Source organism: Cupriavidus laharis (genome assembly GCF_914271435.1).
Classification (GTDB): Bacteria; Pseudomonadota; Gammaproteobacteria; order Burkholderiales; family Burkholderiaceae; genus Cupriavidus; species Cupriavidus laharis.
Genome location: NZ_CAJZAI010000001.1, coordinates 56,458 through 282,736, shown reverse-complemented (window position 1 = coordinate 282,736; position 226,279 = coordinate 56,458). Strand labels below are relative to the sequence as shown.

General features: G+C 66.0%; 201 protein-coding genes, 1 tRNA gene, 1 other RNA gene and 2 pseudogenes (2 of these 205 running past the window's edge). 121 read left to right on the top strand and 84 right to left on the bottom strand.

The genetic code is table 11. The annotated features are described in order from the left end of the window. Positions 1-82: the 5' end (the start) of a 30S ribosomal protein S1 gene (gene rpsA / locus LDO29_RS01285; RefSeq protein WP_224077984.1), read on the bottom strand. 1,613 nt of this gene lie to the left of the window's left edge; only the first 82 of its 1,695 coding nucleotides appear in the window; it begins with the start codon at positions 80-82; its stop codon lies beyond the left edge, outside the window. 157 nt (positions 83-239) lie between these two features. Beyond that, on the bottom strand, positions 240-905 hold the full coding sequence (gene cmk, locus LDO29_RS01280; protein WP_224077983.1) for a (d)CMP kinase: 666 nt from the start codon (positions 903-905) through the stop codon (positions 240-242). A gap of 133 nt (positions 906-1,038) precedes the next feature. Here cmk and LDO29_RS01275 point away from each other — a divergent pair, with 133 nt between their 5' ends. Continuing rightward, positions 1,039-1,251, top strand: a complete 213-nt coding sequence (locus tag LDO29_RS01275) for a DUF2061 domain-containing protein (protein WP_224077982.1) — start codon at positions 1,039-1,041, stop codon at positions 1,249-1,251. Here LDO29_RS01275 and aroA read toward each other — a convergent pair. From aroA to gyrA, 7 genes are all read right to left on the bottom strand, one after another. Continuing rightward, a complete protein-coding gene (gene aroA, locus LDO29_RS01270; protein ID WP_224077981.1) occupies positions 1,241-2,545 on the bottom strand; it encodes a 3-phosphoshikimate 1-carboxyvinyltransferase in 1,305 nt (434 codons plus the stop codon). The two genes, LDO29_RS01275 and aroA, sit on opposite strands and share 11 nt — an antisense overlap. A 38-nt stretch (positions 2,546-2,583) precedes the next feature. Then, on the bottom strand, positions 2,584-3,480 hold the full coding sequence (locus LDO29_RS01265) for a prephenate dehydrogenase (RefSeq protein WP_224077980.1): 897 nt from the start codon (positions 3,478-3,480) through the stop codon (positions 2,584-2,586). A gap of 67 nt (positions 3,481-3,547) precedes the next feature. Beyond that, on the bottom strand, positions 3,548-4,678 hold the full coding sequence (gene hisC / locus LDO29_RS01260) for a histidinol-phosphate transaminase (protein ID WP_224077979.1): 1,131 nt from the start codon (positions 4,676-4,678) through the stop codon (positions 3,548-3,550). Positions 4,679-4,710: 32 nt separating this feature from the next. Continuing rightward, positions 4,711-5,859: a prephenate dehydratase gene (gene pheA, locus LDO29_RS01255; RefSeq protein WP_224077978.1), complete on the bottom strand. Its 1,149-nt coding sequence runs from the start codon at positions 5,857-5,859 to the stop codon at positions 4,711-4,713. Positions 5,860-5,952: 93 nt separating this feature from the next. Then, a complete protein-coding gene (gene serC / locus LDO29_RS01250) occupies positions 5,953-7,104 on the bottom strand; it encodes a 3-phosphoserine/phosphohydroxythreonine transaminase (protein WP_224077977.1) in 1,152 nt (383 codons plus the stop codon). 113 nt (positions 7,105-7,217) lie between these two features. Then, positions 7,218-7,781, bottom strand: a complete 564-nt coding sequence (locus tag LDO29_RS01245; RefSeq protein ID WP_224077976.1) for a DUF2059 domain-containing protein — start codon at positions 7,779-7,781, stop codon at positions 7,218-7,220. Positions 7,782-7,863: 82 nt separating this feature from the next. Beyond that, complete coding sequence (gene gyrA, locus LDO29_RS01240; protein ID WP_224077975.1) at positions 7,864-10,515, bottom strand: DNA gyrase subunit A; 2,652 nt, start codon at positions 10,513-10,515, stop codon at positions 7,864-7,866. A 434-nt stretch (positions 10,516-10,949) separates the two neighbouring features. Between gyrA and ompA the strand changes: the two genes are divergently transcribed. The 10 genes from ompA (at position 10,950) to LDO29_RS01190 (ending at position 20,213) form a co-directional block, all read left to right on the top strand. Beyond that, positions 10,950-11,606, top strand: coding sequence for an outer membrane protein OmpA (gene ompA / locus LDO29_RS01235; protein WP_224077974.1), 657 nt, complete (start codon positions 10,950-10,952; stop codon positions 11,604-11,606). Between the two features lie 120 nt (positions 11,607-11,726). Continuing rightward, on the top strand, positions 11,727-12,476 hold the full coding sequence (gene ubiG / locus LDO29_RS01230) for a bifunctional 2-polyprenyl-6-hydroxyphenol methylase/3-demethylubiquinol 3-O-methyltransferase UbiG (protein ID WP_224077973.1): 750 nt from the start codon (positions 11,727-11,729) through the stop codon (positions 12,474-12,476). Continuing rightward, positions 12,476-13,138: a phosphoglycolate phosphatase gene (gene gph / locus LDO29_RS01225; protein ID WP_224078437.1), complete on the top strand. Its 663-nt coding sequence runs from the start codon at positions 12,476-12,478 to the stop codon at positions 13,136-13,138. The genes ubiG and gph overlap by 1 nt, the downstream gene beginning before the upstream one ends. A 79-nt stretch (positions 13,139-13,217) precedes the next feature. Continuing rightward, positions 13,218-13,577, top strand: a transfer-messenger RNA (tmRNA) gene (ssrA, locus tag LDO29_RS01220). 192 nt (positions 13,578-13,769) lie between these two features. Continuing rightward, positions 13,770-15,014 (top strand): tyrosine-type recombinase/integrase, encoded by a 1,245-nt coding sequence (locus LDO29_RS01215; protein WP_224077972.1) that lies wholly within the window; start codon positions 13,770-13,772, stop codon positions 15,012-15,014. Next, positions 15,011-15,685, top strand: coding sequence for a hypothetical protein (locus LDO29_RS01210; RefSeq protein WP_224077971.1), 675 nt, complete (start codon positions 15,011-15,013; stop codon positions 15,683-15,685). The genes LDO29_RS01215 and LDO29_RS01210 overlap by 4 nt, the downstream gene beginning before the upstream one ends. Positions 15,686-15,771: 86 nt before the next feature. Continuing rightward, on the top strand, positions 15,772-16,062 hold the full coding sequence (locus LDO29_RS01205; RefSeq protein WP_224077970.1) for a helix-turn-helix transcriptional regulator: 291 nt from the start codon (positions 15,772-15,774) through the stop codon (positions 16,060-16,062). Further along, positions 16,059-16,523, top strand: coding sequence for a hypothetical protein (locus LDO29_RS01200; protein WP_224077969.1), 465 nt, complete (start codon positions 16,059-16,061; stop codon positions 16,521-16,523). Before LDO29_RS01205 ends, LDO29_RS01200 begins: the two co-directional genes overlap by 4 nt. 81 nt (positions 16,524-16,604) lie before the next feature. Further along, positions 16,605-19,478, top strand: coding sequence for a DUF3631 domain-containing protein (locus LDO29_RS01195; protein ID WP_224077968.1), 2,874 nt, complete (start codon positions 16,605-16,607; stop codon positions 19,476-19,478). A 183-nt stretch (positions 19,479-19,661) separates the two neighbouring features. Further along, a complete protein-coding gene (locus tag LDO29_RS01190) occupies positions 19,662-20,213 on the top strand; it encodes a hypothetical protein (protein WP_224077967.1) in 552 nt (183 codons plus the stop codon). Positions 20,214-20,220: 7 nt separating this feature from the next. Here LDO29_RS01190 and LDO29_RS01185 read toward each other — a convergent pair whose 3' ends face one another. Both LDO29_RS01185 and LDO29_RS01180 read right to left on the bottom strand, forming a co-directional pair. Continuing rightward, the gene (locus LDO29_RS01185) at positions 20,221-20,523 is read right to left on the bottom strand and encodes a hypothetical protein (protein WP_224077966.1); all 303 of its coding nucleotides are present in this window, start codon (positions 20,521-20,523) and stop codon (positions 20,221-20,223) included. Positions 20,524-20,640: 117 nt separating this feature from the next. Further along, positions 20,641-21,153 carry a hypothetical protein gene (locus LDO29_RS01180; RefSeq protein WP_224077965.1) on the bottom strand — a complete coding sequence of 171 codons (513 nt, stop codon included), beginning with the start codon at positions 21,151-21,153 and terminating at the stop codon, positions 20,641-20,643. A gap of 571 nt (positions 21,154-21,724) precedes the next feature. Between LDO29_RS01180 and LDO29_RS01175 the strand changes: the two genes are divergently transcribed. Beyond that, the gene (locus LDO29_RS01175; protein ID WP_224077964.1) at positions 21,725-22,126 is read left to right on the top strand and encodes a hypothetical protein; all 402 of its coding nucleotides are present in this window, start codon (positions 21,725-21,727) and stop codon (positions 22,124-22,126) included. 29 nt (positions 22,127-22,155) lie between these two features. Here the strand turns inward: LDO29_RS01175 and LDO29_RS01170 are convergent, their stop codons facing one another. After that, a complete protein-coding gene (locus LDO29_RS01170; RefSeq protein WP_224077963.1) occupies positions 22,156-22,626 on the bottom strand; it encodes a cyanophycin metabolism-associated DUF1854 family protein in 471 nt (156 codons plus the stop codon). 31 nt (positions 22,627-22,657) lie between these two features. Then, on the bottom strand, positions 22,658-24,961 hold the full coding sequence (locus LDO29_RS01165) for a cyanophycin metabolism-associated ABC transporter (RefSeq protein WP_224077962.1): 2,304 nt from the start codon (positions 24,959-24,961) through the stop codon (positions 22,658-22,660). Positions 24,962-25,203: 242 nt separating this feature from the next. Between LDO29_RS01165 and cphA (LDO29_RS01160) the strand changes: the two genes are divergently transcribed. Together cphA (LDO29_RS01160) and cphA (LDO29_RS01155) are read left to right on the top strand one after the other, a co-directional pair. Further along, a complete protein-coding gene (gene cphA / locus LDO29_RS01160; protein WP_224077961.1) occupies positions 25,204-27,840 on the top strand; it encodes a cyanophycin synthetase in 2,637 nt (878 codons plus the stop codon). Between the two features lie 30 nt (positions 27,841-27,870). Beyond that, positions 27,871-30,441 carry a cyanophycin synthetase gene (gene cphA, locus LDO29_RS01155; protein WP_224077960.1) on the top strand — a complete coding sequence of 857 codons (2,571 nt, stop codon included), beginning with the start codon at positions 27,871-27,873 and terminating at the stop codon, positions 30,439-30,441. Positions 30,442-30,512: 71 nt separating this feature from the next. On the opposite strand, the gene LDO29_RS01150 is transcribed toward cphA (LDO29_RS01155), so the two are convergent. From LDO29_RS01150 to LDO29_RS01135, 4 genes are all read right to left on the bottom strand, one after another. Beyond that, positions 30,513-31,172 (bottom strand): amino acid ABC transporter permease, encoded by a 660-nt coding sequence (locus LDO29_RS01150; protein WP_224077959.1) that lies wholly within the window; start codon positions 31,170-31,172, stop codon positions 30,513-30,515. Positions 31,173-31,278: 106 nt separating this feature from the next. Continuing rightward, on the bottom strand, positions 31,279-32,091 hold the full coding sequence (locus tag LDO29_RS01145) for a transporter substrate-binding domain-containing protein (protein ID WP_224077958.1): 813 nt from the start codon (positions 32,089-32,091) through the stop codon (positions 31,279-31,281). A gap of 172 nt (positions 32,092-32,263) precedes the next feature. Then, positions 32,264-33,190, bottom strand: coding sequence for a glutamate/aspartate ABC transporter substrate-binding protein (locus LDO29_RS01140; RefSeq protein WP_224077957.1), 927 nt, complete (start codon positions 33,188-33,190; stop codon positions 32,264-32,266). 79 nt (positions 33,191-33,269) lie between these two features. After that, entirely contained in the window at positions 33,270-34,547 is a 1,278-nt protein-coding gene (locus tag LDO29_RS01135) for a D-amino acid dehydrogenase (protein WP_224077956.1), read from the bottom strand. A gap of 124 nt (positions 34,548-34,671) precedes the next feature. On the opposite strand from LDO29_RS01135, the gene LDO29_RS01130 reads away from it, so the two are divergent. Both LDO29_RS01130 and LDO29_RS01125 read left to right on the top strand, forming a co-directional pair. Beyond that, positions 34,672-35,646 (top strand): LysR family transcriptional regulator, encoded by a 975-nt coding sequence (locus LDO29_RS01130; protein WP_224077955.1) that lies wholly within the window; start codon positions 34,672-34,674, stop codon positions 35,644-35,646. A gap of 61 nt (positions 35,647-35,707) precedes the next feature. Next, the gene (locus LDO29_RS01125; RefSeq protein ID WP_224077954.1) at positions 35,708-37,039 is read left to right on the top strand and encodes a hemolysin family protein; all 1,332 of its coding nucleotides are present in this window, start codon (positions 35,708-35,710) and stop codon (positions 37,037-37,039) included. A 208-nt stretch (positions 37,040-37,247) separates the two neighbouring features. Here LDO29_RS01125 and LDO29_RS01120 read toward each other — a convergent pair whose 3' ends face one another. From LDO29_RS01120 to LDO29_RS01100, 5 genes are all read right to left on the bottom strand, one after another. Beyond that, on the bottom strand, positions 37,248-38,120 hold the full coding sequence (locus LDO29_RS01120; RefSeq protein WP_224077953.1) for a DUF1653 domain-containing protein: 873 nt from the start codon (positions 38,118-38,120) through the stop codon (positions 37,248-37,250). A gap of 169 nt (positions 38,121-38,289) precedes the next feature. Then, positions 38,290-38,379 (bottom strand) — tRNA-Ser (locus LDO29_RS01115). A gap of 79 nt (positions 38,380-38,458) precedes the next feature. After that, positions 38,459-39,763, bottom strand: coding sequence for a serine--tRNA ligase (serS, locus tag LDO29_RS01110; RefSeq protein WP_224077952.1), 1,305 nt, complete (start codon positions 39,761-39,763; stop codon positions 38,459-38,461). A gap of 101 nt (positions 39,764-39,864) precedes the next feature. Continuing rightward, complete coding sequence (locus LDO29_RS01105) at positions 39,865-41,205, bottom strand: replication-associated recombination protein A (protein ID WP_224077951.1); 1,341 nt, start codon at positions 41,203-41,205, stop codon at positions 39,865-39,867. Between the two features lie 105 nt (positions 41,206-41,310). After that, positions 41,311-42,411: an ABC transporter ATP-binding protein gene (locus tag LDO29_RS01100; protein WP_224077950.1), complete on the bottom strand. Its 1,101-nt coding sequence runs from the start codon at positions 42,409-42,411 to the stop codon at positions 41,311-41,313. Between the two features lie 92 nt (positions 42,412-42,503). Between LDO29_RS01100 and LDO29_RS01095 the strand changes: the two genes are divergently transcribed. Together LDO29_RS01095 and LDO29_RS01090 are read left to right on the top strand one after the other, a co-directional pair. Further along, the gene (locus LDO29_RS01095; RefSeq protein WP_224077949.1) at positions 42,504-44,147 is read left to right on the top strand and encodes an ABC transporter permease; all 1,644 of its coding nucleotides are present in this window, start codon (positions 42,504-42,506) and stop codon (positions 44,145-44,147) included. A 182-nt stretch (positions 44,148-44,329) separates the two neighbouring features. Next, positions 44,330-44,974 carry a hypothetical protein gene (locus LDO29_RS01090; RefSeq protein WP_224077948.1) on the top strand — a complete coding sequence of 215 codons (645 nt, stop codon included), beginning with the start codon at positions 44,330-44,332 and terminating at the stop codon, positions 44,972-44,974. Between the two features lie 9 nt (positions 44,975-44,983). Here LDO29_RS01090 and LDO29_RS01085 read toward each other — a convergent pair whose 3' ends face one another. Together LDO29_RS01085 and LDO29_RS01080 are read right to left on the bottom strand one after the other, a co-directional pair. Continuing rightward, positions 44,984-46,027 (bottom strand): Fe(3+) ABC transporter substrate-binding protein, encoded by a 1,044-nt coding sequence (locus LDO29_RS01085; RefSeq protein ID WP_224077947.1) that lies wholly within the window; start codon positions 46,025-46,027, stop codon positions 44,984-44,986. 147 nt (positions 46,028-46,174) lie between these two features. Then, positions 46,175-46,558 (bottom strand): hypothetical protein, encoded by a 384-nt coding sequence (locus LDO29_RS01080; RefSeq protein WP_224077946.1) that lies wholly within the window; start codon positions 46,556-46,558, stop codon positions 46,175-46,177. On the opposite strand from LDO29_RS01080, the gene LDO29_RS28170 reads away from it, so the two are divergent. Further along, entirely contained in the window at positions 46,551-46,679 is a 129-nt protein-coding gene (locus LDO29_RS28170; RefSeq protein WP_290369510.1) for a hypothetical protein, read from the top strand. The genes LDO29_RS01080 and LDO29_RS28170 overlap by 8 nt on opposite strands. A 29-nt stretch (positions 46,680-46,708) precedes the next feature. On the opposite strand, the gene LDO29_RS01075 is transcribed toward LDO29_RS28170, so the two are convergent. The 3 genes from LDO29_RS01075 to LDO29_RS01065 all read right to left on the bottom strand — a co-directional run bounded on the left by LDO29_RS01075 (position 46,709) and on the right by LDO29_RS01065 (position 50,248). Then, positions 46,709-47,131 carry a hypothetical protein gene (locus LDO29_RS01075; protein ID WP_224077945.1) on the bottom strand — a complete coding sequence of 141 codons (423 nt, stop codon included), beginning with the start codon at positions 47,129-47,131 and terminating at the stop codon, positions 46,709-46,711. Between the two features lie 8 nt (positions 47,132-47,139). Continuing rightward, entirely contained in the window at positions 47,140-47,778 is a 639-nt protein-coding gene (gene lolA, locus LDO29_RS01070) for an outer membrane lipoprotein chaperone LolA (RefSeq protein ID WP_224077944.1), read from the bottom strand. Between the two features lie 145 nt (positions 47,779-47,923). Next, positions 47,924-50,248 (bottom strand): DNA translocase FtsK, encoded by a 2,325-nt coding sequence (locus LDO29_RS01065; RefSeq protein ID WP_224077943.1) that lies wholly within the window; start codon positions 50,246-50,248, stop codon positions 47,924-47,926. A 166-nt stretch (positions 50,249-50,414) separates the two neighbouring features. On the opposite strand from LDO29_RS01065, the gene trxB reads away from it, so the two are divergent. The 3 genes from trxB (at position 50,415) to LDO29_RS01050 (ending at position 52,770) form a co-directional block, all read left to right on the top strand. Further along, the gene (gene trxB / locus LDO29_RS01060) at positions 50,415-51,380 is read left to right on the top strand and encodes a thioredoxin-disulfide reductase (protein WP_224077942.1); all 966 of its coding nucleotides are present in this window, start codon (positions 50,415-50,417) and stop codon (positions 51,378-51,380) included. 74 nt (positions 51,381-51,454) lie between these two features. Next, positions 51,455-52,129 (top strand): Smr/MutS family protein, encoded by a 675-nt coding sequence (locus LDO29_RS01055; protein WP_224077941.1) that lies wholly within the window; start codon positions 51,455-51,457, stop codon positions 52,127-52,129. Then, entirely contained in the window at positions 52,129-52,770 is a 642-nt protein-coding gene (locus LDO29_RS01050) for a trimeric intracellular cation channel family protein (protein WP_224077940.1), read from the top strand. Before LDO29_RS01055 ends, LDO29_RS01050 begins: the two co-directional genes overlap by 1 nt. Positions 52,771-52,798: 28 nt before the next feature. Here LDO29_RS01050 and glnK read toward each other — a convergent pair whose 3' ends face one another. From glnK to LDO29_RS01035, 3 genes are all read right to left on the bottom strand, one after another. Then, the gene (gene glnK / locus LDO29_RS01045) at positions 52,799-53,137 is read right to left on the bottom strand and encodes a P-II family nitrogen regulator (protein ID WP_224077939.1); all 339 of its coding nucleotides are present in this window, start codon (positions 53,135-53,137) and stop codon (positions 52,799-52,801) included. 253 nt (positions 53,138-53,390) lie between these two features. After that, positions 53,391-54,350: a GlxA family transcriptional regulator gene (locus LDO29_RS01040; RefSeq protein WP_224077938.1), complete on the bottom strand. Its 960-nt coding sequence runs from the start codon at positions 54,348-54,350 to the stop codon at positions 53,391-53,393. A gap of 5 nt (positions 54,351-54,355) precedes the next feature. Next, a complete protein-coding gene (locus LDO29_RS01035) occupies positions 54,356-54,835 on the bottom strand; it encodes a hypothetical protein (protein WP_224077937.1) in 480 nt (159 codons plus the stop codon). A 246-nt stretch (positions 54,836-55,081) separates the two neighbouring features. Here LDO29_RS01035 and LDO29_RS01030 point away from each other — a divergent pair, with 246 nt between their 5' ends. Genes LDO29_RS01030 through LDO29_RS01020 form a run of 3 tightly spaced genes read left to right on the top strand, consistent with a single transcriptional unit; the run spans position 55,082 to position 56,727 of the window. Continuing rightward, positions 55,082-56,071 carry an SLAC1 anion channel family protein gene (locus LDO29_RS01030; protein WP_224077936.1) on the top strand — a complete coding sequence of 330 codons (990 nt, stop codon included), beginning with the start codon at positions 55,082-55,084 and terminating at the stop codon, positions 56,069-56,071. Positions 56,072-56,109: 38 nt separating this feature from the next. After that, positions 56,110-56,436, top strand: coding sequence for a DMT family transporter (locus LDO29_RS01025; RefSeq protein WP_224077935.1), 327 nt, complete (start codon positions 56,110-56,112; stop codon positions 56,434-56,436). 33 nt (positions 56,437-56,469) lie between these two features. Continuing rightward, complete coding sequence (locus LDO29_RS01020) at positions 56,470-56,727, top strand: hypothetical protein (protein WP_224077934.1); 258 nt, start codon at positions 56,470-56,472, stop codon at positions 56,725-56,727. 12 nt (positions 56,728-56,739) lie between these two features. Here LDO29_RS01020 and LDO29_RS01015 read toward each other — a convergent pair whose 3' ends face one another. Beyond that, entirely contained in the window at positions 56,740-58,788 is a 2,049-nt protein-coding gene (locus tag LDO29_RS01015; RefSeq protein ID WP_224077933.1) for an NAD(+) synthase, read from the bottom strand. Positions 58,789-58,979: 191 nt separating this feature from the next. Here LDO29_RS01015 and LDO29_RS01010 point away from each other — a divergent pair, with 191 nt between their 5' ends. Next, positions 58,980-60,230: a GNAT family N-acetyltransferase gene (locus LDO29_RS01010; RefSeq protein WP_224077932.1), complete on the top strand. Its 1,251-nt coding sequence runs from the start codon at positions 58,980-58,982 to the stop codon at positions 60,228-60,230. Between the two features lie 9 nt (positions 60,231-60,239). Here the strand turns inward: LDO29_RS01010 and LDO29_RS01005 are convergent, their stop codons facing one another. Together LDO29_RS01005 and ppa are read right to left on the bottom strand one after the other, a co-directional pair. After that, positions 60,240-60,815: a cytochrome b gene (locus LDO29_RS01005; RefSeq protein WP_224077931.1), complete on the bottom strand. Its 576-nt coding sequence runs from the start codon at positions 60,813-60,815 to the stop codon at positions 60,240-60,242. Between the two features lie 174 nt (positions 60,816-60,989). Continuing rightward, positions 60,990-61,517 (bottom strand): inorganic diphosphatase, encoded by a 528-nt coding sequence (ppa, locus tag LDO29_RS01000; protein ID WP_224077930.1) that lies wholly within the window; start codon positions 61,515-61,517, stop codon positions 60,990-60,992. A gap of 186 nt (positions 61,518-61,703) precedes the next feature. On the opposite strand from ppa, the gene LDO29_RS00995 reads away from it, so the two are divergent. The 5 genes from LDO29_RS00995 (at position 61,704) to LDO29_RS00975 (ending at position 66,474) form a co-directional block, all read left to right on the top strand. Next, entirely contained in the window at positions 61,704-63,140 is a 1,437-nt protein-coding gene (locus LDO29_RS00995; protein ID WP_224077929.1) for an aldehyde dehydrogenase family protein, read from the top strand. Then, positions 63,133-63,375, top strand: a complete 243-nt coding sequence (locus LDO29_RS00990; protein WP_011298764.1) for a hypothetical protein — start codon at positions 63,133-63,135, stop codon at positions 63,373-63,375. The genes LDO29_RS00995 and LDO29_RS00990 overlap by 8 nt, the downstream gene beginning before the upstream one ends. A gap of 46 nt (positions 63,376-63,421) precedes the next feature. Continuing rightward, positions 63,422-64,180: an SDR family oxidoreductase gene (locus tag LDO29_RS00985; protein WP_224077928.1), complete on the top strand. Its 759-nt coding sequence runs from the start codon at positions 63,422-63,424 to the stop codon at positions 64,178-64,180. An 82-nt stretch (positions 64,181-64,262) separates the two neighbouring features. Then, positions 64,263-65,573, top strand: coding sequence for an MFS transporter (locus LDO29_RS00980; protein WP_224077927.1), 1,311 nt, complete (start codon positions 64,263-64,265; stop codon positions 65,571-65,573). 583 nt (positions 65,574-66,156) lie between these two features. Beyond that, complete coding sequence (locus LDO29_RS00975) at positions 66,157-66,474, top strand: hypothetical protein (protein WP_224077926.1); 318 nt, start codon at positions 66,157-66,159, stop codon at positions 66,472-66,474. A 112-nt stretch (positions 66,475-66,586) separates the two neighbouring features. On the opposite strand, the gene LDO29_RS00970 is transcribed toward LDO29_RS00975, so the two are convergent. From LDO29_RS00970 to LDO29_RS00940, 7 genes are all read right to left on the bottom strand, one after another. Next, the gene (locus LDO29_RS00970) at positions 66,587-72,481 is read right to left on the bottom strand and encodes an Hpt domain-containing protein (protein ID WP_224077925.1); all 5,895 of its coding nucleotides are present in this window, start codon (positions 72,479-72,481) and stop codon (positions 66,587-66,589) included. After that, positions 72,453-72,626 carry a hypothetical protein gene (locus tag LDO29_RS00965; protein ID WP_224077924.1) on the bottom strand — a complete coding sequence of 58 codons (174 nt, stop codon included), beginning with the start codon at positions 72,624-72,626 and terminating at the stop codon, positions 72,453-72,455. Before LDO29_RS00965 ends, LDO29_RS00970 begins: the two co-directional genes overlap by 29 nt. A gap of 2 nt (positions 72,627-72,628) precedes the next feature. After that, positions 72,629-74,830: a methyl-accepting chemotaxis protein gene (locus LDO29_RS00960; protein WP_224077923.1), complete on the bottom strand. Its 2,202-nt coding sequence runs from the start codon at positions 74,828-74,830 to the stop codon at positions 72,629-72,631. A gap of 113 nt (positions 74,831-74,943) precedes the next feature. Further along, positions 74,944-75,492, bottom strand: a complete 549-nt coding sequence (locus tag LDO29_RS00955) for a chemotaxis protein CheW (RefSeq protein ID WP_224077922.1) — start codon at positions 75,490-75,492, stop codon at positions 74,944-74,946. Between the two features lie 37 nt (positions 75,493-75,529). After that, complete coding sequence (locus LDO29_RS00950; protein WP_011298771.1) at positions 75,530-75,901, bottom strand: response regulator; 372 nt, start codon at positions 75,899-75,901, stop codon at positions 75,530-75,532. A 22-nt stretch (positions 75,902-75,923) separates the two neighbouring features. Then, positions 75,924-76,406 carry a response regulator gene (locus LDO29_RS00945; protein WP_224077921.1) on the bottom strand — a complete coding sequence of 161 codons (483 nt, stop codon included), beginning with the start codon at positions 76,404-76,406 and terminating at the stop codon, positions 75,924-75,926. Between the two features lie 339 nt (positions 76,407-76,745). Continuing rightward, the gene (locus LDO29_RS00940) at positions 76,746-76,916 is read right to left on the bottom strand and encodes a rubredoxin (RefSeq protein WP_011298773.1); all 171 of its coding nucleotides are present in this window, start codon (positions 76,914-76,916) and stop codon (positions 76,746-76,748) included. 234 nt (positions 76,917-77,150) lie between these two features. Here LDO29_RS00940 and hemL point away from each other — a divergent pair, with 234 nt between their 5' ends. The 8 genes and pseudogenes from hemL (at position 77,151) to LDO29_RS00900 (ending at position 85,264) form a co-directional block, all read left to right on the top strand. Beyond that, on the top strand, positions 77,151-78,440 hold the full coding sequence (gene hemL / locus LDO29_RS00935) for a glutamate-1-semialdehyde 2,1-aminomutase (RefSeq protein ID WP_224077920.1): 1,290 nt from the start codon (positions 77,151-77,153) through the stop codon (positions 78,438-78,440). 78 nt (positions 78,441-78,518) lie between these two features. Continuing rightward, positions 78,519-79,145 (top strand): LemA family protein, encoded by a 627-nt coding sequence (locus LDO29_RS00930; protein WP_224077919.1) that lies wholly within the window; start codon positions 78,519-78,521, stop codon positions 79,143-79,145. A 28-nt stretch (positions 79,146-79,173) separates the two neighbouring features. Then, positions 79,174-80,025 (top strand): TPM domain-containing protein, encoded by an 852-nt coding sequence (locus LDO29_RS00925; protein WP_224077918.1) that lies wholly within the window; start codon positions 79,174-79,176, stop codon positions 80,023-80,025. 12 nt (positions 80,026-80,037) lie between these two features. Then, positions 80,038-80,541, top strand: a complete 504-nt coding sequence (locus tag LDO29_RS00920; protein WP_224077917.1) for a TPM domain-containing protein — start codon at positions 80,038-80,040, stop codon at positions 80,539-80,541. Positions 80,542-80,549: 8 nt separating this feature from the next. Then, positions 80,550-80,909, top strand: a pseudogene (locus LDO29_RS00915) (LysR substrate-binding domain-containing protein); the annotation flags it as partial. Positions 80,910-82,118: 1,209 nt separating this feature from the next. Beyond that, positions 82,119-83,495 carry a sigma-54 dependent transcriptional regulator gene (locus LDO29_RS00910; protein WP_224077916.1) on the top strand — a complete coding sequence of 459 codons (1,377 nt, stop codon included), beginning with the start codon at positions 82,119-82,121 and terminating at the stop codon, positions 83,493-83,495. A gap of 34 nt (positions 83,496-83,529) precedes the next feature. Then, positions 83,530-83,976, top strand: coding sequence for a GtrA family protein (locus LDO29_RS00905; protein WP_224077915.1), 447 nt, complete (start codon positions 83,530-83,532; stop codon positions 83,974-83,976). A gap of 43 nt (positions 83,977-84,019) precedes the next feature. Continuing rightward, complete coding sequence (locus tag LDO29_RS00900) at positions 84,020-85,264, top strand: glycosyltransferase family 87 protein (RefSeq protein WP_224077914.1); 1,245 nt, start codon at positions 84,020-84,022, stop codon at positions 85,262-85,264. 5 nt (positions 85,265-85,269) lie between these two features. Here the strand turns inward: LDO29_RS00900 and LDO29_RS00895 are convergent, their stop codons facing one another. The 3 genes from LDO29_RS00895 to LDO29_RS00885 are packed head-to-tail and all read right to left on the bottom strand — an operon-like array spanning position 85,270 to position 88,835. Further along, positions 85,270-86,283, bottom strand: coding sequence for a glycosyltransferase family 2 protein (locus LDO29_RS00895; RefSeq protein ID WP_224077913.1), 1,014 nt, complete (start codon positions 86,281-86,283; stop codon positions 85,270-85,272). Positions 86,284-86,326: 43 nt separating this feature from the next. Then, positions 86,327-87,565, bottom strand: coding sequence for a glycosyltransferase family 87 protein (locus LDO29_RS00890; RefSeq protein WP_224077912.1), 1,239 nt, complete (start codon positions 87,563-87,565; stop codon positions 86,327-86,329). Between the two features lies 1 nt (position 87,566). Continuing rightward, positions 87,567-88,835, bottom strand: a complete 1,269-nt coding sequence (locus LDO29_RS00885; protein WP_224077911.1) for a glycosyltransferase family 87 protein — start codon at positions 88,833-88,835, stop codon at positions 87,567-87,569. Positions 88,836-89,908: 1,073 nt separating this feature from the next. Here LDO29_RS00885 and LDO29_RS00880 point away from each other — a divergent pair. The 13 genes from LDO29_RS00880 to LDO29_RS00820 all read left to right on the top strand — a co-directional run bounded on the left by LDO29_RS00880 (position 89,909) and on the right by LDO29_RS00820 (position 101,648). Next, positions 89,909-90,082 (top strand): Flp family type IVb pilin, encoded by a 174-nt coding sequence (locus LDO29_RS00880; protein ID WP_224077910.1) that lies wholly within the window; start codon positions 89,909-89,911, stop codon positions 90,080-90,082. A 94-nt stretch (positions 90,083-90,176) separates the two neighbouring features. Continuing rightward, complete coding sequence (locus LDO29_RS00875; protein ID WP_224077909.1) at positions 90,177-90,350, top strand: Flp family type IVb pilin; 174 nt, start codon at positions 90,177-90,179, stop codon at positions 90,348-90,350. A 71-nt stretch (positions 90,351-90,421) separates the two neighbouring features. Next, entirely contained in the window at positions 90,422-90,595 is a 174-nt protein-coding gene (locus LDO29_RS00870; protein WP_224077908.1) for a Flp family type IVb pilin, read from the top strand. Between the two features lie 37 nt (positions 90,596-90,632). Beyond that, on the top strand, positions 90,633-91,136 hold the full coding sequence (locus LDO29_RS00865; protein ID WP_224077907.1) for an A24 family peptidase: 504 nt from the start codon (positions 90,633-90,635) through the stop codon (positions 91,134-91,136). Positions 91,137-91,207: 71 nt separating this feature from the next. Further along, positions 91,208-92,626, top strand: coding sequence for a P-loop NTPase family protein (locus LDO29_RS00860; RefSeq protein WP_224077906.1), 1,419 nt, complete (start codon positions 91,208-91,210; stop codon positions 92,624-92,626). 40 nt (positions 92,627-92,666) lie between these two features. Further along, positions 92,667-93,509 carry a Flp pilus assembly protein CpaB gene (gene cpaB / locus LDO29_RS00855; protein ID WP_224077905.1) on the top strand — a complete coding sequence of 281 codons (843 nt, stop codon included), beginning with the start codon at positions 92,667-92,669 and terminating at the stop codon, positions 93,507-93,509. Positions 93,510-93,574: 65 nt separating this feature from the next. Next, positions 93,575-95,476: a type II and III secretion system protein family protein gene (locus tag LDO29_RS00850; RefSeq protein WP_224077904.1), complete on the top strand. Its 1,902-nt coding sequence runs from the start codon at positions 93,575-93,577 to the stop codon at positions 95,474-95,476. 33 nt (positions 95,477-95,509) lie between these two features. Next, positions 95,510-95,854, top strand: coding sequence for a hypothetical protein (locus LDO29_RS00845; protein WP_224077903.1), 345 nt, complete (start codon positions 95,510-95,512; stop codon positions 95,852-95,854). 65 nt (positions 95,855-95,919) lie between these two features. Beyond that, complete coding sequence (locus LDO29_RS00840; protein WP_224077902.1) at positions 95,920-97,113, top strand: AAA family ATPase; 1,194 nt, start codon at positions 95,920-95,922, stop codon at positions 97,111-97,113. Between the two features lie 52 nt (positions 97,114-97,165). Beyond that, on the top strand, positions 97,166-98,545 hold the full coding sequence (locus tag LDO29_RS00835; RefSeq protein WP_224077901.1) for a CpaF family protein: 1,380 nt from the start codon (positions 97,166-97,168) through the stop codon (positions 98,543-98,545). Positions 98,546-98,590: 45 nt separating this feature from the next. Next, positions 98,591-99,568 carry a type II secretion system F family protein gene (locus LDO29_RS00830; protein WP_224077900.1) on the top strand — a complete coding sequence of 326 codons (978 nt, stop codon included), beginning with the start codon at positions 98,591-98,593 and terminating at the stop codon, positions 99,566-99,568. 84 nt (positions 99,569-99,652) lie between these two features. After that, complete coding sequence (locus LDO29_RS00825; RefSeq protein WP_224077899.1) at positions 99,653-100,627, top strand: type II secretion system F family protein; 975 nt, start codon at positions 99,653-99,655, stop codon at positions 100,625-100,627. 235 nt (positions 100,628-100,862) lie between these two features. Beyond that, entirely contained in the window at positions 100,863-101,648 is a 786-nt protein-coding gene (locus tag LDO29_RS00820) for a metallophosphoesterase (protein WP_224077898.1), read from the top strand. Between the two features lie 460 nt (positions 101,649-102,108). Here the strand turns inward: LDO29_RS00820 and LDO29_RS00815 are convergent, their stop codons facing one another. The 4 genes from LDO29_RS00815 to groES form a co-directional block, all read right to left on the bottom strand. Further along, positions 102,109-103,218, bottom strand: coding sequence for a pilus assembly protein TadG-related protein (locus LDO29_RS00815; protein WP_224077897.1), 1,110 nt, complete (start codon positions 103,216-103,218; stop codon positions 102,109-102,111). 30 nt (positions 103,219-103,248) lie between these two features. After that, positions 103,249-103,665 (bottom strand): TadE/TadG family type IV pilus assembly protein, encoded by a 417-nt coding sequence (locus tag LDO29_RS00810; protein ID WP_224077896.1) that lies wholly within the window; start codon positions 103,663-103,665, stop codon positions 103,249-103,251. Positions 103,666-104,124: 459 nt separating this feature from the next. Continuing rightward, positions 104,125-105,768, bottom strand: coding sequence for a chaperonin GroEL (gene groL, locus LDO29_RS00805; protein WP_224077895.1), 1,644 nt, complete (start codon positions 105,766-105,768; stop codon positions 104,125-104,127). A gap of 46 nt (positions 105,769-105,814) precedes the next feature. Then, positions 105,815-106,105, bottom strand: coding sequence for a co-chaperone GroES (groES, locus tag LDO29_RS00800; RefSeq protein ID WP_063237002.1), 291 nt, complete (start codon positions 106,103-106,105; stop codon positions 105,815-105,817). Between the two features lie 546 nt (positions 106,106-106,651). Between groES and LDO29_RS00795 the strand changes: the two genes are divergently transcribed. Beyond that, positions 106,652-110,167 (top strand): pyruvate carboxylase, encoded by a 3,516-nt coding sequence (locus tag LDO29_RS00795; protein WP_224077894.1) that lies wholly within the window; start codon positions 106,652-106,654, stop codon positions 110,165-110,167. Positions 110,168-110,449: 282 nt separating this feature from the next. After that, a complete protein-coding gene (locus LDO29_RS00790; protein WP_224077893.1) occupies positions 110,450-111,976 on the top strand; it encodes an MltF family protein in 1,527 nt (508 codons plus the stop codon). Positions 111,977-112,010: 34 nt separating this feature from the next. On the opposite strand, the gene LDO29_RS00785 is transcribed toward LDO29_RS00790, so the two are convergent. From LDO29_RS00785 to LDO29_RS00775, 3 genes are all read right to left on the bottom strand, one after another. After that, entirely contained in the window at positions 112,011-112,298 is a 288-nt protein-coding gene (locus LDO29_RS00785; protein ID WP_224077892.1) for a helix-turn-helix domain-containing protein, read from the bottom strand. 233 nt (positions 112,299-112,531) lie between these two features. Next, entirely contained in the window at positions 112,532-114,805 is a 2,274-nt protein-coding gene (locus tag LDO29_RS00780) for a xanthine dehydrogenase family protein molybdopterin-binding subunit (protein WP_224077891.1), read from the bottom strand. A gap of 15 nt (positions 114,806-114,820) precedes the next feature. Next, positions 114,821-115,279, bottom strand: coding sequence for a (2Fe-2S)-binding protein (locus LDO29_RS00775; protein ID WP_224077890.1), 459 nt, complete (start codon positions 115,277-115,279; stop codon positions 114,821-114,823). A 209-nt stretch (positions 115,280-115,488) separates the two neighbouring features. On the opposite strand from LDO29_RS00775, the gene LDO29_RS00770 reads away from it, so the two are divergent. Next, positions 115,489-116,595 (top strand): acyltransferase family protein, encoded by a 1,107-nt coding sequence (locus LDO29_RS00770; protein WP_224077889.1) that lies wholly within the window; start codon positions 115,489-115,491, stop codon positions 116,593-116,595. A gap of 4 nt (positions 116,596-116,599) precedes the next feature. Here the strand turns inward: LDO29_RS00770 and LDO29_RS00765 are convergent, their stop codons facing one another. Continuing rightward, positions 116,600-117,484, bottom strand: a complete 885-nt coding sequence (locus LDO29_RS00765; RefSeq protein ID WP_224077888.1) for a c-type cytochrome — start codon at positions 117,482-117,484, stop codon at positions 116,600-116,602. Positions 117,485-117,806: 322 nt separating this feature from the next. Here LDO29_RS00765 and LDO29_RS00760 point away from each other — a divergent pair, with 322 nt between their 5' ends. Together LDO29_RS00760 and LDO29_RS00755 are read left to right on the top strand one after the other, a co-directional pair. Further along, positions 117,807-121,205, top strand: a complete 3,399-nt coding sequence (locus LDO29_RS00760; RefSeq protein WP_224077887.1) for a diguanylate cyclase — start codon at positions 117,807-117,809, stop codon at positions 121,203-121,205. A gap of 468 nt (positions 121,206-121,673) precedes the next feature. After that, positions 121,674-122,984 (top strand): dicarboxylate/amino acid:cation symporter, encoded by a 1,311-nt coding sequence (locus LDO29_RS00755; protein ID WP_224077886.1) that lies wholly within the window; start codon positions 121,674-121,676, stop codon positions 122,982-122,984. A gap of 149 nt (positions 122,985-123,133) precedes the next feature. Here the strand turns inward: LDO29_RS00755 and LDO29_RS00750 are convergent, their stop codons facing one another. Both LDO29_RS00750 and LDO29_RS00745 read right to left on the bottom strand, forming a co-directional pair. After that, complete coding sequence (locus LDO29_RS00750) at positions 123,134-124,033, bottom strand: GNAT family N-acetyltransferase (protein WP_224077885.1); 900 nt, start codon at positions 124,031-124,033, stop codon at positions 123,134-123,136. A gap of 93 nt (positions 124,034-124,126) precedes the next feature. Then, positions 124,127-125,179 (bottom strand): ribonuclease Z, encoded by a 1,053-nt coding sequence (locus LDO29_RS00745; protein WP_224077884.1) that lies wholly within the window; start codon positions 125,177-125,179, stop codon positions 124,127-124,129. 15 nt (positions 125,180-125,194) lie between these two features. On the opposite strand from LDO29_RS00745, the gene LDO29_RS00740 reads away from it, so the two are divergent. From LDO29_RS00740 to LDO29_RS00730, 3 genes are all read left to right on the top strand, one after another. Further along, entirely contained in the window at positions 125,195-125,428 is a 234-nt protein-coding gene (locus LDO29_RS00740) for a hypothetical protein (protein WP_224077883.1), read from the top strand. Between the two features lie 265 nt (positions 125,429-125,693). Continuing rightward, on the top strand, positions 125,694-126,692 hold the full coding sequence (locus tag LDO29_RS00735; RefSeq protein WP_224077882.1) for a phospholipase D family protein: 999 nt from the start codon (positions 125,694-125,696) through the stop codon (positions 126,690-126,692). A 424-nt stretch (positions 126,693-127,116) separates the two neighbouring features. Continuing rightward, complete coding sequence (locus LDO29_RS00730) at positions 127,117-127,545, top strand: hypothetical protein (protein WP_224077881.1); 429 nt, start codon at positions 127,117-127,119, stop codon at positions 127,543-127,545. Between the two features lie 391 nt (positions 127,546-127,936). On the opposite strand, the gene LDO29_RS00725 is transcribed toward LDO29_RS00730, so the two are convergent. Beyond that, the gene (locus tag LDO29_RS00725) at positions 127,937-128,671 is read right to left on the bottom strand and encodes a tyrosine-protein phosphatase (RefSeq protein WP_224077880.1); all 735 of its coding nucleotides are present in this window, start codon (positions 128,669-128,671) and stop codon (positions 127,937-127,939) included. Between the two features lie 703 nt (positions 128,672-129,374). On the opposite strand from LDO29_RS00725, the gene LDO29_RS00720 reads away from it, so the two are divergent. From LDO29_RS00720 to LDO29_RS00710, 3 genes are all read left to right on the top strand, one after another. Then, complete coding sequence (locus tag LDO29_RS00720) at positions 129,375-131,273, top strand: sensor histidine kinase (RefSeq protein WP_224077879.1); 1,899 nt, start codon at positions 129,375-129,377, stop codon at positions 131,271-131,273. Beyond that, on the top strand, positions 131,263-132,582 hold the full coding sequence (locus LDO29_RS00715) for a sigma-54-dependent transcriptional regulator (protein WP_224077878.1): 1,320 nt from the start codon (positions 131,263-131,265) through the stop codon (positions 132,580-132,582). The genes LDO29_RS00720 and LDO29_RS00715 overlap by 11 nt, the downstream gene beginning before the upstream one ends. A 447-nt stretch (positions 132,583-133,029) precedes the next feature. Beyond that, entirely contained in the window at positions 133,030-133,629 is a 600-nt protein-coding gene (locus LDO29_RS00710; protein ID WP_224077877.1) for a helix-turn-helix domain-containing protein, read from the top strand. Positions 133,630-133,669: 40 nt separating this feature from the next. Here LDO29_RS00710 and LDO29_RS00705 read toward each other — a convergent pair whose 3' ends face one another. Both LDO29_RS00705 and LDO29_RS00700 read right to left on the bottom strand, forming a co-directional pair. Further along, positions 133,670-134,746 carry an ornithine cyclodeaminase gene (locus LDO29_RS00705; protein ID WP_224077876.1) on the bottom strand — a complete coding sequence of 359 codons (1,077 nt, stop codon included), beginning with the start codon at positions 134,744-134,746 and terminating at the stop codon, positions 133,670-133,672. 29 nt (positions 134,747-134,775) lie between these two features. Then, positions 134,776-135,657, bottom strand: coding sequence for a dimethylarginine dimethylaminohydrolase family protein (locus LDO29_RS00700; RefSeq protein WP_224077875.1), 882 nt, complete (start codon positions 135,655-135,657; stop codon positions 134,776-134,778). A 156-nt stretch (positions 135,658-135,813) separates the two neighbouring features. On the opposite strand from LDO29_RS00700, the gene LDO29_RS00695 reads away from it, so the two are divergent. Then, positions 135,814-136,236 (top strand): Lrp/AsnC family transcriptional regulator, encoded by a 423-nt coding sequence (locus LDO29_RS00695; protein ID WP_224077874.1) that lies wholly within the window; start codon positions 135,814-135,816, stop codon positions 136,234-136,236. 215 nt (positions 136,237-136,451) lie between these two features. Here LDO29_RS00695 and LDO29_RS00690 read toward each other — a convergent pair whose 3' ends face one another. Next, the gene (locus LDO29_RS00690; protein WP_224077873.1) at positions 136,452-138,215 is read right to left on the bottom strand and encodes a chloride channel protein; all 1,764 of its coding nucleotides are present in this window, start codon (positions 138,213-138,215) and stop codon (positions 136,452-136,454) included. 135 nt (positions 138,216-138,350) lie between these two features. Here LDO29_RS00690 and LDO29_RS00685 point away from each other — a divergent pair, with 135 nt between their 5' ends. The 6 genes from LDO29_RS00685 (at position 138,351) to LDO29_RS00660 (ending at position 144,561) form a co-directional block, all read left to right on the top strand. Next, positions 138,351-139,490, top strand: a complete 1,140-nt coding sequence (locus LDO29_RS00685; RefSeq protein ID WP_224077872.1) for an HPP family protein — start codon at positions 138,351-138,353, stop codon at positions 139,488-139,490. A gap of 227 nt (positions 139,491-139,717) precedes the next feature. Further along, on the top strand, positions 139,718-140,884 hold the full coding sequence (locus LDO29_RS00680) for an AI-2E family transporter (protein WP_224077871.1): 1,167 nt from the start codon (positions 139,718-139,720) through the stop codon (positions 140,882-140,884). Between the two features lie 9 nt (positions 140,885-140,893). Continuing rightward, a complete protein-coding gene (locus LDO29_RS00675) occupies positions 140,894-141,565 on the top strand; it encodes a paraquat-inducible protein A (RefSeq protein WP_224077870.1) in 672 nt (223 codons plus the stop codon). Then, a complete protein-coding gene (locus LDO29_RS00670) occupies positions 141,562-142,320 on the top strand; it encodes a paraquat-inducible protein A (RefSeq protein WP_224077869.1) in 759 nt (252 codons plus the stop codon). Before LDO29_RS00675 ends, LDO29_RS00670 begins: the two co-directional genes overlap by 4 nt. Next, complete coding sequence (locus LDO29_RS00665) at positions 142,307-143,938, top strand: PqiB family protein (protein ID WP_224077868.1); 1,632 nt, start codon at positions 142,307-142,309, stop codon at positions 143,936-143,938. Before LDO29_RS00670 ends, LDO29_RS00665 begins: the two co-directional genes overlap by 14 nt. After that, positions 143,935-144,561, top strand: a complete 627-nt coding sequence (locus tag LDO29_RS00660; RefSeq protein ID WP_224077867.1) for a PqiC family protein — start codon at positions 143,935-143,937, stop codon at positions 144,559-144,561. Before LDO29_RS00665 ends, LDO29_RS00660 begins: the two co-directional genes overlap by 4 nt. A gap of 107 nt (positions 144,562-144,668) precedes the next feature. On the opposite strand, the gene LDO29_RS00655 is transcribed toward LDO29_RS00660, so the two are convergent. After that, positions 144,669-145,220 (bottom strand): nucleoside 2-deoxyribosyltransferase, encoded by a 552-nt coding sequence (locus tag LDO29_RS00655; protein ID WP_224077866.1) that lies wholly within the window; start codon positions 145,218-145,220, stop codon positions 144,669-144,671. Between the two features lie 136 nt (positions 145,221-145,356). On the opposite strand from LDO29_RS00655, the gene LDO29_RS00650 reads away from it, so the two are divergent. From LDO29_RS00650 to LDO29_RS00630, 5 genes are all read left to right on the top strand, one after another. Beyond that, positions 145,357-146,298, top strand: a complete 942-nt coding sequence (locus LDO29_RS00650) for a 2-hydroxyacid dehydrogenase (protein WP_224077865.1) — start codon at positions 145,357-145,359, stop codon at positions 146,296-146,298. A 63-nt stretch (positions 146,299-146,361) separates the two neighbouring features. Continuing rightward, the gene (locus LDO29_RS00645; protein ID WP_224077864.1) at positions 146,362-146,556 is read left to right on the top strand and encodes a DUF1059 domain-containing protein; all 195 of its coding nucleotides are present in this window, start codon (positions 146,362-146,364) and stop codon (positions 146,554-146,556) included. 221 nt (positions 146,557-146,777) lie between these two features. Further along, on the top strand, positions 146,778-147,578 hold the full coding sequence (modA, locus tag LDO29_RS00640; RefSeq protein WP_224077863.1) for a molybdate ABC transporter substrate-binding protein: 801 nt from the start codon (positions 146,778-146,780) through the stop codon (positions 147,576-147,578). Between the two features lie 18 nt (positions 147,579-147,596). Continuing rightward, the gene (modB, locus tag LDO29_RS00635; protein ID WP_224077862.1) at positions 147,597-148,313 is read left to right on the top strand and encodes a molybdate ABC transporter permease subunit; all 717 of its coding nucleotides are present in this window, start codon (positions 147,597-147,599) and stop codon (positions 148,311-148,313) included. 7 nt (positions 148,314-148,320) lie between these two features. Further along, entirely contained in the window at positions 148,321-149,043 is a 723-nt protein-coding gene (locus LDO29_RS00630; RefSeq protein ID WP_224077861.1) for an ATP-binding cassette domain-containing protein, read from the top strand. A 389-nt stretch (positions 149,044-149,432) separates the two neighbouring features. Here LDO29_RS00630 and LDO29_RS00625 read toward each other — a convergent pair whose 3' ends face one another. Further along, entirely contained in the window at positions 149,433-150,032 is a 600-nt protein-coding gene (locus LDO29_RS00625) for a LysE/ArgO family amino acid transporter (RefSeq protein ID WP_224077860.1), read from the bottom strand. Positions 150,033-150,108: 76 nt separating this feature from the next. Further along, positions 150,109-150,903 carry a TOBE domain-containing protein gene (locus tag LDO29_RS00620; protein ID WP_224077859.1) on the bottom strand — a complete coding sequence of 265 codons (795 nt, stop codon included), beginning with the start codon at positions 150,901-150,903 and terminating at the stop codon, positions 150,109-150,111. A 358-nt stretch (positions 150,904-151,261) separates the two neighbouring features. On the opposite strand from LDO29_RS00620, the gene LDO29_RS00615 reads away from it, so the two are divergent. After that, a complete protein-coding gene (locus tag LDO29_RS00615) occupies positions 151,262-152,263 on the top strand; it encodes a bifunctional enoyl-CoA hydratase/phosphate acetyltransferase (RefSeq protein WP_396022610.1) in 1,002 nt (333 codons plus the stop codon). Between the two features lie 34 nt (positions 152,264-152,297). Further along, on the top strand, positions 152,298-153,521 hold the full coding sequence (locus LDO29_RS00610; RefSeq protein WP_224077858.1) for an acetate/propionate family kinase: 1,224 nt from the start codon (positions 152,298-152,300) through the stop codon (positions 153,519-153,521). Between the two features lie 51 nt (positions 153,522-153,572). Here the strand turns inward: LDO29_RS00610 and LDO29_RS00605 are convergent, their stop codons facing one another. Together LDO29_RS00605 and LDO29_RS00600 are read right to left on the bottom strand one after the other, a co-directional pair. Next, positions 153,573-154,400 (bottom strand): tyrosine-protein phosphatase, encoded by an 828-nt coding sequence (locus LDO29_RS00605; RefSeq protein ID WP_396022620.1) that lies wholly within the window; start codon positions 154,398-154,400, stop codon positions 153,573-153,575. A 53-nt stretch (positions 154,401-154,453) separates the two neighbouring features. Beyond that, positions 154,454-154,726: an RNA-binding protein gene (locus LDO29_RS00600; RefSeq protein ID WP_224077856.1), complete on the bottom strand. Its 273-nt coding sequence runs from the start codon at positions 154,724-154,726 to the stop codon at positions 154,454-154,456. A 35-nt stretch (positions 154,727-154,761) separates the two neighbouring features. Here LDO29_RS00600 and LDO29_RS00595 point away from each other — a divergent pair. Both LDO29_RS00595 and LDO29_RS00590 read left to right on the top strand, forming a co-directional pair. Beyond that, a pseudogene (locus tag LDO29_RS00595) lies at positions 154,762-155,235 on the top strand (anion permease); the annotation flags it as partial. 135 nt (positions 155,236-155,370) lie between these two features. Next, positions 155,371-156,066 (top strand): transglycosylase domain-containing protein, encoded by a 696-nt coding sequence (locus LDO29_RS00590; protein WP_224078434.1) that lies wholly within the window; start codon positions 155,371-155,373, stop codon positions 156,064-156,066. A 691-nt stretch (positions 156,067-156,757) separates the two neighbouring features. Here the strand turns inward: LDO29_RS00590 and LDO29_RS00585 are convergent. The 6 genes from LDO29_RS00585 to LDO29_RS00560 all read right to left on the bottom strand — a co-directional run bounded on the left by LDO29_RS00585 (position 156,758) and on the right by LDO29_RS00560 (position 164,574). Beyond that, positions 156,758-158,307 (bottom strand): IS3 family transposase gene (locus LDO29_RS00585; RefSeq protein WP_224077855.1). Its coding sequence is split into 2 segments (ribosomal slippage): positions 156,758-157,839 and positions 157,839-158,307, totalling 1,551 coding nucleotides; the frame shifts between segments, so codons are not numbered across the junction. Positions 158,308-158,468: 161 nt separating this feature from the next. Next, a complete protein-coding gene (locus LDO29_RS00580) occupies positions 158,469-158,693 on the bottom strand; it encodes a formate dehydrogenase subunit delta (RefSeq protein WP_224077854.1) in 225 nt (74 codons plus the stop codon). After that, positions 158,690-159,556: a formate dehydrogenase accessory sulfurtransferase FdhD gene (gene fdhD, locus LDO29_RS00575; RefSeq protein WP_224077853.1), complete on the bottom strand. Its 867-nt coding sequence runs from the start codon at positions 159,554-159,556 to the stop codon at positions 158,690-158,692. The genes LDO29_RS00580 and fdhD overlap by 4 nt, the downstream gene beginning before the upstream one ends. A 15-nt stretch (positions 159,557-159,571) precedes the next feature. Then, complete coding sequence (gene fdhF, locus LDO29_RS00570; protein ID WP_224077852.1) at positions 159,572-162,442, bottom strand: formate dehydrogenase subunit alpha; 2,871 nt, start codon at positions 162,440-162,442, stop codon at positions 159,572-159,574. A 42-nt stretch (positions 162,443-162,484) separates the two neighbouring features. Next, a complete protein-coding gene (locus LDO29_RS00565) occupies positions 162,485-164,050 on the bottom strand; it encodes a formate dehydrogenase beta subunit (protein ID WP_224077851.1) in 1,566 nt (521 codons plus the stop codon). Continuing rightward, the gene (locus LDO29_RS00560) at positions 164,047-164,574 is read right to left on the bottom strand and encodes a formate dehydrogenase subunit gamma (RefSeq protein WP_224077850.1); all 528 of its coding nucleotides are present in this window, start codon (positions 164,572-164,574) and stop codon (positions 164,047-164,049) included. The genes LDO29_RS00565 and LDO29_RS00560 overlap by 4 nt, the downstream gene beginning before the upstream one ends. Before the next feature lie 146 nt (positions 164,575-164,720). Here LDO29_RS00560 and LDO29_RS00555 point away from each other — a divergent pair, with 146 nt between their 5' ends. Beyond that, positions 164,721-165,818 carry a substrate-binding domain-containing protein gene (locus tag LDO29_RS00555; protein ID WP_224077849.1) on the top strand — a complete coding sequence of 366 codons (1,098 nt, stop codon included), beginning with the start codon at positions 164,721-164,723 and terminating at the stop codon, positions 165,816-165,818. A gap of 28 nt (positions 165,819-165,846) precedes the next feature. Here the strand turns inward: LDO29_RS00555 and fdxA are convergent, their stop codons facing one another. The 3 genes from fdxA to LDO29_RS00540 all read right to left on the bottom strand — a co-directional run bounded on the left by fdxA (position 165,847) and on the right by LDO29_RS00540 (position 168,363). Further along, the gene (fdxA, locus tag LDO29_RS00550; protein WP_224077848.1) at positions 165,847-166,176 is read right to left on the bottom strand and encodes a ferredoxin FdxA; all 330 of its coding nucleotides are present in this window, start codon (positions 166,174-166,176) and stop codon (positions 165,847-165,849) included. A gap of 122 nt (positions 166,177-166,298) precedes the next feature. Next, entirely contained in the window at positions 166,299-167,222 is a 924-nt protein-coding gene (gene ppk2, locus LDO29_RS00545; RefSeq protein ID WP_224077847.1) for a polyphosphate kinase 2, read from the bottom strand. A 103-nt stretch (positions 167,223-167,325) separates the two neighbouring features. Next, positions 167,326-168,363: a transporter gene (locus tag LDO29_RS00540; protein ID WP_224077846.1), complete on the bottom strand. Its 1,038-nt coding sequence runs from the start codon at positions 168,361-168,363 to the stop codon at positions 167,326-167,328. A 26-nt stretch (positions 168,364-168,389) separates the two neighbouring features. Here LDO29_RS00540 and LDO29_RS00535 point away from each other — a divergent pair, with 26 nt between their 5' ends. The 4 genes from LDO29_RS00535 (at position 168,390) to LDO29_RS00520 (ending at position 170,974) form a co-directional block, all read left to right on the top strand. Further along, positions 168,390-168,566 (top strand): hypothetical protein, encoded by a 177-nt coding sequence (locus LDO29_RS00535; protein WP_224077845.1) that lies wholly within the window; start codon positions 168,390-168,392, stop codon positions 168,564-168,566. A gap of 125 nt (positions 168,567-168,691) precedes the next feature. Then, on the top strand, positions 168,692-169,372 hold the full coding sequence (locus LDO29_RS00530; protein WP_224077844.1) for a DUF2076 domain-containing protein: 681 nt from the start codon (positions 168,692-168,694) through the stop codon (positions 169,370-169,372). 213 nt (positions 169,373-169,585) lie between these two features. Next, positions 169,586-169,867, top strand: coding sequence for a hypothetical protein (locus tag LDO29_RS00525; protein ID WP_224077843.1), 282 nt, complete (start codon positions 169,586-169,588; stop codon positions 169,865-169,867). A gap of 93 nt (positions 169,868-169,960) precedes the next feature. After that, the gene (locus LDO29_RS00520) at positions 169,961-170,974 is read left to right on the top strand and encodes an FUSC family protein (RefSeq protein WP_224077842.1); all 1,014 of its coding nucleotides are present in this window, start codon (positions 169,961-169,963) and stop codon (positions 170,972-170,974) included. 91 nt (positions 170,975-171,065) lie between these two features. Here LDO29_RS00520 and sodB read toward each other — a convergent pair whose 3' ends face one another. Further along, on the bottom strand, positions 171,066-171,647 hold the full coding sequence (gene sodB, locus LDO29_RS00515; protein WP_078195403.1) for a superoxide dismutase [Fe]: 582 nt from the start codon (positions 171,645-171,647) through the stop codon (positions 171,066-171,068). Between the two features lie 132 nt (positions 171,648-171,779). Then, entirely contained in the window at positions 171,780-173,165 is a 1,386-nt protein-coding gene (xseA, locus tag LDO29_RS00510; RefSeq protein ID WP_224077841.1) for an exodeoxyribonuclease VII large subunit, read from the bottom strand. Positions 173,166-174,210: 1,045 nt separating this feature from the next. Between xseA and LDO29_RS00505 the strand changes: the two genes are divergently transcribed. The 7 genes from LDO29_RS00505 to LDO29_RS00475 all read left to right on the top strand — a co-directional run bounded on the left by LDO29_RS00505 (position 174,211) and on the right by LDO29_RS00475 (position 179,462). Continuing rightward, entirely contained in the window at positions 174,211-174,831 is a 621-nt protein-coding gene (locus tag LDO29_RS00505) for a MotA/TolQ/ExbB proton channel family protein (RefSeq protein WP_224077840.1), read from the top strand. A 25-nt stretch (positions 174,832-174,856) separates the two neighbouring features. Continuing rightward, positions 174,857-175,288 carry an ExbD/TolR family protein gene (locus tag LDO29_RS00500; protein ID WP_224077839.1) on the top strand — a complete coding sequence of 144 codons (432 nt, stop codon included), beginning with the start codon at positions 174,857-174,859 and terminating at the stop codon, positions 175,286-175,288. Positions 175,289-175,417: 129 nt separating this feature from the next. After that, positions 175,418-176,518 carry a tetraacyldisaccharide 4'-kinase gene (gene lpxK / locus LDO29_RS00495; protein ID WP_224077838.1) on the top strand — a complete coding sequence of 367 codons (1,101 nt, stop codon included), beginning with the start codon at positions 175,418-175,420 and terminating at the stop codon, positions 176,516-176,518. After that, the gene (locus tag LDO29_RS00490; protein ID WP_224077837.1) at positions 176,499-176,705 is read left to right on the top strand and encodes a Trm112 family protein; all 207 of its coding nucleotides are present in this window, start codon (positions 176,499-176,501) and stop codon (positions 176,703-176,705) included. The genes lpxK and LDO29_RS00490 overlap by 20 nt, the downstream gene beginning before the upstream one ends. Positions 176,706-176,715: 10 nt before the next feature. Further along, positions 176,716-177,525: a 3-deoxy-manno-octulosonate cytidylyltransferase gene (gene kdsB / locus LDO29_RS00485; protein WP_224077836.1), complete on the top strand. Its 810-nt coding sequence runs from the start codon at positions 176,716-176,718 to the stop codon at positions 177,523-177,525. Between the two features lie 338 nt (positions 177,526-177,863). Further along, positions 177,864-178,529 (top strand): adenylate kinase, encoded by a 666-nt coding sequence (adk, locus tag LDO29_RS00480; RefSeq protein ID WP_224077835.1) that lies wholly within the window; start codon positions 177,864-177,866, stop codon positions 178,527-178,529. A gap of 174 nt (positions 178,530-178,703) precedes the next feature. After that, positions 178,704-179,462 carry a 3-hydroxyacyl-CoA dehydrogenase gene (locus tag LDO29_RS00475; protein WP_224077834.1) on the top strand — a complete coding sequence of 253 codons (759 nt, stop codon included), beginning with the start codon at positions 178,704-178,706 and terminating at the stop codon, positions 179,460-179,462. A 184-nt stretch (positions 179,463-179,646) separates the two neighbouring features. Here LDO29_RS00475 and LDO29_RS00470 read toward each other — a convergent pair whose 3' ends face one another. Further along, positions 179,647-180,561: a LysR family transcriptional regulator gene (locus LDO29_RS00470; RefSeq protein ID WP_224077833.1), complete on the bottom strand. Its 915-nt coding sequence runs from the start codon at positions 180,559-180,561 to the stop codon at positions 179,647-179,649. A gap of 90 nt (positions 180,562-180,651) precedes the next feature. On the opposite strand from LDO29_RS00470, the gene LDO29_RS00465 reads away from it, so the two are divergent. Continuing rightward, positions 180,652-181,668, top strand: a complete 1,017-nt coding sequence (locus LDO29_RS00465; RefSeq protein ID WP_224077832.1) for a bile acid:sodium symporter family protein — start codon at positions 180,652-180,654, stop codon at positions 181,666-181,668. A 66-nt stretch (positions 181,669-181,734) separates the two neighbouring features. On the opposite strand, the gene LDO29_RS00460 is transcribed toward LDO29_RS00465, so the two are convergent. Together LDO29_RS00460 and tsaE are read right to left on the bottom strand one after the other, a co-directional pair. Next, positions 181,735-183,234 carry an N-acetylmuramoyl-L-alanine amidase gene (locus LDO29_RS00460; protein ID WP_224077831.1) on the bottom strand — a complete coding sequence of 500 codons (1,500 nt, stop codon included), beginning with the start codon at positions 183,232-183,234 and terminating at the stop codon, positions 181,735-181,737. Beyond that, on the bottom strand, positions 183,228-183,749 hold the full coding sequence (gene tsaE / locus LDO29_RS00455; protein WP_224077830.1) for a tRNA (adenosine(37)-N6)-threonylcarbamoyltransferase complex ATPase subunit type 1 TsaE: 522 nt from the start codon (positions 183,747-183,749) through the stop codon (positions 183,228-183,230). Before tsaE ends, LDO29_RS00460 begins: the two co-directional genes overlap by 7 nt. A 16-nt stretch (positions 183,750-183,765) precedes the next feature. On the opposite strand from tsaE, the gene queG reads away from it, so the two are divergent. Then, entirely contained in the window at positions 183,766-184,947 is a 1,182-nt protein-coding gene (gene queG / locus LDO29_RS00450; protein ID WP_224077829.1) for a tRNA epoxyqueuosine(34) reductase QueG, read from the top strand. Here queG and LDO29_RS00445 read toward each other — a convergent pair. After that, positions 184,940-185,833 carry an AEC family transporter gene (locus LDO29_RS00445; RefSeq protein WP_224077828.1) on the bottom strand — a complete coding sequence of 298 codons (894 nt, stop codon included), beginning with the start codon at positions 185,831-185,833 and terminating at the stop codon, positions 184,940-184,942. The genes queG and LDO29_RS00445 overlap by 8 nt on opposite strands. Before the next feature lie 122 nt (positions 185,834-185,955). Here LDO29_RS00445 and LDO29_RS00440 point away from each other — a divergent pair, with 122 nt between their 5' ends. From LDO29_RS00440 to plsY, 8 genes are all read left to right on the top strand, one after another. After that, positions 185,956-186,639 (top strand): chalcone isomerase family protein, encoded by a 684-nt coding sequence (locus LDO29_RS00440; protein WP_396022609.1) that lies wholly within the window; start codon positions 185,956-185,958, stop codon positions 186,637-186,639. Between the two features lie 111 nt (positions 186,640-186,750). Further along, on the top strand, positions 186,751-187,719 hold the full coding sequence (locus LDO29_RS00435; RefSeq protein ID WP_224077827.1) for a tripartite tricarboxylate transporter substrate binding protein BugE: 969 nt from the start codon (positions 186,751-186,753) through the stop codon (positions 187,717-187,719). A gap of 167 nt (positions 187,720-187,886) precedes the next feature. Continuing rightward, positions 187,887-188,123: a FitA-like ribbon-helix-helix domain-containing protein gene (locus tag LDO29_RS00430; protein ID WP_224077826.1), complete on the top strand. Its 237-nt coding sequence runs from the start codon at positions 187,887-187,889 to the stop codon at positions 188,121-188,123. Continuing rightward, a complete protein-coding gene (locus LDO29_RS00425) occupies positions 188,110-188,526 on the top strand; it encodes a type II toxin-antitoxin system VapC family toxin (RefSeq protein ID WP_224077825.1) in 417 nt (138 codons plus the stop codon). The genes LDO29_RS00430 and LDO29_RS00425 overlap by 14 nt, the downstream gene beginning before the upstream one ends. Positions 188,527-188,595: 69 nt before the next feature. Beyond that, positions 188,596-189,075 (top strand): methylated-DNA--[protein]-cysteine S-methyltransferase, encoded by a 480-nt coding sequence (locus tag LDO29_RS00420; protein ID WP_224077824.1) that lies wholly within the window; start codon positions 188,596-188,598, stop codon positions 189,073-189,075. Beyond that, on the top strand, positions 189,072-190,055 hold the full coding sequence (xerD, locus tag LDO29_RS00415; RefSeq protein ID WP_396022608.1) for a site-specific tyrosine recombinase XerD: 984 nt from the start codon (positions 189,072-189,074) through the stop codon (positions 190,053-190,055). The genes LDO29_RS00420 and xerD overlap by 4 nt, the downstream gene beginning before the upstream one ends. A gap of 18 nt (positions 190,056-190,073) precedes the next feature. Continuing rightward, the gene (locus tag LDO29_RS00410; RefSeq protein ID WP_224077823.1) at positions 190,074-190,565 is read left to right on the top strand and encodes an aminoacyl-tRNA deacylase; all 492 of its coding nucleotides are present in this window, start codon (positions 190,074-190,076) and stop codon (positions 190,563-190,565) included. Positions 190,566-190,675: 110 nt separating this feature from the next. Then, positions 190,676-191,284: a glycerol-3-phosphate 1-O-acyltransferase PlsY gene (plsY, locus tag LDO29_RS00405; RefSeq protein ID WP_224077822.1), complete on the top strand. Its 609-nt coding sequence runs from the start codon at positions 190,676-190,678 to the stop codon at positions 191,282-191,284. Between the two features lie 22 nt (positions 191,285-191,306). Here plsY and LDO29_RS00400 read toward each other — a convergent pair whose 3' ends face one another. Together LDO29_RS00400 and LDO29_RS00395 are read right to left on the bottom strand one after the other, a co-directional pair. Then, positions 191,307-192,581, bottom strand: coding sequence for an ATP-binding protein (locus tag LDO29_RS00400; protein ID WP_224077821.1), 1,275 nt, complete (start codon positions 192,579-192,581; stop codon positions 191,307-191,309). Between the two features lie 65 nt (positions 192,582-192,646). Next, a complete protein-coding gene (locus tag LDO29_RS00395; protein WP_224077820.1) occupies positions 192,647-193,378 on the bottom strand; it encodes a response regulator in 732 nt (243 codons plus the stop codon). A 323-nt stretch (positions 193,379-193,701) separates the two neighbouring features. On the opposite strand from LDO29_RS00395, the gene LDO29_RS00390 reads away from it, so the two are divergent. The 4 genes from LDO29_RS00390 to LDO29_RS00375 are packed head-to-tail and all read left to right on the top strand — an operon-like array spanning position 193,702 to position 203,101. After that, a complete protein-coding gene (locus LDO29_RS00390) occupies positions 193,702-195,165 on the top strand; it encodes an MdtA/MuxA family multidrug efflux RND transporter periplasmic adaptor subunit (protein WP_224077819.1) in 1,464 nt (487 codons plus the stop codon). A gap of 9 nt (positions 195,166-195,174) precedes the next feature. Continuing rightward, entirely contained in the window at positions 195,175-198,315 is a 3,141-nt protein-coding gene (locus LDO29_RS00385; RefSeq protein WP_224077818.1) for an MdtB/MuxB family multidrug efflux RND transporter permease subunit, read from the top strand. After that, positions 198,312-201,623: an efflux RND transporter permease subunit gene (locus LDO29_RS00380; protein ID WP_224077817.1), complete on the top strand. Its 3,312-nt coding sequence runs from the start codon at positions 198,312-198,314 to the stop codon at positions 201,621-201,623. The genes LDO29_RS00385 and LDO29_RS00380 overlap by 4 nt, the downstream gene beginning before the upstream one ends. 8 nt (positions 201,624-201,631) lie before the next feature. After that, on the top strand, positions 201,632-203,101 hold the full coding sequence (locus tag LDO29_RS00375) for an efflux transporter outer membrane subunit (RefSeq protein ID WP_224077816.1): 1,470 nt from the start codon (positions 201,632-201,634) through the stop codon (positions 203,099-203,101). Between the two features lie 249 nt (positions 203,102-203,350). Here the strand turns inward: LDO29_RS00375 and LDO29_RS00370 are convergent, their stop codons facing one another. Next, positions 203,351-204,277, bottom strand: a complete 927-nt coding sequence (locus LDO29_RS00370; protein ID WP_224077815.1) for a LysR family transcriptional regulator — start codon at positions 204,275-204,277, stop codon at positions 203,351-203,353. 106 nt (positions 204,278-204,383) lie between these two features. Between LDO29_RS00370 and LDO29_RS00365 the strand changes: the two genes are divergently transcribed. From LDO29_RS00365 to LDO29_RS00345, 5 genes are all read left to right on the top strand, one after another. Then, positions 204,384-204,836: a PACE efflux transporter gene (locus LDO29_RS00365; protein ID WP_224077814.1), complete on the top strand. Its 453-nt coding sequence runs from the start codon at positions 204,384-204,386 to the stop codon at positions 204,834-204,836. 95 nt (positions 204,837-204,931) lie between these two features. Further along, entirely contained in the window at positions 204,932-205,513 is a 582-nt protein-coding gene (locus tag LDO29_RS00360) for a MarR family winged helix-turn-helix transcriptional regulator (protein WP_224077813.1), read from the top strand. 48 nt (positions 205,514-205,561) lie between these two features. Then, the gene (dacB, locus tag LDO29_RS00355; protein WP_224077812.1) at positions 205,562-207,079 is read left to right on the top strand and encodes a D-alanyl-D-alanine carboxypeptidase/D-alanyl-D-alanine endopeptidase; all 1,518 of its coding nucleotides are present in this window, start codon (positions 205,562-205,564) and stop codon (positions 207,077-207,079) included. Positions 207,080-207,255: 176 nt separating this feature from the next. Beyond that, positions 207,256-208,074 (top strand): AzlC family ABC transporter permease, encoded by an 819-nt coding sequence (locus LDO29_RS00350; protein WP_224077811.1) that lies wholly within the window; start codon positions 207,256-207,258, stop codon positions 208,072-208,074. Continuing rightward, positions 208,071-208,394 carry an AzlD domain-containing protein gene (locus LDO29_RS00345; protein WP_224077810.1) on the top strand — a complete coding sequence of 108 codons (324 nt, stop codon included), beginning with the start codon at positions 208,071-208,073 and terminating at the stop codon, positions 208,392-208,394. The genes LDO29_RS00350 and LDO29_RS00345 overlap by 4 nt, the downstream gene beginning before the upstream one ends. Before the next feature lie 129 nt (positions 208,395-208,523). Here LDO29_RS00345 and LDO29_RS00340 read toward each other — a convergent pair whose 3' ends face one another. Next, complete coding sequence (locus LDO29_RS00340; protein WP_224077809.1) at positions 208,524-209,684, bottom strand: helix-turn-helix transcriptional regulator; 1,161 nt, start codon at positions 209,682-209,684, stop codon at positions 208,524-208,526. Positions 209,685-209,735: 51 nt separating this feature from the next. Continuing rightward, the gene (locus LDO29_RS00335; protein WP_224077808.1) at positions 209,736-210,842 is read right to left on the bottom strand and encodes a helix-turn-helix transcriptional regulator; all 1,107 of its coding nucleotides are present in this window, start codon (positions 210,840-210,842) and stop codon (positions 209,736-209,738) included. Between the two features lie 350 nt (positions 210,843-211,192). Here LDO29_RS00335 and LDO29_RS00330 point away from each other — a divergent pair, with 350 nt between their 5' ends. The 7 genes from LDO29_RS00330 to LDO29_RS00300 all read left to right on the top strand — a co-directional run bounded on the left by LDO29_RS00330 (position 211,193) and on the right by LDO29_RS00300 (position 219,106). Further along, complete coding sequence (locus LDO29_RS00330) at positions 211,193-212,389, top strand: phosphoglycerate kinase (protein ID WP_224077807.1); 1,197 nt, start codon at positions 211,193-211,195, stop codon at positions 212,387-212,389. Positions 212,390-212,427: 38 nt separating this feature from the next. Beyond that, a complete protein-coding gene (pyk, locus tag LDO29_RS00325; RefSeq protein WP_224077806.1) occupies positions 212,428-213,864 on the top strand; it encodes a pyruvate kinase in 1,437 nt (478 codons plus the stop codon). A gap of 138 nt (positions 213,865-214,002) precedes the next feature. Further along, positions 214,003-215,067, top strand: a complete 1,065-nt coding sequence (gene fba / locus LDO29_RS00320; RefSeq protein ID WP_224077805.1) for a class II fructose-bisphosphate aldolase — start codon at positions 214,003-214,005, stop codon at positions 215,065-215,067. A gap of 164 nt (positions 215,068-215,231) precedes the next feature. After that, positions 215,232-216,140, top strand: coding sequence for a phosphoribosylaminoimidazolesuccinocarboxamide synthase (locus LDO29_RS00315; RefSeq protein WP_224077804.1), 909 nt, complete (start codon positions 215,232-215,234; stop codon positions 216,138-216,140). Between the two features lie 137 nt (positions 216,141-216,277). Then, the gene (gene purE, locus LDO29_RS00310; protein ID WP_224077803.1) at positions 216,278-216,775 is read left to right on the top strand and encodes a 5-(carboxyamino)imidazole ribonucleotide mutase; all 498 of its coding nucleotides are present in this window, start codon (positions 216,278-216,280) and stop codon (positions 216,773-216,775) included. Positions 216,776-216,825: 50 nt separating this feature from the next. Next, entirely contained in the window at positions 216,826-218,070 is a 1,245-nt protein-coding gene (locus LDO29_RS00305) for a 5-(carboxyamino)imidazole ribonucleotide synthase (RefSeq protein WP_224077802.1), read from the top strand. Positions 218,071-218,119: 49 nt separating this feature from the next. Next, positions 218,120-219,106 carry an L-threonylcarbamoyladenylate synthase gene (locus LDO29_RS00300; protein ID WP_224077801.1) on the top strand — a complete coding sequence of 329 codons (987 nt, stop codon included), beginning with the start codon at positions 218,120-218,122 and terminating at the stop codon, positions 219,104-219,106. A gap of 745 nt (positions 219,107-219,851) precedes the next feature. Here the strand turns inward: LDO29_RS00300 and LDO29_RS00295 are convergent. Together LDO29_RS00295 and LDO29_RS00290 are read right to left on the bottom strand one after the other, a co-directional pair. Further along, positions 219,852-220,856 (bottom strand): Bug family tripartite tricarboxylate transporter substrate binding protein, encoded by a 1,005-nt coding sequence (locus LDO29_RS00295; RefSeq protein WP_224077800.1) that lies wholly within the window; start codon positions 220,854-220,856, stop codon positions 219,852-219,854. 189 nt (positions 220,857-221,045) lie between these two features. Further along, positions 221,046-224,012, bottom strand: coding sequence for a DEAD/DEAH box helicase (locus LDO29_RS00290; RefSeq protein ID WP_224077799.1), 2,967 nt, complete (start codon positions 224,010-224,012; stop codon positions 221,046-221,048). Between the two features lie 235 nt (positions 224,013-224,247). On the opposite strand from LDO29_RS00290, the gene LDO29_RS00285 reads away from it, so the two are divergent. The 4 genes from LDO29_RS00285 to LDO29_RS00270 form a co-directional block, all read left to right on the top strand. Next, positions 224,248-224,442: a zinc-finger domain-containing protein gene (locus LDO29_RS00285; RefSeq protein WP_224077798.1), complete on the top strand. Its 195-nt coding sequence runs from the start codon at positions 224,248-224,250 to the stop codon at positions 224,440-224,442. Between the two features lie 112 nt (positions 224,443-224,554). Next, positions 224,555-225,577, top strand: coding sequence for a lipopolysaccharide heptosyltransferase II (gene waaF, locus LDO29_RS00280; RefSeq protein ID WP_224077797.1), 1,023 nt, complete (start codon positions 224,555-224,557; stop codon positions 225,575-225,577). A gap of 17 nt (positions 225,578-225,594) precedes the next feature. After that, entirely contained in the window at positions 225,595-226,035 is a 441-nt protein-coding gene (locus LDO29_RS00275) for a YybH family protein (RefSeq protein ID WP_224077796.1), read from the top strand. A gap of 54 nt (positions 226,036-226,089) precedes the next feature. Further along, positions 226,090-226,279 carry the beginning of a YheT family hydrolase gene (locus LDO29_RS00270; RefSeq protein WP_224077795.1) on the top strand. The gene runs 878 nt beyond the window's last position, so the window shows 190 of its 1,068 coding nt (coding positions 1-190); it begins with the start codon at positions 226,090-226,092; its stop codon lies off the right edge, out of view.

Below are 226,279 nucleotides of genomic sequence, written 5' to 3'. Positions count from 1 at the left end.
CTTCGCCAGCCTTCATATTGGAGCGGGCGATCGATTCCTCGAACAGTGCGGCAAAGGATTCGTTAGTTTGCAGGTCGGACATAAACGTAAGTAGCAATCCGCGGTACACCGGCCGGCGCGACGATCGCGCTCAGTCTGCCATGTGCAGCGGGGTCAAGTTGAACACTGCCGGCCACGCCTTTCGGCTGGCCGACACCTTGGTGCAGGCAGCGCCCGCCGCTTGGATACGCCTGACGAAGTCAGTATTTGCGCACAGCGGCGAACCACTCCAGCACCTGCGCCACTGCCTGATCCACCGTCATGTCGGAGGTATCGAGCAGTTTCGCATCCTCGGCGGGACGCAGCGGCGCGGCGGCACGGTTTCGATCCCGCGCGTCGCGCGCCTCAAGATCACGCAAAAGGTCTTCGATATTAGCAGAAATTCCCTTATCAATCAATTGTTTATAGCGCCTGCGAGCGCGCGCTTCAACACTTGCCGTCAGGAATACCTTGAGCTGGGCGTCGGGGAAGATCACCGTCCCCATGTCGCGCCCGTCCGCGACCAGGCCGGGGAGCTTGCGGAAATCGCGCTGCAGCTTGGTCAGCGCGTCGCGCACCGGCTGGTGCACGGCAATGGCCGAGGCGCGGTTGCCGATGGCCTCGGCCCGGATCGCCAGGCTCACTTCCTCGCCGGACAGCCAGACGCGGTCCGGGCCGAACTTCACATCGAGGCGGGAAGCGGTTTTTGCAAGGGCATCGACATCCTCGATGTCCACGCCCGAGCGGTCGCTGGCAAGCGCCACCAGGCGATACAGCGCACCGCTGTCGAGCAGGTGGTAGCCGACCGCGTCGGCCACCTTGTGCGCCACAGTGCCTTTGCCCGAGGCGGTTGGACCGTCAATGGTGATGACGTGAACGATAGTCATTGCTGATGATGCCGACAGAAAACTTCGATTGTGAGTTCAATTGAGAATCATTATCATTTGATTCATAGTACTACGACGACGCTGCATTCCTGCGCGATCCCGTTATCCCTCTTCATTCGCGAGGCAATCTACCATGGCCAAGACCCTGACGTTCGGCATCATGCACCTCGGCATCGCCTTCAGCGTGACCTACGCGCTGACCGGCAGCCTGGCCGTCAGCGGCGCGGTCACCTTCATCGAGCCAGCCGTCAATACTGTGGCCCACTACTTCTTCGACCGCTACTGGGAACGACGGGAGCGCCGGCATGAACTGGCACAGGCGAGTGCCCCGGCGCTCAGCGCGTAATGCCGCCAAACACCGCGAAATAGTCTGGGAACGTCTTGGCCACGCAGGCCGGGTCGTTGATCCGGACCGGCAGCGGGCCGAACGCGGCCAGCGAGAAACACATCGCCATGCGATGGTCATCATAGGTGCCAATGCCATCGGCCGGCGTCTGCCACTGTGCCGGTGGCGTCACCTTGAGGTAATCCACACCCTCTTCCACCTGCGCACCGAGCTTGCGCAACTCGGTCGCCATGGCGGTAATGCGATCGGTTTCCTTGACCCGCCAGCTCGCGATATTCGTCAACGTCGTCGTGCCTTCGGCGAACAGCGCGGCCACTGCCAGCGTCATGGCGGCATCGGGAATATGGTTGCAATCCAGTTCGATGCCGTGCAGCCGCCCGTCGTCGCGTTCGGTGCCGCGTACTTCGATCCAATTGTCTCCGGCCATGACGTTGGCGCCCATCCGGTTGAGCGCTTCGGCAAAGCGCACATCGCCCTGGATGCTGCTCATGCCGACACCTTCCACGCGCACGGGACCGCCGCCGATCGCACCCGCGGCGAGGAAGTAGGACGCCGACGACGCGTCACCCTCCACGAAAATCTCGCCCGGCGACCGGTAGACCGCAGCGGCCGGCACAATAAACCGTTCCCAGCCTTGCCGCTCCACGTTGATCCCGAAGCGGGCCAGCAGGTTGAGCGTGATCTCGATGTAGGGCTTGGAGATCAGTTCACCGACCACTTCGATCTCGATCCTGCCGCTAGCCGCCTGCGCCATGGGCAACGTCATCAGCAACGCGGTCAGGAACTGGCTCGACACATCGCCGCGCACGCGGATCGGCGCGTCGATGCGAATCTGCGCAGGCCGGATATGCAGCGGCGGATAGCCTTCATTGCCGAGGTAGCCGATGTCCGCGCCGACCTGGCGCAGGCCATCCACGAGGTCGCCAATGGGACGTTCGTGCATGCGCGGCACGCCCGACAGCTTGTAGTCGCCACCCTGAAGAGCCAGTGCGGCGGTCAACGGGCGAATTGCCGTGCCGGCATTGCCCATGAACAGTTCGGCCGCCTTGAGCGGAAAATTGCCGCCGGAACCGATCACGACATAGTCGCTGCCCTCCTGGCGCCACGCCACGCCGAGGGCCTTCAGCGCCTGCAGCATGACGCGGGTGTCGTCGGAATCGAGCAGGTCGCGCACACGCGTCTCGCCGCCGGCCAGCGCCGCCAGCAGCAGCACGCGGTTGGAAATGCTTTTCGAGCCCGGCAGACGGACAGTGCCCGCGGCGCGGGTAAGGGGGCCAAGCGTCAGGTGTTCCATGGTATTCACGCTAGGGCGCGGATGACGGCCGCGCCGGTTCAGGGTTCAATATTGGCGGCGGCCGCACGGTCCGCGCCCCATTGCAGGCGGATCTTGCTCGCACGCGTAAATATGCGCTCCAGCGCCGCGCCGTCGCCCTTCTCGATCTGCGTCCTGAGATGCGCCAGCACCGACTGGTAGGTATTCAGTTCGCGCAGCAGGGCCTCGCGGTTGGCGACACAGATGTCGCGCCACATTTCCGGAGACGACGCGGCAATACGCGTGAAGTCGCGGAAACCACCACCAGCGAAGGCGAGCTTGAGCGCCGCGTCCTCGGCATTGCCGACCTGCGCCACCAGCGCGTAGGAAAGCACGTGCGGCAGATGACTGACCGCGGCGAACACCGCATCGTGCTGCACGGCGGACATGACGTGGCACTCGGCACCAGCGCTTTCCCACATCGCACGCACCGCGGCAACATCGGCGCGAGAGTTTTCCTGCAGCGGGCACAGCACGGTCTTCTTGCCGGCATAGAGGTCAGCAAGCGCGGCCTCGACGCCATTGAGTTCGCGGCCCGCGATCGGGTGCGCCGGAACGAACTGGGCCACCTTGTCGCCAAGCGCCGTCTTGGCCGCCATGATCACATCGGACTTGGTGCTGCCAGCATCCGTCACGATGGTGCCCGGCCGCAGGTGCGGCTCCAGCGCATGCAGCAAGGCGAAATTCTGCGCCACGGGCGCGCACAGCACGATCAGGCTGGCGTCGCGCGCGGCATCTTCCAGCGAAGCCGCTTCGTCGATGACACCCAGGTCAATCGCCTTCTGCAGCGACGCCGGCGACCGGCCCACGCCCACTACCTTGCCGACAACGCCCGCACGCTTGAGCGCAAGCGCGAGCGAGCCGCCAATCAGGCCGACACCGACAATCACAACACGGGAAAAATGCAAAGCGCTCACAATCTCAGCCCTCGGGGGCGGGCAATACGGGGAATTCGAAAACAGGAATGCATCGTCGTCGCGCGGCTCACTTCAGCGCGCGCTCCAGTGCCGCAATCAATGCGGCATTCTCGTCGGGCAAGCCAATCGTGACACGCAGCCAGCGCGGCAAATCATAGTTGCCCACGGGGCGGACGATCACGCCCTGCCTGAGCAGCGCCAGGTTGACACGTGCACCGGCTTCATCGTCATCGCCAACGCGTACCAGCACGAAATTGCCGGACGATGGTACGGACTCGAGCCCGAGGCGCGAAAACGCGTCGACCAACTGGGCTTTGCCCGCGCGGTTCAGCTCGGCGCTGCGCTGCAGGAATGCCGTGTCTCCCAGCGCAGCCACGGCCGCGGCCTGGGCCACGCTATTGACGTTGAACGGCTGGCGAATGCGATTCAGCAGATCGGTCAGCTCGGGCTGCGCCACGGCATAGCCGATGCGCAGCCCGGCCAGCCCGTATGCCTTGGAGAACGTGCGCGATACCAGCAGGTTAGGGTAGCGGCGCACCCACGCCACCGAATCATATTGCTGCTCATCGTCGAGGTATTCGTTGTACGCCTCGTCCAGCACCACGGCCACGTGGGCGGGCACCTTGGCCAGGAACGCTTCCAGTGCCGCCGCCGGCGCGAAAGTCCCGGTCGGATTGTTCGGGTTGGCGATGAACACCAGCCGGGTATCGGGGGCGATCGCCGCTGCCATGGCTTCGAGGTCATGGCCATAGTCGCGCGCCTTCACCTCGATCGCACGCGCGCCGATTTCCTGGGTCGCGAGCGCGTAGACAGCGAACGAGTATTCGGCGTACACCACCGACTGCCCCGGCGTGACGAGCGCGTGCGCGGCCAGTTCAAGGATGTCGTTGCTGCCGTTTCCCAGCGTGAGCCAGTCCTGCGGCACACCTAGCTTTGTGGAAAGCGCGGCCTTCAGTTCGAAACCGTTCGAATCGGGATAGCGACCCAGTTCGGCAATTGCCGCGGCCACCGCGTGCCTCGCAGATTCCGGCATGCCCAGCGGGTTCTCGTTCGACGCAAGCTTGACGATGCTCGCCTCATCCAGCCCGAACTCCCGCGCGACCTCCGAAATCGGCTTGCCCGCCACGTAGGGCGAAATGGCCCTGACATAGTCCGGACCGAACGGTACCTTGCCGCCCTGCTTGCCTTGCTCTGCCATCTTGTCTCCTTGCCTCGTGCCCACGCTCGTGCTTACTTGCTGGACGGGTACGACCCGAGCACCTTCAGGTACGCGGCATTGCGCCGCAGTGTCTCGATCGCACGCGCCACCGCCGGCTCATGCTGGTGGCCTTCCACGTCCACGTAGAAGTAGTACTCCCACGCGCCGCTGCGCGCCGGGCGCGACTCGAAGCGGCACATCGACACGCCGTTCTCCGCCAGCGGTGCAAGCAGCTGGTAGACGGCGCCCGCCTTGTTGGGCACCGACAGGATCATCGACGTTTGGTCGCTGCCCGACGGCTCGGTCTCGTACCGGCCGATCACGGCAAAGCGCGTGCGGTTGTGCGGATCGTCCTGGATATGGGACCGGATGATGTGCAGGTGATAGCGGTTGGCCGCCGATTCACCGGCAATCGCCGCGACAGCGGGATCTTCGCTCGCCATGCGCGCGGCTTCGGCGTTACTCGATACGGCCTGCCGCTCCAGGTGCGGATAGTTGGCCGTCAGCCAGTGCTGGCACTGCGCCAACGCCTGGGCGTGCGCGCGCACCACCTTGACGCCCTTCATGTCAGGCGAAGCAGCCATCAGATTGTGGTGGACCTTCAGCGCGATCTCGCCGCTGATCTTCAGCGAAGTCTGCAGGAACAGGTCCAGCGTGCGCGACACCGCGCCCTCGGTGGAATTCTCCACGGGAACCACGCCGTACTCGACGGTCCCCGCCTCTACCGCACGGAACACCTCGTCGATGCTCGGGCACGGCACGCCTGTTACCTCGTGTCCGAAGTGGGCATACAGGGCCTGTTCGGAGAAGGTGCCAGCAGGGCCGAGGAAAGCGATCTCAAGCGGCTTCTCCAGTCCGCGGCAAGCCGACATCACTTCGCGCCAGATCGACGCGACGCTCTCGCCCAGCAGCGGCCCCGGGTTGGCAGCCTGCACCTTGCGGATGACCTGCAGCTCGCGCTCGGGGCGGAACACCGGCGCGCCGTACTTCTTCTTCACTTCACCGACATCGAGTGCGAGCTGCGCGCGGCGGTTCAGCATGGCCAGCAGTTCGCGGTCGACGGTATCGATCTGCTCGCGCAGCGGGGCCAGTTCGGCGCCGAGCGCACGCTCCGCCTCGCTCGGAGAAGCACCGCTCTGCTCCGTCTCCTCGCGCGCGGTGTTGTTGTCTTCGCTTGTCATTGCAGGAACCCGTTGGGCCGCTCCCGGCAGGAGGGCCTGAGAATAAAACGATGCCGCGCGCCCCATGGCACGCGGTTGGCCGACGCGGCGCCGTCAGGCGGAGGCGCGTTCGAACTCTCGCATGAAGTCGATCAGGGCATACACGCCTTCGATCGGCATTGCGTTGTAGATGCTGGCGCGCATGCCGCCCACGGACTTGTGGCCCTTGAGTTGCACAAGGCCGTTGGCGCGGGCCTGCTGCAGGAATGCCTCGTTGCGGGTTTCGTCAGCGAGGAAGAACGGCACGTTCATGCGCGAACGGCAGCTCGGATCGATCTCGTTGCGATAGAAATCGCTCTGGTCGAGAAACGTGTACAGCGCGCTGGCCTTGGCGATGTTGCGCTGCTCGATGGCCGCCACGCCGCCCTGGCGCTTGAGCCACTTGAACACCAGCCCCGCAATGTAGATGGCGTAGGTTGGCGGCGTGTTGTACATGGAGTCATGCTCCGCGACCAGGCGCCAGTTGAAAGCGGACGGGCACAGCGGATGGGCGTGGCCCAGCAGGTCCTCTCGCACGATCACGATGGTCACGCCGGCCGGGCCGATGTTCTTTTGCGCGCCGCCATACATCACCTGCACGCGCGACCAGTCGACCGGACGCGACAGGATATGGCTGGAAGCGTCCGCTACAACGATCCGGCCCTTGCCTTGCCCGATGTCCGGGACTTCCTGGAACTCCACGCCACCGATCGTTTCGTTGGTGCAAAGATGCACATATGCCGCGTCATCCGACAGCTTCCAGTCCGACAAGGCCGGAATATCGACGAACTTCCGGTCCGCGCTCGATGCGGCGATGTTGACTTCGCCATAACGCCGGGTTTCCTGCTCGGTCTTGACGGACCAGGCTCCCGTCACCACGAAATCCGCCTTGGGACGCTCGGCATTGCGCAAGCGCATCAGGTTCAGCGGCACGATCGCGTTCTCGCCGATGGCGCCGCCCTGCAGGAACAGGATGCGGAAGTTCCTGGGGATCTGGAGCAATTCCCGCAGGTCTGCGGTTGCCTCGGCCAGAATGCCTTCGAACTCCTTGCTTCGGTGACTCATTTCCATGACCGACACGCCCGTTCCATGCCATGACAGCATCTCCTCGGCAGCCTGTTGCAGCACTTCGGCGGGCAATGCCGCCGGACCCGGCGAGAAGTTGAAGACACGTTCGGCCAATGCGCGCTGCATGCCAGCGAGGGCGGGAGTCTGTGGATCGTTCATGGACTGGAAAAGAAAAATGGCTGCCGGTGTAACCCAAGCAGCCATTATCCCTCAAACCCGTATCCCGTTGGGCGATGCGGGCGGGCGCCGGACCTGCGCCCCTTCGCCCGAAGTTACTTCGCGGCGGCCGAGATTTCCTTCTCGGCGGCGTCGCGCATCGACTTGCCGACTTGCGGGCCATACTTCTGCATCATCGAACCCCAGATCTCCTGGGTCGCCTTGCCCTGGTTGGCCATGAACTTCTGGCCGGTCGGCGACTTCAGGAACGTGGTCAGGTCCTTGATTTCCTGCGTGCTGTAGTACTTGCCGAAGGCATCGTAGTGAGCCTGGATGGCGTCCTTCCTGAAGCCGTCGGTATTGAATGCCGTACCGGCGCCATCGACCATGCGCTGCACAGCGCCATTCTTCTTCAGCTTCTCGACCGCGGCCTGCTTCTGCTTGTCGCTCAGCGTCTTGTTCTCGACCAGCACCTGCTCAAGCACCAGCGGAGCTTCCTGCTTGGCGCCTTGCTGCCAGTTGTCGGCCTGGCCCTTCACAGCCTGGTCGGCCTGCATGACGGAAAGCAGTTCCTTGATGGCAGCCGTCTTTTCGGCGTCCTGCGCGTGCGCATGCTGCGCCACCATGAACGTCGGAACGAAAGCAGCCAGAACAGCGATACGTCGATAGGTTTTGAGCATTATGACTCCCTGGAAAATATGTCCGTTTTAGTCCGGACCGCCGTCTGGCGAGTTCCGGCCGGTGTCCTATTGTTGCAACAACTTACGAATTGGCGTCGGCATCGGCAGCGCCATCGGCCTCTTCCGCCTCTTCCGAGCCGGAGCCGTTGTCGGCATCGCTTTCCACAATGCGCTGCAGGCCCGAGAGCTTGGTGCCTTCGTCGACATTGATCAGCGTGACACCTTGCGTCGCGCGGCCCATCTCGCGGATTTCGGCTACGCGTGTACGGATCAGCACGCCGCCGGTGGTGATCAGCATGATTTCATCCTCGGGCGAAACCAGTGCAGCAGCCACCACACGGCCATTGCGCTCGCTTGTCTGGATCGCAATCATGCCCTTGGTGCCGCGGCCGTGTCGAGTGTACTCGGCGATGGGCGTGCGCTTGCCGTAGCCGTTCTCCGTCGCGGTGAGCACGCTGCCCGGCGCACCGGCTTCGGCCTGCTCCGCGGTCTCGGCCGGCGCCACCAGCATGGCAATGACCGACTGGCCGTCGTCGAGGTTCATGCCGCGCACGCCGCGCGCCTGGCGGCCCATCGGGCGTACGTCGTTTTCATCGAAGCGCACGGCCTTGCCGGCGTCCGAGAACAGCATCACGTCGTGCTGGCCATCGGTGACCGCGGCGCCGATCAGGTAGTCACCGTCGTCGAGATCGACCGCGATGATGCCGGCCTTGCGCGGATTGGAGAATTCCGTCAGCGCAGTCTTCTTGACCGTGCCGCGCGCGGTGGTCATGAAGATGAAATGCTCGGCATCAAACTGCCGCACTGGCAGGATGACGTTGATCTTCTCGCCGTCGGACAGCGGGAACATGTTGACGATCGGCCGGCCGCGCGAATTGCGCGAGCCCTGCGGCACTTCGTAAACCTTCAGCCAATACAGGCGGCCACGGTTGGAGAAACACAGGATGTAGTCGTGGGTATTGGCCACGAACAGCGTGTCGATCCAGTCGTCTTCCTTGGTCGCCGTGGCCAGCTTGCCGCGACCGCCGCGCTTCTGTGCCCGGTACTCGGAAATCGGCTGGCTCTTCATGTAGCCGCTGTGGGACAGCGTGACCACCATGTCCTGCGGGGTGATCAGGTCCTCGGTATCCAGTTCGGTCGCGTTCAACTCGATCTGCGAGCGGCGCCCGTCGCCGAATTCCGCGCGGATTGCCGTCAGTTCGTCGGAAATGATGGTCGTGATACGCTCCGGACGGGCCAGGATATCAAGCAGATCGGCGATGATCGCCATCACATCGCGGTACTCCTGGACGATCTTGTCCTGCTCCAGGCCCGTGAGGCGTTGCAGTCGCATCTGCAGGATTTCCTGCGCCTGGGAATCCGAGAGGCGGTACAGGCCGTCGGCCTGCATGCCGAACACGGCCGGCAGGCCATCCGGACGATACGAAGCACGGCCACCCGGCGTGTCGGATTCGGCGCGCGCGAGCATCTCGCGAACCAGGCCCGAATCCCAAGACTTCGCCATCAGTTCCTGCTTCGCAATGGGTGGCGTCGGCGCCGCCTTGATGATCGCGATGAACTCGTCGATATTGGCCAGCGCCACGGCGAGGCCTTCCAGCACATGGCCGCGCTCGCGCGCCTTGCGCAGTTCGAACACCGTGCGGCGGGTCACCACTTCCCGGCGATGCTGCAGGAAGTACTCCAGCATCTGCTTCAGGTTGAGCAGGCGTGGCTGGCGGTCGACCAGGGCCACCATGTTCATACCGAAGGTGTCCTGGAGCTGGGTGTTCTTATATAGATTGTTGAGGACGACCTCAGGCACTTCATTGCGCTTGAGTTCGATCACCACGCGCATGCCGGACTTGTCCGACTCGTCGCGGATGTCCGAAATGCCTTCGATCTTCTTGTCGGTGACCAGTTCGGCGATGCGCTCGAGCAGCGTGCGCTTGTTCACCTGGTACGGCAGCTCGTCGACGATGATGGCCTGGCGCTGGCCGCGGTCGATGTCCTCGAAGTGCGTGCGGGCACGCATGACGACGCGGCCACGTCCGGTGCGGTAGCCTTCACGTACGCCCTGGATGCCGTAGATAATGCCGGCAGTCGGGAAATCGGGCGCGGGAATCAATTCAATCAGCTCATCCACCGTCGCCTGCGGATTGCGCAGCAGGTGAAGACAGCCGTCGACGATTTCATTCAGGTTATGCGGCGGAATATTCGTGGCCATGCCGACCGCAATACCCGACGAACCATTGATAAGGAGATTCGGAATTCGCGCCGGGAGAATAGCGGGTTCTTTTTCCGAACCGTCATAGTTCGGATCGAAATCGACAGTTTCCTTGTCGATGTCGTGCAGCATCTCGTGGGCGATTTTCGAAAGGCGGATTTCGGTATAACGCATTGCTGCCGCGTTATCCCCGTCCACCGAACCGAAATTCCCCTGGCCGTCGACCAGCATGTAGCGCAGCGAGAAATCCTGCGCCATGCGGACGATCGTATCGTATACAGCAGTATCGCCGTGCGGGTGGTACTTACCGATCACATCACCGACGATACGGGCCGATTTCTTGTACGGCCGGTTCCAGTCGTTGTTGAGCTCATGCATCGCATAGAGCACGCGCCTGTGCACCGGCTTCAGGCCATCTCGGACATCGGGAAGCGCCCGGCCCACGATCACGCTCATTGCGTAATCCAGATACGAGCGGCGCATTTCCTCTTCGAGGGAGACCGGAAGGGTTTCTTTTGCGAATGGATCCATTGCGGCGTGGTTTATGCGGCGGGTTTAAGCGAAAGGAGGCCCGGATTTCCACCCAATGCGCGAGGCATCCGGCGGCTGGCCAACATGCCATTCTAACATGCGCGCGCACCCGCCTCCGCCCACCTGCACCGGGCCGACCCGCCCCTCCAGACGCGCCTGAGTGAAACCCGCAAAGCCTGATGCCACAAGGCTTTGCGGGTAGTTCAAGACCCATGTTGCACAAACACCACAGGCCCAAAACCCATTGATTGAATCGAATATATTTACTTCTTAGGAAACGAGCCTTGTGGCACAATTCCCCAGCGAAGAGCCAGACATTGTTCGAAGTGGAGCATACACCACATCGAGAATGTTATACTCCGAAGAATGTATGACTTGTTTTCGTCCATTTGCTCGCAGTAACCCTGCGGTGATCTCATCCTGAGAGGAGAAATATGAAAAAATTTGCCAAGCTCGCGCTCGTTGCAGCTACCGCAGTAATGGCTGCATCCGCTCAAGCCCAGTCCGTCCCCTATGAAAAGAAGGCCGTGAATGACAACTGGGGCAACGGTACGAGCGAGTACGTGTGGAAGAATGGCACGAACGAGCTCTGCTGGCGCGACAGCTCCTGGACCCCGGCTACCGCCAACGCCCTGTGCGACGGCGCCCTGGCCCCGGCCGCTGCTCCGGCTCCGGCACCGGCACCGGTTGCTCCTCCGGTCGTCTCCAGCGAGAAGGTCACTTTCGCGGCTGACACCCTGTTCGACTTCGACAAGGCTGTCCTGAAGCCGGAAGGCAAGGCGAAGCTGGACGATCTGGTTTCGAAGCTGCAAGGCATCACCCTGGAAGTCATCATCGCCGTTGGCCACACCGACTCGTTCGGTTCGGACAAGTACAATGATCGCCTGTCGATCCGTCGTGCTGAGTCGGTCAAGGCCTACCTGGTGAGCAAGGGCGTTGAAGCCAACCGCGTGTACACCGAAGGCAAGGGCAAGCGCCAGCTGAAGGTCGATCCGAAGTCGTGCAAGGGCAACCGCAAGGCCCAGATCGCCTGCCAGCAACCGAACCGTCGCGTGGAAGTCGAAGTGGTCGGCACCCGCAGCGCACGTTAATCGGAATCTTTCCGATGCAGAAAGGCCCAGCGCAAGCTGGGCTTTTTTTTTGGTACAGTTGGCCAGACCTCTTCCTACCTGCCGGCTCAGGCACATTGTCCTTTGCCGGCCCCGCAAACCATGACGTCGCCTACGCAAGCCTTGCCGCCCTCCGCGGCCAATCCAGCCGGCCGGAATGCCGACCCCAAGGAAATCGACAAGTTCAGCGAGCTGGCCCATCGCTGGTGGGACCCGAACAGCGAATTCAAGCCGCTGCATGACCTGAATCCGCTGCGCCTCGGCTGGATCGACGGCATTGCCGGCCTGGCCGGCAAGAAGGTAGTCGATATCGGCTGCGGCGGCGGCATCCTGTCCGAGAGCATGGCGCGGCTGGGCGCCCATGTGCGTGGTATTGACCTGTCGAGCAAGGCCCTGCGCGTGGCGGACCTGCATAGCCTGGAGTCCGGTGTTGCGATCACCTACGAGGAGATCGCCGCCGAAGCGCTGGCAGCGCGCGAGCCGGGCAGCGTAGATGTCGTGACTTGCATGGAAATGCTCGAACATGTGCCCGACCCCTCGTCGATCGTCCAGGCTTGTGCAACCCTGGTCCGTCCCGGCGGCTATGTCTTCGCTTCCACGATCAATCGCAACCTGAAGGCCTATCTGATGGCCATCGTGGGCGCCGAATACATTCTTCAGATGCTGCCGCGCGGTACGCATGACTACGAAAAGTTCATCACGCCATCCGAACTCGCGCGTTTTGCCCGCAACGTCGGCCTGGACCTGATCGAGATGCGCGGCATGACCTACAACCCGCTCTCCCAGGTCTATTCACTCGGTGGCGATACGGATGTGAACTACATGATGGCCTTCCGCCGGGTGGCGAAATGATGACGGCGATCGACGCCGTATTCTTCGACCTGGACGGCACGCTGGCCGATACCGCCCCGGACCTGGCTGCCGCGGCGAACCGCCTGGTGGTCGAACACGGGCGCCCGCCAGTGGCATATGAGAAGCTGCGGCCGGTTGCATCGCATGGTGCGCGCGGGCTGCTCGGCGCGGCTTTCGGGAAGCAGCCCGACGATCCGGACTTCCCCGCCCTGCGCGACCTGTTCCTCGATTATTACGAGGCCGACATCGCCGTGCATACGCGCCTGTTCGACGGCATGCCGCAGGTGCTGGATTCGCTGGAAGCCGCCGGCATCCGCTGGGGCATCGTCACCAACAAGATCGCGCGGTTCACGGTACCACTCGTAGCTGCCATCGGACTCACGCCGAGGGCCTCTGCCGTCGTCAGCGGCGACACAACGCCCCATGCCAAGCCTCATCCCGCCCCCCTGCTCCACGCCGCCGAACTGAGCGGTGTGGCACCACAGCGATGTGTGTATGTGGGTGACGACTTACGTGACATCCAGGCCGGCAAGGCAGCGGGCATGCTCACCATCACCGCCGCCTACGGCTACTGCGGCGACGGCGAGCCGCCGGAAACCTGGGGCGCCGACTACCTTGTGCGGCACCCCGCAGAGTTGATTCCGCTTCTCATGCCGGCCTGAGCCGGCGTTCACAAGCAAGAACGGAACCTGGCGCGGCAACTTCCGTCCAAACCGAGTACAATCCGTACTTCTTATCACTGGGGCCGACCTGGTTTCGACGTGGGTTGCGAAGCAGTGGAGGGCATACCGAGGACCCGTCACCTCGTTAATCAATGGGAATGCAATAACTGCTAACGACGAACGTTACGCACTGGCAGCCTAAGGGCCGCCGTCCTCGCACTGGCTCGCTGACGGGCTAGGGTTCGCAAGAACCAGCGAGGTCATTTACGTCAGATAAGCCCCGTCGGTGTCACGACTGCAGGGACGAAAACCAAGTGACTCGCCGTCGTAGAGCGTGTTCGTCCGCGATGCGGCGGTTAAATCAAATGACAGAACTAAGTATGTAGAACTCTCTGTGGAGGGCTTGCGGACGCGGGTTCGATTCCCGCCGGCTCCACCAGTATTCAGTCCGACGACATCTAGCAGCATCCAGAAACCCGCGATAGCTCAAGGCTTCGCGGGTTTTTGCTTTATGGGACTAGCTGGGATACGCTGACACTAGCTGGGGGTCTGAGGGGGTCTAAACAGGGGTCAAACGCTGACCACCAAACCCTTGACCCCCAACAGCGTGACCCCCACCGGCTATTTCCCCATGTCCCTGACCATCAAGCAGATCGAGAACGCCCAGCCACGCGACAGGTTGTACCGCCTGAGCGACGGCGACGGGGCTTACCTCGAAGTCAGCCCTGCCGGCGCGCGGCGCTGGTTCCTGAAGTACCGTCGCAACGGCAAGGAGACGCGCCTGTCGCTCGGCAACTGGCCGGAGGTAGGGCTGAAAGAAATGCGCGAGCGGCGAGCAGCAGCCCGTAAGCAGCTGGCTGACGGGATCGACCCCGCCCATGCGCGCGCAGCAGCCAAGCACGCGGCGGCGATCAACGGCGCCAACACCTTCGAAGTCGTGGCGCGGGAGTGGCACGCCAAGTTCGCCCCCTCGTTGTCTGAGTCGCACGCGCAGCGCAACCTGCGTCGACTCGAAAAGCATGTGTTTCCCTACCTTGGCACCCGTCCGATTGTCGGCCTGGCCCCGGCTGACGTGCTGAGCGTACTGCAACGCATCGAAAAGACCGGCCATCTCGAAACTGCGCACCGCGTGCGGGTATTGATCGGGCAGGTAATGCGATATGCCATCAGCACCGGACGGGCCGAGCGTGACATTGCCGCCGACCTGCGCGACGCACTGCCAGCGGCACAGGTGAAGCATCACGCCGCCGTGACCGATCCTGTTCAGTTGGGCGCCCTGCTGCGCGCCATTGACGGCTACACCGGCACTGCGGTGGTCACAGCAGCATTACGCCTCGCCCCAATGGTGTTTCAGCGCCCCGGTGAACTGCGACAGGCCGAGTGGAGCGAATTCGATCTAGACGGTGCCATGTGGACAGTGCCTGCTGGCCGGATGAAGCGGACGAAGGCAGGTAAGGAAAATGGCCCTGACCATCTGGTGCCGTTGTCGCGTCAGGCAGTTGCAATCCTGCGAGGGCTGCAGGTACTGACCGGGCGGGGGCGCTTCGTTTTCCCCAGTCTGCGCGGCGGCGACCGGTGCATGTCGGACATGGCGCTGTCGGCGGCATTCAAGCGGATGGGATATGCCGGCGATGAAGCGTTGCCACACGGCTGGCGCGCGACGGCCCGTACGCTCGCCGCTGAGGTGCTCGGCGTGCGCGACGAGGTGATTGAGGCGCAGTTGGCCCACGGCGTGCGCGACGCGCTCGGGCGCGCATACAACCGCACGCAGTGGCTCGATCAGCGGCGCGAGCTGATGCAGCGATGGGCTGACTATCTGGACGAACTGAAGGCAGGTGCGAAGGTGCTGCCGTTCGCCAGCGAGGCCAGCGCATGAAAGGCGGCGAGCGCGGAACGATCGCGGATGAGGTCGGACGGCGACTATTCGAACTGCTGTGCCAGCAAGGACTGCCGCCGCTCAAGCTCGAATTGCTGCAGGCTCGCAATCGAAAACTGCGCGACTTGGCAGTTGCGCAAGTGGCGGAGGGGCGCGGGCTGGCCCCTGACACGGTATCAGCCATGTTCGATACGTTCGGCGGTGACGGCAAGCACCTGCCTAAACCGCAAGGAGGACGCCCGGTAGCCTACACCGACAGTGCGGCTGCGAAAGCAGACAGGCTGGCGCAGTTGCTGCTGTGGTCGTTCAAACGGCTGCCAGCCAACATGTGCCCGGACGCGCCAGCTAACCGCATTAGCGCAGCGGTCGATGCGCTGGCGCTGATAACAGTCCCTGCTGACAAGGCAGACTTGAGCAGACTACGCAGGGGCAAGCGCCTCCCCAACTCGGCAAGAACAGCGACAGCCAAGACGGCACTCCTGCTGTCGCGCGCGTTACTTCTCCGCGTAATGCGCGAAGCCGATGATCTGAACGGTCAACTGACCAATCGACACCGCGCCATCGTCACGCCTGTGTGCCTGCGCGGTGCTGCATTTAAGTTGCTGCGACTGGCCGAGGAACTATCTGCACGCAAGCGCAGGGCAGAAGCAGCGGCCCGTCGCGCGGGGTAGATTTCTCCAACTGAATTTCCGGCCCTGAAACCATAGGCTCCATACCAATGCAGCGCACCCCAGCCGCTGCGAGATATGGAGTCAGAATGACCATCGGCGAAGTCTCTACCGGCAAGAAGCGCCAGCCGGCCATCCCCCTCGAAGCTATCCCAATCGACCTGCAAGGCGACGCGCTGCTGACTGCGCGCGAGACGATGCGCCGTGCCGGACTCGCCTACAGCAGCCTGTACGAAGCGATGCGCCTGCGCGGCTTCCCGAAGCCCGTAAAGATTGGCGGCTCGCGCACCAATCGCTGGGTACTGCGTGAAGTCGATGCGTGGATTGCCGCGCGCATCGCCGCGCGTGACGCCTCCAAGGCGCAGGGGGCAGCAGCATGACCGACAACACCGACCTCATCGCAGACCGGCCGGACGTGCCACCCTCCGACGAATTCGCCCCGCCCCGGTGCTGGTCAGAGGAGTGGCATCACATAGCGTGCGCCCCCGGTGATGCCTGCCGCTTCGCGCAGCGGGAGGTCGGAGGTCTGCGCGGGCACGCAGACCAAATTCGCGCCATCGCTGCCGGCCCCGTCACCGGCTACATCACCGCCAGACACCCCGGACACCAGATCGTCAAAGCAGCGCACGAAAGTCTCGCTGGCCCACACGGTCAGGACTACGGCGCGGTCGATCACATGCAGCGCGCCCTGATCGAACTGGAACAGGGCATCACGTCGCCCGCGTCGCAACGCGAGGCACTCGACACGCTCGCCTACTACGCCGACCGGATGGCCGATCAACTGTGCCGCGCGCAGCGCGACTGCGTGGCCTGCGCAAAGAAAAAAGGGCCGACCGCATAGGCCGACCCTTTTATCCACTTCCCGCCGCTGGCCCCTCGTCCGGTACAGCGGCGTTTCACTACATCGCAGGAGCATCCTAGCATGTACGGCAACGAATCGTATGGTGACCTGTTTTCCGGCGCTGCCGGCGCCCCCCTCCCCACTGCACACCCGACATCCATAGCACTCACGGCGCAGGTATTGGGCGAAGCCATCGCCCGCTACGCCGCGCGTGGCTGGGCCACCTTCCCCCTATCGCCCAGCAAGAAGATGCCCGCCTGCCCGCACGGCCACCTCGACGCGCGTGCCGACCTCGTACCCGTGCTCAACTTGTTCCTCGCCAGCATCGAAGCCAGGTATGTTGCTGGCTACTTTGATGCGCTCAAGCGGCGCAAGGACGCCGGCAAGGGCACGCCGGAATACGAGGCGGCGGAGGCCGATGTGCGGCGCCTGTGGGGCGACGCGCAAGCGCGTGCCGACGGGCACGGCATCGCACAGGCCACCGATCCCATCGGCGCATTCGTATGTGCAGTGGGCCGCCGTGCCGTGCCGAACCTTGCAGTTGCGACGGGCGCGCCGAGCGGCGGGGCCTGTGTGCTCGACATCGACGAAAAGGACGGCAAACATGGCGGCGCGACGCTCGCCGCGCTTGAGGCGCAGCACGGCGCTGTACCGACATCGCACAGTGTCACAACGGCATCGGGCGGACGGCACCTGTGGCTCGACGGTGGCGGTGCGCCGCTGCCCTGCACCTCCGGCATCCTCGGCAACGGACTGGATACGCGCGGGACGGGCGGCTTCGTCGTGGCATGGCCGTCCGTGGTCAATGGGCGACAGTACAGCCGTGTCGACGATGGCCCGCTACCAACCCTGCCGCAGTGGCTGTTCGATCTGGCCGGTGCGCGCCGCTCGACAGGCGCGGTAGATACGCTGCCTGACCACCTGCGCGGCTTCGACGGTCAGAGCAATGACGACCTGACTGCTGGTGTCGGACGGGGCTGGCCTGAGATCGACGAGAAGATCGAACAGGTGCGGGCGATGCTGGCCGTGCTGCCTGCCGATGACCGCACCGAATGGCGCGACATGATCATGGCCGTGAAGTCGCTCAACTGGCAGTGCGGCGAGGAACTGGCGCGCGAGTGGTCGAAGAAGTCGGCGAAGTACACCGACGCTGGGTTCGATCAGTTGTGGCACAGCATCACGCCGGGCGGCAACGGCGCAGGCAAGCCCATCACCATTCGCACGCTGGTGCAAGCCGCGCAGGCCGCAGGATGGACACCGCCGCGCTACGCGCCCGCCGACGCCAGTAGTAGCGTGCAATCGGTCAGCGCGACGGTAAGCGCAGAGGCGGATGTCGCGCGGCTGGCCGCAATGCCGCAGGACGCAATGATCGCGGCGTTGGCTAAGTTGGGGAAGCTCGATTACGACCGTGTGCGCACACCACTAGCCGAAAGGCTCGGCGTCCGCGTCGGCACAATCGACGACGAGGTGGAGGCGGCACGCGGCGGCGCGGGCGATAGCGGCGCAAGCAAGCCCATTACCTTCGAACAGGTCGAGTCGTGGCCCGTGCCGGTCGATGGCGCGGCGCTGCTGACCGACATTGCCGACACCCTCCGCAGGTACATCGTCTGCGACGCCGAGGCAGCGGACGCGGGGGCGCTGTGGATCGTCATGACATACATGATGGACATGGTGCAGGTCGCCCCCCTGCTCCTCATCACCGCACCTGAGAAGCGTTGCGGAAAGACGCAGTTACTATCGCTCGTCTCCCGCCTGAGCGCCCGCCCACTGCCGACAAGCAGCATCACCGTGGCAGCCCTATTTCGCACAGTCGAGCAGTACGGGCCAACGCTGCTGATCGATGAGGTTGACGCATTCATGCGCGATAACGAGGAGCTGCGCGGCATCGTCAACAGCGGGCACACGCGCGACACGGCAGCCGTCATCCGCACAGTGGGGGACAACCACATCCCCACGTCATTCAGCACGTGGTGCGCGAAGGCACTCGCGGGCATCGGGCGGCTACACGGTACGATCATGGATCGCGCCGTCGTGCTCCCCCTGCGCCGAAAGAAGGTAAGCGAGAAGGTCGCAAGCCTGCGACGTGCTGACCGTGCTGTGTTCGAGCAATTGCGCAGGTGCATTACCCGCTGGGTATCTGACAATGCCACCGCTGCTACCAGATTCGACCCGCCTGACCTCGACGGGCTGGACGACCGGGCGCTGGACAACTGGGAGCCACTTCGCCAGATCGCGCAGGCAGCCGGCGGCGACTGGCCCCACCGTGCAGCACGCGCAGCGCTGGCGCTCAGCGGGCAGGCCGCTGACGCAAGCAACGAGGGGCGCGGGGTGGAGTTGCTGACCGCTATCCGATCAGTGTTTGACCAGAGGCAAGCCAACGGCCACAAGCACGCCGACCGCATCCCGAGCGCCGATCTGGCGATGGCGCTGACCCAGGACGATGAGGGGCCGTGGGCGACCTACAACCGGGGCAAGCCGATCACTGCCAACCAGATCGCTAAGAGGCTGAGTGAGTTCGGCATCAAGAGCACAAGCGTCTACCTAGGAGGCAAAGACCGCCCGAAGGGCTATATGCGCGGAATGTTTACAACCTGTTGGGAGCTATACCTGCCGTCACCCCAGTCGAGCAACGCACTAGGGGCGAATGGCGCACAAAACGTGTCCGAAGGGCATACCCTCTCGCTGGAACTCTCAAAAAACACTCATCCAGCCGCTACGCCGCTCAAAGCCAATACTGGCGCGGGTTTCGAAGTAGCGGCAGGTGTTTTTTCGACTCCCGGTTTTGACGGTGCCGCTACGCCGAAATCAGCCACCAGTAAGGCTTTGAGCGGCGTAGCGGCTGCGAAGGCAAAAATCGGGGGTTCCGGCATAAGGGGTATGCCATCCGAGAGTTCGAACGACATGTTTGCCGAGATGCGGCAGGAGCAGGAACGGCGCAAAAAGCGCCCCGGCTGAGGGGTTGTTAGCAACTGCGGGCAGCGTTGGCGAGGGCGATTCTGCCCTCCCGCATTGCCGTTGAATAACTGCAAAAATTCGCCACACACGCTCAAATGCAATTCAGTTGCAATAACAGGATCGACCTCAGATGAGCCAGCCTGACCGCCCCGCCGCCCAGCACCCTTCACCCGGTGCCTGACCATGAGCTACCTGTCTGACTGGCTGCAGCAACTGCAGATTGACGGCGCCGAGGACGCTGAGCGCGTCGCGCGGGAGCGTGCTGCTGAGGCTGAGAAGCAGCGCCGGCAGCAGAGGCGGCGCGACGCCCGCACGGCACAGGCGCTGCGAGGCGCCGCACGCAAGGCTCGCACGACGCTCCGACGCGTCGAAGCAGAACGGTACAGGGCTGATACGCTGGCCAGCCAGTTTCAGCGCTGGTGGGCCGTGCAGCCCGTTGCGACGCGGATGCGCCCGCACACCTTCAGCGAGATCAAGGCACAGCTACACGGCGTGACGGCGGGTAAGACGGCGGGCAACACTGCACTCGTCGCGGTGCTGCGTGCAGCGGGCTGGCGCAAGGCGCGCGTGTGGATCGACTCCCCCGACAAAAGCCGGCGGCAGTGGCTGCCGCCCGGTGTCGTTACGGAATCCGATGACAAGCCGTCGAAGGGCCCCACACCAGTGAAGCGGCCACGCGGCAGGCCGCGCAAGTTCGATCACGCATCCCTGCCGCACGCCGACGACTACCTGTGAGAGCGCGTTACACGCCAGTCTCGATGCAGATGGTGGCTGGCCAGCTTTCGCCCGTATAGACGAAGAACAGCTTACCGTCCTGCCGGAAGTACAGATAGTGGCGATCTGTCTCGCCACGACCGTAGTTGTGGGTCAGCATGAACATGTGCTCGATGCCATCGAGCGAGCCGGTGCGCTGTGCGTGGCCGCGCTTGGGTTGCCATGTTTCACCCTTCGCGGTTGTGTCGTAAGCAAAGCACAGTTGGCCGTTGAGGACGACCGGCACGCGCGGACACGTCGACCATTCTTTCGATTGATAGAAAGGGATCATATGAACGACGTCGCCTCCGTATGGCTTCCACTCCCTAGTCACAACCCGCGCATTTTTGATCACGCCTCGCTGCCACACCCCGACGACTACGTCTGAATGCGACCGGCACGATGGGGGCTACCTCGCCTTTCCAGACGTATTCCTCTGCCGTTCTATGGAATCCTCCAAGCGCTTAGCCTCCGGGGTTAGCGTGAAGGTGCTCTCCTTGTATGACCTCCAGATCGGCCCACGGGGAGTGTCCCAGACAATTCGTCGCACGCCGTCTTTCGCACGCTCCGAACAGCCCGTCATTGTTATCTCTCCGGTCGACGAGACGATCCTCGCCGTGCGCCCCATCGCAAGCGGTTCGCCGTTCTTTCCGACAAGGCTCATTTGCGCATCGGGCGGCGGGGGATATCCGAGGCTACACGCCCCGCCCCTCTCATTGACATTCACTATTTCCAGCGCGGCTCCGCCCGGTTCGGGTTTCGTCATCCAAACATACACACGCTCGGATTCGTCGATCTTCCTCTGAGGTGGGTAGTACTTCTCCAGTGCGTCTAAGGGAATGTAATCAACAGAAGGTCGCTCTGCCCCCACGGCGGTTGTCAATATTGAAAGGCTCAAGAGAGCCAGCACAGTACGCTTCATAGCCACGCGCGGAAGGTGTTGCCGCTTCGAATATTTAGTAACGAGTGCATCGTAACGCAACACATATTGTTAGCAGCGAAAATTTCTGCGCTCCCGGTTAAGAGCCATACCCAAGCGGGGGTGCCGGGGGTGTGGGGCATGGGGGGACGCTAGGGGGGAGGGTCGGGCCACTCGGAAGATCGTGCGGAGTGATGCCGAAGGTGGAGCGGATCGACGACCGGAACGTCGCGACGACATTGCCTGTGCGTGCGCCGGTGGAAGGTTGACAACGCAGAAGCGCAGGGCCGCGCCAGATCGCCCCCAGCAGTATCGGCTGCCCCGAGCGGTGGTGTTGCGGGGGTCAGATTGGGGGTCAAGATCGAAACGAAAAGCCATATAGCCGCACCACATAAGGCTTTCCAGCTATCATTTGGTTGACGCCGGCACCAGTACTCCTGAAACCCAGCCGTTGCCCGGCTGGGTTTTTTCTTGCCCGAATGACAGGCCGTCCGCCCATACAACGTGGTGCCATCGCTAGCCGCCCGTCCCCGCGTCTACAATACCGTCCTGCAGCCTCCCCTGTCGCTTAGCCATGTCCGATTATCCCCGCTTCACCGTCAACCGCGCCCTGGTCACGATCGTTCCCGAGCAACCGTTTCTGGATTGGATCCAGGCCGTGGATCCGGAGCCCGTTCCGAACCTGACGCTAGAACACGTGCGGGAAGATCAGAGTGTTTTCCTGCTGCCCGAGGAAATTGCGGACACCGCCGACAATGCCAGGCATTGGGTGGAAAAACGCTGGCGTGGTTTCTTCGAGTTCATGCTCGCCGAGTGGTTTGACGAGTCACTGTGGCCCGAACAACTGTCGCTGCAGATGTTCCGCGACTGGTTCAGCGTGCACTATCACTCGACGGTCTTCGACATGGTCCCGGATATCCCATTGATGCATGACGATATGGACGACGATGAGGACGGCGAGGAACTGCTGCACTGAGGCAGCAGCCCTCCGCTGAACGCGACCGCTCAGAGGAAGCGGTCGAGCAGCTTGCGGCTGGGACGGTCCAGCGCCATCAGGTCACGGATCAGGTAGTGGATGCCGTGGCTGTCCGAAATCAGCAGCGTGGTCCCGGCCAGGCGGCGGATGTCTTCCTCGCCGCGCAACACCAGCGTGGTCTGGCCGCGATCGGTCTGCACGGTCCACTCGCTCGGTGTGGCAAACGTCGAAACACTGACAATGCGCCGGATCTCGGGCATGAATTCGCGCGCGGCCAGTTCCTCCTCCACCAGCGCGCGCTGCGGGGCGGGCAGCCGGTCCAGCCGCGGAATCCAGACCAGTTCATGGCCATCCGTGCTCATCATGCCGATGCCGTCGTCGGGCGCGCCGATCGGGAAGGCGCGCACCGGCACCACGCCCTCGTGCGCCGTGCCGTCGCCAAGGGTCAGCACCAGGCGGCCGAAGGCATTGCGGGTCAGCGTGAATTCCGTCTCGGGCATTGCAGTAGCGTGAATAGCGTGAAGGTTGGCGTCATTGTGCATTGGCGGCCTCCGCTTCCCTGGCAGGCACACCGCCTTCGCTGTCGGATTCGGCCTCGGTATCGACATTGCGGGCCTGCGCCTGGTACAGCTTGTAGTAGGCGCCTTCGCGCGCCAGCAGCTCGTCATGGCCGCCCACCTCGACAATCTGGCCGCGGTCCATCACCACGAGGCGGTCGGCCTTGCGCAGCGTGGACAGCCGGTGCGCGATCGCGATGGTGGTCCGCCCCTGCACCAGGTTGTCGAGCGCCTTCTGGATTTCCTTCTCCGTCTGCGTGTCGACCGAGGACGTGGCCTCGTCCATGATCAGGATGCGCGGGTTGATCAGCAACGCACGCGCAATCGAGATGCGCTGGCGCTCGCCGCCAGACAGCGCCTGGCCACGCTCGCCGACGAGCGAGTCGTAGCCGTGCGGCAGCCGCAGGATGAATTCGTGCGCGTGCGCGGCGCGCGCCGCCGCGACGATCTCCTCGCGCGTGGCATCCGGCTTGCCATACGCGATGTTCTCGGCAATCGTGCCGAAGAACAGGAACGGCTCCTGCAGCACCAGGCCGATATGGCTGCGATACTCCGAAACCGGCAGCGAACGGATATCGATGCCGTCCACGCGGATCGCGCCTTCGGACACGTCATAGAAGCGGCAGATCAGGTTGACCAGCGTGCTCTTGCCCGAACCGCTGTGCCCGACCAGCCCGATCATCTCGCCCGGCGCGATCGACAAGTCCAGGCCGCGGATCACCGCACGGTTGCCGTAGCGGAACCCGAGGTCACGCATTTCGATGGCGCCTTCCACCTTCTCCAGCTTTGCCGGGCGCGCGGGCTCTGGCACGCTCGACACGTGGTCGAGAATGTCGAAGATGCGCTTGGCCCCGGCCGCCGCCTTCTGCGTAACCGATACGATCCGGCTCATCGAATCGAGCCGCGTATAGAAGCGGCTGATGTAGGTGAGGAATGCGACCAGCACACCCACCGTGATGGCGCTGTGCGACACCTGCCAGATGCCGAAGACCCACACCACCAGCAGACCGATTTCCGTGAGCAGCGTCACGGTCGGCGTGAACAGCGACCACACGGCATTCACGCGATCATTGATTGCCAGGTTGTGTTTGTTGGCCTCCCGGAAACGGGCCACTTCACGCTTTTCCTGCGCAAAGGCCTTGACCACGCGGATGCCCGGAATCGTGTCGGCCAGCACGTTGGTGATCTCCGACCAGATCCGGTCGATCTTCTCGAAGCCGTGGCGCAGCTTGTCGCGCACCAGGTGGATCATCCACGCGATGAACGGCAGCGGCACCAGCGTCACCAGCGCGAGCCAAGGGTTGATCGACACGAGGATCACCGCCGTCATCACGATCATCAGCACGTCGGTGGCGAAGTCCAGCAGGTGCAGCGACAGGAAGACGCAGATGCGGTCGCTCTCCGAGCCGATGCGCGCCATCAGGTCGCCCGTGCGCTTGCCGCCGAAGTACTCCAGCGAGAGCTTCAGCAAGTGTTCGTAGGTGGTGGTGCGCAGGTCGGCGCCGATGCGCTCGGACACGCGCGCCAGCAGGTAGGTGCGCGCCCAGCCCAGGCTCCAGGCCACCAGTGCCGCGCCCAGCAGGCCAGCCAGGTACAGGCGCACCAGGCCATAGTCGATCGGCACGCCGTTCTGGAACGGGATCAGCACCTTGTCCATCAGCGGCATGGTCAGGTACGGCGGCACCAGCGTGGCCGCTGTGGACAGCAGCGTCAGGACAAAGCCGGCCAGCAGTTCCCAGCGATACGGACGCGCAAAGCGCCACAGGCGCAGCAGCGCCCACGTTGACGGCGGGGTTTCCAGTTCGCGGCTGCACTGCGGGCATTGCTCCTCGCCAGGCGGCAGCGGTGCCTTGCAGGTGGGGCACAGTACCTCGCCGGCATCCGGTGGTTCGCCGGCAACTGCCATGTCACGGCGCGCCTCGAACTGGTCGACCAGCCGCAGCGCGGCGGGATTGTAACCAAGCGTGTAGCGCCAGTTGCCAAGCCTGGCCGTGCCGTCGCTCAGTTCAAGGGTGCCCACGCCGGCGTGGTCCGTGTGCGAGAGGCGCAAGCCGGGCCCGATGGCCCATTCCTGCACATTTTTTTCGCCGGGAGCGCGAGCCAGAAGACGCTGGTCCGTCACAACCAGCCACCCTTGGGTAAAATGCAGCCTCGCGTCGAGGTCGAGTTCCAGCCCGGCCAGAACGGTCTCGCCGGGACGAAGCATCGCACCGGCTTCGGCACGCCACGGCTCGTCCGGGGCGTGGCTTTGTGAGACAGGCAGGGAAGACTGGGTCATTGTCGGCGCGCCTTGCAGCGTCCAGCGGAAACGGACATAACTTGAAACAATTTAGAATGGCCGCGCACTGGCGGCCCGCGATTTTGCCCGCAAGTATACATAACGCAAACCAGCGGGTGCTCCTGATGCATTGCACAATCGGATGTCAGCTAAAGAAGTCAACCTGACGTATGCTGTAACGTTATTGAAAGGTTAGGCTTCCATTTCTCGGGCGGTTCCGCCCATTGCCTCAAGCTAAATCGATGAAAAAGAAGGACATTGAGATTTTCGATGTCATGTCGCTGCGCGGCCCGAATATGTGGACATATCGGCCCGTGCTGGAGGCGTGGGTCGATATCGGGGAACTGGAGGATTTTCCCTCCAACACGATTCCGGGGTTCTACGAACGGCTGTCGACCTGGCTGCCTACGCTGATCGAGCACCGCTGCAGCATCGGCGAGCGCGGCGGTTTCCTGCAGCGCCTCAAGGAAGGCACCTGGCCGGGCCACATCCTGGAACACGTGACGCTTGAGCTGCAGAACCTGGCTGGCATGCCGGGCGGCTTCGGCAAGGCGCGCGAGACCCCGATCCGCGGCGTCTACAAGGTGATCGTGCGCGCCTGGCATGAAGAAGTGACCCGCGCCGCGCTCTTCACGGCGCGTGACCTGGTGATGGCCGCCATCGAGGACCGGCCGTTCGACGTGCCCGCCGCCGTCGATCACCTGCGCCGGCTGATCGATGAGCACTGCCTGGGCCCGAGCACGGCCTGCATCGTCGATGCCGCCGACGACCGCGACATCCCGTCCCTCCGCCTGTCCGACGGCAACCTGGTGCAGCTCGGCTACGGCGCTCGCCAGCGCCGCATCTGGACGGCCGAGACCGACCGCACCAGCGCCATCGCCGAAAGCATCTCGCGCGACAAGGACCTGACCAAGAGCCTGCTGGAATCGTGCGGCGTGCCTGTTCCGGAAGGCCGCATGGTCGAATCGCCGGAAGACGCCTGGGAAGCTGCCGAGGACATCGGCGTGCCGGTGGTGGTCAAGCCATACGACGGCAACCATGGCCGCGGCGTCTTCACCAACCTGATGACACGCGAGGAAGTCGAGACCGCCTATGCCGTGGCCATCGAGGAAGGCAGCGGCGTGATCGTCGAGCGCTTCATTCCCGGCAACGAGCACCGCCTGCTGGTGGTGGGCGGCCGCATGGTCGCTGCCGCGATGGGCGAGACCGCCAGCGTGGTGGGCGACGGCAAGTCGACCATCGAGGAACTGATCGAGCTGCAGATCAATTCCGATCCGCGCCGCGGCAGCACCGAAGACCATCCGCTGAACAAGGTCCGCCTGGACTCGGCGGCCCGCCTGGAGCTCAAGCGCCAGGGCATGGATGCCAGCTCGGTGCCGCCCGAAGGCAAGACCGTGCTGATCCAGCGCAACGGCAATGTGGCGTTCGACGTCACCGACCGCGTGCACCCGAGCGTGGCCGCGCATGCATCGCTGGCCGCGCGCGTGGTCGGCCTGGACATCGCCGGCGTGGACCTGGTGGCCGAGGACATTTCGCGCCCGCTGGCCGAGCAGCGCGGCGCCATCGTGGAAGTCAACGCCGGCCCCGGCTTGCTCATGCACATCAAGCCGGCCGACGGCACGCCTCGCCCTGTGGGCCGTGCGATCGTCGATCACCTCTTCCCCGAGGCCGATGACACGGATCCGGGCCGCATCCCTGTGGTCGGCATTACCGGTACCAACGGCAAGACCGTGGTCGCCAAGCTGGTCGCGCGCCTGCTGCAGCTGTCAGGCAAGCACACCGGGCTGGCCTGCAGCGACGGCCTCTTCCTGGATCGCCGCCTGGTCCAGGGCGGCGACCGCGCCAACTGGGACGCCGGCCACCGCATCCTGATGAACCGCGCGGTGGAAGCCGCTGTGTTCGAGAACGATAGCGGCGCCATCCTGTCCGAAGGCCTGGTCTATGACCGCTGCCAGGTTGGCGTGGTCACCAACTTCGACACGCCCGACCACATGGGCGACTACTACGTCGAAGACGAAGACCGCATGTACAACGTGCTGCGCACCCAGGTGGACGTGGTCCTCAAGAACGGCGCCGCCGTGCTCAACGCGCGCGACGAGCGCGTGGTGGAAATGGCCGAGCTGTCGGATGGCGACGTGATCTTCTTTGGCCTGTCCGCCGAGTTGCCGGCGATTGCCGCGCACCGCGCCAAGGGCAAGCGCGCCGTGTTCGTGCGCGACGGCAAGGTGGTACTGGCCACCGGCAGCAGCGAAACGCCGCTGACCGATGTCGCGGCCATTCCGCTGACCTACGCCGGCCGCGTCTCGTTCCAGGTGGAAAACGTGCTGGCGGCAGTCGCCACGGGCTGGGCGCTGGGCATCTCCAATGACCTGATCCGCGCCGGCATCGTGACCTTCGACGTGGGCCAGGTCGACGTGCCGGGCCGCTTCACGCTGTTCGAGCGCAACGGCGCCATCGTGGTGGTGGACGACGCGCACAACGCCCCTGCGCTGGAGGCCCTGGCCGCCGCGCTGGACCGCTTCCCCGCCGAACGCCGCATGATCGTCTACGGCGCCGGCATGCAGCGCCGCGACGAAGACATGGTCCGGCAGGGCAAGGTCCTGGGCGCCAGCTTCGACCGCGTGTTCCTGTGTGAAGACCGCAGCGTCAAGCGCACGCTGCCCGATGCCGAGGCCCGCGCGCTGCTCAAGCAGGGGCTGTACGAAGGGCGCCGCGTCACCAAGATCATCGACGAAGGCACGCGCCGCGACGCCATCGAGACCGCACTCGGCCAACTGGTGGCCGGCGACCTGCTGGTCCTGCAGTGCGACGAAGGCGCTACCGGCGCCACCGTCGACCGCGTGCACCAGTGGATGGGCCAGCCCCCGCGCCGCGCCTGACGGCACGAAGAAGAACGGATACCAGAATCTATGGAAGTCTCTCGCATCCGGGCCCTGCGCGGCCCGAACCTGTGGTGCCGCCACACTGCCATCGAAGCGATCGTGGCATGCCAGGAACCGTCGGACATGGTCGCCGCCCTGCCCGGCTTTGAAGACCGCCTGCGCGCGCGCTTTCCCGACATCGGGCCGCTGCATCCGGACGAGGAAGCCGGCGAACTGTCGCTCGCGCACGTGCTCGAAGCTGCCACGCTGCGCCTGCAGGCCGCCGCCGGCTGCCCGGTCACGTTCAGCCGCACGGCGCAGACCGTCGAACCCGGCACCTACCAGGTGGTCGCACAATACAGCGAGGAAGAGGTCGGCCGCCTGGCGTTCGATCTGGCCCAGGCCCTGTGCCTGGCCGCGCGCGACGACGCGCCCTTCGACCTCGCCGACGCGCTGCATCGCCTGCGCGAACTCGACGAAGACGTGCGCCTCGGGCCCAGCACGGGCTCCATCGTCTACGCCGCCGTGGCGCGTGGCATTCCGTACCGCCGCCTGACGCAGGGCTCGATGGTGCAGTTCGGCTGGGGCAGCAGGCAGCGCCGCATCCAGGCTGCCGAAACCAGCGCGACCAGCGCCGTGGCCGAATCGATCGCGCAGGACAAGGAACTGACCAAGAGCCTGCTGCATGCCGCCGGCGTGCCGGTGCCGCTGGGCCGTTCGGTGCGCAGCGCCGAGGAAGCCTGGGAAGCCGCGCAGGAAATCGACGCCCCCGTGGTCGTCAAGCCGCGCGACGGAAACCAGGGCAAGGGCGTGGCCGTGCGCATCCGCACGCGCGAGGAAGTCATGACGGCGTACGAGGTAGCCTCGGACATCAGCTCCGATGTGATCGTCGAGCGCTACATTCCGGGCCACGACTTCCGCCTGCTGGTGGTCGGCAAGCACCTCGTCGCCGCCGCGCGCCGTGATCCGCCGCAGGTGATCGGCGATGGCACGCATACCGTGCGCCAGCTCGTCGAGGAAGTGAACCGCGACCCGCGCCGCGGCGAAGGCCACGCCACCTCGCTGACCAAGATCCGCTTTGACGACATCGCGCTCGCCACGCTGGCCAAGCAGGGCCTGACTGCAGAGTCCGTGCCGCCCAAGGGCACGCGCGTGGTCCTGCGCAACAACGCGAACCTGTCGACCGGTGGCAGCGCCACCGACGTGACCGACGACGTCCACCCGGACATTGCTGCGCGCGCCGTGGCTGCCGCGCAGATGGTCGGCCTGGACATCGCCGGCGTGGATGCGGTGTGCGAAACCGTGCTCAAGCCGTTCGAGGAACAGGCCGGCGGCATCGTCGAAGTCAACGCCGCGCCGGGCCTGCGCATGCACCTGCAGCCTTCTTACGGCAAGGGCCGTGCGGTCGGCGAAGCCATCGTGTCGACCATGTTCACCGACGGCAACGATGGCCGCATTCCGGTGGTGGCGGTGTCGGGTACCAACGGCAAGACCACGACTGTCCGCCTGATCACGCACCTCATGGCCACCAGCGGCCTGCGCATGGGCATGACCGGCACCGACGGCGTGTATATCCGTGGCGAGCGCGTCGACACGGGCGACTGCAGCGGCCCGCGCAGCGCGCGCAACGTGCTGCTGCACCCTGACGTGGACGCTGCCGTGTTCGAGACGGCGCGCGGCGGCTTGCTGCGCGAAGGCCTGGCCTTCGACCGCTGCGACGTCGCCGTGGTCACCAACGTCGGCGAAGGCGACCACCTGGGCCTGTCCTACATCAGCACGGTGGAAGACCTGGCCGTGCTCAAGAGCGTGATCGTGCAGAACGTGGCGTCGCACGGCATGGCCGTGCTCAATGCCGGGGACCCGATGGTGGTGCGCATGGCTGATGCGTGCCCAGGCTCGGTGACGTTCTTTGCACATGACTGCGGCCAGCCTGCCATGGCCACGCACCGTGCGCAGGGCAAGCGTGTAGTGTTTGTCGACGGCGACCACATCGTCGCGTCGGAAGGCGACAACGAGGCGCGTATCCCGCTGGCCGAGATCCCGCTCACGCGCAACGGCACGATCGGCTTCCAGGTGGAAAATGCCATGTCGTCGATCGCCGCGGCCTGGGCGCTCGGCATCGACTGGACCATCATCCGCCGCGGCCTGGCCACCTTCGTCAACGACGCGCAGACGGCCCCGGGCCGCTTCAACGTGTTCGACTACAAGGGCGCCACGCTGATCGCAGACTACGGCCACAACCCGGACGCCATCCAGGCGCTGTGCAATGCGGTGCAGACCATGCCGGCGAAGCGCCGCATGGTGGTGATCAGCGGTGCGGGCGATCGCCGCGACGAGGACATCCGCAAGCAGACGCAGATCCTTGGCGGCGTATTCGACGAGGTCATCCTGTACCAGGACCAGTGCCAGCGCGGGCGCGCCGACGGTGAAGTGCTCGCCCTGCTGCGCGAGGGCCTGCAGGGCGCCACGCGCGCCAGCGCGATCGACGAGATCCGCGGCGAATTCCTGGCCATCGACACGTCGCTGTCGCGCCTGCAGGCTGGTGATCTTTGCCTGATCCTGGTGGACCAGGTCGATGAAGCGCTGGCGCACATCGCCAGCCGCGTCACGCAGGGTTAAGCAGGCACCTTTGGGATGTACGAAGGGCCAGCCCCGAACGGGCTGGCCCTTTTTGTTTGCCGAACCGGACTTCAGTGCCGCCCCGGCAACGACAACCGGCGTTCCAGCATATGCTGCAATCCCGAAAGGCCGGTACTGAGCACCCAGTAGATCGCTGCCACAGCAAGGTATAGCGGCAAAGGCTGGTAGGTCGCCGCGATGACCTCCTGCGCCGTGCGCAGCAGCTCCGTCACGGTAATGACCGACACCAGCGAGGTGTCCTTGATCAGGCTGATCAGGCTGTTGGAAAGACTTGGGACCGCGAGGCGCAGCGCCTGCGGGCCGACAACGTAGCGCAGCGTCTGGGCAGGCGTCAGCCCGAGGCTGTACGCAGCCAGCCATTGGCCGCGCGGGATACCGAGAATCGCGCCGCGCATGCTCTCGGAAAGATAGGCCCCCACGTTGAGGCTCAACGTCAGCACGCCGGCCGGCGTCGGCTCCAGCGCGATGCCGATGCCCGGCAAGCCGTAGTAGACGACAAAGATCTGCACCAGCAGCGGCGTACCGCGCATGATGCTGACGTACGCGCGCGCAATGCCCTTCAGGATGGCGTTGTGGCTGATGCCCATCAGCGCCACCACCGTACCGAGCACCAGCCCGAAGGCCATCGACCACAGTGCGAACTTGATGGTCAGCAGCGTGCCCTGCAGCAGCACGGGCATGGAATCGGAAACGAGCTGGAGAGCGGACATTTGGGAGACGCCGGAAAGAATGCACGCATCATACGGCTTGCGGGAATGCGCGCAAACCCCGCGCAGCCAGCGGCCGGGCGGGGTGTTGATACAACCAGGTTCGGATTTACTTGCCGGGCTTGGTCACGTCCGAACCGAACCACTTCACCGACAGCTTGGTCAGGGTGCCATCCTTGCGCAGGTCATCCAGCGCACGGTCGATGGCCTGGGCAAACTTCGGGTTGTCCTTGCGGAACGGAATGGCCACCTCGGCATTGGCGCCCGGCACGACCGCACCCGGGCGCAGCGGCAGGTTGGCGCTCTTGATCAGGTAGTTCACCATCAGCCGGTCGTTGAGCGCGGCATCCACGCGCTGTGCAGCCAGGTCGCGCAGGTATTCGGGCGCACCGGGATAGGTCTTGACGTCGATGCCCGGCACCGACTTGGCCAGGTCGTTGTAGTTGCTGCCCAGGCTCACGCCGAGCTTGTGGCCCTTCAGTTCTTCGAGCGACTTGAACTCGCGCTTGTCATCCTTGCGCTGGATGAGCTGCGCGGCCGAGTAGACGTACGGCGTGGAGAAGTCCAGCACCTGCTTGCGCTGCGGCGTCACCGAAACCTGGTTGACGATCACGTCGAACTTGCCCGCCTGCAGGCCGGCAATGATGCCGCTCCATTCGGTCGTGACGAATTCCGGCTTCACGCCGAGCTTGGCAGCCACTGCACGCGCCACATCCACATCAAACCCGTCGAGCTCGTTTTTCGGGCTGCGGAAACCAAACGGCGGATAGGTGCCTTCGAGGCCGATCTTCAGCACGCCGGCCTGCTTGACCGTATCGAGCAGGTCCGCGGCGCTGGCCGCGGTGGCGGTCAGGCCGGCAGCGCCGGCGATCAGCGATGCAGCCAGCAGGGATTTGAGCCAGCCATGACGAATCGATCGCATATGTTCTCCAGTGGGATGCGGATTGGCCGGTAGCGTCTTGTGGAAGCATGCCGGCTGCTTGTGCTGCTATGAGCCTATATCGGCCTCAACACTACCGCAAACGCTATCGATAGCGAAATAACGATTTATCATGGCTATATAACTGCCAGCCGGCCATGCCGGCATGGTGCCGTTACTGGAACGCCTTGTCGTTCGGCGCGGCGAACAGCGCCTTCATGTCAGCGGACAGCGGATAGTTCATGTTGATGCCGCGCGGCGGGATCGGCGACATGAACCACTTGTTGTACAGCTTCTCGGCCCGGCCGCTGGTCTGCAAGTCTGCGACGACACCATCGGCCAGCTTCTTGAACGACGGGTCATCCTTGCGGAACATGCACGCGTAGTTCTCGGTCTGCAGCGGCGCGCCCACCACCACCCAGTCGCCCGCACTCTTGGCCTTGGTGCGCTCGCCGTACAGCAGCGGCTCATCCATGACGAAGGCCGCGGCACGCCCGCTTTCCAGGATCAGGAAGGACTGCCCGTGGTCCTTGGTACTGATCAGGTTCATGTTCATGGCCTTCTCGCCGTTCATCTTGACCAGCAGGCGCTCGCCGGTGGTGCCGGCAGTGGTGACCACGTTGCGGTCCTTCAGGTCGCTGAACTCCTTCACGCCGGAATCCTTCTTCGTCAGCATCTTGATGCCGTAGACGAACAGGCTGTTGGAGAACGCCACCTGCTTCTGCCGCTCGAGGTTGTTCGTGGTGCTGCCGCACTCGATGTCGATGGTGCCGTTCTGCACCAGCGGAATGCGGTTCTGCGAGGTGATCGGCGTGAGCCTGACCTGCAGGTTCGGCATCTTCAGCTCGCCCTTCACCTTATCGACGATCTGCAGCAGGATCTCGTGCGAGTAGCCCATCACCTCCTTGCCGTCGGTGTACGAGAACGGGATCGACGACTCGCGGTAGCCGAGCGAGATCACCCCGCTGTCCTTGATCTTGCGCAGCGTGTCGCCGTCGGCGGCGCTGGCCGCGGTGGCAGAGAACGTGCCGATCAGGCCGAGGGCGGTGGCTGCCAGCAGGCGCAGGGGGACCCGGTTGTGGCAAGTGTGCGGTTGCTTCATATTGGCGCTCCTTCTGTTGAGGGTGCTTGTTGGTCGAGGCATTCCATCGAAACCACTACTGCAAGATGCCGCCGCGCGGTTACGCAAGCGCGGCGGTGAAATCGTCGGCGTTGACGGCAGGCCTGCGTCCGGCGAGCTGGTCGGCCAGCAGCCCGGCGCTGCCCATGGCGAGCGTGAAGCCGAGCGCGCCATGCCCGAGATTGAGCCACAGGCCCCGCAGTCGTGAGGGACCGACCATCGGCAAGCCATCGGGCGTCGCTGGCCGCAGTCCTGCCCACGGCTGCAACTGCGCGAGCGGGATATCGGGCACGATACCGTCAAACAGCGCGCGCGTCTGCGCCACCAGCGTGCCAACGCGCTCGACATCGATGCGCGCGCCGCCGCGCACGAGGTCGGCCATGCCCGCGACGCGCAGCGTATTGCCGATGCGCGCATAGACGATCTTGTTGGCGAAGTCCGTGATGCTGATATGCGGCGCTCGCCCACCGTTCGACAGCGGCACGGTGATGCTGTAGCCCTTCAACGGCCACAGCATCGGACGCACGCCTGCCGGACGCAACAGCGGCACGCTGCCGATACCGCCCGCCACCACGACCGCATCGGCCGGCAGCACGCCGGCCCCTGTCCGCACACCTGTGATGCGATCCCCTTCCTGCACCAGCCCTTGCACGACGGTACCGAACCGCATCGACACACCGGGCTGCTGTTGCAGCAACCGTGCCAGCGACAGGCAGAAACGGTGGCAATCGCCGACCTCTTCGCTCGGTGTGTAGATCGCGCCGGCGATCTCGTCGCGGATGCCCGCCAGCGCGGGCTCCAGCGCCACGCACGCCTCGCGGTCGAGTGCCTGCTGTTCGCAGCCGAGGCTGGCCTGATAGTCGAGCAGGCGCCGTGCCGATTCGAACGCCGCGCCATCGCGGTGCACAATCAGTTTTCCGCGCCGCGCAAAATCGAAATCGCTCGCACTGGCTTTGGCACCTTCGCTGGCCACGAACGCCTGCATCAGGTCGCGCGAGTAGAACGCCAGGCGCAGCAGCTTGCGCGTGGTGGCCTCGCTGGTGGCGGCATTGCACGCTCGCATGAAGGCGGCCAGCCAGCGCCACTGCGCCGGGTCGGCCACGGGCCGGAAGCGCATGGGCGAATCGCGCCGCAGCAGCCAGCCCGGCACCTTGCCCATCACGCCGGGCCCGGCCAGCGGCGCCACGTAGCTGTAGCTGAGCTGCCCGCCGTTGGCGAAGCTGGTCTCCTCGCCGGGGCCATCGTGCCGCTCCAGCACGGTCACCTCGTGGCCATCCTGCGCCAGGCGCCAGGCGCTGGTCATGCCGACCACGCCAGCGCCCACGATCACTACCCGCATTGCCGTCCTTTTCGCTTTCCATCCGATGGCAGCAGCGTAGCCGAGCGCACGCGGCTTGCCCAATGCCAATACGTGCCAGAATATGTCTTCAGGCTATAGGCTACCCCGCACCAGCACCTCCATCATGCGATTGCGCCAGATTGAAGTCTTCCGCGCCGTCATGCTGACCGGCACGGTCAGCGAGGCCGCGCGCCTGCTCTATGTTTCCCAACCCGTCGTCACGCGCGTGCTCCAGCACGCCGAGGCATCGCTCGGCTTCCGGCTGTTCGAGCGCGTGCGCGGCCGCCTGCAGGCCACGCCGGAGGCCACTGCGCTGTACGGTGATGTCGAAAGGCTATATGGCGAGATCGAGCGCGTGCGGCGCGTATCGGAAAGCCTGCGCCACAAGGGGGCCGGGCGCCTGCGCGTGGCGGCCACGCCGAGCCTGGCGGGGCCGCTGCTGGTGCCCGCCGTGCGTGGCTTCTGTGCGCGCTATCCCGACACGCAGGTGCAGGTACTGACCCACCATACCGACGAGATCGTCGATGCGCTGCTGGCCAACCAGATCGACCTCGGCTTTGCCTTCTCGCCGCCACGGCACGAAGCGATCACATGCGAGCCCGTGGCCGCTGGCCACATGCTGTTGGCCGTGCCGCGCGAGCAACCGCTGCCGGCTGGCGGCCGGCGCCATGTGGTGCCGATGCGCAAGCTGATGGAGCGGCCCTTCATCGGCTACGACGACAACAGCTCGCTCGGCCTGCTGGTGCGCCAGACGCTGGCGCGGCATGCGCTGGAGCCGCGCTCCATGCTGGAAGTGCAGACGTATTCGCTGGCGCTTGCACTGGTGGAAGCCGGCCTGGGCATGGCCCTGCTTGACCAGTACACCGCTTTGAGCGCCAGCCCTGACCGCGTCTCGCTGCATGCGGTGCAGCCCGCCCTGCCGTTCGAAATCCAGCTGCTGCGCGCGAGCCACCGCGCCGCGTCGAGCCTGGTCGACGACATGCGCGAGCAGTTCGCGCAGGCCGCCGCGGCACTGGCCATTACCCTACCCGAGCGGCTTGAAACGCCTGTCGCCAGCTTCGACGCCTCAGCCGCATCCGCCGCACGAGGGCGCGATTGATTGACAGCCTCGCGCGGCCTGCACCATCATCAAGAGGCCCGAACGGCGCCCTCATCCAGCCATGTTCGTACTGACACTGCTCCTCCTCATCCTGGTCAGCGCCTTCTTCTCGATTTCCGAGATCGCGCTGACCGCCGCCCGCCGCACCAAGCTGCAGACGCTGTCCGAACGCGGCGACCGCCGCGCCACCAAGGTGCTGCTGCTCAAGGAGGAGCCCGGAAACTTCTTCACGATCGTGCAGATCGGCGTGAACAGCGTGGCGATCCTGGCCGGTATCCTCGGTGAGAAGCACGTCTCCGACCTGGTGCTTGCCGCGCTGTCGCCCTATATGGATGCCGGCATCGCGCAGCGGATCGCGAATATCGGCTCGTTCCTGATCGTCACGCTGCTGTTCATCCAGTTTGCCGACCTGATCCCCAAGCGCATCGCCATGAGCTTTCCCGAGGCGTGCGCGCTCGCGGTGATCGATCCCATCCTGACGCTGCTGCGCGTGCTCAAGCCGCTGGTCTTCGTATTCAACGCCGCGGCCGACGCCAGCCTGCGGCTGTTCGGGCTGCCGACCAAGACGGTCGAGCAGATCACGACCGAAGACATCGCCGCCATGGTCGATGCGGGCGCCGAGGCCGGCGTGCTGCTCAAGCATGAGATCCACCTGATCGAGAACGTGTTCGAACTCGACTCCAAGAGCGTCACGGCCATCATGACGCCGCGCGACGACGTGGTCTACCTGAGCCTGGACGAAACCGCCGACAGCGTGCGGCGCAAGCTGGTCAACCAGCCGCACGCCCAATACCCGGTGTGCGGCCACGACCTCGACGATGTGCAGGGCTACATCGACTCCAAGGACATCCTGCAACTGCTGCTGGCTGACGAGACTGCGACGGTGATCGGCAATATCGGCAAGCACCACGACAAGAACGTACTGGTGATCCCGGACACGCTGACCCTGTCCGAAGCCCTGACGCGCTTCCGCGAGATGCACCAGAGCTTTGCCGTGGTCATGAACGAGTACGGCCTCGTGGTCGGCATCGTCACGCTCGACGACATCGTCGGTGCGCTGATGGGCGACATCCTCTACTCGAGCGAAGACGAGCAGATCGTGCGACGCGACGACAGCTCGTGGCTAGTGGACGGGCTTACGCCGTTGATCGATTTGAAGAAGGCGCTGGAGATCGACTCCCTGCCCGGCGAGGACTACGTGGATACGGCTGCGGGATTGGTGATCTACGCGCTCAAGCGCATCCCGAAGAAATCCGAGTCGATCACCGTGGCGGAGTTCCGCTTTGAAGTGCTGGACATCGACCATCACAAGATCGACCAGCTGCTGGTGTCGCGGCTGCCGGCAGGGACGGAGGCAACGCAGAAGACGCTGGAGCCGGAACCGGAACACTGAGCGAGCCCACCTGGCGGTATTGATCGATCCTGTCCGGCAGGCGGAACGCAGCAAGATAGCCGGCAGCCACCATGACCGTGGCCGCGGCCATCGCGCCAAGCTGCCATGCCGGCAGACGCGCCGGCATATGCAGCGTGACGCAGGCCGTGCCCAGCAATGCAAAAGCGACTACAGTGCTTCCCTGGCGGCGCTTGCCTCCAGCATGCGTTCAGGCACCTGCGACGCGCGCGATGTTGGCGCGCGCCAACGCCTCGCAATCGGCAAAGGCGTCGGTCACGAACAACTGCGGGCGCTGCGCAAGCGTCGACAGGAAGGCAGCGCGGCGTTGCCGGAAGACCTGCGTCAGCGCCTCGCCCGACAGCCCGGTGCGCGCCGCCAGCAAGGCACGGTTCTCTTCGAAGACAGCGAGGCTGAAGGCATCGAACTCGTCCGCCGGCACGGCAAGCCGGTACAGGTCAAGATCGAGCACGGTGCCCGCCTCCGCGACGGTGGCCTCATGCATGTGCGTATCCAGCACGATCTGCGCAGCAAGCTGGACCACGTCGGCATCGACGCCGGGCGTCATCGTTGGAATCAGTGCGGCCGAAGCGGCCTCATTGTGTTCGCAGCCGGGGACATACACGGCGTCGTGGAACAGCACCGCCAGCGCCTGCGCGGAATTCAGCGCCACACCGCGGATACGGGCCTGCTCGAACATCTCGAGCACGTGCCGGCGGTCGTGGTAGCGACGGTATGGCGCATCGTACAACGCCAGCACGTCGAGCACTGCCTTGCGCGGCAGGAAATCGAGGCACGCCAACGCGGCCGGCCAGTCCGGCGCAAAGCGCGGCACCGCCCCCTGCGGCGTTGCCACGGCCTCGCTGAAGACTTCAGCGGTGCGCACCCACAGCAGGGAACGATCGCGCATCGCTTCGTAGACCACTACGGGCGACAGGTCGGCCTCGAACCGGCCCACGCCGACCACGGCATAGGCGCCGCCCTTGTAGTGGCGGTAAGGCATGCCCGGGAGCAGGTCGGGGTCGCGGGGCAGTTCGGCGGGATCGCCCTGGAAACGCGAAGGATCGGCGGGTGTGGACGTCATCGGCTGCCCTCGGAAGTCCGGCCCGCATCGGGACCGGTGAACGTGCGTGGATCGCGGCAAAAACCGGCACACAAAAAACAAAACCGACGCCTGCTTGCGCAGGAGTCGGCCTGAGTTTTACTACAGTCTTCTTGTCTGCCGGTGGTCGAATCAGTCGGCAGCTTTTTGTTGGCGGAGAGGGTGGGATTCGAACCCACGGTACCGTCGCCGGTACGCCTGATTTCGAGTCAGGTACATTCGACCACTCTGCCACCTCTCCGGTAACTTGGTCGCGTTGCAGCGAAACCAAGATTATAGACAGGGTCTGCCAGCCAGCGCAAGAGGCTGACCCGCAGTTTTTACAGTTCCGGTTCCAGGCGCGTGGCACCGCCCATGTACGGCTGCAGCGCGGCCGGGACGGTGACGGAGCCGTCGGCGTTCTGGTAGTTTTCGAGAATGGCCACCAGCGTGCGGCCGACGGCCAGGCCCGAGCCGTTCAGCGTATGAACCAGCTCCGGCTTGCCCTGCCCCACGCGGTAGCGGGCCTGCATGCGGCGGGCCTGGAAGTCGCCCATATTCGAGCACGAGCTGATCTCGCGGTATGTGTTCTGCGCCGGGATCCACACTTCGAGGTCATAGGTCTTGGTGCTGCCAAAGCCCATGTCGCCGGTGCACAGCACGATGGTACGGAACGGCAGGCCAAGCTTCTTCAGGATCGCCTCGGCGTGGCCGGTCAGCTGCTCCAACGCGTCGAACGACTGCTCGGCGGGCACCACTTGCACGAGCTCGACCTTGTCGAACTGGTGCTGGCGGATCATGCCGCGCGTGTCCTTGCCGTACGAGCCGGCTTCGGAACGGAAGCACGGTGTATGCGCAACGAAGCGCAGCGGCAGCTTGTCGCCCGCGAGGATCGCGTCGCGCGCGATGTTGGTCAGCGGCACTTCAGCGGTCGGGATCAGGTAGAAGTTCTCGGTACGCTCGCCATCCTCGCCGCCGACCTTGCGCGGCACCTTGAACAGGTCTTCCTCGAACTTCGGCAGCTGGCCGGTGCCGCGCATCGACGCGGCATTGACGATGTACGGCACGTACATCTCGGTGTAGCCGTGTTCCTGCGTGTGCGTGTCCAGCATGAGCTGCACCAGCGCGCGGTGCATGCGCGCCACGCCGCCGCGCAGCATGGAGAAGCGCGAACCGGTCACCTTTGCCGCCGTGTCGAAATCGAGACCGAGTTTCTCGCCCACGTCGACGTGGTCGCGGACTTCGAAATCGAACTGGCGCGGCTCACCGACGCGGCGCACTTCGACGTTCTGGGTTTCGTCCTTGCCGACCGGCACGCTTTCATGCGGCAGGTTAGGAATCGACAGCATCAGTTCCGACAACTGGGCCTGGATCTCGTCGAGGCGCGCGGCGGAAGCCTTCAGCGTATCGCCGATGCCGCCCACTTCCGCCATCACGGCCGAGGCGTCTTCGCCCTTGCCCTTGAGCATGCCGATCTGCTTGGACAGGCTGTTGCGGCGGGATTGCAGTTCCTCGGTCTGGGTCTGCAGTTGCTTGCGCTCGCCTTCGAGCGCCTGGAAGGCCGCTACGTCGAGTTGGAAGCCGCGCATGGCAAGGCGTTGCGCCACGGCGTCGATGTCTTTGCGGAACAGCTGGATGTCGAGCATGTTGCGGTGTGGGAAGTGCGGAGCCGGCGACATGCCGGCGGACCCGCCATTTTACTTCACCCGCGCGCCCCACAGCCCCGGAACTGTGCGGGCTTGCCGCCTCATTCGCCGGTTTTGCCCTTGCCCCGGTGCTCGCGATGCCAGGCTTCGTCGAGTTCGCGCAGGTGGCGCAGCTTCTCGGCGATCTTGCCTTCCAGGCCACGCGGCACCGGCTGGTACCAGTCCTGCGCCTTCAGGTCGTCGGGGAAATAGTGCTCGCCCGCCGCATAGGCCTCGGGCTCGTCATGCGCGTAACGGTAGGCGTGGCCGTAGCCGAGTTCCTTCATCAGCCGCGTGGGCGCATTGCGCAGGTGCACGGGGACGGCGCGGGACTTGTCCTTGGACACGAACGCGCGTGCCGCGTTGTACGCGTTGTAGCCGGCGTTGGACTTGGGCGCCACGGCGAGGTAGATCAGCGCCTGCCCGAGCGCCAGCTCGCCCTCGGGCGAGCCGAGGCGCTCATAGGTTTCGGCGGCGTCCAATGTGATGCGGGCGGCGCGCGGATCGGCCAGGCCGATGTCTTCCCACGCCATGCGCACGATACGCCGCGCGAGGTAGCGCGGATCGGCGCCGCCATCGAGCATGCGGCAGAACCAGTACAGTGCGGCGTCCGGGTCGGAACCGCGCACCGACTTGTGCAGCGCGCTGATCTGGTCGTAGAACGCATCGCCGCCCTTGTCGAAGCGGCGCAGGTTCTCGGACAGCGCGCTGCCCAGCAGGGCCGTGTCGATCTCGGCCGTGCCCGCATTGCGCGCCGCGCGGGCCACGATCTCGATGTTGTTCAGCAGCTTGCGGCCGTCGCCGTCGGCGGAAGCCACGATGAGCTTCAGTGCCTCATCCTGCCAGGTGATGCCGCCCAATTCTTCGCTGGCGCGCTGCGCGAGCTGTGTGAGTTCGGCGTCATCCAGGCTTTTCAGCACATAAACGGCCGCGCGCGACAGCAAGGCGCCGTTGACTTCGAACGACGGGTTCTCGGTGGTGGCGCCGATGAACGTGAACAGCCCGCTTTCCACATGCGGCAGGAAGGCGTCCTGCTGGCTCTTGTTGAAGCGGTGGACTTCATCGACGAACACCAGCGTGCGGCGCCCGTGCGCGCGGAACTGCTCGGCCCGCTCCACCGCCTCGCGGATGTCCTTCACGCCGGACAGCACGGCCGACAGCGCGATGAACTCGGCATCGAAGGCATCGGCCATCAGCCGCGCGAGCGTGGTCTTGCCCACGCCGGGCGGCCCCCACAGGATCATCGAATGCGGCTCGCCGGACTCGAACGCCACGCGCAGCGGCTTGCCGGGCCCGAGCAGGTGCTGCTGGCCGATCACCTCGTCGATATTGCGTGGACGCAGGCGCTCGGCGAGCGGTTGCCGGGAACGGTCGGAAGAATCGGAAAACAGCGTGTCCGCCACGGTATTCAGGCCTCGGAAATCGCAAGACCACGCGCCAGCTGCAAGGCATCGGCGTGGTTGGCGCCAGCGGCGCCGGGGAACGTGAGAGTGTAGACCATTGCCCCGTCAACGCTGCGCGGCGGCAGGAAACGCCACCACGTCCTCGATCTCCACACGGATGCCGATCGGCTGCCCGATCACGTGGTCGTGGTGCGACGGCACCAGCGCCAGCACCTTGCCGCCGCCGGCCAGGCGCAGGGTATAGAGAATCTCTGCGCCGCGGAAAGCCTTGTGCACGACGTCGGCGCGCAGCGGGCTGGCATCGTCGTGCACGATATCGTCGGGGCGGATCAGCACATCGACCGGCGCACCTTCGGGCAGGTCCAGCGGCGCCAAGGGCCGCAGCTTGCCCAGTTCAAGCCCGATCTCGCCATTGGCCTGCATGCGGCCCGGCATCAGCACGCCCTGCCCGACGAAGTCCGCCACGAAACGCGTGGCCGGGCGGTGGTAGAGCGCGTGCGCACCCGCCCATTGCTCGATCACGCCGTCATGCATCACGCCGATCTCGTCGGCCATGGCAAAGGCCTCGTACTGGTCGTGCGTGACAAGGATCGCGGTGGTGCCCTGCGCTTTCAAGATGTCGCGCACTTCCAGGCTCAGCCGCTCGCGCAGGTCAACGTCGAGGTTCGAGAACGGCTCGTCCAGCAGCAGCAGTTCCGGCCGCGGCGCCAGCGCGCGCGCCAGCGCCACGCGCTGCTGCTGGCCGCCCGACAGCTCGTGTGGATACTTGCCATCGGCGCCCGACAGGCCCACCAGTTCGAGAACTTCCGCCACCCGTGCCGCGCGCTCGGCACGGCCCACGCCTCTCAGCCCGAACGCAACATTGTCGGCCACGCTCAGATGCGGGAACAGTGCGTAGTCCTGGAACACCATGCCGATCCGGCGCTGCTCGGGTGGCACGGCGCGGCCCGGGGATGACACCAGCGTGCCGTCCAGTACGATGCGCCCCGCCATCAGCGGCTCGAAACCGGCAATGGCCCGCAGCACGGTGGTCTTGCCACATCCGCTCGGGCCGAGCAGGCAGGCAATGCTGCCGCGGGCAAGCCGGAATGACAGGCCGTTGACCACGACATGCCGGCCAAAGGCATGCCGGATATTGTCGACTTCCAGTAACGGAGCAACGACGGGCGCACTGGGGCGGGATGAGGTAAAGGAATCGGCTCGCATCCGCGAATTATAGGGACTGGGGCGACATGGCCCGCATGTCGCCCACGTTGCTAGAATGGCCAGCTGTTCCAGACGCCTCGCGCGCTGCCCGCATGCTCCTGCTCCGTCATCACCGCCTGCATCCGCTGACCATGGCCGCGCTAGCCATGGCACTGCTGGTCGCCGTGCCCATCGTGTTCGTGGTTGCCAGCGTCCTGGCCCCCGCCGGAGAGACCTGGCGCCACCTGGTCGAGACCGTGCTGGCCGAGTATGTCACCAACACGCTCTGGCTACTGCTCGGCGTCGCCTGCGGCGTGCTGCTGCTCGGCGTGACGACGGCCTGGCTGGTCGCCACCTACCGCTTTCCCGGCCGCGGGATGATGGAATGGGCACTGGTGCTGCCGCTGGCCATGCCGGCCTACGTGATCGCCTACGCCTATACCGACGCGCTGCAGTTCGCCGGCCCGGTGCAAGGCTGGCTGCGCGCGCTCATGGGCTGGGGCGCCCGCGAGTACTGGTTCCCCGATATCCGGTCGCTGGGCGGCGCCATCGCGCTGTTCTCGCTGGTGCTTTACCCCTATGTCTACCTCACCGCGCGCGCGGCCTTCCTGCAGCAGACGCTGAACACGCTCGAGGCCGCCCGGCTGCTCGGGCATGGCACCTGGAGCCGCCTGTGGCGCGTGATGCTGCCGCTGGCACGGCCCGGCATCGTCGCCGGCACTGCGCTGGCCATGATGGAAACGCTGGCGGACTTCGGCACGGTCGCCTACTTTGGCATTCCGACTTTCTCGACCGGCATCTACCGCGCGTGGTTCTCGCTCGGCGACAAGACCGCGGCCGCGCAGCTGTCGGCCTGCATGCTGGCTTTCGTCGTCGCGATCCTGCTCGCTGAGCGTGCCAGCCGGGGACGCGCAGAGGTCTACGGCAACCAGCGGCGTGCGCCCGCCTATCCGCTCGCAGGTGCGTGTGGCTGGCTGGCCTTGCTGGCCTGCGCGGTACCGGTACTGCTTGGCTTCCTGGTGCCGGCACTGATGCTGTGCCGCATGGCCCTGACTGACGGCGACGCCCAGTTCGGCCCCCGCTTCGTCGGCCTGATCCGCAACAGCGTGCTGCTCGCTGGCACCACGGCACTGGCCGCGGTAGGCGTCGCACTGGCGATCGGCTATGCAGGACGCGCCGCCAATGCCCGGCGCGCCTGGCTGGTGCGAGGGCTGACGCGCGTGTGCGGCATGGGCTATGCCCTGCCGGGCTCGGTGATCGCAGTCGGGGTGCTGGTGCCGGTGGCCCGGCTGGACAATGCGCTGTCGGCCTGGCTGCACCAGCAGTTCAGCATGGCTGCAGGCCTGCTGCTGACGGGCGGCATCGCCGCGCTGGTCTATGCCTTGCTGGTGCGCTTTCTCGGCGTGGCGCTGCAGGCGGTCAATGCCGGCCTGGGCAAGATCACGCCCAGCATGGATGCCGCCGCGCGCAGCCTTGGCCACGGCCCGGGCGCCACCTTGCGCCGCGTCCATTTCCCGATGCTGCGCGGCAGCCTGCTGACCGCCGGCCTGATCGTCTTCGTCGACGTGATGAAGGAACTGCCGGCCACGTTCGTCATGCGGCCGTTCAACTTCGACACGCTGGCCGTTCAGGCCTACAACCTCGCTTCCGACGAGCGCCTGACCGAAGCCGCCACCGCGTCGCTGGTCATCGTGGCCGCGGGGCTGTTGCCGGTGGTGGTGTTGTCGCGCACCATCCGCCGCGGCGCGGATTCCTGATTTCCCTCAAGTTTCAGCATCAGGTTGCCGTTACCCGGGCCAGGCCCGGCTCCGGATTCCATTTTCCGGACTGGGGACAACAGACAAGGCTGCGGGCGAGACCGGCCAGACTTCGCCACCCGTCACGCGGCGCCAGGATCGCACGGGGAATTATGCTGAAATATCACTTTCTGGTGTTCAAGATGAACAGGCTTGTCGGCAAGGCCAAGCTCAGCAGCATGGAAGAGGTCTCCCTGGCGGGCCAGCTTGCTGAAATGATCGATTCACCAGACGCCGCGCAGCGCGTGCTCGCCGACCTGGCCGACCATGCCAACCCGCAGATCCGGCGCATCACGCTCAACGCCATCCGACGTTCGCACCAGGTGAGCGCACCCGGCCTGCCGGCCGTGCTGCTGCGCAGGATGGCGGACACCGAACCGCTGATCCGGCATGACGCGGTCTGGATCGTCCAGGACAACAAGATGGATGGCGCAGAGCTGCGCGCCGCGCTGCGCCGGCTGGCCGGCAAGGTGCGATTGCCGTGGGACGCCGACCGCGCCCGCGCCAATCCGTCCGACGCGGGACTGATGGCGCAGGTGCGCGCCCGCACAGCGCTCGACAAGCTGCTCGAAAAGAGCGCGGCCGAGCGCAATGCTGCGCTCGCCGCGGGTGCACTGAACATCGGAAACGGCCAGCCCTATGCCGAGGGAACGGTCGGCCACAAGGGCCTGATGCAACGCGCGCTGCGGCGGCGCCAGGCCGGCCGGCGGCTGGACAGCAGCGTGAAGCTCACGTTCCGCAAGGTCGAGCCGGCCGAGGTGACCGGTAACAAGCGCTTCCTGCTCTGACTTGCCTGCTTACTTGAAGCCCGCGCGGTCCAGCAGCTTCTGGGCCTGCGGCTGGAACTTGCCAAGTTCACCCACGTTGATCGTGTCGGCCTTGAAGGTGCCCATGGCGTCGAGCGCCGGATTGGCGGCCTTCACGCTCGGCACGACCGGCCACTCGTTGTTGCCATCGGCAAAGTAGCGCTGCGCGTCGTCGCTGGCCAGGTATTCCAGGAACTTGACGGCCGCGTCCTTATTGGGCGCATGCTTGAGCATACCGCCGCCCGAGACATTCATATGCACGCCCTGGCCGTCCTGGTTGGGCCAGACCACGCCGAGCTTGTCGGCCACAGCCTTGTCCTCGGGCTTGGTCGACTTCAGGATGCGGGCGATGTAGTACGTGTTGGCAATCGCGACGTCGCACTCGCCGGCGGCTACGGCCTTGAGCTGGTCGGTGTCGCCGCCCTTGGGCGCGCGCGCGAGGTTGCCCACGACGCCACGGGCCCACTGCTCAGTCTTCGCCTCGCCATCGTGCGCGATCAGGCTCGACACCAGCGACAGGTTGTACACATGCCCGCCGGAACGCGTGCACACCTTGCCCTTCCACTTCGGGTCTGCCAGGTCCTCGTAACGCCCGATGTCGCCCGGCTTCACGGCAGTCTTGTTGTAGGCAATCACGCGCGCGCGCGCCGAGAAGCCGAACCACTCGCCCGAAGGGTCGCGGTAGTTGGCGGGAATGCGCGACGCCAGCACCATCGACTTGACCGGTGCAAACACGCCCGCCTGCTGGGCGCGCCACAGGCGGCCGATGTCCACCGTGATGAACACGTCCGCCGGGCTGTTCGCGCCTTCGCTGCGGATGCGCTCGAGCAGCGGGTCTTCCTGGCCTTCGATGCGGTTGATCTTGATGCCGGTCTGCTTCGTGAAGTTGGCGTAGAGCGCCTCGTCGGTCTGGTAGTGGCGCGCCGTGTAGAGATTGAGCACCTTTTCCTGCGCAGCTGCCGCAAGCGGCTGCATTAGGACGGCAAGCGCTGCGGACCAAGGCAGCAGACGGCGGATTGTGGCGGTGACACGCATGGCTCTTCCCCTGTGGTTGAGGCAGCCCCGCGGGCTCGCCTCGCTTATTCGGATAGAGCCGAAAAAATAATCATTCCCGTTTAGGTCGTCAAATTACATTTCTGTCATGTTTGACGCCGCGCAGGCAAAGTTGTCCATACATGATGTCTAGCCGCGGCGCACCCAAGCCACCTTGCCGGACGTAATGCCAAGCGTGCGCCGCTGCGGGTTGTAGTCCATGGTGCCGGGATACTGCTGGCCGTCGCGCTCGCCAATGCGCCAGGCACAGCCTTGCAGCAATGCGATGGCTTCGGCTTCCGTCTTGCCGATCAGGCTGCTGTCGCCAAGCTTGTCGGCCTGGCACCCTTCCGGCGTGCCGCGTGCGCCCTGCGGGCCCGGCATCGGCGTTGCCGCGGGCTTGTCGGCAGGGGCGCCGGCAGGTTGCACCGGTTGCGCTGCACAGCCCGCCAGCAGCAAGCCTATCGCCAGGCAGGCCAACGAATGACGGGGAAGTCGATCCCCACAATGGGTTGCGATTCGGGTGGTGTCCATCTTCTTCTCCGGAATTGGCAGGCGGATTGACCATTACAAGCTGGACGATATCGTGGCGGCGTACGAGCTGTTCGCCAACCAGCGCGACGGCGTGCTGAAGGTGGCAGTCAAACCGCAGTGAGCAAAGTGCGATGACCGGGCCGGCTGCCGTCAGCCCTTGGCGCGCTCGGCCAGGACCTTCATCGCGTCCGCCGGCAGCGGCCCATGGCAGGTGCGCTCGCCGCCGGCCTCGCTGACAATCAGCCACACCTGGTCCGGCTTGCCGGCCGGATGCAACAGCCAGGCTGGCCCGCGCGCGCTGCTGCTGGGCGGCAGGTCTTCCAGCACGCCGGTGCTGGAAGACTGCAGCATGACGGCACAATCGGTCGCCGGAAGCCGGGTTGCCGACAGGAACGCCGGATTGCCGAGGACTTCCGGCAAGGCCGCGTCCGATGCACGCAGGAAGGAATCGACATCGAACTTGCCACCAGCCGTGGTTGCGCAGGCGGACAGCCCAAGGACCACGGCCAGGCAGGCGGCGGCACCCGCCACGCCGCGCCTTGCACCACCAACCACCGGCTTCAGTACAGACATGGCGCGCCTCATTGCTTCATCACGTCGGCGCCCTTGGGCACCGTGAACCGGAACGCATCCGCGGGCAGCGGCGGATTCTTCTGCATGGCCGAGAACGTCAGCAGCGTGGTGTTGCCGAAGGCGTCGCGCAACTCCATCGCCTCGAGGTTGCCGCCCTTGAAGCCGATGCCGATCCGCTCGAACTGCGTGTCCTTCGACTTAGGTGTCAGCTCCAGCCACTCCACGCCGTCACGCGTGGGACCGTTCTTTACCGTGAAATTCTTCTCGAGGTCGTTGCTGCCGAACAGGATCGCTGCCGGGCTGGAGCCCAGCGCACCGTCGAGCTTGCGCTCGGTGACCTGGTTCAGGTCCTTGTCGTAGATGTAGAGCGTCTGGCCGTCGGCCTGCAGCAGCTGCTCATAGGGCTTGGCATAGCGCCACGTGAACTTGCCGGGGCGGGAGAACACAAAGCTGCCGCTCGACGTGCCAGTCACCTTGAGACTGTCCCCCTGCCCCTTGACCTGGCGTTGCGTGAATTCGCCCTTTGCGCTCTTGACGCCGGAAACGAAGCTCTGCAGCTGGTCGGTGGCTGCGGCCAGGGCCATGGGCATGTGCGCGGCAAATACGGCCAGCGCTGCACAGGCCGACGCGAGAATGCGTTTTCGCATGTATCAGATCCTTGCTGATGGAAGAGGCGCCGCACCGCCACCATACCTGGCACGGCGGTGCAACCTGTCTGGTTAGAGCGTGTAGCCGGCGTCGGATTCCTCCCGGCGCCACTTGCCGGGTAACCGCATGTTACCGATGCGGCGCTCAGTCATCTTCCCTTGCGGCACCGGGCGCTGCAAGGATGTCCCGGTTGCCGTTGCCCGACATGGCCGACACCAGTCCGGCTTTTTCCATATCCTCGAGCAGGCGCGCCGCGCGGTTGTAGCCGATGCGCAGGTGGCGCTGCACCAGCGAGATCGACGCGCGCCGGTTCTTCAGCACGACTTCCACGGCCTGGTCATAGAGCGGATCGGCTTCGCCACCGCCGCCACCAATGCCCGCACCGCCGCCAAAGCCATCGCTGCCACTGTCGCCATCGGTCAGGCCGCCTTCAAGGATGCCCTCGATATAGTTGGCTTCGCCGCCTTCCTTGAGCTTTTCCACCACGCGGTGCACTTCGTCGTCGGAGACAAAGGCGCCGTGGACGCGCACCGGCAGGCCGGTGCCCGGCGCGAGGTAGAGCATGTCGCCCATGCCGAGCAGCGTTTCCGCGCCCTGCTGGTCAAGGATGGTGCGCGAGTCGATCTTGCTGCTGACCTGGAACGCGATGCGGGTCGGCACGTTGGCCTTGATCAGGCCGGTGATCACGTCGACCGACGGACGCTGCGTGGCCAGCACCAGGTGCAGGCCTGCAGCCCGGGCCTTCTGCGCGATCCGTGCGATCAGTTCCTCGACCTTCTTGCCCACGACCATCATCAGGTCGGCCAGCTCGTCGATGACGATGACGATGGTCGGCAGCCGGTCAAGCGGCTCGGGCGCGTCCGGCGTCAGGCTGAACGGGTTCGGGATCTTTTCTTCCTTGGCCGCGGCTTCGTCGATCTTCTTGTTGTAGCCGGCCAGGTTGCGCACGCCCAGCTTGCTCATCAGCTTGTAGCGCCGTTCCATCTCGCCGACGGCCCAGTTCAGCGCGTTGCCGGCCTGGCGCATGTCGGTCACGACCGGACACAGCAGGTGCGGGATGCCTTCGTAGACGCTCATTTCGAGCATCTTCGGGTCGATCAGGATCAGGCGCACGCTCTCCGGCTTGGCCTTGTAGAGCAGCGACAGGATCATCGCATTGATCCCGACCGACTTGCCCGAGCCCGTGGTGCCGGCCACCATGCAGTGTGGCATCTTGGCCAGGTCGGCCACCATCGGCTTGCCGGCAATGTCCTTGCCCAGCGCCATGGTCAGGCTGGAAGCGCTTTCGTTGTAGACCTGCGAGCCCAGGATCTCAGACAGGCGCACGGTCTGGCGCTTCGGGTTCGGCAGCTCCAGCCCCATGTAGTTCTTGCCCGGGATGGTCTCCACCACGCGGATCGACACCAGCGACAGCGAACGCGCGAGGTCGCGCGCGAGGTTCACCACCTGGCTGCCCTTGACGCCAGTGGCGGGTTCGATCTCGTAGCGCGTGATGACCGGGCCTGGGTAGGCCGCCACCACCTTGACCTCGACGCCGAAGTCCTTGAGCTTCTTCTCGATCAGGCGCGAGGTGAATTCCAGTGTCTCGGCGCTGACGGTGTCCTGGTGCGGCGGGATCGGGTCCAGCAGCGACAGCGGGGGCAGGTCCGAATCCTGGATATCGGCAAACAGTGGCTGCTGCTTCTCGCGCTCGACGCGCTCGTGCTTGGGCACCGCCTGCGGTCGCACGATCTGCACGGGCGCGGCTTCCTCGATGCGCACGCGCTGCACCTCTACGGTTTCGGTGCGCTCGACCTTGGCCGCTTCGCCGATGATGCGGTCCTGCTTGCTTTCGCGGCGGGCCTTGAAGCCCAGGAACAAGGTTTCGACAAAGCCGCCGATATGCTCGGCCACCGACAGCCACGAGAAATGGAAGAACAGCGACAGGCCGATGGCCAGCATCAGCAGCAACAGCAGCGTGGCGCCGGTGAAGCCCAGCGCGGTCTGCATCCAGCCGCCGAGCAGGTCGCCGAGCACGCCGCCCGGCGCGCGCGGCAGCGCGGCCCGCAGCGGGTACATGCGGATGGCTTCCAGGCCCATGCTGGAAAAGAGGGTGAGCACGAAACCGATCCAGCTCACCGTCACACCCTGGCGGTGGTCCTCGCGCTCGGGCAGTTCCGCGGTCAGCGTGCGCCAGCCGCGCCAGCAGCGGCGCACCAGCAGCACGGCCCACCAGTAGGCCGAGAAGCCGAAGATGAAGAACAGCACGTCCGACACCCAGGCGCCCACGCGGCCGCCGAGGTTGTGGATATCGGCGACCTGGTTGGCGTGGGACCAGCCGGGGTCGGTCTTGCTGTAGCTGGCCAGTACGCACAGGAAACCCAGCGTAACCGCCAGCAGCAAGAACCAGCGCACTTCGCCAAGCAGTTTGCCGATGCGCGAAGGCAGCGCCGACGGGTCCGTCCGGGTTGTGGTGGTTGCTCTGGCCATGCCTTGGTCTGGTTCACTTGCAGGTGATGGTGGCGGCCATTTTAACGTGGCCCGGCCCTATCGCCGCCATTGGAATTTGCAACAGTGGGCAAATGCCGCTCCTCTTATAATGTCGGTTTCGAGCAATGCCGGTGCGCAGCAAGGCGCACCGCCACAGGAACGCATCATGGCCAAACACGCAAAAGTGCTGATTCTCGGATCCGGTCCCGCCGGCTACACCGCCGCTGTCTACGCAGCCCGCGCCAACCTGGAGCCGGTGCTGATCACCGGCCTGGCGCAAGGTGGCCAGCTGATGACCACGACGGATGTCGAGAACTGGCCTGGCGACGCCAAGGGCGTGCAAGGCCCGGAACTGATGCAGCGCCTGCTGGCCCACGCGGAAGAATTCAAGACCGAAATCATCTTCGATCACATCCACACGGCCAGGCTCGTGGATGAAAGCGGCAACCCGGCCCGTCCGTTCCGCCTGATCGGCGACGCCGGCGAGTACACCTGCGACGCGCTGATCATCGCCACCGGCGCTTCGGCGCAGTATCTGGGCCTGCCGTCCGAGGAATCGTTCATGGGCCGCGGCGTGTCAGCCTGCGCCACCTGCGACGGCTTCTTCTACAAGAACCAGGAAGTGGCCGTGGTCGGAGGCGGCAATACCGCCGTGGAAGAGGCGCTGTACCTGTCCCACATCGCCAGCAAGGTCACCGTGATCCACCGCCGCGACAGCTTCCGCGCCGAGCCGATCCTGGTCGACCGCCTGCTGCAGCGCGTGAAGGAAGGCCGCGTCGAGATCCGCTACGACAGCGTGCTGGACGAAGTGCTCGGCGACGATTCGGGCGTGACCGGCATCCGCATCCGCGGCGCGAAAACCGGCCAGACCGAAGACATCAAGCTGGCCGGCGTGTTCATCGCGATCGGCCACAAGCCCAATACCGACCTGTTCGTCGGCCAGCTCGCCATGGAAAACGGCTACCTTGCCACGAAATCCGGCCTGGCCGGCGATGCCACCGCGACCAGCATCCCGGGCGTGTTTGCCGCCGGCGACGTGCAGGACCACGTCTATCGCCAGGCCATCACCAGCGCCGGCACCGGCTGCATGGCCGCGCTGGACGCCCAGCGCTTCGTCGAAGCCCTGAAGTAAGGCCCCGCGGCCCGGCCGACCGGCCGGGCCCGCCCCTCCCGATATAATTGCGCCGAGCCCCCGGAGAATTTTCCATGACGCACGGCGCCCGCAAACCCGACCGTCCGACCAAGCGCTTCGGCCTGAACGATCTGGCCACCCTGCGCGACAACCTCAAGGCCGATACCGAGCGCCGTGAAGCCGAGCAGCTCGCGGCCGAGCAGGCCGCGCAACGCGCGCGCGACGAGGCCAACGTCTTTCGCAACAACGTAGGACAGGTCAACCAGCTGCGCGAGCGCAACCACGCAACGCTCTTGAACCCGCGCCCTGCCCCGGTTCCGGTTCAGACCCAGCGCAACGACAAGGCCGTGCTGGAGGCATCCCTGTCCGACGAATACGATGTCGACATGCTGCTGGAGATGGACGAATCCCTGTCCTTCCGCCGCCCCGGCATCGGCATGGATGTCATCCGCAAGCTGCGCCGCGGCGAGTGGGTGCCGCAGGACAAGGTCGACCTCCACGGCCTGCGCTCGGACGAAGCGCGCGAAGCGCTGTCGGAATTCCTGCGCCGCTCGGTGCGCAACGGCGTGCGCTGCGTGCGCGTGATCCACGGCAAGGGCATCGGCTCGCCCGACAAGCTCCCGGTCCTGAAAGGCAAGGTCCGCCGCTGGCTGGTGCAGAAAGAAGAAGTGATCGCCTTCGTCCAGGCCCGCGAAGCCCAGGGCGGCGCCGGCGCGCTGATGGTCCTGTTGCGCCAGCCCCGCGCCTGATGCACCTGCCGCTTGAATTGCTGATGGGGCGCCTGCCCCTGATCCTCCATGTGATGGAGGTGATCGGCATGCTTTCCTTCGCCGTCTCAGGCGTGGTCGACGCGCGCAAGCAGCGCCTGGACGTCGTCGGCACCTTCGTGGTTGCGTTCGCGACCGCCTTTGGCGGCGGCACCGTGCGCGACGTGCTGCTGGACCGACGCCCCTTCTACTGGGTCGAGCACGAAGGCTATGTGCTGCTGATCTTCGCGATGTCGCTCGGCGCGTCGCTGGTGTTGCGCGTGGTCAGCCGCGTGGCTTCGGAGCGCACCATGATCGTGGCGGATGCGATCGGGCTGGGGCTGTTCTCGGTAACCGGCGCCTCGCTGGCGCTGGTGGCGCAGATGACGCCGACCGTGGCGGTCATGATGGGCATCATCTCGGCGGTGTTCGGCGGGGTGGTACGGGACGTGCTGTGCAATGAAGTCCCGATGATCCTGCGCGACCGCTCGCCCTACGCGACGTGTTCGTTCGTGGGCTGCTGGGTCTATATGGGGCTGACCTGGCTGCAGGTGGACCAGGAAGCCGCGCTGCTCACCGGCGCACTGAGCATCATCGCCATGCGGCTAGTGTCGGTGAGCTATGGCTGGAAACTGCCGAGCTGACGCCTGGTGGCGCCGCCCGGCATGTGCGTCAGACCGCGGCTTCGTCCTGCTCGCCGGTGCGGATGCGGATCACGCGCTCGATATCCATCACGAAGATCTTGCCGTCGCCGATCTTGCCGGTATGCGCGGCCTTGACGATGGCGTCCAGCACGGTGTCGAGCTGGTTCTCGGCCACCACCACCTCGATCTTGATCTTCGGCAGGAAATCGACCACATACTCGGCGCCGCGGTACAGCTCGGTGTGCCCCTTCTGGCGGCCAAATCCCTTCACTTCGGTCACCGTCAGCCCCGTCACGCCGACATCCGCGAGCGATTCGCGCACTTCGTCGAGTTTGAACGGTTTGATGATGGCGGTAATCTGCTTCATGACTGGCCCCTGGTTATAGTCGTTGGGTAACGCGCCGCCCGTGCGCAGCAGGCGCGCGGGCGGCGTGGTTCGTTTTGCATTTTACCAGTCATTAACGCGGCCTATCGTCCGCGCGCGCCGTTCGATGCGCATGCAAGGTGTGCTGGCGTGCCCACGAGCTGCCCGCCTTGCGCGTCACATTCCTGTGGATAACCTTGTGGGCAACCTCCGGCACAAGCTGTGGACCGCTTGTGCATATCCGCGGCACCGGTGGCTATGTCGTCGAACGGAAACGGCGACGATAGTCGGCAGGCGATACGCCCAGCCGCCGGAGAAAGGCCCGGCGCAAGCTGTTCGGATCGTTAAAGCCAGTCAGCGCCGCCACCCGCTTGAGCGGATTGCGCGTCTCTTCCAGCTGGCGCCTGGCCGCGTCGATGCGTGCACCCTCGACAAAATCCGCTGGCGTGACCTGGCATTCCTGCTTGAAGATCCGGGCGAAGTTGCGCGTGCTCATGCCGGCCCGCTCGGCCATGCTGTCTACCGACAGGCGCTCCGCGAGGTTCTCCAGCACCCAGTTCTGCACGTCCCGGATCGCGCTCTTTTCGGCACCCTGCGCGGCCAGGTGCGCGCTGAACTGCGACTGGCCGCCGGGCCGCTTCAGGAACATCACGAACTCGCGCGCGACCTTCAACGCTACCGTGCGCCCGAAGTCCTCCTCCACCATGGCCAGCGCCAGGTCCAGCCCGGCGGTAACGCCAGCCGAGGTGTACAGGTTGCCGTCCTTCACATAGATCTGGTCCGGCTGCACCCTGACCTGCGGAAACTGCCGTGACAAGCGTTCAGTGGAATTCCAGTGTGTGGTGGCATTACGCCCGTCCAGCAGGCCGGCGTGGGCCAGCAGCATGGCGCCGGAGCATACCGACCCCAGCCGGCGAACCGTACGGGCGTAGCGATTCAGCCAGTCCCCGATCGCACTGTCATTTTCGAACAGGCTGACTTGCGGGCTGCCGGCGATCAGCAGGGTGTCGATATCCGCGCTGCTGGTTTCGAGTGTCGTGTCAGGCGTGATGGTCATGCCATTGGATGCGCGCAGCACGCCGGGCACCGGCGACACGATCTCGAACGCATAGGCCCCGGGCTCACCGGCCTGGCGCGCCCCTTCGTGAAAGACATCGATAGGGCCGGCCAGGTCCAGCATCTGGACACCGGGAAAGGCGAGCACTGCGATCTTCATGACAATCAGGCAACGGAATCCGATTTGATCAGTTTAGTCAATTTCGGCCATCGGACCTGCCTTGATCCATTCGCCCGGGACCGATAGCGCACGATGGTTATCTCCACCACGCGCCGCCCCTCCAGCATGGTTCGCCCCCGATCCAGCGGCGTGCTGTCCACGCGGCTGCGCTCGACACCCAGCACGGCTGCATCGCCGCCAGCCGCGCGCACCCGCTCCGCGACGCGGGAAAGCAGGATGCGGCCGCCAATCCAGCCCTCGGGGCTCTCGACCGTGGTGTAAGCAAGGACTTCGTACGGACCAGATGGCTCGCCGCGCGTCCAGATGTCGATGCCATCGACGGTTTCCCGTGCGCCGCCCCTGCCTTCACGTAGCGCGTGGCTGCCTTCATAGCGCTGGATCGGCGCCTGGATGCACGCGGCCAGCCCGACACAGCACAGCACCAGCCAAGTGACCCTGGCACCTCTCGATTTCCTGATTTTCATCTTGCGTCCTGAGTACCTCCAACGGAGACCGGGCGCAGTCTAGTGGGCATGACGAGCGCGAAAACGCCTCTGGCCGAGAGCAGAGAGCGATTGGCAGAAATTGACGTAACTGTCTTCTTTCAGCCTGGCCATGCTTTTCCCATAATGCATTCCACCACGGCCCACCTCCATTCTGGAAAGCGGTGCCGGGTCGTTCCACCGCCGATGCAACGCGCTCGGCATTCCATACAGGCAGACGAAAGCAACATGACTATTGCAGCCAATCCCGCCGCCGCGGCGCCCCACCAGCGCAGTTCAGTTCAGCATCTCCCGGTCAACCTGTTCGGCGCCGTCATGGGCCTGTCAGGACTGTCGCTGGCATGGCGCGGCGCGAGCAAGGTGTTCGGCACCAGCCTCGCCATTGCCGATGCTGTCGGCGTGGTGGCAGTGATCACGTTCCTGGCGCTGGCAATCGGCTATCTGGCCAAGTGGCGCCTGTATCCGGCAGCCGTCAAGGCCGAGTTCAACCACCCGATCGCCGGCAATTTCTTCGGCACCATCACCATCGCCATCCTGCTGCTGTCATCGGTGGTTGGCGTCTACAGCGAGACGCTTGGCCAAGTCGTGTGGACCATTGGTGCAGTGCTCACCATCGCACTGACCTATGTGATCGCCAGCCGTCTGTTCCAGGGCAAGGGCGACCCCACGCATGTCGTGCCGGCATGGCTCATTCCCGGCGTGGCGACGCTCGATATCGCGGTGGCCGGCGGCACCATGCCGATGGCCTGGGCACCCGAGCTGAACCTGTTCGCCGTGGCCGTCGGCACGGTAATGGCGCTGGTGTTCTTCACGATGATCTTCTCGCGCCTGGTCCACCATGATCCGCTGCCCGCCGGCATGACGCCTTCGCTGATCATCCTGATCGCCCCGTTTGAAGTCGGCTTCCTGGCCTATGTCAACGTCACGCAGCACGTCGACATGTTCGCCGCCCTGCTGTTCTACTTCGGCCTGTTCCTGTTCGTGGTGCTCGCGGCCAAGGTGTTCCGCCGCTCAGTGCCGTTCGCCGCTTCGTGGTGGGCCATCAGCTTCCCGCTGGCCGCGCTGTCCAACGCCGCGCTGAAGTATGCGCACTATATGGATACCGGTGTGCTCCACATCGTGGCTGCGGCGATCCTCGCGCTGCTGACCATCGCGATTGCCGTGCTGTTTGTCCGCACGCTGCATCGCCTGTTCACGCACCGCCTGCTGGTCGGCTGACGGCGGCATCCCACTCAACCTCCAAAGCCTTTGCCACGATGTCCTGGATCTTGCTGAGTTGTGCCGGCGTGCTGGAAATTGCCTTCGCCTTTGGCATGAAATGGTCCGCCGGCTTCAGCCGGCTGTGGCCGAGCCTGTTTGCCGTGCTCACCGGACTCAGCAGCATCATGCTGCTGACGCTGGCCCTGCGGGCTCTGCCGGTGGGCACGGCCTACGCGGTCTGGACCGGTATCGGTGCGGCGGGCACGGCGGTGCTGGGCATGGCATTGCTGGGCGAGCCGGCATCGCCGGCACGCATCGGCTGCGTCGCGCTGATCCTGTGCGGCGTGATCGGGCTGAAGCTGGTCTCGATCGACGTTTCCTGACACGGCGGCAAGAGCCAGCGACAACACAATCCCATGCCACTGATCGACACCGCGGAACGCGTGCTATTCCTGGCCCTGGTGCGCAGCCACGGGCGCGCCGGCGCAGACTTCCGCCTGACCGGCCATGAACGGCAGCAGGCGGATCCCGCCGACATCTACGGATATGCCGTGGTCGACTGCCTTGCCAGCGGCAGGCAGCACGCCTATCCGCTGGATGAAACCGCCGACTGGCTCATGGCCTTCCACAAAGACCTTCTGGCTGGCAGCTTCGAAATTCCACCGGCCGCTTAGCCGTCCTGCGCCTCAGTCAGGCACCTTCTCCAGATCCTTCAGCCACACCACCGATTCGGAGTCGCTCGGGGCGCGCCAGTCGCCGCGCGGCGACAGCGATCCACCCGAGCCCACCTTGGGCGCGTTCGGGATGCAGGAGCGCTTGAACTGGCTCGTGCGGAAGAACCGGTCAAGGAAGATCGCCAGGTTGCGCTTGATCTCCGGCAGGCCGTACTGGTTGCGCGCCACGTGCGGGCCATTGGGCCAGGTGCCGCGCTCGCGGTCTCCCCAGGCATGCAGCGCCAGGAAGGCGATCTTGGACGGGGTAAAGCCGAAACGCAGCGTGTAGTGGAGATTGAAGTCCTGCAGCTCATACGGGCCGATGGTGCTCTCGGTCTTCTGCTCGGGGCCGTGGTTGGAATCGCCAGGCACCAGTTCCGGGCTGATATCCGTATCCAGCACGCTGATCAGCACGTCCGAACCGCCTTCACCGACCTGCCCCGTTTCCGCCACCCAGCGCACCAGGTGCGAGATCAGCGTCTTGGGCACGCTGGCGTTCACGTTGTAGTGCGACATATGGTCGCCCACGCCGTAGGTGCACCAGCCCAGCGCCAGTTCGCTGAGGTCTCCGGTGCCGATTACGATCGCGCCGTTATGGTTGGCCAGCCGGAACAGGTGGTTGGTGCGCTCGCCGGCCTGCACGTTCTCGAAAGTCACGTCATAGACTTTCTCGCCGCGCGCATAGGGGTGGTCCAGGTCCTTCAGCATCGCCAGGCAGCTCGGCCGGATGTCGATTTCGCGCGCGGTGCAGCCGACCAGTTCCATGAGCTGGCGCGCCTGGCGCAGCGTGCGGTCGCTCGTGGCAAAGCCGGGCATGGTATAGGCCAGGATGTTCGAGCGCGGCAACCCGAGGCGGTCCATCGCCTTGGCGCACACCAGCAGCGCGTGGGTGGAATCCAGCCCGCCCGACACGCCGATGACCACCTTGGAAATCTTGCTCGCCGACAGCCGCTGCACCAGCGCCTGCACCTGGATGTTGTAGACCTCGTGGCAGCGCTCGTCGCGCTGGCGCGGGTCGGCCGGCACGTACGGGAAGCGCGCCACCTTGCGCTCGAGCGGCAGCGCCTTGTCCAGCGTCACGTCGAGCGGGAAACGGACCACGCGGAACTTGTCCACTTCGGCCTTGTGCCGGCGCACCGAGTGGCCAAAGGTCACCTGGTGCATGCGCTCGCGCGACAGGCGCTCGACGTCCACATCGGCAAACAGCAGGTGCGAGGTATCGGCAAAGCGTTCGGACTCCGCCAGCAACTCGCCGTTCTCGCAGATCAGCGCCTGGCCGTCCCAGGCCAGGTCCGTCGAAGACTCGCCCTTGCCGGCGGACGTGTAGAGGTAAGCGGCCAGGCAACGCGCCGATTGCTGCGACACGAGCTGGTGCCGGTAGCCCGCCTTGCCGATCACGATATTCGACGCCGACAGGTTGACAAGCACCGTCGCACCGGCCAGCGCCGCGAACGACGACGGCGGGATCGGCACCCACACGTCCTCGCAGATCTCCGCATGAAAGCGGAAGTATGGGATGTCCTCGATCTCGAACAGCAACCCGGCGCCGAAGGGCACGTCCTGGCCGAGCAGGCGGATCGAATCCGTGGCCGCGTTGTCGGCTTCGCTGAACTGGCGCGCTTCGTAGAACTCCCAGTAGTTCGGCAGATAGGACTTGGGCACCACGCCAAGCACCCGACCCCGAGCCACCACCACGGCGCAGTTGAACAGCTGATGCTCCACGCGCAGCGGCATGCCCACGATCAGCGCCGCCGACAGCTTGCGCGACGCTTCGACGATTGTGCCCAGCGCCGCTTCGCACGCATCCAGCAGCGCACGCTGGTGGAACAAGTCGTCGCAGGTGTAGGCCGAGATGCCGAGTTCCGGGAAGGCGACCAGCACGGCGCCCTGCTTTGCTGCCTGCGTGGCCAGTGCGATGGTTTCGGCAGCGTTAAAGGCCGGGTCTGCCACGCGGCAGACCGGCACGCCCACTGCCACGCGCGCAAAGCCGTGGGAATACAGGTTGAAAAACGGATTCTTCATATCGGGCCTTGGTTGCCGGCGTCTGCAGCGTGCAGGCTTGCGGCCGGCGGCATCGGGAGCGTCTCGCGGCCGCACGGGTGACGGCCATGCGCCATTTTACGACGCGCCGCACGGCGTCGCTGGCGCCGGGAGCGGGTGCCGGCGGTTTCCGGTAGACTCGGCGCGATTGTCGGAGATAGGAATCAGGCGCAATGCAGTCGGAATCTTGCAAACCGGGCGATGCGTTCAACACGCGGCAAGCGGCGGAACCGCCCGAGGCCGCTGGCGTGCAGGACTACCGGACAGAGATCGTTTCGGATCTCGCCAAAATCGCTGCCGATACGTGGGATGCCCTGGTCGCCAGCGACCCCGACGCCACCCCGTTCCTGCGCCACGCCTTCCTGCACGCGTTGCATGCCAGCGGCAGCGCCTGCGCCGACACCGGCTGGAGTCCGCGCTACCTCACCCTGTGGGCACCCGCCGCCAACGGCCAGCCGGAGAGGCTGGCCGGCGCCATGCCGCTGTACGCGAAAGCGCATTCCTATGGCGAGTATGTATTCGACTGGGCCTGGGCCGATGCCTACGCCCGCCACGGCCTGGAGTACTACCCCAAGTGGCTGTCGGCCATCCCGTTCACGCCCGTGCGCGGCGCGCGTCTGCTCGCGGAGAACACGGACGCGCGCCGCCTGCTGCTGCAGCTTGCGCTGGCACTGGCCACGGAAAGCGGGATGTCGTCGCTGCACATCCTGTTCCCCAATGATGCCGAGGCCGACCTGATGGAGCAGGCAGGCATGATGATGCGGCATGGCGTGCAGTTCCACTGGACCAACGCGGGGTACGCCAGCTTCGACGACTTCCTCGCCACGCTGTCGCAGAAGAAGCGCAAGAACATCCGCGCCGAGCGTCGGCAGGTGGCGCAAGCCGGCATCACTTTCCGGCACCTGCGCGGCGCCGAAATCGACGACGAGGCCTGGCGTTTCTTCAACCGCTGCTACCGCCAGACCTACCGCGAGCATCACTCCACGCCGTACCTGAACCTGGATTTTTTCCGGCGCATCGGTGCATCCATGCCGCAGCACCTGCTGCTGGTGATCGCCGAACGCGCGGGGCAGCCGATCGCGAGTTCGCTGCTGGTCTATGACGACACGCCTGGCATCAGCACGCTGTACGGACGCTACTGGGGTGCGCTGGAGTACCACCCGTGCCTGCACTTCGAAACCGCCTACTACCAGCCGCTGGACTTCTGCATCCGCCACGGCATCGGCACCTTCGAAGGCGGCGCGCAGGGCGAGCACAAGATGGCCCGCGGCTTCCTGCCCGTGCCGACGCGGTCCGCGCACTGGCTCGCCCATCCGGCCTTTGCCGACGCCGTGGAGCGCTTCCTCGCTCGCGAGCGCGAAGGCATAGACGCCTACCTGGACGAACTCAACGAGCGCACGCCGTTCGCCCAGCGGCAGGACTGAAGCCGCGGCTCAGCGCCGCCACATGCGGCGCAAGGTGTTGTCGCCCAGCATGTAATGGTGGAACAGCGCTGCTACCGCATGCAGGCCGATCACCAGATAGAAAGCCGTGCCGATCGTCTCGTGGACTTCCTTGATCTGGTTCTTCAGCGCCTCATCCGGCCCGACCAGCGCGGGAATCTCGATACCGAGCCCGGGTAGCGCCAGCACGTGGCCGCCGGCGTTGAGGGCAAGCAGGCCGAGGATGGGTTGGGCCACGATGAACAGGTACAGCACCCAGTGCATCGCGTCGCCCGCGAACTGCATCCAGCGCGGCCCCGGCTCAGCCGGCGGCGCACCGCGCACCAGGCGCCACAGCAGGCGTGGCACGGCCAGCACAAAGACAAGCATGCCGGTCCACTCATGCGCCGCCATGGCCAGCGAGCGCGCCGGCGTGCCCTTGCCGGCAAAGCCTTTCAGCTCGATCGCCGCATAGGCCGCGGCGACCAGCAGGAATACCGCCCAGTGGAAGAAGATGGCCAGGCCATCGTAGCGGTGCGCAGTTCCGGGAAACTCCATGGCACCGGACACGCTCTGCAGGCGGTTCATAGTGACTCCTGTGGTATTGGGGACACCGATAGCGTACTCCGGCGCGGGTGCCCGCGGCTTGTCGATAGTCAGGTTTTCCGCAACAAAAAACCCCGCCGGAGCGGGGTTCGTTCAGCAGCCGTTCAGCTTTGGACGAGAACAGCGCATAAACTGCCAGACAGGGCACGCGAGCGATTACTTCTTGAAGTTCGCCACGCCGTCGGTGATTTCCTTGTGGGCTTCCTCGATGCCGGCCCAGCCTTCCACCTTCACCCACTTGCCGGCTTCCAGTGCCTTGTAGTTCTCAAAGAAGTGCTTGATCTGGTCCAGCGTGTTCTGCGGCACGTCCGACAGGCCCTTCATGAAGGCAGTAGCAGGAGACAGCTTGTCCACCGGCACGGCAACCAGCTTGGCATCCACGCCCGACTCGTCGGTCATCTTCAGCATGCCGAGTGCACGGCAGCGCACCACAGCGCCCGCCAGGATCGGGAACGGGGTGATCACCAGCACGTCCACGGGGTCGCCGTCGCCCGACAGCGTCTGCGGAATGAAGCCGTAGTTGGCCGGATAGCGCATGCCGGTGCCGATGAAGCGGTCCACGAACAGCAGGCCGGTTTCCTTGTCGGCCTCGTACTTCACCGGATCGCTCTGGGCGGAGATCTCGATGATGACGTTGAAATCGTTGGGAAGGTCCTTGCCCGGGGAGACGAGATTGAAGCTCATGCGATTCTCCAGATGCCTGCGGTGTGTTTATGGATGGCCGGCATTATAGCGGCTCCCCCCTGACCCGAGGCTGACAAAGACCGTGCCTTGCACGCCGCCCGGGCTGCGCGATAATGGCGCATTCTTCAGCCAACGCTGAATTCCGAGCCACGCCTCCGAAGACACGGAGACCCCCGGAGACCATCCATGCATGCCCAGCATTTCGTCGCCAACCGCCTGATCGCGCCCGACAACGGCCTGCGCATCAAAGTGTTCGACCCATCCAGCGGCGAACCCTTTGCCGAGATCGCGCGGGGCAACGCCACCGATATCAATGTCGCCGTGCACGCTGCACGGCAAGCCGCCGACGGCGCCTGGGGCGCCATGGCGCCGGCCGAGCGCGTGCGGCTGCTCAACCGCGTGGCGCTGTCGCTGATCGCCAACGAAGAGGAACTGGCCGCGCTGGAAGCGCGCGACACCGGCAAGCCGGCGCGCCAGGCCCGGGCCGACGCGCGCGCGGTCGCACGCTATTTCGAGTTCTACGCCGGCGCCGTCGACAAGCTGCACGGCCAGACCATTCCGTACAACCCCGGCTACACGGTGCTGACGCTGCGCGAGCCGCATGGCGTCACGGGCCATATCATCCCGTGGAACTACCCGCTGCAGATTTTCGGCCGCAGCGTGGGCGCGGCATTGGCCACCGGCAACGCCTGCGTGGTCAAGCCGGCCGAGGACGCCTGCCTGTCCTTGCTGCGCGTGGCCGAACTGGCCGCCGAAGCCGGCCTGCCCGAAGGCGCGCTCAATATCGTCACCGGCTACGGCCATGAGGCCGGCGCCGCGCTGGCCCGCCACCCGGGTATCAACCACATCTCGTTCACCGGTTCGCCGCAGACCGGCAAGCTCGTTGCGCAGCTCGCCGCAGAGAACCACGTGCCGGTCACGCTCGAACTGGGCGGCAAGTCGCCGCAGATCGTCTTTGCCGATGCCGACGTGGATGCACTGGTGCCGGTAATCGTCAACGGCATCGTGCAGAACGCCGGCCAGACCTGCTCGGCGGGCAGCCGCGTGCTGGTGGAACGCCCGCTCTACAATGCGCTGCTGGACCGGCTTGCCTCGGTGTTCGAATCGCTGCGCGTCGGCCCGTCTGAACTGGACCTGGAATGCGGCCCGCTGATCAGCCGCAAGCAGCAGCAGCGCGTGTGGGACTTCGTCTCCGATGCCCAGCACGCCGGCATCGGCGTGATGGCGCAGGGGCAGATCGTGGCGGAAGCGCCTGAGTCCGGCTACTACCAGGTGCCGATGCTGTTCCGCGACGTGCCGCCCGCGCACCGGCTGGCACAGGAGGAAGTCTTCGGCCCGCTGCTGGCCGCCATGCCGTTCGACACCGAAGCCGAAGCCCTGGCGCTGGCCAACGGCACGCCGTATGGACTGGTGGCGGGATTGTGGACGCGCGACGGCGGAAGGCAGCTGCGCCTGGCGCGCAAGCTACGCGCAGGCCAGGTCTTTATCAACAACTACGGTGCCGGCGGCGGCGTGGAGCTACCCTTCGGCGGCACCGGCCAGTCCGGCTACGGCCGCGAGAAGGGCTTCGAAGCCCTGTACGGATTTACCACCCTGAAAACCATTGCCATTCAACATGGGTAACATCAATTTCCTGTCGGTCGCCTTTGCCATCTTCTTTTTCTGGATGGCCTGGCACGTGAAGAACAAGCGCGCCACCAATCCGTCCGGCATGCCGCGCCTGCAGGTCTTCAAGCGCAAGTGGGGCGACACCGTGGGCGACCGCGTGCACTGGTGCCTGTATGTGGCGCTGCCATTCCTGCTGGCTGTGATGATGGTGGCCAACGCATTGCGCGGGCGCGGGCCGTTCGCACACTAAGCGACCTGCCGCATTGCACGACATAACAAACCCAAGGAGACAAACGATGAGACTGGCCAACAAGGTAGCAATCGTCACCGGCGGCGGCTCTGGCTTCGGCGAAGGCATCGCGCATGCGTTCGCGCGCGAAGGCGCCCGCGTGATGGTGGCGGACCTGCGTGAAGACGCCGCCGAGCGCGTGGCCGCCGCGATCCGCGACGCCGGCGGCCAGGCCCGTGCGGTACGCGCCGACGTCTCGCGCGAGGCGGACACGGACGCCATGCGCGACGCCACGCTGGCCGCCTTCGGCGACGTCCATATCGTCGTCAATAATGCCGGCACCACCCACCGCAACAAGCCGATCCTGGAGGTGACCGAGGAAGAGTTCGACCGCGTCTACGCGGTCAACGTCAAGAGCATCTTCTGGTCGGCGCGCGCGTTCATCCCGCACTTCCGCCAGCGCGGCGGCGGCGTGTTCGTCAATATCGCGTCGACCGCCGGCATCCGGCCGCGTCCGGGCCTGGTCTGGTACAACGGCAGCAAGGGTGCCGTCATCACCGCGAGCAAGGCCATGGCGGCCGAGCTCGGCAAGGACAACATCCGCGTCAACTGCGTCAACCCGGTGATCGGTGCGACCGGCCTGCTCGAGGAATTCATGGGCATGCCCGATACGCCGGAGAACCGCGCGAAATTTCTCGCCACCATCCCGATGGGGCGCATGTCGACGCCGGCGGATGTCGCCAATGCCTGCCTGTACCTGGCCTCCGACGAAGCCGCATTCATCACCGGCACCTGCATCGAAGTGGACGGTGGCCGCTGCGTATAGCCACCGCCCGCCCAGCCGTAAGCCGTAGCCGTAGCTGCATCACCGACGCGTCGTAGAAACGCAACCATCCTGAGGAGACAGCATGACAACGACTGCAGTGAGTCCCGGCGTCAGCGACGCCGCGTTTGAAGACGCCACTTACCGCAAGGTGAGCTGGCGCCTGGTGCCCTTCCTGCTGCTGTGCTACGTGGTGGCCTACCTGGACCGCGTCAACGTGGGCTTTGCCAAGCTGCAGATGCTCAACGACCTGAAATTCAGCGAGACCATCTACGGGCTCGGCGCGGGCATCTTCTTCATCGGCTACTTCCTGTTCGAAGTGCCGAGCAACGTGATCCTGCACAAGGTGGGCGCGCGCATCTGGATCGCCCGCATCATGATCACGTGGGGCGCCATCTCCGCGGCGATGATGTTCGTCACCACGCCCACCATGTTCTACGTGCTGCGCTTCCTGCTGGGCATTGCGGAGGCAGGTTTCTTCCCGGGCATCATCCTGTACCTGACCTACTGGTACCCGGCCAACCGGCGTGGCCGCACCACCACCTTCTTCATGACCGCCATCGCGCTGTCTGGCGTGATCGGCGGCCCGCTGTCGGGCTGGGCGATGCAGGCCTTCGACGGACACAACGGCTGGTCCGGCTGGCAATGGATGTTCCTGCTCGAAGGCATCCCGTCGATTCTGGTCGGCCTGTGGGTGCTGGCCTACCTGGACGACCGCATCGCGCACGCCAGGTGGCTCACCGCCGAGGAAAAAGCGCTGCTCGAACGCAATATCGCGAGCGAAGATGCGCACAAGGAAGACCCGCCCATCCGCACCGTGCTGGCAAGCCCGCGCGTGTGGCTGATGAGCGCGATCTACTTCTGCTTCGTGATGGGCCTGTACGGCGTGAGCTTCTGGCTGCCGACCATCATCAAGCAGACCGGCGTCAAGAGCGCGCTCGACATCGGCCTGCTGACTGCAATTCCGTATGGCTGCGCGGTGGTCGGCATGGTGCTGACCGCCTACAGCGCGGACCGTTCGGGCGAGCGCCGCTGGCACATTGCGATCCCGGCCGTGGCTGGCGCGCTGGGCCTGCTGCTCTCGGTGCACTGGCATGACAGCACCGCGCTGGCGATGGTGGCGCTCACGCTGGCCACCATCGGCATCCTGACCACGCTGCCGCTGTTCTGGAGCCTGCCCACCGCGTTCCTGGCCGGCACCGGGGCTGCCGCGGGCATCGCGCTGATCAACTCGCTCGGCAACCTGGCCGGCTTCCTGAGCCCGTACGCGGTCGGCTGGCTCAAGGACCTGACGAAGACCACCGATTCCGGCATGTACCTGCTCGCCGCCTGCCTGGTGGCGGGTGCAGCACTGACGCTGTCGGTCCCGGCCCGGCTGGTGGGCAGCAAGTCGTAATCCCTTCCGCCTCCGCACGCTGCGGGTTGCCGCGGCGTGCACATCCCGGGTGGCCCCTGCGCCGCCTAGATCCGGCAACACGCCCTCCTCCGACACGCATGTAGGAGCCTGACCGGCAGTATGCCCCGGCATCGCTCCATAGCATGGAATGGACATCCGCCTGCCCCGCAAGTGGCGCTGGCGGCACTGTCATTCCTCTTTCGTCAAGGAGGCCATGATGCGGCAACTGTCTTCACACGCGTCCCGCCCGATCCATGTGCCGGACGCAAGCGAGCGGCGCGTACGCGCGCGTCGGCTGGCCCTTCTGATGGGTGCATGTGCCCTGGCAATGCTGGCCTTCGTGCCCGCCGCGGGCCAGGCCCAGACTTCCACGGCCCCGGCGGACGCTGCGGCCGCGCCGATGACACCGGGCCCTGGGGCAACGGGCACCCCCCCGCTTCCGCCGACAACGGCAACGCCACCGGCAGCGGCGCCTGCGCCCGCTCCCGCACCGATCGACACGGCACCGGCAGCGCCATCCCCCCCGTTGGCGGCACCCACCCCGCCGTTGGCGGTTCCTCCGCCACCTCCGCCGCGCGACGCGATGGTGCAGCGTAAGGCCGGTTCGGTGACCTACATCTGCGGTGGCGTTGCCGAGGATGAGCAGCGTGCGCTGTCCGCGCAGTCCCGCAACTACAACATGGGGCTGCTCTTCACCCAGGGCGCGCGCGGGGAGTACCTGTCCGACGTCAACGTAAAGCTGCTGCGCAACGGGCGCGAAGTGGCCAGCTTCGTGGCGGACGGGCCCAAGTGCCTGCTGAGGGCGCCGGAAGGCAGCTACAACGTGCGGGCTACGTATGAGGGCCGGACCAAGACGCAGGTGGTGAGCACAGGTACGCGGAATGCGCAGATGCGGTGGTAAGGCGCGCCGATAGATCCGCAAAGCGCCACGGCGGTCTTGGTTTCCCCTCTCCCACTGGCGTGGGAGAGGGGAAACCACTTCGGCCGCGGATGGAGAGCCAGTCCGCCCCCAATCAAGGTTCCGGCTGGTCCCCAAGCATCTGCGCAACGGAACCAGCGGCACCGGCGGCACGCGCACCTATCAACCGCTGCAGCGTACCAAGCAGTTCATCCTCGTTGTACGGCTTGCCGAGGTACACATCCACGCCGATCTCCTGCGCGTAGCGGCGGTGCTTCTCCGCCGTGCGCGAGGTGATCATCACCAGCGGCATGTGGGCCGTGCGGCTGTCGGCACGCACGTTGCGGGTCAGGTCGAAGCCGTCCATATGCGGCATCTCGATGTCCACCAGCATGGCGTCCGGCATCACGTCCTGCAGCTGCTTGAGCGCATCGACGCCGTCGCGCGCGAGCAGCACCTCATAGCCGGCACGCGTAAGCAGGCGGTGCGCGGCCTTCCGTACGGTCAGCGAATCGTCCACCACCATCACGGTGGGCTGCATCACCAGTCCCTGCACCGGCGTGGTGGCACCGTCGCCGTTCAGCTCCGCAACCGCGCCAAGCGGCTGCACGGCTTCGGGCTGCGTCGCCGCCGGCGCCGCTTCGCCGCGGACGCGCTCGAAGCGCTGGGCCAGCACCACCGGGTTGTAGATCAGCACGATTTCGCCGTCGCCCATCGTGGTGGCGCCGGCGATGCCTTCCAGGCGCGCGAGGTGCGGGCCGATGTGCTTGACCACCACTTCGCGGTTGCCCACCACTTCGTCCACGTGCACCGCCACGCGCTCCGTGCCGCTGCGCACGATGACCACCGGCGAGTACTTGCGGCCGGATGGCGTGGCCGCGCTTTCTTCGAGCAGGGCGCCGAAGTAGTAGAACGGTACCTCTCCACCGGCTACGGTGATGTGGCCATGGTTGTAGGCGTCCAGCAGGGCCTGCGTGCGCAATTGCTGGACCTGGTCGATCATGCCGCTCGGCAACGCATACATGCGGCCGCCAAGCACCACCACCAGCACCTGCGTGATCGCCGTGGTCAGCGGCAGGTGCACCGTGAACGTGGTGCCGCGGCCGGCCGCCGTCGAGAGCGTGATGCGGCCGCCAAGCGCCACCGTCTCCGCGCGCACCACGTCCATGCCCACGCCGCGGCCGGCGAGTTCCGAAACCGCATCGGCAGTCGAGAACCCCGGCGCAAAGATCATCTCGGTCAGGCGCGCCTCGCTGGCCTCGTCGTCCGGTGCCAGCAGGTTGCGCTCCACGGCGCGCGCACGGATCCGCGCGAGGTCCAGCCCCGCGCCGTCATCGACGAAATGCAGCACAACCTCGTTGCCTTCCTGCTGCACTTCCAGCGTCAGCGAACCGGCCGCCGACTTGCCCGCGGCGCGGCGAGCTTCGGCCGTCTCGATACCATGCACGACGGCATTGCGGATCAGGTGCTCGATCGGGCCGGCCATGCGGTCCAGCACGGAACGGTCGACTTCCACCGTACCGCCCTGGATCAGCAGCCTGACTTCCTTGCCGGTCTCCGCGGCGGACTGGCGCGCGACGCGGTACAGGCGCTCGGCCAGCGCGTCGAACTGCACCATGCGCGCCTGCATCAGCCCGCGCTGCAGGCCGCGCGTGAGACGCGCCTGCGCGGCCAGGTCGCCGGCGGTGCGGTCAAAGCCCCGGTGCAGGTTCTGTTCCACGGTTGCCACGTCGTTGACCGACTCGGCCATCATCCGCGTCAGCTCCTGGAAGCGCGTGAAGCGGTCGAATTCCAGCGGATCGAACTCCTGCCGGTGCTGGGCATCGGCGATACGCGAGGCCATCTGCGATTCGGCCTGGATCTCGATCTCGCGCAACTGGCCGCGCAGACGCGCGACGTTGTCGTTCAGTTCGCCGAGGTAGGCGCGCATGGAATCGAGTTCGCTTTCCAGGCGCGCACGCGTGGCGCCGACTTCGCCGGCCTCGTTGATCAGCGTATCGAGCGCGCGCGCCTGCACACGCACCAGCGCGCGCTGGCGCTCCGCCGCGTCCGACGCCTGCACCAGGTCGCCAGCGGGCGACGCGGCGACGGGCACCGGCAGCGCCGTGCCCGCGCTCTCCGCCTTCGGGATCTCGGCACTGTCCATCACCGGCGCAGCGGGCGGCTCCGGCGCGGCCAGCCCGTTGATGACTTCAGGATCGTCCGGCACCAGCAGCCGGCCGGCCTGCAGCGCTTCCACATGCATCAGGATCCGGTCGTACCACGCGTACAGCCGCTGGAACAACTGCGGGCCGACGCGCTGCGCGCGCAGGCTGGCGTCGAGCAGCGTTTCCATCTCATGCGCGGCCTGGCCCAGCGCCATGGCGCCGGCCATGCGCGCACTGCCCTTGAGCGTATGCAGCGCGCGCAGCACCAGGCCGCCTTGCCTCGCGTCCTCGGGCGCGGCCTCCCATGTGCGCACCAGCCGGCCGAGTTCGGGCAGGCTGCCGTGCGCCTCTTCCAGGAAGATCTCGACGAGGGTCGGATCCAGCTCTGCGGCATCCGACTGCACGACCGCCGGCGGCAGCGGACGCGCGGGAGTCGGCAATGGGATCACCACCGCGTCATGCGTGACGGCTCCCGCTGAAGGAGATGCCGGCTGCACGGGCTCCGGCGCTGCGGGCAGCTCAGGCACGGGCGGAGCGTCCGGCGCACGATCAGGGAGTGACGTCACTGCGGGCGTCACTTCGGCAGACGGCATCTGGCCGAACAGGCTGGCCACGGAACCATCCGGCTCGGCAAGCGCCTGCGGCGCCGGCACCAGGACGCGCGGACGCAGCAGCGCGCGCTCGCCGAATTCGGTCAGGCTGCGGTGCAGGCTGGCATCCGCCTCGGGCCAGATACCCGCGGCGAACTGGTGGAGCATGCCGCGCAGGCGTTCGACCGCCTGCTCCAGCAGGCGGAAGTCGCCGGGGTGAATGGCAACCGGGTGCGAACCGAGTTGCAGCAGCAAGTGCTCGAGCGCTTCGGCAATCTCGCGTACCGGCTCCAGACCCACCGTCGACGAGCTGCCCTGCAGCGTGTGGGCAACGCGCAGCGCCAGTTCGCTCGGGCACGGGTGGTTCTCATGGCGCCACTCGGAAATATCGGTGGCGAACTGGCGCAAGAGGTCGTCGGCCTCCTGCAGGTAGACGTTGTAGAGCGGCAGGCCGATGCGGATCGGGCCGATCACCTTGAAGTTGTCGTCGTCGCCGGACAACGCACCCGACAAGCGGAAAGGAATGACATTGCCGTCGTCCGGGGCGGTGGCCTCGCCGGGCAGATCCGTGTCGGCCTCCTGACCATCCCCGGGTGCATCCGCAGCCTGGATGTCCGGTGGCGGCGTGTCGTCGATGACAGCATCGTCAGGCTCCGCTGCGGCAGATGCCGCGGGGGCTTCCGGCTGCGGATCACGCACCGCCTCGGCCGCGGCAACCAGCGGCGCAATGTCATGCGCCGCGCCGGCATCGCGATGCAGCAGTGCCACCCACGCGGACAACTCCGCATGCGCGCGGCGCAGCAGGTTCAGCAGGGCCGGCACCGGCTCGCGCGCCTCGGCGATCCACAAGTTCATCACCTGCTCCACGGCCCAGGCGGCTTCGCCGTAGCGGTGCAGGCCGACCATGCGGCTGGAGCCCTTGAGCGTGTGGAAAGCGCGGCGGATGCGGCTGAGGGTATCGGCATCGCCGAGCGACTCCGGCCCCGAACCGAAATCGCCCGCGATGCCGCCGAGGACTTCGTCGGCCTCCTGCAGGAAAATCCCGAACAGCTCGGCATCCAGCGCCGCGCTGTCGTCGTGCGCCGCTGCGGCAGTCCCGGCCGCCGGTACAAGCTCGGGCGCCTGTGCGGCAAGCGGCATCGGCTCGGCCAGTGCCGCCACCAGCCGTTCGCCGGAAGTGTCGCTGCCCGCAAGCCACGCGTTGAGCTGCGTGGTGGCCTCTGTGGCCTGGCGGCGCAGCGCGGCATTGTCGTCGATGGCGGCCTGGTCAGCCAGCGCCTGCAGCGCGGCGCGCAGCCGCTGAACGGGCGGCATGTCGGCCGTGGCACAGGTGCGGATGGCTTCGCTGGCGGCGGCACGTGCAACCGACAGGGGATCGTTGCTGACCGCGCTCGCCTGGCGTAGGGCCAGCCCCTCGTCGAGATCCACGTCCTCGGCTTCGTGACGGCTGCGGCCCAGCTCCAGTGCATCGATGAACGCGTGCACCGTGCCCAGCGTCTCCGCAATGGCGGACAGGCACTCGCCGCGCAAGGCCTCGTCGGCACCGGCGCCCAGCATGCCGGCTTGTCGCACAGCCTCCTGCACGGAGCCGCTGGCCTGTTGCGCGTCATCGTTCAGCGCGTCGGGCAGCGCGTTGGTGTGCTGCAGCGCGTCCAGCGTGGTTCGCAGCGCCTCGAAGGCCTGCACGGCCTCAGCCAGGCTGGCGCCGGCATCGGGCCGGCCCGCGTTGCGGTCATAGGTATCGAGCCACGATTCGCCGCCGTCAAGCTGGGCGCGCAGCTGCGCGACTGCCTGTACGCGCGCCGCCTGGGCACGGGCTTCGTCGGCCATGCGTGCGAGCCAGGCCGGCGCCGCAGCGGCCGGATCGGCCAGGCATTGCGCCAGTTCCTCGCAGCGCGCGGCAAAGACCGCTGCGGTGGGGTTCGGGCTCATGCCGTGCACGCGCCAGGGCAAGGCCAGCGCACGCGACAGGAACAGGGCGATGCCGGTGGCGCCGAGCGCCTCGTTGCGGTCTTGCGCCGCGCCGGGCCTGAGCGCCGCCTGCGACAGGCAGAGCTGCAAGGCCGGCTGCGCGAGCGGCAGCGCGGCTTCGGCCAGCGCCGCCAGCGCGATTTCCCAGCCCGCGGGATCGCCTTCGGCGGCACGCTCCAACCCTGCGGCGGCCTGTTGCAGGTTGCGGGTATCGATCGGATCCAGCCACCCGTAGTAGCGCAAGCGGTAGTCGGCACCTGCCGTGGCGTGCGCGCGGTCGAGGCGGAACGCCTGCAAGGTGCGTGCAATATCGGCGCGCAGCGTCGTCACGGCCGCCTCGTCAGCACCGTGCAGAGGTGGCTCCCCCTCCCCCTGCGCAGTGCACACCAGCAGGAAGATGGCGTCGTTGAGGAGAGCCTGCGGCACACGCACCTGGCCCTGCTGGTATTGCCGCAGCAGCAGGTGGGCACGGCCGGCAAAGCGCTTGGCGAGCAGGTCGGACGGCAGCAGCCCGTGGGCCAGGGCGCGGAACGCGAGCGACAGCACATGCCAGACGCCGCGGTCCGGGTGGTCGGTGGCGCGGCGCGCCTCCTGCTCGCTGGCGCGGACTTCGTCCAGCGCCTCCTGCAGCGGCAGGTAGGCCTCGCGCAGCCGCGCGGACTCGGCGCATGGCACCGGCAGGCGCAGCGCCTTGAGCAGCGCCTGCTCGTAGCGCTGGCGCGCGCGCGTGACGGCCGATGCATTACGCGTCGGCAGCAGGATGCCCGGCAGCATCTGCAGTTCATCGAGCCACAGGTCGGCCGGATGCACACGCTCGTCGCCAAGCAGCGCCAGGATCTCGGCATACGGGCGGAACAGCCGCAGCGGGTCCTGCTCGTCGCCGGCCATCAGGTCGTCCACGTACTCGCCTAGCGCCTGCACGCCGGAACGGAACACGGCGAGCGTGCCGGCATTGGCCGCCACGCCGCCGCCGTCGAGGCCTTCGATCAGGCGGCGCAACCCCTGGCAGTAGGGATCGACCCCGCGCAGGCCCACGATATGCACCGCGCCGGCAGCCTGGTGCAGTTGCTGCCCCGCCAGGCGCAGCGACGTGGTATCGCGTGCACCCAGCGCCTCGGGCGCCTGCTGGACTTCATCGACGTAGTGGGACAACTCGGTCGCGGCGTCGTCCAGCGCCGCACGCAGGCTCGGTACCACCCATGCAAGCACGGACAGGTCGCGCGAGGCGGAGGCGGCCGGTTCCGGCGCATCCGCTATCGGCAGCTCGGCGGGATCACGCGAAAAGGGAGAATTCAAAGACATCACGGCTTCCATTGCGGCCTTTGCGCGCGGGTCGGGGCAGTCCCGACGCGACGGCGGGCGCCAGGATCGTCAATCGCTCCGGGACTGCCTTGCGGCCGGCGTTCTCGATGCCGGCATGCAGGCTGGCGGCCCCGGGCGTCATCATGGTCAGGCGATCTTGAACCGCGATACGGAATTGCGCAGCTCTTCGGTCAGTTGCGTCAGCTCGCGCACCGAACTCGCGGTCTGGCGGGTGCCGGCGGTGGTCTGCTCGGTCACCTGCAGAATGCGTTCGATGTGGCGGGCCACGCCGCCGGCCAGGTCCGCCTCGTGCGAGGTGGAGCGGGAAATCTGCTCGATCAGTTCGGCAAGCTGGCGCGACACGCGGCCGATTTCCTGCAACGCGGCGCCGGCATTGTCCGACAGGCGCGCACCTTCCACCACGCCCTGCGTGCTGCGCTCCATGGCGTGCACGGCGTCCTGGGTATCGGTCTGGATGGTGCGGATCAGCGCGCCGATCTGCTTGGTTGCCTCGCCGGAGCGTTCGGCCAGGCGCTGCACTTCCTCGGCCACCACCGTGAAGCCGCGCCCGGCTTCACCGGCGGATGCGGCCTGGATGGCGGCATTGAGTGCCAGCACGTTGGTCTGCTCGGTAATGTCCGAGATCAGCTCGACGATTTCACCGATCTCCTGCGACGACTCGCCCAGGCGCTTGATGCGCTTGGACGTTTCCTGGATCTGCTCGCGGATGTCGTTCATGCCCGCAATGGCGTTCTGCACGGCCTGCTGCCCCTGCTCCGCAGCGGTCAGCGAGGCGCGTGCCACATTGGCCGACTCGGCCGCGCCGCGCGACACCTGCGTGATGCGGTCGGCCATGTCCACCACCGATTCGCCGGTCTGGCGGATCTGGCGCGACTGCTCCTCGGTCGTCGTCGCGAGCTGGTTGGAGGTGGCCTGCACCTGGCCAGAGGCCAGCGTCACTTCCCCCGCCGTCTGCTGCACACGGCCCACCAGTTCGCGCAGTTCTTCCACCGTGTAGTTCACCGAGTCGGCAATGGCGCCGGTGATGTCCTCGGTCACGGTGGCCTGGCGTGTCAGGTCGCCGTCGGCGATGTCCTGCAGCTCGTTCATCAGCTGCAGAATCGCTTTCTGCGTGGTGTCGTTGTTGCGCTTTTCCTCCAGGCGGCGCGCTTCGGCCTCGCGCTCGCGCGCCTCGGCTTCCAGCGCGCGCTGGCGTGAATCGCGCAGGTACAGCGCGGCCAGGCCGGCCAGGCAGAGCAGCGTCATCAGCGCCGAGACCACCGTCGCACCCAGCGTCACGGGGCGGAAGTGCGCCGCCTCGGCGTAGGCCTTCTGCAGCGCGGACAGTTCGCCGCGCAGGCCTTCGTTGTCGTTGAAGATCTGCTGCTGCGCGCGCTTGGCGGCAATCAGGCCGGGCAGGTTCTGCAGGATCGTCTGGGTAGTCTTCTGGACCGCATCAAAGCGCTGCGAAAGCTGCTGCAGGTAGCCTCGCGTTTCCGCATCGGTGGCGGCATTGAGCCGCAGGGCCTCGCTGCCGTTGAGCAGGCCATCGAGCGTCTCGCGGAACGTGTTGGTGTCCTTGCCGAGCAGGAACGCGGTTTCGGGGTTCACGCCCTCGCCGGACAGGAATTCGTTCAGGTTCTTGCCCAGGCGCTGCGTCAGCATCACCAGCTGGGCCGACGCCGCCACTTCGCGCGCATTGGCGCCGGACTGCAGCTTGATGGCGGCAACCTGTTCGGCTGCCTCCAGCAGTTCCGGGTTCGAGGCGTTGAAGACCTGCAGGGTCTGGCCGATCGTGGTCAGCACCGCCTGCTGCGCCAGCACGTCGGCGGCGCTCTTCTCACTGCGCTTCCACGAGCTGATCGCGGTTTCCAGCAGCGGCTGCGCCGCGCCCGTGGTGGCACGCACATGCTTGTCGTCGCTGCCCGCCTGCAGTGCCTGCAAGTCTTCGGCCAGGGCTTCCTTGGACTGGCGCAGCTGCGTGAAGGCCTGCATGTTGCCCAGCAGCGCCACCGGCGCGGCCTTGCCCAGGCGCTGCGAGTGCATCAGCATGTCACCGGAGATTTCGATCTGCGCCGCGGCATTGTTGGCGATGCGGTTGTCCATGTACACCGAGCCAAGCAGCGCCACCAGCGACACCACCACGCCGATGGTGAGCGCACGCTGCTGAGAGGAGAACGGCATGCGCCCCAGCCATGCTGACACGAGCTCGACAGGGGTACGGCCCAAACCATCGGCGCGCGGCGCGGCGCCCGCCGATGGCACCGCGCCGGCACGGTCCTCCACCAGGCCGGCAGCCGCTTCGGCTGCCGGCGTCCGGCGTCCCAGGCTGATCTTCTTGAACCCCATAGCACCCTCTGTCCGTTGAATCGTTGTCTGGGGCGGCCTCGACACGCGCCGCCGCGTTATTTGTTCTGTTGCGCCGTGCACCGCGACCAACGGCGCCGGAAAATCCGCACGGGCTATGCCGCAGCGCGCCCTGCCTGGAGAAACGCCGGCGCATCCAGCAGCGCGCGCACATCCAGCACCTGCCAGGCGCGGCCGTCGCCATCGTCGAGACGCTTGCCTTCCCATGCGGCGCCGGCTGCCGCATCCTGCGCCGGCGCGCGCAGATCCGCCGCGTGGCGCAGGCCGACCACGCGCGTGGCCAGGATGCCGCAGGCCCGCTCGACCTGGCGCGACAGCACCACGATCTTGCTGCCGGGCTGCAGCGGCGTCGGCCCCTCCCCGCAGAACAGGCCGAAGTCCACCACGCCAAGCAGGTTGCCGCGGGCATTGACCAGGCCGGCATACCACGGCTGTGTCAGCGGCACGCGGCTCGGATGGCGCATGTCGAGCACCTCGCCGGTCTGCGCGAGCGGCAGCAGCCAGCCGCGCTGGCCCACCTGGACCGCGAGGTAGCTGTCGGCCGCAGGCACGTTGCGCGCCTCGCGCAGGCGCCTGGCCAGCATGGCCTGGTAGTCCTGCAAGCGGGTCTGGCGGGTGCGAAGGTCTTGGCGTGGCGCGTTCATGTGGCGTCCCCGGCGATGCTGGCGAAAACCGGTGCCGTCAGTGGGACAGCGCCGCGATCTTGGTCAGCAATTCCTTGCTGTCGACCGGCTTGACGATGTAGTCCGAAGCCCCCTGGCGCATACCCCAGATGCGGTCGGTGTCCAGGCCCTTGCTGGTGCACATGATCACGGGGATGTCCTTGAAGCGGTCGTCGCGCTTGATGGCGCGCGTGGCCTGGTAGCCGTTCTGGCCAGGCATCACCACGTCCATCAGGATCAGGTCGAAGGCCTCTGCCTCCAGCCGCGCGAAGGCCTGGTCGCTGTTGCCCGCGACCGAAACCTTGAAGCCCTGCTTGCCGAGCAAGTCGGACATGAACAGGGCTTCGGTGGGAGAGTCGTCGACGATGAGGATCTTGTTGATGGTTGTCATGAGTCAGTTCCTTGAATCCGGGTCATGCCGGCAGCGCGTTGCCGGTTACTTGGGCAGGCAGGCACGCCTGCACAGCCTGCAGCAGCGCTTCGCGCGTGAACGGCTTGGCAAGGTGATCCTGCGCGCCCACCAGGCGCCCGCGCGAGCGGTCGAACACGCCATCGCGCGAGGACAGCATGATCACGGGAATGGCGTGGAAACGCGGACTTTTCTTGATCAGCGAGCAGGTCTGGTAGCCATCGAGACGCGGCATCAGGATGTCGCAGAAGATGAGGTCGGGATGCATGTCGCCGACCTTGGCGAGCGCTTCGAAACCGTCCTCGGCAAGCACGACCTGGTAGCCGGCCTGCGACAGGAAGATCTCCGCCGTACGGCGGATGGTGCTGGAATCGTCGATCACCAGCACCTTGCGCGAAGACGCCGGCGCACACGCCGGCCCCTGGTCCGGCTGCGCGCTGGCGCCGGCATTGACCCGATGGCTTTCTTGTATTTGAGCGACCCGCATGTTGTTCCCGCGACCAGCGTCTCCATGCGGAGCACCGGCAATCTCTTGAGAACACCCGCGCGAAGCAGCCTGGCCTGGCCAGCCGCCCCGACGGAACCCCGATTTATCTTCCCTGCAAAGACCGGTCAGATGACCGGCCAGAGGCGGCACGTGGAACCCGCACCTGCCTTTCCGCCCTGCGCCCCCCCCGGACGGCGGGATGGACGGAGAATCATTTTGCGACAGAGTGTGACAAGACGCCGGAGGGCCGTCAATCCGGAGCGTCCGGCCTGGCCCGGCGAATTGTCGCGTCGGCGCGACGCAGCGGTGCCGCGACGCCCGCGCTGGCAAGCGATGGCGTCAGATCGCCACCATCTCGAAATCTTCCTTGCGGGCCCCGCACTCCGGGCAGGTCCAGTTGATGGGCACGTCTTCCCATTTGGTGCCCGGGGCAATGCCGTCTTCCGGCGCGCCGGTGGCTTCGTCGTAGATCCAGCCGCAGATCAGGCACATCCAAGTCTTGTATTCCATAACAGGCTCTGGTCGCTCTCCATTAAAATTCAGCGCAGATGGTACCGAATCGGCGCCGACGGCGCCAGCCGCGTTAGCCAGAATCGTGCCAAATCCGCCGTGTTCGCGCACGTTAGCGTACAAATACAGGACAAAAGCCGCGCTACTCCACCACTTTGCACCGCTTTGCCCACCCTTTGACGCCAGTTCGCGCCCGCTTGAACGCGTTTCCAGAGTTTTCGACCCAGGCAGACCATGTCCCGTAACCAGCAGCTCTTCGACCGTGCCCAGCAAACCATCCCCGGCGGCGTCAATTCGCCCGTGCGGGCCTTCCGCTCGGTGGGCGGCACGCCGCGCTTCATCACGCGCGCCGAAGGCGCCTATATGTGGGATGCCGACGGCCAGCGCTATATCGACTACATCGGCTCCTGGGGGCCGATGATCGTCGGCCATGCGCACCCCGACGTGGTGCGCGCGGTACAGGAAACCGCCGCGCACAGCTTCTCGTTCGGCGCACCGACCGAAGCCGAGATCGAGATGGCCGAAGAAATCTGCAAGCTGGTGCCGTCCATCGAACAGGTGCGGCTGGTCTCCTCCGGCACCGAAGCCACCATGAGCGCGCTGCGCCTGGCGCGCGGATTCACCGGCCGCGACCTGATCATCAAGTTCGAAGGCTGCTACCACGGCCACGCCGACAGCCTGCTGGTCAAGGCCGGCTCGGGTCTGCTGACCTTTGCCGACACCACGCAGAACGCGCCGTCCTCGGCCGGCGTGCCCGCCGACGTGACGCGCCACACCATGGTGCTCGAGTACAACAATGTCGAACAGCTCGAACAGGCGTTCGCGAAACACGCGGGTGAAATCGCCGCCGTGATCGTCGAGCCGGTCGCCGGCAACATGAACCTGGTGCGCGCGAGCGATGCCTTCCTGAAGGCCATGCGCGAACTGTGCACGCGCGACGGCGCCGTGCTGATCTTCGACGAAGTCATGACCGGCTTCCGCGTGGCGCTGGGCGGCGCCCAGGCCCACTACGGCATCACCCCGGACATGACCTGCCTGGGCAAGGTCATCGGCGGCGGCATGCCGGCGGCGGCCTTTGGCGGCCGGCGCGACATCATGGCGAAGCTGGCGCCGCTGGGCGGCGTGTACCAGGCCGGCACACTGTCGGGCAACCCGCTGGCGGTGGCCGCCGGCCTGACCACGCTGCGGCTGATCCAGGCACCGGGCTTCTACGACAAGCTCACCGCGCAAACCCGCAAGCTGGCCGATGGCCTGAGCGAAGCCGCCCGCGCCGCCGGCGTGCCGTTTGCCGCCGATGCGATTGGCGGCATGTTCGGCATCTATTTCCGCGACGGCGTGCCGGGCAGCTTCGCCGAAGTCACGAAGAGCGATACCGCGCGCTTCAACCGCTTCTTCCACGCGATGCTCGACAACGGCGTGTACCTGGCGCCTTCGGCCTTCGAGGCGGGCTTCGTCTCGGCCTGCCATGACGACGCCATCCTGCAAGCCACGCTGGACGCCGCGCGCAAGACCTTCGCTGCCTGACGGCAGGGGCCGGGGCAGCCGCCGGCCATAACGCGCCGTGCGCTACACTTGAGATTCGTCTCAAACCGGGAGCCCACGATGCGCGCCTCACTGCCCCTGTCCTCAACCTTGTCCCGTTCCGCCGGCTGGTTCCGCTGGCTGTTGCTGGCCTGCCTGGCCAGCCTGCTGTCGGCCTGCGGCTACAACGACTTCCAGGTCAAGGACGAAGCGGTCAAGGCAGCCTGGGGCGAGGTCATCAACCAGTACCAGCGGCGCGCCGACCTGATTCCCAACCTGGTCAACACGGTCAAGGGCTACGCCTCGCACGAGCGTGAAACGCTCGAGGCCGTGACCAAGGCACGCGCCGCCGCCACCAGCATCCAGGTATCGCCGGAGACCCTGAACGACCCGGAAGCGTTCAAGCGCTTCCAGCAGGCACAGGGCGAGCTGTCCGGCGCGCTGTCGCGCCTGCTGGCGGTGTCCGAGAACTACCCGCAGCTCAAGGCCGATGCCTCGTTCCGCGACCTGCAATCGCAGCTTGAAGGCACGGAGAACCGCATCACCGTAGCGCGCCAGCGCTACATTGCCGCCGTGCGCGACTACAACGTGCTCGCGCGCAGCTTCCCCACCAACCTCACGGCCATGGTATTCAAGTACGAGGTCAAGCCTTCCTTCGCTGTAGAAAACGAGAAGGCCATCTCCACGCCCCCTGCCGTGAAGTTCTGACAGCAAGGCACGCATCGTGGGCACCTTGATGGACTTGCCCGTCTTCCGTTCCTGGCGCCGCTGGCTGGCCGCCATCCTCTGGCTGGCCAGCGTGCTGGCGATGCCGGCCCTGGCGGCTAATGACGGTTTTGTACCGGTGCCGCCGCTGACCCAGCGCGTCACTGACCTCACCAATACACTTTCCGCCACCCAGCGCACTGCGCTGGAGAACGTGCTGGCCGAGTACGAGCAGCAGCGCGGCAGCCAGATCTTCGTGCTGATGCTGCCGACCACCGAGCCCGAGACCATCGATGCCTACAGCATCCGCGTGGCCGACGCCTGGCGCGCCGGCCGCAAGGGCATCGACGACGGCGTGATCGTGCTGATTGCCAAGGACAACCCGCCCGGCCTGCGCAAGATGCGGCTCGAAGTCGGACGCGGCGTGCAGGGATCGCTCACAGACGCCATGTCCAAGCGCATCCTGCAGGACGTCATGGCGCCGCATTTTCGCCAGAACGACTTCTACGGCGGACTGGCGGCCGGTATCTCCGCGATCCAGGCCACCATCGACAAGGAAGGACTGGCCGGCCCGCAGCCGCGCAAGCAAGAGCAATCGTTCTGGTCTGACTGGCTGCCGGTGCTGTTCCCGCTGGCCATCATCCTGTTCTTCTTCCTGACAGCCGCCACGCGTCGCCGCGGACCACAGATCGTCACCACGCCGCGCGGCCGTGACGTAATCGCCGGCGGACTCGGGGGACTGGGCGGCTACGGCATGGGCAGCGACTGGGGCCGCCGCGGCGGCTTCGGCGGCGGTGGTGATTTCGGTGGCGGCGACTCGGGCGGCTTCAGCGGCGGAGGCGGTGGTGGCTTCGACGGCGGCGGCGCCTCCGGCAACTGGTAAGGAGACCGTACCATGCCATCGCTGCGACGCGCCCTGCGCCACCTCGGCACTACCCCCGGCACCGCCCGCCGCCATTTCCCCGCCGAGGCGCAACAGCAACTGCATGATGCCGTCCACACAGGAGAATCACGCCACCGGGGCGAGATCCGCGTGGTCATCGAGGCCAGCCTGCCGGTCGGCCATGCCTGGGCCGGAACCACGCCGCGGGCGCGGGCTCGGGCGCTGTTTGGCGCGCTGGAGGTGTGGAATACCGAAGAGCACACCGGCGTGCTGCTTTATATCAACCTGGCTGACCATGCGGTGGAGTTGCTGGCCGACCGGGGTATCGATGCGCGCGTGGGGGCGAAGACATGGCGCGCGGTATGCGATGAATTGGCGGTGGGACTGGCCAAGGATTTGTCGGTCAGGCCGGTGCTGAAGGCCGTGGGGCAAATCCATGATCTGCTGGCCACGCATTTTCCGGCGGGGGATGGGCGCAATCCGAATGAACTGGATGATCGGCCGATTGTGCTCTGAGTCAGCCCGACCTGGCCAACGCCTGGCTGATTCGCCGCCTGCCCAGCCTGCATGCCCTGCTACCGTCGCTGGACCGGCACCTGCGCCTGTATGCCGAGATCACGCCGCCCCCGTACAGCGTCGACGTCGGCATCTGGCACCAGCGCATCGACCTGCCCGGCTTCGAGTGCCACAACCTGACCGAAGACCACGTCATCGCGGTGGCCAGCCCGGCGCTGCTGGCGCGCTACCCGGGCCTCACACTGGCCGACTTGCCGCGCATGCCGATGCTGCGCTTTGCGCTGCGGCCCTGGCGCGACTGGCGGGAGGCCGCCGGCCTTCCGTGCGCCGACCCCGAGCGCGGCCCAATCTTCCAGGACGCCGGGGTGTATCACCCTTGAAATTGTTTTGAGGTCCGATGTAGGCAATACGAATCATTTTCATCTGCACCAACAAAATCAGTGGGATGACGCTCTGCGCAGACCGTCGCCACCGTGCCGCACTCCGGATCCGCCCCTCTCCAATATCGACCGAGTTTCACGGATGCAACCATTTGGCACGTAATGCCAACTACCGTGCAATTTCTGTCTCCCCCCATCCGTAAAGATGAGAATTGGATGGGCCGCTCATGGCACGCCTCATGCGAAGGCCTGTCATCGCGCCACGTATCTGCCCGTCCCAGCCTGACTGAAGCTCCCCACCACCGATAAGGCTTAGGGATGACACCGTAGTCGATTCGGCCCCGGCGTGTAATCGCTTCCACTCCTTGTAACGGAAGTGAAACCATTTTGAGGACCCCTATCGCGTGCAGAACCGGGGTCGTGGCACCTGAGCGTTTCGAACTGTGCATCCCCTCTTTCGGATGGACATCCATGGCAAAAATGCCTCCCTGGCCACAGGAAAATGAGTATGAGTGTTGTTTGCACTGCCACTCGGTCACTCCGGAATTTGCGCCGCCGCGCTGGCAGTAACAGAAATGCAACGTTTCGACGCACCCAAACACCTGCGATTCGCACCCAATCCGCATTTCCCCCTTATTTTCAAAGAGATGTCAGGATCTGGCATGGTCATCGCGAATATGTCCACGCGAACACAAAGCCCGGATTGGGGGATATCTGAGACCGAAGCGGCAACACACTGGCAAACGTTCGCCAGAGGTCAGTTTCAGAACGACCCCGCACCCCAGGGCGGGACTCGGGCTGGTGCTGTAGGCGTAGGGCCGCGCTGCAGGGATTGGCTCGCACCGGCGCATACCGTTGCGGTGGCGGCCGGGAAGAACAGGTGAGGTCTTTCAGGAAACCACGGGCCGCGCCAGCGCGGGCGGCCCGTGCAACCTGGAAATCTCGGCCAGCCATGGATAACCATAACCATGGCGGCGATGGGGACCGCGAACATAGCGGGATGCCGGCGCGCCGGCATCACAAGGGGTACAAGCCACGGCCTGCACGGCAGGCTTGGAAAAAACAGAATTCGGGAAATACGCCTGGCCGGAGCCATATCAATGCGCGGCCTGTGCGGGCCTGAGGGCCACCGAATCCGGTGTCCGGCAACCGCTGGCACCGGTTTCGTCAAAAAGCAAAAAAATCCGGGGAAATCGTATGAGCGCTTACGCCAATCGTCCGCTGCTCTACCTGTCGCAGCATCACGACGCCACACTGTGCAGGGCCCTTTCGCAACGCGGCTGGAAGATCAGCTTTGCGTCGAACCTGCAAGACCTCGAAGCGCTCGCGCACAGCCCACAGCCCTGTGCTGCGCTGCTCGACGTTCACAGCGGGTTCAGCGACTCCGACCTGGAATCCTTCGAGCCCTGGCTGGCCCATCCGCTGCTGAGCTGGATTGGCATCGTCGCCAGCCGTGATGCGCTCAGCGATGCGACACGCCGCCTGCTCGGCCTCTACTTCGTCGACTACTACACGGCTCCGTTCGAACTGGCGCAGCTGGCGCACTCGCTCGGCCACGCACAAGGCATGGCGCAGATGCGGCCCGCAGCGCAGCGCGAGACGGCGAACAGCGCACGGCCGGACGGCATGATCGGCAACTGCCCGGCCATGCAGGCACTGTTCCGCGGCATCGAGAAGGTCTCCCTCTGGGACACCCCCGTGCTGATCTCGGGCGAATCGGGCACCGGCAAGGAACTGGCGGCACAGGCCATTCACCGCGCCAGCGAACGCGCGCAGAAACCCTTCGTCGCCGTCAACTGCGCCGCCATTCCGCCAACGCTGCTGATGTCCGAACTATTTGGCTATGAGCGTGGCGCGTTCACCGGCGCAGCCAAGCGCAAGCTCGGGCGCATCGAGATGGCACAAGGCGGTACGCTGTTCCTCGACGAAATCGGCGACATGCCGTTGGAAAGCCAGACCAGCCTGCTGCGCTTCCTGGAAACCGGCCGCATCGAACGTCTGGGCGGCACCGAATCCATCGAGGTGGACGTACGCATCGTCTCGGCCACTCACGTCGACCTGGAAGCGGCCATCGCGGCCGAACGATTCCGCGGCGACCTGTACCACCGCCTGTGCGTGCTGCGCGTACGCCAGCCACCGCTACGCGAACGCGGCAGCGACCTCATGCTGCTCGCCGAGCATGTACTCGCCAGCGTGCGCAAGCAGTCGCCGAACCGCATCCGCGGCTTCTCGCCAACCGCGCTGCGCGCCATCCAGCAACACGTTTGGCCCGGCAACGTGCGCGAGCTGATCAACCGAATTCGGCATGCGGCGGCGATGTGCGAGGATGGGGTGATACAGCCGGAGGACCTGGAGTTGGCTGCGCCGGTGGAGGAGCGGCCGATGACGCTGGCCGCTATCCGTGAGGCGGCCGAGCAGAACGCGATCGTGGAGGCGCTTCAGCGGAATCATGAGCGGCTGATCGATGTGGCGGCGGAACTTGGGATTTCGCGGGTGACGTTGTTCAGGTTGATGCGGGATTACAAGCTGCAGGTTAAGAAGGGGGATTTGGGGTTGGTTTGTGTGCAAGGCTAGGGCCGTCCGCCACCAGCCGCGTTAAAGTGCCGCCATGCTGCACGCTGATTCCCGCGCTGATAACGCAACGGGCGGATCTTGCCGCCTCTCCATCCGGCAGCGTCTGCCCGGCAGGCAGGCGCTTGCCAGACTATTCCGCTTCGGCGTGTCGGGCATCATCGCGACTGGCATCCATGTGGCCGTCGCCACGCCGCTGATCTACCTACTCCATGCCACGCAGGTCAGCGCTAATGGCGTGGCGTTTGTCACTGCTAATATCAGTTCGTACCTGCTGAATACGCTGTGGAGCTTTGGCGCCACGCCTGGGCGGAATAGCTACCTGCGCTTTCTCGCAGTATCGATGTTGGGATTGATGCTGACGCTCGGTATTTCCGCGAGCATGCAAGCCCTAGGCGCGAACTACTGGGCCGGACTCGCCGCCATTCTATCGGTGGTGCCGGCTGTTACTTTCGTGCTGCACCGATCGTGGACGTATAAATAAGAGCTTTATACCGCCCACGTGATCGACCTTCGGAGGTAAAGCCATGACTGTTGCGACCGAGAGGCCGACTGAGTACTCCGGCAAAACTGCTCCGGCTCAGGGATGGCTTACGGCTGACCGCATTCACTTGTATTCCGCTGCCGTGCTGGTCATCGAATGCATGCTCACGGGACTTTGGTGGTACTTCCATTGGATGCAGAAAAACTCCACGACACCCACAATGGGCTGGGATTTCGCCGTCTTTTGGAGCGCTTCCAGCCTAGCTCAGTCACACGGTGCTGTGGCCGCCTATGACTGGGATCTGCTCCGCGCTGCGGAAGCACCAATCCTCCGTAACATATTTGGTCCGTTCGCCTACCCGCCAACCTACCTCTTGCTGATCTACCCAATCGCTACGTTGTCTTTTGGAGTGGCACTGCTTCTGGTATCGGCCATCGGTGTCGCGCTCTATCTAAGTATCGTGCGGGCAGCAATCGGCGGGCTTCGACACAACTGGCTCATTCCAGCTCTGGCATTCCCAGGCATCTGGGCAGCACTTATTGCGGGACAAAACTCGTTATTCACTGCTTCGGCATGCGGTGCTGCGCTGCTGCTGATGCGTCGCAATGCGATAGGGTCTGGAGCTTGCATTGCGCTGCTCTGCATTAAGCCCCAACTCGGCGTGCTGTTTCCGCTTATGTTGCTTTGCGAGCGACGTTGGGGAGTAATCATCAGCGCTGCAGGGTTCGTTGCAATGTTCGTTGCACTAACTGCACTGGCCTTCGGTTTCGAAGTCTTCCCCGCTTTCGCTCGAAGCATGGCCATGTTTCGTACGGCCGTAGCAGAACATGGTGACTATGCGTTGCGAGGCGCGCCGACGGTGTTCGCAGTGCTCCGGACGTCCGGCGCAGGTCTTTGGCTATCCTATACAGTTCATGCCGTAGTCGCAGCAAGCGCCGCAGGCGTATGCGCATGGCTGTGGTCAACCAGGCCGCGCCTGACCCTCAGTGCCTCGGCGCTCGTCGTAGGCACCCTAATCGTCCAACCATACGTCATTTACTACGACTTGACATGGCTGGCGATTCCGATTGCGCTATTGTCAGCCGACATGGCACGCTATGGCAGCACGCGATTGGAAAAGCTTACCGTAGCTCTTGCCTGGTTGGTTCCGGCACATGGCTTGCTTGTGGTGTTAACGCTTTCCATGTCCCAAGTAGCGCCACTGGTGCTTTTTGGATTGCTTGCCATTATCGCCCGCCGACATCGTAAGGCGCGCCTCGAACCCCGGCCCGTACCGGGTCCGGCCTGACAACCTCAATTGCGCTTGCCCGCAACCAAAGAAATAATTCGACCGTTGCCCGCCACCCCCCGCTGCGGGCGACGTTCTTGATAGCGCCGCTTCACCAGGTAGATCGGGCGGCCCTTGGACTCGTCATAGATGCGGCCAATGTACTCGCCCACCACCCCCAGCCCGATCAGCTGCACGCCACCAAAAAACAGAAGCAGCGAAAGCACCGAGGCGTAGCCTGGAACGTCGACACCAAGGATTATCGTGCGCACGACGATATACACGCCGTAGCAAAATGCCAGCATGGCGATAAAACAACCTAAGTACGTCCAGCTGCGCAGCGGCAACGTGCTGAAGCTGGTGATACCCTCCAACGCCAGATTCCACAGCCGCCAGCCCGAGAACTTGGATTCGCCGGCGCTGCGGGGCTCTCTCTCATACTGGACGATCTCTGTGCTGAAGCCCACCCACGCGAAAAGCCCTTTCATGAAGCGATGCCGCTCGGGCAGTTGCTTTAGCGCGTTCACCACAACGCGGTCCATCAGCCGGAAGTCGCCCACGTTCTCAGGGATCTTCAGATCCGACAAGCAGTTGTGCACACGATAGTAAGCGGCTGCCGTCACGCGCTTGAGGCGAGAGTCGCTAGCCCGGCTGGCGCGCTGTGCCAGTACCACTTCGGCACCCTGCCGCCACTTTTCCACCAACGTAGGTATAAGTTCCGGCGGGTCCTGCAGGTCAGCATCGATGGGGATCACGGCATCGCCGAATGCCTCGTCGATGCCGGCGGTCAGTGCTGCTTCCTTGCCAAAGTTGCGTGTCAGGTCAATTACACGTACGCGCCCATCGCGCCGCGCTATGCCGACAAGCTTGGAAAGCGTGTCGTCCGCGCTGCCGTCATTGATGCAGACAATCTCGAAGCGAGCGGCAGGAATCGACTCCAGGATCGGCATCACACGCGCAAAAAAAGCATGCAGAGCGTCGCCCTCGTTATAGAAGGGCACCACCAGCGATAATAGTTGGGTCTCGTCATAGTCAGCCATGATCTGTTTCCTTCCCCCGTACGCGAGGCTGCGCTCTCCGTCATCAGGCATTGATCAATGCCTTGCCCGTCCTCTCCATCCGAATCCGCCAGACGCCAAGGGCCACCGCGAGCATCAAGCCGAGCGGCATCGGCTGAAATTTGATCCATGCGCCCATTAGCAGACCCCATAGCGGCAACAGCCACAGCAGCACCAGCAGTTCCCGCTCGCCCCGCAGCCACCCAGCGCTGTGACCATGGACACCCAGCCAGGCGATGGCAAGGCCGAGAAACGCGAGATCGTAGTCATACAGATAGGCCGGCGCCAGCAAGCCGGCGGAAGCGAGCACAGCGGCGCGCAGCGCAAAGCTACAGGGCCGCGACCAGGCGTAGACCACCGAAGCCAGCGCCGCCGCCGCCACGATGCCGTGCATCGTGTAGGGCAATGCCACACCACCCGATATCATCTTCACGGCGGCGAACACGGTAGGCATACGCACAAGCAGCATGGAGCCCTGCTCCACCGATTCAAGAGCCATGCCTGCATTGCGCAAAAACGCTGTGAAGGTCTCGGCGCCGAAAACGAGCAGTGATACCACTATCAGCGCCAGCGAAGTGGCAATCATGGCCCAGAGGGCGCGCCAAGCACGGGCGCAAATCAGCGCCACCGGTAACATCAGTGCAAGATGTGGCTTCACTGTCACCAGCCCCATTAGCATGCCCGCCAGCCAGGGGCGCGAACGCAGGCAGGTAAGCCCCAGCCCTGCACAACCAGCCAGCCATAACGCATTCTGACCCGTTGTCAGCACCACGGCGACACAGGGGAATGCTGGTGCCGCAATCCAGGCACTTCGCCACGGCAGCGTACGGCATGCCGCCCAGACATAGCAGCCTACGCCCCCCGCCAGGAAAGTCATTGTGGCCAGGCTGTAAGGCAACAGCCCGAATGGCAGCACTACCAGCAGGAATGTAGGCGGATACAGCCAGGGCAGCACGCCGTCACCTATGGCAAGTCCTGGCACTGCTGCCAGTTCCACCTGTCGGAGCGACTCGAAATCGTAGGATGCTGCAGCCCCGCTGGACAACGCCACCTTGGCCGCACTCCAGAACGCCACGAAGTCCCCGCCCGGCGCGAACACGCCCGGCACCTTCAATACGCATGCGCGGAACGTCCAGATGCCAAAGTACAGCACATAGCACGCCAGCGCCGTGTATGAGTAGAGTCGCAGGCGGCCGATGTCCAGCCAGTGAGCATCTGGCGGAACGTACCGCGGCTGGCGTGCATCAACCTGTATGGTGGCCATATTACGTACTCGGCCCCACAGGCACGACGGGAAACCCGATCCGTGCCATCGTTCGCCTCACCGACACGATCATTAGCAGCGCCGAGACTACAGGACCGATCTGCGGCATACCCATCAGCGGATTGGCGTGCTCGAACAGTGGCAGAAGCCATGCCACGACTAGCAATGCCCGTTCCCGACCCGACAAACCATGGCGGATGCCATCGCCAACCAGGCCGGCCATGGATATCCCCATCCAGGTAAGCTCATAGTGGCGGACATACGGCGTGGCAAGCAGCGCCCCCGCAGCCAATACCGCCGCACGTAACGGCACCTCGCGTGTGTGGGACCAGACATAGGCTACTGACGCCGCCGCCGCTAAGGCAGCCGTGCCCTGAACAGCATAGGCGGGGGCTGCGTCCAACCCTGCCAGCTGTGCAGCCGCCAGGACAGACGGCATGCCATACCAGCCATGTAGGGGGCCTTCCACGAGGTTCTGCCGGGCCCAGTCCACGCTTTGCATGAACGCCGGGATCGTCTCCCAGCCGCATACCGCTAGGCTGGCGGCTACGAATATCGCTGCCGTTGCAACTGCGCTAAGCAGCGCCCCTACGTGTCGCCCGGCAATTAGCGCTACTGGCATCAGCAAAGCGAGCTGCGGCTTGATGGCAAGCAAGCCGATCAGTACGCCGGAAGCCACCGGTCGCCTGCCAAGCAGGCAAGCCGCGCCCGCGGCCAAGGCAGCCGTCAACATCGAGTTCTGCCCCAGGATGGCCGAGATAATGACTGCGGGAGAACCAAGGATCGGCAGCCACAGGCCGCGGCGCATCACGGACCCCGCCCCTAGCAGGCAGCCAATGGCGCGCAGGTAAACGTAGCAACTCCCGACCATGAACAGCAGATAGCTGAGTGCCAGCGGAAACAAGGCGAGCGGCAAGACCATCAGCAAGAAAGTCGGCGGGTACAGCCATGGCAGTACGATGTTGCTACCGTGCTGCAGCGTCCCATATGCCGACACGACTTCGAGGTGCCTGGCAACATCGTAGGCATGCACCGGCACCTCTGTCAGCGCCAGGTACGATGCACTCCAGAACACGGAAAAGTCTGTACCTGGCCTGCTGACGTTGCCATCAGTGAAGCCATTGCTGTACCAGGCCCATGTCGCCATCAATAGACCGAACAGGGTCAGCACGACACCGCTGTAGACCCGCACGCGATCCAAGTCGAGCCATGCACGACGTGCCTTCTCATCATGCCTTTCCGCGCTCAGTGACACGGATTCCTGATTCATGAGAATTCCCCGTTTCATTGTGTGTGCGCAAGCGTGCAGCCCCGCAAATTTCTTCGGCACCTTGAGTGCCTAGTCTTGGCTTAGTCTTGTTGCGCCGGGTCGTTAACGCAAGGCGCGCTTTCCGCCGGCATGCATGCGACGGCACCATGATGCTCGGCCACGACCGCCCGCGTTTCCATCCTGAATCACGCCACCCTTGCTTCGCGAAAGGTGCTTGCACACAAGGAATTCCAGGTTGTCGCAATGCCCGGGCGTGTGCTCTGGGACAAAGCCCGTAAGCCGGAGCGTTTCTATTCGGAAACATGAGACCGGCGACTGACCAACTCGTCCATCTGTTGGTCAGTATCAACCGGCACACCACTGCGCATCGCCATTGACAACCCAATCGAGGTACAAGGAGCACCAGATCGTCGTGGCCGCCTCATGCCTTTGGATGAGAAGCTCATCTGCACTGCACGATTGCGCACTGCGGCCATTTGAACCCGCCCTCATCCATAAGTCTCGTCATCCGAAATTGCTTGCGCGGCGCGCGTTTCCGGCTGGCAACGACGGAGGGCCAGAACCCCGCTTTCAGGCCGGCACCCTACTCCGCCCGAGGCACGAACTTCCCGAAAAGCCTTGAGCCACAAGGACTCCAGCATGGCTGGCCCGCAGTTTGCCTATGCCAGGCATGCGGCGCCGTAGCCAGGAAAGCCGCGACGGCCAGCACAGTGTTTGCTGGCAGCAAAGTCGAACACGGGGAGCCTTACCATGCCAACTGCACCTTGGCCCGCCATATCGCACCGGCACACCGGTCACGCCACCGCCGCCCGCAGCGGCGGTGGCGTGCCATTCCGCGTCTCGGTCTCGATGTCCGCAGGCCATGCAGAACGTGCGGCAAGTTGCATGCATGCCTCTGTGGAGCGGCGACTGCACGCACGCAGCCTACGAGTGGCACATGCAGGAGTTGGCCGCTGGCCGTTCCACGCCTGCGCCATCTGCGCGCCGCCGAGCCGCCACTTCACCCCACTGAATGAAACCTAAGTTGTCTGTATGAAGCCCGGGAGATTTCTCCCCAATATAAGGAGATTGTCATGCAACGCCTGACCTACGCCCTGAAGCAATTCGCCCGTGATGAAAACGGCGTCACCGCCATCGAGTATGGCCTTATCGCAGCGCTGATCGCCGTTGCAATCATTACCGCGGTGACAGCAGTGGGTACAAGCCTGAGCAACCTCTTCACCTATATCTCAACGGAACTCCCCTGAGCAGCGGGCGCTGACTCGGCGTGGGGTGCACGGTGCCCCCCACGCCGCACGCCACATCTCAATGAATCCCTAACGCCAAACAGAGGAAAGCAGAATGCGTACCCTCATCGCCCAACTGAAAGCATTCCAACGTGACGACAACGGCGTTACCGCGATCGAGTATGGCTTGATTGCCGCGCTTATCGCTATCGTCATCATTACCTCGCTTACGGCAATCGGTACAAGCCTGAGCAACGTGTTCAGCTATATCGCCACGGAGCTACCCTAACCGGCCATTCACACGAAGGGGTGAGCAGATGCGCCGCCCATGTCTGTGCCAGTCGGATCCAGGAGATCACTATGCCCGGCTTCATTGTCCTATGCAGATTATTGCAGCGCGACACGCAAGGCGTAACGTCGATCGAGTATGCATTGTTGGGTGCACTGATCGCTATGGTCATCGTCAGTGCTGTCAGCGCTCTGGGTGGCAGTGTCCTGGGGCTCTACCAAATGATCGCGGCAAGAATGCCCTGACTCGGGCTGTGCCAACCTGAAACGAGCCAAGCCCGCCATGTCCGCCACCTCGACCCTCTCGCCCTTTGTTGCCCCCGTCGTCATCTCTCTGGTGCTGACGGCAGCCGCCATCGACCTGCACCGCAGACGCATTCCGAATTGGCTAACGTTCAGCGCCTGGATGCTTGCATTGCCCGTGCAGATGGCGATCCACGGCGCTGGTGGCGGCGTAGCGGGCTGGGCGCTCGGATGGCTCACCGGCCTCAGCATCTTCCTGCCCTTCTATCTGCTGCGCGGCATGGCCGCCGGCGATGTAAAGCTGATGGCCGCCACAGGCGCATGGCTGGGTGCCACGCTAGCTTTCCAAATTGCCATGGTGACGTTCTTGCTGGGTGGCGTCTGGGCAATCGTACTGGTGCTTAAGTCTCGCCAGCAAAGGCAATTGGTACGCAACATCGGCGTGATCCTGCGAACGGGCGAAAGAGGCCCCTCCGTCGGATCCATCCCCTACGGCGCGGCGATCGCCGCCGGCACCTTGGTCATGCTGTTCGCCAGCACATAGCGCAGACAACACCATCGCGCCCACTAACGGATGCATTAACGAACACGAGAACGAGCAAACAGGGGACGGCAATGAACGAGCACCACGACACGGGTCACGCACCACGGCTCCTCGAGCCCGTCACGACAGGCAGAAGTTCCAATGGCGACCATGGCACGACGTCCCTTCCTCCCTGGCATATGCTCCCGCGTACCATCGCCGATACGGGGCTAGAGATCGCCCAGCTGCTGGGCCTGCTGATGAAGGCTGCGTATCTGCACCGCACGGTTACGCTGGCAGTGCTGATCGACACGCTGAAGCTCCCCGCTGTCGTGGTCAACGAAATCGCTTCAGTCGCCGTACGCGAGCGCCTGCTGGAAATCGCGCACCGGGGCGCGAGCGACCTGGACGTACGCTTCCGCCTCACCGATGCCGGCTATACGCGTGCCGCCGAGGCTTCCGCGCGCTGCAGCTACAACGGCCCGGCACCCGTCACCCTGGATGCTTATGTCGAAGCCGTCAAGCACCACTCGGTCAGCCATGGCTCTGTCACCAAGGCCGATGTCACCGCGGCCTTCCATGACCTGGTAATCCCGGTCCATCTGCTGGACGCCATCGGCATGGCGCTCAACACCTGCCGTGCGCTGATGATCTACGGCCCTGCCGGCAGCGGCAAGACCTACCTGGCGCAGCGTCTAGGCATGCTGCTGCCGGGTGCGGTGCCAGTGCCACATGCCATTACCGTGGCCGGTGAGATCATCCAGGTATTCGACCCCCTGGTTCACGTGCCCTTCAGTGAAAGCGAAGCGTCGCTGGCACGCCGCTCGCTGGATCGTCGCTGGGTCCTGTGCCACCGACCTGTGGTGCTGTCCGGCGGCGAACTCACGCTGTCCATGCTGGACCTGCGCTACGACCGCACCGCGGGCTTCTACCAGGCACCGCCGCATATGAAGGCCAACAACGGCATCTACATTGTCGATGATCTTGGCCGGCAGCTGGTGGGCGTCGACGACCTGCTCAACCGCTGGATCGTGCCACTGGACCGTTCCGTCGACATGTTCACGCTGCAGACCGGCGTACGCTTTTCGGTGCCCTTCGACGTCTGGCCAGTGTTCTCGACCAACCTCGAGCCATCGGAGCTCGGCGACGACGCCTTTCTGCGCCGGCTCGGCAGCAAGCTCTACGTGGGGCCGCTATCGGTCGATGACTACCGAGAGGTGTACCAGCGCACGGTCGCTGACTTCGGGCTGACCAGTGCTGAAACCGTATTCGACTTCCTGGTCGACAGCCTGCATTACGAGAGCGACATGCCGCTGCTGGCCTGCCTCCCGCGCGACCTGCTGCGCCTGGTCGCGTCGGGCGTGCGCTATCACGGCCATGCGCCGCAGGTTACCCAGGAGGGACTGCTGGCCGCGTGGCAAGCCTATTACGGCCTGCGAGCCTCGGCTGAGGGCATGCCACCCGCCAGCAACCGCCATCACTGGTCCCTCGACCAGCGCACGGCAAGCTGAACAGTACCAGCCCACACGGAACTTCTAGGGGAGAGTCATCATGAAGAACACACGTGCAATCCTGATGCTGCTGATTGCCCTGCTCGCCGGCGTAGCGGCTGTGGTATCGGCGTCGCGATGGCTGATGGAGCAATCGTCCAGTTCAGTCAAACAGGTCGTGGTAGCCGCCAACGACCTGAATCTGGGGCAACCGCTGAACGGCAGCCAGTTGCGCCTGGTCAACTGGCCGACGGCCAGCGTGCCGCCCGGTGCATTCGAAGACCTGAAATTGCTGGAAGGCCGCGTGGTTCGAACCAGCCTGCAGCGCGGCGAGCCCATTCTCGATGCCAAGCTCGCCCCCGTAGGAACCAAGGGCGGACTGTCCGCCGTCATCAACGACGGCAAGCGAGCCATCACGGTGCGCGTCAACGATGTGGTGGGCGTGGCCGGCTTTGCGCTGCCGGGCAACTTCGTCGACGTGATCGTCAATACCAATGAAGATGCCAAGAGCACGCAGAACAGCAACATCTCGAAGATCGTGCTCGAGAAGATCCTGGTGCTGGCGGTGGCGCAGCAGGTCAGCCGCGACGACACCCAGCCGAAGGTGGTCAATGCGGTGACGTTGGAGGTCACACCAGATCAGGCCGAGAAGCTGGACGTGGCGCGCAGCGTGGGGACCCTGTCGCTGGTGCTGCGCAACCAGATGGACGTGGCCGACATCAACACTGGTGGCGCCACCAAGGGCACGCTGCTGGGCAAGGCGCTGGAAGCGCCGCCGGTCAAGGTGGTCACGCAGACGCAAACGCGCACCGTGGTCAAGACCCGCACGGTGGCAGCACAGCCGCGCTCGGGCAACTGCATCGGCGTGCTGGCAGGCATCCAGGGCGGTGTCGAGTGCTTCTGATCTCGTAGCGCACGGCACCCACGAATTTCGAGCTGCAACACAGCCTCTCCGGGGGGAGATTCAAAATGAACCAGAAACGATCCGAAGCCGCCAGCGGCACCCGCATCCTGGTGCTGGCTGCCATCCTCTGCACACCGCTGGCCGCCGCGGCGCAAACCGCCATCGAGGCCGGCAACCTCACCAAGGCCACCGCGCCGTCAGCAGGCAAGGCGCCCCAGGCGCCGATGCAGATGACCATCAGCATGACGCCCGCCGGCGCTGCGCCGGTCGGGTCCGCACCGCCGGTGCCGGCCGCTGACGCACGCGGCCCCAATTGCACCGGCTCGGTCCGCCATGAGTCGAGCGTGATCGTTCCTGTCGGCAAGTCTCAGTTGATCACGCTGCAGGAACCGGTACGCAATCGCACGCTGGGCAACCCGAACGTCGTTCAGGCCACGATGGTATCGCCGCAGACGCTCTATGTACTCGGGCGCGCGGTGGGAACCACCAACATGATCGTGCAGGGCCGCAGCGGCAGCTGCAGCATCATCAACGTGGTGGTCAACGCCGACGCCGGTGGGCTGCAGACATCGCTCAGCCAGCTCCTGCCCGGCGAGCCAGGCATCCGCGTGATGACCGCCGCAGACAACCTGGTGCTGACCGGCAGTGTCACCAATGCGCAATCGGCCCTGCAGGCCATGGACATCGCGCAGGCCTATGCCAATGCGGCGCAGGGCGGTGGCGGTGACGCCGGCAAGAAGGGCGGCGTGCTCAACATGATGTCGGTCGACACGCCGCAACAGGTGATGCTCGAAGTGAAGGTGGCGGAGGTCTCGAAGACGCTGCTGAACCAGCTCGGCACGTCGGTGAACCTGCAAGGCGGCTTCGGCTCCTGGACCGGCGGCCTGGTGACGTCGCTGCTGACGGGCGCCTCCGCGGCGATCTTCGGCAGCAAGGCCAACAACAAGCCATTCCAATTTGCGGTTGACGCGCAGAAGAACGACAGCCTGGTCAAAATCCTGGCCGAGCCGAACCTCGTTACCATTAGCGGTCAGGAAGCCAGCTTCCTCGCCGGCGGCAAGATCTACATCCCGGTGGCGCAGGCCAATGTGCTGAACGGCGCCGGCACCGTCACGCTGCAGGAAGAAGAGTTCGGTGTGGGGCTGAAGTTCACGCCGACAGTACTCGCCAATGGCCGCATCCACCTGAAGGTGGCGCCGGAAGTGTCGGAGCTGTCGCCCACGGGCGCAACCGTCAGCGGCAGTTCATTGGCGGGCCAGACCGTGCTTCCGCTCATCACCACCCGCCGTGCGTCCACCACGGTGCAGATGCGTGATGGCGAGAGCTTTGCCATCGGAGGCCTGCTGCAGGACAGCGCACGCGGTTCTCTCAAGGCGCTGCCGGGCGCGGGTGAAGTGCCGGTGCTGGGCACGCTGTTCCGCAGCACGCAGTACCAGCAGGACCTGACCGAACTGGTGTTCATCATCACGCCGCGCCTGGTCAAGCCGCTGCCGAACAACAACTATCCGCTGCCCACCGACAGCTTCGCCACGCCAGACCCGTTCTCCCTGTACTTCATGGGCAACCTGGAAGGCAGGCGCAATGCACCGCCCGCCCCGGCCCCTGCCCCGTCGCAGCCGGCCGCCCCGGCCCCGGCCGCAGCGCCCGCCACTGCACCGTCGGCGCCTCGCAGCGAAGCCACCCCGGCCACGTCGATCTCCGCCATGCCGATTGGCCGGCCGCTGGACGAACCGTCCGCTGTGGCGGTTCCGTCCCCGGCAACGCCCCCTTCACCGGCCCCGACGGCCCCGCAGCCAGCGGCCGCTGCACCAAAGCCGGCCGATGCATCAGTGCGCAGCGTGGCGGCGCTGCCGCCGCCCGAGGACACCGCTGCACGCATCGCACGCATCGAAGCCACCGCTGCGCGGCTGGCGCAGGCTCGGACCGCCGGCACGGCAACGTCCGGCGCCGCATCGGGCAGCAACTGAGCGGCCGCGCCATCAGCAAACCGGAGAACGACCATGAGCAAGATCTCGAAGCTTTCGCGCGGCGCTGCCGCCCTGGTGCTGGGCACCCTGTCCTGCCTCGGGCTGTCAGCCTGCATGACATCCACCCCGGTGTGGGACGGGCAACGTGGCGTGGCGCTCGCCACGGTCACCCAGATGCAGATCATCAACCCCGATGCGCCGGCCGGATTGCCAACGGTCACCGGTACCGACGGCAAGACCGCGGTGGCCGCGATGCGGAACTTTGACCGCTCGCTGAGCCGCATGCAGACGGCCGGCGGCGCGCCAGGCGGCTTCTCGGTCGATTTCGGCGCGGGCGGCTACGGCGGCATGGGCATGGGCGGGGGCAGCTCACGCTGAGTCCGCCACAGGCTCGCCATCGCTTCCGTCCCAGGCTAACTAGAACAGAGACTCGTGAGGACACCATGCTGAAGATCCTGATCGCATCCGAGAACACCGAACGGCTGACCGAGATCAGCCGACTCTGTGCCGCCGTCGGGAACTTCCGGGCCATGTCGCTTCAGGAAGGCCTGGCCCGCTTCCCGCTCCATGCCAGCCGCCTGCGCATGGCGGACCTGCTGATCGTGGAGCTGCCGGACCTCGGCCCGGCACAGATGCTGTCCATCGAGGCCCTGCGCCAGCAACACTCCGACCTGCCCTGCATCCTGGTCACGCAGGCGCCGGGTCCGGATGTGTTGATCAAGGCGATGCGCGCCGGCATCCGCGACGTGCTGTCATGGCCGCTGGACAAGGCACAGCTGGCCGAGGCCCTGAAGCGTGTCGAAGCCACCCACGTGCCGCGCACGCATGAAGCCGCGCAGGTCATCTCGGTGATCTCGTGCAAGGGCGGCGTGGGTACAAGCTTCGTCACCGCCAACCTCGGCGACACGATTGCCAGGCAACACGGAAAACGCGTGCTGGTGGTGGACCTGAACCGGCACTTCGGCGACCTGACCCACATCGTCAGCGACAAGACACCGCCGTCCACGCTCCCCGACATCTGCGGCCAGATTGAGCGCATGGACGCCGCCTTCCTCGATGCCTGCCTGGTCCACGTTGACAGTGGCTTCGATGTGCTCGCCGGAGCCACGGATCCGGTCAAGGCCACAATGATCCAGAAGGACAAGCTGGAGTGGATCCTGTCTGTCGCACAGCTGAACTATGACTTCATCCTCTTCGATATGGGCCAGAACATCGACCCCCTGTCGATCGGCGTGCTGGACCAGAGCGAGCGCATCTATGTCGTTGCGGAGCCCGCCGTCGCGTGCGGGCGGCCAGGCCGCCGCATGCTGGATATCCTTCGCGCATTGCACTACCCGGCCGGCAAGATCCAGCTTGTGCTGAATCGCACGGGCCGCAAGAACGAGGTACCGCGCGCGACCATGGAAGAGATCTTCGGCATGAAAGTGGCATTCGCCCTGCCCGACGATCCGTCTGCGGTGGATGAAGCGGTAAGCCACGGCGAGCCTGTTGGCAAGCTGAGCCGGCGCAGCGCCATCACGAAAGCGCTGCAGGCCATGGCTGCACAACTGGCCACCCCGCCCGAGACCGGCCGCCATAGCAAAGCCGATGCTGTATCGCCGCTACGCCGCCTGATGTTGCGCACCAAAAGCACCTGATGATGGCGTGCCTGGCCCGCGCTGAACCCTATTCAAAATCAAGGAGCCCATCATGTCGATCCGCGAACAACTGGCGGGAGCCGGCCCTGCATTCACGGCCAATGGCCATGCCGCGATCCAGTTCACGACTGCAACGCCGGCTGGCACGACTACGTCACCGGGCTACCACGCCCTCAAGCGCGACGTGCACGAGACCGTGCTGGACCGGGTAGAGCTCGAGCGCCTGGCACGCTTTCCGCAAGAACAGGTGAAGCAGGAAATCGCCGCGCTGGTCAACCTGATCATCGACGAGCAAAGGGTTCTGCTCAATGACAACGAACGACGCCAGCTGACGGTCGAGATCTACGATGAGATGTTCGGCTTCGGTCCGCTGGAGCCGCTGCTGAAGGACCCCACGGTCTCGGACATCTTGGTCAATACCGGGCGCCAGACCTATGTGGAACGGCGCGGCAAGCTGGAACTAACCGACGTGGTGTTCTACGACGATGCGCACTTGATGAAGGTGATCGAGAAAATCGTCTCGCGCGTGGGCCGTCGCATCGACGAGACCAGCCCCATGGTGGATGCGCGCCTGCCAGACGGCTCGCGCGTCAACGCCATCATTCCGCCTTCGGCCATCGACGGGCCCCTGCTGTCGATCCGCCGCTTTTCCGTCAATCCGCTCCAGGTTTCGGACCTGGTGGAACTGCGCAGCCTGACACCGCCGATGGCGCAACTGCTACAGGCTTTGTCCAAGGCCAAGGTCAATGTGCTGGTATCGGGCGGTACCGGCAGCGGCAAGACCACGCTGCTGAATATCCTGTCCGGCTTTATCCCTGAGGACGAGCGCGTGATCACCATCGAAGACGCGGCCGAACTCCAGCTGCGCCAGCCCCATGTGCTTCGGCTGGAAACGCGCCCGCCCAACATCGAGGGCAAGGGTGAGATCACGCAGCGCGCGCTGGTGCGCAACGCGCTGCGGATGCGCCCGGACCGGATCATCCTGGGTGAGGTACGCGGCGGCGAGGCGCTGGACATGCTCAACGCCATGAACACCGGCCATGAGGGATCGCTGACGACCATCCATGCCAACACGCCGCGCGATGCGCTGACGCGCCTGGAGAACATGGTCAGCATGGCTGGCCTGACCATGCCGGCCAAGGCCATGCGGCAGCAGATCGCCTCGGCGATCACGGTGATCGTCCAGGCTGCGCGCCTGACCGACGGCCGGCGCAAGATCATCAGCATCTCGGAAATCACCGGCATGGAAGGCGACATCATCAACATGCAGGAGATCTTCACCTTCCAGCGCACCGGCGTGGACAAGGACGGCACCGTCCGTGGCCATTTCCGCGCCACGGGCGTGTACCCGAAGTTCGCCGAACGGCTGCGCGTATTCGGCGTGGGACTGCCCGACGAAACCTACGATCCGGCCAAGCGCCATGAAGTCTGAGGCTGCCACGGAATATCACGGCGAATACGCCATGCGGAGACACTCATGAGCATGATCTTCTATGCCTTTGGCATCCTGCTGTTCGTGGCCGTGGTGCTCTGCGTCGAGGGTATCTTCATCTGGTGGAACAGCACCCATGGCGCGGCGGCCAAGCGCATCGAGGCGCGGCTGCGGGCGCTGTCCGCCGGGGGCCAGGTCAGCGCCGAGCAGTTGTCGATCCTGAAGAAGCGGCTGCTCGCCGGCTCGCCGCGCATGCAGCAATGGCTGATGAGCCTGCCCCGCGTCGGCGCGCTCGATCGGTGGCTGGAGCAGTCGGGAAGCTCATGGTCAGTGGCCCAGTTGCTGGGCTACTGCGCGACGGTGGCGCTGTGCACCATTGCACTGATTCCGATAGTACCGGTGCCGATGCCGCTGATGCTAGTCGCCGCCGCAGTGGCTGCGATCCTTCCGGTCCTTCATGTGATGCGCCTGCGCGCCAAGCGAGTCCGGCAGATGGAAGCTCAACTGCCCGACGCTGTCGACATGATCGCCCGTGCATTGCGCGCGGGACACTCCTTCAGCGGTGCGCTCGGCATGGTCGGCCAGGAAATGAAGGCACCGATCGGCCCCGAGTTCCGCACGACCTTCGAGGAAATTAACTACGGCGTGGCGCTCGATGAAGCCATGACCAACCTCGCCATTCGGGTACCGGTCGGCGACCTGCGCTACTTCGTGATCGCTGTCCTGATCCAGCGCGAAAGCGGCGGCAACCTGGCGGAGATCCTCGACACCATCGGCAACATGGTGCGCGAACGCCTGAAGCTGTTCGACAAGATCCGGGTACTGTCCGCGGAGGGACGCATGTCTGCCTGGGTGCTGGGCCTGCTGCCCTTCGCCACCGCCGGGGTGATCCTGATGATCAATCCAGGCTTCATGAAGGTGCTGTGGGAGGATCCGATTGGCCTGAAGATGGTCGGCGGCGCGCTGGTGTCAATGACGTTCGGCGTATTGTGGATGCGCAAGATCATCCGCATCCGGGTATGACGCAACCACCGGCGCGGGCAGAACCGGAACCGCGTAGTGATTCAACACATGGGGCTTGGGCAGCCAGACCGACGGGAGTCCATCATGCAAGGCATCATCCAGGGGTTTCAGGCCGATCAGCTTGTCGTGCTTGGGTTGATCTTCGTTGCGGCATTCGGCACGGTGTTTGGGGTGCTCTACGCGTTCTCGCCAAACCGCATGCGCGGCAGGGCCGAGCTGATAGGAGGTCGGGCGGGACAGCCAGGCGTTGACGCCGGAGAGCATCGCGCCTGGGTTCGCAAGCTGGCCCAATGGGCTCAACCAGTCTCGCGCCTGTCGCTGCCCAAGGAAGGATGGGAAAACTCGCAATTGCGGGTGCGCTTCATGAACGCCGGATGGCGTGGCGCAAGTGCTGCCCCGCTGTACTTTACCGCCAAGACGGTGCTTGCTGTCGCCTTGCCGATGATCGGTCTGATCGCGGCCAGTGGCCATCCCGGGATGCAAGGACAGCAAACCATGCTTGCCTTGCTGACCGTGCTTGCCGCCATCGGCTATTACCTGCCGAATGCCGTACTGGCTCGCAAGGTGGCCGAGCGCCAGCGCACGGTGTTCGAAGAATTTCCGGACGTCATCGATCTCCTGACGGTATGCGTGGAAGCCGGCCTCGGCCTCGACGCGGCGCTGATGCGCGTGGCTGACGAACTGGCCCTGCGCTGCCCCGTCCTTGCCGACGAACTGCAGTTGATGCTGCTGGAGCTGCGCTCTGGCTTTTCCAAGGAGAAGGCGCTAACCAACCTCTCGCTGCGCACAGGAGTGGAGGACGTCGACAAGTTCGCATCCATGCTGATTCAGGCCGACCGCTTCGGCACCAGCCTGGGCGACTCGCTGCGCGTGCTGTCGGACATGCTGCGCACCAAGCGTCGTATGCGGGCGGAGGAACAGGCAGCCAAGATTGCCCTGAAGCTGTTGTTCCCGCTGATTTTCACGATCTTCCCGTCACTGCTGCTGGTACTGCTGGGTCCGGCATTCATCCAGATCTATCGCGTCCTGTTGCCGACCATGGCCGGCCAGGGTGGATAGCCTCTCCGGGTAACCGGTAACGGTTCCCCCGGCTGTCTCCCGGTGCAACGCCGGCAAGACGGTCTTTTGCCCGGACCTGGCTCCGGGCCTTTTCGCTTGCTGCGGGTGCACTACGCAGGCGCTTGAGCGCTCACCCGGAGCCGAGGGACTTGACCGGATCGCCGGCCTTCTTAAGAATTCAAGCACCGTCGCCCGACACGGCGCACAGTGCGAACGAATTCGCCCGGAGTCCTCCATGAAACTACGCATCCTGAGCGACCTGCATATCGAACACGCCATGCCCCAGTCCGTACCGGCCTGCGAGGCCGATATCGTGGTACTGGCCGGCGATATCGCCAATGGCCGCGACGGCATCGACTGGGCGGCCCGCACCTTTGGCCAGCCGGTGATCTACGTGCCGGGCAACCATGAGTACTACGAAGGCAATTTCGACGCCGTGGAGCGGTTGATGGCGGATGCTGCGGCCACTCATCCCGGTATGCACCTGCTCAACGGCGCGGTGGCGGAGTTCAGCGGCGCCAACGGACGGATACGCGTCCTGGGCACGACCTGGTGGACAGACTATTGCCTGTTCGGCACCGACAGGCGCGAGGCATCGATGCAGGCCTGTTCGACAGTGATGCTGGACCACCGGCTGATCGAGCTCAATGGCGACGACGGACACCTGCGGCACTTCCTGCCGGAAGACGCGCTGTCACGTCACGAAGCGGCGTCTGCCTGGCTTGCGGGGCAACTGGCGCGGCCCTTCGATGGCAAGACCGTGGTAGTGACTCACCATGGCCCAGACCTAGGCAGCCTAGATCCGCGCTATTCGCACGACCTGGTATCCGGTGGCTTCCTGTCGCGACGGCCTGACTTGGTAGCGCAGGCCGACCTGTGGATCCACGGTCATACGCATACCAGCTTTGACTATTGCATCGATGACTCGCGCGTGGTGTGCAATCCATGTGGCTATGTCAGCCGCCGCACCGGCGAGCTTGAGAATCCGCGGTTCGACTGGTGCTGCGTGGTTGAGATCTGAACTCTCGCAGGCGCAGAGCTCTCACCACGACCTTCTTCCACTGCGCCAGCGGAATCGCTGTATCCGGCAGCCGTAGCTCAAGATACTGGCGCCTTCGCCGCACTGCCTGACGAAAGCGCAACCATGCTATTGGTAGATCTGGCGATAAGGCCACACCAAGGATGGGCTGTCTGCTCGGACTGCACCAAGAGCCTGAGCTAGGGCAACATGGCGCAACCCACGGCCAGATTCCTCGCAAGTTCATTGACCGTACAAGGCCGACCAGTACAAAGTCGGTACCAAGTACAGTTCCGGCATTTCGCAGACATTGGTGACACACCAGATTGCCAAGCACAGTTGGCAGCTCAGCAACAACGTCTACTCGCACATCAGCGATCAGTGCGGCCTAAGGGCTGTTGCTGAATCTGTTCGTGAGCTCTTGCCCCGTGCGAGTTCGCTTGCACACACACCACTCTGGGCTTTATTGCACCAACCGGGGCGGTTGCAAGACCCCGTAATCTGTACCAACCCCGCCCGAGCCCTTGGCCGTGCACTTGCTCTGGTCCGCGGACATCTGCACCAATACATACGGGAGCTTACCGTTGTCCGCATCGAGGATATGGACACAGGCAAACGCCACGACTACCGGCTTGGTCTTGGGGACCAGCGTATCCACCACCGGAACAATCCCCCACTCGCACGTTTTGTTGCCCGCTGCCGAGCAATCATGCACGTAGTTGTAGAGGCTGTTTTCCGTACCAGGCTGGATATACGTCCCCGGATCTTCCCCCACCGCCAAATGATCGGTGGCGTTATCGTTGGTCCGACTTACCAGCTTGCGCACAAACGGCACATCGTTTGCCTCGCTCTTGAAGGTCGTCCACTGTCCGGACTCACAGATGTCATAGTGGTAATCTGAGCCGATTTGGAATTTAAACGGTTCACCCTTGACCTGCGGGGTCGTGCTGTTGGGCAGGGGGTTGTTGTCCGGAGCGAGCTTTGGCGTCTGGTTGGACGTGTCCCAGTACTTTGAGAACAGACAAGACGAGAGCGCGATCGGGAACAGACTTTGCGGCCCGATATTCCCCGGGCTAGACATCACCGCAGTAGCAGACGCCGAAGGCGACATACTCACGATCCCCATGATTCCCGCGAGGAACGTCTGCACGACGCCGTTGGTGTCAGCGTTCTTCGTGATCACTACCCGAACGGCCGGTAGATCTGACGCGGTCTTGGTGATCGGCGGCGATTGCAGTCCGCGCACCCCGTTGATGTCCCAATACCCAGAAGACGCATCCCCTACGGTGACCGTGACGTTCTGGACTTTGTTAAGCGTCACCATGTTTCGGGCGCGTTGCTCTGCCGTCGTCCAATCCGGGGCGGTAGCCGTAGCGTTCCCGCACTCCGTACGCGGGTAGATACACGGTGCCGCAGCCAGCGCCGCAGCGTCCGCGGCGTTCTGCAGCTCATTGCGCGCCACCATGAGATTCCCGATATCAATCGCAAGGGCCGCGAGGCTCAGCAACATTATGAGCATCACCGCCGTCTTGATCGCAACCGCTCCTTTCTGTTTCTTGAGTTTCGGTTGCATGATCGACTCCTCCGTGTCTGTGACTACGTTTTATTCGTTGTTCATCACCGCAGTGCTGGACAGCACTAGCGGGTTTGCGAAGGCTGAATAAAGCCGCCCCAACCAAAGGCCGCTATACGTCCAGGAGACCTTGACCGTCAGCGGCTGGCCGAAGCTTCCCCCGATCCCCACCGTCGCATCGACCACTGGGGTGTTCGTCGTACCGAAGGTGATCAGGTAGTTCGCGGCGTATTGCTGCACCACGGCGTTGACATCAGCCGCGGTGTACTTCGGGGACCGCAACACAATCCCTGCTCGCGCGCCCTCTCGTGCGGCGTTGGTAAGCACCGCCTTGTTGTACAAGCCAATCCCGAAATCCACGATACCGAATACGATCATCAGAAGGATCGGCAAGACAATGGCAAATTCAACTGCGGCCACGCCTTTTTGCTTTTGCTTAGCTTGCATTTTGCGTCTCCTTCTTCTCCACCCCGAGCGTGAGCACGATGGGGCGGATTACAAGCCCTACCGACGTACATGCATTCTTGGCGATGCGTACGGCCATTGGTATCGATCCAATGGCGGAACAAGCCGACAGGCTGACAGCCGGGAAGCGATCAAGAAATGAAACACGGGGCCGCGAAAGCCGGAGGCAGCGAGGTCTCGGATCCGTCCCGAAACAGGACAAGGCCGGCGTGACCGCCTCAATAGTGCAAGCGGATGCACTTGCGAGAGAGCTATGTCGTATTGACGTACCTGCGTCGACCCCAGCCAAGCCCGCTGCGTGTTGCAGACTTGATTCATACCTCTGGCGACAGGCCGCGCCATCACCAACCTGGCATCGAGCAAGTAAAAAAACCCCCGCAAGCTTTCGCTTGCGGGGGTCTTCTCAGACAGCCTGCCGGTTAAGGCAGTCAGTCAGCGTGATTACATCATGCCTTCCATACCACCCATGCCGCCCATACCACCCGGCATTGCCGGAGCCGACTCTTCCTTCGGCGTCTCAGCCACGGCGCAGTCGGTGGTCAGCATCAGCGAAGCCACCGAAGCGGCGTTCTGCAGTGCGGTGCGGGTGACCTTGGTCGGGTCCAGCACGCCCATTTCCACCAGGTCGCCGTACTCGCCCGAAGCAGCGTTGTAGCCGTAGTTGCCCTTGCCTTCGATGACCTTGGCAACGACGACCGACGCTTCTTCACCAGCGTTCAGCACGATCTGGCGCAGCGGCTCTTCCATGGCGCGCAGCACGATCTTGATACCGGCGTTCTGGTCGGCGTTGTCGCCGGTCAGTGCCGAGATCGCAGCGCGGGCGCGCAGCAGGGCCACGCCGCCGCCGGGGACGATACCTTCTTCCACCGCAGCGCGGGTGGCGTGCAGGGCGTCTTCCACGCGGGCCTTCTTTTCCTTCATTTCGACTTCGGTGGCAGCGCCAACCTTGATCACGGCAACACCGCCGGCCAGCTTGGCCACGCGCTCTTGCAGCTTCTCACGGTCGTAGTCCGAGGTCGCTTCTTCGATCTGGGCGCGGATTTGCTTCACGCGGCCTTCGATCGCAGCTGCGTCGCCGGCGCCATCGATGATGATGGTGTTTTCCTTGCCGATCTCGATGCGCTTGGCCTGGCCCAGGTCGTTCAGGGTCGCCTTTTCCAGCGTCAGGCCGATTTCTTCGGCGATGACGGTGCCGCCGGTCAGGATGGCGATGTCTTCCAGCATGGCCTTGCGGCGGTCGCCGAAGCCCGGAGCCTTGACGGCGGCGGTCTTCAGGATGCCACGGATGTTGTTCACCACCAGGGTCGCCAGGGCTTCGCCTTCGACGTCTTCAGCGATGATCAGCAGCGGGCGGCCAGCCTTGGCCACTTGCTCCAGCACCGGCAGCAGGTCGCGGATGTTCGAAACCTTCTTGTCGAACAGCAGCACGAACGGGCTGTCCAGCTGGACAACTTGCTTTTCCGGGTTGTTGATGAAGTACGGCGACAGGTAGCCGCGGTCGAACTGCATGCCTTCCACGACTTCCAGCTCGTCGGCCAGCGACTTGCCGTCTTCGACGGTGATCACGCCTTCCTTGCCGACCTTGTCCATGGCTTCGGCGATGCGCTCACCGATGGAGGCGTCGCTGTTGGCCGAGATCGCGCCAACCTGGGCGATTTCCTTGCTGGTGGTGGTGGGCTTGCTGACCTTCTTCAGCTCTTCCACGGCGGCGGCGACAGCCTTGTCGATACCGCGCTTCAGGTCCATCGGGTTCATGCCGGCGGCGACGAACTTCATGCCTTCGCGCACGATCGACTGGGCCAGCACGGTAGCGGTGGTGGTACCGTCACCGGCGTTGTCGCTGGTCTTGGAAGCCACTTCCTTGACCATCTGGGCGCCCATGTTCTGCAGCTTGTCCTTCAGCTCGATTTCCTTGGCCACGGACACACCGTCCTTGGTCACGGTCGGGCCGCCGAAGCTACGCTCCAGCACCACGTTGCGGCCCTTCGGACCCAGGGTAACCTTCACTGCGTTGGCGAGGATGTTCACGCCTTCGACCATCTTGGCACGGGCGGCGTCGCCGAACACTACATCTTTTGCTGCCATGTTCTGATTCTCCTAATTCTGTACGGTGAGACGGGTCGACAAGTGATTACTTGTTCACCACGGCCATGATGTCTTCTTCGCGCATGACCAGCAGTTCCTGGCCTTCGACCTTCACGCCCTGGCCGGCGTACTTGCCGAACAGCACACGGTCACCCACCTTCACGTCGAGGGCGATGTTGTTGCCCTTGTCATCCTTCTTGCCCGGGCCGACGGCCAGCACTTCGCCTTGATCAGGCTTCTCAGCGGCGTTGTCGGGAATCACGATGCCGGATGCGGTCTTGGTTTCGTTGTCCAGACGCTTCACGATCACACGGTCGTGCAGAGGACGCAGGTTCATACGGACTCCTAGATACAAAAAGTGAGTTTTGATTCACAAACCGGCCACGATTCAGAACTCGCTGGCCGCGGAATTTCGGGTACCGCAGGGGGCTGTTAGCACTCACCCCCAGCGAGTGCTAATTATAGGGACGGGGTATGGCCATTTCAAGACAGCGACTTGATGCGGGTTTTCCCTTGGTCGCTGGAATCAGGCAGGCCACGGCCATTGACTGCGGGAATTCCCGGGGCCGCCAGATGGCGAAACGCCATTGGCTTCCGGTCAGCGACCAACCACAATGTCCCCGGGGGGTTGATGTCCGCCCCGACAGAGTGACGGCAAGCCGTCACGCCTGTTTCCGCTGACCGGCATGGCGAACGTGCCATGCCGTCTGCACCCGTCCCTGCGAATCAACCATTCCGACGAGGCGCCGCCCGCTATGGAAGCCGACAATGACGAGCAGGTCCTCTGTATCCGCCCCGGCCGTTGCGGCGACTTGCTGCAGGCTGCTGCCGTCGTGACTCGCCGCGCCCGGCCGTCCCGGCTCGCCAGATCCCCCCATTCCACATGAACCACCAACCCATCAAGTCGCTCCTGATCGCCAACCGTTCGGAAATCGCCATCCGCGTCATGCGCGCGGCCGCCGAGATGAACATCCACACTGTGGCGATCTACTCTCGCGAAGACCGGCTGGCCCTGCACCGCTTCAAGGCCGATGAGAGCTACCTGGTCGGCGATGGCAAGAAGCCGCTGGCCGCCTACCTGGACATCGACGACATCCTGCGCATCGCGCGCGAGACCCGGGTCGACGCCATCCACCCCGGCTACGGCTTCCTGTCCGAGAACCCTGACTTCGCGCAGGCCGTGATCGATGCCGGCATCCGCTGGATCGGCCCCTCGCCCGAGGTCATGCGCACGCTCGGCAACAAGATCGCCGCGCGCAACGCGGCCGTGGCCGCCGGCGTGCCGGTGATGCCGGCCACCCGCCCGCTGCCAGCCGACCTGGAAACGTGCAAGCAGCTTGCCGACGAAGTGGGCTACCCGATCATGCTCAAGGCCAGCTGGGGCGGCGGCGGGCGCGGCATGCGCGTGCTGGAGAGCGAGCGCGACCTGGAGCCCTCGCTCGCCGCCGCGCGCCGCGAGGCCCTGGCCGCCTTCGGCAACGACGAGGTCTACTTCGAGAAGCTGGTGCGCCGCGCCCGCCACGTCGAAGTGCAGATCCTGGGTGACACCGCCGGCAACGTGGTACACCTGTTTGAGCGCGACTGCACCGTGCAGCGGCGCAACCAGAAGGTGGTCGAACGCGCGCCTGCGCCCTATCTCGACGACAGCACGCGCCAGGCACTGTGCGACGCCGCACTGCGCCTGATGCGCTCGGTCGGCTACACCCATGCCGGCACGGTCGAGTTCCTGATGGATGCCGACACCGGCCAGTTCTACTTCATCGAGGTCAACCCGCGCATCCAGGTCGAGCACACCGTGACCGAGATGGTCACCGGCGTGGACATCATCAAGGCGCAGATCCGCATCACCGAAGGCGGCCTGCTGGGCCACCTGGAAGACGAGTTCGACGCAGCCGGCAACCTCACCGTGCATGCCGCCGGCGTGCCGCCGCAGGCGCAGGTGCAGCTCAACGGCCATGCGCTGCAATGCCGCATCACCACCGAGGACCCGGAGAACGGCTTCCTGCCGGACTACGGCCAGCTCACCGCCTACCGCAGCGCGGCCGGCTTCGGCGTGCGGCTGGATGCCGGCACTGCCTATGGCGGCGCGGTCATCACGCCCTACTACGATTCGCTGCTGGTCAAGATCACCACATGGGCGCCGACCGCGGCCGAATCGATCCGCCGCATGGACCGCGCGCTGCGCGAATTCCGCATCCGCGGCGTGGCCTCGAACCTGCAGTTCCTGGAGAACGTGGTCGGCCATCTGGCCTTTGCCAGCGGCGAGGTCACCACGCGCTTCATCGACACCACGCCAGAGCTGCTGGCCTTCACCAAGCGCCGCGACCGCGCCACCAAGCTGCTGGCCTACCTTGGCGAGATCAGCGTCAACGGCCACCCGGAAACGCGCGGGCGCGTGCTGCCAGCGCTGCCGATGGACAAGCCGCTGCGCCCGCGCGTGGACGCACGGGCCGCCATCCCGCCCGGCACGCGCGACCGCCTGCGCGAGCTCGGCGCCGAGAAGTTTTCGCAGTGGATGCTCGATCACAAGCCGGTGCTGCTGACCGACACCACCATGCGCGACGCGCACCAGTCGCTGTTCGCCACGCGCATGCGCACCGCCGACATGCTGCCCATCGCGCCGTTCTACGCGCGCGAGCTGTCGCAGCTGTTCTCGCTCGAATGCTGGGGCGGCGCCACCTTCGACGTGGCGCTGCGCTTCCTCAAGGAAGACCCGTGGCAACGCCTTGCGCAGCTGCGCGAGCGGATCCCCAATGTGCTGTTCCAGATGCTGCTGCGCGGCTCCAACGCGGTCGGCTACACCAGCTATCCCGACAACGTGGTGCAGTTCTTCGTGCGCCAGGCGGCGTCCGCCGGCGTGGACCTGTTCCGCGTGTTCGACTCGCTCAACTGGGTGCGCAACATGCGCGTGGCAATTGACGCCGTGCGCGAGAGCGGCGCGCTGTGCGAAGGCGCGATCTGCTACACCGGCGACCTGTTCGACGGCAACCGCGCCAAGTACGACCTGAAGTACTACGTGGGCATCGCGCGCGAGCTGCAGCAGGCCGGCGTCAACATCCTGGCGGTCAAGGACATGGCCGGCATCTGCCGCCCGCGCGCGGCCGCCGCGCTGGTCAAGGCCATCAAGGAGGAAACTGGACTGCCGGTGCACTTCCACACGCACGACACCAGCGGCATCTCGGCTGCGTCGGTGCTGGCCGCGGTCGACGCCGGCTGCGACGCGGTGGACGGGGCGCTCGATGCCATGAGCGGCCTTACCTCCCAGCCCAACCTGTCCTCCATCGCCGCGGCGCTGGCCGGCAGCGAGCGCGACCCCGGTCTCAGTCCGGAGCATCTGCACGATGCCTCGATGTACTGGGAAGGCGTGCGCCGCTACTACGCACCGTTCGAGTCCGAGATCCGCACCGGCACCGCCGACGTCTACCGCCACGAGATGCCCGGCGGCCAGTACACCAACCTGCGCGAGCAGGCACGGGCGCTCGGGCTGGAGCACCGCTGGACTGAAGTCTCGCGTGCCTACGCCGATGTCAACCAGCTGTTCGGGGATATCGTCAAGGTCACGCCGACCTCCAAGGTCGTGGGCGACATGGCGCTGATGATGGTCGCCAACGACCTGACCGCGGCCGACGTGGCCAACCCGGCGCGCGAGATTGCCTTCCCGGAATCCGTGGTGTCCTTGTTCAAGGGCGAACTGGGCTTCCCGCCCGACGGCTTCCCCGACGCCCTGTCACGCAAGGTGCTCAGGAGCGAGCCACCCGCGCCCTACCGCCCCGGCGACCACCTTGCGCCGGTGGACCTGGAGGCGGCGCGTGCGCAGGCCGAGGCCGCGTGCGGGCACTCGCTGGACGACCGGCAGCTCGCCTCGTACCTGATGTACCCGAAGGTCACGGCCGACTACTACGCACACGTGACGCAGTATGGCGACACCTCGGCCGTGCCGACGCCGGCGTTCTTCTACGGCCCGCAGCCGCAGGAAGAGGTGGCCATCGACATCGCGCCGGGCAAGACGCTGCTGGTGAGCCTGCAGGGCGTACACCCCGATGTCGACGACGGCGTGTTCAAGGTGCAGTTCGAGCTCAACGGCCAGCCGCGCACGGCACGCGTGGAAAAGCGTGGCGCCGCGCAGAGTGGCAAGGCGCATCCGGTAGCCGACCCTGGGAACCCGCTGCATGTGGCTGCGCCCATGCCGGGTTCGGTGGTCACCGTGGCAGTGGCGCCCGGGCAGCACGTCGGCGCAGGCAGCGTGTTGATTTCGCTCGAGGCCATGAAGATGGAAACGCATATGACGGCCGAACGGGACTGCGTGATCAAGGCGGTCCATGTCAGCGCCGGGACACGGGTTTCGGCGAAGGACCTGCTGATTGAGCTGCAGGACGTGGCCGAGACTGCACCGCAATAGCACGCCAGGCCTGATGGCGGCGCTGCCGCCATCAGGCCTGGCCTTGTCTTCGTCGGAGTCGGATCCGGGCGAAGGGTTTTGTGCTCCGGCCGGTGGGTCGGGGCGTTTTTTTGCTGAATTGCTGGGTCAGTGGGAATGATTGGGTTGGCGTGCCTGGCGCCGGACTACCTGGCCATTGCCGGCGCGCTCGCCGGCCCATGTCCGGCTTGTACCAGCCAGTATCCGCACTAGACTCAAGTAGCACGCGCCGCAGGCAATCCCCCCGCGGCAGCGCTGCCCGAAATGCCCGCTCTACGCTTGCCGTCCACGCTGGCAGGCCTCTTTGTGCAAGGCCTGGTGGGCGCAGCATGCTTTTTCGGCCAGGTTGCCGCCGCGCAGCAAACGCCTGCGCCGGCCTCCGCGCCAGCAGTGGCGGCGCCCGCCGCAGGAACACATGCCGCCGTACGGCGGCTCAACCTGAGCAACAAACCCTGGAAAGGCGATTTCGACGCGATGATCGAGCATCGCGTCATCCGCGTGCTGGTGCCCTACAGCCGGACGCTGTACTTCAGCGACAAGGGCCGCGAATGCGGCCTCACCGCCGGACTGGTGCGGGACTTCGAGCGCTACCTGAACAAGACCTACGCCAGCCGCCTGGGCAAGCGCCCGCTGACAGTCATCATCATCCCCACGACGCGCGACCGCCTGTTGCCCGACCTGGCCGCCGGACTGGGCGATATTGCCGCCGGCAACCTGACCGAGACCGAAGACCGGCTCAGGCAGGTCGACTTCGCCGCGCCGCGCGACCGCAAGCCGGTGCGCGAGCTGATCGTCACCGGGCCCAAGGCGCCGGCGCTGTCCAGCCTTGCGGACCTGTCCGGCAAGACCGTGCACGTGCGGCGCGCCAGCAGCTACTACGAAAGCCTGACGGCCCTGAATGACAGCCTGCGCCAGACCGGCAAGGCCCCCGTTCGGCTTGTGCTGCTGCCCGACGCGCTCGAAGATGAAGATGCGATGGAGATGGTCAACGCCGGCCTGTTGCCGGTGATCGTGGTGGACGACTGGAAAGCCGCGATGTGGGCGCAGATCCTGCCCAACATCAAGGTGCGCGAAGACCTGGTGATCCGCGCCGAGGGCTATATCGGTTGGGCCTTCCGCAAGAACAGCCCGCAGATGCGGCAGGCGCTGGACGACTTCTATATCAACTACCTGAAGAAGCAAGGCGTCGCGGAATACCGGCTCAAGCAGTTGATGAAAAGCATCAAGCAGATCCGCAACAACACCAATGACGCGGAGTACAAGCGCTTCGAGCAGACCATTGCCTTCTTCGAGAAGTACGGCAAGGACTACCGCTTCGACCCGCTGATGCTGGCCGCGCAGGGCTTCCAGGAATCGCAGCTGAACCAGAAGGCGCGCAGCCATGTGGGCGCCATCGGCGTCATGCAGATCATGCCCGCCACCGGCAAGCAGCTCAACGTGGGCAATATCCAGGAAACGGAGTCGAACATCCACGCGGGCACCAAGTACATGGACCAGCTGATGACGCGGTATTTCGCCGATGCGCACTTCTCGGAATCGAACCGCCCGCTCTTTGCCTTCGCCAGCTACAACGCGGGACCCGGCAATATCGCGAAGATGCGCAAGGAGGCCGCGGCGCGCGGCCTGGATCCGGACAAGTGGTTCAACAACGTGGAAATCGTGGTGGCCGAGAAGATCGGCATCGAGACCACGACCTATGTGCGCAACATCTACAAGTACTACGCCGCCTACCGGCTGGTGCAGGACATGCAGGCCACGCGCGCACGCGCGCTGAAGGAGGTCCGCAGATAGCCGCCGTTCGGAGCGGGAGCCGCCGGGAAAGCGTTCAGTCGGCCAGCCCGCTCGAGTCGATATAGCCAAGCGCTTCGGTCACCGCCCGCCTCGCCTTGAGCACGTAGCAGACCCGGCGATCGCGGATCGCCAGCGTGACCACGTCGGCTTGCACCATTTCCTCGAACAGGTGGCCGGCACGCTTGATCGGCATGCCGGCCAGTTGTGCGAGATCGGCCGCGGGCAGCCCTTCGTCGCCCGCCTGCAGCAGCGCCCGGCAGATCTTCACGCGCGCGGGATCGGTCATCAGCGCCATTGTCAGCGCGCTTTCCTGGGTCTCCATGGCCACACCTCGGGTCTTCGGGCAGGCGCTGCCGCCCTCGTTTTTTCCCGTTCTACGCGGGCCAGGCAGCAAAGGCAATAGGGCCGCGCCCCGGCTGCACGATTACAACACGCAGCCGCCGGGCCCGCAGACGGGTGATGCGCCGCCGGCGCCGCTGGTGTTGGCGTGCAGGCGTCGGGCGAGCGATGCCTGAAAGCGCCGGAGGCGGCATGCCCCTCCGGCGCAGGGGCGGGTCAGGCCAGCACGAACGGCAGCTGGCGCTGGCGCTTGCCCGTCAGCACGAACAGCGCGTTGGCCACCGCCGGGGCGATCGGCGGCACGCCCGGTTCGCCCAGGCCGGTGGGCGGGTCCTGCGAAGGCACGAAGAACACATCCACCACTGGCGCGTCGGTGATGCGCGGCGGCGGATAGTCGGGGAAATTGCTGTTCTTCACCACGCCGTTCTCGATCTCGATGGCAAACCCGGGCCGCGTCATCGCCAGCCCGAAGATGCAGGCACCCTGGATCTGCGCCTCGGCCGACAGCGGATTGATCACGCGGTTGGCATGCACGCCTGCGGTCACGCGGTGCACGCGCGGCTCGCCCTTGACCAGCGAGACTTCCGCCACATAGGCCACCGCCGAGTTGAACGATTCGTGCACCGCCACGCCCCACGCATGCCCCTTGGGCAGTTTGCGCTTGCCGTAGCCGGACTTCTGCACCGCCAGCTGCAATGCGGCGCGATGGCGCGCATGCTTGCTCTCGTCCAGCCGCGCTAGCCGGAAGGCCACCGGATCCTGCTTCGCGGCGGCGGCCATTTCGTCCACGAGCGTTTCCTTGACGTAGGCGGTGTGGGTGTTGCCGACCGAGCGCCACCACAGCACCGGCACTTCCACCTGCGGGTGGTGCACCGAAAGCTGCATCGGCAGGCCGTAGTCATTCTCGACCAGGCCTTCGGTCATGGTGGCGTCCACGCCGTTCTTGACCATGAACGGCTCGAACGGCGTGCCCTTCAGGATCGACTGGCCGACGATGGTGTGTTGCCAGCCCACCACCTTGCCCTGCGCGTCCAGGCCGATACGGGCGCGATGCACATGCAGCGGACGATAGTAGCCGCCGCGGATATCGTCCTCGCGGCTCCAGATCACCTTGACCGGTTCGGTGTGGCCGTTGGCCACCCAGGCACGCAGCACGTTGGCGGCTTCCACCACGTAGTCTGACGTGGGCACCGCGCGGCGCCCGAAGCCCCCGCCCGCCATCATGGTGTTGAGCGCGACCTTGTCCGGGCTCAGTTCGAGCGCGCGTGCAATGGCCGCCTGGTCCACGGTCTGGAACTGGGAGCCGACCCACACCTTGACGGCCTGCACCTTGCTGCCAAGCACCTCGGGTTGCAACGTGCAGTTCAGCGGTTCCATCGGCGCGTGCGCGAGATATGGGAACCGATACTCGGCTTCGATCTTGCGCGGCGCACCGTCCACGGCCGCCGCAATGTCTCCTTCGCCGGCGCGCGCCACGGTGCCGGGCTGGGCCGCGAGCTTCGTGTACTCATCGAACAGCGCCTGTGACGACACCTTCGAACCAGCGTCTTCCCACTCGATCTGCAGCGCGTCGCGCGCCTGCTTGGCCGGCCAGTAGCCGTCGGCCACCACGGCCACGCCGGTGCCGCCGCGGTCCACCGGCACCAGCATCACGTCGCTGACGCCCTTGACCGTGCGCGCCTTGTCGGCATTGAACGACTTCACCTTGCCGCCGAAGCGCGGCGGACGCGCCACCACGGCCACCATCATGTCCTTCAAGCGCGTGTCGATGCCGAACGCGGGCTTGCCTTCCAGCTTGTCGCGCGAATCGAGCCGCGGCGTGGGCTTGCCCACCAGCCGGAACTGCGACGGGTCCTTCAGTTGCACCTGCTGCGGCACGGGCAGCGCCATGGCCGCCGGGGCCAGTTCGCCGAACGTGGCGCGCCGGCTGCCCGAAGTCACCACACCCTGCTCGACCTTGCAGCTTGCCGGATCCACCTGCCACTGCTGCGCCGCGGCCGCGACCAGCATGGCGCGGGCGCGGGCGCCGAGCTCGCGGTACTGCTGGAACGAATGGTTGACGGCGGTGGAACCACCCGTCATCTGCATGCCGAAGCCTGGGTCCTTGTACGGATCGCCTGCAGGCGCCAGCGCGGCGCGCACGTTGCGCCAGTCCACGTCCAGCTCTTCGGCCAGCGCCATGGGCAAGGCCGTATGCACGCCCTGGCCGAATTCCAGCCGGTTCACCGCGATGGTCACCGTGTTGTCCGGCGAGATCACCAGGAACGCCTGTGGCGGCGAAGGCGGCGCCTTGGGTGCGCCGCCTTCCTGTGCCTGCGCGAGAGGCACCATGCCCAGCGCCAGGCCGCCACCAGCCAGGCCGGTCAGCTTGAGGAAACTGCGGCGATCCAGCGTCGCCACGCCGGGCTCGCCAGTATCGCCAATGCCGCCAGTGTTGCCACCCTGCGCCTTGCTTGCGCCGGCCAGGGCCTCGAGTCCACGAATACGCATGACAGGCACCTCCGCTCAGGCCAGCGCGCGGGCCGCGTCCTTGATCGCGGCCCGGATGCGCTGGTAAGTGCCGCAGCGGCACAGGTTGCCGGCCATGGCCTGGTCGATGTCGGCATCGGTAGGCCGCGGCTTGGTGCGCAGCAGGCCCACGGCGCTCATCACCTGCCCGTTCTGGCAGTAGCCGCACTGGGCCACATCATGCTTGATCCACGCGTCCAGCACGGCGCGGCCGACCTTGTCGGCGCTCACGCCTTCAATCGTTGTGATGCGCGCGCCAGCCGCCGCCGAGACTGGCGTCACGCAGCTGCGCGTGGCCTGGCCATTGATGTGCACCGTGCACGCACCGCACGCGGCCATGCCGCAGCCGAACTTGGTGCCGGTCAGGTCAAGGTTGTCGCGCAAGGCCCACAGCAGCGGCGTGGAAGGGTCCACGTCGACTTCCTGCGGCTTGCCGTTGATGTTGAGGGTTGTCATGGGGGACACTCCTTGGGTACGTTGCCCGTGGTTCTTGTTCACACACCGTGGCAGTGGCCATTGACCGTCCACCACGGACAAGTGAGCATAGTGCAATTCCGGTCACCTTGCCGGCAGCGGCGTGCCGCGCGGGCGTCATGCACGAACTTTGTGCATCCTGGCACGGTCACTCAGGAATTGACCGGCCGCCGCCTGCCGCCCCAGCAACAGTGACACCGACTATTCCAGATTCCCGCGAACGCGCCGTCGCCACACTCGACAGCATCCAGGCCCTGCGCGGGCTGGCTGCCGCGTATGTGGTGCTCTACCACTCCGGCCTGACACTGGGCACCGGGCAGACGCCCGTGCTCGCGTGGATCACCGCCAACATCATCAAGCGCGGCCATGTCGGCGTGGACGTCTTCTTCGTCATCAGCGGGTTCATCATCGCGTGGGTCGCGGTGCTGGCGCGCCCGCGGCCCGAGACCCCGCTCAGCTTCGTGATCCGGCGCTGCTGCCGGCTGGCGCCGCCGTACTGGACCATGTCGGCGATCCATGCGTTGCTGCTGAACCCGGTCACGCCCGCGGTATTCGCGGCATCGCTCGCCTTTATCCCCACCAGCACCGCGCACGCGCCCTACTATGGCTATCCGGCCCTGTACGTGGGCTGGTCGCTCAACTACGAAATGGCCTTCTACGGCGCTTTCGCGCTCGGGCTGTGGCTTGCGGGCCGGCGGGCGTTGTGGGTGGTGCTGGCGCTGTTCGCGGTTGTCACGCTGGCGCTGCCGTGGTGGCGGTTCGGCGTACCGGCCATGGACCCCGCGCAGGGCTATCCGTTCGCATGGCCGTGGGTGGCGATGGTGAGCAATCCGCTGGTGCTGGAGTTCCTGCTCGGCTGCCTGCTGGCGTGGGCCTATGCGTGCTGGCGCCACCTGCTGACGCGCGGCGCGGCGTGGGCGATGCTGGCCATCGGCGCCGGGTGGTTCCTGGCATCGCTGCCGCTGGTCGGCCCAGATTTCAGCCTGGCGGGCCGTGGCCTGCCTGCCGCCGCGCTGCTTGCGGGCGCCGTCGCGGCCGAGCACGCCGGCCTGCTGCGCGTGCCGCGCACGCTGGTGTGGCTCGGCGAGCTGTCCTACGCGCTCTACCTGGTCCACCCTACGGTAATCGAGAGCGTCAAGCGGCTGATACCCGAACTGGCGCCGGACCAGTACGGGTTGCAACTCGCGCGTTTCGCCATGGACGCCGCGCTGGCACTGTTGCTGGCGATGCTGCTGCACCGCTGGGTGGAACTGCCGGGCATCGCGGCCGGCCGGCGCTGGGCCCGCCGGCAAGGCTGACGGCTCAGTTCCGCAGGCTTGCCAGGTACACGTAGAGCGCGGTCAGGTCGGTGTCGTTCATGCGGCCAAAGGAATCGAACGGCATCACGCCGCTGATGGCCGAGCCGTCAGGCCGCTTGCCGCTGCGCATCATGGCGATGAAGGCGGCGGCATGGTCATAGCGCGCCATCGCGCCGCCGGGAACGGGGCGCAGGTCCGCCGCGGGCGGCCAGTCTGGCGGGGCGCCCGGGATCTTGCCGCCGCGCAGGTCCGCGCGGTGGCAGCCCTGGCAGGCATTGGCCACGTAGCCGCCGTACTGCGCTGTCACCGAGGGCACGACGGGCGGCGAGGGCGGCAGCTTGTGGTCGATCTTGGAAGCCGCGTCGCGTATGAAGCCCGCGCCGTACATGGCGCGCACGAACCAGGGCATGTGGATTTCAGCAGGCGCCCCGAGGCCCGGCGGCAGGCTGCGCAGGTACGCCACCAGCGCGGCCAGGTCGTCGTCGCTGAGCCGGCTGTAGTCTTCGCTGGGCATGACCAGCAGCGGCCGGCCTGACGGCGCGATGCCGTGGCGGATGCTGCGGACCCAGTCGATCGGCTGGTAATGGGCGATCTCCGGGTTGCCGCGCGTCAGGTCGGGCGCACGCACCTGTAGCCCGCCCGGGTCGTCGAACACCTGGCGCCCGCCGGCCGCGGCGCCGTGGCACGCCATGCAGCCGCGCGATTCGAACAGGTACTTGCCATGGGCGATGCTGGCGGCATCGTCGCGATAGCCAACCGGCGCAACCTTGACGTCGATGGTGCGCCCGGCCTTCTGGTCGCCGATCAGCATGGCGCCATAGACGACCCCCGCCGCGGCCACGACCAAGCCGGCCAGCGACCAGGCCGCCACACGCAGATAACGAGCCATGCTGCTTCCCCCGTGCGGACATCGCACCGCCCATGCGGCGCAGACGTTTCAGATTGCGCGGGCCGGCATCGCCATGTCTGTGGGGAAAAGCACACTTGCCCCCCGGGGCAGCGCGCGATCACCCGTGACGCCATCGCCACGACGACCCCGCGGCGGGAGCCGCCATACCAAAAAAAGCGCGCCAGCACCAGTGGCAACAGGCACGGGACCTGCCTGCTGTCTCCGCGCTGCCGGCCGTGCCCGAACCGATACAGTGGCCCTACGCTGGGCGTGGTACGCCCTGACGACGTTGAACCTCCGCACCTGCCTGCCAGAACCGTCCATGACGCCCGACACGGTCGATACGGCCGCTCCTTTCATTGGCGCCCCGCCGCGCCGCTGGCTGCCCATGCTGATCTGCGGCATCGGCTACTTCGCCCTGGCCGCGCTGGGCATCTGGCTGGCGCGCCTGCCGGGCAGCGTAGCCATGCTATGGCTGCCCAACGCCTTTTGCCTGGGCCTGCTGCTGCACCGGGCGCGCGCCGAGGCTCCATGGCTGCTGGCCAGCATGGTCGGCGCCAACCTGGTAGCCAATTTCCTGTTCGTCGACGGGCTGGGCACCGCAGTCCTGCTGGCGGGCGCCAACCTGTTCGAGGTCGCCTGGTCGGCACGGCTGCTGCGCCTTGTCGCCACCCATGCCGGCGCGGACCGGCTCGGTCCGCTCGGCAATTTCGCGGTCACGCTCGGCGTGGCCGGCGTGCTGGGACCCGCGCTGGGCGCCACGGCCGGCGCAGCGGCGCTGACGTGGGTGGGCGACACACGCTTTGCCGGCATCTGGTGGGCCTGGTGGCAGGCGGGTGCGCTTGGCATGGTGGTCCTGCTGCCGCTGGCGCTGACCATCAACGCCGCACGCGTGCGTGCAACCTTTGCGCGCACCATGCTGGCGCCGCAGGCCGGCCTGCTGGCGCTGTGCCTGGCCATTGGCGCCTTTGCGCTGTGGCAGGGTCACGATCCGTTCGTTGCCATGTCGTTGCCGCTGGTGCTGGCGGCAATGTTCGCAAACCCGTTCGGCACGGCACTGCTGACGGTACTGGCCACGCTGACCATGGAGCTTGCGGCGGTGGCCGCGCAGGTGCAGCAGTCAGTGCCGCTGTCGGCGGCCCTGATCATGGTGTTTCCGGTCTGCATCGCCTACCTGGCCGAGCAGAACCGCCATGGCCGCGCCAGCCTGCACAGCAGCGACCAGCGCTTCCGCCAGGCCATGGAACATTCGGCCATCGGCATGGCGCTGACCGGGCTGGACGGCCGCTGGCATACCGTGAACCGCGCGCTGTCGGACCTGTTCGGCTACAGCGCTGCGGAATTGCGCCAGCAGCGCTTCCAGGACATCACGCACCCCGACGACCTCGACGCCGACCTGCGCCAGGTGGAACGGCTGCTGGCCGGCGAGATCGAGTCCTATCGCATGGAAAAGCGCTTCCTGCACCAGGACGGCGAATACCGCTGGGCCTTGCTGGCGGTCTCGCTGGTGCGCGACCAGCAAAGCCAGCGCCCGCTGCATTTCATCGCGCAGATCGAGGACATCCACATGCGCAAGCTTGCGCAGGAACAGTTCGAGCAGCTTTCGCGCCGCACCCAGCTTGCGGTGGAAGCGGGCGGCGTGGGTATCTGGGAATGGGACTTCACCAGTTCCGGCATCACCTGGGATACCCGCATGCACGCGCTGCACGGCACCGACGCCGCGCACGGTGCGCCGGTCATCGCGCAATGGATCGCCATGCTCCACCCTGAAGACGTCGGGCGCGTCAACGGCGAGATGCGCAAGGCCATCCGCGGCGACGAGCCGTTCGACACCGAATACCGCATCGTGCGGCCCGATGGCGAGGTACGCCACGTGCGCGCCTTGGCCAATGTCACGCGCGGCGACGACGGCACTGCGCATGCGCTGGTGGGCACCAACTGGGACATCACCGAGCAGCGCCGCCTGACCGAAGCCCTGTTCGAAGAAAAGGAACGCCTGCACATCACGCTGCAGTCGATCGGTGACGCCGTGATCTGCACGGATGCCGGCATGCGCGTCACCTTCATGAACCCCATTGCCGAGCAGCTCACGGGGTGGACCATGGCCAGCGCGAGCGGCCTGCCGCTCGAACGCGTGTTCCGCATCGTCGACGAAGTCACCGGGCTGCCCATCCCCAGCCCGGTCGAAGCCTGCCTGCAGACGCTCACACCCGCCTACCTGCAGGAGGGCGCCGTGCTGCAGAGCCTGACCGGCGAGCGCCACGACGTGCAGGATTCCGCCGCGCCGGTACTCACCGCCGCCGGCGACGTGCTGGGCGCGGTGTTGGTGTTCCAGGACATCACCACGGCGCGGGCGATGCAGCGCGAGCTGGCCCATTCGGCCATGCACGACGCGCTCACCGGCCTGCCCAACCGCACCTGGTTCGAGAAGCGCCTGCGCGAGGCCTGCGACGCCGCCCGCACGCAGGGCCACCGTGCCGCACTGTGCTTCATTGACCTGGACCGCTTCAAGATCGTCAACGACACCGCCGGGCACGGTGCCGGCGACATCCTGCTGCGCGAACTGGGCTACATGATCCGCAACCACGTACGCCCCGACGACCTGCTCGCGCGGCTGGGCGGCGACGAGTTCGCGCTGCTGCTCAAGGACTGCACAGTGGACCAGGCCGAGGCAATCGGCCAGGGCGTGATCGACGCCATCCGCAGCCGGCGCTTCCCGTGGGACGGCCGCGTGTACGACGTGGGGGCCAGCATCGGCATTGCCGCGATCGACCAGGACGTGCCGCCGGCCGGCGAACTGATGAGCCGTGCCGACGTGGCCTGCTATGCCGCCAAGGCCGCCGGGCGCAACCGCGTGTCGGTGTATCGCCGCGACGAAAGCGACGCGCGCCGCCACCATCGCGAACTGGAGGTGGCCGCCGGCATCCACTCCGCCCTGGAAGGCAACCATTTCCGGCTATTCGCGCAGGAAATCCGCGCGCTGCAGCGCGAGGCGTGCAAGGGATGCGACGGGCACGAGGAGCGCCATGTCGAGATCCTGGTGCGCATGGTCGACGAGGACGGCGAGCTGATCATGCCCGGCGCCTTCATCCCGGCCGCGGAGCGCTACGACCTGATGGGGCATATCGACCGCTGGGTCATCCACAACGTACTGCGCGAATACGGCGAGCGGCTGCGCGCTGTGCCAGGCCTGTCGGTATCGGTCAACCTGTCGGCCAATTCGCTGGGCGAGCCGTTCCTGCTGCCCTTCCTGCATGCCGAGCTGGAACAGTCGGCGCTGCCCGCAAACCGCATCCGGCTCGAGATCACGGAAACGGCCCTGATCAACAACATGGCCGCCGCCACCCGCCTTGTAGCGGAAATGCGCCGCGCCGGCTGCACGGTGGCACTGGACGACTTCGGCTCCGGCCTGTCGTCGTTCGCCTACCTGAAGCAGTTCCCCGTGGACTACCTCAAGATCGACGGCAGCTTTATCCGCAACCTGGCCGACAACATGGTCGACCGCGAAATCGTCAGCTCGATCAACGACATCGGCCACCGGCTGGGCGTGCGCACCGTGGCGGAATGGGTGGAAGACGAGCGCACGCTGAACGCGCTGCGCGCGATCGGCGTGGACTACGCGCAGGGCTACGCCATCGGACGGCCGGTGCCGCTCGATACCTATCTGGCCGAATGCGGCGAATACGACGAATACCAGACCGGCAGCGTCGCAAGAGACTAAAGGCCCATACGCGGGCACCTGCCCGCATTGCATGCCGCGGCAGCTGTTCGGAAATCCGAACAGCTGCCGCATCAAATATCCGGAAGGCCGAACGCAGGCGCCGGAGTCACTTTTTTTCTCCTTTTATTTCAGTGGCTTAGCGTGCCTTCGGAGGCATGCGGCCCTGGCACGCGTCGTGCAAAGTAAGGCGCCGCCGACAGGGCCAACAGGAAGGCAGGCCGCTCCCGCGACGTGCCGGCCATGCCAAGAACCAAGGAGGAGACATATGACGGAACCCACCCATCCACATGCCCGCGCCGCCCAGGCGCGAATGCGGCGCCTGTTGCCCCGCTGACGTCCCCGGCCTGCGCCGGCGCGACGCACCGCCCTTCCGGCGGCACGGCGTTCCGGCCCGGCCGATCCCGCAATACAGCCGTCCGGCTCCTCCCCGTCTTGTGGCAAGGAACCGGGCGCACGGCCTGACTCACGATGAAACTGAACCGACTGCCCACCCTGATCTTCATTGCGATGCTGCTTGGCGTGCTGGTCGGCACCGCCGCGCACCATCTGTCGCCGGACGCCGCCACCGCCAAATCGATTGCGGACCACCTGTCCATCCTCACCGACGTGTTCCTGCGGATGATCAAGATGATCATCGGGCCGCTGGTGTTCGCCACGCTGGTGGCCGGCATTGCCAGCATGGGCGACGGCCGCGCCGTCGGCCGCATCGGCCTGAAGGCGATGGCCTGGTTTGTCGGCGCGTCCATCACCTCGCTGCTGCTTGGCCTGCTGATGGCCAACCTGCTGACCCCGGGCCACGGCATGAACCTGCCGCTGCCGGCTGCCGACGCCGCCTCCAACCTCAAGACCGGAGCGCTGAACCTGCGTGACTTCGTTGCGCACATGTTCCCGAAGAGCTTCGTCGAGGCCATGGCCACCAACGAGATCCTGCAGATCGTGGTGTTCTCGCTGTTCTTCGGCTTTGCGCTGGGCACCGTCAAGGATGGCGTGGGCAAGCCGGTGCTGCAAGGCATCGAAGGCCTGGGCCATGTCATGCTGAAGGTGACCAACTATGTGATGGCGTTCGCGCCGGTGGGCGTATTCGGCGCCATCTCGGCCGTCATTACCGCGCAGGGCCTGGGCGTGCTGGCGGTCTACGCCAAGCTGCTGGGCAGCCTGTACCTGGCGCTGGCGCTGCTGTGGATGGCGCTGATCGCCGGCGGCTACTTCTTCCTGGGCCGCGACGTGTTCCGCCTGCTCAAGCTGATGCGCGCGCCGCTGATGATCGGCTTCGCCACGGCCAGCAGCGAATCGGCCTACCCGAAGGTGATCGACCAGCTGACCCATTTCGGCGTCAAGGACCGCATCACCAACTTCGTGCTGCCGCTGGGCTACTCGTTCAACCTGGACGGCTCGATCATGTACACCTCGTTCGCGGCGCTGTTCGTCGCGCAGGTATATGGCATCCACCTGTCGCTGACCCAGCAGGTCACCATGCTGCTGGTGCTGCTGGTCACCAGCAAGGGCATTGCCGGCGTGCCGCGCGCCTCGCTGGTGGTGGTCGCCGCCGTGCTGCCGATGTTCGGCCTGCCCGAGGCCGGCATCCTGCTGGTGCTCGGCATCGACCACGTGCTGGACATGGGCCGCACCGTGACCAATGTACTTGGCAATGCGATTGCCACGGCCGTCGTCGCCAAAAGCGAAGGCGCCATCGGCGCGCCCGTGCCGTCCGACGAGGATGAACCCGTCGCGGACAGCGCCCCTGCCCTGGCACCCGTCCAGGCGCTGGCGGGCAAGTAAGCCGCCCTGTTTCCGACGGGGCGCGCGCCGGAGCCCGGCTGCCGATCAGGCAGCCGGGCTTTTTTTTCCTCGCCGATTTCCGGGGCAAGGGCGCCGATCGGCCCATTGCAGATACTCCAGCCTCGGGGGCCCCGGTGCCCGAAGCGGTCTCACATGAAGCCCGGGTTTCGCGGGAGATAGCGCGTCCAGTCGCCGTAGTCGCGCGTCGACATCAGCACCATCGGCAGTGCGAATCGCATGCCTTGGCTGGCCGCTATCGCCAGTGCATCGCTCGTCCCGGGAACGAACGCGGAGATCTGCTTTGCATCCCCCGCGACGGCCATCGCCAGCGCCGTCCGGAATGCACCAGGCATTGCATGCGCGTGCATGACCGCCAGAGGACCTACGTGGCCCGTTGCGGCAACGTACGCGTAGCCGACACGCTCGCCTCCATCTTCGAGGAAAACGCCTTCCATCCTGGAATCGCCCAGCAGGTACCGGTGATGCTTCTCTCGCGAAACACCCAGGGTTGCGACGTCGAGCTGCCTCAGCATCTCGAGATCGGCGGCAGTCGTCCGGATGGGCGTCGCGCGAAGCACGGGACCCTGCGCGTGACGCACCAATGCCTCACGCTCGGCGCTGCACAAATGAATGGGCACGCGCGGAAGCAAGCCGTGCCGCACGTACAGCCCCTGGGACACGACGTTGAAGGCGAAGGTAATCAGGCTCATTTCGGTCGCACCGGCCTGGCTCGCATGCTGCATGGTGCGGTCCAGCAGTTCGTTGCCGATGCCCTGTCCCTGCCGGCCGGGTGCAACGAACAGTTCCGCCAGGAACCAGAGCCGGCCGCAAACCCAGCTCAGGGCAAAGCCGGCAATCTCGCCATCGTCCTCGGCCAGCCACACGCCGCGTGGATCGTCCCGAAGGCAGAACGCCTGGAAATCCGGACGCCGCGACGTGGCGATCGGCCCGAAACCGTGGCGGACGGTCAGGTCGTTGATGCTGCGGGCAACCAGTTCTTCCGCGCGTGCCAGTTCATCAGCGCTTGCAGGTCGGACAACGAGCGGCATGGGCACCTCCTGCGTGACAACGTCTGGATGTATAGCAGAAGGCCACGGCAAGGCCAAGCGCCCGATCAATGGCTGCGCCGCGCCCGATGGCCATTACGTCGCCCGGTTCGACAGCCGCGGCTGGAAGCGGCTGTGCGCATCCCCGGACCACGCAGCCCGTACTTCGGCTGCCAACTCCGCGGCGCGGCCCTCATAGCGTGGCGAGAAATGAAAGGGGGTTACCGCGCGGGCACCCATGCAGCGGGCGATCCGGCCGGCCTGGGCCGCGGTCAAATGGTTCTTGCGCAAACCATGAGCGCTGTCCTGGTCCAGAAACACGCTCTCGATGAACAGCTCGTCGACGCCCTGCATGAGTTGCGACAACGCTTTCACGTTCTCGTCCGAGTCGCGCAGGTCGGTGACGTAGCCGATACGCCGGCCAGGTCCGACATCCAGGATCAGCCGGCTCAGCTCGCCAACGTGCCGCGTCGCCGCGTGATCGCCCTCGCGGTCGCGCCATTGCACAAGAATCGGCGCATCGTCGGGCACGCCAGTCAGGACGGCGTGCTTCAGTTCACGCAGCCAGGCGCCTGTCGTCAGGCCTGACGCGATCAGCCGCTCCTTGTTGATACGGGGCCGGGCCTTTTCTTCCACCAGGTAGGCCAGGCAAGGTGTTCCATGATCCACGAAGCACGCGCGCACCCGGAAGGTCGACTCCTCGTGCACGATGTCGCCGGTACTTCCCGTCAGCACCTCACCCTGCCTCGCGAAGCCGTGCCGGCTGGAAAAGCAGGCGCTGCGCCGCTGCCAGTCCAAGCCCAGTTCGACCGCTTCAACTGTCAGCTCGACTGCATAGCGATGGACCACATTCCACGTATAGCCGTGCAGCTTGTGCTCGATCTGCGCGAGGAATCCTGGTCCGCCGTACAGCACGATACGGTCCTTGCGCCCGAGCAGCACGCGCAGCAGGTGGTCGAAGCCGGAGAAATGATCCATGTGCCCATGCGTGACGAACACATGTGACAGCCGCATCAGCTCGCGCGGCATCAGTCCGGTGATGTCGCCCAGATCGAACAGCATCGCGCGCCGTTCGTCCAGGAAGTCTACGAACAGTCCAGGATCGCCAAAGACATCGTTGACGAGGCGGACTTCCAACAAGTGACGCATGATGGTCACGGCGCCATGAACACCGTCAGTTCCTCCGTTCCCAGGCATGCCCGGGAACTCGACATCGACATCCTATTCGCCAATTCCAGCCCCGCCAAGGCGCGTGTCGATCGCATGAATGGCAAGCTGCGGGAACAATGCCGCGCGGCTGGACCACCGGCCGCTCGGCAGATCAACAGGCGCAGCCAGACGCTGGAGCGGGGGCTTAAAGGCACACCGTTGCCCTGTCTGCGTGCGGACTGCGGCTGATACCTGCTGTCGGCCGTAAGCGGCCATGAAGGGACACTCGTCCGATGCGTCATCGAGACATTCACATGGCAGCTCAGTAAGCGGCCATTCGAACCCGGATACAGCTCAATCCACTGGGAGTGACGGCTATAGCAACCTACGCCCATATTTCGTGCGGCACGCCGAGTAAGTGAGCAATACCAAAGAGTTGATGCCGGTATTGCTCAAGTGCGACTCACTGCAAAATGGTACGCTAACGCTATAAAAACCCTCGTCGACAGGTCGCATGAAGCTTATTCACGGAAAAGACATCCAGCTCGCACTTCGAGAAGTAAGGCCGGAAAGCATTGCAGTGGCTTATGTCGGCGCAGACTGGGCCCAATTTATAGATAGTTCAATGCTCCGAGAAATCGTACTTTCTCCGACCCTGGGAACTAATCCCACTGCGGTCGCAGAAGTGGCAGCCCACGTTGGCTGGGAGAATGTTCATTTCCTCGACAACCTCCATGCGAAGTTCTATATCGGAAAGGAATCCGCCGCAGTCGGCAGTTTCAATCTCACGGCCAACGGGCTGAGCGCCGAGGGACTGGAGGAAGCAGGCTTTCTCGTGCATGAGCGGCACACTGTTGACGAACTCCATAACGTCATGGAATCGTACAAGCGCCAGGCTATGCTGGCCTATAGCACCGTTGCGTCAAAGCTTGCACGTCTGTCGGAACTGCGGGCGATGTGGGACCGGGCGATCAAGAATCGCGTCATCAGGGCAGATGCCCGGGACGTTGACTTTGGCTCATACGAATTTCTCGCGGCCGATGAAATCTATGTCTGCCCTCTATGGGGCAGCGTGACCTACAGCGAGCAAATCGTATCGGAGTCAGTGATAGAAGACTGCATTTCATTCCTCGAATCTGACAAAGTTTCGCCTGATCGCTGGATACTCTGCTGGCATACAAGAAGAGATGGATTCCCCGACGAGCGCCATCGACCCTATTGGCTGCACATCGACGAGATTGTTCCTCACGGGGCAGTCGATACCGTCTACACAAAACTAGCCATCCAACGAACCGACCGCGCCCCACTGCCACCGCCGTTCGATCTCACCGACGCAGTCGTCAGTGCATTGCGATCTGTGCTGAAATCGGACCGGTTCCCTCCGCTCCGCGGCAACGTGGACCCGTGGTCGCTAAATGCGACATTACCCTACCTTCAAGAGTTTTTTGTCGCTATGCGCAGTCAACTCGGCGGCAACCCCAAGAGTGACAACCGCCTACCCCGTACGCGCTAGGTTGCGCATCTGGCTTTGGGCTAGACCACGAACGTCCGCTCTGCGCTACTCTGACTGGCCGTTCAGGGTCGTAAGGCGCGTGTCGGCACCTCTCAGTTTGGACATGAGCAGCCGGTTACTCCCCTACGGCGGACCTTGCACAACGGCCTGCGTCGGGCAGCTACAAGCTCTACCCAGCCTCAGCCGGAGCCAGGAGAGATATCGTGCTGTCCCACCATGTGCGGGACGCCGCTTTTAGTCAAGACGCGTCAACCATAGCCGATTCGCCAGATCTGCTGTCAGGGACTTTCACCCTTTACTCCTTGTCGATCAGCCGGCGATCACTGTATATTTATACAGTTGTCGTCGCATCCCGGAAAGCTGGCTCCTGAAGTCAAGCCCGTGCGGCGCCTGCGCTTTTTCTCCCCCACCTCGAAAGGCAATCATGTTCGTGGACCGCACCGAAATCATCAACGCCGCCAAGGCACTGCGCGCCAGCCAGGAAGAATCCAGGTACAGCAAGCTCGTCGCGCTCGCGAACAAGCAGCTCAAGGCAATGCAAACGGCAATCCAGAGGGGCAAGGAAGAATTCGAGACCAGACTGGTACTCGACATCAACGAAGACAATCCGCAAGCAGCGCTGGAACCGCGCGCGCAACGGCTAGCCGACGACCTCAGAGCGCAGGGCTACACCGCAACGGTGACCACGTTTGCCGAGGTCAGCACCGACCGCAAGAACTGGACGCCGAATATCACGGTCGCCATCGGTCTGGGCGACATGGTTTCCGAAGTCGACAGCGAGATAGTGGAAAGCACGGTGACCGACGAGACGGAGGTCGCGGTAGCTGGCGAAGCTGTGAGTGAAATGGCCTGACGGCGGCGGGCAATCCTAGATAAGGCACGGCATCACGGGGCTTCGCGCACGGTCGCGTGCGTGATGGCTGTTCCTACAAGGGAAATCTGCACGCGATCTACCAGTGGCGCCCGATGTAGGAAACCGTGGCGTATAAGGACGCAATGCCTGCGCTTTGATCGAACGAGGACTGTCACCCTACATGGCAGATCTCACTGGTAGGAACATGCTCGCGCCGTGAGCCTGTGCGCGGCTATCCCTGCTGGCTTCGTCGAGGTCGGCGATCGGCCAACTACGGTCGTTGGCCCGCGCATACACGCGGCCATTCAAATGTCGGCTTTGTACTAGACGACGGCCATTCTGTGCAGGGCGGGCCCGTGCGTCTCCAACCAGCCCTCACGCCACTAGTTGATCATGCAACTTCATCCAGGTAATGCCATTGAAGACGCTGCACGTCCACTGACAGTGCGTCACGTAAGAAGCGGGCTGTGTCGCCCCATTCCTGTTCGATGGTTTGCAGTGACGCCTGCAAATAGCCTGCGCGGACTTCCAGCAATGGCATAGCGACGTCCGGTGCAATATCGAACGAAGTAAGCCGTGCGAGCAGGCCTTTGATCAGGCGCTGGTTCCAGTGGTTCGATTCGAGATAGTTCGCCAAAATCGTGTCGGGCGCGACATCAAGCGCAGACAGCAAGAGCATTGTGGCAAAGCCAGCCCTGTCTTTCCCCGTGCTGCAGTGGTACAGCATCGTGGGGCCTTTTTCCGCCTCCTTCAGGAATGCACTGAAGGCCGACTGGTGCTTTACCGGGAAATCGCGATAGACCTGCAACATGAAATCGTCCATGTCCTGCTGCGTGGCGGCCTGCAGGCGCGGCACCAAGTCCTTCATGCTCATGCTGCCTTCCATTACCGGCAGCGCCACCCAATTGAAGGCATCGGCAAAACCAGCTTCTTCGGGTGACTTTTCTTCGGGAGAACGGAAATCGAGGACCACGTCGAGACTGAGGGCTCGCAGAGTTTGGAGATCGGCAGCGCTGGCCATCCCCGGATTTCCGCTGCGAAACACTCGACCCGAGCGTACGCGCCTTCCGTCGCGGCTACGCAGGCCGCCGAGGTCACGCAGGTTTTGGACATTTTCTAGCGGCATCGCTGTGTCCGTGAGGACAGCTCCTGAAGCGGGACTTGTCTGAGAAATCGCTGGAGCTGCGGCTCCCGATAGAAGTGATGCGATCTGGCTTGTCATATGTACTCTGGGTCTCTTCAAAACACAGCCGAAGTAATCCCCCGGCACACGTGAGCCAGTATTGGCGAAGACCCCGCTGCTCATTTGACATTTCGGGACCACTGTTTGACGCTTCGGGACTCCCCTCGGAAAGCCCTCGGCCCTCAACATCAATGCGGCGGCAAGGCAAATGGCGATGACCGCTCACTTGATCAGTACCGCCGTTCGACCTAGACGCGCCAATCGGCAGAGAGGGGTCGTTCTGCGCCCTCCATACCCGCAAATCAGCAATGAATCTTTTCTTGTGAACAGCGCTCCAACGGGCCATGGTCAATCGCCGTGAGCGGGCAGCGGGTTGATGCCGGGAGAGCGACAAAAACAGGCCGACGAGAGACGGCCTGCGTCACAAGGGGCGAGCCGGGTGCGGGGTCTGCCAGGCCCGGCAACGGGCAGGTGCACGCCCGACAACGAGCGGTTGCCCGATGCAGGAGAGCCTGAAGGCCGCACGCCGCCGGGACACTCGCCGCCCGGACTCCATCCCCCGGCCTCCGGGGTGTGGTAAAAGTAGGCGCCCGCTGTCTCCCGGCGGCGATCCACCTGCCTGCCCAGCCGCCTTACCCAGCACCTCATGACCGGCCCGCTAGATCCAACCGGCGACCCCGCCCGCCATCGCGCCCCCCGCCCCACCACCGCCCTGCGTGGCGCAGCGCCGCTGCTCGCGCTGCTGGCGCTGGCCGTGCTGGTCGGCCTGGCCGGATGGCTTGGCTACCGCTACAGCTACGACACGGCCCTGGCGCGCCAGGCGGAGCGAGGACAGGTCCAGCTGCGCCTGTACGCCCAGGCACTGGAAAGCGAACTGGCGCACTACGACTACGTCCCCGGACTGCTGACGCTGGACGATCGCATCGGCACGCTTTTGCGCCAGCCAGGCGACGCCGCCGCGGTGGCGCGCGCCAATGAATACCTGTCCGCCCTCAACACGCGCGCCGGCACCCGCGTGGTCTATGTGCTCGACGCGCGCGGCAAGGTGCTGGCCACGAGCAACTGGCAGCGCCCGGACAGCTACCTGGGCGAGGACCTGAGCTTCCGCCCGTACTTCCGCGCCGCCATGGAGGGCCAGCTCGGCCGCTTCTATGGCGTGGGCACCACGCGCGGCGAGTCGGGCTACTACCTGTCCGCGCCGCTGGGCGGGCGCGACAACCCCGACGGCGTGGCGGTGGTCAAGATCGGCCTGGAACCGCTGGAAAACCGCTGGCAGGGCGCCGACAGCCAGATGCTGCTCGCGGACGAGAACGGCGTGGTGATCCTGGCGTCGGACCCGTCCTGGAAGCTCGCGACAATGCGCCCGCTGTCGCCGGACGCACGCGAGCGCTTTGCGCAGAACCTGCAATACAACCGCGCACCGCTGCCGCAGCTGCCGCTGTCGGAAGTACGCGTGCTCGGCAATGGCAGCGACCGCCTGGTGCGGCTGCGCCAGGGCCCGCCGATGCTGGCGCAGCAGGCCGCGCTGCCCGGCACCGACTGGCATCTCACGCTGCTGTCCAACACGTCGCAGGCGCGCGTCGCGGCGCTCAACAGCGCGGCGCTGGCCGGCGTGCTGATGGCGTTCGTGCTGCTGCTGGGCGCGGCCTGGAACGTGCGCCGGCGCATCATCGGCGAGCGGCTCGCCGCACGGGCCGCGCTCGAAGCGGCCAACAGCGAGCTGGAACGCAAGGTTGCCGAACGCACCGCCGACCTGTCGGCCACCAACCAGCGCCTGCAGGCCGAGGTCGCCGAGCGCATCCGCACCGAGGCCGTGCTGCGCCAGGCCCAGGACGGCCTGCTGCAAGCCGGCAAGCTGGCCGCGGTCGGGCAGATGTCGACCGGCATCGCGCATGAACTCAACCAGCCGCTGGCGGCGCTGCGCACGATCTCGGGCAATACCGGCAAGTTCCTGGATCGCGGCGACTACGAGACGGTCCGCGCCAACCTCGGCACGATCATCGGCCTGGTGGAGCGGATGGGCCGCATCACCGGTGCGCTCAAGTCGTTCGCGCGCAAGCCGGGCCCCGGCAAGCCCCAGGCGGAACTGGCGCAGGCCGTGGACAACGCGCTGTTCCTGCTCGGCACCCGCATCGAGGCCGTGCAGCCCCGGCTGCAGTGCGAGGTCGAGCCCGGGCTGGCGGTGGCCTGCGACCCCAACCGGCTGGAGCAGGTGCTGGTCAACCTGGTCGGCAACGCGCTCGATGCCGTGGCGGGACGCGAGCAGCCGATGGTGTCGCTGCATGCCCATGTCAGCGGCGGCCAGGCGCACCTGACCGTGCGCGACAACGGCCCGGGCCTGTCGGAGGAAGCGTTCTCGCAGCTGTTCGAGCCGTTCTTCACGACCAAGCCGGCTGGCGAGGGCCTGGGCCTCGGCCTGACGCTGTCGGCCGGCATCCTCAACGAGAACGGCGGCAGCCTGTCCGCCTCCAATCATCCCGACGGCGGCGCCTGCTTCACGCTGGTGCTGCCGCTGGTCCGCCAGGAAATCCCGCATGCCGGCTGAACTGACCGTACTGATCGTCGAGGACGACGCCGACGTGCGCCTGGGCTGCGAGCAGGCGCTGCGGCTGGAGGGCATCGCCACGCGCGGCGTGGCCAGTGCCGAGGCCGCGCTGCGCGAAACCGCGGCGGGCTGGCCCGGCATCGTGGTCAGCGACATCCGCCTGCCGGGCATCGACGGCATGGCGTTGCAGGCGCAACTGCGCGCGCGCGACCCGGCGCTGCCCGTGATCATGATCACGGGGCATGGCGATGTGGGCCTGGCCGTGCAGGCGATGAAGCAAGGCGCCTATGACTTCCTGGAAAAGCCGTTCTCGCCCGAGCAACTCGTGGACGCCACGCGCCGCGCGCTGGAGCAGCGCCGCCTGTCGCTCGAAGTGGCGGAACTGCGCGAGCGCCTGGCCGGCCGCGACAAGCTCGAGGCACGGCTGATCGGCCGCTCTCCCGCCATCGAACGCCTGCGCCGGCTGATCGCCGACCTGGCCGACACCGCCGCCAATGTGCTGATCCACGGCGAGACCGGCACTGGCAAGGAACTGGTGGCGCGCTGCCTGCATGAAGCCAGCCGGCGCCATGCGCGCAACTTTGTCGCCATCAATTGCGGCGGCCTGCCCGAGCAGCTGTTCGAAAGCGAGATCTTCGGCCACGAGGCAGGCTCGTTCACCGGCGCCGCGCGCCGCCGCATCGGCAAGGTCGAGCATGCAGAAGGCGGCACGCTGTTCCTCGACGAGATCGAGAGCATGCCGATGCCGCTGCAGATCAAGCTGCTGCGGGTCCTGCAGGAACGCGTGGTGGAGCGCCTGGGCTCCAACGAGCCCGTGCCGGTGGACACGCGCGTGATCGCGGCCACCAAGGCCGACCTGCGCGCGCTGTCCGATGCCGGCCAGTTCCGCTCCGACCTGTACTACCGCCTCAACGTGATCACGCTGGAGCTGCCCGCGCTGCGCGAACGGCGCGAAGACGTGCCGCTGCTGTTCGAGCATTTCGTGGCCCAGGCCGCGCTGCGTTTCGGCCGCGAGGCCGTGCCGGCCACGCCGGCCGAGCTGGCCACGCTGGTGGCCTACCCCTGGCCCGGCAACGTGCGTGAACTCCGCAACCTGGCCGAGCGCCACGTGCTGGGGCTTGGCTGCGACCCGGGCCATGGCACCACGGCCCCGGAAGTGCTGCCGCTGGCCCAGGCGGTGGAGCAGTTCGAGCGCGCGCTGATCGCCGATGCGCTGCGCCGGCACGACGGCAACCTCAGCCGCGCCAGCGAGGCGCTGGGCGTGGCCAAGACCACGCTGTTCGACAAGACCCGCAAATACGGCCTGTAGCGCACAGCAGGCCAATCCGGGGGAACTGTGGCGGCGCATGGGGGTCTGCCTGCAAGCAGGCTACCCGTCGTGGCAGATTGCAGGAATGTGTGTCAAAGAACAAAAATGCCAGCCGATTATTGTTCAAGGCCAGTGATATTCTGCTCTTTCCGGCATATTATTGGGTTTCGGCATAGCCAGCGCAGACCAGGAAATGGGCAAATCCATCACGGTCCGCGCACGGACAAGTGCGAACCAGCGCGAGCCAGTGCAAATCCGCACGAGCATACCCGCACCGTCACGGCGATCCGGTCAGGCAAGAACAAAACATAGCAGCGGCGAGCTGCAGTCCGGCCAGGGAGCGGGCCGGCAATCAGGGTCAGTCAACCATGATGACGGCATCAGGCCGTGCGGCGCAGGTGCCTGGCGCAGCGCGGGATTGTCATCGGGATTACTACGGGTGAGTGGATGAAACTGGATCCGGCACTGGCTGAAAAGCCATACTACAGCACGCGTACAGCGGCAAAACTGCTCAACGTGTCGTTGGGCACCGTACAGAAGATGGTCGAGCGCGGCGAACTCGGCGCCTGGAAGACCAATGGCGGCCACCGCCGCATCCACAAGGAAACCGTGCACCGCCTGCTGGCGACCCGCGTAGGCCATGACGCGCAGGCGAACGGCAACGCGCTCGACCTCGTGGTGTTCCACCCCAATCACCAGGAAGCGCAGCGCATCCACGGCCAGCTGGGCAAATGGGGCCTGCCGCTGCGCACGGCGGTGGTGGACGACCTGCTCGACACGGTGATCGCCTCGGTCAGCGCGCACCCGCGCGTGGTGCTCTACTACGTCGACGAGCTGAACGACGCGGAGTCCGCCACCATCGAGAAACTGCAGAATTTCTTCTCCAGCCTGCACGTGGTCTTTGCCGTCATCACCAACCGCCAGGCTTACGACGGCGTGGCCGATGCACTGCAGCACTGGGGCATCATGGTGTTCCTGAAGACACCCTCGCTCGAAGAGGTCAAGGGCTTCCTGCGTGCGCAGCTGATGATGGGCCGGGCAGGCTGAAGCCCCCCGCCCGTTGCTGTTGCCCCTTTCCCGAGACAGGTCAGGCCAAAGCCGTTTCCTGGTGTGCAGCCGCGCGGGGCGCCTGCGCTTCCATCATCCAGCCATACAGGTTGCGCGGATCCGGCGGCATCGCCACCAGTTCGATATGCCGGCCTGCGTGGCGCGCACGAGCAGCGCCGTACAGCCAGCGCAGCGCCGAATAGTCTTCCAGCGCAAACCCGACCGAATCGAAGATCGTCACCTCGTCCGCAGCAGCGCGCGCGGGGGCCCGGCCTGACAGCACCTGCCAGAGCTCGGTGACCGGCGCATCGGGCGACAACTGCTGGATCTCGCCTTCGAGCCGCGTCTGCGGTTCGTACTCGACCACGATGCGCGCCTGGCGCAGGATGTCCCGATGCAGCTCCGTCTTGCCCGGGCAGTCGCCGCCGATGGCGTTCAGGTGCATGCCCGGACGCACCATGTCCGGCGTCAGGATCGTCGCCTGCTTCTTGTCAGCGGTCACCGTGGAGACGATGTCCGCACCCGCCAGCGCGGCCTGCACGGTTTCCACGGGAACGATGGACAGGCCTGGGACGCCCGCGAGGTTGCGCGCCAGCCGCGCGGTAGCGTCGCGGTCGATGTCATAGGCACGAACCTCCCGCACGCCCAGCATGGCGTGGAAGGCCAACGCCTGGAATTCGGCCTGCGCGCCGTTGCCGATCAGTGCCATCACAGCACTGCCCGGCCGCGCCATCGCGCGCGCGGCCAGCGCTGCGGTCGCGGCCGTGCGCAGCGCCGTGGCAAGCGTCAGGTCGGCCAGCATCAGCGGGAAGCCGGTCTCGACCTCGGCCAGCATGCCGCAGGCCATCACCGTCGGCATTGCGAAGCGCGCATTGCGCGGATGGCCGTTGACATACTTGAACGCGTACTGCACGCCGTCGCTGACCGGCATCAGTTCGATCACGCCGAGCGGCGAGTGGCTGGCCAGCCGGGCCGACTTCTCGAATTGCTCCCAGCGCAGGAAATCCTGCCGCACGTGGTCGGCCAGTTGCGCAATGGCAGCCGGCACGCCGATGGCGCCGACCAGCCTGGCGACATCGGTGGCATCAAGGAAGCGTGTCATGGCGGTGTCTTTCATGGTGGACTCCCGAATCTCCGTGATACCCGTCATGCCGCCGCGCGGGTCGTGTTGACCGCCCCACTGCTGCGGTCCAGCCGCAAGGTCATGCAGTAGGCGCCGCCGCCGGACAGCATGAACGGCGACAGGTCGACTTCGCGCAGGTGATAGCCGCGCCCGCCCAGTTCGGCGCGCAGGTGAGGCGTGGTGCGGGTCATCACCACCTGGTCGTGCAGGTTGACGGCGTTCACGCTGAAGTGTCGCAGGTCATCCTCGGTCGCCTCGATGCGCAGGCTGGCCGGCACGCGCGCGCGCAGTTCGCGCAGCGAGGCTTCGCTGAAGGCTGGCGGGTAGTACAGCACCTCTCCGCCCGACAGCGGGCAGAAGCAGACATCAAGGTGATAGCTTTGCTCGGTGGCCAGTTCCAGCGCCACCACCTCGCGGTCGAACCGGGCCGACATCGCATCGGCTGCCTCGCGCGAGGAACGCGGGCCGAAGCCGGCCCAGAAGTGCCCGCGGCTGGCGTCCCAGATGCAGTCGCCCGCGCCCTCCTGGTAGCAGCCGGCAGGCAGTTGCATGACCTCGTCGACCAGCCCGCGCTGGCGCAGGCCTTCGAAGATGCCCGCAAACGGCGCCTCTTCCCCGCGCCGCTGCGGGTAGCGGAAGCGGGCCAGCACGGCGCGGCCGTCCAGCACCACGGCGGCGTTGGCCGGGAACACCATGTCCGGCACGCCCGGAAAGCCCGGGGCGGCTTCCACGGCGAAGCCGGCCTGTTGCAGCGCCTCGCGCAGCGCGTCGAAGGCGCGCCTGGCATTGCCGTGCATGCCGCGCGGATCGCGCGCCCAGGCTTCAGGATCCATCCACGGGTTGATGCTGTAGGACACATCGTAGAAGGTGGGTTCGACCAGCAGGATGGTAGGGGTGGTGATCACGGCGGCTCCTTGGGGGCGTTGGCAGCCGGGCTGCCACGCAGTTCTTGTTCGATTGCATTTTGGTGCAGGCCGGTGTTAACTAATAGCCAGCAACTTGCGCAAAATGTCCTGACGATTTGGCAAATCGCCAGCCATCTACAGCGAAATGTCAGTCCCATGGATGCCATTGATCACCAACTGCTGTCCCTGCTCCGCGACAACGCCCGTACGCCGGTCACGGCGCTAGCGCAGGCGCTGCGCGTGTCGCGCGCGACCGTGCAGAACCGCATCGACAAACTGGAAAAGGAAGGACTGATCGTCGGCTATACGGTGCGGCTGCGGCCGGAAGCCGAGCCGCACCGCATCCGCGCGTGGATGACGGTGGCAGTGGAAGGCAACAAGGCCCGCGCCGTGCTGCAGGCCTTGCGCGGCGAGCCGAATGTGCAGGCGCTGCACACTACCAACGGCCGCTGGGACATCATTGCGGAGCTGCGCGCCGACACGCTGGAAGCGTTCGACCGCACGCTGGACCGGATCCGGCTGATCGACGGCATCAGTGCCACCGAGACCAGCATCCTGCTGTCGACTTACAAGCTTTAGTCCACTACGTCAGAGAAAACGCCCTCGAGCGTAATGCCGTTCAGTTAAGGTCTCAAGCGCCACTGTCATTCCCGCGCAGGCGGGAATCCAGCGTCTTCTGAAGTCACTGGGTTCCCGCCTGCGCGGGAACGACAGTGGTTAACTGAACAGCATTACGCCCTCGAGCGGCCTTGAGGCGCAGCCGCTCGGGGGTGCTTTTCGACTGACGCAGCGGACTAGCGCGTAGCGCTCAGCTTGCCGGTTGCGGCGCCGCGCAAGCGCTCGCGCCGGAACTCCTCGTGGAAGACCTGGCCGCTCGGCTGCAGCAGGTCGCGCAGCGAGACGATGCCGATCAGCCGCATGGTGTCGGTGCTCTCCACCACGGGCAGCCGCGCCACGCTCGACGCCGCCATGCTGCCCGCCGCCGCGCGCGCGGTCTGGGACGGCACCAGCACCTGGGCCTGCGCGACCAGCAGGTCACGGCAGCGCAGGTCTGACGGCGCCGATCCGGCGGCCGCGCCGCGCACCGTGGCGCGGTCCAGCATGCCCAGCACGCGGCCGTCCGACACCACGGGATAGGCGCGGTGCGCGGCATGCTCGCTGAAGTAGCGGGCTGTCGCCTCGGCCACCGGCAGGTCGGCGTCGATGGCAATGACGTCCCGGGTCATCAGCTCGGCCACGTGGGCGCGTTCGAGCGGATCGACGCCGTACTCGCGATAGATATGCAGGCCGCGCCGCGCGATCTTCTCGGTCATGATCGAGCGCTTCATGGTCAGCACCGAGAAGCCATAGGCCACCGCGGTGGTCAGCAGCAGCGGCAGCAGCGCCTCGGTGTTGTGCGTGAGCCCGAACGCGAACACGATGGCCGTGAGCGGCGCGCCCAGCACGCTGCCCAGCACGCCGGCCATGCAGACCAGCGCCCACAATTGCGGCGAGCCGCCCGGCAACCACGGCGCCAGCACCGTGCCCAGGCCGGCGCCGAGCATCAGCAGCGGTGCCAGCACGCCGCCCGAGGTGCCCGAACCGAGCGCCGCAATCCAGATCAGCGCCTTGACCACGAGCAACGCCACCGCCACGCTGATGGCAAGGTGGTTGTTGAGCAGGTCGCCAATCACGTCATAGCCGACGCCGAGCGCGCGCGGCTCGAAATAGCCGCCGATACCGACCAGCAGGCCGCCGATGGCGGGCCACCACATCCAGTGCACCGGCAGCCGCGAAAACGCGTCTTCGGTACGGTACAGCGCCAGCGTGAGCAGTGCGCCGAGCGCACCGCACAAGAGCCCGGCCAGCACGCACGAGCCCAGCGCCACGGGGCCGGCCGGCGCGGTCTGCAGCGGGAACAGCGGACCGGCTTCGAAGAAGAACGGACGCATGAAACCGGCTACCGCGCAGGCAAGCGCCACCGGCAACAGGCTGCGCGGGCGCAGTTCGAACAGCAGCAGCTCGATGGCGAGCAGCAGCGCCGCCACCGGCGTACCGAAGATGGCGGTCATGCCGGCACAGGCGCCCGCCACCAGCAGGGACTTGCGCTCGCCGGCGGTCAGGTGCAGGTACTGCGCGAGCAGCGACGCCAGCGATCCGCCGGTCATGATGATCGGCCCCTCCGCACCGAACGGGCCGCCGCTGCCGATCACGATGCCCGACGACAGCGGCTTGAGCACCGCCACGCGCGGCGACATCTTGCTCTTGCCGAACAGCACGGCCTCGATCGCTTCGGGAATGCCGTGGCCGCGGATCTTGTCGCTGCCGTAGCGCGCCATCAGGCCGACGATGAGCCCGCCCAGCACCGGCACGACGATGACCCAGGCGCCAAGCGTATGCTGCGCGGGCGAGTGCTCGGCCAGCGACAGGGTCTGGAAGAAAAACAGGTTGGTGAAGAAGCGGATCAGGTTCAGCAGCAAGGCGGCGGCCAGCGTGCTGACGACGCCGATCACCAATGCAATGCCGCACAGCAACAACAGGTGGTGGCTGACGGCATAGTCGCGTTTTTCGGTATGCATGGGGGCTCCAAGGATTCTTGTGCGATGCGGCAAGAATCAACGCGGAGCTTTCGCAAAACACGGACCCTGCCAGAGGCGGCCAAATATATCACCCCGTGATATATTACGGCACCATTCCAACGCCCCCGTTCAAGAATGTCATCCGCCCCCCCCGTCGCTGCACTTGCAGACAACGCCCGTGCCTGGTTGCGCACATTCGTTCCACTGCCGGTTTCGGCCAGCCGCATCGAGCGCATCAAGAGCTGCATCGGCGCGCTGCTTGGCCTGTTCCTCACCGAGTGGATCAGCCACCAGACGCTCGGCGGCTTCAACCCATGGTTTGTCGCGCCGATGGGCGCCTCGGCGGTGCTGCTGTTCGCCGTGCCTTCCAGCCCGCTTGCGCAACCGTGGTCGATTATCGGCGGCAACCTGGTCGCGGCGTTGATCGGCGTAGCCTGCGCGCGCTGGATTCCGGACCCCGGGCTGGCCGCCGCCACCGCAGTGGCGGTCGCCATCGCGATGATGTTCCAGTTCCGTTGCGTGCACCCGCCCAGCGGCGCCGTGGCGATCACCGCGGTTTTCGGCGGACCCGCGGTCAGTGCGCTGGGCTTCGGCTTCGTGGTGGTGCCGGTGCTGTTCAATTCGATGCTGCTGTTGCTGATGGCGCTGGCCTTCAACAACCTGTCGCGGCGGCGCTATCCGCACCGGCCGCCCGAGCCGCCGGTGCAGCACCACACCAGTGACGTTCCGCCCGGACAGCGCGTGGGCTTCACGCGCGCGGACCTGCATGACGCACTGCAGGCGCGCGGCGAGTTCCTCGACATCGAAGAAGATGACCTGGAAGCCATCCTGGTGGCCTCGCAGCTGCGGGCTTACCGGCGCCGCTTCGGCAACGTGCTGTGCTCGGAAATCATGTCGCGCGACGTGGTGACGGTGCGCCCCGAACAACCGGCCACCGAGGCCTCGCACCTGCTCACGCGGCACCGCATCAAGGCGCTTCCGGTGGTGGACGAACACCGCAAGCTCCTGGGCATCGTCACCCAGAGCGATTTCTTCGCCGCGCAGCGCGATACCGGTGCGCGCCGCCTGGCCGGCACGGTGCGCGACCTGATGACGCGCGCCGTGGTCACCGCACGCGCCGACCAGCCCATGGTGGAACTGGCGCAGGCATTCAGCGACGGCGGCCTGCATCACGCGCCCGTCATCGACGACCATCACCGCGTGGTCGGCATGGTGACGCAGTCGGACCTGGTCGCCGCGCTGCTCAAGGACGGCGTGATGAGCGCCACGGCCTGACCTCCCCCTTCCTTCTTCTACCCTGGCAAGCGGGCGCTACGGCGCCCGCTTCCGCTTTCCGTGCGGTGCTGGCGCATGTCACATAGCTGTGGCACTGTGGCTTGTCCCCGGCCACGTCCGCACGGGTGCCTGCTCACGCACCTGAAATGCCCCTCTCGCCGTCGCCGGGACTGACGTAAGCTATATTTACGCCGTTTCCGTCACTCCGGCGGCGTTGGGGAGAAGTCATGAATTCCGGCCAACTGATTGAAAAGATCGCCGCCGTGTTCGCGCTGGTCGTGCTGATCGGCGGCTCGTTGCTGGTCCTGGCACCGTTCACCACGGCGCTGCTGTGGGGCGCCATCCTGGCATTCAGCTCGTGGTACCCCTACACGGTGCTGGCGCGCTGGCTCGGCAACCGGCGCAGCCTGGCGGCGCTAATCTGCGTGGTGCTCGCCACGGTGATCGTGCTTGGCCCCTTCGTCTACGCCGGCGCGAGTTTCTCGGCACATATCGACCAGCTCTCGGGCCTGGTCGACCGCTACATCGAACAGGGCATTCCCCAGCTTCCGGACTGGCTCAGCAGCCTGCCCTACGTGGGGGGCTACCTGCAGACGTCCTGGGAACGCCTGATCCACGCCGACTCCGAGATGGTGGCCAACCTGCGCAAGCTGATCGCGCCGATCGGGCATGCCCTGCTCGGGGCGGGCCTGTCGATCGGGGCCGGACTGGGGCAGCTGGCCCTGTCGATCATCCTGGCATTCTTCTTCTATACCGGCGGCGAATATGCCGTGGAATGGTTGCGCGCCGGCATGCGGCGCATTGCCGGCGAGCGGGCCGACCACCTGCTGGCGCTGGCCGGCAGCACGGTCAAGGGCGTGGTCTATGGCGTACTCGGCACGGCGTTCATCCAGGCCGTGCTGCAAGGCATCGGGCTGTGGATCGCCGGGGTGCCGGCGCCCGCCATCCTGGGCTTCGTCACGTTCTTCCTGTCGGTCATCCCGGTGGGGCCGCCGCTGGTCTGGCTGCCGGCCGCGCTGTGGCTCTACCACGCCGGCGCAACCGGCTGGGCCATCTTCCTGGTGGTGTGGGGCGTGGGCGTTGTCAGCATGGCCGACAACGTCGTCAAGCCGCTGCTGATCAGCAAGGGCACGGGCATGCCGCTGATCTGGATCATGATGGGCGTGCTCGGCGGCGCGCTGGCCTTCGGTTTCCTGGGCGTGTTCATCGGCCCGACCCTGCTGGCCGTGGCGTACGCCCTGCTGCGCGACTGGACCATCGGTTCGCAAGACGAGGCCGCGCTGGCCGCGTCCGACGCAAACGCCAGGACCGCGGCGCCCGCGGCAGGTCCCGCGCCCGCCTTGATTGACAACCCCGACGCTCCGGCCGTTGCGCCGGGCAAGCATTCGGGCTGAGCCGCATCCATGGGCCACAGTGACACCGGCAACCCGCAGGACGCTGGCACGCTGCGCGGCCTGGTCGCCTGCGAATACTGCGATGCCGTGTACGAGCGCGCCGGGCTGAGCCGCGGCGAGCGCGCGCTGTGCGTGCGCTGCGGTGGCCAGCTGTATCGCGAAAGTGCGCATGCCTACCGGCGCCTGCTGCCGCTGGTGATCACCGCGCTGATCCTGTTCCTGATTTCCAATGCCTTTCCCATCGTCGAGATGGATCTCAAGGGCGTGCGCACGCAGACCACGCTGTGGGGCGCCGTGCAGGCGCTGTATGCCGACCACATGGCACTGGTGGCGGCGCTGGTGTTCGCCACCACCATCCTGTTCCCGCTCTCTGAAATGCTGATGATGGCCTACCTGCTGGTGCCCATGGCGGGCCACCGCATGCCGGCGGGCTTCGACCGCATCGTGCGCGGCATCCGCCAGACGCGCCCATGGGGCATGATCGAGGTATTCATGATCGGCGTACTGGTCACGCTGGTGAAACTGTCCACCATGGCCCAGGTGCTGCCCGGCATCGCGCTGTGGTCGTTCGGCGCGCTGGTGGTGGTGCTGGCGGCCATGCTGTCGTTCGATCCGCGCGACCTGTGGCAGTACCTGGAATCGCCGCAGAATACCGACACCACCGACGGAGCCGGCCAATGAGCGGTACGCAGCCACCGCGCCGCCCGTTGCCCGGCCTGGCCGGCGCGCGCGAGCAACTCCAGCGCTCGCGCAAGTTCGCCAGCAGCGTGGTGCAGGAGATCACCGACGATGACGAGCGCAAGCCGCTGCCGCAGGTGCCTACGGCCACGCGCCTCGGCCTGGTGTCGTGCCACGCCTGCGACCTCGTCAGCCCGCGCTCGCTGGAAGGCCAGCCGTGCCCGCGCTGCGGTGCCACGCTGCACCACCGCAAGCCCGACAGCCTGGCCCGCACCTGGGCGTTCCTGCTGTCGGCCTACATTCTCTACATACCTGCCAACCTGTTGCCGGTGATGGTCACGCAGTCCATCCTCGGCACGCAGCAGGACACCATCCTGTCCGGCGTGATCTACCTGTGGCTGTCGGGCTCGCGCCTGCTGGCAGGAATCGTGCTCATCGCCAGCATCGTCGTGCCGCTGCTAAAGATGCTGATCCTGACGCTGCTGCTGGTTTCGGTGCACATGCGCTCCACGTGGCGCATCCGGCAGCAGACCAGGCTGTATGGCCTGGTTGAGGTGATCGGCCGCTGGTCCATGCTGGACATATTCGTGGTGGCGCTGCTGGCCTCGCTGGTGCGGGCCGGGGCGCTGGCCACCATCATTCCCGGCGGCGGCGCGCTGGCCTTTGCCTCGGTCGTGGTGCTGACCATGCTCGCGTCGCTGAGCTTCGACCCCCGCCTGCTGTGGGACTCGCTGGAACAACAAGATGCCCGAGACTGACAACCTTCCGCCCTCGCCTTCGGGCCTGCCCCAACCCGAACGCCGCCGCCGGGCGCGCTGGCTGCCCTCGCTGGTCTGGCTGATCCCGATCGTCGCGGCCGTGGTCGGCATTTCGCTGCTGATCCACACGCTGGCCTCGCGCGGGCCCGAAATCACCGTGACCTTCCGTTCGGCCGAAGGCCTGACGCCCGGCAAGACCGCGGTGCGCTACAAGGACGTGGACATCGGCCTGTTGAAGTCCGTGCGGCTTGCGCCTGACCGCTCGCACGTGCTGGCCAACATCGACCTGACCAAGGACGCCGAGAACTTCGCGGTGGCCGACACGCGCTTCTGGGTCGTGCGGCCGCGCTTCGCGGTCAGCGGCGTATCGGGCCTGGAAACGCTGCTGTCGGGCGCCTACATTGGCGTGGACGCGGGCAAGTCCACGGAACGCACGCGCGAATTCAAGGGGCTGGAGGCACCGCCCGTCGTGACCTCGGATTCCTCGGGCAAGCAGTTCGTGCTGCGCGCGTCTGACCTGGGCTCGCTCGATATCGGATCGCCGGTCTACTACCGGCGCGTGCAGGTGGGCCAGGTGGTGGCGTTCCAGCTTGATCCGAACGGGCGCGACATTACCCTGCGCGTGTTCGTCAACAAGCCCTATGACAAACTGGTCAATGCCGACACCCGCTTCTGGCACGCCAGCGGCGTCGATCTCAAGCTTGACGCGTCCGGCCTGAAACTGTCGACGCAGTCGCTCGTCACCGTGCTGCTCGGCGGCGTTGCCTTCCAGGCGCCCGACGGCACCAGCGCGACGGACGCAGCCGCGGAAAACACGCAATTCCTGCTGGCGGCCGATCAGGCCGAGGCCATGAAGGAACCCGAGGAACTGGCCCCGACGCTGGCTGTGCTCAACTTCGACCAGTCCGTGCGCGGCCTCTCGCCAGGCGCACCGGTGGACTTCCGCGGCGTCATCGTGGGCCAGGTGCGCTCCATCGGCATTGAATTCCAGCCCGACAAGAAGTCCTTCCGCATGCCGGTGGTGGTGGAGCTGTACCCGTCGCGCATGGGTTTCCGCGAGCGCGACGTGCAGGATCCCACCCGCCGCTACGAAATCATCGCGAGCCTGCTCAAGCGCGGCATGCGCGCGCAGCTGCGCACCGGCAACCTGCTGACTGGCCAGCTCTACGTGGCGTTGGACTTCTTCCCGAAGGCGCCGCCCGCCGACGTCAACCTGAACGCGCCGATTCCCGAGTTCGCCACCACACCGGGCACCTTCGACCAGCTCCAGGCGCAGGTCGGCGATATCGTCAACCGCATCGACAAGGTGCCGTTCGACCAGATCGGCCAGGACTTGCGCAAGTCGGTGGCCGCGCTCAACGCCACGCTCGCGAGCGCCGACGCGCTCGTCAAGCAGCTCAACGGCGATGTCGCGCCGCAGGTGCTGGCCGCGCTGCAGGACGCGCGCAAGACACTGTCGGCCGCTAACGGCACGCTGTCGTCCGACGCGCCGCTGCAGCAGGACGCGCGCCGCATGGTGCAGGAACTGACCCGCACCGCGACCTCGCTGCGCATGCTGACGGACTATCTCGAACGCCACCCTGAAGCGCTGCTGCGCGGCAAGTCGGAGAAGGAATGATGAATCGCATCCACGCCACGCGCGCATGCGCTTTGGCCGCATTGCTCGCCGCGACTATGCTGGCGGGCTGCGCCTCGCCGGAGCCCCGCTACTACACGCTCGCGCAAGGGCCGGCTGCCGGCGGCGCAAGTGTCGCAACGCCGGCGGCACCGAACACGGAACCGCTCTGGATCGAGGTAGCGCCGGTGCGCGTCCCCGAACGCCTGAACCGGCCGCAATTCGTCGTGCGCGACACCCGCAACGGCAATGATGCCGGGCTCAGGCTGCTGGACCTGTCGCGATGGTCATCGCCGCTGCCCGAGGAGATGCGCGATGCGCTGTCCCAGCGGCTGCAGGCCAGCCTGGGGGCAGTGGATACCTACCAGCAGGGGCTGGCAGATGTGGCGCCTGTCTACCGGATCACCACCGACGTGGTACGGCTGGATGCCGATATCGGCCAGCGTGCGGGGGCGACTATCAATTGGACCGTGCGGCGGTTGCCGGATGGGAAGGTGGTGAGTGGGCGTACGCAGGCTGATTTGGCTGCGCCCGGGGAAATTGAAGGGGTGGTGGCGGCGTATCGGGAGATTTTGTCCGGAGCGGCTGGGGATATTGCGGCGGGAGTGCAGTCTTTGAGGCGGTGAGTTGGCGCGGCACGAAGTGCCCGGCCAATTGCCAACTGTTTGCCCCCCTCTCCCGCAAGCGGGAGAGGGGAGCAAACCGCCGGTCGTCCTTGTCTTGATAGCGGTTATTAGTCATCCGCATCCCACAACGCCGCATCCCGCTCTCGTCGTACCGTGCGCCGGCGTTCGGCATCCGCCATGGCCTGCAGGCACTCCAGTGGCCCACCGCTAACCAGCCTGACCGGGCACGCGAGCATCAGATTCTTCGGCAACCCGAAATCTTCGACGAGGAAGCCATTCGCATCGCGCGCGCAACCCTGGTCATCAGCCCCTGCCTCCACGCGCTCGCGCAGCGTGCCAACGTCAGCAAAGTAGCCCCACACCGGCTTCTGCAGCGCCACAGCAAACCCGACCTCAAAGGCCGTCCCGGAGTCCGGCTCGCCGGGACCGCGGAAATCCCCGAGGTTGGCCATGACCATGTCCGCACGGCGGATCAGCGCGATATTGGCGTCGTAGATCCAACGCGCCGTATCCGGCCCGGACAAGCCGGCGGGCGCCGCCTTGTCGAGCGGATACAGCCCTTCAAAACCATACTCGGCGCATAGCGCCTTGAGTTGCCCGCCCCATTCAACAGCATCTTCACGGAACACATCGAAACCGGCCAGGTATAGGGTCTTCATGGCATGGGCGCGCACGCGCAACGGTTGGTCAGCACGGTTGCCAGCATAGCGCAGCGCGCGTGCCGGTGGCCGGCAAGGCCGGCACGCCTGCGCTACCATTGCCGTTCCGCTTCGTCCCCGATTTCCCTCCGCTTCCATGTCCGCATTCCAGATCCTCCAGGTCGGCCCGCTGGCGCCGCCAACCAACCTCACGCTGCAGGAACGCTTCGGCGTGGCCGCGCTGTGGCAGCAGGCCGATCCGCTGGCCTGGGCGCGCGAGCATGGCAGCGAGGTGCGCGTGGTGGTGACCTCCGCGCGCCACGGCTGCAGTGCCGCGCTGATCGCCGCGCTGCCTCGCCTGGAGGCCATCGTCAGCTTCGGCGTGGGCTATGACGCCATCGCGCTCGACGCAGCGCGCGCACGCGGCATCCAGGTCAGCAATACACCCGACGTGCTGAATGACTGCGTGGCCGACCTGGCCTTCGGCCTGTTGGTCGACGCGGCGCGCGGCATTGCCCACGGCGACCGCTTCGTACGCGCGCAGCGCTGGCCGCAGGGCGGCTTTCCGCTGACCACGCGCGTCTCGGGCAAGAAGCTGGGCATTCTGGGCCTGGGCCGCATCGGCGAGATCGTCGCGCGCCGCGCGGGCGGGTTCGACATGGAAATCGCATACCACAACCGCCGTCCGCGCGAAGGCGCGCCCTGGCGTTTCGAGCCCGACCTGAAGGCCCTGGCGGCGTGGTCCGACTTCCTCGTGGTGACCTGCGTGGGCGGCCCGGAAACCGCCGGCCTGGTCTCGCGCGAGATCATCGAGGCGCTGGGGCCCAAAGGCATCCTGGCCAACGTCTCGCGCGGCAGCGTGATCGATGAAGCCGCGATGGTGCAGGCGCTGGCCGAAGGCCGCCTGGGCGGCGCTGGCCTGGACGTGTTCCGCGACGAGCCCAATGTCCCACCGGCACTGCTGGCGCTCGACAATGTCGTGCTGGCGCCGCACATGGCCAGCGGCACGCACGAAACGCGCGCCGCCATGACCGCCCTCACGCTCGAGAACCTGGAAGCATTCCTCGCCACGGGCAAGGTGCTCAATCCGGTGCTGTAACGCCCGCCGGCTCGCGCCCTATACTGAGAAACGCCGGTCGCCAGACCGGTGTCAGGAGGCAATATGGGACGCAAGTATGTCGATTGCCGCGACTATCCGAGCGACACCCACTGCACGGTCGCGCTCAGCGCCGACAGCGAAGACGAACTGCTCGAAGCCGCGGTCCAGCATGCCGTGGCAGTACACCAGCACCAGGACACCCCTGAGCTGCGTGCGCAGTTGAAGACCATGTTCAAGGACGGCGCACCGCCGGCCTGAAACGTGTTGGCGCGCCGGCCCCGGCGCGCCTGTCCCCTCCGCTCCTTCCATCCCGCTCCAGTGCGGCATTCGCCGCATGTAATGCCGATCTTGTGCCGGCGGCAATACCCATGCCGGCCATCATGGCGCAAGATTGACGTCTCGCTATATACCGCCGTATATTGCGCCTGACAGTACACCCAAGGCCATGCGCACGCACGCGCGCCTCCAGGAATCTTCCCATGCTCACCTCCCGCTCCGACCGCTCGCCGGGCACGGCTTTCCGGCGCCGTGCCGTTCATTTCGCCAGCGCCGCGCTGGCCGCCCTGGCGCTGGCCGCGCCGCCCGCCTTTGGTGCCGACCTGGTGGTGTCGGCGGCCGCCAGCCTGACCAATGCGTTCAAGACGCTGGCCGCGTCGTTCGAGAAAGTGCACCCGGACACCAAGGTGGTGCTGAACTTCGGCGCATCGGACGTGCTGATGCAGCAGATCGTCAAGGGCGCGCCGGCCGACGTCTTTGCCTCGGCCGACCAGGAAGCCATGAACAAGGCCGAGGCCGAGAAGGTCGTGGCCGCGGCCACGCGCCGCGACTTCGCCGCCAACCAGGTCGTGCTGATCGTGCCGAGTGACAGCAAGCTCAACATCAGCGCGCTGCAGGACCTGACCAAACCCGAGGTGAAGCGTATCGCCTTCGGCAATCCGGCTTCGGTGCCGGTCGGCCGCTACACCAAGGGCGCGCTGGAAGCCGCCGGCCTGTGGGATGCCGTCTCCGCCAAGGGCGTGCTGGCGCAAAACGTGCGCCAGAGCCTGGACTACGTGGCGCGCGGCGAGGTCGAGGCGGGCTTCGTGTTCGCCACCGACGCAGCGGTCATGCCGGACAAGGTGAAGGTGGCCGTGCGCGTGCCGAGCCGCACGCCGGTGACCTACCCGATCGCCGTGACCAGCGTGACCAGGCAGAACGCGCAGGCCACGGCCTTCGTCAGCTATGTGCTGTCGGCCGAAGGCCAGGCCATCCTGGCGCGCTACGGCTTCCAGAAGCCCTGATCCGGATCGACGCATACCATGGACGCTGTCTGGGTGCCGCTGCTGCTGTCGCTGAAAGTCGCGGGCTGGGCCACCGCGCTCAATGCCGTGCTGGGCGTGGCCGCAGCCTATGCGCTGGCACGCTGGCGCTCCCCGGCACGCGACGTGGTCGACGCGGTACTGACGCTGCCGCTGGTGCTGCCGCCGACGGTGCTGGGTTACTACCTGCTGGTGCTGGTGGGCCGGCGCGGCGTGTTCGGCGAATGGCTCGGCAAGCTCGGCATCGAACTGGTGTTCACATGGCAGGGTGCGGTACTGGCCTCGACCATCGTCGCCTTTCCACTGGTGCTGAAATCGGCCCGCGCCGCGTTTGAAGGCGTGGACCACCAGCTCGAGAACGCCGCGCGCGTGCTTGGCGTGCCGGAAGCCGGCATCTTCTTCCGCGTGACGCTGCCGCTGGCCGCGCGCGGCATCATTGCCGGCGTGCTGCTGGCGTTTGCGCGCGCGCTCGGCGAATTCGGCGCCACGCTGATGGTCGCCGGCAACCTGCCCGGGCGCACGCAGACCCTCTCGGTTGCGATCTACGAGGCCGTGCAGGCCGGCGACGACAACACCGCCAACCTGCTGGTGCTGGTGACCTCGATTACCTGCATCGTGATCCTGGTCGTGGCGGGACGGCTGGTGCCGGCCTCGGCGCGCAATCCGGCCGAAATCTACGAGCGCGGACGCCTGCGGCGCACGCGCTCGGCACAGTGAGGCCGCCATGGGCATGCAAGTCAGTATCCGCAAGCGCATGGTTACGGCCGACCGTCATTTCGCGCTCGACATCGCCTTCGATTCGGACAGCCGCCGCATTGCGCTGTTCGGCCCGTCGGGCGCGGGCAAGAGCCTGACGTTGCGCGCCATCGCCGGGCTGCTGATGCCCGATTCCGGGCGCATCGTGCTCAACGGCCGCACGCTGTTCGATGCCGAGGCCGGCATCAACGTGCGCCCGCAGGAGCGCCGCGTGGCCTACCTGTTCCAGGAATACGCGCTGTTCCCGCACCTGACCGTGGGGCAGAACATCGCCTTCGGCCTCGCCAAGGGCTGGCGCAACCCGCGCCGCAGCGCCACCCACCCGGAAGCCGAACGCTGGATCGAGGCCTTCGGCCTGCGCGAGATCGTCGGCAACTACCCCGCCGAGATCTCCGGCGGGCAGAAGCAGCGTGTCGCGCTGGCGCGCGCGCTGGTGGCGCAACCCGATATCGTGCTGCTCGACGAGCCGTTCTCGGCGCTGGACCCTGCGCTGCGCATCCGCATGCGCGCAGAACTGCGCGCGTTGCAGGCCAGCCTGGACGTGCCGATGCTCGTCATCTCGCACGACCCGGCCGACGTGGAAGCGCTCGGCGAGCACGTGCTGGAAATCCGCGAGGGCAGGATCTACGGCAGCGGCACTGCGCGCCGGCATCCGCCCGTCTACGCCCCGCTGGCGGCCGGCGCGGTCTGAGCCGCGCGCAGCAGGTCGACATAGGCACCCTCCAGCAGGGCGCTGGCTTCCACCCCTAGTGTCTTGAATTGCAAGTTCGTTGCTGAGTGGTTTCCCCCAGGAACCGTTGCTAATCCATTGATTCTGTTAGTAGCACTCAGAATCAAATACCACCGTCATTCCCGCGTAGGCGGGACAATGCGCGGATGCGCATTGGACGTCCGAAGGACGGCCCGAAGGGTGAGCGACAGCGACCAATCCAGCGTCTTTGAAGTCCCCCGAAGGGGGACAAAAAGCCACTGGGTCCCCGCTTTCGCGGGGACGACGGGCCTTGGTTCCTGGGGGCAAGCCGGCATGGCTGGCATGCGGCAATCTCTCCCGCACGCCGGAAGGGAGAATACCGGCGACACTCAGTCCAGCAGCAGCTTCGCTGCAATCGCCCACATGGTGACGCCGATCACCACCTCCAGCACCTGCCAGGCGCGCGGCCGCGCGAACACCGGCCGCAGCAGTGCGGCGCCATAGCCCAGCGCGAAGAAGAACAGTAACGATGCCGTCATCGCGCCGGCAGCGAACTGCATCTCGCGGCCATGGAACTGCGTGGAGACCGAGCCGATCAGCATTACCGTATCAAGGTACACATGCGGATTGAGCCAGGTGAACGCCAGGCAGACCCCGAGCGTCGCCAGCAACGGCCGCGGCTCGGCATTGCTGGGATCGAGCACCGCCGACGACCGCATCGCCGCGAGGAAGCTGCGCGCACCGTACCAGATCAGGAAGGCCGCGCCGCCATAGCGCATGGCAGCGCCCAGCCACGGAAGCTGGCGAATCATGACCGCGAAGCCGGACACGCCCGCCAGGATCAGCAGGGCATCGGACAACGCGCATATGAGGCAGACCCAGAATACGTGCTCGCGGCGCAGTCCCTGCCGCAGCACGAAGGCATTCTGGGAACCGATGGCAAGGATCAGGGAAAGGCCAAGGGAAAAGCCGGCCAGTGAGGCGTCCATGTACGGGAAGGTCGGGTCTTGCGTCGAAGCCCGGCATTATGAACGACCCGCAGCGCACTGCACACTGCGCAGCTGCCTACCCTACCACGCCCAGGATCACGGCCGATGCCTTGAAGATTGCCAGCGCGCGCACGCCGTCGGCCAGGCCAAGCGTCCGCACGCTTTCATTGGTGACGATGGCCGCGACACTGCCGCCGCCGTCCAGGTCCAGCACGATCTCCGCATTGACGGCGCCGGGCACGACACGCGACACCACACCGGGAAGCTGGTTGCGCGCCGACAGGCGCATGCCCGGATCGGGCAGGCCGATCAGGACCGAGGAGGCCTTGATCAGCGCAAACGCCTCCACACCGGGTTTCAGCTCCAGCGTCTCGACGCTTTCATGCGTGATCGTCGACACGATGGCCTGCCCGCCCGGCAACGCCAGCACCACCTCGTCATTGACCGCGCCGCCGCGGACGCTGTCGACCTTGCCGAAGAGTTTGTTGCGCGCACTGGTACGGATCATGAAACGCCTCATCACGTTAAGGTCTTCGGCCGCGGCATCGCCCAGGCGGCCGAGGTGGGCAACGAAGCGCCGGTGTTCGTCCTCGAGCGTCCGATAGGTGCGGATCAGCTGCTCGGCGCGCTCCGTGAGGCGCGTGCCGCCGCCGCCCTTGCCGCCGGCAGCGCGCACCACGAGCGGTTCGCCGGCGCTGTTGTTCATGGCGTCGATAGCGTCCCAGGCGGCCTTGTAGCTGATGCCCACGGCGCGGGCCGCAGCCGTGATCGAGCCCTGCTCGCCGATGGCGGCCAGCAGCGCGATGCGATCCTTGCCGCCCCAGTCCTGCGAGCCGGAGCGGAACCAGATGGCACCCTGGAGTTCAAGCATGGCGTGAGTAGCGCCACCCTGCGAAGGCGGCGCGACAGAGTCGGAATTCGGCTATGGTAATCGCTTTGCGCCATCGGCCGGCAGGACGGCGCTTGCCGCCAACCGGCGTGTTGCTCGCGTCCGGCGCGCCACCCCGGATTGCCCTGGATGTGACGCGTTGTGCTTTGCAGCAAAAACAAGCCTGACAGCGTGCCATGTCAATGGCAACCGTGCGGTATGGCAGACCGCGTTCAGCCAGTGGCAACATCATGGGGCGTCGTCTTCGAATCATCGCGGGACAAGATTCGTCGCCTATACTGGGCGCGATGCGCCTTGCGCAGCGCAACATGCTGCGCCGAACCCAGCCAACGGATCTGCCATGACTGCCGCTTCGCCTGCCATGTCCACGCTTTCCGAGTCCGCCGGTGCACCGGCACCCGGCCACCCCGGCACCGACAAGTACGCCGCACTGCTGGCCCGCTGCGCCGGCCTGCCGCCCATCCCCACTGCGGTGGCGCACCCGTGCGACGCGTCATCGCTGGGCGGCGCGCTGGAGGCCGCCAGCCTGGGCCTGATCGTGCCGATCCTCGTGGGCCCCAAGGCACGCATCCGCCAGGTCGCGGCCGAGCACGGGCTGGCACTGGGCGACACCGCCATCATCGACACGCCGCACAGCCATGCGTCCGCCGCGCGCGCGGTCGAGGCCGTGCGCAACGGCGACGCCGAACTGCTGATGAAGGGCAGCCTGCATACCGACGAACTGCTGCATGAGGTGACGGCCGCCGCCAGCGGCCTGCGCACCGGCCGGCGCCTGTCGCACGTGTTTGCGATGGACGTGCCCAGCTACCACAAGCCGCTGTTCATCACCGATGCCGCGGTAAACATCTTCCCCACGCTCAACGACAAGGCCGATATCTGCCGCAATGCCATCGACCTGGCGCATGTGCTCGGCATCGAACGCCCGAAGGTGGCGATCCTGTCCGCGGTGGAGACCGTGACCGACAAGATCCCGTCGACGATCGACGCCGCGGCGCTGTGCACGATGAGCCGGCGCGGGCAGATCACCGGCGCGCTGCTCGACGGCCCGCTCGCCTTCGACAACGCCATCAGCCGCGAGGCTGCGGTCACCAAGGGCATCGATTCCGAAGTGGCCGGCGACCCCGACATCCTGCTCGTGCCCGACCTGGAAGCCGGCAATATGCTGGCCAAGCAGCTCACCTTTCTTGCCGGCGCCGAAGCCGCTGGCATCGTGCTGGGCGCACGCGTGCCCATCATCCTGACCAGCCGCGCCGACAGCGTGCGCGCGCGCATCGGCAGTTGTGCCATCGCGGTACTGCTGGCGCACGCGCGCCGCAGCGCCGAGGCTGCCGTCAGCGTCTGAGCCGCCCCTCAACTTTATGCGGAGTGCATCGAGCGTGAGTGCCGCCCATCCCGTCATCCTCGTCGTCAATGCCGGCTCGTCGAGCGTCAAGGTCTCGGTCTACACCGTGCCGGAGGCCGCGCACGACAACGCCGACATCAACCCCGTGCTGAGCGCGCACGGCCAGATCGAAGGCATCGGCGTCGCGCCGCGGCTGCGCGCCAGCATGGCGGACGGGCACGTCGTCGCCGACGAGTCCTTTCCCGTGTCGCAGGTCGCCGACCATGACGCCGCGTTCCGCCTGGTGCGCCTGGTGCTGAGCGTGGGATTGCGCGACAACCCGCCCGTGGCGATCGGCCACCGCGTGGTGCACGGCGGCAGCGACTTTGCGCAGGCGGTGCGCATCGACGACGATGTGATCGCGCGGCTTGAAGCGCTGATCCCGCTGGCGCCGCTGCACCAGCCGCACAATCTCACCGCCATCCGCGCCGTACGCAAGGCTGCACCGGACATGCTGCAGGTGGCGTGCTTCGACACGGCCTTTCACGCGGGCCACGACATGCTGGCGCAACTGATGGCGCTGCCCTATGCGTACTACGAACGCGGCATCCGGCGCTATGGCTTCCATGGCCTGTCCTACGAGTACATCGCACGGCGCCTGAGCCAGGTCGCGCCGGACCTGGCCGAAGGCCGCGTGATCGTCGCGCACCTCGGCAACGGCGCGAGCCTCTGCGCCATGCGCAACGGGCGCAGCGTCGACAGCACCATGGGGCTCACGGCACTGGATGGCTTGCCGATGGGCACGCGCTGCGGCTCGATCGACCCTGGTGCGGTGTTGTGGCTCGCACAGCAAGGCATGACCGCCGATGCGATCCAGTCGATGCTGTACGGGGAATCGGGCCTCAAGGGGCTGTCCGGCGTGAGCAGCGACATGCGCGTACTGCTGGCCAGCGAAGCGCCGCGCGCGCGGCTGGCGGTGGATTTCTACGCGTACCGCGCCGCGCAGGAAATCGGCAAGCTCGCGGTCACGCTTGGCGGGCTGGACGCACTGATATTCACGGCCGGGATCGGCGCCAATTCGCCGCCGGTGCGGTCACGCATCTGTGCGCATCTGGAAACGCTGTTTGGCATCAGCCTTGATGCGGCGGCCAACGAAGAAAACGGGCAGCGCATCAGCAGCAACGCCAGCCGCGTGCCGGTGCTGGTGTTGCCTACCGATGAGGAGGGAATCGTGGCGTTGAGTACGGCGAGGATGATGAAGGCGTGCGGGAAGGGATAGTGCTTTGGCAACGGAAACGATGGCGCCTTCTGGCAGGCGCCCCCTCCAAAATCAACCCTCCAGGTAATATCCCCTCACCCCCTCCACATCGACATCCAATCCATCGCAGAGGTACCGCTCCATATCCCCATAGGCCGCCTCGATCGCCTGCATGGAAGCCTCCAGGTAACTGGCCCGCACCTCCAGCAAGGGTGTCATGACTTCCGGCCGGATGCCGAACTGTGCGATGCGCTCCAGCGCCTGCGCGTTGAAGCGCGCGTTGCGCTGGTTGGATTCGAGGTAGTTGGCGAGGATATCGTCCTGCCCCACGCCCAACGCCGAGAGCAGCAGCATCGAGGCGAAGCCCGTGCGGTCCTTGCCCGCGGTGCAGTGATAGAGCAGCGTCTTGCCCGCCTGCGCATTGCGCATGAAATCACCGAAGACCCGCCGGTAGCGCACCGGGAAATCGCGATAGACGCCGAGCATGAACGCATCGACGTCCTCGGGCGTGCTTTCGCGCAGGCGCGGCATCAGCACGTCCATGGCCATGCTGCCTTCGAGCACCGGCATCGCGATCCAGTTGAAGCGCTGGCCGAATGGGGCCTCGTCGGCCGACTTCTCGGCCGGCGAGCGGAAGTCCACCACCATATCCAGCCCGAGGCCCTGCAGCCGCTCGATGTCGGCGCCGCAGGCGAGCGCCGGATTGCCGCTGCGGTACAGGCGGCCATGCCGTACGCGGCGGCCGCCGGCGCCGGCCAGGCCGCCGAGGTCGCGTGCGTTGCTGACGGTTTCCAGTTGCAGTTCGCTCCCGTTCGCGGCGGGCCCGAACGGCACCACCGCATGCAGGCCAGGCGCATGCGATGCTCGCAGGCATCGTGCCCAGGCCAACCATTGGCTGATCATCTGTTGTCCTCTTGTCTGTCTTCTGTCGCGCCGCGCATCCGGCAATCCCGTCAGGCTGCGGCCGGTGCCGGCGTCGTCTTCCGGCCGCGATAGGCCGGCACATACCAGCGCAAGTGGCAGCCGGCAATGTACCGGCCATCCAGGCGCGCCACCAGCTTCCACACCGTCAGCGCGCCCGCCGCGATGTCGACCCATGCCCAGGGGTGCTTCGGGTCGCCTTCACATACCAGCTCCACCGTGCGCACATCCGCATAGGGCTTCAGCGCCGTACGCAAGGTTGCGGCGTCAACGCCGGGCCGGAGACCACGCACCAAAACCTTCATGATCGACTCCTAATTATTCCAGATCACTCGCGCGCATGCGTCACCTGCCAGTTTCCCGCATTGCGCCGAATCGCAGGCCATGCCGCTTTGCCTTGCTGCACGCGCCTTTACAGGTGAGACGCCAGTGGCGCGCGAGGAATCCCCGGATCGGCCGGAATCTTGATCCTGCTCATGGCGGGCGCAATTCGCGCCGATGCCGCCTCGACAAGCCCAGGGCGGCGCCGGAAAATTCCTATCATGTCCAACGTGGCGGTTCCGTCATAAGCAGGGCCGCTGCCCGTACGCTCTGCACGGATGCCCCTTGCGACCGGCATTGCCCTGCACGCCCTGCACGCCGGTCCGCACTGGCATGCGCTGTGAAATTTTCCGGAACCGCCCTGGCACTGGTCGCCGCGGCGCTGTTCATCTCGGCCGCGATGACGGTGACCGGCCTCGACAAGCGCATTGCGCTGGTCACGCTGTCGGCCATCGGCACCAGCACGCGCCGCATCCTGATCGGCACCATCGTCGTCACCATCGCGGCAACCGGGAAGCTCGCGCTGGAATCCAGCGCGGCAATTCGCGCAGTCGCGGAGGGTGCCCGTGCCGCGACCCCGATGTCACGCCCGTGCACCTTGTGGCACGAGGCTGGCACAATACGCGGCATGAAAAGCCTCTGGTCCGCCTTTGTCAAACTGCTGGTGCTCGCCGTCGTCGGCGGCGCGCTGCTTGCCACGGTTGCCGTGCTGGTGGCCAACCACCAGTTACCCTCACTCGACGCGCTGACCACGTTCCGCAATACCTCCGACTACGTCCCCTTGCGCGAATTTCCTCGCGACCTGACCGACGCGGTGGTTGCCATCGAGGATGAGCGCTTCTACCTGCATGACGGCATCGACTACATCGGCGTCATCCGCGCCGGCGTGGCCAATCTGTCCGACGAACTGTCGCAGGGCGCGTCCACCATCACCATGCAGGTAGCGCGCAACTTCTTCCTGTCGCGCGAAAAGACCTACACGCGCAAGCTCTATGAGGTATTGCTGTCGTACCGGATCGAGCATGCCATGGGCAAGGACGAGATTCTTGAGCTGTATATGAACAAGATCTACCTTGGGCAGGGGGCGTATGGATTTGCCGATGCGGCGCGGACTTATTTCGGGAAATCTCTCGGGCAATTGACGCTTGCCGAATGCGCAATGCTGGCTGGCCTGCCCAAGGCACCTTCCGCCAACAATCCGGTGGCCAACCCGCGGCGGGCGCGGCAGCGGCAGGCTTATATCCTGCATCGGATGCTGGAGTTGGGGAAGATTTCAAGGGGGGAATATGATGGGGCGTTGTTGGAGCCTATGAGGTTGAGATAGGAATTGAGGTTTTTTTGGAGGGGTGTCGCCCTTGGCATGCGCTGCTGTTTCGCCGGCGTAGCCGGCGACCTACTTTTACCCGAGCGGTAAAAGTAGGCAAAAGCGCGTTTTCGTGGTTGACGAACGGCTCGATGAGGTGAAGACGGTCCAGGGGCATAACCAGACTGCCTGCCGCGTAGATGATTAGGATGGACAGGGCGTACGAACGAACCCGGATTACGGAGTGGTCCCTCCTAGCAGCGATATCGCGGGGACGCCTACGGCTGCGCTGCGCGCGGCGTCCTGGGTTTCCGGGCCGCGGCCCGAACCACGATCTGATGACGAAGCCCTTGGCGCATGTGCCATGCGCGACGTAAAGAAAAAAATGAAGAAGAGTGAAGCGTCAGCGCCAGCGACGTTGACATCAGTCGCTCTGCCGACTAGGACGCCGCGCGCAGCGCAGCCGAAGGCGTTCCCGCGATACCGCTGGCAGCAGGGACCACGGACAGTTTCGGGGCTCGTTCAATTAGCGCTGTAATCCTGCCCACGGCCGCGCACCACGCGGCAGGCAGCCAGAAACACTCTGAAGCCCATACCCGTACAACACCCTCAGCACACTACGATCAATATTCGCCCGTTAGGGCAACCAAACGCGCTTTTTGGTTACTTTTTGCCGCTCCGGTATGTGTCAAGGTAGTTGTCGCGTCCGCCGCTATGCTGCTTTCCGGTATTCCTTCGGCGCTTGTTCAACCCGCTCGGGGTTCAGGTAGACCTCTGGATCCAGTTTCCAATTCCGGATTCCCCGCGACCAGCGCTGCGGGTGCCGGTCACGGGCGGCCTCATACACCATCGTGCGTCGCGCCAGCAGGGGCGTCGCTTCCTCGCTGTGCCGCTGGTTCGGCGTGACGTACTTGAGCCCGCTGTGGCGGTGTTCCTCGTTGTACCAACGCACGAACCGATACACCCAGTCGCGCGCCTGCTGCAACGTGTCGAACGGCCGCTCAGGCCATAGCGGACAGTACTTGGCCGTGCGGAACAACGCTTCCGCGTAGGCGTTGTCGTTGCTCACGCGCGGGCGGCTGTACGAAGGCGACACGCCCAGATCGTGCATCGCAGCGCGCATGGTTCCCCCCTTCATCGCGGCACCATTATCCGAGTGCAGCACCAGTGGCCGGCCAGCCGTTTTTTCGCGCAGGCAGCCCAGCTCAAGCAGCTGCTTGGCATGTTCCTCGGACTCGTTCTCATGCACTTCATTGACCACCAGCTTGCGGCTGTAGATGTCCTGCATCATGTACCAGTAGAAGAAGCGGCCCTTCACCGTAGTGGGCATCCACGTAATGTCCCAACACCACACCTGGTTCGCTCCCTTGGCGCAGTGCGTGGTCAGTGGACGGGACTTGGCCTGTTGGCTGCGTCCGCGCCGCTGCCCTTGGCCTTCGGCCTTGAGCACCCGGTAAAACGTCGATTCCGAGGCCACGTAACGACCCTCGTCCGCCAGCTTGGGCACGATCTGGTGCGGCGTCAGGCTCTCATAGCCGGGCGCGTTGGCCGCGGCCAGCACGGCCTGCCGTTCCGCCTCACTGAGCTTGTTGGCTGGCACCGGGCGCTGCGCGCCCGGGCGGCCATCCTCCGGCGTATGGCGCCAGCGCTGCAAGGTGCGCGCGTTCAAGCCCAGCTCCTCGCAGGCACGGGACTGGCGCGCACCGCTCTCTACCGCTTCATCGATCAACGCGATGGCTTCGCGGCGATCCGGGACGTTGATCAATCCTCCTCGCCCTTTCCCCAGATCGCCTCGGCTTTTTTTCTGAGAACCAGCAACGCTGCGGTTTCCGCCAGCGCTGCGTTCTTGCGCTTGAGCTCGCGCTCCAGGTCCCGGATCTGCTTCTGGGCGGCTTGTTCCTCACGGCGTTGCGCCAGGCTCAATCTGACCCGCTCTGGCGCGTTGGCCTGCTCGCAGGCCGCACGCCATTGCCGGATCTGTTCGGGTTGAATGCCCTTCCTGCGGCAGTATTCGGACAACTCCGCTTCACTAAGAGGCGCTGTTTCGAGCACCACCCGGAACTTGTCCGCGCTGGACCACTTGTCACTCTGCTTGCCGTTGCCTGGCACAACCTTTCCTTGTTCTCGAGCCTCGTGGCGCCAGGTGCGCAGGCTCACTGTCGTGACACCCGTTTCCTTGGCTAGCTCCACCACTGATCGGTTCAAGGGAGGCATCATCTGCTCGACCACCAACTCCTTGAACTCCGCCGAATAGCGCTTCATTACCCAAAACCGCTTCCGCCCTCCATTGTCCTTCATCGAAAGGCGGCGAGGCGACAACTATCCTGACATGGAGGGGCTCGGGCAAAAAGTAACTCGCCGGCTACGCCGGCGAAACAGCGGCGCCCGCCAAGCACAACAACCCATCAACATCCAACAAACCCTCACTCCAACACCCCCCGATACCTCCCCACCGCCTCCCGCACAATCCCCAGCAGCCCGGCGCCAGCATCAGCATCCACATGGCCAAGCAAAGCCCTCCGCATCCGCGGTTCCCAGAACCGCTTGATATGCCCGGCGATATCCGCCAACGCTTCCTCCCGATCCGGCATCGCTTCAAAAAAACTGCCGATCTGGTTGGCCATCGTAATCAGGTTGTCGATCTTCATGCCAGGCTCGCTTCGTGTTGCAGGCGTTGGGGATGGGTGTAGACCACGTGGCCGCTGGCACGGACGAAACCCGCCAGCGTGACGTTGGCCTGCTCGGCCAGCCGCACGGCCAGCGCCGTCGGCGCTGATACGGCAGCCAGTACGCCGGCGCCGATGGCCGCCGCCTTGAGCACCATTTCATAGCTCGCGCGGCTGGTCACCAGCACCGCGCCGGTAGCAATATCCTCGCCGCTGCGCGCAAGCGCACCGGCGAGCTTGTCGAGCGCATTGTGCCGGCCCACGTCCTCGCGCACCATCGCGACATGGCCGTCGGCACGCAGCCACGCCGCAGCATGCGTGGCGCCGGTCTCGCGCTGCAGCGCCTGACGCAACTGAAGCTGCACGAACGCGGCCTGGATCACGTCGGCGTGGAAACTCGCTTGGCTCTTCACAGATGCAGGCATGCGCATCACCTGCTCCAGCGATTCGGTGCCGCACAGGCCGCAGCCCGTGCGGCCAGCCAGCGAACGGCGCCGTTCCTTGAGGCCCATGAAGGCCTCCGACGCAATCTCCAGCCGCACGGCAATGCCATGCTCGCGCGTTTCGGTCTCGATGTCGTACACATCGCGCGGACTGGAGACAATGCCCTCGCTCAGGCTGAAGCCAAGTGCGAAGTCTTCCAGGTCGGCCGGCGTGGCCAGCATCACCGCGTGCGAGATGCCGTTGTACTCCAGCGCGACCGGCACCTCTTCGGCGAGCTCGTCAGGGCTCAGCACGTTTTCGCCGTAGCGCCAGCGGCTGACCGCAAAAGTACTGTGCGTGGCGGGCTCGCCGTCCGCTTGCAGGGCTGGTTCGAGTTCCGGCCCGTTCAGGCAGCGCATCATGATGCGGTCCTCCTGTCAGCCGACCGCGGCCTGGGCCGGGTCGGCGCTGGCAGCTTCGAGCAGCTGCAGTTGCTGCGCGTTGAACGCGTGGTACTGCTTCTGCCACGCCGACGGCTGCGCTACCGGCATCACCTGCACCGCGGTCACCTTGTACTCGGGGCAGTTGGTGGCCCAGTCGGAGTTGTCGGTGGTGATCACGTTGGCGCCGGATTCCGGGAAGTGGAAGGTGGTGTAGACCACGCCCGGCTGCATGCGCTCGCTGACGATCGCGCGCAGCACGGTCTCCCCTGCCCGGCTCTGCACGCCGACCCAGTCACCGTCCTTGATGCCGCGCTCCTCGGCATCGTGCGGATGGATCTCGAGCCGGTCCTCGCCATGCCAGTGAACGTTCTCGGTGCGGCGCGTCTGCGCACCCACGTTGTATTGCGACAGGATGCGGCCCGTGGTCAGGATCAGCGGGTAGGCACGCGTGATCTTCTCGGTGGTCGGCACGTACTTGGTGATGATGAACTTGCCCTTCCCTCGCACGAACTCGTCGATGTGCATGGTCGGGGTGCCTTCCGGTGCCTGTTCGTTGCACGGCCACTGGATGCTGCCGAGCTCGTCGAGCCGCTTGTAGCTCACGCCGGCAAAGGTCGGCGTCAGGCGCGCGATCTCGTCCATGATCTCCGACGGATGCTTGTAGTTCATGGGATAGCCCAGCGCATTCGCCAGCAGGATGGTCGCTTCCCAGTCGGCGTAGCCGGCCTTGGGCGGCATCACCTTGCGCACGCGCGAGATGCGGCGTTCGGCATTGGTGAAGGTGCCGTCCTTCTCCAGGAACGAGGAGCCCGGCAGGAACACATGCGCGTACTTGGCGGTCTCGTTCAGGAAGATGTCCTGCACGACAATGCATTCCATCGACGACAGCGCGTGGGCCACGTGCTGGGTGTTCGGGTCGGACTGGACGATGTCCTCGCCCTGGCAGTACATGCCCATGAAGCTGCCGCCGATTGCAGCGTCGAACATGTTCGGGATGCGCAGGCCCGGCTCGGGGCTGATCTCCACATTCCACGCCGATTCGAACAGGCCGCGCACGGTCGAGTCCGACACGTGGCGGTAGCCCGGCAGCTCGTGCGGGAACGAGCCCATGTCGCACGAACCCTGCACGTTGTTCTGGCCGCGCAGCGGGTTCACGCCCACGCCTTCGCGGCCGACGTTGCCGGTGGCCATGGCGAGATTGGCGATGCCCATCACCGTGGTGGAGCCCTGCGCATGTTCCGTGACGCCGAGGCCGTAGTAGATGGCCGCATTGCCGCCGGTGGCATAGAGGCGCGCGGCGCCACGCAACTGATCTGCCGGCACGCCGGTCACCTCGGCCATAGCTTCGGGCGAGTTCTCCGGCAGCGAGACGAAGTCGCGCCATTGCTGGAAGGCACGGTCCTCGCAGCGCTCGGCGATGAACGACTCGGCCAGCAGCCCTTCGGTCACGATCACGTGGGCGATCGACGTCACCAGTGCAACGTTGGTGCCCGGACGCAATTGCAGATGGTAGTCGGCGCGGATGTGCGGCGAATCGACCAGGTCGATCCGGCGCGGATCGGCCACGATCAGCTTCGCGCCGGCGCGCAGGCGCTTCTTCATGCGCGACGCGAACACCGGGTGGCCATCGGTCGGGTTGGCGCCGATCACCATGATCACGTCGGACTTCTCGACCGACTTGAAGGTCTGCGTGCCCGCCGATTCGCCGAGCGTCTGCTTCAGGCCGTAGCCGGTGGGCGAGTGGCAGACCCGTGCGCACGTATCGACGTTGTTGTTGCCGAACGCGGCGCGCACAAGCTTCTGGACCAGATAGCCTTCCTCGTTCGTGCAGCGCGACGACACGATACCGCCGATCGAATCCTTGCCATGCTTGGCCTGGATGCGCTTGAACTCCGACGCGGCATAGCCGATCGCCTCTTCCCACGACACCTCGCGCCACGGATCGGTGATCTTCGCGCGGATCATCGGCTTGAGGATGCGGTCCTTGTGCGTGGCGTAGCCCCAGGCAAAGCGGCCCTTCACGCAGGCATGGCCTTCGTTGGCCTTGCCGTCCTTGTACGGCACCATGCGCACGACCTCGTTGCCCTTCATCTCGGCCTTGAACGAGCAGCCCACGCCGCAGTAGGCGCACGTGGTCACGGTACTGCTCGGCGCCTGGCCCAGCCTGATGACGGAAGTCTCGGTCAGCGTCGCGGTCGGGCAAGCCTGCACGCAGGCGCCGCACGACACGCAGTCCGATTCCATGAACGACTGGCTGGTGCCCGGCGACACGCGCGACTCAAAGCCTCGGCCCGAGATCGTCAGCGCGAACGTGCCCTGGGTTTCCTCGCACGCGCGCACGCAGCGGTTGCAGACAATGCACTTGGACGGGTCGTAGGTGAAGTAAGGATTGGACTCGTCCTTCTTCATCTCGGTGTGCGTCGCGATCGGTCCGCCGTCGTTGTAGCGCACCTCGCGCAGGCCCACCACGCCGGCCATGTCCTGCAGCTCGCAGTTGCCGTTGGTCGGGCAGGTCAGGCAGTCGAGCGGGTGGTCGGAGATGTACAGCTCCATCACGCCGCGGCGCAGGTCGGACAGCTTGTCGCTCTGCGTCTTCACCTTCATGCCGGCTTCCACCGGCGTGGTGCACGAGGCCGGATAGCCGCGGCGCCCTTCGATTTCCACCAGGCACAGGCGGCACGAGCCGAATGACTTCAGGCTGTCGGTCGCGCACAGCTTGGGCACGCTGACCTCCGCCTCCATCGCGGCGCGCATCACCGACGTGCCGGCCGGCACGGTGACGCTGACGCCATCGATCTCGAGGGTGACCATCTCGGTCGATTCACTGGCGGGGGTGCCGAAGTCGATCACATCGCGGCAATCCATGGTTGTCTCCCGTTGTTCTGTTCTGTACCGGCTTGCGTCGGCCTATGCCGCCTTGGCGGGGTTGGGGGCGAGGCCGAAGTCCTCGGGGAATTCGTTGAGCGCGGACAGCACCGGGTACGGCGTCATGCCGCCCATGGCGCAGAGCGAGCCGTTGAGCATGGTGTCGCACAGGTCGCGCACGAGCTTGACGTGTTTGACCGGTTCGTTGCCGGCGATGATCCTGTCCATGACTTCCACGCCGCGCGTGGAGCCGATCCGGCACGGCGTGCATTTGCCGCACGACTCGATCGCGCAGAACTCCATCGCATAGCGCGCCTGCTTCGCCATGTCGACGGTTTCGTCGAACACCACGATGCCGCCGTGGCCGACCACGCCGCCGAACGCGGCATAAGCTTCATAGTCCATCGGCACGTCGAAGCGCGATTCGGGCAGGTACGTGCCCAGCGGGCCGCCCACCTGCACCGCGCGCACGGCGCGGCCGCTGCGCGTGCCGCCGCCATAGTCGAACAGCAGCTCGCGCAACGTGACGCCGAACGCCTTTTCCACAAGGCCGCCCTGCCGGATGTTGCCGGCGAGCTGGAACGGCAGCGTGCCGCGCGAACGGCCCATGCCGAAGTCGCGATAGTGCTGCGCGCCGCGCGCGAAGATCACGGGCACGGTCGCCAGCGAGATCACGTTGTTGATCACGGTGGGCTTCCCGAACAGGCCTTCGAGCGCCGGCAGCGGCGGCTTGGCGCGCACCACGCCACGCTTGCCTTCCAGGCTTTCGAGCAGCGCGGTTTCCTCGCCGCATACATAGGCACCGGCGCCCTTGCGCACTTCGAGATGGAAACGCTTGCCGCTGCCGCGGATGTCATCGCCGAGCCAGCCTTCCGCCGTCGCGATCGCGATGGCTGCATTCAGCACGGCGATCGCATGCGGATATTCGGAGCGGCAGTAGATATAGCCCTGCTCCGCGCCCACGGCGAGGCCGGCGATGGTCATGCCCTCGATCAGCATGAACGGATCGTCTTCCATCACCATGCGGTCGGAGAACGTGCCCGAGTCGCCTTCGTCCGCATTGCAGACGATGTACTTGACGGCGGACTTCGCGCCCAGCACGGTCTTCCACTTGATGCCGGTCGGGAACGCCGCGCCGCCGCGGCCGCGCAGACCGGAGTCGGTCACTTCCTGCACGATCGCGGCAGGTTCCATCGACAGCGCGCGTTCCAGGCCGGCAAAGCCTTCATGCGCGCGGTAATCGTCGAGCGACAGCGGATCGGTGATGCCAACGCGGGCGAACGTCAGGCGCTCCTGGCGCTTGAGGAACGGGATCTCGTCGGTCAGGCCATGTGCCAGCGCATGCGCACCGCCTTGCAGGAAACCGGCATCGAACAGTCCCGGCACGTCGCCGGCGCTGACCGGGCCGTAGGCCACACGGCCCGCGCCGGTCTGCACCTCGACCAGCGGCTCGAGCCAGAACATGCCGCGCGAACCGTTGCGCACGATGTGCACGGACTCGCCGCGCGCCGCGGCCTCGCGCTCGATGGCGCGCGCCACGCCGTCGGCGCCGAGGGCCAGCGCGGTGGAATCGCGCGGGACGAAGATGGTGGTGACGGCGGCGCTCATGCCTGGGCCTCCTCGTTTGCGGACTGGACATCGCGCAGCTGGCGCACCAGCACGTCGAAGCGCTTCGCATCCACGTAGCCGTGCAGTTGCTCGCCCATCATCACGGCCGGGCCGCAGGCGCACTGGCCCAGGCAGTAGACCGGCTCCAGCGTGACCGCGCCGTCGGCGGTGGTTTCATGGAAATCGCAGCCAAGCGCGCGCTTCGCATGCTCGGCCAGCGCCTCGGCGCCGACTGACTGGCAGGCCTCGGCACGGCAGACCTGCACGACGTGGCGGCCGGCAGGCTGCTGGCGGAAATGGTGGTAGAAGGTGATCACGCCATGCACTTCGGCGCGCGACAGGTTCAGTGCCCTGGCAATCACGGGCACGGCCGTCTCGGGGATGTAGCCCTGGGTATCCTGGATTTCATGCAGGATCGGCAGCAGGGCACCGGGCATGTCCTGGCGCGCCGCCACAATCGCGGCAATGGCCGATGTGCGGGCCACGTCGGCCGATGCCGTAACGGGAGTGGCGGTATCTGGCATGGTGTCTCCTGTGGGGCCGCTCCTCGGCAGGGCGACCATTTATATGCTATTTTTTTCCTATTTCCTGGGGTCCAACCACGGCTTTGAGGCCGTTGGAGCGACTATATGAGAGTGTTTGGCCGGGTTCAATAAGCTATTTTCTACATATGATCCGCATCTCGATCTCCCCACATCTGCAGATCCGGGACGATGACAGCCCGGCCGACGAACCGCTGGACGTGTCGCGGCTGGTGGCACTGCTGGGCCATATCGAGGCCTCGGGCAGCATCAGCCAGTCCGCTGAGGCGGTCGCGCTGTCCTACCGCTATGCGTGGGGCATCCTGCGCGACGCCGAGTCGCTGTTCGGCGGCCCGCTGATCGCCAAGACGCGCGGGCGCGGCAGCGCACTCACGCCGCTGGCGCAGCAACTGGTGTGGGCCAGCAAGCGCATCGGCGCGCGGCTGTCGCCGACGCTGGACAGCCTGGCCTCTGAGCTGGAGATCGAACTGAAGAAGCTGATGGACCGCACCGACCCGGCCGTGCGCCTGCACGCGAGCCACGGCTTCGCGGTGGCGGCGCTGCGCGATTTCCTCGATGAGCAGCAGGTGCGGCACGACCTGAAGTACTGCGGCAGCGTAGAAGCCGTGGCCGCGCTGGCCGAGGGCGCCTGCGACATTGCCGGCTTCCACGTGCCCATAGGCGAGTTCGAGCCAGGCATGGTCCGTCACTTCACTACGTGGCTCAAACCCGACACTCATTGCCTGATCCACTTGGCCGTGCGCAGCCAGGGGCTGTTCGTGCGCATGGGCAATCCGCTCGGTGTGCACACGCTGGAAGACCTGATGCGGCGCGAAGTGCGTTTCGTCAACCGGCAGGTCGGCTCCGGCACGCGGCTGCTGCTGGACCTGATCCTGGCCGCGCGCGGCATCGACCCGGCACGGATCGAGGGCTACAACAACGGCGAATTCACGCACGCCGCTGTCGCCGCGTATATCGGCAGCGGCATGGCCGACGTGGGCTTCGGCGTGGAGACCGCAGCGCGACGCTTCGGACTGGAATTCGTGCCGGTGCTCAAGGAGCGCTACTTCTTCGCAATCGAAAAGAAGAAGCTCAACAGTCCCGCACTGGCCGGCGCCGTGGGCGCGCTCACGAGCGAGAGCTTTCGCCAGCGCGTCAATGCACTGCCGGGCTATGACGGCAGCCTGACCGGCACGGTGCTGACCCTGGCCGAGGCCTTTCCGGAGCACCGCGCGGAGATGCGCTGAGCGGGATATCCGAGGATACCCGGAAGGGTTACCGGATCAGCAGCGACAGCCGGTCAGGATGATCGGCCCAGTCGGCATGATCGGGCAGCGGCCCCTTCGCCTTCAGCAGCGGCGGCCAGTCCGCGCGGCGAGCCAGTTCGGCGTTGAGGGCCAGGAAATGGCGCTGGTCTTCGGGCAGGTCATGCTCGGAATAGATCGCACCAACGGGGCAGAGCGGCACGCACATCGAGCAGTCGATGCACTGGTCAGGATCAATGGCAAGGAAGTTGGGCCCTTCGTGGAAGCACGACATGGGGCAGACTTCCACGCAGTCGGTATGGCGGCACTGGATGCAGGCATCCGTTACGACAAAGGTCATCGGGGGCAAACAGCGGACAGCAAACGATTCGATGCTAGCGCGCCGCTGCGGCCGGCGGGGCTGCGCGCACTGTCCGAGTCGTTCAAAATGCTTCAACCGCGGCAACCCCCCAGCATACCGGGTCAGTAGATCTCCGGCACGATCATCTCATCCGGCACCGGCATCCGCACATAGTCGGCGTGCCGCTCGCGCTTCGGCAGCACCACGGTCGGATGGTCGACGTCCGTATAGGGCACCTGCTGCAGCAAGTGTTGGATGCAGTTCAGGCGCGCACGCTTCTTGTCCACCGCCTGCACCACCCACCACGGTGCTTCGGGGATATGCGTGCGTTCCATCATGATTTCCTTGGCCCGCGTGTAGTCCTCCCAGCGCCGGCGGGACTCAAGGTCCATCGGGCTGAGCTTCCACTGCTTGAGGGGATCGTGGATGCGGCTCAGGAAGCGCAGGTGCTGCTCGTCGTCGGAGATCGAGAACCAGTACTTGATGACCTGGATGCCCGAGCGCACCAGCATGCGCTCGAATTCCGGCACGGAGCGGAAGAACTCCTCGTACTGGTCGTCGTCGCAGAAGCCCATGACGCGCTCGACGCCCGCGCGGTTGTACCAGCTGCGGTCGAACAGCACGATCTCGCCGGCCGCGGGCAGGTGCGACACATAGCGCTGGAAATACCACTGCGTGCGCTCGCGATCGTTGGGTGCAGGCAGCGCGGCCACACGGCAGACGCGCGGGTTCAGGCGCTGCGATATGCGCTTGATCACGCCGCCCTTGCCCGCCGCGTCGCGGCCTTCGAACAGCACCACCATCTTGTGCCCGCTGCGGACTACCCAGCTCTGCAGCTTGACCAGCTCGCCCTGCAGGCGGAACAGCTCGTGAAAATAGCGCTGGCGATGGGCTCGTTCGTCCGGTCCATCCTCGACCAGGCTGGCCTGCCCATCGGGGCCCAGCACGAACTCGCGGTCCTCGAGCTCGAGTTCGAGCTCTTCGTCGTATTGATCCGCCACCTCGCGGTGGATGCGCCGGATCAGCGCTTCTTCGTGGTTTGTCATCGCTCGCTCCACATGCTTGGTCCCGTTTCAGCCCGGGCCTGGCGCAGGCCCTCCGGGTGGCGATGCTAGCGCGGCAGTATGGCAATCTCGTGAAGCACCTGCGCTACGGTCCCTCCTTGCGGAACGCCCAGCGGCCGGCCAGTACCGTGAACGTGGCCACCAGTGCCACGAGTATCCAGAAGCCGTGCGGGTGTTCGGCCAGCGGGATGCCGCCGACGTTCATGCCGAAAAAGCCCGCCACGATGTTGATCGGCAGCGCCAGCACGGTGACCAGCGTCAGCGTGAACAGCGTGCGGTTGGTCTGTTCGTTGAGCTTGGCGGCAATCTCTTCCTGCAGCAGCTTGATGCGCTCGACCATCGCCGCGAGGTCGTTTAGCACCAGCGAGAATTCTTCCGTCGCCTCGCGCAGTTCCTGCAGGTCGTCGTCGCGTATCCAGGCCGGCGGCCGGTTGAGCAGCCGGAACATCGCACCCGGTTCCGGCGCCAGCAGGCGCTGCAGGCGCACCAGCCCGCGCCGCATGGCGCCCAGGTCGGCCCGGTTGGCCTGCAGGCGCTGCGCGAGCAGCTGGTCTTCGATACGGTCCACGCCGATGCCGGTCTCGCGCACGATCTGCACCAGCACGTCGGCCTGGTCGCGCAACAGGTGCACCAGCAGGTCCAGCGGCGAACGGAAGCCCTCGCCCCGGCGCACCGCGGCGCGCAGCTTGTCGATCGAACGCAGCGGCTTCGCCCGCGCCGTGACAAGCAGGCAGCGGTCGGCGCACGCCCACAGCGTGGAGATGTCGTTGGACGAGACCCCGAAGTTGTAGATCACGTCATTGACCACCGCGAGCAGCGCCGGGTCCTGGCGTTCGATGCGCGTGGAGTGCGAGCCCTGGCGCAGCGATTCGAAAAAGTCCTCCGGCAGCGCCAGCCGGGCCTTCATCCAGCGCTCGCAGGCGCTGTGCGACAGGTTGAAATGCAGCCACAGGAAGGCATCGCCGCCGGGACTGCCCTGCTCCGCCGCGCGCGTACGCGCAAGCCAGTCGAGCGCGTCGGCCGAGCCGATCTCACGCGCCGGCTGGCCAGGAGTGAAGAGATAGCCGTTGACCAGCCCCACCGGATCGGAGCCATAGCCGGGATCGACGATGCCAGGTTGCATGCATGCCCTCGTTGCCGCATTGCTGAATGACCGGGAACCTTACCATGGCTGCGTGGCATTCATGCCAGGCCAAGGGCCCGCAGCCGGCGGTACAGCGTGCGTTCGCGGCAGCGCCGCCGGCACGCCTGCAGCGCCTGTTTGCACTGGTGAGCATGGCAGCGGCCGCACTGCTGCCGTGGAGGGCCTTCACCGGCGCGGCCTGAAGGGCCGGTCCGCCAGCCCTGCGCTGGCGGACGCCGTCTTCTCCTGCCTTTAAGTTTCGCTTAAGTCTCGCCCCATAGACTGCTGGCGTACCCAGGCACCGGACAGACCGGACAGGAGAGATCTGATGGCCCCCCAGGAATTGCAGGCACTCGAAGCCTTTCTGAACCAGCTCACGCAGGCCCGTGCCGGCGCCAAGGACCCGCAGGCGCAACAGCTCATTGCCGAAGCCGTGGCCCGGCAGCCTGATGCGGCCTATCTGCTGGTCCAGCGCGCGATGCTGCTCGACCACGCGCTCGCATCGGCGCAGGCGCAAGTCGCATCGCTGCAAGGGCAGCTCGCTGCCGCGCAGGCCAATGCGGGGAATGGCGCCGGCAATGGCAGCTTTATCAGCGCGCAGAACGCCTGGGGCAATACCCCCGTGCAGCAGATGCCATCCGCGCCGGCCGCGGCCGCGCCACAGGCCATGCCCGCGCAAGCGTCCCGGCCCGGCTTCCTCAGCGGCGGGCTCGGCAGCACGCTGGGCAGCATCGCCACCACGGCCGCCGGCGTGGCGGGCGGCGCGTTCCTGTTCCAGGGCATCGAGAACCTGTTCCACCGCAACAGCGGCAGCGGCTTCCTAGGCCAGTCGGGCACGGGCCCGGCGCCGTCCGACACGACCATTGTCAACAACTTCTTCGGCAATGACGATCCCGCCTTGTCAGGCAACGGCAGCACGGCCACGGCAAACGGCTTCCTGGACGACGGCGGGCTGTCCGGCGGACTCGACGACGGTGGCTTCTTCGATGACGATTCGTCGTTCGTGTGAAGCGCACGCGGCAATACGCGCGCACCGTCGCTGAAGTTTCCCTAAGCCGCCGCCAGATGCTATGTTGGCAGGTACGGATGTGAGGCGCCCCCTCGCTGGCGCGACCGGGGTCCCGCCTGTTTCCGCATGAGCGCGGCTGGCCGGCATGGCTCCGATACTGCCGGCCGTGCCGCACAGGACATTTGCGCCCGGCGCCCATCGGGAGGCAATCGCATGCGCGCACGCTCCCGCTCTCCCATCGAAGGATTCCGCTGGCTGTGGCAGTTGTCGTCGGCCGGCTGGGGATACTGCGGGCTGGCCTATGCCAGCGCCGGACGGCTGCCGCCGCACTGGTGGCCGGCAAGGTCGGGCATGCCGCTGCGCGACCGGTACTCGTCGCGGCGCACCTCGCTGGTGCTGTTCACGCTGGCGTACCGCAAGGGCGGCGCGCCGGGCGGTGCTGCGCCACCGAGTGAAATCGTGTCGTGGCGCAATCAGGCGTGGGGGAATGAGTGAGGGCTGGTTGAAGCCGCCTGCGACGCAAACGCATTGCTTCCCTCGCCGGAGCGTGACGTACACTGGGCAATCGCCCCCTGCCGCCACGCGACCATGCTCGATCTCCTGCGCAAGACCACCGACGTGCTGTTCGACACGAACCGGCGTTTCCGTCAAGCCAGGCAGTTCCATGCGATACGCGTCGCGCTTGCGCTGCTGGTGTCGATTGCGCTGACTACCGGCATCAACGTCCCGCACGGCGAGTGGGCCACCATTACCGTGCTGGTGGTGATCGGCGGACTGCAGCACCATGGCAATATCCGGCGCCGCGCGGCCGAGCGCGGGATGGGTACGCTGATTGGCGCGCTCGCGGGGCTTGCGCTGATCGTGCAGCAATCGTACATCGGCATGCCGTTGCTGACCTACGCGCTGATGGCCGTGATCTGCGGCTATTGCGCTTATCACGCCATCGGCAAGGGCGGCTATATCGCGCTGCTCGCGGCGATCACGGTGGTGATCACGGCCGGCCATGGCAACCAGAACGTCTATGACGCGCTGTGGCGCACCGTCGATGTCTTCATCGGCACGGCGATTGCGCTCGTGTTCTCGTTCGCGCTGCCGGCCTATGCTTCCTATTCCTGGCGCATCCGGCTCGCGGCACTGCTGCGCGCGAGCGCGGCCGTCCACCGCAAGATGCAGAGCGGCTTCGCCGATGCCGCGGAACAGCGCGCGGCCATGCTCGACCTGGGCACGAGGCTGATCCCGCTGCGCGGGCTGATTCCATCCGTGGCCAAGGAGACCGGCGTGCCGGCAGCGGAGTTCGAGGAAATCCAGCACGCCGCGCGCGTCTGCATCAGCGCGCTCGAACTGATGGCCGCGATCGAACATGAGACCGGCCTGCGCGAAGGCGAGGACCCGGGCATCGAGCCTTCGCTGCTGACGATGGCCGAGGCGCTCGAGACCGGGCGGGCGCCGTCGCGGGCCCCATCCGCAGACGCTACCGAGGCCGACCCGCAGCCGGGCCCGCTCCCGTTCATGGCACGGCAGCTTGCCGCCGACCTGGCCCGCATGCGCGCGCGGCTCGACCGGCTGAGCGCGCAGCATGGCTTTCCGTACGGCGCACGATAGCGCACCGAAGCAGCGGCCAGTGCGCCATGCGCGTGCACCATGAACAAAGGGCCCGTCGGGCCCTTTGTTTTGCATCGAAGCTGGAAACGAATCAGCCGGCAAAGTTCTTGCCAGCGAAGTCCCAGTTCACGACGTTCCAGAATGCCTCGACGTACTTCGGACGGGCATTGCGGTAGTCGATGTAGTAGGCGTGTTCCCACACGTCGCAGGTCAGCAGCGGCTTGGCGTCGGTGGTCAGCGGGGTGGCGGCGTTGGAGGTGGACACCAGGTCCAGCGAGCCGTCGGCCTTCTTGACCAGCCAGGCCCAGCCCGAACCGAAGGTGCCGACAGCGGTCTTGGTGAACTCTTCCTTGAACTTGTCGAACGAGCCCCACTTGGCGTTGATGGCGTCAGCCAGGGCGCCGGTCGGCTGGCCGCCGCCGTTGGGCTTCATCGATTCCCAGTAGAAGGTGTGGTTCCACACCTGGGCGGCGTTGTTGAAGATGCCGCCGGACGACTTCTTGACGATCTCTTCCAGGGTCGAGTTCTCGAACTCGGTGCCCTTGATGAGGTTGTTCAGGTTCGTGACGTAGGTCTGGTGATGCTTGTCATGGTGGAACTCCAGCGTCTCCTTGGAGATGTGCGGAGCCAGGGCATCATGCGCGTACGGCAGCGGGGGGAGCTTGTGTTCCATTGTTCTGTCTCTGTGGGTTGGGGTTGTGGTCGGGGAATTGCCGATTGTAGGAGACTTGCAAGACCCACGCAAACCGCGGCGCAAAGCCCCCTGAGGTCATGTTAGTTTGTCCGCGCGTGGCTGGCCGCGGCTTCAGATTCCGCCCAGCTTGGCCTGCACGCCGGCAATGGCGATATCCGCCACGCCTTCGGCCAGATGGGCCTCCACCACGCCGCCGGGACGCAATTCGGCCGGCGAACGCAGCGCGCGGCCGCGCTGGTCGAGCAGCACTGCATAGCCGCGTTCAAGCGTGCGCTGCGGCGCCAGCAACTCCAGCGCGCCGGCCACGCTTGCCAGGCGCTGCGCCTGCCGCTCCTGCATGCGGGCCGCCGCCGCCTGCATGCGTTGCGACAGCCGCGTGACATCCGCCCTGGCCGCCGCCATGTCAGGCCGGCAAGCCGTCCAGCGCATGGCCAGCAACTGCTGGCGGTGGCGCTGCGCCACCACGGTCTCCCGCAATGCCGAACGCAAGTGTCGCGCCAGATTGTCGACGCGGGCGCGCCGCTCCTGGAGTTGCGCCTGCGGGCTGCGCAGGCGGCGCGCCAGCCAGTCCAGGTGTTGCGCGCGCCGGTCCAGTTCGCGGCGCATCGACTGTGCCAGCGCGTCGCCGGCCCGCCGGGTCAGGGCCAGCAGGTGTCCGCGGTCCGGGCTCACCAGTTCGGCCGCGCCGGTGGGCGTGGGCGCGCGCACGTCGGCGACGAAATCGGCAATGGTGAAATCAGTTTCATGGCCCACGCCCGAGACCACCGGCACCGCGCTGCGCGCGATGGCATGCGCCACCACCTCCTCATTGAAGGACCAGAGGTCTTCTATGCTGCCGCCGCCGCGGCACAGGATGATGACATCGCACTCGCGCCGGGCGCTGGCCTGGTCGAGCATGTCGGCAATCTTCTGCGCGGCGCCCGCGCCCTGCACCGGCACCGGATACACCGTGACCGGCACGTGCGGTGCGCGCCGTCGCAGCGTGGTCAGCACATCGCGCAACGCCGCCGCCTGCAGCGAAGTGACGATGCCGATGCTGCGCGGATGCGATGGCACGGGCCGCTTGCGCTCCGGTGCAAACAACCCTGCTTGTGCCAATTTTTCCTTCAGGCGCAGGAAGGCTTCGTAAAGATTGCCGAGGCCGGCACGCCGCATGGCCTCCACGCCAAGCTGCAGGTCGCCGCGCGCCTCGTACAACGTGACCACGGCGCGCACTTCCACCGCCTCCCCTTCGCGCGGCGTGAAATCAACATGCTGGTTGCGCCCGCGGAACATCACGCAGCGGATCTGCGCCCGCGCATCCTTGAGCGAGAAATACCAGTGGCCGCTCGCCGCCCGGGTGAAGTTGGAGATTTCGCCACGGACCCAGGTCAGCGGAAAACCACGCTCAAGCATGGTCGCAATCGCATGGTTCAGTTCTCCCACCGGAATGGCTTCCCGCGCGTTTCGGGCGGGCAGGGAGGGCGCTTCACGCGAAAAGTTCTGCGGCTCGGGCATGGGGCGTCGCCGCGCTCGCGGCATGGATTGGACATGTCCACAGCATAACGGCTATGTCAAGAGGGAGGTCGTGATGCCGTCGGCCTGCGCCAGAGCCCGCATGAGTAGGTACAACTCTTTGATTCTTATGAATTTTCGGACCGCAACAAAAATTAGGCAATGTAACCAATTTCCTTACGCGTCAACCACTTACGGCCGGCGCCCCGAGCTTGTTCACAAAGTTATCCACAGGAACTCTGGATAAAAGAGGACCATTCGGCGCAAGGCGCGGCAGGTGTTGCTTTCGGCGCCTGGTGCTGGACGAAACGACGGTGCACCTGACAGGCAAGAATCGCCCGGGCCACACGCCGGTTCCCGGCCCTGATCGGCCAGCGGCTGCCTATTTTCCAGGCAGCACCCAGGTACCATCGTAAAATCAATGGGTTAGCATCGCTTTCCCGAGGTTGTCCACAGCCCTTCCACAATCCTCTCCCTGCGCCGTGTGGAAAATGCGAGACATTTTGAGCTCCGCCTGTATGCACATGCCGGAGCCCTCTGAAGCGCTGACTGCTCATTTTTTAAGCATCAGCACGTATACCCATTGCAATCAATGACTTAACCTGGTTCTCAGGCAGGTTTCCACAAGCCGTCCACAATCCTGTCCCGCCGGGGTGTGGAAAGCAGCGGGTAAACCCGTCCGCAACGCCTGTGGTCGCTGTCGACAGGGGTACAACCGCTCTGGAAGCGTGGTTGCACAAAAAACAGGCAGCATCATCTTTACCCTTTCGGATCAATACGTTAGCCCGCTTGTCCGGCCGGTTTCCACAATCCATCCACAATACTGTCCCGCCCCGCTGTGGAAAGTGTGTGCCGCCGCACCGATGCGCGGCCGAGACATCCTTTGCCAGCGTCTTGCCGCGCGCCATGGCGCGGGTTAGAGTGCTGCCTGATTTTTCGGAGCAGTGCCGCTGCGCGCAGAGCCTCGGTGTGCGCGTATCCAAGGCCTGCCATATAAAGCCGGTCAGTTTTCTTTCTGTCGTCTCTGGTTGTCGATTCGGGGGTCCAATTGTTTTCGATCATTCAAGCGGCCGGCTGGCCGATCTGGCCGCTGCTGCTCGCTTCGGTTCTCGCGCTGGCACTGATCGTCGAGCGCTTCCTTACCCTCAAGCGCGGCAAGGTGCTTCCGGCCCGCCTTTACGAAGAGGCGCTCTCGGCCGCGCAGCAGCGCCGCGCCACGCCGGAGGTGGTCAATACGCTGGAACAGAATTCGCCGCTGGGCCGCGTGCTGGCAGCCGGGCTGCGCCATGTGGTGCTGCAGCCGCATACCTCGCGCGACGCGGCCAAGGAAGTGGTGGAAGAAGCCGGCCGCGCGGTCGCCCATGACCTGGAGCGCTACCTGAACGCGCTGGGCACCATCGCCTCGGTCGCACCGCTGATGGGGCTGCTCGGCACGGTGATCGGCATGATCGAGATCTTCGGCAGCCAGGGCGGCACCGGCGCCAACCCCGAGCAGCTGGCGCACGGCATCTCGGTGGCGCTGTACAACACCGCCTTCGGCCTGATCGTGGCGATTCCGGCACTGATCTTCTGGCGCTACTTCCGCCGCCGCGTGGACGATTACGTGGCCGAGCTGGAATTCCGCGCCACGGCGTTCCTGGACGCCATCCTGCCGCAACGGCGCGGCTGAGCGCCGGACCCAAGCAGGAAGCGCCATGCAATTCCGTTCCCGCCAGCGGCGTGAAGAGCCAGAAATCAACCTGATTCCGCTGATCGACGTGCTGCTCGTGATCCTGATCTTCCTGATGATCACGACCACCTACTCGCGCTACACCGAGCTGCAGATCCAGCTCCCCACCGCCGACGCCGAGCGCGCGCAGCAGCGCCCGCAGGAGATCGTGGTGTCGGTGTCTTCGCGCGGCGTCTATTCCGTCAACAAGCAGGTGATGGAGCAGAAAGACGTGACCAGCCTTGCCGACCAGTTGCGCGCCGCGGCCGGGCCCGCCACGGGCGGCCAGCCGCCGGTGGTCATCGTCAACGCCGATGCCCAGGCCACGCACCAGGCCGTGGTCAATGTGATGGAAGCCGCGCGGCTGGCCGGGCTGTCGCGCCTGACCTTCTCGACACAGAGCTCGCAGCCTCGCTGACCCCCGCAAGCATCGGAGCCCGGCACGACGCCGGGCCCCGGGGTTGCCGCATGCGCAGGGCAATGCCCATAATGTGCGCGTCCGGCTGGATGCCGCGCCAGCCAACCATCCCCTTCGCCCTGCCCTCCCATGTCCGTTCCGCTCCATGCTCTTGCCGATTTCGTGACCGCCCAGTGGCAGCGCCTGGGCTGGTTCGCGTGGGTGATGCTGCCGTTCTCGCTGCTGTTCGGCCTGGTTGCACGCGTGCGCCGGTACGGCTACCTGCATGGCTGGTTCCGCTCCACGCGGCTGCCGATGCCCGTGGTGGTGGTCGGCAACGTGACGGTGGGCGGCACCGGCAAGACGCCAGCCGTGATCGCGCTGGCGCAGGCGCTGACCGAGGCCGGCCTGCGTCCGGGCGTGGTGTCGCGCGGCTACGGCGTGACGCTCAGGCACCCGCGCCGGGTCAAGCCGACGTCGAAGGCGTCGGACGTCGGCGACGAACCGCTGCTGATCGCGCGCGCCGCCGACGTGCCGGTCTGGGTGTTTCCCGACCGCGCGCTATGCGCGCAGGCCATGCTGGTGTCGCACCCCGGCGTCAACGTGCTGCTGCTCGACGACGGCCTGCAGCACTACCGCCTGCAACGCGACTTCGAGATCGTGATGTTCGACACCCGCATGGGCGGCAATGGCCTGATGCTGCCAGCCGGCCCGCTGCGCGAGCCGCTTTCGCGCCCCCGCGACGCCACGCTGATCAACGACCCGAACTTCCGCGCCACGCCGGACCGGCCCGATGTCTACGGCATGCACCTGGAACTGGACGAAGCGTGGCAGCTCAACGACCCGGCCATGGCGCGCCCGGTCAGCGCCTTTGCCGGGCGGCGCGTGCTGGCCGCGGCCGGCATCGGCAACCCCGAGCGTTTCTTCGCGAGCCTGCGCGGCGCTGACCTGAGCCCGAAGACGCTGCCGCTGCCCGACCACTACGATTTCGCCGACGACCCGTTCACCGGCAACCCCGACGCGCTCGACGCCGAAGTCATCCTGATCACCGAGAAGGATGCCGTAAAATGCGAGCGATTCGACGACCCGCGCATCTGGGTCGTCCCCACCACGCCCGTGATCGACGCGGGCCTGATCGACAAGATCCGACGCGCCGTGCAGGCACGCGTCCCGGCCACGACGGCCGCCGCCGCATCGGGCAGCGCCACCGGCCTCAACAAGGAACACCAAGATGGACAACCGGCTGCTTGAAATCCTGGTCTGCCCGCTGTGCAAGGGCAAGCTGGAATACGACCGTGCCGCGCAGGAACTGATCTGCCACGCCGACAAGCTGGCCTATCCGATCCGGGACGGCATTCCCGTCATGCTGGCCGACGAGGCCCGCCAGTCGGTGCCGGGGCGCGTGATCGACCCCGCCGAGCCGCCGCGGGCGGACTGAGGCGCGCGTCATGAGCATCCCGGACTTCACCGTCGTCATTCCTGCGCGGCTGGCGTCCACGCGGCTGCCGGACAAGCCGCTGGCCGATATCGGCGGACGGCCGATGATCGTGCGCGTGGCCGAACGCGCGCATTTGTCGTCGGCGCAGCGCACCGTGGTCGCCACCGATGCGCCGGCCGTGGCGCAAGCCTGCGCCGCGCACGGCATCGATGCCGTGCTGACGCGCGCCGACCACCCGTCGGGCACGGACCGCCTGGCCGAAGTCGCGGCTCAGCTCGCGCTGCCCGACGATGCCATCGTTGTCAACGTGCAGGGCGACGAGCCGCTGATCGATCCGCAACTGATCGACGACGTCGCGCTGCACCTGGCGCACCATCCCGACTGCGCCATTGCGACCGCCGCCCATCCGCTGCACGACGTGGCCGAGGTCTTCAACCCGAACGTCGTCAAGGTGGTGTGCGATGCCGCCGGCCGTGCGCTGTACTTCTCGCGCGCGCCGATTCCGTGGTCGCGCGACGACTGGGCCGGCGTGCCCGCGGTGCCCGCCTCCGCTGCGCAGGTGCCGCTGCCGCCCATGCCGGTCCTGCGCCATATCGGCCTGTATGCTTACCGCGCCGGCTTCCTGCGCCGCTTCCCCACGCTGGCAGCGGCACCGCTGGAGCAGACCGAGGCGCTGGAGCAACTGCGCGCGATGTGGCATGGCGAGCGCATCGCGGTGCTGGAAACCACCGCCGCGCCCGCACCCGGTGTCGACACCGCGGCGGACCTGGAACGCGTGCGCGCGCTGTGGGCCCAGAGCATGGCCCAGGAAGGTCCCTGAGCACTTTGTTGCCGGATGATGGCCTTTGCGCTGAGGTTCATACAGCTGCAACTACGGAATCGGCCCGATTTCGGGCCGGATTCACCGCACCTCATGGCATAATGCTTGCCGATACAGAGCCGTCGGGATGGCGCACCAGAATGCGCCGGCCGGCCAAGGCTCGGTGGGGAGATACAGATAGAGCCCGTCCGGTGACCCGCGCCGCGTTCCCCGCAGCGCCGCACCGGCCGACCGCGTGACCTGATCCATGCGCGCGCAGTAAGTCCTGCGTCAAGTTACGGCGTTACCCTCCTTCTCGTCTCCCGCCACACCAGATTTAAAACTCTGAGGACCCGTAAATGCGTTTGATCCTGTTGGGCGCGCCTGGCGCCGGCAAAGGCACGCAGGCCAAGTTCATCTGCGAGAAGTTCGGCATTCCGCAAATTTCCACGGGCGACATGCTGCGCGCCGCGGTGAAGGCCGGTACGCCGCTTGGCGTGGAGGCCAAGAAGGTCATGGATGCAGGCGGACTGGTGTCGGATGACATCATCATCGGCCTGGTCAAGGACCGTCTCAAGGATGCCGACTGCAAGAACGGCTACCTGTTCGACGGCTTCCCGCGCACCATTCCGCAGGCCGAGGCCATGAAGGAAGCCGGCGTCGCGATCGACTACGTGCTGGAAATCGACGTGCCGTTCGACGCCATCATCGAACGCATGAGCGGTCGCCGCGTGCACGTGGCATCGGGCCGTACCTACCACGTCAAGTACAACCCGCCCAAGGCGGAGGGCGTCGACGACGAAACCGGCGAGCCGCTGATCCAGCGTGACGACGACAAGGAAGACACCGTCCGCAAGCGCCTGGACGTGTATTCCCAGCAAACCCGCCCGCTGGTGGACTACTACTCGGACTGGGCCGACAAGGGCGACCCCACCGCCAAGGTGGCACCGCCCAAGTACCGCAAGATTGCCGGCGTGGGCGATGTGGACAGCATCACCGCGCGCGTGTTCGAGGCGCTGAAGTAAGCTTCGGCCCGCCCCCAAAAAAGCGACCTTCGGGTCGCTTTTTTGTTTCTTCGCCATGCATGGCTTTCCCTCTTGCCAGCCGGTCAGGGCTCCGTACAATAGCGCGGGAGTTGACGTTTACGTAAACGGCAGTCGCCACCGCGGCTGGTCATCGAATCATCAAGGAGACAGCAGATGGACATCCAGGGCAATGTATTCATCGTCACGGGCGGCGCGTCGGGCCTGGGCGCCGGCACTGCGCGCATGCTCGCCGAGGCGGGCGGCAAGGTCGTGATTGCCGACCTGAACGAAGCCACCGGCACTGCGCTGGCGCAGGAATTGGGCGGCACCTTCGTCAAGTGCGATGTCGCTTCCGAAGCCGACGGGCAGGCCGTAGTCGCCGCTGCGCAGGCACTGGGCCGTGTGGCCGGGCTGGTCAACTGCGCCGGCATCGCCACCGCCAACAAGACCGTGGGCAAGAACGGCCCGCATCCGCTCGATGCCTTCGACAAGACCATCCGCGTCAACCTGGTCGGCACCTTCAACATGATCCGGCTGGCGGCGGCGGCGATGGTACAGAACACGCCCGATGCCGAAGGCGAACGCGGCGTGATCATCAATACCGCCTCGGTAGCGGCATTCGACGGCCAGATCGGCCAGGCCGCCTATGCGGCATCCAAGGGCGGTGTGGTCGGCATGACGCTGGCCATCGCGCGTGACCTCTCGCGCGACGGCGTGCGCTGCGTGACGATCGCCCCGGGCCTGTTCGAGACGCCGATGCTGCTGGGCATGCCGCAGGAAGTCCAGGACGCGCTCGGCAAGATGGTGCCGTTCCCTTCGCGCCTGGGCCGACCGGCCGAGTACGCCAAGCTGGCCAAGGCCATCATCGGCAACACCATGCTCAACGGCGAGGTGATCCGCCTCGACGGCGCGATCCGGATGCAGCCCAAGTAAGAACCGGCTTTCTCCCGCTGCGGCGGTCTCAGGCCGCCAGCAGCATCAGGCCCGGCGCCGCCGCCGGCAACAGCGTGAGCTGCTCGAACTGCAGGCAGAAGTCCGTGAACACTATCGCATACAGGCAGATGGCAGCTTCGACCTGGAAGCAGTGATGGTCACCGCCAGGGCACGTTGAGGAAGTTCAGGCGGGTGCGACCGCAGGCCTGCCCGCCTTGGCGGTGAGTGCCCTGACCAGCTCCCAGACCGCTTCCGCGGCGGGCGAAAGCGAGCGATCCTCGCGCCGGACCATGACGATGCGGCGCTCCTCGCACGGCACCAGCGGCCGCCACACCAGCGGCGACGCCGCCGGCAACGGCAGCGAGTAAGTCGGCAGCACCGAGGCGCCGATGCCCGCTTCCACCATGCCGAACACGCTGGCCGAGTGGCCCAGTTCCTGCACCACCTGCGGTACCACGCCATGGCGCCCGAACACGCGGTCAATCAGCGGCCGGCTGCCAGAGGCAAGGTCCAGCAGCACCAGCCGCATGCCGTGCAACGCCGACCAGGGCACCGATTCTTCCTGCGCCAGCGGATGGTCGCGCCGGCACACGAAGCAGAACGGGTCGGTGACGAGCGGCTCGATGGTCAGGCCGTCGTGCACAAGCGGATCGATCAGCACGCCGAAGTCCACGCCGCCAGCCCGAATCTGCTCGAGGCCATCGGCCTGCACGCTGTCGCGGATGGTCAGGCGGATTTCCGGGTATTGCTCGGCACAGGCAGCCACATACATCGGCATCAGCCGCGCGGAGATGGTCGGCGCACCAGCTATCACGACACGCCCGCGATAGTGCTCGCCGAGCTGACGCGTATCTTCGAGGGTATCGTCGAGCTGGCCGAGCAGGCGTTCGAGCGCCGGCGCAAGCGCCTGGCCCGCGTGTGTCAGCACCACCTCGCGCGTGGTGCGGTCCAGTAGCCGCACGCCAAGTGCCTCTTCAAGCTCTGCCACGCCGCGGCTGACAGCGGACTGGGTCAGCCCGACCGCATCCGCCGCCCGGCTGAATCCACCCGTTTCGGCGACCGCCAGGAATACGCGCAGTTGCCGGAGTGTGTAATTCATGCAACGACGAGATAAATGAATGCGATAAATGAATTTGCATTCTAGACCCGGGTGGCGTCCAATACTAGGCTAAACCCTTAGAAGTCCAGCATGCTTTCCAAGCTCAAGAAACTCTGCGACCTGATCGACGGCTTCGTCCTGGTCATGCTGACCGCCATCGGCATAGCCCTGCTCTCGCCCGAGTTGGGCAGCAGCCGCGGCCCGCTGCACCTGGGCACCGTCACCAGCCTGGGCGTGGCGCTCGTGTTCTTCCTGCATGGCGCGGCATTGTCACGTGACAAGCTCGTGGCCGGTGCCAAACACTGGCGGCTGCATGTGTTCGTGCAGACCTTCACCTACGTGGTGTTTCCGGTGGTGGGCCTGCTGCTGATGCTGTCGCTGCGCAATACGCTGCCCGCTGACCTGCTGCTCGGGGTGTTCTACCTGTGCGCGCTGCCTTCGACGGTGTCGTCATCGGTGGCCATGACTTCGATGGCGCGCGGCAACGTGTCGGGAGCCATCTTCAACGCCACCATCTCGGGCCTGATCGGCATGGCCGTCACGCCGCTGCTGATGGGGCTGGTCATCAGCGCCAGCGGCGCGTCCATGCCGCTCGGCAAGGCGCTCACGGGTGTGGCGCTGCAACTCCTGCTGCCGTTCGCGCTGGGCCAGCTGCTGCGTCCGCTGATCGGCAACTGGCTGGCAAAGATGAAGCACATCACCAACAAGATCGACCGCGGCGTGATCGTGCTGATCGTCTACTCGTCGTTCTGTGACGCGACCGCCGAAGGCCTGTGGCACCACTACCAGTGGCAGACCATTGCCGCGGTGATGGGGCTGGCCGCCATGCTGCTGTTCGTCGTGCTGGGCACGACCACCTTCGTCGCGCGCCGCCTGGGCTTCAGTGTCGAAGACGAGATCACCGCCGTGTTCTGCGGCTCAAAGAAGAGCCTGGCCAATGGCATTCCGATGGCCAACATCCTGTTCGCCGGACATCCGGCGCTGGGGCTGCTGGTGCTGCCGCTGATGGTCTATCACCAGTTGCAGCTCATCGTGTGTTCGGTGATTGCGGCACGGTATGCGAACCGCGATGCGTTGGTGGAAGACCGGGCCGCGGCACGGGCCTGACAAACGCCGCATCAATGAAAACGGGGGACGCGTCCCCCGTTTTTTGCTTTTCTGCGCGATGCCCCGCTATACCGACGGATTCTTCGACAACGGCGGATTGCGCGCAAAGTAGCTGCGGATCCCGCGCAGGATAGCGTTGGCGAGCTGCTCCTGGTGCGCGTCGTCGTTGAGCTTGCGCTCTTCCTCCGGGTTGCTGATAAACGCCGTCTCCACCAGGATCGACGGGATATCCGGCGCCTTCAGCACCGCAAACCCCGCTTGCTCCACGCTGCCCTTGTGCAGGCGGTTGATGCCGCCGATCTCCTGCAGCACGGCCTTGCCCACCATCAGGCTGTCGTTGATCTGCGCCGTGGTCGACAGGTCCAGCAGCACGCGCGCGACCTGCGCATCCTTGTTGAGGTTGGCACCGCCGATCAGGTCCGAGGCATTTTCCTTGTTGGCCAGCCAGCGTGCGGCCGTGCTCGACGCCCCGCGCTCGGACAGCGCGAACACCGAGGCGCCCTTCGCTTCCGGCGACAGGAAGGCATCGGCGTGGATCGACACGAACAGGTCGGCCTGCACGCGGCGCGCCTTCTGCACGCGCACGTTCAGCGGCACGAAGAAATCGGCGTCGCGCGTCATCATCGCGCGCATATTGGGCTGCGCATCGATCTTGGCGCGCAGGCGGTGCGCGATCTGCAGCACCACATCCTTCTCGCGCGAGCCCGAGGCACCGATGGCCCCTGGGTCTTCGCCGCCATGGCCGGGATCGATCGCCACCGTCAGCAGGCGGCGCATCTTGAACGGACGTTCGGCCGTGGGATCACTCTGCGCGACCGGAGGCACCACGGGCGCGTTGGGCTTGGGCACAACGGGCGCCGAAGGCTTGGGCGGCTTGACCGCGGCGATAGCGGGCGGCGGCGCCGTGGTCGCGGGCACGTCGCCCTTCTCATCGAACTTGCGCACCAGCGCGCCGATGGCGTCTTCCTCGGCGCCGGCGGGCGCGCCAGCCACGCCGTCAGCGCCCGGCGGCGGCGCGCTGTTGGCAAAGCGGCGCTGCTTTTCCTCGGTGTCGCGCACCAGCTTCCACAGCGGATCGGGCGGATTGACCGGATACAGGTCGAACACCAGCCGGTTCTTGTAGCTGCCGATCGGCGCCAGCGTGAACACTTGCGGCGCGACGTTTTCCTTGAGGTCGAACACCATGCGGACCACGCGCGGGCGGTTCTGGCCGACACGCACGGTCTGGATATACGGGTCGTTCGGCGTGACCTTGGCCACCAGCTCGCGCAGCGTGGGCGAGAGGTCGAGCCCGTCGATGTCCACCACCAGCCGGTCCGGGTCGTGGATCATCTGATGCACGGCAGCCAGCGGCGTGTCGGATTCGATCGTGACGCGCGTGTAGTCCTCCGCCGGCCAGACGCGTACCGCGACGATGCCGGCACCGAAGGCGAGCTGCGGTCCGGCGAGCGTCAGCACGGCCGTGCCGGCACCAAGCTTCAGGCACTGCGCCATCCATCTGCGGCGGGCCTGCAGCAGTCCGTCGGGTCCATCGGGTCGGTCAGTGGCGAGTCGCTTGATCAGCATGCGTTCAGCAGGGTAATTCCAGTGGGAGTATAGGCGCGCAGCGTCGCGATCCGCCGCTCGCCGGCCATATCCGCCATATCGGCTGCGGACATGTCCGATTGGAGCAACACGTGCAGATCCGGTTCCCCAAGCAGGCGTCCGGCCTTTTCGGGCCACTCCACGAGATTGAAGGCCGGCTCGGCGAAGCAGTCGCGGAAACCCGCGTCGATCCATTCCTCAGGATCGGCGAAACGGTACAGGTCGAAATGGTAGACGGTGAGCGGCGACCCGTCGGCGCGCGCGACCTCGTAGGGCTCGCACAGCGTGTAGGTCGGGCTGCGCACCTTGCCGGCATGCCCGAGCGCCCGCAGGACGGCGCGCGACAGCGTGGTCTTGCCCGCGCCGAGGTCGCCGGAGAGCTGCACGTGCACGGTCGTGGGCGGCAAGGCGCGCACCACGCCGGCGAGCGCCGCACCGAGGCGAGTGGTGGCGGCTTCATCGGTCAGCGTCAGGGAACGTTCTTCGAGCAGGGGCATTGCGTACAATTCAGGGATGACAGTGCGAGCATCCGAAGCGCCAGGCGCCCCCGCTCCGCTGCCTGTGGCCGCTGCCGATGCAGCCGGCGCGGGCAGCCTGGAGACGCTCGTGCAATCGATCCGGGACTGGGGCGCCGGGCTGGGCTTTGCCTCGGTGCGGATCGCCGACGTCGATCTCGGCCATGCCGAGCCAGGGCTGATGGCGTGGCTGGCTCAGGGTTACCACGGCGACATGGATTATATGGCGAACCATGGCCCGCGGCGCGCCCGTCCCGCGGAACTGGTCCCCGGCACGGTGCGCGCCATCGTGGCCCGCATGCCCTACCTGCCCGCCACGGCCGCGCCGGACTGGCGCCGGCGTGAACTGGCGCGGCTCGACGACCACGCCACCGCCGTGCTTTCCCTCTATGCGCGCGGCCGCGACTACCACAAGGTGCTGCGCAGCCGGCTGCAGCAGCTCGCAAGCCGTATCGAGGCCGCCATCGGCCCGTTCGGCTACCGCGTGTTCACCGATTCGGCGCCGGTGATGGAAGTCGCACTGGCCAGCCAGGGCGGCCTGGGCTGGCGCGGCAAGCATACGCTGCTGCTCGACCGCGACGGCGGCTCGATGTTCTTCCTCGGCGAGATCCTGGTCGATATCCCGCTGCCGGCCGACCCGCCCGAGGCCTCGCACTGCGGCAACTGCCACCGCTGCATCGACATCTGCCCCACGCGCGCGATCCTCGGACCTTACACGCTCGATGCGCGCCGTTGTATTTCTTACCTGACCATCGAGCACAAGGGCCCGATCCCCGAGGAATTTCGCGCACCGATGGGCAACCGCGTGTATGGCTGCGACGACTGCCAGCTGGCCTGCCCGTGGAACAAGTTCGCACACCGTGCCACGCTGCCGGACTTCGATGTGCGCAATGGCTTCGACGCCCCGGACATGGTCGACCTGTTCCTGTGGACCGAGGCCGAGTTCAACCAGCGCCTGGAAGGCAGCCCGATCCGCCGCATCGGCCATGAACGCTGGCTGCGCAACCTCGCGGTGGGACTGGGCAACAGCCTGCGCGCCGCGGCCGCGGGCCGGCGCCCGCAAGACCACGCACTGGCTGCACGCATCCGCGCGGCCCTTGAACGCCGCCTCGCCGACGCCACGCCGCTCGTGCGCGAGCACATCGACTGGGCGCTCGCGCAGGACCAGGCCGTCAGCTGACCAGCGCCAGCCAGACCGGTGTGGTGATGATCGCCGCAACCGTCATTGCCGAGATCGCCGCGGCCACCATGGGACCATTGCCGCCCATGCGCACGGCCAGGATATAGGCGCTCGATGCCGTGGGCAGCGAGGCATACAGCACCACGATCTGGTACTGCAGCTCGGTCAGCGGCAGCAGCCGGCCTGCGAGCCAGGCCAGGCACGGCATGGCCAGCAACTTGACGCTGGCCCACCACGCGACCGGCCCGACGGTGCCCGTCGCGCCGCTCATCTGCAGACCCGCACCCACCGTCATCAGGCCAAGCGCCGTCGACGCCGAACCCAGCCGGTTGAGCGTCATCGCCAGCACCTCGGGCGCGTGCAGCCCCAGCAGGTTGGTCAGCAACCCGCCGGCAGTGGCCAGGATCAGCGGATTGCGCGCAAGTTCGCGCCACAGCCGCGCATCGCCGTGCCGCGCCAGCGCCCATACCGCGGCCACGTTGCACAGCGGCACCGTGCAGCCCACGATCACCGCCATCATCGCCAGGCCCTCGCTGCCGCCCAGGCGCGAGGCCAGCGCCAGCCCGATATATGAATTGAAGCGGAACGCCGTCTGCAGGCCCGAGGCAAAATCCACGGCATCGGGGCGCAGCACCCATTTGACGGCGTAGCCGGCGACCATGCCGAACGCCATGACGGCCAGTGCCAGGCCAAGCATGGCCGAGGTCGAGGAAAAGTCGAACACGGCGCTATTGGTCGATTGCAGCAGCAGCGCCGGGAACAGCACGAAGTAGACGAGGCGTTCCACGCCGCTCCAGAACGCACGGTCGAACGGCGAATAGCGTACCAGTAGCCAGCCGATGAGGATCAGGCTGAAATCGGGAACCAGCAGGAGGGCGGAAGACATCTCGTGAACGTTGTCGTTATTGTCGTGGCCGGGCGGCCGATGGCCAGGTACTGCGAGGGGAAGTGGCGGAATGTGCAGACTAGGGCAGATCCGGATTGGTATTCTTCCAGAAATGGGCCAGCATGACATACCAAGTTGTATGTCTGACCCTTATGCTGCATCGCCGCAATCCGCCATCGCCGGGCCTGATCATCCCCCCGCGCGCGCTTCCACGATCCCGCCAGACCCCACGCCGCCTGCTTGCCATGCTGGCCGCAAGCCTGGTGCTTGGTGCGCTGCCGCCGGCCGCCGATGCTACGGAATTCGAAGGCCTGCGCTTTGACGACGCGGCGCGCGTGGCCGGCAAGGAACTGCAACTCAACGGCACCGCGCTGCGCTCGGGGCTGCTGCTCAAGGGCTATGTGGCGGCACTGTACCTGCCCGAGAAAGCGCGCAACGCCACCGTGGTGCTCGGCACGCCCGGCACCAAGCGGCTGCAGCTTCGCATGCTGCGTGAAGTGGCGCCCTATGCATTTTCCAGGGCGATGCAGAAAGGCATGCGCGAGAACCACAGCGAACTGCAGATGCAGATGCTGTCCGCGCGGCTGGTCCAGTTCGAACGCACCATCGACCAGGTCGGGACAGCCCGCAAGGGCGACGTGATCAACCTGGACTATTCACCGGACGCCGGTACCGTAGTTGCCATCAATGGCACCCCGCGCGGCCGCCCGATTCCCGGCGAAGATTTCTACCAGGCCGTGCTGCGCGTCTTCCTTGGCGAACACCCCGTGGACCGGGACGTCAAGCGCGGCCTGCTGGGCGGCTGAGCCCGCCGGACCAGACGTTGCCGCCGCCTTCCCGCCACCTGCGGCAAGGCGGCGGTGTTTTCTTCCGGGCACCACCTCCGCCCGGACTTTCCTGACGGGAGACCTGATCTCATGCAAGCTGGCAAAATCGCTTTGACCCTGGCTCTGGCCACCGCGGCCTCCATCGCGCAAGCGCAGAGCTTTCCGACCAAACCGATCCGCCTGATCATTCCGTTCGCGCCCGGCGGCACCACCGACATCGTCGGCCGCGGCGCCGCCGACCAGATGAGCCGTATCCTGGGCCAGCCGGTGGTGGTGGAAAACCGCGCCGGCGGCGGCGGCTCGATCGGTGCCGACGCCATCGCCAAGGCTGCGCCGGACGGCTACACCATCGGCATTTCCACGGTGTCGACCATGGCCGTGAACCCGGCGTGCAACCCCAAGCTGTCTTACGACCCGATCAAGGACTTCAAGCCCATCACAAACCTGGCCAACGTGGCCAATGTGATCGCGGTGAACCCGAACTTCCCGGCCAAGGACTACAAGGAATTCCTGGCCGTGCTCAAGGCCAACCCGGGCAAGTATTCGTACGCATCGTCGGGCACCTGCGGCTTCGGCCATATGCTGGGCGAACAGTTCAAGGTCTCGACCAAGACCTTCATGGTCCATATTCCGTACCGCGGCGCGGGTCCCGCGCTGAACGACGTACTCGCCGGCCAGGTGCCGATCATGGTGGACAACCTGCCGTCGTCGATGCCCTACATCAAGGCCGGCAAGCTGCGTCCGCTGGTGGTGGCCTGGAACAAGCGCCTCGACTCCCTGCCCAACGTGCCGACCTTCGGCGAGATGGGCCTGAAGGAGCCCAACGACCCGGCCTGGTACGGGCTGGTGGCCCCGGCCGGCACGCCGGATGACGTCATCAAGAAGCTGAACGAAGCCGCCGTCAAGGCGCTGCAGGACAAGGGCTTCCAGGAGCGCCTGCGCACCGCCGGCGCCGAGCCCTCGGGCAACACCCCTGCCCAGCACGCGGCCGAGATCAAGAAGGAATTCGACAAGATGAAGAATCTTGTGAAGGTGCAGAACATCAAGCTGGAGCAGTAACAGGCCTGCGGGTCTTGTGCATAAGGGCCGCCTGCGGGCGGCCCTTATTTTTGGTGCCTCGAGCGATAAAAGAGCTTTTTAGCTACAAAAAATGCAACAACAACGCTTTTTCGCTACAAACATCCCTGAAATGCTATCATTGATAGCAATATGGTGAGGAAGTGGCTATGGCAAACCTCTTGGTACGCAATGTCGATGACAGCCTGGTGCAGCGTCTGCGCGAACTTGCCGCATCTCATGGGCGTAGTGCCGAGGCCGAACATCGGGAAATCCTCGCGAAGGCCCTGGGCGGAACCAGGCGCAAGAACCTGGCGGAAGTGCTGATGAGCATGCCGAACGTCGGTGAGGATGCCGATTTCCTGCGCGTCGATGATTCGGGAGAAGCCGCGCATGTTCTTGGCTGATACCAATGTCATCAGCGAGGTACGCAAGCGCCAACGTGCCAACAAGGGTGTATTGGCGTTCTTCCATCAGGCGGCAAAGGACAATGCCGCTATCTATCTGTCCGTGGTCACCGTCGGCGAGTTGCGACGCGGTGTCGAGTTGATTCGCTGGCGCGGCGATGCACAGCAGGCCGCAATGCTCGAGGCATGGCTTGGTACTGTGCTCGTCGATTTCGCTCAGAACATTCTCCCGGCGGATGCGGATGTCGGCCAGGTTTGGGGGCGCCTTCGCGTCCCGCATCCCGAACATGCGCTGGACAAACTGATTGCCGCCACAGCGTTGATCCACGATCTGACCGTGGTCACGCGCAACGTGGAAGACTTCGCAGGGTCAGGTGTCCGGGTATTGAATCCGTTCGACTAAGGCCAGTCCCATCCCGGACCTGCCGCGGCAAAACGCACTAAAATCCATCATTCGCTCCGCCCCGCCACCATGCCCGCCCCTTTCGACGCCATCCTCCCCGCGCCTTTCGGCAAGGTCGGCGTGCGCACCGATGGCACGCGGATCCGGGAAATCTTCTATCTGCCTGACAGCGTGGAATGCCTCGCGCCACGCAGTGAGGTGGTGCTGCGCCTGCAGGCGGAACTCGATGCGTACTACGCCGATCCCGATGCACGTTTCGACGTCCCCCTGGCCATCGCCGGCACGGCATTCCAGCAGCAAGTCTGGCAGGCCATCTGCGCGGTGCCGCGCGGCGGGCTGACCACGTATGGCGACATCGCCCGCAAGCTCGGCAGCGTGCCGCGCGCGGTCGGCCAGGCCTGCGGGCAGAATCCGTTGCCCATCGTGATCCCCTGCCATCGCGTGGTGTCCGCGAGCGGCATCGGCGGCTTCTCCCACCACGCCGAGGACGGTTTCCACCTGGAAGTGAAACGCTGGCTGCTGCGCCATGAAGGCGCCCTGCTGATATGAAGCGAGCCACCGGCACCAGCCGGACGGCACGCAAGCCTCGCGCGGTCCGGGCCGATGCGGATACCGTCGCGCTGGATGCAGCCATTGCCCCCGAACTTGACCTCGTCAGCCGCTTCTGTGATGCGCTGTGGCTAGAAGACGGCCTGTCGCGCAATACCATGGACGCCTACCGGCGCGACCTTTCCATGCTCGCGCGCTGGCTGCACCAGTCCGGCAGTGGCGGCCTGCTGGCCGTTGGCGACGCCGAACTGAATGCCTACTTCCTGGCACGCCACCCGGAAACGAGGGCCTCGTCGTCGAACCGGCGGCTCGCGGTATTCCGCCGCTTCTACCAATGGGCCCTGCGCGAGCAGATGATCGAGGCCGACCCGTGCATTCTGCTGCGCCCGGCCAAGCAACCGCCGCGCGTGCCCAAGACGCTTAGCGAAGCGCAGGTGGAAGCCCTGCTGGAAGCACCTGATGTCGACACGCCGCTCGGCCTGCGCGACCGCACCATGCTGGAGCTGATGTACGCGAGCGGGCTGCGCGTGTCGGAACTGACGCAGATGAAAACCGTCGAGATCGGCCTGAACGAGGGCGTGGCGCGTGTGGTCGGCGGCAAGGGCGACAAGGAGCGCCTGGTGCCGTTCGGCATGCAGGCCGGCGACTGGCTGCGCCGCTACCTTGGCAGCGCACGGCCCGCACTGCTGGCCGGACGCGCCTGCGACGCGCTGTTCGTCACGCAGCGTGGCGAAGGCATGACGCGCCAGGCTTTCTGGCACCTGATCAAGCGCCATGCGCGCGACGCCGGCATCGACGCGCCGCTGTCACCGCATACGCTGCGGCATGCGTTTGCCACGCACCTGCTCAACCACGGCGCCGACCTGCGCGTGGTGCAGCTCCTGCTGGGCCATGCCGATATTTCCACGACACAGATATACACCCACGTGGCACGCGAGCGGCTGCGCGAACTGCACCAGCAGCACCACCCGCGAGGGTAGGCCCCGCCTGCAACCGACATGAGCAAATCGAAACATATCTCGGAAACCCCGGCTACCCAGTTCCTGCGCCGGCAGGGCGTCGCCTTCGGCGAGCATCCGTACGAATACGTGGACCACGGCGGCACCGGTGAGTCGGCACGCCAGCTCAGTGTGCCGGAGCATGACGTGGTCAAGACCCTGATCATGGAAGACGAGCGCGCGCAGCCGCTGGTCGTGCTGATGCATGGCGACTGCTCCGTTTCCACCAAGAACCTGGCGCGCCAGATCGGCTGCAAGAGCGTGCAGCCGTGCAAGCCCGAAGTCGCGCAGCGGCACAGCGGCTACCTGGTCGGTGGCACCTCGCCGTTCGGGACGAAGAAGCGCATGCCGGTGTACGTGGAGGCAACAGTGCTGGAACTGCAGACGATCTATATCAACGGCGGACGACGCGGCTACCTGGTCAGCCTGGATCCGAAGCTGCTGACCACGCTGGTGAATGCGAAGCCGGTGGAATGTGCACTGCCTGACTGAGCCGGCCCTGCCCATCGCGGTATTGGGGAAGTCACGGTCGTAGCGAGTCCGCCACCGCGCTACAATCCCGCCAATTCCAGACAAGGCAGCCTCTGCCCGCGCATCCCCTCATGGCCAACCTGCTATTCGCCCTCGCCGCCTACCTGATCGGGTCGGTGTCCTTTGCCGTCGTCGTCAGCAAGGTCATGGGCCTGCCCGATCCGCACTCCTACGGTTCCGGCAACCCGGGCGCGACCAATGTGCTGCGCACCGGCAACAAGAAAGCGGCCATCTTCACGCTGCTCGGCGACGCGCTCAAGGGCTGGCTGGCGGTCTGGCTGGCCAGCCGCTTCGGGCCCGCCTACGGCGTCGATGACAACGGCCTGGCCATGGTGGCGCTGGCCGTATTCCTCGGCCACCTGTACCCGGTGTTCCATCGTTTTGCCGGCGGCAAGGGCGTGGCCACGGCGGCGGGCATCCTGCTGGCCATCAACCCGATCCTCGGGCTGGCCACGCTGGCCACCTGGCTCATCATTGCGTTCTTCTTCCGCTATTCGTCGCTGGCCGCACTGGTCGCGGCCATTTTTGCGCCGTTTTTCCACGTGCTGATGGATGGCATCGACGCCATGGCCGGCGCCGTCCTGGTGATCGCCATCCTGCTGATCGCGCGCCACCGCCAGAACATCGCCAAGCTGCTGACCGGCAAGGAAAGCCGCATCGGCGAGAAGAAGAAGGTCTGATTGCGTCCCCGGTTGCAGGCGCTCAGGCCGCCTGCGCCATCGAAACCGGGAACAGCATCTCCACGCGCAGGCCGCCTTCGGCACGGTTGACCAGCGTCAGCCGCCCGCCTGCCTGCCGCACCAGGCGATCGACGATCGCCAGCCCCAGCCCGGAGTGCGCATTGCCGCCACGCGCGGGGTCCAGCCGCACGAACGGCAGCGTGACGCGCTCCATGTCAGATTCGGGGATGCCCGGCCCCTGGTCTTCCACCGTCAGGCAGAAGCCTTCCGCCGTACGCGCGGTCGCCACGCACACCGGCGCCTGCCCATAGGCGTAGGCGTTGTCGACGAGGTTGCCGACAATGCGATCCAACTGCGTGGCGATCATGCGGAAGCTTTCACCCGCGTTGAGCGACAACACCACCTGCCGCTCCTGCTCGGCCAGCGAGGCGGCAAGTTCGTTGATGCGCCGGTCCACCGGCACCGGCCGCGCGGTGGGCTCGCTGCTCTGGGCGAAGCTCAGGAACTGCTCGACGATGGCCGACATGGAATCGACGTCGCGCGTCACGCCCGCCGAGGCCTTCGGGTCCGACAGCATCTCGGCACGCAGGCGCAACCGCGCCAGCGGCGTCTTCAGGTCGTGCGCGATGCCGGCCAGCATGGTGTTGCGCTCCTGGTCGATGCGCGTGAGGTCCGCCACCATGCGGTTGAAGCGCTCGATCAACTGGCGCAGCTCATGCGGCCCACGCTCGCGCAGCGGCGCCACCGGCTGCTGGCGCGACAACTGCTCCGCGGCCGCCGCCATGTCGCGCACGGGCCGCTGGATCTGCCACGCGATCAGCAGCGCAAAGACGATGGCCACGCCGACCACCAGCATCACGCCCGGCACCAGCCGGTTGTCCGGCGGCGGGTTGTGGACCCACAGGATCGGCATGGCGATCCAGTCGCCGCGCGTCGGCAGCTTGATCCACAGCCGCGGGGTGGCCTCGTCCTCGATACGGATCTCGGTACCCTGCGGCAGGCGCGTGATGAACTGCTCCACCAGCCGCCGCGAGCGGCCCTTGGGCACGGTGGTGTGTTCCTCGGCGCTGGACTCGCTGGCCACCTCCACCAGGCTTGGCAGCGGCACGGGCGGGCGAGCATCGAGCGCGCGCTGGATGCTGGCAACCTGGAACAGCATCTGCTCGACCGAATAGTCCACTTGCTGCTGGCGCCGGTCCATGCGCAGGATGGCCAGCCAGGAGAAATGGCTGATCACCAGCACGGCGGCAATCAGCAGCGCCATGCGGCCGAACAGGGTATCGATACGCAACTTCATGTCGGGGCTCGTCATTGCCGCCATGCCGCCATGCCGCCGGACAGGCGACAGGGGCGGCAGGGGCGTCACTGCGGAATATCTTCGGCTTCGTCCGGCACGAACGTGTAGCCGCGCCCGCGCACGGTCTGGATGTAGCGCGGACGCTGCGCGTCTTCGTCGAGCAGCCGGCGCAGGCGCCAGATCTGCACGTCGATGCCGCGGTCGCTGATGCCGCTGGCCGTGCCGTACATCAGCTCGACGATGCGCTCGCGCGACAGCACTTCGAGCGGATGCATCAGCAGCAGCTTGAGCAGCGCGAATTCGGTGTCGCTGATCGACAGCACCTGGCCCGCGCGCTGCAGCGAGCGCTGGCGGAAATTCACGCGGAACGGCCCGAACGCGACCGATTCGCGGTCTTCGGGCGCCGCCGCCGGACGCGCCAGCTTGCGGCGCAGCACGGCATTGATGCGCGCCAGCAGCTCGCGCGGCGAAAACGGCTTGCCAAGGTAGTCGTCGGCGCCGATCTCCAGGCCAACGATGCGGTCGATCTCGTCGCTGCGCGCGGTCAGCAAGATCACCGGGATATCATCGTTTTTCGCGCGCAGGTTGCGCAGCGCGGTCAGGCCGTCGACCTTGGGCATCATCAGGTCCAGCACGATCAGCGCCGGGCGCTCGCGCTCCAGGCGCGCCTGCAGGCCGTCGCCGTCGTGCAGCACCGAGACAGCAAAGCCCTGCTGGGTCAGGTACTCGCGCAGCAGGTCGCGCAGTTCAGGGTCGTCGTCGACGACAAGGATCTGGGTGGGCTGGTTCGTTCGCATAGGCACATGATAGTCAGGCTTGCCGCACTCCAGCCGATTCGGGCTGGCGGCTTTGTTTCCGGAGATTACATGGAAGGCGCTGGTAATCCTCTGTAATAAACGGGCGATCCTTGGAAACACGTGCGTCCGGCGTCTCACATTATCCTTGCGGCATGGCATGCCATTGCGCTGCCCGGCCAACCCGCAGGCCGCTGCCCGCTTGGGCGGAACCCCACGCCAGATGGGGCGTTTGCCGCACCTGATGCGGCATACTGCTGCATCGCCGCGCCCAAGACCGCGCGAAGAACGCCGGCGCATATCGCGCCGCTCCCAGGATTCCGGACATGTCCAACCCCGAACAAGGCCAACAGCAACCCACCCCGCCCTCCCGCCCGCCCCAGGGGCCTGTCCGCTCGCCCCGTCGCAAGCTGATTGCCGGAGCCCTCGTCGTGCTGCTCGCCGGCGGCGGCTGGTACTGGTACAGCCACCGTGGCGCCGATTCGAACACACAGGGCACGCAGGGCGCCCGCGTTCCGGGGGGCGTTGCGAGCGGTCCGGGCGCCACGGGCCGGGGGGGCCCGGGCGGACCCGGCGCGCCACGCTCGCCAGTCGTGGTATCCACAGTCGCGCAGCGCGACATGGACGTGGTCCTCAACGGGCTGGGCAACGTCACGCCGGTGTCCAACGTCACCGTGCGCGCGCAGGTGTCGGGGCCGCTGCTCAAGGTGCTGTTCAAGGAAGGCCAGATGGTCAAGGCCGGCGATGTGCTGGCCGAGATCGACCCGCGCCCGTTCCAGGCCGCGCTGGACCAGGCCGTCGGCCAGCTCGCGCGCGACCAGGCGCTGCTGCAGAACGCGCGGCTGGACCAGAAGCGCTACCGGACCCTGCTGCAGCAGGACTCGATTTCCAGCCAGCAGGTCGATACGCAGGACGCGCTGGTGCGCCAGTATGAAGGCGTGGTCAAGACCGACCAGGGCAATGTGGACAATGCGCGGCTGCAGCTCGGCTACACCAAGATCCTGGCGCCGGTGTCCGGCCGCATCGGCCTGCGCCAGGTGGATCCGGGCAATATCGTCAGCACCTCCGACACCAACGGCATTGCGCTGATCACGCAGATCCAGCCCATTGCCGTGCTCTACACCATTCCCGAAGACAACCTGCCCGCCGTGCTGAAGAAGCTCAATACGGGCGAGAAGATGCCGGTGCAGGCGTGGGACCGCCAGATGCGCAACCAGCTTGGCGACGGCGCGCTGCTGACCACCGACAACCAGATCGACACCACCACCGGCACCGTCAAGCTGAAGGCGATCTTCCCGAACGCGGACGGCATGCTGTTCCCGAACCAGTTCGTCAATGTGCGCACCCGCATCGACACGCTGAAGGACGCCACCGTGATCCCTGTGGCCGCGGTGCAGCGCGGACAGCAAGGCACCTTCGTCTACGTGGTCGACGACAGCAGCAAGGTCAAGGTGCAGGTGGTCACGCTGGGCCCCGGCGACGGCACGCGCACCGCCGTGCTCAAGGGCGTGGTGCCCGGCCAGCGCGTAGTCGTGGATGGCGCCGACCGGCTCAAGGAAGGCATGACCGTGGAAGCCGTGGACCCCGCCGCCCGCGCGGCCCAGCTGGTGCCGGCCAGCCAGCCGCGCGGGCGCGGACGGCGCCGTGACGGCAGCGGCTGGGGCGGTGCCAGCGGCGCCCATGGCGAGGGCGGCGCCAGCGCGCCGCAGGGCGAACACCGCCGCCAGCGCGAAAGCGCCGGCGCCAGCGGCGCCGCGGCCGAGGCCCCTGCTCCGCGCCGCCAGCAGTAAGGAATCCGCATGAACCCGTCTCGCCTCTTCATCGAGCGCCCGGTAGCCACGGCGCTACTGATGCTGGCCATCCTGCTGTCCGGGCTGGTGGCCTACCGGCTGCTGCCGCTGTCAGCGCTGCCCGAGGTGGACTACCCCACCATCCAGGTCACCACGCTCTACCCGGGCGCCAGCCCGGATGTGATGACCTCCTCGATCACCGCACCGCTGGAGCGCCAGTTCGGGCAGATGCCTGGGCTCAAGCAGATGTCCTCGTCCTCCTCGGGCGGGGCTTCGGTGATCACGCTTCAGTTCGAGCTGACGCTGCCGCTGGATGTGGCCGAGCAGGAGGTGCAGGCGGCCATCAATGCCGGCAGCAACCTGCTGCCGTCCGACCTGCCGATGCCGCCGGTCTACAGCAAGGTCAACCCGGCCGATGCGCCGATCATGACCATCGCGATGACCTCGGATACCCTGCCGCTGCCCAAGCTGCAGGACATGGTGGACACGCGCGTGGCGGCCAAGATCTCGCAGATCCAGGGCGTGGGCCTGGTCACCATCAGCGGCGGCCAGCGCCCCGCGGTGCGCATCCAGGCCAACCCGACGGCGCTGGCGTCGCTCGGCATGTCGATCGACGACCTGCGCACCGCCATCGGCGCGGCCAACGTGAACGGCGCCAAGGGCAGCTTCGATGGCCCGGCGCGCGCCTCCACCATCGACGCCAACGACCAGTTGCGTTCGGCCGACGAGTACAAGCAGATCATCATCGCCTACCAGAACGGCGCGCCAATCCGCATCACCGACGTGGCCGAGATCGTCGACGGCCCCGAGAACAGCCGCCTGGCCGCCTGGGCCAACGGCAACCCCGCCATCGTCCTGAACATCCAGCGCCAGCCGGGCGCCAACGTGATCGAGGTGGTGGACCGCATCAAGACGCTGCTGCCGCAACTGCAGAACGCGCTGCCGGCCTCGGTCCACGTGCAGTTGATGACCGACCGCACCACCACCATCCGCGCGTCGGTGCGCGACGTGGAATTCGAACTGTTCCTGGCCATCGCGCTGGTGGTGATGGTCATCTTCGTGTTCCTGCGCAATGTCTCGGCCACGGTGATTCCCGGCGTGGCCGTGCCGCTGTCGCTGGTGGGCACGTTCGGGGTGATGTACCTGTCCGGCTTCTCGATCAACAACCTGACGCTGATGGCACTGACCATCGCCACGGGCTTCGTGGTGGACGACGCCATCGTCATGATCGAGAACATCATGCGCTACATCGAGGAAGGCGATTCCCCGAGGGAAGCCGCACTCAAGGGTTCGAAGCAGATCGGCTTCACCATCATCTCGCTGACGTTCTCGCTGGTGGCCGTGCTGATCCCGCTGCTGTTCATGGGCGACGTGGTCGGGCGCCTGTTCCGCGAGTTCGCCATCACGCTGGCGGTGTCGATCCTGATCTCGGCAGTGGTCTCGCTGACGCTCACGCCGATGATGTGCGCGCGCCTGCTGCGCCATGTACCCGAGGAACAGCAGTCGCGCTTCCACAAGACTACCGGACGCTTCTTCGACAACGTGATCCACCGCTACGGCGTCGCGCTCGAATGGGTGCTGAACCGCCAGAAGGCCACGCTGGTGGTGGCCGTCGCCACGCTGGTGCTGACCGTGCTGCTGTACCTGCTGGTGCCCAAGGGCTTCTTCCCGGTGCAGGACACCGGGCTGATCCAGGGCATCACCGAAGCCGCGCAGACCACATCGTTCCAGGCCATGGGCCTCAAGCAGCAGGCTGCAGCCAAGGTGGTGGCGGAAGACCCGGCGGTGGCCAGCGTGTCGTCCTTCATTGGCGTGGACGGCTCCAACACCACGCTCAACGCCGGGCGCATGCTGATCAACCTCAAGCCCAAGGGCGAGCGCGACCCGATCGACGTGGTCTCGCAGCGGCTGCAGCACGCGGTGGAAAAGCTCGGCGGCATCTCGCTGTACACGCAGCCGGTGCAGGACCTGACCATCGAGGACCGTGTGGCGCGCACGCAGTACCAGTTCACGGTGGAAGACCCCGATCCGCAGAACCTCGCCACCTGGGTGCCGCGGCTCGTCGAGCGCCTGCGCCAGGAGCCCGAGCTGCGCGACGTGGCGAGCGACCAGCAGAACAACGGCCTGCGCGCCTACGTGGACATCGACCGGGACGCGGCCGCGCGCTTCGGCATTACCACCGCGGTGATCGACAGCGCGCTGTACAGCGCCTTCGGCCAGCGGCTGGTGTCGACCATCTTCACGCAGTCGAGCCAGTACCGGGTGGTGCTGGAAACCATGCCAGAATTCCGCAAGGACCCGCAGTCGCTCGCCGAGCTGCGCCTGCCCTCCTCGTCCGGCGGACAGGTGCCGCTGGGCGCGTTCGCGCGCATCACCGAACGCACCGGCCCGCTGGTGGTCAACCACCAGGGCCAGTTCCCGGCCTCCACCATCTCGTTCAACCTGGCGCCGGGCGAATCGCTGGGCGCCGCGGTCGACAAGATCACCAGGGTGGAACAGGAACTGGGCTTGCCGATTTCGATGCAGACCCAGTTCCAGGGTGCCGCGCTGGCGTTCCGCGCGTCGCTGTCCAACACGCTGTGGCTGATCCTGGCGGCAGTGGTGACGATGTACATCGTGCTGGGCGTGCTGTATGAAAGCACGATCCACCCGGTGACCATCCTGTCCACGCTGCCGTCGGCAGGCGTCGGCGCGCTGCTGGCGCTGCTGCTCGCCGATCAGGACCTGGGCATCATCGCCATCATCGGCATCATCCTGCTGATCGGCATCGTCAAGAAGAACGCGATCATGATGATCGACTTCGCGCTCGAGGCTGAGCGCGAAGGCGGCATGTCCCCGCGCGAGGCCATCTTCCAGGCCTGCCTGCTGCGTTTCCGCCCGATCCTGATGACCACCATGGCCGCCCTGCTCGCGGCGCTGCCGATGATGCTAGGCACCGGCATCGGCTCGGAACTGCGCCGCCCGCTGGGCGTGACCATGGTCGGCGGCCTGCTGGTAAGCCAGGTGCTGACGCTATTCACCACGCCGGTGATCTACCTGGCCTTCGACCGCGTGGCCCATCGCCTCAAGGACTGGCGCAAGCGCCGCTTCGGCGACCCCGAAGAAGGCGGCACGGACGAAGGCGATCCGTCGGCAGCGGGGCCGCGATGAACCTGTCAGCCACGTTCATCCACCGGCCGGTCGCGACGGCGCTGCTCACCATCGGCATCCTGCTGGCGGGGCTGGCGGCGTTGCGCCTGCTGCCGGTGTCGCCGCTGCCGCAGGTGGACTTCCCGACCATCTCGGTATCGGCTTCGCTGCCGGGCGCGAGCCCCGAAACCATGGCCGCCACCGTGGCCACGCCGCTGGAGCGTGCGCTGGGCACCATCGCCGGCGTGACGGAAATCACGTCCAGCAGTTCGCTCGGTTCGACCCGCGTGACGCTGCAGTTCGACCTGTCGCGCAATATCGACGGCGCCGCGCGCGACGTGCAGGCGGCCATCAACGCCTCGCGCGCCACGCTGCCGACCAGCCTGCCGAACAACCCCACCTACCGCAAGGTGAACCCGGCCGACGCGCCGATCATGATCATCGCGCTGACGTCGCCGACCATGACGCGCGGCCAGCTGTACGACGCGGCGTCGACCATCCTCGCGCAGAAGCTGTCGCAGGTGGAGGGCGTGGGCCAGGTGACGATCGGCGGCGCGTCATTGCCGGCGGTGCGCGTGGAGCTGAACCCGACCGCGCTGAACAAGTACGGCATCTCGCTGGAAGACGTACGCAATACCATCAGCGCCACCAACGCCAACCGGCCGCTGGGCACGCTGGAGAACCGCACGAACAACTGGCAGGTCTACGCCAACGACCAGGCGATGAAGGCGAGCGACTACATGCCGCTCATCGTCCGCTACGCCACGCCGGGCACCTTCTCGTCGGCCTCGGCCGGCGCGCTGATCGCCAGCACCGCCAACGCCACCGCCATGGGCGGCGTGAGCACCAAGGTGGTCAACGGCGTGACCGTGACCACGATCACCACCAGCAGCGGCACGACCACTGTCACCAGCAGCGCCACCGGCGGCAACAATGCCACGACCGGGCCCAACTCGTTCTCCGTGCCGGTGCGCCTGCAGGACGTGGCCAGTGTGATCGATTCGGTGCAGGACATCCGCAACGCGGGCTCCGCCAACGGCAAGCCGTCCGTGCTGCTGGTGCTCAACCGCTCGCCCGGCGCCAACATCATCGAGACCGTCGACCGCGTGCGCGATATGCTGCCGACGCTGCAGAAGATGATCCCCGCGGCCATCTCGATGGACGTGATGATGGACCGCACCCCGACCATCCGCGCGTCGCTGCGCGAGGTGGAGCACACGCTGATGATCTCGGTGGCGCTGGTGATCATGGTGGTATTCCTGTTCCTGCGCAATGTGCGCGCGACGTTCATCCCGAGCGTGGCGGTGCCGGTGTCGCTGATCGGCACGTTCTCGGTGATGTACCTGGCCGGCTTCTCGCTGAACAACCTGTCGCTGATGGCGCTGACCATTGCCACGGGCTTCGTGGTGGACGATGCCATCGTCGTGCTCGAAAACATCTCGCGCCATATCGAGGAAGGCATGAAGCCGCTCGCCGCCGCGCTGCGCGGCGCGCGCGAGGTCGGCTTCACGGTGCTGTCGATGAGCCTGTCGCTGATCGCGGTGTTCATTCCGCTGCTGATGATGGGCGGCATCGTCGGGCGGCTGTTCCAGGAGTTCGCGATCACGCTGTCGGTGGCCATCCTGGTGTCGCTCGTGGTGTCGCTGACCACCACGCCGATGATGTGCGCGCGCCTGCTGCGCCCGGCCGTGCCCGAGGCAGAGCAGGGCCGCTTCTTCCGCGCCAGCGAGCATGTCTTCCGCTGGCTGCACGACGGCTATGCGCGCACGCTGGCCGTGGCGCTGCGCTACAGCGCGGTGGTGTGGGTGATCCTGCTGGCCACGGTGGCGCTCAATGTCTGGCTGTATGTGATCGTGCCCAAGGGCTTCTTCCCGCAGCAGGACACGGGCCGCCTGATCGGCTTCATCCGCGCCGACCAGGCCACCTCGTTCCAGGCCATGCGCCCCAAGCTGGACAACTTCATCAAGATCGTCCAGTCCGATCCGGCCGTGGAGAACGTGACCGGCTTCACCGGCGGTTCGCAGCGCAACACCGGGCAGATGTTCGTCACGCTCAAGCCGCTGTCGCAGCGCAAGGAAAGCGCCGACGCCATCATTGCGCGGCTGCGCGTCAAGCTGGCCAAGGAGCCCGGCGCCAGCCTGTTCCTGCAGCCCGTGCAGGACATCCGCGTCGGCGGCCGGCAGAGCAGTTCGCAATACCAGTTCACGCTGCAGTCCGACGACCTGCAGGTGCTGCGCGACTGGGAGCCGAAGGTGCGCGCGGCGATTTCCAACATCAAGGGCATTGAGGACGTCGATACCGACACCAACGACAAGGGCCTGCAGACCTCGGTCATCATCGACCGCGACGCGGCATCGCGCCTCGGCGTGACCGCTCAGCAGGTCGATGCCGTGCTCAACGACGCCTTCGGCCAGCGCCTGGTATCGACCATCTACAATCCGCTCAACCAGTACCGCGTGGTGATGGAGCTGAGCGAGGAATACCTGCAGGGTCCGCAAGCGCTGCGCGATATCTACGTGGTCACGGGCAACGGGCGACGCGTGCCGCTGTCGGCCTTCGCCACGGTGATGCCGAGCAGCACGCCGCTGGGCGTGAACCACCAGGGCCAGTTCGCCGCGTCGACAATCTCGTTCAACCTTGCGGAAGGGTTCTCGCTGTCGCAGGCCACCGATGCGATCAGGCGCGCCATGGCCCAGATCGGCGCGCCCGAAACGCTGCAGGCCAACTTCCAGGGCGGCGCCAAGGCGTTCCAGGACTCGCTCAAGAGCCAGCCGATCCTGATCCTGGCGGCCATCATCACGATCTACATCGTGCTGGGCGTGCTGTACGAGAGCTATGTGCACCCGCTGACCATCCTGTCCACGCTGCCGTCGGCAGGCGTCGGCGCGCTGCTGGCGCTGCTGGCCTTCAAGACGGAGTTCAGCATCATCGCGCTGATCGGCGTGATCCTGCTGATCGGCATCGTGAAGAAAAACGCGATCATGATGATCGACTTCGCCATCGATGCCGAGCGGCGCGAAGGCCTGTCGCCGCGCGACGCCATCCACCGCGCGTGCCTGCTGCGCTTCCGCCCGATCATGATGACCACCATGGCGGCGCTGCTGGGCGCGGTGCCGCTGGCCATCGGCCACGGCGACGGTGCCGAGCTGCGCGCGCCGCTGGGCATCTCGATCGTGGGCGGGCTGGTGGTGAGCCAGTTGCTGACCCTGTACACCACGCCGGTGGTCTACCTGACGCTGGACCGCTGGCGCCTGAAAGTGAAGGCCTGGCGCGAACGCCGCCGCGGCGGCCCGCGCGGCTCCGCGCCGGCTGCCGGCACCGAATCATGAAGACGATGATGAACTCCCTCTCCCGCCTCCTCACCCTGGGCGCACCCGTGCCGCTGGCCTGCGCGCTGCTGCTGGCCGGCTGCGCCGTCGGCCCCGACTACCAGCGGCCCGATGCGCCCGCCTCGCCCGCGTTCAAGGAGGCCCCGGCCGACGCCGAAGCCTGGACTGGCGAATGGAAGACCGCCGAGCCGCAGGATGCCCAGGCCCGGCCACAGTGGTGGCAGGTATTCGGCGACAGCGAGCTCGACGCGCTGATGTCGCAGGTGCAGATATCCAACCAGAACATCAAGGCCGCCGAGGCGCAGTACCGGCAGGCACTGGCCTCGCTGCAAGCCGCACGGGCCGGATTCTTCCCGAACGTCGATGCGCAGGCCGGCGTGTCGCGTGCGCGCGGCACCAGCGGCAACACGCTCAACGGCCAGAGCGCGACGCTGGGCGCAACCTGGGAACTCGACGTCTGGGGCCGCGTGCGGCGCCAGGTGGAAAGCAGCGAAGCCAGTGCGCAGGCCAGCCAGGCGGATCTTGCCTCGACCCTGCTGTCCACGCAGGCGACGCTCGCGCAGAGCTACTTCCTGCTGCGCATTGCCGACGCGCAGAAGGCGCTGCTGGACCGCACCGTGGCCGACTACGCCAAGTCGCTGCAGTTGGTGCAGAACCAGTACAAGGCCGGTACGGCGCAGCGTTCCGACGTTTTGCAGTCCGAGTCGCAGCTCAAGAGCGCGCAGGCGCAGCAGCTCGATATCCAGATCACACGTGCGCAGCTCGAGCATGCGATCGCCGTGCTGGTCGGCAAGCCGCCTTCGGAACTGACACTCGGCCAGGCCGATTTCGCCACGACGCCGCCGCGCGTGCCGGTGGCCGTGCCTTCGCAACTGCTGGAACGCCGCCCGGACATCGGCGCGGCGGAGCGCCGCATGGCGGCGGCCAATGCGCAGATCGGCGTGGCGCAGGCCGCGTACTACCCGACGCTGTCGCTGTCGGCCAGTGGCGGCCTGACCGCAAGCACGCTGGCGCGCTGGATGTCGCTGCCCGACCGTATCTGGTCGCTAGGCGCGGGGCTGGCCGGCACGTTGTTTGATGGGGGCCTGCGTAGTGCCGCCAAGGCGCAGGCTGTGGCCGCGTACGACCAGACCGTGGCCAACTACCGGCAGACCGTGCTGGGGGCATTCCAGGAAGTCGAAGACAATCTCGCCGCGCAGCGGTTGCTCGAACAGGAAGCGGTTGTGCAGGACGATGCGGTGCGTGCGGCGCGCGATGCGCTGGCGCTTGTCAACAACCGCTACCGGGCTGGTACGGCCAGCTTGCTTGATGTGCTGGTCGCACAGACTACGGCTTATACCGCTGAGCGGACGGCGCTGACGCTGATGGGACGGCAGTACACGACTAGCGTGGTGTTGATCAAGGCCTTGGGGGGTGGGTGGCATCAGGAAGAGCCGGGATTGGGGGCGGCGCCGGCGGCTACGGTTGGGCAGAGGTAGATGTGTTTGGTGAGGTGTCGTGCTTGACGAGTGCTGCTGTTTCGCCGGCGTAGCCGGCGACCTACTTTTACCCGAGCGGTAAAAGTAGGCGAAAACGCGTTTTCGTGGTTGACGAACGGCTTGATGAGGTGAAGACGGTCCAGGGCATAACCAGACTGCCTGCCGCGTAGATGATTAGGATGGGACAGGGCGTACGAACGAACCCGGATTACGGAGTGGTCCCTCCTAACTGCGGTATCGCGGGGACGCCTACGGCTGCGCTGCGCGCGGGTCGCAGTCCGGGTGTTTGGGCCGGGGCAATGCTTGCCCGCAAATCCTCTCCCGTAACCAGCGCGCGGCCTTGCCGGGCGGACGCTGCTTATGCCAGACCAGTTCCAGCGCGACCGGCCAGTCCTGCTCCTGGAACGCCAACGGCGGCGACACAAGCTGCGCGGCCGCGGGGGAATTGGCCACCACGTGCCACGGCACGAATGCCCACCCGAGCCCTCGCTTGACCAGTTCAACAATCACCCACTGGCTTTCGACCCACCAGACGTCGGACGCCACGCGCAGCCGCATCTTCTCCTCGCTGTCGGTGCGGGTCGCGACCATGAGCTGGCGGTAGCGCTTGAGTTCCTCCCAGTCGACACGCTGGCCGCCCGCCAGAGGATGATCCGGCGCGCACAGGATCTTCATCGGCACCCAGCCCAGTGCGTGGAAACCCAGCGCCGGCGGCAGGATCTCCTGCCGCCACATGATGCCGAGGTCCGCGCTGCCTTCGAGCACCAGCCGGCTGACGTCCTCCATCAGCGGGAACAGTAGCTCCAGCTCCACCGCAGGGAAACGGCCCGAGAATTCCTCCAGAAGCATGCCGAGCGTCTCTTCGGGATAGAGCTCGTCCACGGCCAGGACCAGACGAGTCTCCACGCCCTCGCCCAGGCTCATGGCCACGCCCCTGAAATGCTCGCAGCGCTCCAGGATCACGCGTGCCTCAACCAGCAGCCGTTCACCGGCTGGCGTCAGCACGGGATAGCGGCCGGAACGGTCGAACAGCGCGTTGCCGATGTCGATCTCGAGATTAGCCACCGCCGCGCTGATCACCGACTGGGCCTTGCCCAGCCGGCGCGCGGCGGCGGAAAAAGAGCCGGTTTCGGCTGCTGCGGCGAACGCCTGCAACTGATCGAGGGAAAGGGACATGGTGGCACGCGCGAACGATGTATCGATTTTAGCGATACTACCTAACTTGGCATTCCCCGCAAAGCAGATAGACTCCGTGCCATTGCACTGTCTGCAGGAGAGCCCCATGCGCAACACCCGTGACCGGATCCGCCACGCCATTGGCTTTGAAGCCATCGGTCTGCTGGCCTTCGCGCCGCTTGCCAGCGTGGTGTTCGGCTACGCGCTGCACCAGATGGGACTGATCGGTGCCGTGGCCTCGCTGATCGCGGCGGGCTGGAACTACGTCTACAACCTGATCTTCGACAAGGCCATGCTGCGGTTCACCGGGCAGCTGCGCAAATCGGTCTTCGTGCGCGTGCTGCACGCCATCCTGTTCGAGCTTGGCCTGCTGGTGGTGTTCCTGCCGTCGGTGGCCTGGTACCTCGACATCAGCCTGCTCGACGCACTGATCATGGACATTGCCGTGGCCGGCTTCTACATGGTCTACGCACTCATCTACAACTGGCTGTACGACATCGTCTTCCCGGTGCCGTCGCTCAAGGCCGACAAGCGCGAGAGCAGCGCCGCGCTGGGCTGATCTCCTGCCCGCGCAAGCGGGTATTTCCCGAGCTCTGGCGCCCAGCGCGGGCGGGTTATGCTAATAGTCGAAAACGGCTACTGGAAGCTGCTCACATGAGCTCTGATTCGTCGGACGCCCCCGCCGGCATAACGAAAGGCACGCGTGCCGCGGAAGCACGGCGCAAACCCCGCGACCCGCTGGCCCCCGATCCGGGGCCGCCAAGTACAGGGGCCGAAGGCGGCTTCGACCCGCATGTGCCGGATATCGACTACGGCGTGCTCGACAGCCTGGTCGGCTACGCGATCCGCCGCGCGCAGATCCGCATCTACGAGGACTTCGTCGCATCGCTTGCGCAATGGCAGATCACGCCGCCACGCTTCTCGGCGCTGGTGATCATCTCTCGCAACCCGAAACTCAAGCTCACCGACCTGGCACGCATCCTTGGCATCGCGCGCTCGGGGGCGGTATTGCTGGTCGATGCCCTGGAAGAGATGAACCTGGTTGCGCGCCGCCCCGCCGCCGAGGATCGCCGCGCCTACAGCCTGGTGCTGACGCCTACCGGCAAGCGCACGCTCGAGGCTGCGAAGCAGGCCGTCATCGCGCATGACGCGCACGTGGCCTCGGCGCTGACCGAGCAGGAACAAGCCACGCTCAAGTCGCTGCTGGGACGCCTGGCGCCGCCACGCGCGGAGTGATCGCACGCTGGGGGCATGTCATCCGGCGGCCACCGGCCATGCGTTAACATGGCCGCCATGCCAAGAAGAATCACCCTGTTTTGCGCGGCCGCCGCCCTGCTGCTCGCCGCCGCCCAGCCACCGGCCCTGGCCCGCCCGGCCAAGGCTGCCAGAACTTCCGCCAGCGCGCGGGCCGATACCGCGCTGGTTCGCGCCGGATTGCCGGCCCAGGTTGCCACGGCGCTGCAGCGCGCGCACGTGCCGGCCAGCGCCGCCAGCTTCTATGTCGTCCGGATCGGTGCGCCGACCGCGCGCGCCAGTTGGAACGCGCAGCAGCCGATGAACCCGGCGTCGACCATGAAGCTGGTCACCACCTTTGCGGGCCTGCAACTGCTCGGCCCCGACTACCGCTGGCAGACCTCGCTCTACGCCGACAGCCAGCCGGACGGCTACGGCACGGTCAACGGCAACGTCTACCTGCGCGGACGCGGCGACCCGAAGCTGGTGCCCGAGGAAATGGCCAAGCTCGTGGCCAGCGCGCGCGCGGCCGGCGCCACCACCATCAACGGCGACCTGGTGCTCGACCGCAGCTACTTCGCCGACGGCCTGAACGGCAACGGCACCATCGACGGCGAGGTGCAGCGCGCGTACAACGTCGGCCCCGACGCGCTGCTGTACGCGTTCAAGACGCTGTCGTTCACGCTGACGCCCGACGACGCCAGCCAGTCCGTGGCGGTCTCGGTCACGCCCGCGCTCGCGCAGCTGCGCCTGGACAATCGCCTGACGCTGACCAACGGCCGCTGCGGCGACTGGCAGTCGAGTGCCATACCGACCGTGGCGCCACAGGCGGACGGCACCGTGCTGGCGTCGTTCTCGGGCGCCTATTCGAGCGACTGCGGCGAGCACGTGCTCAATATCGCCGCGCTGTCGCACAGCGAATTCACGTGGGGCGGTTTCGTCGCCGAGTGGCAGGCCGCGGGCGGGCGCTTCACGCACCTGCCGGCGCTGCGCAGCGGCACCGTCCCGCGCGGCGCGGTACTGCTGGCCCGGCACTACGGCCAGCCGCTGGGCGAGATCGTGCGCGACATCAACAAGTACTCGAACAATGTGATGGCGCGCCAGCTGTTCCTGACCATCGGCGCGGAAATGGATCGCAGCGGGCCTGCGAGCCCCGCGCGCTCCACCCGCGTGGTGCAGCGCTGGCTGAGCCGCCAGGGCCTGGACATGCCAGGACTGGTGCTCGACAACGGCTCGGGCCTGTCGCGCGAGGAACGCATCAGCGCCTACGACATGGCGCGGCTGCTCCAGCAGGCGGCGGCCAGCGATGTGGGCCCGACGCTGGTCGATTCGCTGCCGATCCTGGGCGTGGATGGCACCCTGCGCAACCGGCTCACGCGCGCCAACGCCGCCGGCAACGCCTACCTGAAGACCGGCACGCTGCAGGACGTACGCGCATTGGCCGGCTACGTGGACGCGCTCAACGGCGACCGCTACGTGGTGGTGAGCTTCATCAACCACTCCAATGCCTCGCAAGCGCAGGAAGCCCATGATGCGCTGATGCAGTGGGTGTATCGCGGAGCACCCTGAAGCCCGGGCTGCGGCCTGCCACGCAAGCCTGTGTGACGGCCGGCGTTGGGGCTGGCCAACGCCGGGCCTGATTTTATTAAGTAGCCGCTTACCTTGGCATCATCCGACCCTATAATGGTGCAACGTCGGCAGCCCCCGCTGCGCCGGCCTCTTCCGCGGTTCCCCCGACATCGCCCATGACTTCCCCACAACCCTCGGCCTGGTTGCGCCTCTGGCATGGCATCGCACCGGCTGAACGCACCGCCTTTATCGATGGTGTGCGCTTCTTTGCACCGTCACTGCCCGCCGTATTCTCCTGGGGCCTGGTCACGGGTGTGGCAATGAGCAAGTCCGTGATGACCGTGCCCGAGGCCATCGGCATGACGCTGCTGGTCTATGCCGGCTCGGCACAGCTCGCGGTACTGCCGCTGTTCGCAGCCGGGCTGCCGTTGTGGACCGTGTGGCTGACCGCGGCCTTCGTCAACCTGCGCTTCGTGATCTTCAGCGCAGCCCTGCAGCCGCACTTCAGCTACCTGCCGCTGTGGCGGCGCACGCTGCTGGGCTCGTTCAACGGCGACCTGCATTTCGTCTACTTCATGCAGCGCTACAGCACGCCGGGCTACGAACCGGGCAAGGAAGGCTATTTCTGGGGCATGGCGCTGGCCAACTTCGCCATGTGGCAGGCCTCGTCGATCATCGGCATCCTGCTGGCGAGCCTGTTCCCGGACAGCTGGGGCCTGGCCCTGGCCGGCACCATGGCGCTGATCCCGGTGATGATCGCCACCATCAATTCGCGCTCCACGCTGCTGGCGGTGGTGGCGTCGGCCATCCTCGCGCTGCTGTGCTTCGACCTGCCCTACCGGCTGGGCCTGGTGGTGGCCGTGGTAGGCGCCATTGCCGCCGGCATGGCCAGCGACGATCTGGCCGCGCGCGCCACGCTGCGCCGCATCCACCGCCGCAAGTCCTCGACCCGGGCCGTGGCGGCCCCGCAGGCGGGACAGGGAGACCAGGCATGAGCCACACCGAGATCTGGATCGCGCTCGCCGGCATGGCCGTCGTCACCATTGTCACTCGCGCGCTGTTCCTCATGGCGGGCGAACATGTCACCGTGCCGGACCGGCTCCAGCGCGCGCTGCGCTATGCGCCGGCGGCCGCGCTCGCGGCGATCATCCTGCCCGACCTGATGACCTGGCAGGGCCATTTCACGCTGTCGCCATCCAACTACAAGCTCGTGGCCGGCGCCAGCGCGGCGGTGTTCTACCTGCTCACGCGCCGCATGGTGGGAATGATCGCGGTCGGCATGGCGGTCTATACCGCGCTACGGCTGCTCGCCTGAGTATCTGAATGGCTATGCCTGTCGCTCCCGCGCAGGCGGGAGCCCAGCGACTTTAGCGGCGCATGCAAGGTCTGCAAGACACTGGGTCCCCGCCTGCGCGGGGACGACAGGTGCTGCAATTGGCAATTTTCAAACGGGCTCTGAGCGCGCCTGCCCCGTCCCCAGCACCACGCCCAGCCGCGTCAGCAAGTGCGCGAGCTGCGCCTGTGTGCCGGTCCCGGTCTTGGTGAAAATGGCCTTGAGCTGGGTACGGCTGGTCTCGCGCCGGATGCCGAGCTGCTCGCAGGCCTCGGGCAGGCCAATGCCGGTGGTCAGCAGCATGGCCAGGCGGATCTCGGCAGGCGTGAGGCCATACAGCTCGCGCAGCACGCCGGCAATGCCCAGTGCGGGCGTGCCGGCCTCATGCACGGCGACGAGCACGGCGGGGCGCTGCCAGTCGACGGCAAGATGGTGTGCCGCCGGCAGCGGCAGCACCACGACCTGGGCTTCCCGGCCATCGGGGCCGGTGGCGCGCAGCGCCTGTGCCGGCTGGGCAACGGCCGGGTCGCCAGCCGCGCGCAGCACATCGGGAAACGGACGCGACAGGCGCCATTCATCCGTCCTGGGCGTGCCTGCGCCGGCGGCGGCACCAACCACCGGCACCGGCATCAGCCGGCGGGTCCAGGCCTCGCCGGCGCGGTTCGCGAGCAGGACCTTGCCATCGTCGGTGAAGACGATCACCGCGAACGGCAGCCTCTCCAGCAGCTCGGCCGACACATGCGCGAGCGTCGACACCTGGCGTGTGCGGTCGCGCAGCGCAATGGCGTGGCGGACATGCGGAATGGCCCAGTCCAGCGCACGCGCGTCTTCCGGCGAATAGCGCGCGCCGCCCTGCGGCCGCTGCAGCGACAGGAACACCTCGTAATGGGGCTGGCGCTCGATCAGGCAGGCCATCAGCGACGACAGGCCGAACTGACGGAAGAATTCGCCATAGAACGGCAGGCTGCGCATGGCCTGCTCGCCGAGCTCGCACGCGTCGATGTACCAGTTGCCCACCGTCAGTTGTGAAACGAACGGGATCGCCGGGTCCAGCGCCTCGTAGTAATCGCGGTAGGCGGCGACTTCTTCGGGCACCGGGTTGACCACCTGGTTGACCAGCACGCGGTCGCGCACCGTATCGCGCACCACCAGCGCGGCGTGGACGCTGCCGCTGGCCTGGCACAGCGCAGCGAGGCTGCGCTGCCAGGCATCGGCGTCGAAAATGCCCTGGTAGAGCGCGCGAATGGTGTCGTGCATCTCGTCTTCGTTCATTGCCTTCCCTTCTTGTTCTTTCTTGTCAGGGCAATTGCGGCCGGGGCGGGTTCAGCCCCCTTCCAGGGCCGATGCCAGCCGGGACAGCAGGTGCGAAAGCTGCGCCTGGCTGCCGGTGCCAGTCTTGTGGAACACGGCCTTGAGCTGGGTTCGGGCGGTCTCGTGACGGATGCGCAGGTGCTCGCTGGCTTCAGGCAGGCCCTGCCCGGCGGCAAGGGTGGTGGCAAGACGGGTCTCGGCCGGCGTGAGGCCGTACAGCTCGCGCAGGACAGTGCCCAGCATCGGCGGCGCGGCGCCGTCTTCATGCACGACCACGAGCGCGGCGGGCTCCTGCCATTCGGTGGCGAAGGCATGTGCGGGCGGCAGCGGCAGCACGATCACCTGCGCGCTGTTGCCGTGGCCGTCGGTGGCGCGCGCGGCCTGTGCCGCCGTGGCGCGCCGCGGGTCGCAAGCGGCCTGCAGCATGTCGCCGAACGGGCGCGACAGCGTCCATTCCGACACTTTGCCGGCCGGATCCAGGCGCCGTGCCCAGTGTTCGCCGGCGCGGTTGCTCATCAGCACCTGGCGCCGCGGCGACATGACCAGCAGCGCGAAGCTCAGGCGCTCCACCAGCTGCGACGAGAGGCTGGCCAGCGCCGACAGGTTCTGCGTGCGGTCGCGCAGGGCCATGGCACCCCGCATATGCGGGATCACCCAGGCCAGGCCGCGCGCATCGTCGGTCGAGAACACCGGCTGCGACATGGCGCGCTGCATCGAGAAATAGACTTCGTAGTGCGGCTGGCGCTCGACCAGGCAGGCCACATAGGAACGCAGGTCGAACCGGTTGAAAAAGTCGCGGTAGAACGGATGGCGCGACATGGCGCCCTCGCCGAGGTCGCGCGCGTCGATATACCATTCGCCCGGCTTCATGCGCGGCGCGAACCGCTTGGCCGGATCGATGGCCTGGAACTCGGACTCGTACCGGGTGAACAGCTCCAGCACCGGGTTGACGATCTCGTTGACGGTGACCTGGTCGCGCACTGTATCCCACACCATCATCGATGCGTGGGCCGTACCCGCCATCTCGGTCAGGGTGCGCAGGCTTTTCTGCCACGCACCAGGGTCAAGAATTCCCTCGTACAAGCCGCGGATTGCTCCGTGCATGTCCGCTTCGTTCATCTGCTTCCCCTGCATTCACGACGAATTGTCCGCCCGGCGTGCTTGTGGCTTGCCCGGCAGGCTTATTGTTATGGCCGCTGAAATCCGGCTCTGTGTTCTTGCGTGTCTGCGTGTGCAGACGTTACGTACATTACCCCACTCGGGGTGCAAGCAGGACATGCCCGGCACCCTTCTTCGGTGGGGAATCTGCGTCGGTCATGGTGCACAGGCACCAGTCAGGCACCAGTAGTTGTGTCTGACTCAGCACAATAGGGTTGGACTGGGTCTCGAATCGGCTAGGCAATGACCACGATCAGGTAAAATAATCGTTTCCCCGAAATTTCAGCGAAATCTCGCGCCATCACACCGTCATGACCTCCGTCCTGCGTCTATCCGACCTCATCTCCCAAGGCAAAATCTCCGGCAAGCGTGTCTTTATCCGCGCCGACCTGAACGTGCCGCAGGATGACGCAGGCAATATCACCGAGGACACCCGCATCCGGGCGTCCGTGCCCGCCATCGAGGCCTGCCTGGCCGCCGGCGCCGCGGTGATGGTCACGTCGCACCTGGGCCGTCCGACCGAGGGCGAACTCAAGCCCGCCGACTCGCTGGCGCCCATCGCCACGCGCCTGTCGGAGTTGCTCGGCAAGCCTGTGAAACTGGTGCAGAACTGGGTGGATGGCGTGGAAGTCGCCCCCGGCCAGGTGGTGTTGCTGGAAAACTGCCGCGTGAACAAGGGCGAGAAGAAGAACAGCGACGAACTGGCGCAGAAGATGGCAAAGCTGTGCGACGTGTACGTCAATGACGCCTTCGGCACCGCCCACCGCGCGGAAGCTACCACCCATGGCATCGCCAAGTACGCGCCGATCGCCTGCGCCGGCCCGCTGCTGGCCGCCGAGATCGACGCGCTGGGCAAGGCACTGGGCCAGCCGGCGCGGCCGCTGGTCGCCATCGTGGCTGGCTCCAAGGTGTCGACCAAGCTGACCATCCTGAAGTCGCTGGCCGACAAGGTGGACAACCTGATCGTCGGCGGCGGCATCGCCAACACCTTCATGCTGGCTGCCGGCCTGAAGATCGGCAAGTCCCTCGCCGAGGCCGACCTGGTCGGCGACGCCAAGGCCATCATCGACATCATGGCCGCGCGCGGCGCCTCGGTGCCCATCCCGGTCGACGTGGTGTGCGCCAAGGAATTCAGCGCCACCGCCGCCGCCACCGTCAAGGACGTCAAGGACGTGGCCGATGACGACATGATCCTCGACATCGGTCCGAAGACCGCCGCACAGCTGGCCGAGCAGCTCAAGGCCGCCGGCACCATCGTGTGGAACGGCCCGGTGGGCGTATTCGAATTCGACCAGTTCGGCAACGGCACCAAGGTGCTGGCCGAAGCCATCGCAGATTCGAAGGCGTTCTCGATCGCCGGTGGCGGCGACACGCTGGCTGCCATCGCCAAGTACGGCATCGCCGACCGCGTCGGTTATATCTCGACCGGCGGCGGGGCGTTCCTGGAGTTCCTGGAAGGCAAGAAGCTGCCCGCGTTCGAAGTGCTGGAGCAACGCGCCGCCGGCTGAAGCCAGGCTGGCCAACGTCCGGACAAGGATCTCCCGCCATGACCCGCTCGACCAAGATCGTCGCCACCATCGGCCCGTCGTCCAGCTCGCTGGAAGTGCTTACGCGCATGATCGCCGCCGGAGTGGACGTGGTGCGGCTGAACTTCTCGCACGGCACCGCGCAGGACCATATCGACCGCGCGAAGCTGGTGCGCGAAGCCGCCCAGTCGTGCGGACGCGAGGTGGCCATCATGGCCGACCTGCAGGGCCCCAAGATCCGCGTGGGCAAGTTCGAGAACGGCAAGATCACGCTCAAGCCGGGCGACCCGTTCGTCCTCGATTCGGCCTGCCAGCTCGGCAACCAGGAGCGCGTCGGCCTGGACTACCAGGACCTGCCGCGCGACGTGGGTCCGGGCGACCTGCTGCTGCTCAACGACGGCCTGATCGTGCTGGTGGTGGACCGCGTGCTCGGCACCGAGATCTTCACCACGGTGCGCGTCGGCGGCGAGCTGTCCAACAACAAGGGCATCAACCGCCAGGGCGGCGGCCTGTCGGCGCCGGCGCTGACGGCCAAGGACATGGACGACATCAAGACCGCCATGGCCCTGGGCGCGGACTATGTCGCGGTGAGCTTCCCGAAGAATGCCACCGACATGGAGATGGCCCGCCAGCTCGCGGCCGTGGCCGGCCAGCCGCATGGCAACAAGGCGCGCATGATCGCCAAGATCGAACGCGCCGAGGCCATCAACCCGGGCGTGCTCGAGGAAATCCTGCAGGCTTCGGACGGCATCATGGTGGCGCGCGGCGACCTGGCCGTGGAAGTCGGCAACGCGGCCGTCCCGGCGCTGCAGAAGCGCATGATCCGGCTGGCACGCGAGGCCAACAAGCTGACCATCACCGCCACGCAGATGATGGAAAGCATGATCGTGAACCCGGTGCCGACGCGTGCCGAGGTGTCCGACGTGGCGAACGCCGTGCTGGACGGCACCGACGCCGTGATGCTGTCGGCAGAAACCGCGGCGGGACGCTACCCGGTGGAAACCGTCGAAGCCATGGCCGCGGTGTGCATCGAGGCGGAGAAATCCGAGGTGGTGCAACTCGACACGGACTTCCTCAATCAGACTTTCTCGCGCATCGACCAGTCGGTGGCGATGGGTGCACTGTTCACCGCCTATCATTTGCAGGTGAAGGCGATTGCCGCGCTGACCGATTCGGGCGCGACCGCGCTGTGGATGAGCCGTCACCGCATCCATGTGCCGATCTACGCGATGACGCCCAATGTGGCGTCCCAGCGCAAGATGCAGCTGTACCGCAACGTAGTGCCTCTGCCGCTGCAGGCCAGCGCCGACCGCGACACCGCGCTGGAGCAAGCCGAAGAGCTGCTGCTCGCGCAGGGCGTCGTGCAGCGCGGCGATTTCATCGTGCTGACGATCGGCGAGCCGATGGGCCAGCCTGGCGGCACCAACACCCTCAAGATCGTCAGGGTGGGCAGTTGATGCAGTTTGTGTGGCAGCGGGCAGAAGCACGGCGGCAGGCCGTGCAGAATGGCCCGGCCGGCAGGCACAGCCGACGCGACGGAATGCGCCAGCAGAACAAGATTCAGAGACACCCCATTTACCTTCAGGAGTTTTGACATGCCACTCGTATCGATGCGCCAGCTGCTCGACCACGCTGCCGAAAACGGCTATGGTCTGCCGGCATTCAACGTGAACAACCTCGAGCAGGTCCAGGCCATCATGCAGGCGGCCGACGAGGTCAACGCCCCGGTGATCATGCAGGCCTCCGCAGGCGCCCGCAAATATGCCGGCGAACACTTCCTGCGCCACCTGATCGAAGCCGCGGTCGAAGCCTACCCGCACATCCCGGTGGTGATGCACCAGGACCACGGCCAGTCGCCGGCCATCTGCCAGGCCGCGATCGACCTGGGCTTCTCGTCGGTGATGATGGACGGCTCGCTGCGCGAAGACGGCAAGACCCCGGCCGACTACGAATACAACGTCGACGTGACCCGCAAGGTCGTGGCGCTGTCGCACGCCATCGGCGTGACCGTCGAAGGCGAACTGGGCTGCCTGGGCTCGCTGGAAACCGGCGAAGCCGGTGAAGAAGACGGCATCGGCGCCGAAGGCAAGCTGGACCACTCCATGCTGCTGACGGACCCGGAGCAGGCCGCCGACTTCGTCAAGGCCACCCAGCTCGACGCGCTGGCCATCGCCATCGGCACCTCGCACGGCGCCTACAAGTTCACGCGCAAGCCGACCGGCGACATCCTGGCGATCAACCGCATCAAGGAAATCCACGCCCGCATCCCCAACACCCACCTGGTGATGCACGGCTCGTCGTCGGTGCCCCAAGAGCTGCTGGAAGAGATCCGCAAGTTCGGCGGCGACATGAAGGAAACCTACGGCGTGCCCGTCGAGGAAATCCAGGAAGCGATCAAGTACGGCGTGCGCAAGATCAACATCGACACCGACATCCGCCTGGCCATGACCGGCGCGATCCGCCGCTTCTTCGTCGAGAACCCGAGCAAGTTCGACCCGCGCGAATACCTGAAGCCGGCCCGCGAAGCCGCCAAGCAGGTCTGCAAGGCCCGCTACATCGCCTTCGGCTGCGAAGGCCAGGCCAGCAAGATCAAGTCGGTGTCGCTGACGGATATCGCCAGCCAGTACAAATCGGGCAAGCTTGCCCAGGTTGTGCAGTAAATTTTAATCGTCGTTCCCGCGAAGGCGGGAACCCAGCGTCTTTAACGCGGCGCTGACCAAAGGCAAAAGTCACTGGGTCCCCGCCTACGCGGGGACGACGCATTTTTGAGCGTTAGTGTTTCTTTGCTGACCCTCAGCTTTACCTCCGCCCGATCGGAACCATCATGTCCAACGCTCTCTACCAGTCCTCCATCACTTCCCTGCCGCTGCTCGGCCACGGCAAGGTGCGCGACAACTACGCCGTCGGCGAAGACAAGCTGCTGATCGTTACGACCGACCGCCTGTCGGCCTTCGACGTCATCATGGGCGAGCCGATTCCCGACAAGGGCCGCGTGCTGAACCAGATGGCGAACTTCTGGTTCAGCAAGCTCGCGCATATCGTGCCGAATCACGAGACCGACGTCGCCGCGGAAACCGTGGTGAAGCCCGAGGAAGTCGCACAGGTGCAGGGCCGCGCCGTGGTGGTCAAGCGCCTGAAGCCGATCCTGGTGGAAGCCGTGGTGCGCGGCTACCTCGCCGGCAGCGGCTGGAAGGACTACCAGGCGACGGGCAAGGTGTGCGGCATCGAGCTGCCCGCCGGCCTGCAGAACGCGCAGAAGCTGCCCGAGCCGATCTTCACCCCGGCCGCCAAGGCCGAAATGGGCGAGCACGACGAGAACATCTCGTTCGGCGAAGTCGAAGAACGCATCGGCGTGGCGCTGGCCCGCCAGATGCGAGACATCTCCATCCGCCTGTACAAGGAAGCGGCCGAGTACGCGGCCACGCGCGGCATCATCATCGCCGACACCAAGTTCGAATTCGGCCTGGACGAGAACGGTACCCTCACGCTGATGGACGAAGTGCTGACCGCCGATTCGTCGCGCTTCTGGCCGGCCGATTCGTACCAGGTCGGCACCAACCCGCCGTCGTTCGACAAGCAGTTCGTGCGCGACTGGCTGGAAGCCGTACGCATCGATGGCAAGCCGTGGCCGAAGACCGCGCCGGCGCCGAAGCTGCCGGATGATGTGATCGAGAAGACTGCGGCGAAGTACCGTGAGGCGCTGACGCGTCTGACGGGGGAAGAACTGCAGTAAGTCCATCCCGTCATTCCCGCGCAGGCGGGAATCCAGCGTCTTTCGCGCTGCGTTGACGCCAAAGACGAAGTGACTGGGTTCCCGCCCACGTGCCTTTTGGGGTATTCGCGGGAACGACAACCGAAGGAACAGAGAACGTGAGCAAGCAAGACAAGCCGCTCGTCGGCGTCGTAATGGGCAGCAGTTCCGACTGGGACGTAATGCAGCACGCCGTGGCCATGCTGAAGGATTTCGGCGTGCCGTTCGAGGCGCAGGTCGTCTCGGCGCACCGCATGGCCGACGACATGTTCCGCTATGCCGAGACCGCGCGCGGCCGCGGCATCCGCGCAATCATCGCCGGTGCCGGCGGTGCCGCGCACCTGCCAGGCATGATCGCCGCCAAGACCATCGTGCCGGTGTTCGGCGTGCCCGTGCCGTCGAAATACCTGCGCGGCGAAGACTCGCTGCTGTCGATCGTGCAGATGCCCAAGGGCGTGCCGGTGGCGACGTTCGCGATCGGCGAAGCCGGTGCCGCCAATGCAGCGCTGCACGCCATCGCCACGCTGGCCACCACCGACGAGGCCCTGGCCAACGCGCTGGAAGTCTTCCGCGCGAAGCAGACCGAGGCTGCCCGCGCCATGACGCTGCCGCTGTAATTCACCGCGCTGCCATCGCGCTGTAACCCCGGAAACCACGGAACCGAGCAATGCCGACCGATATCCATCCCTACCTATCCGAAGCCCACACGCCGGAGTCGCGCGCCGAATTCGGTGTCGACAACCCCAGCGCGCCCATTCTGCCCGGCGCCTGGCTCGGCATGCTCGGTGGCGGTCAGCTTGGCCGCATGTTCACGCATGCGGCGCAGGCCATGGGCTATCGCGTCTGCGTGCTCGACCCGGACCAGGACAGCCCAGCCGGCTCCGTGGCCGACAAGCATATCTGCGCGCCTTACACCGATGAGGCAGCACTCTCTGAGATGGCCAGGCTGTGCCAGGCCGTCAGCACGGAATTCGAGAACGTGCCGTCGCTGTCGCTGGACCGGCTGGAACAGCTCGGCGCGTTTGTCGCGCCGCGCGGCTACTGCGTGTCGATCGCGCAGAACCGCATCGGCGAGAAAAAGTTCTTTGCCTTGTGCGCCGAGCGCACCGGTGTGCAGACCGCCCCGCACTGGGTCATCGAGCACGATGCGGACGTGGACCGGCTGCCCGACACAGTCCTGCCCGGCATCCTCAAGACCGCTCGCATGGGCTACGACGGCAAGGGCCAGGCCCGCGTGAAAACGCGCGAGGACGTGCGTGCTGCGTGGAAGGCCATGCAGCACGTGCCGTGCGTGCTGGAACAGATGCTGCCGCTGGCCTACGAGGTCTCCGTGCTGGCCGCACGTGCCGCCGATGGCAGCACCGCCACCTGGCCGCTGGCCGAGAACGTGCACCGCGACGGTATCCTGTTCTCGACGACGATGCCATCCACCAGCGTCTCGGCCGATATCGCCGACCGCGCCCGCGCGGCCGCCGCCACCATCGCCACGGAAATGGGCTATGTGGGCGTGCTGTGCATCGAATTCTTCGTGCTGACAGACGGCACGCTGATCGCCAACGAAATGGCGCCGCGCCCGCACAACTCCGGCCACATCACCATGGATGCGTGCGAGACCAGCCAGTTCGAGCAGCAGGTGCGCACCATGGCCCGCCTGCCGCTGGGCAGCACGCGCCAGCATTCGGCCGGCAAGATGCTGAACCTGCTTGGCGACGTGTGGTTCGAGTTCGGCCTGGAGCGCACGCCGGCGTGGGACGAAGTACTGGCCCAGCCCGGCGCCAAGCTGCACCTGTACGGCAAGAACGATGCGCGCCCGTCGCGCAAGATGGGCCATGTGAACTGCGTTGGCGAAAACGCCGAGGCCGCCGAGCAGGCGTTCCAGGTGGCCGAGCAAGCGCTGCACATCCCCCTCTGAACCGCTCTGAACCACCCGCAACACTGCCACGCCAGCGTCAAGGAACACGATGTCGCGCATGCCCACGGCCGCCGAACTGGACGAAGCCGTCCGCCTGCTGGAGGCCGGCCAGCTGGTCGCCTTTCCCACGGAAACCGTCTACGGGCTCGGCGCCGACGCCGAGAACCCGGAAGCCGTGGCGCGCATTTTCGCGCTGAAGGGAAGACCGTCGAACCACCCGGTCATCGTGCATGTGGTGGACGGCGCCGACATCGGCTACTGGGTCGACGAGGTGCCGGAAGCCGCGAACAAGCTCATTGAAGCGTTCTGGCCCGGCCCGCTCACGCTGATCCTCAAGCGTGCCTCGCACATCCATGCGGCAGTCGCCGGCGGCCAGGACAGCATCGGCCTGCGCTGCCCCTCGCATCCCGTCGCACAGGCGCTGCTGTCGCGCTTCAAGCGCGGCCGTGGCGGTATTGCCGCGCCATCGGCCAACAAGTTCGGCCAGGTCAGCCCTACCACAGCGCAGCACGTGCGCGACGAATTCGGCGATGCGGTCTATGTGCTCGAAGGCGATGGCGTGGAAGTAGGGATCGAATCCACCATCGTCGACCTGTCGCGGCTGGACCAGGGCATTGGCCCCGTGCTGCTGCGGCCGGGCGCGATCACGCCGGCGATGATGGCGAAGGTGCTGGGTGAAGCGCCGCTCCCGCCTGATGCGGCGGCACCGCGCGCTTCAGGCACGCTCAAGGCGCACTATGCCCCGCATACCCCGCTGGTGCTGGCCGATGCGGCCGAACTGGCGGCGCAACTGCCTGCCTTGGCTGCCGACGCCCGCGTGGCGTGGGTGGCGCGTGCCCCGATCGACGATGCACGCTGCACGTGGGTGCAGGCACCTGCGGATGCTACCGCCTATGCCCGAGAGCTTTATCGCCTGCTGCGCAAGCTTGACAAGCAGGGTTACACGCGGCTGGTGTTCGAGCCGCTGCCTGAGGGGCATGAATGGGCTGGGGTTAGGGATCGCCTGCAGAGGGCGGCGGCGGCGTTTGGGGGATAAAGAGGGTTTTTTTGGGGGGCTTGGTTTGTCGTTCTTGGCAGGCGTGGCTGTTTCGCCGGCGTAGCCGGCGACCTACTTTTACCCGAGCGGTAAAAGTAGGCAAAAGCGCGTTTTCGTGGTTGACGAACGGCTCGATGAGGTGAAGACGGTCCAGGGGCATAACCAGACTGCCTGCCGCGTAGATGATTAGGATGGGACAGGGCGTACGAACGAACCCGGATTACGGAGTGGTCCCTTCTAACAGCGATATCGCGGGGACGCCTGCGGCTGCGCTGCGCGCACTCAGCAGTCCGGGTTTCCGGGCCGCAGCCCGAACCAGAGCGTAGTGACGAAGCCCTTGGCGCATGTGCCATGCGCGACGTCAAGAATGAAGAAGGGCGGAGCGCCAGCGCTAGCGACGTTGATGCCCCTCGCCATGCCGACTAGGACGCCGCGCGCAGTGCAGCCGAAGGCGTTGACGCGATACCGCTAGCAGCAGGGGCCACGGACAGTTTCGGGGCTCGTTCAATCAGCGCTGTAATCCCGACCACGGCCGCGCACCCAGCGGCAGGCAGCCAGAAACACTCTGAAGCCCATACCCGTACAACACCCTCAGCACACTACGATCAATATTCGCCCGTTAGGGCAAGTAAACGCGCTTTTTGGTTACTTTTTGCCGCTCGGGCAAAAAGTAACTCGCCGGCTACGCCGGCGAAACAGCGGCATCAGCCAAGCACGCCCCCCCCAATCTCCCGTCACCCCCAATTCAATCAATCGAAGCCCCCACCGTCTTCACCACCCCCGCCCACTTCTGCCGATCCGCCTTCACCGTCGCACGAAACTGATCCACGCTTTCCACGCGCGGCGAATTCCCTGCGTCAATCAGCTTCTGGCGAATAGAAGGCGTTTCCAGAGCGACCTTCACCGCATCGTTGATCTTGCGCGTGATCTTGGGGTCCAGCCCCTTCGGCCCGAAGAAGCCGAACCAGATCGTGCTGTTGTAGCCCGGCACACCGCTTTCGGCAATGGTCGGCACTTCCGGAATCACCGGCACGCGCTTGCTCGTGGTAACGCCGAGCAGGCGCACCTTGCCCGCGCGATATTGCGGCAGCACGCTCTGGACCTGGTTGAAAATGCAGCAGACTTCGCCCTTGAGCACGGCCTGCAGCGCATCGGGGCCGCCCTTGTACGGGACGTGCGTCATGTCCAGGCCGGCGCGTGCGTTGAACTCCGCAAACGCCAGGTGCGTGCCGGTGCCGTTGCCCGTAGACGCGTAGTTGTACTTGCCCGGATTGGCCTTGACCTTCTCGATGAACTCCTTCACCGACTTCACGTCGATCACGGCCGGGTTGATGGTCAGCACGTTGGAGACCTCGACCAGCGGCGCGATCGGCGTGAAATCGGCGTCGGCGTCAAACGGCAGGCTCTTGTACAGCGCCGGGTTGATGCCGTGCGTGGCGGCAGTGCCCAGCAGCAGCGTGTAGCCGTCCGGCTTGGCGTGGGCCACCACTTCCGAGGCTACGTTGCCGCCGGCGCCCGGACGGTAGTCGTAGAGGATGGTGGTCTTGAGCGACTTCTGCAGCGACTCCTGCAGCGCGCGGCCCACCATGTCCACGCCCGATCCGGCAGTAAAGCCCATCAGGATGGTCACCGGCTGGGCCGGCCACTCGCCTTGCGCGTGCGCGGGGGCGGCAATGGCGCAGGCCGCGACGAGGCCGGCGGTCAGTTGCAGGGCGGAACGGAAGGAGAAGCGCTGGGGCAGGCGGGACATAGGGGCACCGTCAAGGGAAATGAAGGACAAGGGCGCCGGCCACCGCGAATTCATGGCGACGCCGTCATGAGCCAGGGTCTTGGCGCCCTGGGCCAATGGTCACACGATAGCAATGTTCGGGCCAAAACCAAACGACCGAGTTCACCTGAAGGTATGCCATGCCGGCATATGGTCGTGTCCGAGCAACGTTCAGCGTCGCAGCAGCCCTACCAGTTCGTCCACGTCCGGCATCGGCGCGCCGATGCCGGACACGGCTTCCTCATCGGCTTCCAGCAAGCCGTCGGCCAGCGCGCGCTTGTCCTTGTGCAGTTCGACGATGCGCTCCTCGATGGTCCCGGCGGTAATGAGCCTATACACCGTGACGGGGCGCTGCTGGCCGATGCGGTGGGCGCGGCCCATGGCCTGGTCCTCCGCGGCGGGGTTCCACCACGGATCGGCGATGATCACGTAGTCCGCGGCAGTCAGGTTCAGGCCGAAGCCGCCGGCCTTCAGGCTGATCAGGAAGACATCGCCCTCGCCCGCCTGGAAGGCCGCCACGCGCCGCGTACGCTCTGCGGCCGGCGTGGCGCCGTCCAGGTACTGCAGCGCCAGGCCAGCGCGCTCCAGCCCCTGCCTGAGCAGGCGCAGGAAGTCCACGAACTGGCTGAACACCAGCACCTTGTGCCCATTGGCCGCGAGCTCGCTGGCAAGCTCGACAAACGTACGCAGCTTGGCGCCCTCCTGTCCCACTTCGGGCGTTACCAGCCGTGCATCGCAGGCCGCGCGGCGCAGCCGCATCAGTTGCGCCAGCACATGGATGCGTGCCTGCGCCTGGAACTGTGCCTGCGCGATGGCCCTGGCGCGCGCGCCTTCCGGTGCGCCGCGCGTGGCCTTGCGAGCCGCTTCGACGCGCGCAAGCGCCGCTTCGGCCTCGGACTGGGCCTGGCGGCGCAGCGCCTCGTAGTGGGCGGCCTCGACCGGCTCCGGCTCCACGCGGATGACCAGTTCGGTGCGGGCCGGCAGTTCGTCTAGCACCTGCGCCTTGGTCCGGCGCAGCACGAACGGTGCGATCATGCGCCGCAGCCGTTGCCGGACTTCACGCGCGCCGCTGCGCTCGATCGGGCTGGCGAAATGCTCGTTGAAACGGGCCAGCGAGCCGAGCAGCCCCGGATTGCAGAAGCGCATCACCGACCAAAGCTCGGCCAGCCGGTTTTCCACGGGCGTGCCGGAAAGTGCCATGCGAAAGCCCGATGGCAGGTCGAACAGCGCCTGCGCGCGGCGTGAAGCGGCGTTCTTGATGGCCTGCGCCTCGTCGGCTACCACCGTGTGCCACTCGCGCGCGCAGAACGCCTGGCGCGCCTGTTGGAGCAGCGTATAGGAAACGATGACCAGATCGCCCGGCCCCGCTTGCGCGAGCATGGTCTCCCGTTCGCCCTCTGCATAGACGAGCACGTTCAGCGTCGGTGCGAACCGCCGTGCCTCGGCGGCCCAGTTGCCGCAGACGGAGGTCGGAGCGGCCACGAGGCCAGCACCGCCGTCCGCACGCGCCAGCAGCACCGCCAGCGCCTGCAGCGTCTTGCCCAGGCCCATGTCGTCGGCCAGGCAGGCACCCAGGCCCGCGGCGGCCAGCGTCATCGCCCAGCGATAGCCATCGTGCTGGTAAGGACGCAGCTCGGCGACCAGATTCGCAGGCACCGTGATTTCGGCGTCCCGCGCGGCGCGCAGCCGTGCCAGCCGCTGGCGGAAATGCGCGTCGGGATCGACGCCCGCGCCGGCCAGCACGTCGTCCAGCCACGGCGCGGCCATCAGCGGCACGCGGATGCCGTCGGGCACGCGATCGGCCACGCCAGACAGGTCGCGCAGCCGGCCACGCAGCGTGCGCGTGAGCGCTACATACACGCCCTGCCCCATCGGCACGAAACGGCCTGCGTGGCTGCTGGTCCAGTCGATCAGCTTGCCGAGTTCGAGCACCAGCCCTTCGGCCACGCGCAGCTCACCCACCAGCCGGTACCAGGCATTGCGGGTTTCAACGGTCACGCTGAGCTGCGGCAGGTCGGCCGGCACCACGCGCATCTCCTTGCCGCGCGGCCACTCCAGCGCCTGCACCCCGGCCAGGCGCGGCAGCGCTTCCACGACGGTCAGCGCGTCTTCAGGATCGTCGAGCACCCAGCTGTGCTCGCCGCCAGGCGGGGCCAGCGGCACCAGGAATGGCAGTTCGGCAAATACTTCGGCCACGTGGGCCAGTTCCGCGTCCAGGTCGCGCCGGGCCGCGAGCGTTTCGCCGCGCACGGTGGCCATCAGCCGCTCGCGTCCCGCACCCGGCGCCAGGCGCGGGCCTTGCGGCCCCAGCGGCGTGACCACCAGCCGCAGCGCAATGCCCCGGCCATGCGGGGCCACTTCGGCACGCAGACGCGATTCGGGCTCCAGTTCGCGCACGGCGCCGGTGGGGTCCGCCTCGACCTGGAAATGCCCGGCCAGCGCGCGCAGGGTGCGGTCGAGCTGCGCACGGCCAGCTTCGGGGATGGCAAGGCCATCGGCAATCAGCCGTGCCGCGCCCAGTTGTGCCGGCGTGAAGCGGATCACGCGCAAGCGCTGCGGGCCATCGCGCAGCACCGTGACGTGGCGCAGCGCTTCGGCATCCTGGCGGGCCGCGGCCGGCAGGTAGGCGTCCATGGCCGGCGCTTCGCGCAGCGGGGGATAGATCCGCAGCACATAGCGGCCGCCGGTATGCACGGCCTCGAGCGCGGGCGCGCCTTCGGCCACCTCCAGCACCTGTTCCGGCGAGCGGGCCAGCACAACCGCCGGATGCCCGACCAGCGCCACGATCGCGGCCGCGCGGTCCAGGACATAGCGCCGGTTGTGCGACTGATCGCGCCGGATGGCGTGGGCCACGCGCGCATCCCATGGCGGCAACTGCCCGTCCTCGGCCACGCGCGCCAGCGGCACCGGCCGCGGCTTGCCCCAGCCGCGCGCGCCGCGCGTCTGCTCCAGCGGCTCGATCGCCGCGACGGCGCCGTCCGCATCCAGGGTCAATGCCCACAGCAGGCGGCGATCGGGCGCGTTGCCGGCGGCTTCGGCGCCTCCTGCCAGGCCCTGCAGGGCTTCCAGCGCCTGTTGCCAGGCGGGCAGGCCGCTGTCGGGGCCTGCATCGGGGCCGGGAGGGGTGACGAATGGCACGGGAACAGGTCCGGAGACAGGAAATTGGGGGAGAACGGCGCGAAAGCGGGCATTTTAGACCGCCTTTCACGGTCTGCCGCGTTGGCACCCATGCCCCCGCAGCTTACAATGTATGCTTTTGCCGCAGCCGGATATCCGGCGCGACCGGCAAACCGAACAAGAAGCGGCTGATGCCCCGGCCTTGCCGGCACGGCACCAGTCCGCCCCGATCCGAAGCACGACACCCCGCAACACCATGACGCAAACCGCCAACATCGTTGAAATCGGCGCCGAAGACCTCCCGCTGCACTGCCCCACCGCCAGCACGCCGGCCTGGAACTACCACCCGCGCGTCTTCCTGGACGTGGCGGACACCGGCGAAGCCAAGTGCCCGTACTGCGGTACCGTGTACAAGCTCAAGCCGGGCACCGTGCTGAAGGGCCACCACTGAGCAGCCCAGGCCGCTCCCGCAGCACCCCGACGCTCCGGGCCGCCTGCCGGCGCCCCGGGGCGTTGGCATTTCCGCCCGCCGTGCCGACGCGCGGGCAAGCCTCGCCCCACTCATGAAAAAAGCCCTCGTCATCGCCCCCGACCGGATCAGCGACGCCCTGATGGCCCAGCCGCTGTTCGCGCTGCTCAAGGCGCGTCATCCGCGGCTGGTCATCGATGCCCTAGCACCTAAATGGGTAGGCCCGGTGCTGGCGCGCATGCCGGAGATGGGCAGGGTGTTCCCGAGCGATCTCACGCACGGCAAGCTGCAGTTGTCGGCGCGGTTCATGTTCGCCCAGCAGCTCAAGAACGAAGGCTACGACATGGCCTACGTGCTGCCGGACACGCTCAAGTCAGCACTGATCCCGTGGCTCGCCGGCATTCCGCTGCGCGTCGGCTACCGTGGCGAGTCGCGTTTCGGCATGCTGAACGTGAGCCACGCCAACCCGCCGCGCAACGGCCGCCCGGCCATGGCCGAGCACTACGCGCGCCTGGCGCTGCGGCCCGGTGCCAAACCGCCAGCAGAATTGCCGGAGCCGCGCCTGCGCACCGACCCGGCCCGCATTGCTGCCACGGCCGAACGCTTCGGCATCCCGCCGCAGACCCGCCTGATCGCCTTCTGTCCCGGCGCCGGTTTCGGCCCGGCCCGGCGCTGGCCCGCCGGCCATTTCGCCAAACTGGCGCAGATGCTGCGGCGCTCGTATCCGTATGCGCAGATGATCACGCTGGGCGCCGCCGCCGATGCGGACGCCGCCGCCGAGATCGCGCGGGAAGCACCGTTCGTGCGCAACCTGTGCGGGCAGACGTCGCTGGACGACGCCATCGACCTGCTCGCGCTGTCCGAAGCCGCAGTCTGCAACGACACCGGCCTCATGCACATCGCCGCCGCGCTGAACCGGCCGCAGGTGGCTGTGTTCGGTTCCAGCGATCCGCGCCAGACGCCTCCCCTGTCACAGGCTGCGAGTATCATGTGGCTGCAACTCGAATGCAGTCCGTGCCTCAAACACGAGTGTCCCCTGGGACACATGCGCTGCCTGAAGGACATCGAACCCGAGATGGTGTTCGTTGAGCTGCGCAAGCTGCTGCACCGGCCCTGACTCCTGAAATCGCGACCATGCCCCGTTTTGCCCGTCTGTTCGATTCCGCGGAAGACATTGTCCAGGCCTTCCGCGAGGCCATGAAACTGCGTGATGCCGACGGCGCGCTGCGGCTGTGGCTCGACGAAGACTCGGTCACCTGCGTCATGCCTGACGGGCAGCGCCTGATCGGCCATGAACACCTGCGCCAGGCGTTCTCGCAACTGCTCGAGGAGCAGCCGGTGCTGATCGATGCCATCGAGACCAGCAGCCATGCGTCGCTGGGCGTTTCCATCTTCGACGTGACCGAGGCCCTGCGCTTCGGCGCGGACCGGGTCGAGGCCGACCTGTACGTGCACACCACGTACGTGCTGATGCAGAACCACGAGGGCTGGCGCCTCGCGCACATCCACTGCAGTCCGGCCAATGCCGTGCAGGTCGCCGCCGTGGCCGCAGCGCCGGGGCAGGCCCTGCACTGAAGGCAGCCACTGGCCGCGCGCAAGGTGCGCGGCCCATCGCATCATCGAGCCGGCATGACGCAGCTTCCGCACCATCGCCTGCCATCCACCGCCCAGGCCAATCCATCCGGCCATGCTTATGGCGACGGCATCGCCATGCCCTGGTGGCTGCGCGGCGGCCACGCCCAGACCATTATTCCCGCACGCTTCACGCGCCGTCCGCCGCGTGTGCACTTTCGCCGCGAGCGCTGGGAAACGCCTGACC

What these genes read in the sequence shown, in the direction of transcription:
- LDO29_RS00985 (WP_224077928.1), top strand. Translation starts at nt 63,422, where the DNA reads ATGAGACTGGCCAACAAGGTAGCAATCGTCACCGGCGGCGGCTCTGGC.
- LDO29_RS01215 (WP_224077972.1), top strand. Translation starts at nt 13,770, where the DNA reads ATGTCCCTGACCATCAAGCAGATCGAGAACGCCCAGCCACGCGACAGG.
- LDO29_RS00330 (WP_224077807.1), top strand. Translation starts at nt 211,193, where the DNA reads ATGACCTCCGTCCTGCGTCTATCCGACCTCATCTCCCAAGGCAAAATC.
- LDO29_RS00375 (WP_224077816.1), top strand. Translation starts at nt 201,632, where the DNA reads ATGAACTCCCTCTCCCGCCTCCTCACCCTGGGCGCACCCGTGCCGCTG.
- LDO29_RS00895 (WP_224077913.1), bottom strand. Translation starts at nt 86,283, where the DNA reads ATGGCTGACTATGACGAGACCCAACTATTATCGCTGGTGGTGCCCTTC.
- LDO29_RS01035 (WP_224077937.1), bottom strand. Translation starts at nt 54,835, where the DNA reads ATGAAAATCAGGAAATCGAGAGGTGCCAGGGTCACTTGGCTGGTGCTG.
- fba (WP_224077805.1), top strand. Translation starts at nt 214,003, where the DNA reads ATGCCACTCGTATCGATGCGCCAGCTGCTCGACCACGCTGCCGAAAAC.
- LDO29_RS00300 (WP_224077801.1), top strand. Translation starts at nt 218,120, where the DNA reads ATGTCGCGCATGCCCACGGCCGCCGAACTGGACGAAGCCGTCCGCCTG.
- LDO29_RS00735 (WP_224077882.1), top strand. Translation starts at nt 125,694, where the DNA reads ATGAAGCTTATTCACGGAAAAGACATCCAGCTCGCACTTCGAGAAGTA.
- serC (WP_224077977.1), bottom strand. Translation starts at nt 7,104, where the DNA reads ATGAACGATCCACAGACTCCCGCCCTCGCTGGCATGCAGCGCGCATTG.
- cpaB (WP_224077905.1), top strand. Translation starts at nt 92,667, where the DNA reads ATGAAGAACACACGTGCAATCCTGATGCTGCTGATTGCCCTGCTCGCC.
- gph (WP_224078437.1), top strand. Translation starts at nt 12,476, where the DNA reads ATGACGGCGATCGACGCCGTATTCTTCGACCTGGACGGCACGCTGGCC.
- LDO29_RS00540 (WP_224077846.1), bottom strand. Translation starts at nt 168,363, where the DNA reads ATGCAACCTGGCATCGTCGATCCCGGCTATGGCTCCGATCCGGTGGGG.
- LDO29_RS00845 (WP_224077903.1), top strand. Translation starts at nt 95,510, where the DNA reads ATGAGCAAGATCTCGAAGCTTTCGCGCGGCGCTGCCGCCCTGGTGCTG.
- LDO29_RS01150 (WP_224077959.1), bottom strand. Translation starts at nt 31,172, where the DNA reads ATGTCCGCTCTCCAGCTCGTTTCCGATTCCATGCCCGTGCTGCTGCAG.
- LDO29_RS00765 (WP_224077888.1), bottom strand. Translation starts at nt 117,484, where the DNA reads ATGGCTCGTTATCTGCGTGTGGCGGCCTGGTCGCTGGCCGGCTTGGTC.
- LDO29_RS00870 (WP_224077908.1), top strand. Translation starts at nt 90,422, where the DNA reads ATGCCCGGCTTCATTGTCCTATGCAGATTATTGCAGCGCGACACGCAA.
- LDO29_RS01025 (WP_224077935.1), top strand. Translation starts at nt 56,110, where the DNA reads ATGTCCTGGATCTTGCTGAGTTGTGCCGGCGTGCTGGAAATTGCCTTC.
- LDO29_RS00490 (WP_224077837.1), top strand. Translation starts at nt 176,499, where the DNA reads ATGGACAACCGGCTGCTTGAAATCCTGGTCTGCCCGCTGTGCAAGGGC.
- LDO29_RS00825 (WP_224077899.1), top strand. Translation starts at nt 99,653, where the DNA reads ATGCAAGGCATCATCCAGGGGTTTCAGGCCGATCAGCTTGTCGTGCTT.
- LDO29_RS00750 (WP_224077885.1), bottom strand. Translation starts at nt 124,033, where the DNA reads ATGCCGCTCGTTGTCCGACCTGCAAGCGCTGATGAACTGGCACGCGCG.
- LDO29_RS00430 (WP_224077826.1), top strand. Translation starts at nt 187,887, where the DNA reads ATGGCAAACCTCTTGGTACGCAATGTCGATGACAGCCTGGTGCAGCGT.
- LDO29_RS00520 (WP_224077842.1), top strand. Translation starts at nt 169,961, where the DNA reads ATGCTCGATCTCCTGCGCAAGACCACCGACGTGCTGTTCGACACGAAC.
- modA (WP_224077863.1), top strand. Translation starts at nt 146,778, where the DNA reads ATGCTCACCTCCCGCTCCGACCGCTCGCCGGGCACGGCTTTCCGGCGC.
- LDO29_RS00775 (WP_224077890.1), bottom strand. Translation starts at nt 115,279, where the DNA reads ATGACAACCCTCAACATCAACGGCAAGCCGCAGGAAGTCGACGTGGAC.
- LDO29_RS00960 (WP_224077923.1), bottom strand. Translation starts at nt 74,830, where the DNA reads ATGGGGTTCAAGAAGATCAGCCTGGGACGCCGGACGCCGGCAGCCGAA.
- LDO29_RS00295 (WP_224077800.1), bottom strand. Translation starts at nt 220,856, where the DNA reads ATGTCCCGCCTGCCCCAGCGCTTCTCCTTCCGTTCCGCCCTGCAACTG.
- LDO29_RS00975 (WP_224077926.1), top strand. Translation starts at nt 66,157, where the DNA reads ATGGTGCAGCGTAAGGCCGGTTCGGTGACCTACATCTGCGGTGGCGTT.
- groES (WP_063237002.1), bottom strand. Translation starts at nt 106,105, where the DNA reads ATGAACCTGCGTCCTCTGCACGACCGTGTGATCGTGAAGCGTCTGGAC.
- plsY (WP_224077822.1), top strand. Translation starts at nt 190,676, where the DNA reads ATGGCCAACCTGCTATTCGCCCTCGCCGCCTACCTGATCGGGTCGGTG.
- xseA (WP_224077841.1), bottom strand. Translation starts at nt 173,165, where the DNA reads ATGCCCGAGCCGCAGAACTTTTCGCGTGAAGCGCCCTCCCTGCCCGCC.
- LDO29_RS00625 (WP_224077860.1), bottom strand. Translation starts at nt 150,032, where the DNA reads ATGGACGCCTCACTGGCCGGCTTTTCCCTTGGCCTTTCCCTGATCCTT.
- LDO29_RS00390 (WP_224077819.1), top strand. Translation starts at nt 193,702, where the DNA reads ATGTCCAACCCCGAACAAGGCCAACAGCAACCCACCCCGCCCTCCCGC.
- trxB (WP_224077942.1), top strand. Translation starts at nt 50,415, where the DNA reads ATGGCCAAACACGCAAAAGTGCTGATTCTCGGATCCGGTCCCGCCGGC.
- cphA (WP_224077961.1), top strand. Translation starts at nt 25,204, where the DNA reads ATGAAAAAGAAGGACATTGAGATTTTCGATGTCATGTCGCTGCGCGGC.
- LDO29_RS00745 (WP_224077884.1), bottom strand. Translation starts at nt 125,179, where the DNA reads ATGCGTCACTTGTTGGAAGTCCGCCTCGTCAACGATGTCTTTGGCGAT.
- LDO29_RS01015 (WP_224077933.1), bottom strand. Translation starts at nt 58,788, where the DNA reads ATGAAGAATCCGTTTTTCAACCTGTATTCCCACGGCTTTGCGCGCGTG.
- LDO29_RS00655 (WP_224077866.1), bottom strand. Translation starts at nt 145,220, where the DNA reads ATGAAGACCCTATACCTGGCCGGTTTCGATGTGTTCCGTGAAGATGCT.
- ompA (WP_224077974.1), top strand. Translation starts at nt 10,950, where the DNA reads ATGAAAAAATTTGCCAAGCTCGCGCTCGTTGCAGCTACCGCAGTAATG.
- LDO29_RS01205 (WP_224077970.1), top strand. Translation starts at nt 15,772, where the DNA reads ATGACCATCGGCGAAGTCTCTACCGGCAAGAAGCGCCAGCCGGCCATC.
- kdsB (WP_224077836.1), top strand. Translation starts at nt 176,716, where the DNA reads ATGAGCATCCCGGACTTCACCGTCGTCATTCCTGCGCGGCTGGCGTCC.
- LDO29_RS00465 (WP_224077832.1), top strand. Translation starts at nt 180,652, where the DNA reads ATGCTTTCCAAGCTCAAGAAACTCTGCGACCTGATCGACGGCTTCGTC.
- LDO29_RS00965 (WP_224077924.1), bottom strand. Translation starts at nt 72,626, where the DNA reads ATGATGACGCCCGGGGCCGCCAGCCTGCATGCCGGCATCGAGAACGCC.
- LDO29_RS00730 (WP_224077881.1), top strand. Translation starts at nt 127,117, where the DNA reads ATGTTCGTGGACCGCACCGAAATCATCAACGCCGCCAAGGCACTGCGC.
- LDO29_RS01140 (WP_224077957.1), bottom strand. Translation starts at nt 33,190, where the DNA reads ATGAAGCAACCGCACACTTGCCACAACCGGGTCCCCCTGCGCCTGCTG.
- LDO29_RS00600 (WP_224077856.1), bottom strand. Translation starts at nt 154,726, where the DNA reads ATGAAGGTTTTGGTGCGTGGTCTCCGGCCCGGCGTTGACGCCGCAACC.
- LDO29_RS01165 (WP_224077962.1), bottom strand. Translation starts at nt 24,961, where the DNA reads ATGACCCAGTCTTCCCTGCCTGTCTCACAAAGCCACGCCCCGGACGAG.
- LDO29_RS01185 (WP_224077966.1), bottom strand. Translation starts at nt 20,523, where the DNA reads ATGATCCCTTTCTATCAATCGAAAGAATGGTCGACGTGTCCGCGCGTG.
- LDO29_RS01195 (WP_224077968.1), top strand. Translation starts at nt 16,605, where the DNA reads ATGTACGGCAACGAATCGTATGGTGACCTGTTTTCCGGCGCTGCCGGC.
- LDO29_RS00940 (WP_011298773.1), bottom strand. Translation starts at nt 76,916, where the DNA reads ATGGAATACAAGACTTGGATGTGCCTGATCTGCGGCTGGATCTACGAC.
- groL (WP_224077895.1), bottom strand. Translation starts at nt 105,768, where the DNA reads ATGGCAGCAAAAGATGTAGTGTTCGGCGACGCCGCCCGTGCCAAGATG.
- LDO29_RS00440 (WP_396022609.1), top strand. Translation starts at nt 185,956, where the DNA reads ATGACATACCAAGTTGTATGTCTGACCCTTATGCTGCATCGCCGCAAT.
- LDO29_RS00785 (WP_224077892.1), bottom strand. Translation starts at nt 112,298, where the DNA reads ATGGAGACCCAGGAAAGCGCGCTGACAATGGCGCTGATGACCGATCCC.
- LDO29_RS00275 (WP_224077796.1), top strand. Translation starts at nt 225,595, where the DNA reads ATGCCCCGTTTTGCCCGTCTGTTCGATTCCGCGGAAGACATTGTCCAG.
- LDO29_RS00840 (WP_224077902.1), top strand. Translation starts at nt 95,920, where the DNA reads ATGCTGAAGATCCTGATCGCATCCGAGAACACCGAACGGCTGACCGAG.
- LDO29_RS01040 (WP_224077938.1), bottom strand. Translation starts at nt 54,350, where the DNA reads ATGAAGATCGCAGTGCTCGCCTTTCCCGGTGTCCAGATGCTGGACCTG.
- LDO29_RS01275 (WP_224077982.1), top strand. Translation starts at nt 1,039, where the DNA reads ATGGCCAAGACCCTGACGTTCGGCATCATGCACCTCGGCATCGCCTTC.
- LDO29_RS00565 (WP_224077851.1), bottom strand. Translation starts at nt 164,050, where the DNA reads ATGAGCGCCGCCGTCACCACCATCTTCGTCCCGCGCGATTCCACCGCG.
- LDO29_RS00830 (WP_224077900.1), top strand. Translation starts at nt 98,591, where the DNA reads ATGAGCATGATCTTCTATGCCTTTGGCATCCTGCTGTTCGTGGCCGTG.
- LDO29_RS01005 (WP_224077931.1), bottom strand. Translation starts at nt 60,815, where the DNA reads ATGAACCGCCTGCAGAGCGTGTCCGGTGCCATGGAGTTTCCCGGAACT.
- LDO29_RS00345 (WP_224077810.1), top strand. Translation starts at nt 208,071, where the DNA reads ATGAGCCACACCGAGATCTGGATCGCGCTCGCCGGCATGGCCGTCGTC.
- LDO29_RS00980 (WP_224077927.1), top strand. Translation starts at nt 64,263, where the DNA reads ATGACAACGACTGCAGTGAGTCCCGGCGTCAGCGACGCCGCGTTTGAA.
- LDO29_RS01010 (WP_224077932.1), top strand. Translation starts at nt 58,980, where the DNA reads ATGCAGTCGGAATCTTGCAAACCGGGCGATGCGTTCAACACGCGGCAA.
- LDO29_RS00715 (WP_224077878.1), top strand. Translation starts at nt 131,263, where the DNA reads ATGCCGGCTGAACTGACCGTACTGATCGTCGAGGACGACGCCGACGTG.
- adk (WP_224077835.1), top strand. Translation starts at nt 177,864, where the DNA reads ATGCGTTTGATCCTGTTGGGCGCGCCTGGCGCCGGCAAAGGCACGCAG.
- fdhF (WP_224077852.1), bottom strand. Translation starts at nt 162,442, where the DNA reads ATGGATTGCCGCGATGTGATCGACTTCGGCACCCCCGCCAGTGAATCG.
- LDO29_RS00660 (WP_224077867.1), top strand. Translation starts at nt 143,935, where the DNA reads ATGATGAATCGCATCCACGCCACGCGCGCATGCGCTTTGGCCGCATTG.
- LDO29_RS00410 (WP_224077823.1), top strand. Translation starts at nt 190,074, where the DNA reads ATGAGCAAATCGAAACATATCTCGGAAACCCCGGCTACCCAGTTCCTG.
- LDO29_RS00810 (WP_224077896.1), bottom strand. Translation starts at nt 103,665, where the DNA reads ATGCAAGCTAAGCAAAAGCAAAAAGGCGTGGCCGCAGTTGAATTTGCC.
- modB (WP_224077862.1), top strand. Translation starts at nt 147,597, where the DNA reads ATGGACGCTGTCTGGGTGCCGCTGCTGCTGTCGCTGAAAGTCGCGGGC.
- LDO29_RS00305 (WP_224077802.1), top strand. Translation starts at nt 216,826, where the DNA reads ATGCCGACCGATATCCATCCCTACCTATCCGAAGCCCACACGCCGGAG.
- LDO29_RS00890 (WP_224077912.1), bottom strand. Translation starts at nt 87,565, where the DNA reads ATGGCCACCATACAGGTTGATGCACGCCAGCCGCGGTACGTTCCGCCA.
- LDO29_RS00420 (WP_224077824.1), top strand. Translation starts at nt 188,596, where the DNA reads ATGCCCGCCCCTTTCGACGCCATCCTCCCCGCGCCTTTCGGCAAGGTC.
- LDO29_RS00395 (WP_224077820.1), bottom strand. Translation starts at nt 193,378, where the DNA reads ATGCGAACGAACCAGCCCACCCAGATCCTTGTCGTCGACGACGACCCT.
- LDO29_RS00335 (WP_224077808.1), bottom strand. Translation starts at nt 210,842, where the DNA reads ATGAACGAAGCGGACATGCACGGAGCAATCCGCGGCTTGTACGAGGGA.
- LDO29_RS00580 (WP_224077854.1), bottom strand. Translation starts at nt 158,693, where the DNA reads ATGAAGATCGACAACCTGATTACGATGGCCAACCAGATCGGCAGTTTT.
- LDO29_RS00500 (WP_224077839.1), top strand. Translation starts at nt 174,857, where the DNA reads ATGCAATTCCGTTCCCGCCAGCGGCGTGAAGAGCCAGAAATCAACCTG.
- tsaE (WP_224077830.1), bottom strand. Translation starts at nt 183,749, where the DNA reads ATGCCCCTGCTCGAAGAACGTTCCCTGACGCTGACCGATGAAGCCGCC.
- LDO29_RS00425 (WP_224077825.1), top strand. Translation starts at nt 188,110, where the DNA reads ATGTTCTTGGCTGATACCAATGTCATCAGCGAGGTACGCAAGCGCCAA.
- pyk (WP_224077806.1), top strand. Translation starts at nt 212,428, where the DNA reads ATGACCCGCTCGACCAAGATCGTCGCCACCATCGGCCCGTCGTCCAGC.
- LDO29_RS00385 (WP_224077818.1), top strand. Translation starts at nt 195,175, where the DNA reads ATGAACCCGTCTCGCCTCTTCATCGAGCGCCCGGTAGCCACGGCGCTA.
- queG (WP_224077829.1), top strand. Translation starts at nt 183,766, where the DNA reads ATGACAGTGCGAGCATCCGAAGCGCCAGGCGCCCCCGCTCCGCTGCCT.
- LDO29_RS00760 (WP_224077887.1), top strand. Translation starts at nt 117,807, where the DNA reads ATGACGCCCGACACGGTCGATACGGCCGCTCCTTTCATTGGCGCCCCG.
- LDO29_RS00995 (WP_224077929.1), top strand. Translation starts at nt 61,704, where the DNA reads ATGCATGCCCAGCATTTCGTCGCCAACCGCCTGATCGCGCCCGACAAC.
- LDO29_RS00720 (WP_224077879.1), top strand. Translation starts at nt 129,375, where the DNA reads ATGACCGGCCCGCTAGATCCAACCGGCGACCCCGCCCGCCATCGCGCC.
- LDO29_RS00755 (WP_224077886.1), top strand. Translation starts at nt 121,674, where the DNA reads ATGAAACTGAACCGACTGCCCACCCTGATCTTCATTGCGATGCTGCTT.
- LDO29_RS01020 (WP_224077934.1), top strand. Translation starts at nt 56,470, where the DNA reads ATGCCACTGATCGACACCGCGGAACGCGTGCTATTCCTGGCCCTGGTG.
- LDO29_RS00910 (WP_224077916.1), top strand. Translation starts at nt 82,119, where the DNA reads ATGAGCGCTTACGCCAATCGTCCGCTGCTCTACCTGTCGCAGCATCAC.
- LDO29_RS00795 (WP_224077894.1), top strand. Translation starts at nt 106,652, where the DNA reads ATGAACCACCAACCCATCAAGTCGCTCCTGATCGCCAACCGTTCGGAA.
- LDO29_RS00590 (WP_224078434.1), top strand. Translation starts at nt 155,371, where the DNA reads ATGAAAAGCCTCTGGTCCGCCTTTGTCAAACTGCTGGTGCTCGCCGTC.
- LDO29_RS00835 (WP_224077901.1), top strand. Translation starts at nt 97,166, where the DNA reads ATGTCGATCCGCGAACAACTGGCGGGAGCCGGCCCTGCATTCACGGCC.
- hemL (WP_224077920.1), top strand. Translation starts at nt 77,151, where the DNA reads ATGTCCCGTAACCAGCAGCTCTTCGACCGTGCCCAGCAAACCATCCCC.
- LDO29_RS00620 (WP_224077859.1), bottom strand. Translation starts at nt 150,903, where the DNA reads ATGCTTGAACTCCAGGGTGCCATCTGGTTCCGCTCCGGCTCGCAGGAC.
- LDO29_RS01090 (WP_224077948.1), top strand. Translation starts at nt 44,330, where the DNA reads ATGAACAGGCTTGTCGGCAAGGCCAAGCTCAGCAGCATGGAAGAGGTC.
- LDO29_RS00990 (WP_011298764.1), top strand. Translation starts at nt 63,133, where the DNA reads ATGGGTAACATCAATTTCCTGTCGGTCGCCTTTGCCATCTTCTTTTTC.
- LDO29_RS00815 (WP_224077897.1), bottom strand. Translation starts at nt 103,218, where the DNA reads ATGCAACCGAAACTCAAGAAACAGAAAGGAGCGGTTGCGATCAAGACG.
- LDO29_RS00900 (WP_224077914.1), top strand. Translation starts at nt 84,020, where the DNA reads ATGACTGTTGCGACCGAGAGGCCGACTGAGTACTCCGGCAAAACTGCT.
- LDO29_RS01210 (WP_224077971.1), top strand. Translation starts at nt 15,011, where the DNA reads ATGAAAGGCGGCGAGCGCGGAACGATCGCGGATGAGGTCGGACGGCGA.
- LDO29_RS01190 (WP_224077967.1), top strand. Translation starts at nt 19,662, where the DNA reads ATGAGCTACCTGTCTGACTGGCTGCAGCAACTGCAGATTGACGGCGCC.
- LDO29_RS01080 (WP_224077946.1), bottom strand. Translation starts at nt 46,558, where the DNA reads ATGGACACCACCCGAATCGCAACCCATTGTGGGGATCGACTTCCCCGT.
- LDO29_RS00370 (WP_224077815.1), bottom strand. Translation starts at nt 204,277, where the DNA reads ATGTCCCTTTCCCTCGATCAGTTGCAGGCGTTCGCCGCAGCAGCCGAA.
- LDO29_RS01085 (WP_224077947.1), bottom strand. Translation starts at nt 46,027, where the DNA reads ATGCGTGTCACCGCCACAATCCGCCGTCTGCTGCCTTGGTCCGCAGCG.
- LDO29_RS00725 (WP_224077880.1), bottom strand. Translation starts at nt 128,671, where the DNA reads ATGCCGCTAGAAAATGTCCAAAACCTGCGTGACCTCGGCGGCCTGCGT.
- LDO29_RS00790 (WP_224077893.1), top strand. Translation starts at nt 110,450, where the DNA reads ATGCCCGCTCTACGCTTGCCGTCCACGCTGGCAGGCCTCTTTGTGCAA.
- LDO29_RS00880 (WP_224077910.1), top strand. Translation starts at nt 89,909, where the DNA reads ATGCAACGCCTGACCTACGCCCTGAAGCAATTCGCCCGTGATGAAAAC.
- LDO29_RS00475 (WP_224077834.1), top strand. Translation starts at nt 178,704, where the DNA reads ATGGACATCCAGGGCAATGTATTCATCGTCACGGGCGGCGCGTCGGGC.
- xerD (WP_396022608.1), top strand. Translation starts at nt 189,072, where the DNA reads ATGAAGCGAGCCACCGGCACCAGCCGGACGGCACGCAAGCCTCGCGCG.
- ubiG (WP_224077973.1), top strand. Translation starts at nt 11,727, where the DNA reads ATGACGTCGCCTACGCAAGCCTTGCCGCCCTCCGCGGCCAATCCAGCC.
- LDO29_RS01075 (WP_224077945.1), bottom strand. Translation starts at nt 47,131, where the DNA reads ATGTCTGTACTGAAGCCGGTGGTTGGTGGTGCAAGGCGCGGCGTGGCG.
- gyrA (WP_224077975.1), bottom strand. Translation starts at nt 10,515, where the DNA reads ATGGATCCATTCGCAAAAGAAACCCTTCCGGTCTCCCTCGAAGAGGAA.
- ppa (WP_224077930.1), bottom strand. Translation starts at nt 61,517, where the DNA reads ATGAGCTTCAATCTCGTCTCCCCGGGCAAGGACCTTCCCAACGATTTC.
- LDO29_RS00860 (WP_224077906.1), top strand. Translation starts at nt 91,208, where the DNA reads ATGAACGAGCACCACGACACGGGTCACGCACCACGGCTCCTCGAGCCC.
- LDO29_RS00560 (WP_224077850.1), bottom strand. Translation starts at nt 164,574, where the DNA reads ATGCCAGATACCGCCACTCCCGTTACGGCATCGGCCGACGTGGCCCGC.
- LDO29_RS00740 (WP_224077883.1), top strand. Translation starts at nt 125,195, where the DNA reads ATGAACACCGTCAGTTCCTCCGTTCCCAGGCATGCCCGGGAACTCGAC.
- ppk2 (WP_224077847.1), bottom strand. Translation starts at nt 167,222, where the DNA reads ATGACAAACCACGAAGAAGCGCTGATCCGGCGCATCCACCGCGAGGTG.
- LDO29_RS00820 (WP_224077898.1), top strand. Translation starts at nt 100,863, where the DNA reads ATGAAACTACGCATCCTGAGCGACCTGCATATCGAACACGCCATGCCC.
- LDO29_RS01125 (WP_224077954.1), top strand. Translation starts at nt 35,708, where the DNA reads ATGTTCGTACTGACACTGCTCCTCCTCATCCTGGTCAGCGCCTTCTTC.
- lolA (WP_224077944.1), bottom strand. Translation starts at nt 47,778, where the DNA reads ATGCGAAAACGCATTCTCGCGTCGGCCTGTGCAGCGCTGGCCGTATTT.
- LDO29_RS00875 (WP_224077909.1), top strand. Translation starts at nt 90,177, where the DNA reads ATGCGTACCCTCATCGCCCAACTGAAAGCATTCCAACGTGACGACAAC.
- LDO29_RS00350 (WP_224077811.1), top strand. Translation starts at nt 207,256, where the DNA reads ATGACTTCCCCACAACCCTCGGCCTGGTTGCGCCTCTGGCATGGCATC.
- LDO29_RS00650 (WP_224077865.1), top strand. Translation starts at nt 145,357, where the DNA reads ATGTCCGCATTCCAGATCCTCCAGGTCGGCCCGCTGGCGCCGCCAACC.
- LDO29_RS00905 (WP_224077915.1), top strand. Translation starts at nt 83,530, where the DNA reads ATGCTGCACGCTGATTCCCGCGCTGATAACGCAACGGGCGGATCTTGC.
- LDO29_RS01180 (WP_224077965.1), bottom strand. Translation starts at nt 21,153, where the DNA reads ATGAAGCGTACTGTGCTGGCTCTCTTGAGCCTTTCAATATTGACAACC.
- cmk (WP_224077983.1), bottom strand. Translation starts at nt 905, where the DNA reads ATGACTATCGTTCACGTCATCACCATTGACGGTCCAACCGCCTCGGGC.
- LDO29_RS00710 (WP_224077877.1), top strand. Translation starts at nt 133,030, where the DNA reads ATGAAACTGGATCCGGCACTGGCTGAAAAGCCATACTACAGCACGCGT.
- LDO29_RS00885 (WP_224077911.1), bottom strand. Translation starts at nt 88,835, where the DNA reads ATGAATCAGGAATCCGTGTCACTGAGCGCGGAAAGGCATGATGAGAAG.
- LDO29_RS01120 (WP_224077953.1), bottom strand. Translation starts at nt 38,120, where the DNA reads ATGACGTCCACACCCGCCGATCCTTCGCGTTTCCAGGGCGATCCCGCC.
- fdxA (WP_224077848.1), bottom strand. Translation starts at nt 166,176, where the DNA reads ATGACCTTTGTCGTAACGGATGCCTGCATCCAGTGCCGCCATACCGAC.
- glnK (WP_224077939.1), bottom strand. Translation starts at nt 53,137, where the DNA reads ATGAAGCAGATTACCGCCATCATCAAACCGTTCAAACTCGACGAAGTG.
- LDO29_RS00665 (WP_224077868.1), top strand. Translation starts at nt 142,307, where the DNA reads ATGCCCGAGACTGACAACCTTCCGCCCTCGCCTTCGGGCCTGCCCCAA.
- LDO29_RS01050 (WP_224077940.1), top strand. Translation starts at nt 52,129, where the DNA reads ATGCACCTGCCGCTTGAATTGCTGATGGGGCGCCTGCCCCTGATCCTC.
- LDO29_RS00945 (WP_224077921.1), bottom strand. Translation starts at nt 76,406, where the DNA reads ATGCGGGTCGCTCAAATACAAGAAAGCCATCGGGTCAATGCCGGCGCC.
- LDO29_RS00865 (WP_224077907.1), top strand. Translation starts at nt 90,633, where the DNA reads ATGTCCGCCACCTCGACCCTCTCGCCCTTTGTTGCCCCCGTCGTCATC.
- LDO29_RS00400 (WP_224077821.1), bottom strand. Translation starts at nt 192,581, where the DNA reads ATGAAGTTGCGTATCGATACCCTGTTCGGCCGCATGGCGCTGCTGATT.
- LDO29_RS00535 (WP_224077845.1), top strand. Translation starts at nt 168,390, where the DNA reads ATGACCGGGAACCTTACCATGGCTGCGTGGCATTCATGCCAGGCCAAG.
- LDO29_RS01030 (WP_224077936.1), top strand. Translation starts at nt 55,082, where the DNA reads ATGACTATTGCAGCCAATCCCGCCGCCGCGGCGCCCCACCAGCGCAGT.
- LDO29_RS00680 (WP_224077871.1), top strand. Translation starts at nt 139,718, where the DNA reads ATGAATTCCGGCCAACTGATTGAAAAGATCGCCGCCGTGTTCGCGCTG.
- LDO29_RS00530 (WP_224077844.1), top strand. Translation starts at nt 168,692, where the DNA reads ATGGCCCCCCAGGAATTGCAGGCACTCGAAGCCTTTCTGAACCAGCTC.
- LDO29_RS00380 (WP_224077817.1), top strand. Translation starts at nt 198,312, where the DNA reads ATGAACCTGTCAGCCACGTTCATCCACCGGCCGGTCGCGACGGCGCTG.
- LDO29_RS00445 (WP_224077828.1), bottom strand. Translation starts at nt 185,833, where the DNA reads ATGTCTTCCGCCCTCCTGCTGGTTCCCGATTTCAGCCTGATCCTCATC.
- LDO29_RS00675 (WP_224077870.1), top strand. Translation starts at nt 140,894, where the DNA reads ATGGGCCACAGTGACACCGGCAACCCGCAGGACGCTGGCACGCTGCGC.
- pheA (WP_224077978.1), bottom strand. Translation starts at nt 5,859, where the DNA reads ATGACAAGCGAAGACAACAACACCGCGCGCGAGGAGACGGAGCAGAGC.
- LDO29_RS01145 (WP_224077958.1), bottom strand. Translation starts at nt 32,091, where the DNA reads ATGCGATCGATTCGTCATGGCTGGCTCAAATCCCTGCTGGCTGCATCG.
- lpxK (WP_224077838.1), top strand. Translation starts at nt 175,418, where the DNA reads ATGTCCGTTCCGCTCCATGCTCTTGCCGATTTCGTGACCGCCCAGTGG.
- LDO29_RS00695 (WP_224077874.1), top strand. Translation starts at nt 135,814, where the DNA reads ATGGATGCCATTGATCACCAACTGCTGTCCCTGCTCCGCGACAACGCC.
- LDO29_RS01170 (WP_224077963.1), bottom strand. Translation starts at nt 22,626, where the DNA reads ATGCCCGAGACGGAATTCACGCTGACCCGCAATGCCTTCGGCCGCCTG.
- LDO29_RS00365 (WP_224077814.1), top strand. Translation starts at nt 204,384, where the DNA reads ATGCGCAACACCCGTGACCGGATCCGCCACGCCATTGGCTTTGAAGCC.
- LDO29_RS01245 (WP_224077976.1), bottom strand. Translation starts at nt 7,781, where the DNA reads ATGCTCAAAACCTATCGACGTATCGCTGTTCTGGCTGCTTTCGTTCCG.
- LDO29_RS00950 (WP_011298771.1), bottom strand. Translation starts at nt 75,901, where the DNA reads ATGACAACCATCAACAAGATCCTCATCGTCGACGACTCTCCCACCGAA.
- LDO29_RS01175 (WP_224077964.1), top strand. Translation starts at nt 21,725, where the DNA reads ATGTCCGATTATCCCCGCTTCACCGTCAACCGCGCCCTGGTCACGATC.
- LDO29_RS00555 (WP_224077849.1), top strand. Translation starts at nt 164,721, where the DNA reads ATGATCCGCATCTCGATCTCCCCACATCTGCAGATCCGGGACGATGAC.
- LDO29_RS00525 (WP_224077843.1), top strand. Translation starts at nt 169,586, where the DNA reads ATGCGCGCACGCTCCCGCTCTCCCATCGAAGGATTCCGCTGGCTGTGG.
- LDO29_RS00955 (WP_224077922.1), bottom strand. Translation starts at nt 75,492, where the DNA reads ATGAACGCGCCACGCCAAGACCTTCGCACCCGCCAGACCCGCTTGCAG.
- sodB (WP_078195403.1), bottom strand. Translation starts at nt 171,647, where the DNA reads ATGGAACACAAGCTCCCCCCGCTGCCGTACGCGCATGATGCCCTGGCT.
- LDO29_RS00670 (WP_224077869.1), top strand. Translation starts at nt 141,562, where the DNA reads ATGAGCGGTACGCAGCCACCGCGCCGCCCGTTGCCCGGCCTGGCCGGC.
- LDO29_RS00930 (WP_224077919.1), top strand. Translation starts at nt 78,519, where the DNA reads ATGCGCGCCTCACTGCCCCTGTCCTCAACCTTGTCCCGTTCCGCCGGC.
- LDO29_RS00340 (WP_224077809.1), bottom strand. Translation starts at nt 209,684, where the DNA reads ATGAACGAAGACGAGATGCACGACACCATTCGCGCGCTCTACCAGGGC.
- LDO29_RS00360 (WP_224077813.1), top strand. Translation starts at nt 204,932, where the DNA reads ATGAGCTCTGATTCGTCGGACGCCCCCGCCGGCATAACGAAAGGCACG.
- fdhD (WP_224077853.1), bottom strand. Translation starts at nt 159,556, where the DNA reads ATGATGCGCTGCCTGAACGGGCCGGAACTCGAACCAGCCCTGCAAGCG.
- LDO29_RS00705 (WP_224077876.1), bottom strand. Translation starts at nt 134,746, where the DNA reads ATGAAAGACACCGCCATGACACGCTTCCTTGATGCCACCGATGTCGCC.
- LDO29_RS00460 (WP_224077831.1), bottom strand. Translation starts at nt 183,234, where the DNA reads ATGCTGATCAAGCGACTCGCCACTGACCGACCCGATGGACCCGACGGA.
- LDO29_RS00470 (WP_224077833.1), bottom strand. Translation starts at nt 180,561, where the DNA reads ATGAATTACACACTCCGGCAACTGCGCGTATTCCTGGCGGTCGCCGAA.
- LDO29_RS01200 (WP_224077969.1), top strand. Translation starts at nt 16,059, where the DNA reads ATGACCGACAACACCGACCTCATCGCAGACCGGCCGGACGTGCCACCC.
- LDO29_RS00850 (WP_224077904.1), top strand. Translation starts at nt 93,575, where the DNA reads ATGAACCAGAAACGATCCGAAGCCGCCAGCGGCACCCGCATCCTGGTG.
- LDO29_RS00435 (WP_224077827.1), top strand. Translation starts at nt 186,751, where the DNA reads ATGCAAGCTGGCAAAATCGCTTTGACCCTGGCTCTGGCCACCGCGGCC.
- dacB (WP_224077812.1), top strand. Translation starts at nt 205,562, where the DNA reads ATGGCCGCCATGCCAAGAAGAATCACCCTGTTTTGCGCGGCCGCCGCC.
- LDO29_RS01055 (WP_224077941.1), top strand. Translation starts at nt 51,455, where the DNA reads ATGACGCACGGCGCCCGCAAACCCGACCGTCCGACCAAGCGCTTCGGC.
- LDO29_RS00285 (WP_224077798.1), top strand. Translation starts at nt 224,248, where the DNA reads ATGACGCAAACCGCCAACATCGTTGAAATCGGCGCCGAAGACCTCCCG.
- serS (WP_224077952.1), bottom strand. Translation starts at nt 39,763, where the DNA reads ATGCTCGACATCCAGCTGTTCCGCAAAGACATCGACGCCGTGGCGCAA.
- LDO29_RS01130 (WP_224077955.1), top strand. Translation starts at nt 34,672, where the DNA reads ATGCGATTGCGCCAGATTGAAGTCTTCCGCGCCGTCATGCTGACCGGC.
- LDO29_RS00970 (WP_224077925.1), bottom strand. Translation starts at nt 72,481, where the DNA reads ATGTCTTTGAATTCTCCCTTTTCGCGTGATCCCGCCGAGCTGCCGATA.
- cphA (WP_224077960.1), top strand. Translation starts at nt 27,871, where the DNA reads ATGGAAGTCTCTCGCATCCGGGCCCTGCGCGGCCCGAACCTGTGGTGC.
- waaF (WP_224077797.1), top strand. Translation starts at nt 224,555, where the DNA reads ATGAAAAAAGCCCTCGTCATCGCCCCCGACCGGATCAGCGACGCCCTG.
- LDO29_RS00315 (WP_224077804.1), top strand. Translation starts at nt 215,232, where the DNA reads ATGTCCAACGCTCTCTACCAGTCCTCCATCACTTCCCTGCCGCTGCTC.
- LDO29_RS00615 (WP_396022610.1), top strand. Translation starts at nt 151,262, where the DNA reads ATGACTGCCGCTTCGCCTGCCATGTCCACGCTTTCCGAGTCCGCCGGT.
- LDO29_RS01095 (WP_224077949.1), top strand. Translation starts at nt 42,504, where the DNA reads ATGCTCCTGCTCCGTCATCACCGCCTGCATCCGCTGACCATGGCCGCG.
- LDO29_RS00920 (WP_224077917.1), top strand. Translation starts at nt 80,038, where the DNA reads ATGCCATCGCTGCGACGCGCCCTGCGCCACCTCGGCACTACCCCCGGC.
- LDO29_RS00690 (WP_224077873.1), bottom strand. Translation starts at nt 138,215, where the DNA reads ATGCATACCGAAAAACGCGACTATGCCGTCAGCCACCACCTGTTGTTG.
- hisC (WP_224077979.1), bottom strand. Translation starts at nt 4,678, where the DNA reads ATGGCAGAGCAAGGCAAGCAGGGCGGCAAGGTACCGTTCGGTCCGGAC.
- LDO29_RS00780 (WP_224077891.1), bottom strand. Translation starts at nt 114,805, where the DNA reads ATGCGTATTCGTGGACTCGAGGCCCTGGCCGGCGCAAGCAAGGCGCAG.
- LDO29_RS00925 (WP_224077918.1), top strand. Translation starts at nt 79,174, where the DNA reads ATGGACTTGCCCGTCTTCCGTTCCTGGCGCCGCTGGCTGGCCGCCATC.
- LDO29_RS00630 (WP_224077861.1), top strand. Translation starts at nt 148,321, where the DNA reads ATGGGCATGCAAGTCAGTATCCGCAAGCGCATGGTTACGGCCGACCGT.
- LDO29_RS01100 (WP_224077950.1), bottom strand. Translation starts at nt 42,411, where the DNA reads ATGCGAGCCGATTCCTTTACCTCATCCCGCCCCAGTGCGCCCGTCGTT.
- LDO29_RS01135 (WP_224077956.1), bottom strand. Translation starts at nt 34,547, where the DNA reads ATGCGGGTAGTGATCGTGGGCGCTGGCGTGGTCGGCATGACCAGCGCC.
- aroA (WP_224077981.1), bottom strand. Translation starts at nt 2,545, where the DNA reads ATGGAACACCTGACGCTTGGCCCCCTTACCCGCGCCGCGGGCACTGTC.
- LDO29_RS00685 (WP_224077872.1), top strand. Translation starts at nt 138,351, where the DNA reads ATGTCATCCGCCCCCCCCGTCGCTGCACTTGCAGACAACGCCCGTGCC.
- LDO29_RS00645 (WP_224077864.1), top strand. Translation starts at nt 146,362, where the DNA reads ATGGGACGCAAGTATGTCGATTGCCGCGACTATCCGAGCGACACCCAC.
- LDO29_RS01065 (WP_224077943.1), bottom strand. Translation starts at nt 50,248, where the DNA reads ATGGCCAGAGCAACCACCACAACCCGGACGGACCCGTCGGCGCTGCCT.